This is a genomic window from Serratia sp. CY52157 (genome assembly GCF_052168495.1).
Classification (GTDB): Bacteria; Pseudomonadota; Gammaproteobacteria; order Enterobacterales; family Enterobacteriaceae; genus Serratia; species Serratia ureilytica.
In genome coordinates, this window is sequence record NZ_JBJNMO010000001.1 from 114000 (window position 1) to 336194 (window position 222195).

At 58.5% G+C, this 222195-nt stretch carries 228 protein-coding genes, 8 tRNA genes and 4 other RNA genes (2 of these 240 running past the window's edge); 127 read left to right on the forward strand and 113 right to left on the reverse strand.

Annotated features, from left to right (window positions below):
* A protein-coding gene (gene ssuE / locus ACJ8IP_RS00490; protein WP_033642583.1) for an NADPH-dependent FMN reductase crosses the window boundary here: on the reverse strand, window positions 1–161 show its beginning. The gene continues 418 nt to the left of window position 1, outside the view; only the first 161 of its 579 coding nucleotides appear in the window; its start codon is at window positions 159–161; its stop codon lies off the left edge, out of view.
* A 258-nt stretch (window positions 162–419) separates the two neighbouring features.
* On the opposite strand from ssuE, the gene pyrD reads away from it, so the two are divergent.
* Window positions 420–1430, forward strand: coding sequence for a quinone-dependent dihydroorotate dehydrogenase (gene pyrD, locus ACJ8IP_RS00495; protein WP_060421813.1), 1011 nt, complete (start codon window positions 420–422; stop codon window positions 1428–1430).
* Window positions 1431–1606: 176 nt separating this feature from the next.
* Window positions 1607–2155, forward strand: a complete 549-nt coding sequence (locus tag ACJ8IP_RS00500; RefSeq protein WP_004928171.1) for a cell division protein ZapC — start codon at window positions 1607–1609, stop codon at window positions 2153–2155.
* A 6-nt stretch (window positions 2156–2161) separates the two neighbouring features.
* Here the strand turns inward: ACJ8IP_RS00500 and ACJ8IP_RS00505 are convergent, their stop codons facing one another.
* Window positions 2162–3265, reverse strand: coding sequence for a YcbX family protein (locus ACJ8IP_RS00505; RefSeq protein WP_089191467.1), 1104 nt, complete (start codon window positions 3263–3265; stop codon window positions 2162–2164).
* 103 nt (window positions 3266–3368) lie between these two features.
* Here ACJ8IP_RS00505 and rlmKL point away from each other — a divergent pair, with 103 nt between their 5' ends.
* From rlmKL to rmf, 6 genes are all read left to right on the forward strand, one after another.
* Window positions 3369–5495, forward strand: coding sequence for a bifunctional 23S rRNA (guanine(2069)-N(7))-methyltransferase RlmK/23S rRNA (guanine(2445)-N(2))-methyltransferase RlmL (gene rlmKL, locus ACJ8IP_RS00510; protein WP_198793196.1), 2127 nt, complete (start codon window positions 3369–3371; stop codon window positions 5493–5495).
* A 5-nt stretch (window positions 5496–5500) separates the two neighbouring features.
* On the forward strand, window positions 5501–7405 hold the full coding sequence (locus ACJ8IP_RS00515) for an ABC transporter ATP-binding protein (protein WP_442524272.1): 1905 nt from the start codon (window positions 5501–5503) through the stop codon (window positions 7403–7405).
* A 76-nt stretch (window positions 7406–7481) separates the two neighbouring features.
* Window positions 7482–8795 carry a membrane integrity-associated transporter subunit PqiA gene (pqiA, locus tag ACJ8IP_RS00520; protein WP_369825817.1) on the forward strand — a complete coding sequence of 438 codons (1314 nt, stop codon included), beginning with the start codon at window positions 7482–7484 and terminating at the stop codon, window positions 8793–8795.
* Entirely contained in the window at window positions 8782–10428 is a 1647-nt protein-coding gene (gene pqiB / locus ACJ8IP_RS00525; protein ID WP_033642587.1) for an intermembrane transport protein PqiB, read from the forward strand. Before pqiA ends, pqiB begins: the two co-directional genes overlap by 14 nt.
* The gene (gene pqiC / locus ACJ8IP_RS00530; protein ID WP_108680405.1) at window positions 10425–10985 is read left to right on the forward strand and encodes a membrane integrity-associated transporter subunit PqiC; all 561 of its coding nucleotides are present in this window, start codon (window positions 10425–10427) and stop codon (window positions 10983–10985) included. The genes pqiB and pqiC overlap by 4 nt, the downstream gene beginning before the upstream one ends.
* A gap of 270 nt (window positions 10986–11255) precedes the next feature.
* Window positions 11256–11426 (forward strand): ribosome modulation factor, encoded by a 171-nt coding sequence (gene rmf, locus ACJ8IP_RS00535; RefSeq protein ID WP_004928150.1) that lies wholly within the window; start codon window positions 11256–11258, stop codon window positions 11424–11426.
* A 64-nt stretch (window positions 11427–11490) separates the two neighbouring features.
* Here the strand turns inward: rmf and fabF (ACJ8IP_RS00540) are convergent, their stop codons facing one another.
* From fabF (ACJ8IP_RS00540) to ACJ8IP_RS00555, 4 genes are all read right to left on the reverse strand, one after another.
* Window positions 11491–12768, reverse strand: coding sequence for a beta-ketoacyl-ACP synthase II (gene fabF, locus ACJ8IP_RS00540; RefSeq protein WP_182073915.1), 1278 nt, complete (start codon window positions 12766–12768; stop codon window positions 11491–11493).
* Complete coding sequence (locus tag ACJ8IP_RS00545; RefSeq protein WP_033650691.1) at window positions 12765–13292, reverse strand: winged helix-turn-helix transcriptional regulator; 528 nt, start codon at window positions 13290–13292, stop codon at window positions 12765–12767. The genes fabF (ACJ8IP_RS00540) and ACJ8IP_RS00545 overlap by 4 nt, the downstream gene beginning before the upstream one ends.
* Before the next feature lie 445 nt (window positions 13293–13737).
* Window positions 13738–14256, reverse strand: coding sequence for a bifunctional 3-hydroxydecanoyl-ACP dehydratase/trans-2-decenoyl-ACP isomerase (gene fabA / locus ACJ8IP_RS00550; protein WP_004928144.1), 519 nt, complete (start codon window positions 14254–14256; stop codon window positions 13738–13740).
* A 68-nt stretch (window positions 14257–14324) separates the two neighbouring features.
* Window positions 14325–16073, reverse strand: a complete 1749-nt coding sequence (locus ACJ8IP_RS00555; RefSeq protein ID WP_187181464.1) for an AAA family ATPase — start codon at window positions 16071–16073, stop codon at window positions 14325–14327.
* A 210-nt stretch (window positions 16074–16283) separates the two neighbouring features.
* Here ACJ8IP_RS00555 and matP point away from each other — a divergent pair, with 210 nt between their 5' ends.
* On the forward strand, window positions 16284–16742 hold the full coding sequence (gene matP, locus ACJ8IP_RS00560; protein ID WP_033642591.1) for a macrodomain Ter protein MatP: 459 nt from the start codon (window positions 16284–16286) through the stop codon (window positions 16740–16742).
* A gap of 101 nt (window positions 16743–16843) precedes the next feature.
* On the opposite strand, the gene ompA is transcribed toward matP, so the two are convergent.
* Both ompA and sulA read right to left on the reverse strand, forming a co-directional pair.
* Window positions 16844–17923 carry a porin OmpA gene (ompA, locus tag ACJ8IP_RS00565; protein WP_046899347.1) on the reverse strand — a complete coding sequence of 360 codons (1080 nt, stop codon included), beginning with the start codon at window positions 17921–17923 and terminating at the stop codon, window positions 16844–16846.
* Between the two features lie 357 nt (window positions 17924–18280).
* On the reverse strand, window positions 18281–18787 hold the full coding sequence (gene sulA / locus ACJ8IP_RS00570) for an SOS-induced cell division inhibitor SulA (RefSeq protein ID WP_033642592.1): 507 nt from the start codon (window positions 18785–18787) through the stop codon (window positions 18281–18283).
* Between the two features lie 243 nt (window positions 18788–19030).
* On the opposite strand from sulA, the gene ACJ8IP_RS00575 reads away from it, so the two are divergent.
* The gene (locus ACJ8IP_RS00575; RefSeq protein ID WP_046686788.1) at window positions 19031–19687 is read left to right on the forward strand and encodes a TfoX/Sxy family DNA transformation protein; all 657 of its coding nucleotides are present in this window, start codon (window positions 19031–19033) and stop codon (window positions 19685–19687) included.
* A gap of 4 nt (window positions 19688–19691) precedes the next feature.
* Here ACJ8IP_RS00575 and yccS read toward each other — a convergent pair whose 3' ends face one another.
* Entirely contained in the window at window positions 19692–21827 is a 2136-nt protein-coding gene (yccS, locus tag ACJ8IP_RS00580) for a YccS family putative transporter (RefSeq protein WP_213587229.1), read from the reverse strand.
* Window positions 21828–21853: 26 nt separating this feature from the next.
* Window positions 21854–22306, reverse strand: a complete 453-nt coding sequence (locus ACJ8IP_RS00585; RefSeq protein ID WP_025302313.1) for a YccF domain-containing protein — start codon at window positions 22304–22306, stop codon at window positions 21854–21856.
* 166 nt (window positions 22307–22472) lie between these two features.
* Here ACJ8IP_RS00585 and helD point away from each other — a divergent pair, with 166 nt between their 5' ends.
* Complete coding sequence (gene helD, locus ACJ8IP_RS00590; protein ID WP_273974385.1) at window positions 22473–24527, forward strand: DNA helicase IV; 2055 nt, start codon at window positions 22473–22475, stop codon at window positions 24525–24527.
* A 33-nt stretch (window positions 24528–24560) separates the two neighbouring features.
* Here the strand turns inward: helD and ACJ8IP_RS00595 are convergent, their stop codons facing one another.
* Both ACJ8IP_RS00595 and ACJ8IP_RS00600 read right to left on the reverse strand, forming a co-directional pair.
* Window positions 24561–25019 (reverse strand): methylglyoxal synthase, encoded by a 459-nt coding sequence (locus ACJ8IP_RS00595; protein WP_042784134.1) that lies wholly within the window; start codon window positions 25017–25019, stop codon window positions 24561–24563.
* A gap of 121 nt (window positions 25020–25140) precedes the next feature.
* Window positions 25141–25806 (reverse strand): DUF2057 family protein, encoded by a 666-nt coding sequence (locus ACJ8IP_RS00600; RefSeq protein ID WP_164106189.1) that lies wholly within the window; start codon window positions 25804–25806, stop codon window positions 25141–25143.
* Between the two features lie 256 nt (window positions 25807–26062).
* On the opposite strand from ACJ8IP_RS00600, the gene ACJ8IP_RS00605 reads away from it, so the two are divergent.
* Complete coding sequence (locus ACJ8IP_RS00605) at window positions 26063–26476, forward strand: CoA-binding protein (protein WP_033642598.1); 414 nt, start codon at window positions 26063–26065, stop codon at window positions 26474–26476.
* 58 nt (window positions 26477–26534) lie between these two features.
* Here the strand turns inward: ACJ8IP_RS00605 and hspQ are convergent, their stop codons facing one another.
* Entirely contained in the window at window positions 26535–26852 is a 318-nt protein-coding gene (hspQ, locus tag ACJ8IP_RS00610; protein WP_004928104.1) for a heat shock protein HspQ, read from the reverse strand.
* Between the two features lie 60 nt (window positions 26853–26912).
* The gene (rlmI, locus tag ACJ8IP_RS00615) at window positions 26913–28103 is read right to left on the reverse strand and encodes a 23S rRNA (cytosine(1962)-C(5))-methyltransferase RlmI (RefSeq protein ID WP_072627929.1); all 1191 of its coding nucleotides are present in this window, start codon (window positions 28101–28103) and stop codon (window positions 26913–26915) included.
* Between the two features lie 93 nt (window positions 28104–28196).
* On the opposite strand from rlmI, the gene yccX reads away from it, so the two are divergent.
* On the forward strand, window positions 28197–28475 hold the full coding sequence (yccX, locus tag ACJ8IP_RS00620) for an acylphosphatase (RefSeq protein WP_033650696.1): 279 nt from the start codon (window positions 28197–28199) through the stop codon (window positions 28473–28475).
* Between the two features lie 34 nt (window positions 28476–28509).
* Here the strand turns inward: yccX and tusE are convergent, their stop codons facing one another.
* Together tusE and yccA are read right to left on the reverse strand one after the other, a co-directional pair.
* Window positions 28510–28839, reverse strand: a complete 330-nt coding sequence (tusE, locus tag ACJ8IP_RS00625; protein WP_033642601.1) for a sulfurtransferase TusE — start codon at window positions 28837–28839, stop codon at window positions 28510–28512.
* A gap of 110 nt (window positions 28840–28949) precedes the next feature.
* Entirely contained in the window at window positions 28950–29609 is a 660-nt protein-coding gene (gene yccA / locus ACJ8IP_RS00630) for an FtsH protease modulator YccA (RefSeq protein WP_033642602.1), read from the reverse strand.
* A 229-nt stretch (window positions 29610–29838) separates the two neighbouring features.
* On the opposite strand from yccA, the gene ACJ8IP_RS00635 reads away from it, so the two are divergent.
* The 8 genes from ACJ8IP_RS00635 (at window position 29839) to ACJ8IP_RS00670 (ending at window position 37392) form a co-directional block, all read left to right on the forward strand.
* A tRNA-Ser gene (locus ACJ8IP_RS00635) sits at window positions 29839–29926 on the forward strand.
* 227 nt (window positions 29927–30153) lie between these two features.
* On the forward strand, window positions 30154–30366 hold the full coding sequence (locus ACJ8IP_RS00640; protein WP_004928089.1) for a hypothetical protein: 213 nt from the start codon (window positions 30154–30156) through the stop codon (window positions 30364–30366).
* A gap of 821 nt (window positions 30367–31187) precedes the next feature.
* Window positions 31188–31784 carry a fimbrial protein gene (locus ACJ8IP_RS00645; protein WP_369795919.1) on the forward strand — a complete coding sequence of 199 codons (597 nt, stop codon included), beginning with the start codon at window positions 31188–31190 and terminating at the stop codon, window positions 31782–31784.
* A gap of 54 nt (window positions 31785–31838) precedes the next feature.
* Window positions 31839–32534, forward strand: coding sequence for a fimbrial biogenesis chaperone (locus ACJ8IP_RS00650; RefSeq protein WP_442524273.1), 696 nt, complete (start codon window positions 31839–31841; stop codon window positions 32532–32534).
* A 14-nt stretch (window positions 32535–32548) separates the two neighbouring features.
* Window positions 32549–35044 (forward strand): fimbria/pilus outer membrane usher protein, encoded by a 2496-nt coding sequence (locus tag ACJ8IP_RS00655; protein WP_182073979.1) that lies wholly within the window; start codon window positions 32549–32551, stop codon window positions 35042–35044.
* A 15-nt stretch (window positions 35045–35059) separates the two neighbouring features.
* Window positions 35060–36124 (forward strand): fimbrial protein, encoded by a 1065-nt coding sequence (locus tag ACJ8IP_RS00660; RefSeq protein WP_089191480.1) that lies wholly within the window; start codon window positions 35060–35062, stop codon window positions 36122–36124.
* A gap of 136 nt (window positions 36125–36260) precedes the next feature.
* The gene (locus ACJ8IP_RS00665; RefSeq protein WP_049866670.1) at window positions 36261–36785 is read left to right on the forward strand and encodes a hypothetical protein; all 525 of its coding nucleotides are present in this window, start codon (window positions 36261–36263) and stop codon (window positions 36783–36785) included.
* Window positions 36786–36954: 169 nt separating this feature from the next.
* Entirely contained in the window at window positions 36955–37392 is a 438-nt protein-coding gene (locus tag ACJ8IP_RS00670) for a helix-turn-helix transcriptional regulator (protein WP_197751833.1), read from the forward strand.
* Between the two features lie 73 nt (window positions 37393–37465).
* Here ACJ8IP_RS00670 and ACJ8IP_RS00675 read toward each other — a convergent pair whose 3' ends face one another.
* From ACJ8IP_RS00675 to ACJ8IP_RS00690, 4 genes are all read right to left on the reverse strand, one after another.
* Window positions 37466–38266, reverse strand: a complete 801-nt coding sequence (locus ACJ8IP_RS00675; RefSeq protein ID WP_033650698.1) for a DNA/RNA non-specific endonuclease — start codon at window positions 38264–38266, stop codon at window positions 37466–37468.
* Between the two features lie 187 nt (window positions 38267–38453).
* A complete protein-coding gene (locus ACJ8IP_RS00680; RefSeq protein WP_016928271.1) occupies window positions 38454–38768 on the reverse strand; it encodes a hypothetical protein in 315 nt (104 codons plus the stop codon).
* A gap of 236 nt (window positions 38769–39004) precedes the next feature.
* Complete coding sequence (wrbA, locus tag ACJ8IP_RS00685; RefSeq protein WP_033650699.1) at window positions 39005–39604, reverse strand: NAD(P)H:quinone oxidoreductase; 600 nt, start codon at window positions 39602–39604, stop codon at window positions 39005–39007.
* 78 nt (window positions 39605–39682) lie between these two features.
* Entirely contained in the window at window positions 39683–40300 is a 618-nt protein-coding gene (locus ACJ8IP_RS00690) for a LysE family translocator (RefSeq protein ID WP_047024927.1), read from the reverse strand.
* A gap of 68 nt (window positions 40301–40368) precedes the next feature.
* On the opposite strand from ACJ8IP_RS00690, the gene ACJ8IP_RS00695 reads away from it, so the two are divergent.
* Complete coding sequence (locus tag ACJ8IP_RS00695) at window positions 40369–41292, forward strand: LysR family transcriptional regulator (protein WP_108680410.1); 924 nt, start codon at window positions 40369–40371, stop codon at window positions 41290–41292.
* Here the strand turns inward: ACJ8IP_RS00695 and ACJ8IP_RS00700 are convergent.
* Together ACJ8IP_RS00700 and ACJ8IP_RS00705 are read right to left on the reverse strand one after the other, a co-directional pair.
* Complete coding sequence (locus ACJ8IP_RS00700) at window positions 41276–41743, reverse strand: helix-turn-helix domain-containing protein (protein WP_033650701.1); 468 nt, start codon at window positions 41741–41743, stop codon at window positions 41276–41278. The two genes, ACJ8IP_RS00695 and ACJ8IP_RS00700, sit on opposite strands and share 17 nt — an antisense overlap.
* Window positions 41744–41860: 117 nt before the next feature.
* Entirely contained in the window at window positions 41861–42436 is a 576-nt protein-coding gene (locus tag ACJ8IP_RS00705) for a helix-turn-helix domain-containing protein (RefSeq protein ID WP_047024926.1), read from the reverse strand.
* A gap of 67 nt (window positions 42437–42503) precedes the next feature.
* Between ACJ8IP_RS00705 and ACJ8IP_RS00710 the strand changes: the two genes are divergently transcribed.
* Window positions 42504–43427 (forward strand): DMT family transporter, encoded by a 924-nt coding sequence (locus ACJ8IP_RS00710; protein WP_033642612.1) that lies wholly within the window; start codon window positions 42504–42506, stop codon window positions 43425–43427.
* Window positions 43428–43477: 50 nt separating this feature from the next.
* Here ACJ8IP_RS00710 and cycA read toward each other — a convergent pair whose 3' ends face one another.
* Window positions 43478–44878: a D-serine/D-alanine/glycine transporter gene (gene cycA / locus ACJ8IP_RS00715; RefSeq protein WP_033642613.1), complete on the reverse strand. Its 1401-nt coding sequence runs from the start codon at window positions 44876–44878 to the stop codon at window positions 43478–43480.
* Window positions 44879–45228: 350 nt separating this feature from the next.
* On the opposite strand from cycA, the gene ACJ8IP_RS00720 reads away from it, so the two are divergent.
* Window positions 45229–45304, forward strand: a tRNA-Arg gene (locus tag ACJ8IP_RS00720).
* 220 nt (window positions 45305–45524) lie between these two features.
* On the opposite strand, the gene ACJ8IP_RS00725 is transcribed toward ACJ8IP_RS00720, so the two are convergent.
* Together ACJ8IP_RS00725 and ACJ8IP_RS00730 are read right to left on the reverse strand one after the other, a co-directional pair.
* The gene (locus ACJ8IP_RS00725) at window positions 45525–46028 is read right to left on the reverse strand and encodes a DedA family protein (RefSeq protein ID WP_033642614.1); all 504 of its coding nucleotides are present in this window, start codon (window positions 46026–46028) and stop codon (window positions 45525–45527) included.
* 74 nt (window positions 46029–46102) lie between these two features.
* Entirely contained in the window at window positions 46103–47416 is a 1314-nt protein-coding gene (locus ACJ8IP_RS00730; protein ID WP_147837865.1) for an MFS transporter, read from the reverse strand.
* Window positions 47417–47800: 384 nt separating this feature from the next.
* On the opposite strand from ACJ8IP_RS00730, the gene ACJ8IP_RS00735 reads away from it, so the two are divergent.
* A complete protein-coding gene (locus ACJ8IP_RS00735) occupies window positions 47801–48103 on the forward strand; it encodes a putative quinol monooxygenase (protein WP_147837866.1) in 303 nt (100 codons plus the stop codon).
* Between the two features lie 111 nt (window positions 48104–48214).
* Here ACJ8IP_RS00735 and ACJ8IP_RS00740 read toward each other — a convergent pair whose 3' ends face one another.
* From ACJ8IP_RS00740 to ACJ8IP_RS00770, 7 genes are all read right to left on the reverse strand, one after another.
* Window positions 48215–48775 (reverse strand): hypothetical protein, encoded by a 561-nt coding sequence (locus tag ACJ8IP_RS00740; protein WP_033644247.1) that lies wholly within the window; start codon window positions 48773–48775, stop codon window positions 48215–48217.
* On the reverse strand, window positions 48759–49325 hold the full coding sequence (locus tag ACJ8IP_RS00745; protein WP_129993334.1) for a GNAT family N-acetyltransferase: 567 nt from the start codon (window positions 49323–49325) through the stop codon (window positions 48759–48761). The genes ACJ8IP_RS00740 and ACJ8IP_RS00745 overlap by 17 nt, the downstream gene beginning before the upstream one ends.
* A 134-nt stretch (window positions 49326–49459) precedes the next feature.
* Window positions 49460–50179, reverse strand: a complete 720-nt coding sequence (locus ACJ8IP_RS00750) for an enoyl-CoA hydratase-related protein (RefSeq protein WP_442524274.1) — start codon at window positions 50177–50179, stop codon at window positions 49460–49462.
* Window positions 50172–51344: an MFS transporter gene (locus tag ACJ8IP_RS00755; protein WP_033642618.1), complete on the reverse strand. Its 1173-nt coding sequence runs from the start codon at window positions 51342–51344 to the stop codon at window positions 50172–50174. Before ACJ8IP_RS00755 ends, ACJ8IP_RS00750 begins: the two co-directional genes overlap by 8 nt.
* Window positions 51341–52552, reverse strand: a complete 1212-nt coding sequence (hemA, locus tag ACJ8IP_RS00760; protein WP_094141843.1) for a 5-aminolevulinate synthase — start codon at window positions 52550–52552, stop codon at window positions 51341–51343. The genes ACJ8IP_RS00755 and hemA (ACJ8IP_RS00760) overlap by 4 nt, the downstream gene beginning before the upstream one ends.
* A 15-nt stretch (window positions 52553–52567) precedes the next feature.
* A complete protein-coding gene (locus ACJ8IP_RS00765) occupies window positions 52568–53779 on the reverse strand; it encodes an acetyl-CoA C-acyltransferase (RefSeq protein ID WP_233788463.1) in 1212 nt (403 codons plus the stop codon).
* 9 nt (window positions 53780–53788) lie between these two features.
* Window positions 53789–55318 (reverse strand): 3-hydroxyacyl-CoA dehydrogenase NAD-binding domain-containing protein, encoded by a 1530-nt coding sequence (locus ACJ8IP_RS00770; protein ID WP_046686803.1) that lies wholly within the window; start codon window positions 55316–55318, stop codon window positions 53789–53791.
* Between the two features lie 347 nt (window positions 55319–55665).
* Here ACJ8IP_RS00770 and ACJ8IP_RS00775 point away from each other — a divergent pair, with 347 nt between their 5' ends.
* The 3 genes from ACJ8IP_RS00775 to ACJ8IP_RS00785 all read left to right on the forward strand — a co-directional run bounded on the left by ACJ8IP_RS00775 (window position 55666) and on the right by ACJ8IP_RS00785 (window position 57848).
* Entirely contained in the window at window positions 55666–56382 is a 717-nt protein-coding gene (locus ACJ8IP_RS00775; RefSeq protein WP_033642622.1) for an autoinducer binding domain-containing protein, read from the forward strand.
* A gap of 179 nt (window positions 56383–56561) precedes the next feature.
* On the forward strand, window positions 56562–56990 hold the full coding sequence (locus ACJ8IP_RS00780) for a universal stress protein (protein ID WP_442524275.1): 429 nt from the start codon (window positions 56562–56564) through the stop codon (window positions 56988–56990).
* A 177-nt stretch (window positions 56991–57167) separates the two neighbouring features.
* A complete protein-coding gene (locus ACJ8IP_RS00785; RefSeq protein WP_033642624.1) occupies window positions 57168–57848 on the forward strand; it encodes a hypothetical protein in 681 nt (226 codons plus the stop codon).
* 46 nt (window positions 57849–57894) lie between these two features.
* Here ACJ8IP_RS00785 and ACJ8IP_RS00790 read toward each other — a convergent pair whose 3' ends face one another.
* The 5 genes from ACJ8IP_RS00790 to ACJ8IP_RS00810 form a co-directional block, all read right to left on the reverse strand.
* The gene (locus ACJ8IP_RS00790) at window positions 57895–58908 is read right to left on the reverse strand and encodes an Ldh family oxidoreductase (RefSeq protein ID WP_033642625.1); all 1014 of its coding nucleotides are present in this window, start codon (window positions 58906–58908) and stop codon (window positions 57895–57897) included.
* Between the two features lie 18 nt (window positions 58909–58926).
* A complete protein-coding gene (locus tag ACJ8IP_RS00795) occupies window positions 58927–60492 on the reverse strand; it encodes an APC family permease (protein WP_033642626.1) in 1566 nt (521 codons plus the stop codon).
* Window positions 60493–60536: 44 nt separating this feature from the next.
* Window positions 60537–62153: an aldehyde dehydrogenase (NADP(+)) gene (locus ACJ8IP_RS00800; RefSeq protein ID WP_197749734.1), complete on the reverse strand. Its 1617-nt coding sequence runs from the start codon at window positions 62151–62153 to the stop codon at window positions 60537–60539.
* Window positions 62154–62207: 54 nt separating this feature from the next.
* Window positions 62208–63128: a dihydrodipicolinate synthase family protein gene (locus tag ACJ8IP_RS00805; RefSeq protein WP_442524276.1), complete on the reverse strand. Its 921-nt coding sequence runs from the start codon at window positions 63126–63128 to the stop codon at window positions 62208–62210.
* Between the two features lie 207 nt (window positions 63129–63335).
* A complete protein-coding gene (locus ACJ8IP_RS00810; RefSeq protein ID WP_033642629.1) occupies window positions 63336–64190 on the reverse strand; it encodes an AraC family transcriptional regulator in 855 nt (284 codons plus the stop codon).
* A 387-nt stretch (window positions 64191–64577) separates the two neighbouring features.
* Between ACJ8IP_RS00810 and ACJ8IP_RS00815 the strand changes: the two genes are divergently transcribed.
* Genes ACJ8IP_RS00815 through ACJ8IP_RS00830 form a run of 4 tightly spaced genes read left to right on the forward strand, consistent with a single transcriptional unit; the run spans window position 64578 to window position 68167 of the window.
* Window positions 64578–65525, forward strand: a complete 948-nt coding sequence (locus tag ACJ8IP_RS00815; protein WP_033642630.1) for a 4-hydroxyproline epimerase — start codon at window positions 64578–64580, stop codon at window positions 65523–65525.
* Complete coding sequence (locus ACJ8IP_RS00820) at window positions 65525–66649, forward strand: NAD(P)/FAD-dependent oxidoreductase (RefSeq protein ID WP_197801251.1); 1125 nt, start codon at window positions 65525–65527, stop codon at window positions 66647–66649. The genes ACJ8IP_RS00815 and ACJ8IP_RS00820 overlap by 1 nt, the downstream gene beginning before the upstream one ends.
* Window positions 66646–66906, forward strand: a complete 261-nt coding sequence (locus tag ACJ8IP_RS00825) for a (2Fe-2S)-binding protein (RefSeq protein ID WP_047571994.1) — start codon at window positions 66646–66648, stop codon at window positions 66904–66906. Before ACJ8IP_RS00820 ends, ACJ8IP_RS00825 begins: the two co-directional genes overlap by 4 nt.
* On the forward strand, window positions 66899–68167 hold the full coding sequence (locus ACJ8IP_RS00830; protein ID WP_042784164.1) for an NAD(P)/FAD-dependent oxidoreductase: 1269 nt from the start codon (window positions 66899–66901) through the stop codon (window positions 68165–68167). The genes ACJ8IP_RS00825 and ACJ8IP_RS00830 overlap by 8 nt, the downstream gene beginning before the upstream one ends.
* A 47-nt stretch (window positions 68168–68214) precedes the next feature.
* Here ACJ8IP_RS00830 and ACJ8IP_RS00835 read toward each other — a convergent pair whose 3' ends face one another.
* On the reverse strand, window positions 68215–68574 hold the full coding sequence (locus tag ACJ8IP_RS00835; protein WP_033642634.1) for a hypothetical protein: 360 nt from the start codon (window positions 68572–68574) through the stop codon (window positions 68215–68217).
* A 542-nt stretch (window positions 68575–69116) separates the two neighbouring features.
* On the opposite strand from ACJ8IP_RS00835, the gene ACJ8IP_RS00840 reads away from it, so the two are divergent.
* Window positions 69117–69431 carry a hypothetical protein gene (locus ACJ8IP_RS00840; protein ID WP_033642635.1) on the forward strand — a complete coding sequence of 105 codons (315 nt, stop codon included), beginning with the start codon at window positions 69117–69119 and terminating at the stop codon, window positions 69429–69431.
* A gap of 174 nt (window positions 69432–69605) precedes the next feature.
* The gene (locus ACJ8IP_RS00845; protein ID WP_033642636.1) at window positions 69606–70037 is read left to right on the forward strand and encodes a hypothetical protein; all 432 of its coding nucleotides are present in this window, start codon (window positions 69606–69608) and stop codon (window positions 70035–70037) included.
* A 17-nt stretch (window positions 70038–70054) separates the two neighbouring features.
* Here the strand turns inward: ACJ8IP_RS00845 and ACJ8IP_RS00850 are convergent, their stop codons facing one another.
* Together ACJ8IP_RS00850 and ACJ8IP_RS00855 are read right to left on the reverse strand one after the other, a co-directional pair.
* On the reverse strand, window positions 70055–70396 hold the full coding sequence (locus ACJ8IP_RS00850) for a GlpM family protein (RefSeq protein ID WP_025302360.1): 342 nt from the start codon (window positions 70394–70396) through the stop codon (window positions 70055–70057).
* Between the two features lie 122 nt (window positions 70397–70518).
* Window positions 70519–70743: a DUF2594 family protein gene (locus tag ACJ8IP_RS00855; RefSeq protein ID WP_004927950.1), complete on the reverse strand. Its 225-nt coding sequence runs from the start codon at window positions 70741–70743 to the stop codon at window positions 70519–70521.
* 694 nt (window positions 70744–71437) lie between these two features.
* On the opposite strand from ACJ8IP_RS00855, the gene uvrY reads away from it, so the two are divergent.
* The 7 genes from uvrY to ACJ8IP_RS00890 all read left to right on the forward strand — a co-directional run bounded on the left by uvrY (window position 71438) and on the right by ACJ8IP_RS00890 (window position 76079).
* Window positions 71438–72094, forward strand: coding sequence for a UvrY/SirA/GacA family response regulator transcription factor (gene uvrY / locus ACJ8IP_RS00860; RefSeq protein ID WP_004927947.1), 657 nt, complete (start codon window positions 71438–71440; stop codon window positions 72092–72094).
* Window positions 72087–73919: an excinuclease ABC subunit UvrC gene (gene uvrC, locus ACJ8IP_RS00865; RefSeq protein ID WP_071845073.1), complete on the forward strand. Its 1833-nt coding sequence runs from the start codon at window positions 72087–72089 to the stop codon at window positions 73917–73919. The genes uvrY and uvrC overlap by 8 nt, the downstream gene beginning before the upstream one ends.
* A gap of 58 nt (window positions 73920–73977) precedes the next feature.
* The gene (gene pgsA, locus ACJ8IP_RS00870) at window positions 73978–74526 is read left to right on the forward strand and encodes a CDP-diacylglycerol--glycerol-3-phosphate 3-phosphatidyltransferase (protein WP_033642639.1); all 549 of its coding nucleotides are present in this window, start codon (window positions 73978–73980) and stop codon (window positions 74524–74526) included.
* A gap of 143 nt (window positions 74527–74669) precedes the next feature.
* Window positions 74670–74745, forward strand: a tRNA-Gly gene (locus ACJ8IP_RS00875).
* Between the two features lie 360 nt (window positions 74746–75105).
* Window positions 75106–75558, forward strand: a complete 453-nt coding sequence (locus ACJ8IP_RS00880; RefSeq protein WP_033642640.1) for a hypothetical protein — start codon at window positions 75106–75108, stop codon at window positions 75556–75558.
* Window positions 75559–75909: 351 nt separating this feature from the next.
* A tRNA-Cys gene (locus ACJ8IP_RS00885) sits at window positions 75910–75983 on the forward strand.
* Between the two features lie 10 nt (window positions 75984–75993).
* A tRNA-Leu gene (locus ACJ8IP_RS00890) sits at window positions 75994–76079 on the forward strand.
* A gap of 163 nt (window positions 76080–76242) precedes the next feature.
* Here ACJ8IP_RS00890 and ACJ8IP_RS00895 read toward each other — a convergent pair.
* Window positions 76243–77583, reverse strand: coding sequence for an anaerobic C4-dicarboxylate transporter (locus ACJ8IP_RS00895; RefSeq protein WP_033642641.1), 1341 nt, complete (start codon window positions 77581–77583; stop codon window positions 76243–76245).
* A gap of 237 nt (window positions 77584–77820) precedes the next feature.
* Here ACJ8IP_RS00895 and ACJ8IP_RS00900 point away from each other — a divergent pair, with 237 nt between their 5' ends.
* The 3 genes from ACJ8IP_RS00900 to ACJ8IP_RS00910 all read left to right on the forward strand — a co-directional run bounded on the left by ACJ8IP_RS00900 (window position 77821) and on the right by ACJ8IP_RS00910 (window position 79214).
* Entirely contained in the window at window positions 77821–78273 is a 453-nt protein-coding gene (locus tag ACJ8IP_RS00900; RefSeq protein WP_047026312.1) for a PaaI family thioesterase, read from the forward strand.
* 142 nt (window positions 78274–78415) lie between these two features.
* On the forward strand, window positions 78416–78697 hold the full coding sequence (locus ACJ8IP_RS00905) for a hypothetical protein (RefSeq protein WP_033642643.1): 282 nt from the start codon (window positions 78416–78418) through the stop codon (window positions 78695–78697).
* Window positions 78663–79214 (forward strand): hypothetical protein, encoded by a 552-nt coding sequence (locus ACJ8IP_RS00910; protein ID WP_033642644.1) that lies wholly within the window; start codon window positions 78663–78665, stop codon window positions 79212–79214. The genes ACJ8IP_RS00905 and ACJ8IP_RS00910 overlap by 35 nt, the downstream gene beginning before the upstream one ends.
* A 56-nt stretch (window positions 79215–79270) precedes the next feature.
* Here the strand turns inward: ACJ8IP_RS00910 and ACJ8IP_RS00915 are convergent, their stop codons facing one another.
* The 8 genes from ACJ8IP_RS00915 to ACJ8IP_RS00950 form a co-directional block, all read right to left on the reverse strand.
* Window positions 79271–79540 (reverse strand): hypothetical protein, encoded by a 270-nt coding sequence (locus ACJ8IP_RS00915; RefSeq protein WP_033642645.1) that lies wholly within the window; start codon window positions 79538–79540, stop codon window positions 79271–79273.
* Between the two features lie 102 nt (window positions 79541–79642).
* Entirely contained in the window at window positions 79643–79810 is a 168-nt protein-coding gene (locus ACJ8IP_RS00920; protein WP_154219868.1) for a hypothetical protein, read from the reverse strand.
* A 129-nt stretch (window positions 79811–79939) separates the two neighbouring features.
* Entirely contained in the window at window positions 79940–81565 is a 1626-nt protein-coding gene (locus ACJ8IP_RS00925) for a GMC family oxidoreductase (protein WP_442524277.1), read from the reverse strand.
* A gap of 108 nt (window positions 81566–81673) precedes the next feature.
* Entirely contained in the window at window positions 81674–82600 is a 927-nt protein-coding gene (locus ACJ8IP_RS00930) for a LysR family transcriptional regulator (RefSeq protein WP_108680431.1), read from the reverse strand.
* A gap of 98 nt (window positions 82601–82698) precedes the next feature.
* Window positions 82699–84201, reverse strand: coding sequence for a glycine betaine/L-proline transporter ProP (gene proP, locus ACJ8IP_RS00935; RefSeq protein WP_025302375.1), 1503 nt, complete (start codon window positions 84199–84201; stop codon window positions 82699–82701).
* Between the two features lie 414 nt (window positions 84202–84615).
* Window positions 84616–85983 carry a TolC family protein gene (locus ACJ8IP_RS00940; RefSeq protein ID WP_164106099.1) on the reverse strand — a complete coding sequence of 456 codons (1368 nt, stop codon included), beginning with the start codon at window positions 85981–85983 and terminating at the stop codon, window positions 84616–84618.
* A gap of 3 nt (window positions 85984–85986) precedes the next feature.
* Window positions 85987–87924: a MacB family efflux pump subunit gene (locus ACJ8IP_RS00945; RefSeq protein WP_442524278.1), complete on the reverse strand. Its 1938-nt coding sequence runs from the start codon at window positions 87922–87924 to the stop codon at window positions 85987–85989.
* A complete protein-coding gene (locus tag ACJ8IP_RS00950) occupies window positions 87921–89126 on the reverse strand; it encodes an efflux RND transporter periplasmic adaptor subunit (RefSeq protein ID WP_080280844.1) in 1206 nt (401 codons plus the stop codon). The genes ACJ8IP_RS00945 and ACJ8IP_RS00950 overlap by 4 nt, the downstream gene beginning before the upstream one ends.
* 216 nt (window positions 89127–89342) lie before the next feature.
* Between ACJ8IP_RS00950 and cho the strand changes: the two genes are divergently transcribed.
* The 5 genes from cho (at window position 89343) to ACJ8IP_RS00975 (ending at window position 91714) form a co-directional block, all read left to right on the forward strand.
* On the forward strand, window positions 89343–90191 hold the full coding sequence (cho, locus tag ACJ8IP_RS00955) for an excinuclease Cho (RefSeq protein ID WP_072627902.1): 849 nt from the start codon (window positions 89343–89345) through the stop codon (window positions 90189–90191).
* 112 nt (window positions 90192–90303) lie between these two features.
* Window positions 90304–90400: transfer RNA gene (locus ACJ8IP_RS00960), tRNA-OTHER, on the forward strand.
* A gap of 186 nt (window positions 90401–90586) precedes the next feature.
* Window positions 90587–90886 (forward strand): sigma-S stabilization anti-adapter protein IraP, encoded by a 300-nt coding sequence (locus ACJ8IP_RS00965; RefSeq protein WP_033642650.1) that lies wholly within the window; start codon window positions 90587–90589, stop codon window positions 90884–90886.
* A gap of 123 nt (window positions 90887–91009) precedes the next feature.
* Window positions 91010–91513 carry a YlaC family protein gene (locus ACJ8IP_RS00970; protein WP_047026308.1) on the forward strand — a complete coding sequence of 168 codons (504 nt, stop codon included), beginning with the start codon at window positions 91010–91012 and terminating at the stop codon, window positions 91511–91513.
* A 69-nt stretch (window positions 91514–91582) separates the two neighbouring features.
* Window positions 91583–91714: a hypothetical protein gene (locus ACJ8IP_RS00975; RefSeq protein ID WP_261105404.1), complete on the forward strand. Its 132-nt coding sequence runs from the start codon at window positions 91583–91585 to the stop codon at window positions 91712–91714.
* A 60-nt stretch (window positions 91715–91774) separates the two neighbouring features.
* On the opposite strand, the gene ACJ8IP_RS00980 is transcribed toward ACJ8IP_RS00975, so the two are convergent.
* The 5 genes from ACJ8IP_RS00980 to mdoC all read right to left on the reverse strand — a co-directional run bounded on the left by ACJ8IP_RS00980 (window position 91775) and on the right by mdoC (window position 97043).
* Window positions 91775–91903, reverse strand: a complete 129-nt coding sequence (locus tag ACJ8IP_RS00980; RefSeq protein ID WP_033642652.1) for a hypothetical protein — start codon at window positions 91901–91903, stop codon at window positions 91775–91777.
* 243 nt (window positions 91904–92146) lie between these two features.
* Complete coding sequence (locus ACJ8IP_RS00985) at window positions 92147–93868, reverse strand: potassium/proton antiporter (RefSeq protein ID WP_004927894.1); 1722 nt, start codon at window positions 93866–93868, stop codon at window positions 92147–92149.
* A 283-nt stretch (window positions 93869–94151) separates the two neighbouring features.
* Window positions 94152–94376, reverse strand: a complete 225-nt coding sequence (locus ACJ8IP_RS00990; RefSeq protein WP_033642653.1) for a hypothetical protein — start codon at window positions 94374–94376, stop codon at window positions 94152–94154.
* 302 nt (window positions 94377–94678) lie between these two features.
* Window positions 94679–95695, reverse strand: coding sequence for an acyltransferase family protein (locus ACJ8IP_RS00995; RefSeq protein ID WP_164106098.1), 1017 nt, complete (start codon window positions 95693–95695; stop codon window positions 94679–94681).
* Between the two features lie 217 nt (window positions 95696–95912).
* Window positions 95913–97043 (reverse strand): glucans biosynthesis protein MdoC, encoded by a 1131-nt coding sequence (gene mdoC / locus ACJ8IP_RS01000; RefSeq protein WP_164106097.1) that lies wholly within the window; start codon window positions 97041–97043, stop codon window positions 95913–95915.
* A gap of 259 nt (window positions 97044–97302) precedes the next feature.
* On the opposite strand from mdoC, the gene mdoG reads away from it, so the two are divergent.
* The 3 genes from mdoG to ACJ8IP_RS01015 all read left to right on the forward strand — a co-directional run bounded on the left by mdoG (window position 97303) and on the right by ACJ8IP_RS01015 (window position 101831).
* The gene (gene mdoG / locus ACJ8IP_RS01005) at window positions 97303–98871 is read left to right on the forward strand and encodes a glucans biosynthesis protein MdoG (RefSeq protein ID WP_169539530.1); all 1569 of its coding nucleotides are present in this window, start codon (window positions 97303–97305) and stop codon (window positions 98869–98871) included.
* Window positions 98864–101422 carry a glucans biosynthesis glucosyltransferase MdoH gene (gene mdoH, locus ACJ8IP_RS01010; RefSeq protein WP_442524279.1) on the forward strand — a complete coding sequence of 853 codons (2559 nt, stop codon included), beginning with the start codon at window positions 98864–98866 and terminating at the stop codon, window positions 101420–101422. The genes mdoG and mdoH overlap by 8 nt, the downstream gene beginning before the upstream one ends.
* Window positions 101423–101585: 163 nt before the next feature.
* Window positions 101586–101831: a YceK/YidQ family lipoprotein gene (locus tag ACJ8IP_RS01015; protein ID WP_033642658.1), complete on the forward strand. Its 246-nt coding sequence runs from the start codon at window positions 101586–101588 to the stop codon at window positions 101829–101831.
* Between the two features lie 6 nt (window positions 101832–101837).
* On the opposite strand, the gene ACJ8IP_RS01020 is transcribed toward ACJ8IP_RS01015, so the two are convergent.
* A complete protein-coding gene (locus ACJ8IP_RS01020) occupies window positions 101838–102383 on the reverse strand; it encodes a GNAT family N-acetyltransferase (RefSeq protein WP_089191502.1) in 546 nt (181 codons plus the stop codon).
* A 33-nt stretch (window positions 102384–102416) separates the two neighbouring features.
* Window positions 102417–102794 carry a MysB family protein gene (locus ACJ8IP_RS01025; protein WP_015377419.1) on the reverse strand — a complete coding sequence of 126 codons (378 nt, stop codon included), beginning with the start codon at window positions 102792–102794 and terminating at the stop codon, window positions 102417–102419.
* 210 nt (window positions 102795–103004) lie between these two features.
* Here ACJ8IP_RS01025 and leuA point away from each other — a divergent pair, with 210 nt between their 5' ends.
* Window positions 103005–104693, forward strand: coding sequence for a 2-isopropylmalate synthase (leuA, locus tag ACJ8IP_RS01030; protein WP_273974375.1), 1689 nt, complete (start codon window positions 103005–103007; stop codon window positions 104691–104693).
* Here the strand turns inward: leuA and ACJ8IP_RS01035 are convergent.
* Window positions 104644–105444, reverse strand: a complete 801-nt coding sequence (locus ACJ8IP_RS01035; protein WP_273974374.1) for an AraC family transcriptional regulator — start codon at window positions 105442–105444, stop codon at window positions 104644–104646. The genes leuA and ACJ8IP_RS01035 overlap by 50 nt on opposite strands.
* A 137-nt stretch (window positions 105445–105581) precedes the next feature.
* On the opposite strand from ACJ8IP_RS01035, the gene ACJ8IP_RS01040 reads away from it, so the two are divergent.
* The 4 genes from ACJ8IP_RS01040 to ACJ8IP_RS01055 are packed head-to-tail and all read left to right on the forward strand — an operon-like array spanning window position 105582 to window position 107143.
* On the forward strand, window positions 105582–105899 hold the full coding sequence (locus ACJ8IP_RS01040) for an ArsR/SmtB family transcription factor (protein WP_442524280.1): 318 nt from the start codon (window positions 105582–105584) through the stop codon (window positions 105897–105899).
* Window positions 105889–106323 (forward strand): YeeE/YedE family protein, encoded by a 435-nt coding sequence (locus tag ACJ8IP_RS01045; protein ID WP_047571978.1) that lies wholly within the window; start codon window positions 105889–105891, stop codon window positions 106321–106323. The genes ACJ8IP_RS01040 and ACJ8IP_RS01045 overlap by 11 nt, the downstream gene beginning before the upstream one ends.
* 2 nt (window positions 106324–106325) lie before the next feature.
* Window positions 106326–106754 carry a YeeE/YedE family protein gene (locus ACJ8IP_RS01050; RefSeq protein WP_046686845.1) on the forward strand — a complete coding sequence of 143 codons (429 nt, stop codon included), beginning with the start codon at window positions 106326–106328 and terminating at the stop codon, window positions 106752–106754.
* Window positions 106745–107143 (forward strand): VOC family protein, encoded by a 399-nt coding sequence (locus tag ACJ8IP_RS01055; RefSeq protein ID WP_046686846.1) that lies wholly within the window; start codon window positions 106745–106747, stop codon window positions 107141–107143. Before ACJ8IP_RS01050 ends, ACJ8IP_RS01055 begins: the two co-directional genes overlap by 10 nt.
* Before the next feature lie 49 nt (window positions 107144–107192).
* Here ACJ8IP_RS01055 and ACJ8IP_RS01060 read toward each other — a convergent pair whose 3' ends face one another.
* From ACJ8IP_RS01060 to ACJ8IP_RS01075, 4 genes are all read right to left on the reverse strand, one after another.
* Window positions 107193–108746, reverse strand: coding sequence for a peptide MFS transporter (locus ACJ8IP_RS01060; RefSeq protein ID WP_273974373.1), 1554 nt, complete (start codon window positions 108744–108746; stop codon window positions 107193–107195).
* 474 nt (window positions 108747–109220) lie between these two features.
* Complete coding sequence (gene mdtG / locus ACJ8IP_RS01065; protein WP_197849592.1) at window positions 109221–110459, reverse strand: multidrug efflux MFS transporter MdtG; 1239 nt, start codon at window positions 110457–110459, stop codon at window positions 109221–109223.
* A gap of 199 nt (window positions 110460–110658) precedes the next feature.
* A complete protein-coding gene (locus ACJ8IP_RS01070) occupies window positions 110659–110943 on the reverse strand; it encodes a YciI family protein (RefSeq protein WP_042784186.1) in 285 nt (94 codons plus the stop codon).
* 101 nt (window positions 110944–111044) lie between these two features.
* Window positions 111045–111965 (reverse strand): Kdo(2)-lipid IV(A) acyltransferase, encoded by a 921-nt coding sequence (locus tag ACJ8IP_RS01075; RefSeq protein ID WP_025159951.1) that lies wholly within the window; start codon window positions 111963–111965, stop codon window positions 111045–111047.
* Between the two features lie 406 nt (window positions 111966–112371).
* Here ACJ8IP_RS01075 and trhO point away from each other — a divergent pair, with 406 nt between their 5' ends.
* Window positions 112372–113439: an oxygen-dependent tRNA uridine(34) hydroxylase TrhO gene (gene trhO / locus ACJ8IP_RS01080; RefSeq protein WP_033638032.1), complete on the forward strand. Its 1068-nt coding sequence runs from the start codon at window positions 112372–112374 to the stop codon at window positions 113437–113439.
* Between the two features lie 43 nt (window positions 113440–113482).
* Here the strand turns inward: trhO and ACJ8IP_RS01085 are convergent, their stop codons facing one another.
* The gene (locus tag ACJ8IP_RS01085) at window positions 113483–114061 is read right to left on the reverse strand and encodes a YceI family protein (RefSeq protein ID WP_016928208.1); all 579 of its coding nucleotides are present in this window, start codon (window positions 114059–114061) and stop codon (window positions 113483–113485) included.
* A gap of 23 nt (window positions 114062–114084) precedes the next feature.
* Window positions 114085–114639, reverse strand: a complete 555-nt coding sequence (locus tag ACJ8IP_RS01090; RefSeq protein WP_033642671.1) for a cytochrome b — start codon at window positions 114637–114639, stop codon at window positions 114085–114087.
* Between the two features lie 442 nt (window positions 114640–115081).
* On the opposite strand from ACJ8IP_RS01090, the gene ACJ8IP_RS01095 reads away from it, so the two are divergent.
* Window positions 115082–116140: an AI-2E family transporter gene (locus tag ACJ8IP_RS01095; RefSeq protein WP_089191506.1), complete on the forward strand. Its 1059-nt coding sequence runs from the start codon at window positions 115082–115084 to the stop codon at window positions 116138–116140.
* A gap of 294 nt (window positions 116141–116434) precedes the next feature.
* Here the strand turns inward: ACJ8IP_RS01095 and ACJ8IP_RS01100 are convergent, their stop codons facing one another.
* From ACJ8IP_RS01100 to pyrC, 9 genes are all read right to left on the reverse strand, one after another.
* Entirely contained in the window at window positions 116435–117124 is a 690-nt protein-coding gene (locus ACJ8IP_RS01100) for a hypothetical protein (RefSeq protein ID WP_042784188.1), read from the reverse strand.
* Between the two features lie 394 nt (window positions 117125–117518).
* Window positions 117519–118538, reverse strand: a complete 1020-nt coding sequence (locus ACJ8IP_RS01105; RefSeq protein ID WP_273974372.1) for a zinc-dependent alcohol dehydrogenase family protein — start codon at window positions 118536–118538, stop codon at window positions 117519–117521.
* 3 nt (window positions 118539–118541) lie between these two features.
* Entirely contained in the window at window positions 118542–118658 is a 117-nt protein-coding gene (locus tag ACJ8IP_RS01110) for a DUF2770 family protein (RefSeq protein WP_004927822.1), read from the reverse strand.
* 122 nt (window positions 118659–118780) lie between these two features.
* The gene (locus ACJ8IP_RS01115; protein ID WP_033642674.1) at window positions 118781–119407 is read right to left on the reverse strand and encodes a LuxR C-terminal-related transcriptional regulator; all 627 of its coding nucleotides are present in this window, start codon (window positions 119405–119407) and stop codon (window positions 118781–118783) included.
* 216 nt (window positions 119408–119623) lie between these two features.
* A complete protein-coding gene (gene solA / locus ACJ8IP_RS01120) occupies window positions 119624–120739 on the reverse strand; it encodes an N-methyl-L-tryptophan oxidase (protein ID WP_273974371.1) in 1116 nt (371 codons plus the stop codon).
* 139 nt (window positions 120740–120878) lie between these two features.
* Entirely contained in the window at window positions 120879–121133 is a 255-nt protein-coding gene (gene bssS, locus ACJ8IP_RS01125) for a biofilm formation regulator BssS (RefSeq protein WP_004927812.1), read from the reverse strand.
* Window positions 121134–121332: 199 nt separating this feature from the next.
* A complete protein-coding gene (locus ACJ8IP_RS01130; RefSeq protein ID WP_033642676.1) occupies window positions 121333–121614 on the reverse strand; it encodes a hypothetical protein in 282 nt (93 codons plus the stop codon).
* Between the two features lie 130 nt (window positions 121615–121744).
* A complete protein-coding gene (gene dinI, locus ACJ8IP_RS01135) occupies window positions 121745–121984 on the reverse strand; it encodes a DNA damage-inducible protein I (protein ID WP_273974370.1) in 240 nt (79 codons plus the stop codon).
* A 75-nt stretch (window positions 121985–122059) separates the two neighbouring features.
* Window positions 122060–123106, reverse strand: a complete 1047-nt coding sequence (pyrC, locus tag ACJ8IP_RS01140; RefSeq protein ID WP_273974369.1) for a dihydroorotase — start codon at window positions 123104–123106, stop codon at window positions 122060–122062.
* A gap of 213 nt (window positions 123107–123319) precedes the next feature.
* On the opposite strand from pyrC, the gene ACJ8IP_RS01145 reads away from it, so the two are divergent.
* Window positions 123320–123607, forward strand: coding sequence for a putative quinol monooxygenase (locus tag ACJ8IP_RS01145; RefSeq protein WP_108682275.1), 288 nt, complete (start codon window positions 123320–123322; stop codon window positions 123605–123607).
* Window positions 123608–123667: 60 nt separating this feature from the next.
* Here the strand turns inward: ACJ8IP_RS01145 and rne are convergent, their stop codons facing one another.
* Window positions 123668–127030: a ribonuclease E gene (gene rne / locus ACJ8IP_RS01150; protein ID WP_273974368.1), complete on the reverse strand. Its 3363-nt coding sequence runs from the start codon at window positions 127028–127030 to the stop codon at window positions 123668–123670.
* 552 nt (window positions 127031–127582) lie between these two features.
* On the opposite strand from rne, the gene rluC reads away from it, so the two are divergent.
* On the forward strand, window positions 127583–128542 hold the full coding sequence (rluC, locus tag ACJ8IP_RS01155; protein WP_004927787.1) for a 23S rRNA pseudouridine(955/2504/2580) synthase RluC: 960 nt from the start codon (window positions 127583–127585) through the stop codon (window positions 128540–128542).
* A gap of 6 nt (window positions 128543–128548) precedes the next feature.
* Here the strand turns inward: rluC and ACJ8IP_RS01160 are convergent, their stop codons facing one another.
* Window positions 128549–129130: a Maf family protein gene (locus ACJ8IP_RS01160; RefSeq protein ID WP_033642681.1), complete on the reverse strand. Its 582-nt coding sequence runs from the start codon at window positions 129128–129130 to the stop codon at window positions 128549–128551.
* A 141-nt stretch (window positions 129131–129271) separates the two neighbouring features.
* On the opposite strand from ACJ8IP_RS01160, the gene yceD reads away from it, so the two are divergent.
* From yceD to ptsG, 14 genes are all read left to right on the forward strand, one after another.
* Window positions 129272–129793, forward strand: a complete 522-nt coding sequence (gene yceD / locus ACJ8IP_RS01165; RefSeq protein ID WP_004927780.1) for a 23S rRNA accumulation protein YceD — start codon at window positions 129272–129274, stop codon at window positions 129791–129793.
* 16 nt (window positions 129794–129809) lie between these two features.
* Window positions 129810–129977, forward strand: a complete 168-nt coding sequence (rpmF, locus tag ACJ8IP_RS01170; protein WP_004927778.1) for a 50S ribosomal protein L32 — start codon at window positions 129810–129812, stop codon at window positions 129975–129977.
* A gap of 11 nt (window positions 129978–129988) precedes the next feature.
* Window positions 129989–131023, forward strand: coding sequence for a phosphate acyltransferase PlsX (gene plsX / locus ACJ8IP_RS01175; RefSeq protein WP_071841648.1), 1035 nt, complete (start codon window positions 129989–129991; stop codon window positions 131021–131023).
* A 6-nt stretch (window positions 131024–131029) separates the two neighbouring features.
* The gene (locus ACJ8IP_RS01180; protein ID WP_033642683.1) at window positions 131030–131983 is read left to right on the forward strand and encodes a beta-ketoacyl-ACP synthase III; all 954 of its coding nucleotides are present in this window, start codon (window positions 131030–131032) and stop codon (window positions 131981–131983) included.
* An 18-nt stretch (window positions 131984–132001) separates the two neighbouring features.
* Entirely contained in the window at window positions 132002–132931 is a 930-nt protein-coding gene (fabD, locus tag ACJ8IP_RS01185) for an ACP S-malonyltransferase (protein WP_033642684.1), read from the forward strand.
* A gap of 11 nt (window positions 132932–132942) precedes the next feature.
* Window positions 132943–133677, forward strand: coding sequence for a 3-oxoacyl-ACP reductase FabG (gene fabG / locus ACJ8IP_RS01190; protein WP_004928729.1), 735 nt, complete (start codon window positions 132943–132945; stop codon window positions 133675–133677).
* Window positions 133678–133831: 154 nt separating this feature from the next.
* Complete coding sequence (gene acpP, locus ACJ8IP_RS01195; RefSeq protein WP_004719003.1) at window positions 133832–134068, forward strand: acyl carrier protein; 237 nt, start codon at window positions 133832–133834, stop codon at window positions 134066–134068.
* Between the two features lie 82 nt (window positions 134069–134150).
* A complete protein-coding gene (fabF, locus tag ACJ8IP_RS01200) occupies window positions 134151–135392 on the forward strand; it encodes a beta-ketoacyl-ACP synthase II (protein WP_033642685.1) in 1242 nt (413 codons plus the stop codon).
* A 145-nt stretch (window positions 135393–135537) separates the two neighbouring features.
* Entirely contained in the window at window positions 135538–136335 is a 798-nt protein-coding gene (gene pabC / locus ACJ8IP_RS01205) for an aminodeoxychorismate lyase (RefSeq protein ID WP_197751855.1), read from the forward strand.
* Window positions 136336–136348: 13 nt separating this feature from the next.
* Complete coding sequence (gene mltG, locus ACJ8IP_RS01210) at window positions 136349–137374, forward strand: endolytic transglycosylase MltG (protein WP_046899265.1); 1026 nt, start codon at window positions 136349–136351, stop codon at window positions 137372–137374.
* Window positions 137364–138002, forward strand: a complete 639-nt coding sequence (gene tmk, locus ACJ8IP_RS01215) for a dTMP kinase (protein WP_129993391.1) — start codon at window positions 137364–137366, stop codon at window positions 138000–138002. The genes mltG and tmk overlap by 11 nt, the downstream gene beginning before the upstream one ends.
* Window positions 138002–139009, forward strand: a complete 1008-nt coding sequence (gene holB, locus ACJ8IP_RS01220; RefSeq protein ID WP_197789726.1) for a DNA polymerase III subunit delta' — start codon at window positions 138002–138004, stop codon at window positions 139007–139009. The genes tmk and holB overlap by 1 nt, the downstream gene beginning before the upstream one ends.
* A gap of 19 nt (window positions 139010–139028) precedes the next feature.
* Window positions 139029–139805 (forward strand): metal-dependent hydrolase, encoded by a 777-nt coding sequence (locus ACJ8IP_RS01225; protein ID WP_033642690.1) that lies wholly within the window; start codon window positions 139029–139031, stop codon window positions 139803–139805.
* 343 nt (window positions 139806–140148) lie between these two features.
* Entirely contained in the window at window positions 140149–141582 is a 1434-nt protein-coding gene (gene ptsG, locus ACJ8IP_RS01230) for a PTS glucose transporter subunit IIBC (RefSeq protein ID WP_019455831.1), read from the forward strand.
* Between the two features lie 56 nt (window positions 141583–141638).
* Here ptsG and ACJ8IP_RS01235 read toward each other — a convergent pair whose 3' ends face one another.
* Window positions 141639–142004 carry a DUF4180 domain-containing protein gene (locus ACJ8IP_RS01235; RefSeq protein WP_122004071.1) on the reverse strand — a complete coding sequence of 122 codons (366 nt, stop codon included), beginning with the start codon at window positions 142002–142004 and terminating at the stop codon, window positions 141639–141641.
* Window positions 142005–142018: 14 nt separating this feature from the next.
* The gene (gene mntR / locus ACJ8IP_RS01240; protein WP_038875534.1) at window positions 142019–142489 is read right to left on the reverse strand and encodes a manganese-binding transcriptional regulator MntR; all 471 of its coding nucleotides are present in this window, start codon (window positions 142487–142489) and stop codon (window positions 142019–142021) included.
* A gap of 230 nt (window positions 142490–142719) precedes the next feature.
* Here mntR and ACJ8IP_RS01245 point away from each other — a divergent pair, with 230 nt between their 5' ends.
* Window positions 142720–144024: an Nramp family divalent metal transporter gene (locus ACJ8IP_RS01245; protein WP_019455828.1), complete on the forward strand. Its 1305-nt coding sequence runs from the start codon at window positions 142720–142722 to the stop codon at window positions 144022–144024.
* Between the two features lie 9 nt (window positions 144025–144033).
* Here ACJ8IP_RS01245 and ACJ8IP_RS01250 read toward each other — a convergent pair whose 3' ends face one another.
* The gene (locus ACJ8IP_RS01250) at window positions 144034–144939 is read right to left on the reverse strand and encodes a LysR family transcriptional regulator (RefSeq protein WP_273974367.1); all 906 of its coding nucleotides are present in this window, start codon (window positions 144937–144939) and stop codon (window positions 144034–144036) included.
* A gap of 158 nt (window positions 144940–145097) precedes the next feature.
* Between ACJ8IP_RS01250 and ACJ8IP_RS01255 the strand changes: the two genes are divergently transcribed.
* Window positions 145098–145616 (forward strand): YybH family protein, encoded by a 519-nt coding sequence (locus tag ACJ8IP_RS01255; protein WP_147837892.1) that lies wholly within the window; start codon window positions 145098–145100, stop codon window positions 145614–145616.
* A gap of 49 nt (window positions 145617–145665) precedes the next feature.
* Here ACJ8IP_RS01255 and ACJ8IP_RS01260 read toward each other — a convergent pair whose 3' ends face one another.
* Window positions 145666–146415, reverse strand: coding sequence for an SDR family oxidoreductase (locus ACJ8IP_RS01260; protein WP_187048800.1), 750 nt, complete (start codon window positions 146413–146415; stop codon window positions 145666–145668).
* Window positions 146416–146514: 99 nt separating this feature from the next.
* On the opposite strand from ACJ8IP_RS01260, the gene ACJ8IP_RS01265 reads away from it, so the two are divergent.
* Entirely contained in the window at window positions 146515–146892 is a 378-nt protein-coding gene (locus ACJ8IP_RS01265; RefSeq protein WP_080273385.1) for a winged helix-turn-helix transcriptional regulator, read from the forward strand.
* Here the strand turns inward: ACJ8IP_RS01265 and ACJ8IP_RS01270 are convergent.
* Window positions 146889–147794 carry an ABC transporter substrate-binding protein gene (locus ACJ8IP_RS01270; protein ID WP_042784214.1) on the reverse strand — a complete coding sequence of 302 codons (906 nt, stop codon included), beginning with the start codon at window positions 147792–147794 and terminating at the stop codon, window positions 146889–146891. The genes ACJ8IP_RS01265 and ACJ8IP_RS01270 overlap by 4 nt on opposite strands.
* A 221-nt stretch (window positions 147795–148015) precedes the next feature.
* On the opposite strand from ACJ8IP_RS01270, the gene hinT reads away from it, so the two are divergent.
* From hinT to ACJ8IP_RS01315, 9 genes are all read left to right on the forward strand, one after another.
* Window positions 148016–148366: a purine nucleoside phosphoramidase gene (gene hinT / locus ACJ8IP_RS01275; RefSeq protein WP_004928776.1), complete on the forward strand. Its 351-nt coding sequence runs from the start codon at window positions 148016–148018 to the stop codon at window positions 148364–148366.
* 11 nt (window positions 148367–148377) lie between these two features.
* Window positions 148378–148767 carry a YcfL family protein gene (locus ACJ8IP_RS01280; protein ID WP_025302428.1) on the forward strand — a complete coding sequence of 130 codons (390 nt, stop codon included), beginning with the start codon at window positions 148378–148380 and terminating at the stop codon, window positions 148765–148767.
* 26 nt (window positions 148768–148793) lie between these two features.
* Window positions 148794–149384, forward strand: a complete 591-nt coding sequence (lpoB, locus tag ACJ8IP_RS01285) for a penicillin-binding protein activator LpoB (RefSeq protein ID WP_044031470.1) — start codon at window positions 148794–148796, stop codon at window positions 149382–149384.
* The gene (gene thiK / locus ACJ8IP_RS01290; RefSeq protein WP_273974366.1) at window positions 149365–150231 is read left to right on the forward strand and encodes a thiamine kinase; all 867 of its coding nucleotides are present in this window, start codon (window positions 149365–149367) and stop codon (window positions 150229–150231) included. The genes lpoB and thiK overlap by 20 nt, the downstream gene beginning before the upstream one ends.
* 37 nt (window positions 150232–150268) lie before the next feature.
* Complete coding sequence (gene nagZ / locus ACJ8IP_RS01295) at window positions 150269–151288, forward strand: beta-N-acetylhexosaminidase (RefSeq protein ID WP_033642702.1); 1020 nt, start codon at window positions 150269–150271, stop codon at window positions 151286–151288.
* A gap of 79 nt (window positions 151289–151367) precedes the next feature.
* Window positions 151368–151910 carry an alpha/beta hydrolase YcfP gene (gene ycfP / locus ACJ8IP_RS01300; RefSeq protein ID WP_015377468.1) on the forward strand — a complete coding sequence of 181 codons (543 nt, stop codon included), beginning with the start codon at window positions 151368–151370 and terminating at the stop codon, window positions 151908–151910.
* Window positions 151911–152242: 332 nt separating this feature from the next.
* Window positions 152243–153547 carry an NAD(P)/FAD-dependent oxidoreductase gene (locus tag ACJ8IP_RS01305; RefSeq protein ID WP_004928794.1) on the forward strand — a complete coding sequence of 435 codons (1305 nt, stop codon included), beginning with the start codon at window positions 152243–152245 and terminating at the stop codon, window positions 153545–153547.
* A 356-nt stretch (window positions 153548–153903) separates the two neighbouring features.
* Window positions 153904–154440 (forward strand): glycine zipper 2TM domain-containing protein, encoded by a 537-nt coding sequence (locus ACJ8IP_RS01310; RefSeq protein WP_004928798.1) that lies wholly within the window; start codon window positions 153904–153906, stop codon window positions 154438–154440.
* Between the two features lie 265 nt (window positions 154441–154705).
* A complete protein-coding gene (locus ACJ8IP_RS01315; RefSeq protein ID WP_033642703.1) occupies window positions 154706–155185 on the forward strand; it encodes an RrF2 family transcriptional regulator in 480 nt (159 codons plus the stop codon).
* Window positions 155186–155250: 65 nt separating this feature from the next.
* Here ACJ8IP_RS01315 and sdeB read toward each other — a convergent pair whose 3' ends face one another.
* Together sdeB and sdeA are read right to left on the reverse strand one after the other, a co-directional pair.
* Window positions 155251–158394, reverse strand: coding sequence for a multidrug efflux RND transporter permease subunit SdeB (sdeB, locus tag ACJ8IP_RS01320; RefSeq protein WP_042784219.1), 3144 nt, complete (start codon window positions 158392–158394; stop codon window positions 155251–155253).
* A 24-nt stretch (window positions 158395–158418) separates the two neighbouring features.
* Window positions 158419–159606: a multidrug efflux RND transporter periplasmic adaptor subunit SdeA gene (gene sdeA, locus ACJ8IP_RS01325; protein ID WP_116286456.1), complete on the reverse strand. Its 1188-nt coding sequence runs from the start codon at window positions 159604–159606 to the stop codon at window positions 158419–158421.
* Window positions 159607–159903: 297 nt separating this feature from the next.
* On the opposite strand from sdeA, the gene ACJ8IP_RS01330 reads away from it, so the two are divergent.
* Window positions 159904–160260 (forward strand): helix-turn-helix domain-containing protein, encoded by a 357-nt coding sequence (locus tag ACJ8IP_RS01330; protein ID WP_033642706.1) that lies wholly within the window; start codon window positions 159904–159906, stop codon window positions 160258–160260.
* 218 nt (window positions 160261–160478) lie between these two features.
* Here ACJ8IP_RS01330 and ACJ8IP_RS01335 read toward each other — a convergent pair.
* From ACJ8IP_RS01335 to ACJ8IP_RS01360, 6 genes are all read right to left on the reverse strand, one after another.
* Window positions 160479–160598: non-coding RNA, RtT sRNA (locus ACJ8IP_RS01335), on the reverse strand.
* 46 nt (window positions 160599–160644) lie between these two features.
* Window positions 160645–160764: non-coding RNA, RtT sRNA (locus ACJ8IP_RS01340), on the reverse strand.
* Window positions 160765–160810: 46 nt separating this feature from the next.
* A non-coding RNA gene (locus ACJ8IP_RS01345) (RtT sRNA) lies at window positions 160811–160930 on the reverse strand.
* A gap of 47 nt (window positions 160931–160977) precedes the next feature.
* A tRNA-Ser gene (locus ACJ8IP_RS01350) sits at window positions 160978–161067 on the reverse strand.
* A gap of 364 nt (window positions 161068–161431) precedes the next feature.
* A non-coding RNA gene (locus tag ACJ8IP_RS01355) (RtT sRNA) lies at window positions 161432–161552 on the reverse strand.
* 44 nt (window positions 161553–161596) lie between these two features.
* A tRNA-Ser gene (locus tag ACJ8IP_RS01360) sits at window positions 161597–161686 on the reverse strand.
* A gap of 446 nt (window positions 161687–162132) precedes the next feature.
* Here ACJ8IP_RS01360 and ACJ8IP_RS01365 point away from each other — a divergent pair.
* The 6 genes from ACJ8IP_RS01365 to ACJ8IP_RS01390 all read left to right on the forward strand — a co-directional run bounded on the left by ACJ8IP_RS01365 (window position 162133) and on the right by ACJ8IP_RS01390 (window position 169022).
* A complete protein-coding gene (locus tag ACJ8IP_RS01365; protein ID WP_047026284.1) occupies window positions 162133–163599 on the forward strand; it encodes a peptide MFS transporter in 1467 nt (488 codons plus the stop codon).
* Window positions 163600–163726: 127 nt separating this feature from the next.
* Window positions 163727–164668, forward strand: a complete 942-nt coding sequence (gene ghrA, locus ACJ8IP_RS01370; RefSeq protein ID WP_046686868.1) for a glyoxylate/hydroxypyruvate reductase GhrA — start codon at window positions 163727–163729, stop codon at window positions 164666–164668.
* A gap of 90 nt (window positions 164669–164758) precedes the next feature.
* Window positions 164759–165496 carry a phosphatase gene (locus ACJ8IP_RS01375; protein ID WP_033642709.1) on the forward strand — a complete coding sequence of 246 codons (738 nt, stop codon included), beginning with the start codon at window positions 164759–164761 and terminating at the stop codon, window positions 165494–165496.
* Between the two features lie 42 nt (window positions 165497–165538).
* Window positions 165539–166117 carry a TorD/DmsD family molecular chaperone gene (locus ACJ8IP_RS01380; protein WP_033642710.1) on the forward strand — a complete coding sequence of 193 codons (579 nt, stop codon included), beginning with the start codon at window positions 165539–165541 and terminating at the stop codon, window positions 166115–166117.
* 149 nt (window positions 166118–166266) lie between these two features.
* On the forward strand, window positions 166267–166920 hold the full coding sequence (locus ACJ8IP_RS01385; RefSeq protein WP_033642711.1) for a tellurite resistance TerB family protein: 654 nt from the start codon (window positions 166267–166269) through the stop codon (window positions 166918–166920).
* A 68-nt stretch (window positions 166921–166988) separates the two neighbouring features.
* Window positions 166989–169022 carry a S9 family peptidase gene (locus ACJ8IP_RS01390; RefSeq protein ID WP_273974365.1) on the forward strand — a complete coding sequence of 678 codons (2034 nt, stop codon included), beginning with the start codon at window positions 166989–166991 and terminating at the stop codon, window positions 169020–169022.
* A 35-nt stretch (window positions 169023–169057) separates the two neighbouring features.
* Here ACJ8IP_RS01390 and exoX read toward each other — a convergent pair whose 3' ends face one another.
* Both exoX and ACJ8IP_RS01400 read right to left on the reverse strand, forming a co-directional pair.
* Window positions 169058–169726: an exodeoxyribonuclease X gene (gene exoX, locus ACJ8IP_RS01395; RefSeq protein ID WP_033644251.1), complete on the reverse strand. Its 669-nt coding sequence runs from the start codon at window positions 169724–169726 to the stop codon at window positions 169058–169060.
* Between the two features lie 26 nt (window positions 169727–169752).
* Entirely contained in the window at window positions 169753–170499 is a 747-nt protein-coding gene (locus tag ACJ8IP_RS01400) for a carbon-nitrogen hydrolase family protein (RefSeq protein WP_273974364.1), read from the reverse strand.
* Between the two features lie 369 nt (window positions 170500–170868).
* On the opposite strand from ACJ8IP_RS01400, the gene dksA reads away from it, so the two are divergent.
* Both dksA and pip read left to right on the forward strand, forming a co-directional pair.
* Window positions 170869–171294, forward strand: a complete 426-nt coding sequence (dksA, locus tag ACJ8IP_RS01405; RefSeq protein WP_033652008.1) for an RNA polymerase-binding protein DksA — start codon at window positions 170869–170871, stop codon at window positions 171292–171294.
* Between the two features lie 177 nt (window positions 171295–171471).
* Window positions 171472–172425, forward strand: a complete 954-nt coding sequence (gene pip / locus ACJ8IP_RS01410; RefSeq protein WP_164106080.1) for a prolyl aminopeptidase — start codon at window positions 171472–171474, stop codon at window positions 172423–172425.
* Between the two features lie 31 nt (window positions 172426–172456).
* Here the strand turns inward: pip and ACJ8IP_RS01415 are convergent, their stop codons facing one another.
* A complete protein-coding gene (locus tag ACJ8IP_RS01415) occupies window positions 172457–172687 on the reverse strand; it encodes a DNA polymerase III subunit theta (RefSeq protein WP_033642715.1) in 231 nt (76 codons plus the stop codon).
* A 340-nt stretch (window positions 172688–173027) separates the two neighbouring features.
* On the opposite strand from ACJ8IP_RS01415, the gene ftnA reads away from it, so the two are divergent.
* The 5 genes from ftnA (at window position 173028) to ACJ8IP_RS01440 (ending at window position 176444) form a co-directional block, all read left to right on the forward strand.
* Complete coding sequence (gene ftnA / locus ACJ8IP_RS01420; RefSeq protein ID WP_033642716.1) at window positions 173028–173546, forward strand: non-heme ferritin; 519 nt, start codon at window positions 173028–173030, stop codon at window positions 173544–173546.
* A 293-nt stretch (window positions 173547–173839) separates the two neighbouring features.
* On the forward strand, window positions 173840–174256 hold the full coding sequence (gene yobA, locus ACJ8IP_RS01425; RefSeq protein ID WP_042706245.1) for a CopC domain-containing protein YobA: 417 nt from the start codon (window positions 173840–173842) through the stop codon (window positions 174254–174256).
* Window positions 174257–174258: 2 nt separating this feature from the next.
* Window positions 174259–175140, forward strand: a complete 882-nt coding sequence (gene copD, locus ACJ8IP_RS01430; protein WP_072627805.1) for a copper homeostasis membrane protein CopD — start codon at window positions 174259–174261, stop codon at window positions 175138–175140.
* Window positions 175141–175209: 69 nt separating this feature from the next.
* Entirely contained in the window at window positions 175210–175551 is a 342-nt protein-coding gene (locus ACJ8IP_RS01435; RefSeq protein ID WP_016928154.1) for a YebY family protein, read from the forward strand.
* Window positions 175552–176039: 488 nt separating this feature from the next.
* Window positions 176040–176444 carry a hypothetical protein gene (locus ACJ8IP_RS01440; RefSeq protein WP_273974340.1) on the forward strand — a complete coding sequence of 135 codons (405 nt, stop codon included), beginning with the start codon at window positions 176040–176042 and terminating at the stop codon, window positions 176442–176444.
* Here the strand turns inward: ACJ8IP_RS01440 and ACJ8IP_RS01445 are convergent.
* Entirely contained in the window at window positions 176441–176659 is a 219-nt protein-coding gene (locus ACJ8IP_RS01445) for a hypothetical protein (RefSeq protein ID WP_004940942.1), read from the reverse strand. The genes ACJ8IP_RS01440 and ACJ8IP_RS01445 overlap by 4 nt on opposite strands.
* Before the next feature lie 74 nt (window positions 176660–176733).
* Window positions 176734–177078, reverse strand: a complete 345-nt coding sequence (locus tag ACJ8IP_RS01450) for a hypothetical protein (RefSeq protein WP_033642719.1) — start codon at window positions 177076–177078, stop codon at window positions 176734–176736.
* A gap of 248 nt (window positions 177079–177326) precedes the next feature.
* Here ACJ8IP_RS01450 and ACJ8IP_RS01455 point away from each other — a divergent pair, with 248 nt between their 5' ends.
* Window positions 177327–177677, forward strand: a complete 351-nt coding sequence (locus ACJ8IP_RS01455; protein ID WP_273974339.1) for a DUF4377 domain-containing protein — start codon at window positions 177327–177329, stop codon at window positions 177675–177677.
* Window positions 177678–177727: 50 nt separating this feature from the next.
* Here the strand turns inward: ACJ8IP_RS01455 and ACJ8IP_RS01460 are convergent, their stop codons facing one another.
* Together ACJ8IP_RS01460 and ACJ8IP_RS01465 are read right to left on the reverse strand one after the other, a co-directional pair.
* Window positions 177728–178030, reverse strand: a complete 303-nt coding sequence (locus tag ACJ8IP_RS01460) for a hypothetical protein (protein ID WP_042784229.1) — start codon at window positions 178028–178030, stop codon at window positions 177728–177730.
* On the reverse strand, window positions 178030–178806 hold the full coding sequence (locus ACJ8IP_RS01465; protein ID WP_183907048.1) for a DUF4225 domain-containing protein: 777 nt from the start codon (window positions 178804–178806) through the stop codon (window positions 178030–178032). Before ACJ8IP_RS01465 ends, ACJ8IP_RS01460 begins: the two co-directional genes overlap by 1 nt.
* A 276-nt stretch (window positions 178807–179082) precedes the next feature.
* On the opposite strand from ACJ8IP_RS01465, the gene fabV reads away from it, so the two are divergent.
* The 6 genes from fabV to ACJ8IP_RS01495 all read left to right on the forward strand — a co-directional run bounded on the left by fabV (window position 179083) and on the right by ACJ8IP_RS01495 (window position 183019).
* The gene (gene fabV / locus ACJ8IP_RS01470) at window positions 179083–180282 is read left to right on the forward strand and encodes an enoyl-ACP reductase FabV (protein ID WP_033642722.1); all 1200 of its coding nucleotides are present in this window, start codon (window positions 179083–179085) and stop codon (window positions 180280–180282) included.
* 157 nt (window positions 180283–180439) lie between these two features.
* On the forward strand, window positions 180440–181003 hold the full coding sequence (locus ACJ8IP_RS01475) for a DUF2975 domain-containing protein (RefSeq protein ID WP_033642723.1): 564 nt from the start codon (window positions 180440–180442) through the stop codon (window positions 181001–181003).
* A gap of 7 nt (window positions 181004–181010) precedes the next feature.
* Window positions 181011–181226 (forward strand): helix-turn-helix domain-containing protein, encoded by a 216-nt coding sequence (locus ACJ8IP_RS01480; protein ID WP_025302459.1) that lies wholly within the window; start codon window positions 181011–181013, stop codon window positions 181224–181226.
* A 637-nt stretch (window positions 181227–181863) separates the two neighbouring features.
* Window positions 181864–182163 (forward strand): hypothetical protein, encoded by a 300-nt coding sequence (locus tag ACJ8IP_RS01485; protein WP_033642724.1) that lies wholly within the window; start codon window positions 181864–181866, stop codon window positions 182161–182163.
* 61 nt (window positions 182164–182224) lie between these two features.
* The gene (locus ACJ8IP_RS01490; protein ID WP_080492017.1) at window positions 182225–182650 is read left to right on the forward strand and encodes a hypothetical protein; all 426 of its coding nucleotides are present in this window, start codon (window positions 182225–182227) and stop codon (window positions 182648–182650) included.
* A 33-nt stretch (window positions 182651–182683) separates the two neighbouring features.
* Entirely contained in the window at window positions 182684–183019 is a 336-nt protein-coding gene (locus ACJ8IP_RS01495) for a hypothetical protein (RefSeq protein ID WP_072627792.1), read from the forward strand.
* A 37-nt stretch (window positions 183020–183056) separates the two neighbouring features.
* Here the strand turns inward: ACJ8IP_RS01495 and dcuR are convergent, their stop codons facing one another.
* From dcuR to ACJ8IP_RS01510, 3 genes are all read right to left on the reverse strand, one after another.
* Window positions 183057–183776, reverse strand: coding sequence for a two-component system response regulator DcuR (dcuR, locus tag ACJ8IP_RS01500; protein ID WP_033642727.1), 720 nt, complete (start codon window positions 183774–183776; stop codon window positions 183057–183059).
* Window positions 183769–185382: a sensor histidine kinase gene (locus ACJ8IP_RS01505; protein WP_033642728.1), complete on the reverse strand. Its 1614-nt coding sequence runs from the start codon at window positions 185380–185382 to the stop codon at window positions 183769–183771. Before ACJ8IP_RS01505 ends, dcuR begins: the two co-directional genes overlap by 8 nt.
* Before the next feature lie 125 nt (window positions 185383–185507).
* The gene (locus ACJ8IP_RS01510) at window positions 185508–186350 is read right to left on the reverse strand and encodes a class I fructose-bisphosphate aldolase (protein ID WP_033642729.1); all 843 of its coding nucleotides are present in this window, start codon (window positions 186348–186350) and stop codon (window positions 185508–185510) included.
* A 496-nt stretch (window positions 186351–186846) separates the two neighbouring features.
* Here ACJ8IP_RS01510 and ACJ8IP_RS01515 point away from each other — a divergent pair, with 496 nt between their 5' ends.
* From ACJ8IP_RS01515 to ACJ8IP_RS01535, 5 genes are all read left to right on the forward strand, one after another.
* On the forward strand, window positions 186847–187776 hold the full coding sequence (locus ACJ8IP_RS01515; RefSeq protein ID WP_033652022.1) for a sugar ABC transporter substrate-binding protein: 930 nt from the start codon (window positions 186847–186849) through the stop codon (window positions 187774–187776).
* A 75-nt stretch (window positions 187777–187851) separates the two neighbouring features.
* Window positions 187852–189336, forward strand: a complete 1485-nt coding sequence (locus ACJ8IP_RS01520) for a sugar ABC transporter ATP-binding protein (protein WP_033642731.1) — start codon at window positions 187852–187854, stop codon at window positions 189334–189336.
* 15 nt (window positions 189337–189351) lie between these two features.
* On the forward strand, window positions 189352–190392 hold the full coding sequence (locus ACJ8IP_RS01525) for an ABC transporter permease (protein WP_033652114.1): 1041 nt from the start codon (window positions 189352–189354) through the stop codon (window positions 190390–190392).
* Between the two features lie 64 nt (window positions 190393–190456).
* Window positions 190457–191377, forward strand: coding sequence for a sugar ABC transporter substrate-binding protein (locus ACJ8IP_RS01530; protein ID WP_033642732.1), 921 nt, complete (start codon window positions 190457–190459; stop codon window positions 191375–191377).
* A 137-nt stretch (window positions 191378–191514) separates the two neighbouring features.
* Window positions 191515–192279, forward strand: coding sequence for an SDR family oxidoreductase (locus ACJ8IP_RS01535; protein ID WP_089196937.1), 765 nt, complete (start codon window positions 191515–191517; stop codon window positions 192277–192279).
* 46 nt (window positions 192280–192325) lie between these two features.
* On the opposite strand, the gene metQ is transcribed toward ACJ8IP_RS01535, so the two are convergent.
* Window positions 192326–193141, reverse strand: a complete 816-nt coding sequence (metQ, locus tag ACJ8IP_RS01540; protein WP_015377546.1) for a methionine ABC transporter substrate-binding lipoprotein MetQ — start codon at window positions 193139–193141, stop codon at window positions 192326–192328.
* Between the two features lie 236 nt (window positions 193142–193377).
* Here metQ and ACJ8IP_RS01545 point away from each other — a divergent pair, with 236 nt between their 5' ends.
* From ACJ8IP_RS01545 to ACJ8IP_RS01565, 5 genes are all read left to right on the forward strand, one after another.
* Window positions 193378–193896 carry a hypothetical protein gene (locus ACJ8IP_RS01545; RefSeq protein ID WP_198772187.1) on the forward strand — a complete coding sequence of 173 codons (519 nt, stop codon included), beginning with the start codon at window positions 193378–193380 and terminating at the stop codon, window positions 193894–193896.
* A 147-nt stretch (window positions 193897–194043) separates the two neighbouring features.
* Window positions 194044–194469 carry a universal stress protein gene (locus ACJ8IP_RS01550; RefSeq protein WP_033642735.1) on the forward strand — a complete coding sequence of 142 codons (426 nt, stop codon included), beginning with the start codon at window positions 194044–194046 and terminating at the stop codon, window positions 194467–194469.
* Between the two features lie 110 nt (window positions 194470–194579).
* Window positions 194580–194894 carry an ArsR/SmtB family transcription factor gene (locus ACJ8IP_RS01555; RefSeq protein WP_033642736.1) on the forward strand — a complete coding sequence of 105 codons (315 nt, stop codon included), beginning with the start codon at window positions 194580–194582 and terminating at the stop codon, window positions 194892–194894.
* On the forward strand, window positions 194891–195220 hold the full coding sequence (locus ACJ8IP_RS01560; RefSeq protein ID WP_033652026.1) for an SRPBCC family protein: 330 nt from the start codon (window positions 194891–194893) through the stop codon (window positions 195218–195220). Before ACJ8IP_RS01555 ends, ACJ8IP_RS01560 begins: the two co-directional genes overlap by 4 nt.
* Before the next feature lie 45 nt (window positions 195221–195265).
* Window positions 195266–195859 (forward strand): ATP-dependent Clp protease proteolytic subunit, encoded by a 594-nt coding sequence (locus ACJ8IP_RS01565; RefSeq protein WP_096242147.1) that lies wholly within the window; start codon window positions 195266–195268, stop codon window positions 195857–195859.
* A 5-nt stretch (window positions 195860–195864) separates the two neighbouring features.
* On the opposite strand, the gene ACJ8IP_RS01570 is transcribed toward ACJ8IP_RS01565, so the two are convergent.
* The 6 genes from ACJ8IP_RS01570 to ACJ8IP_RS01595 form a co-directional block, all read right to left on the reverse strand.
* Window positions 195865–196731, reverse strand: a complete 867-nt coding sequence (locus ACJ8IP_RS01570) for a hypothetical protein (RefSeq protein ID WP_089191561.1) — start codon at window positions 196729–196731, stop codon at window positions 195865–195867.
* Between the two features lie 44 nt (window positions 196732–196775).
* Window positions 196776–197525 carry a fimbrial biogenesis chaperone gene (locus ACJ8IP_RS01575; RefSeq protein ID WP_442524281.1) on the reverse strand — a complete coding sequence of 250 codons (750 nt, stop codon included), beginning with the start codon at window positions 197523–197525 and terminating at the stop codon, window positions 196776–196778.
* The gene (locus ACJ8IP_RS01580) at window positions 197525–198865 is read right to left on the reverse strand and encodes a fimbrial protein (RefSeq protein WP_047026270.1); all 1341 of its coding nucleotides are present in this window, start codon (window positions 198863–198865) and stop codon (window positions 197525–197527) included. Before ACJ8IP_RS01580 ends, ACJ8IP_RS01575 begins: the two co-directional genes overlap by 1 nt.
* A 27-nt stretch (window positions 198866–198892) precedes the next feature.
* Window positions 198893–201424, reverse strand: coding sequence for a fimbria/pilus outer membrane usher protein (locus ACJ8IP_RS01585; RefSeq protein ID WP_072627781.1), 2532 nt, complete (start codon window positions 201422–201424; stop codon window positions 198893–198895).
* 20 nt (window positions 201425–201444) lie between these two features.
* Window positions 201445–202167: a fimbrial biogenesis chaperone gene (locus ACJ8IP_RS01590; protein WP_116286413.1), complete on the reverse strand. Its 723-nt coding sequence runs from the start codon at window positions 202165–202167 to the stop codon at window positions 201445–201447.
* Window positions 202168–202256: 89 nt separating this feature from the next.
* The gene (locus ACJ8IP_RS01595) at window positions 202257–202790 is read right to left on the reverse strand and encodes a fimbrial protein (RefSeq protein WP_046686889.1); all 534 of its coding nucleotides are present in this window, start codon (window positions 202788–202790) and stop codon (window positions 202257–202259) included.
* Between the two features lie 375 nt (window positions 202791–203165).
* Between ACJ8IP_RS01595 and ACJ8IP_RS01600 the strand changes: the two genes are divergently transcribed.
* A complete protein-coding gene (locus ACJ8IP_RS01600; protein WP_226773005.1) occupies window positions 203166–203849 on the forward strand; it encodes a helix-turn-helix transcriptional regulator in 684 nt (227 codons plus the stop codon).
* 1 nt (window position 203850) lies between these two features.
* Here ACJ8IP_RS01600 and ACJ8IP_RS01605 read toward each other — a convergent pair whose 3' ends face one another.
* Window positions 203851–204351: a winged helix-turn-helix transcriptional regulator gene (locus tag ACJ8IP_RS01605; protein WP_049204151.1), complete on the reverse strand. Its 501-nt coding sequence runs from the start codon at window positions 204349–204351 to the stop codon at window positions 203851–203853.
* A 155-nt stretch (window positions 204352–204506) separates the two neighbouring features.
* Here ACJ8IP_RS01605 and ACJ8IP_RS01610 point away from each other — a divergent pair, with 155 nt between their 5' ends.
* The gene (locus ACJ8IP_RS01610) at window positions 204507–204935 is read left to right on the forward strand and encodes a tautomerase family protein (protein WP_273974336.1); all 429 of its coding nucleotides are present in this window, start codon (window positions 204507–204509) and stop codon (window positions 204933–204935) included.
* 54 nt (window positions 204936–204989) lie between these two features.
* Here ACJ8IP_RS01610 and ACJ8IP_RS01615 read toward each other — a convergent pair whose 3' ends face one another.
* From ACJ8IP_RS01615 to pth, 5 genes are all read right to left on the reverse strand, one after another.
* Window positions 204990–208316, reverse strand: coding sequence for an efflux RND transporter permease subunit (locus ACJ8IP_RS01615; protein WP_103682115.1), 3327 nt, complete (start codon window positions 208314–208316; stop codon window positions 204990–204992).
* Window positions 208317–208326: 10 nt separating this feature from the next.
* Complete coding sequence (locus ACJ8IP_RS01620; protein ID WP_232094503.1) at window positions 208327–209493, reverse strand: efflux RND transporter periplasmic adaptor subunit; 1167 nt, start codon at window positions 209491–209493, stop codon at window positions 208327–208329.
* Window positions 209494–210410: 917 nt separating this feature from the next.
* Window positions 210411–210995 (reverse strand): TetR/AcrR family transcriptional regulator, encoded by a 585-nt coding sequence (locus tag ACJ8IP_RS01625; RefSeq protein ID WP_033642752.1) that lies wholly within the window; start codon window positions 210993–210995, stop codon window positions 210411–210413.
* Between the two features lie 299 nt (window positions 210996–211294).
* On the reverse strand, window positions 211295–212386 hold the full coding sequence (gene ychF / locus ACJ8IP_RS01630; protein WP_025302489.1) for a redox-regulated ATPase YchF: 1092 nt from the start codon (window positions 212384–212386) through the stop codon (window positions 211295–211297).
* A 223-nt stretch (window positions 212387–212609) separates the two neighbouring features.
* Entirely contained in the window at window positions 212610–213200 is a 591-nt protein-coding gene (gene pth, locus ACJ8IP_RS01635) for an aminoacyl-tRNA hydrolase (protein WP_021504829.1), read from the reverse strand.
* A 301-nt stretch (window positions 213201–213501) separates the two neighbouring features.
* On the opposite strand from pth, the gene ychH reads away from it, so the two are divergent.
* A complete protein-coding gene (gene ychH, locus ACJ8IP_RS01640) occupies window positions 213502–213780 on the forward strand; it encodes a stress-induced protein YchH (protein ID WP_108680531.1) in 279 nt (92 codons plus the stop codon).
* 185 nt (window positions 213781–213965) lie between these two features.
* On the opposite strand, the gene prs is transcribed toward ychH, so the two are convergent.
* From prs to lolB, 3 genes are all read right to left on the reverse strand, one after another.
* A complete protein-coding gene (gene prs, locus ACJ8IP_RS01645) occupies window positions 213966–214913 on the reverse strand; it encodes a ribose-phosphate diphosphokinase (RefSeq protein ID WP_004941061.1) in 948 nt (315 codons plus the stop codon).
* Window positions 214914–215087: 174 nt separating this feature from the next.
* Window positions 215088–215954: a 4-(cytidine 5'-diphospho)-2-C-methyl-D-erythritol kinase gene (gene ispE / locus ACJ8IP_RS01650; RefSeq protein WP_187048813.1), complete on the reverse strand. Its 867-nt coding sequence runs from the start codon at window positions 215952–215954 to the stop codon at window positions 215088–215090.
* Entirely contained in the window at window positions 215951–216574 is a 624-nt protein-coding gene (lolB, locus tag ACJ8IP_RS01655; protein WP_025302493.1) for a lipoprotein insertase outer membrane protein LolB, read from the reverse strand. Before lolB ends, ispE begins: the two co-directional genes overlap by 4 nt.
* 468 nt (window positions 216575–217042) lie before the next feature.
* On the opposite strand from lolB, the gene hemA (ACJ8IP_RS01660) reads away from it, so the two are divergent.
* The 6 genes in view from hemA (ACJ8IP_RS01660) to kdsA are tightly spaced (at most 58 nt apart) and all read left to right on the forward strand, a layout consistent with a single transcriptional unit that may run on beyond the window.
* Complete coding sequence (gene hemA / locus ACJ8IP_RS01660) at window positions 217043–218305, forward strand: glutamyl-tRNA reductase (RefSeq protein WP_019454778.1); 1263 nt, start codon at window positions 217043–217045, stop codon at window positions 218303–218305.
* 31 nt (window positions 218306–218336) lie between these two features.
* Window positions 218337–219422 (forward strand): peptide chain release factor 1, encoded by a 1086-nt coding sequence (prfA, locus tag ACJ8IP_RS01665; RefSeq protein ID WP_033652048.1) that lies wholly within the window; start codon window positions 218337–218339, stop codon window positions 219420–219422.
* Complete coding sequence (gene prmC, locus ACJ8IP_RS01670) at window positions 219422–220255, forward strand: peptide chain release factor N(5)-glutamine methyltransferase (RefSeq protein ID WP_042784258.1); 834 nt, start codon at window positions 219422–219424, stop codon at window positions 220253–220255. The genes prfA and prmC overlap by 1 nt, the downstream gene beginning before the upstream one ends.
* A gap of 44 nt (window positions 220256–220299) precedes the next feature.
* On the forward strand, window positions 220300–220698 hold the full coding sequence (locus ACJ8IP_RS01675; protein WP_033642758.1) for a SirB2 family protein: 399 nt from the start codon (window positions 220300–220302) through the stop codon (window positions 220696–220698).
* Window positions 220695–221504, forward strand: a complete 810-nt coding sequence (gene sirB1, locus ACJ8IP_RS01680; protein WP_033642759.1) for an invasion regulator SirB1 — start codon at window positions 220695–220697, stop codon at window positions 221502–221504. Before ACJ8IP_RS01675 ends, sirB1 begins: the two co-directional genes overlap by 4 nt.
* Before the next feature lie 58 nt (window positions 221505–221562).
* Window positions 221563–222195: the 5' portion of a 3-deoxy-8-phosphooctulonate synthase gene (gene kdsA, locus ACJ8IP_RS01685; RefSeq protein ID WP_004941087.1), read on the forward strand. It continues 222 nt past the right edge of the window; only the first 633 of its 855 coding nucleotides appear in the window; its start codon is at window positions 221563–221565; the stop codon falls past the right edge of the window.

Here is a 222195-nt window from a genome sequence, read left to right on the forward strand (position 1 = left end):
CTGTTGAAGTTGGCGTACAGCAGATCTTCGGCATCGAAGTCGTGCAGGGTATAGGCCGTCACCTCCACCCCTTGTTGCCGCAGCCAGTTCTGACTCAGCGAGAGCAGCGCGGCGGAACGTGATGGGATGCGTGGGCTACCGGCCAGTGATATAACGCGCATTGCCACTCCTTATAACTAAAAGTTAGGTTTAATTAGAAAATTAATGGGAAGTGTTTTAAACCTACCAGCAACCGGGCGCGTTTTTTAAATCTCATTTTTTGATTTGGATATGCGTAAAAGCGGATTGGCGCCGATTTGGCGATGAAGAGGGAAAACGATTGCGTAAAAACGGCTTTTTTTGCTTTTAATCAATTCCAATTAGGCGGGGGATACCGGATAATACGCCCCCGGTTTGCAACCGGGAAATCAGGAGAGTCCATGTACTACCCCCTCATCAGGAAAGCGTTGTTCCAGCTCGATCCGGAGCGCGCGCACGAAGTGACCTTTCGTCAGCTCAGCCGTATTACCGGCACCCCATTAGCGTTTCTTGTCCGTCAGTCCGTGCCGACCAAACCGGTCAGCTGCATGGGGCTGTCGTTTAAAAACCCGCTGGGATTGGCCGCCGGTCTGGATAAAAACGGCGAATGCATCGATGCGTTCGGCGCGATGGGCTTCGGCCATGTGGAAGTCGGCACCGTGACGCCGCGTCCGCAATCGGGCAACGACAAGCCGCGCTTGTTCCGCGTGGTTGAGGCGGAAGGCCTGATTAACCGCATGGGGTTCAATAACCATGGCGTGGACAATCTGGTTGAAAACGTTAAGAAATCCCATTTCGGCGGCATTCTTGGGATCAATATCGGCAAGAATAAAGACACGCCGGTCGAGCAGGGCAAAGACGATTATTTGATCTGCATGGATAAAGTTTATCCGTATGCCGGATATATCGCGATTAACATCTCTTCACCGAATACGCCGGGGTTACGATCCTTACAGTATGGCGAAGCGTTGGACGATCTTTTGGCTGCGATTAAAAATAAGCAGCAGGAATTACATGCGCGCCATCACAAATATGTGCCGGTAGCGGTAAAGATCGCGCCGGATCTTTCTGAAGAAGAATTGATCCAAATTGCCGATAGCCTGGTGCGGCATAATATCGATGGCGTGATCGCCACCAATACCACGTTGGATCGAAAATTGATCCAAGGGCTGAATTACTGCGAACAAGCGGGCGGGTTAAGTGGGCGTCCGTTGCAATCACGCAGTACCGAAGTGATCCGTCGCCTCTCCACCGAACTGCAAGGGCGTCTGCCGATTATCGGCGTAGGCGGCATCGATTCGCTGACGGCTGCGCGCGAAAAAATGGAGGCCGGCGCGAGCCTGCTGCAAATTTATTCCGGATTTATCTATCACGGCCCGCGTTTGATTAAAGATATCGTTACCCATATCTAATATTTTTCCTCTCATTTTATTCCGGGGGTTTATTTCTGCCCCCGGCTCGTCTATATTTTGTTCGTTAGCTTAAATATCGTTCGCGGAATTATCCGATGTTTAAGCTATTTCATCGGTGATAAAATCGCCTTTTAGGGTGAGTGCGGCGTTGGCATGGGCAGCGAGAAGGATACGAAATGAAGATAAAACCTGACGATAATTGGCGTTGGTATTTTGATGCCGAACACGATCGGCTAATGCTGGATTTAGCTAATGGTATGATCTTTCGTTCACGTTTCCCGGCCAAAATGTTAACGCCGGACGCCTTCGATGAATGCGCTTTTTGCGTGGATGACGCCGCCCTTTATTTCACCTATGAAGAACAGTGCAAGCAGGTCAAGCTGAGCCATGAACAGCGCGCCGAGCTGGTGTTGAATGCGCTGGTCGCCTACCGCTTCCTGAAACCGCTGATGCCGAAGAGCTGGCATTTCTCGCAGCAGCACTACCCGTTGCAGCCGAAAAACGGCGAGCTGGCGGCGGTGAAAGTGATGGAAAGCGGCGCGGAAGCGCGCCTGCTGGTGGTGGAGGCCGGGGATAATGCCAGCCTGTGCCTGCTGGCGCAAAATCAGCTGACGGTCGCCGGCCGCACCATGGTCTTGGGCGACGCTATCAAGGTGATGCACGATCGGCTGAAACCTTGCGCGCAGGATGAAAGCGCCGCCCCGGCTTACGACAGGGCGGTATAAGGCGGATTACGCCAACGTCAAATCAGTTTTCGGGATGCAGCTGCAGCACAGGATGGTGCCGTTGTCGCCCAGCGCGCTTTTCTTCAGGGGCGCGACTTCACCGCTCAGCAATGTAATGCGGCAGCTGCCGCAAATCCCGGCACGGCACGAGTAAGGCACGCGAATGCCTTGCTGTTCCAGTTGTTCGAGCAGGATCTGCTGGTTATTGCCGGTAAATACCTTTCCTTCATATTCGATCGTGACGCTGTGCGCGCTGTCCTGCGGCGCCTGCACGCTCTCCACCACTTTACCTGCGCCATAAGGGCGCGGCGGCTTGGTTGACAAGACTTCCACCGTATCGCCCACGCGAATGATGCCGCTGTTGCGCGCGGTCATATTCTGGCCGAAATCGATGTCGCCGTTGTCGGCGGAGCGGAATTTTTGCAGCGTGCTGAGCGGTTCGCCGCTCGGGTGCTTGCGGCCACGCTCGGTGCTGACGGTGGTGAGCACGCAGCGGCTGCAGGGTTTCACCAGATCGAACATCACATCGCCGACGCGGATCACCTGCCAGCCGTCTTCAGCCCAGGCGGTAGCGCCGCTCACCACCAGATTGGGGCGGAACTGTTCCAGCTTGATGCTGCCGGGGCAACGCTGCTGCAGGTCGTTGAACGAGGCTTGGTTAATCAGCAGATAAGGGTAGCCGTCGGCAAACGTCAGCGGGATTTCAGGGTGTTTCTTGACCCGGCGGGTCAGCTCCGGCCCCAGCCAGCGCAGCTGCACGTCGCGCTGGAAATAGCCGCTCAGCCAGCGGTTGATCTCATCCGGCGCGATCAGCGCGGTGAAATGGTTGCCCCACACCTCGGTCGGCTGCGGCGTGGCCGCGAAGTCGCTGAAGCGAATGGCGGCGCTTTCACCGTCCGGCGCGGTCAGAAACAGCCCGTCCGGCAACAGCGCCGGCGTGAACAACACCATCTGCGGATATTGGCGCGCGGTAATAAAGGTGCCGTCCGGTTCGGTGATCATAAAGTTGCGGTCAAAGGCCAGACCGCTGCTGCCGACCTGGGCGTAGGAAAGCTGCAAGCCGCGCAGTGATTTAACCGGATGGACGTAGAGTCTGGAAAGCGTGATCACCCTTATCTCCGTGCGATGATTAAATAGAAGGGAGCAACTTTATGACAAGCGGTGCGGATTAGCTATAATGCGCAACAATTTTCTTTTTGGTGATAAGTACGATATGAACTCTCTGTTTGCCAGCACGGCGCGTGGATTGGAAGAACTGTTAAAAAGCGAGCTGGAAACGCTTGGCGCTCACGACTGCAAAGTGGTGCAGGGCGGGGTACATTTTCAGGGTGACGATCGTCTTCTGTACCAAAGCCTGCTGTGGAGCCGCCTGGCTTCGCGCATTTTGTTGCCGCTGAACGAATTCCGCGTGCACAGCGACCTGGATCTGTACCTCGGCGTGCAGGCGATTGACTGGCCGAGCATTTTTGGCGTGGATAAAACCTTCGCCGTGCATTTCAGCGGCGTGAACGAAGAGATCCGCAACAGCCAGTATGGCGCGCTGAAGGTGAAAGACGCCATCGTTGACAGCTTCACCCGTAAGCTCGACCAACGCCCGACGGTTGCCAAACAGCAGCCGGACATTCGCGTTAACGTCTTCCTGCAACGCGATATGGCCAGCGTGGCGCTCGATCTGAGCGGCGAAGGCCTGCACCAGCGCGGCTACCGCGATCTCACCGGCCAGGCGCCGTTGAAGGAAAACCTGGCGGCCGCCATCGTGTTGCGTTCCGGCTGGCAGCCGGGCACGCCGATGCTCGATCCGATGTGCGGCTCCGGCACGCTGTTGATCGAAGCGGCGATGATCGCCGCCGATCGCGCGCCGGGCCTGCACCGTCAACACTGGGGCTTCAGCGCCTGGAATGGTCACAACGCCGAACTGTGGCGTGAAGTCACCACCGAAGCGCAGGTGCGCGCGCGTCGCGGCCTGCAGGAAACTACCTCTCGCTTCTTCGGTTCCGATATCGATCGCCGGGTGATTGAGATGGCGCGCGGCAACGCCCGCCGCGCCGGCGTCGCCGAGCTGATCACCTTCAACGTCGGCGACGTCGCGCGCTTGACCAACCCGCTGCCGGAAGGCCCGCACGGCACGGTGATCAGCAACCCGCCGTACGGCGAGCGTCTGGAAAGCGAACCGGCGCTGATCGCGCTGCACAACATGCTGGGCCGCGTGATGAAAAGCGCCTTTGGCGGTTGGCAGCTTTCGCTGTTCAGCGCCTCGCCGGAGCTGTTGAGCTGCCTGCAGCTGCGCGCCGAGCGCCAGTTTAAGGCGAAGAACGGCCCGCTGGAGTGCGTGCAGAAAAACTATCAGCTGGCGGCAAGCCCGGCCGGCAATGCTACCGGCGGCGTGCAGGTGGCGGAAGATTTCGCCAACCGTCTGCGCAAGAATTTGAAGAAGCTCGACAAGTGGGCGAAGCAACAAGGCATCGAATGCTACCGCCTGTACGATGCCGATCTGCCAGAATACAACGTCGCGGTGGACCGTTACGGCAGCAAGGTGGTGGTGCAGGAGTATGCGCCGCCGAAAACCGTCGATGTGCAGAAGGCGCGTCAGCGCCTGTTCGATGTGATCAACGCGACGCTGGCGGTGCTGGAATTGCCGTCGAATCAGCTGATCCTGAAAACCCGCGAGCGGCAGAAGGGCAAAAACCAGTACGAGAAACTGGCGCAGAAGGGCGAGTTCTTGCTGGTGGAAGAGTATAACGCCAAGCTGTGGGTCAACCTGACCGACTATCTCGATACCGGCCTGTTCCTCGATCACCGCATTGCGCGCCGTATGCTGGGCGAGATGAGCGGCGGCAAGGACTTCCTCAACCTGTTCGCCTATACCGGCACCGCCAGCGTGCATGCCGGGCTGGGCGGCGCGCGCAGCACCACCACGGTGGACATGTCGCGCACCTACCTGGAATGGGCGGAGAAGAACCTGCGCGCCAACGGCCTGACCGGCCGCCAGCATCGGCTGATCCAGGCCGACTGCCTGTCGTGGCTGAGCAATGCCAATGAACAGTTCGACGTGATCTTCATCGATCCGCCGACGTTCTCCAACTCCAAGCGGATGGAGAACACCTTTGACGTGCAGCGCGATCACCTGGCGCTGATGAAAGATTTGAAACGGTTGCTGCGCCGCAACGGGACCATCATGTTCTCGAACAACAAGCGCGGTTTCCAAATGGATATGGCAGGGCTGAGTGCGCTGGGCCTGGAGGCGAAAGAGATCACCGCCAAGACGCTGTCGCAGGATTTTGCCCGTAACCGTCAGATCCACAACTGCTGGCTGGTGACTCACGCCGGCGAAGGAAAATAATTACTATGTCGTTAATCAGCATGTCCGGCGCCTGGCTCTCTTTCAGCGATGCGCCATTGTTAGACAACACCGAAATTCATATCGAAGACAACGAGCGCGTGTGTCTGGTCGGGCGCAACGGCGCCGGCAAATCCACGCTGCTGAAGATCCTCGGCAAAGAGATCCCGCTGGATGACGGCCGGGTCATCTACGAACAGGATCTGATCGTGGCGCGTCTGCAACAGGATCCGCCGCGAAATATCGGCGGCAGCGTATTCGACTTTGTGGCGGAAGGCGTCGCGGAGCAGGCGGAACACCTGAAGGCGTATCACGCGATCTCCCACCTGGTGGAAAGCGACCCGAGCGAGAAAAACCTGGCGCGCATGGCGCAAATCATGGAGATCCTCGATCACCAGGGGCTGTGGCAGCTCGACAGCCGCATCAGCGAAGTGCTGCTGCAGCTGGGGCTGAACGGCGACGCAGAGCTTTCCTCGCTGTCCGGCGGCTGGCTGCGCAAAGCGGCGCTGGGCCGCTCGCTGGTGAGCTCGCCGCGCGTGTTGTTGCTCGACGAACCGACCAACCACCTGGATATCGAAACCATCGACTGGCTGGAAGGTTTCCTGAAAGAGTTCGACGGTAGCATCGTCTTCATCTCGCACGACCGTTCGTTTATCCGCAACATGGCGACGCGCATCGTCGATCTGGATCGCGGCAAGCTGGTTTCCTGGCCGGGTAACTACGATCTGTACCTGCAGAGCAAAGAAGAAGCGCTGCGGGTGGAAGAGCTGCAAAACGCCGAGTTCGACCGCAAGCTGGCGCAGGAAGAGGTCTGGATCCGTCAGGGCATCAAGGCGCGCCGCACCCGCAACGAGGGCCGCGTGCGCGCGCTGAAGGCGCTGCGCGTCGAGCGTTCAGAGCGCCGTGAAGTGATGGGCACCGCCAAGATGCAGGTGGAAGAGGCGACCCGCTCCGGCAAAATCGTATTCGAGCTGGAAGACGTCAATTATCAGGTTGGCGAAAAGGTGCTGGTGCGCGGTTTCTCCGCCCAGGTGCAGCGCGGCGACAAGATTGCGCTGGTGGGGCCGAACGGCTGCGGCAAAACCACGCTACTGAAACTGATGCTCGGTCAGCTGAAAGCCGACAGCGGCCGCGTGCATTGCGGCACCAAGCTGGAAGTGGCCTATTTCGACCAGCACCGGGCCGATCTCGATCCGGAGCGCACGGTGATGGACAACCTGGCGGAAGGCAAGCAGGAAGTGATGGTCAACGGCCGTCCTCGCCACGTGCTGGGCTACCTGCAGGACTTCCTGTTCCACCCGAAACGCGCGATGACGCCGGTGAAGGCGCTGTCGGGCGGTGAGCGTAACCGCTTGCTGTTGGCTAAGCTGTTTCTGAAACCGAGCAATCTGCTGATCCTCGATGAACCAACCAACGATCTCGACGTCGAAACGCTGGAGCTGCTGGAAGAGCTGATCGACGGCTATCAGGGCACTGTGTTGCTGGTCAGTCACGATCGTCAGTTCGTTGACAACTCGGTGACCGAGTGCTGGATCTTCGAAGGCAATGGCGTGATCAACGCCTTCGTCGGCGGTTACTACGATGCGCATCACCAGCGCGCGACAGCGAAACCGATTCGTCAGGCGGCGCCGAGCGCGAGCAAACCGGCGGCGGAGAAAAAGGCCGAACAGCCGAAGAAAGCGACGGCCAAGCTGAGTTACAACCTGCTGCGCGAACTGGAACAGCTGCCGCAGCGGCTCGAACAGCTGGAAGCGGAAATCGAAGCGCTGCAGGCGCAGATGAGCGATGCCGACTTCTTCACGCGGCCGCACAGCGAAACGCAAGAAGTGCTGACGGCGTTGGCTAACGCCGAGCAGGCGCTCGAGCAGGCCTTCGCCCGCTGGGAAGAGCTGGAAGCGATGAAAAACGGCTGACCGTTGCGATACCGCCCGCGCGCTGCTGCGGGCGGTATCGACGTGCCGGTGAGCAACGTTATTTAGGAGGAATATGGTGTGTTCCCACAACAATCATCAGCAGCATAGTCATTCCGCACCCTCGGCGGCGCAGCAGGATAACCTGATGCTGTGCCCGCAGTGCGACATGCTGGTGGCGCTGCCGCCGCTGGCCTATGGCAGCAAAGCGGTATGCCCGCGCTGCAAAACCACGCTCAGCGCCCGCTGGGACGAGCCGCGCAAGCGGCCGATCGGTTACGCGCTCAGCGCCTTGTTCATGCTGGTGCTGGCCAACATTTTCCCGTTTATCAACATGCGCGTCGCCGGCCTCGGCAACGAAATCCGGCTGATCCAAATCCCGGAAGTCATGGTGGCGGAAGACTACGCCAGCATGGCCACCTTGTTTATGGTGTTCGTGCAGCTGATCCCGGCGTTTTGCATGGTGGCGATCATCCTGCTGTGCGCCAGGGTGCGCTTGCCGCTGGGTCTCAAAGAGTGGATGGCCCGGGTGCTGTTCCAGTTCAAGACCTGGTGCATGGTGGAAATTTTCCTCGCCGGGGTGCTGGTCAGCTTCGTCAAGCTGATGGCCTACGGCGACATCGGCATCGGCAGCAGCTTCGTGCCTTACTGCCTGTTCTGTCTGCTGCAGGTGCGCGCTTTCCAGTGCGTGGATCGGCGCTGGCTGTGGCAGGATATCGAACCGGCGCCGCGGCTTAATCGCCCGCTGACGGTGGGGCGCACCGGCATGCGCCAGGGCGTGCGCTCCTGCGCGTGCTGCACGGCGATCCTGCCGGCCGATCAGGTGCGCTGCCCGCGCTGCCACACCAAGGGCTACGTGCGTCGCCGCCACAGCCTGCAGTGGACGCTGGCGCTGCTGGTGACCTCTGTCATGCTGTATATTCCGGCCAACCTGATGCCCATCATGGTGACCGAGGCGCTGGGTAACAAGATGAATTCCACCATCATGGCGGGGGTGATCCTGCTGTGGGGGGACGGCTCTTATCCGGTAGCGATGGTGATTTTCATCGCCAGTATCATGGTGCCGTCGCTGAAAATGTTGGCGATCGGTTGGCTGTGCTGGGATGCGAACGGCAGGAAGAAACCGCGCGCCGACAGCGAGCGTATGCATCTGATTTATGAAGTGGTCGAATTCGTTGGTCGTTGGTCAATGATCGACGTGTTTGTGATCGCCGTGTTGTCGGCGTTGGTGCGAATGGGGCAGTTGATGAGCATTTATCCCGCGACGGGCGCCGTGCTGTTCGCGCTGGTGGTGATCCTCACCATGTTCGCCGCCATGACATTTGATCCCCGGCTGACCTGGGATCGCGCAAGTGAAACAATAAACAAGGAGCCGCAAGGTGACGGAAAATAATCATAGCGTCGCGGACGTCGAGAAGATCAAACGCTGGTCGCCGGTGTGGATCATTCCCATCGTGACCGCGCTGATCGGCGCCTGGATCCTGTTTTACCACTTCAGCCATCAGGGGCCGGTGGTGACGCTGGTGACCACGACGGCGGAAGGGCTGGAAGCGGGTAAAACCAAAATCAAAAGCCGCAGCGTTGACGTCGGCGTGGTGGAAACCGTCACGTTGAGCGATGACCTGAGCAAGGTGATGGTGCAGGCGCGTCTCAATTCCGGCATGGAGAAATTGCTGCGCCAGGATTCCGCCTTCTGGGTGGTGAAGCCGCAGATCGGCCGTGAAGGCGTCTCCGGGCTGGGCACGCTGCTCTCCGGCGCCTATATCGAACTGCAGCCGGGCAACAAAGGCAAAGACGGCAAAGACAACTATCAGCTGCTCGATGCGCCGCCGCTGGCTTCCCCGGACGCCAAAGGGTTGCGCATCGTGCTGGACAGCGAGAAGTCAGGCCAGCTCAACGCCGGCGATCCGGTGCTGTTCCGAGGCTATCGCGTCGGGTCGGTGGAAACCAGCTACTTCGATCCTAAAGAGCGCGCCATGCGCTATCAGCTGTTCATCACTGCGCCTTACGATCAGTTGGTCACCACCAACGTGCGCTTCTGGAAAGACAGCGGCGTGGCGTTTGACATGTCGGCACAGGGCATGCGGGTGGAGATGGGCTCGTTGACCACGCTGTTCAGCGGCGGCGTCAGCTTCGATGTGCCGGACGGCTGGGATCGCGGTGAGCAGGCGAAAGAGAAAGCGGAGTACCGGCTGTTCGACAACCAGCGCAGCACGCAGGATTCGCTGTATACCGTGCATAAAGACTACCTGCTGTTCTTCTCCGACTCGGTACGCGGCCTGCAGCCGGGCGCGCCGGTCGAGTTCCGCGGCATCCGTCTGGGGACGGTGGCGCAGGTGCCGTTCTATAAAGACGGCATGGCGCAGCGTCTGGATAACGATTACCGCATTCCGGTGCTGATCCGCATCGAGCCGGATCGCTTCCAGAAACAGCTGGGCGGCAACTTCGATATTGAAGGGCACTTGAAAGATGCGGAATCCCGCGGCATGCGCGCCTCGATGAAGTCCGCCAACCTGCTGACCGGTTCGCTGTACATCGATCTCGACTTCTATCCGCAGGAAAAACCGTGGAAAGGGCCGCGCGAGCTGTTCGGTTATCCGCTGATGCCGACCACCAGCGGCGGTCTGGCGCAGATCCAGCAGAAACTGATGCAGACGTTGGATAAGATTAATTCGATGCCGATCAATCCGATGATCAGCGAAGCGACCAAGACGCTGGCGGAAAGCCAGAAAACCATGAAGTCGACGCAGCAGACCATGAAGTCGTTGAACGACATCATCGCCAGCAAAGAGATGCAGGCGCTGCCGCAGGACATGCAGAAAACTCTGCTGGAGCTGAATCGCAGCATGAAAGGGTTCCAGCCTGGTTCACCGGCTTACAACAAGATGGTGGGCGACATGCAGCGCCTCGATCAGGTCTTGCGTGAGTTGCAACCGGTGTTGCGCACCCTGAATGAGAAGAGCAACGCGCTGGTGTTTGAAGCCGCCGGCAGCAATGACCCTCAGCCGAAGAAGGCCACGAAATGATGAAATGGATCCCGGTAGCCCTGGCGCTGTTGCTCAGCGCCTGCAGCAGTTCGCCACAGAAGACTTACTATCAGTTGCCGGCGCTGGGCGCGCCGGCCGCGGCCGGCAGCAGCGCCGCCTCCACGCGCCAGCTGTGGCTGGAGCACGTGAGCGTGGCGGATTATCTGGCGCAGAGCGGCGTGGTGTATCAGACCAACGACGTGCAGTATGTGATAGCCCAGAACAACCTGTGGGCCAGCCCGCTCGATCAGCAGCTGCAGCAAACGCTGGTCACCAACCTGAGCAGCGCGCTGCCGGGGTGGGTGGTCTCTTCGCAGCCGATGAGCAGCGATCAGGATGTGCTGAACGTGACCATCAGCGGCTTCCACGGCCGCTTTGACGGGAAAGCGATCATTCGCGGCGAGTGGGTGCTGAACCGCCAGGGGCGTTTGATCAAAAGGCCTTTCAACCTGGAGCTGAAACAGGGTGAAGACGGCTATGATGCCCTGGTGCGCACTCTGGCGCAGGGGTGGCAGCAGGAAGCCCAGGCTATCGCAGCACAGATGGGCGGCATTTAGTCATAATTTGGTCTAAAATCGTCTAATCCCTGTCGGCGTGAAAAGTCGTTTTTTCTCGCTGGCAGGGATTTCTATTTTATTTCAATTGGTTAACCCCTTCCCCTGCAGATCAGCCACTTAGCATTTTCCTCGGGCGTAGCTCACAAATATGACATTGGCGTGAATTTTGCGCATTGATCTTCTCTTCTTTTAGCGCTATTGATTACTCGTGGCTGCGCAAAAAGCAGCCATTGTTTTCTTTCCACCAGACCAAAATGAGGGAAACGAGGCATGAAGAGACAGAAACGCGATCGTCTGGAAAGGGCGCATTCGAGAGGGTATCAGGCAGGTATTTTAGGGCGTTCCAGGGAACATTGTCCCTACCAATCATCAGTGGACGCCCGGTCTCAATGGCTGGGAGGTTGGCGAGAAGCCATGGAAGACAGGGCTGTGACCGCTTAAGCGGCTCCCTGTCAAATAAAAGGAATAACCTCCGCCCCTTGGCGGAGGTTTTTGTTTCAGGCGCTTATTCATCCCGCCAGCGTTTCAACAAAATACTCGCATTCACGCCGCCAAAGCCGAAGCCGTTTGATAAGGCGTAGATCATGTTCATCGATTCCGCCTGTTTCGCGACCAGATGCAAACCTGCCGCCGCCGGGTCGGGGTTATCCAGATTTAGCGTGGCAGGGGCTATCTGATCGCGCAGAGCCAAGGCGGTAAAGATGGTTTCCAGCCCGCCGGCGGCGCCCAGCAGGTGCCCGGTCGCTGATTTTGTTGAGGTCACGGCGACAGTCCCGGCCGTGCCAAACAGGTGTTTGATGGCGTTGATTTCGCCCAAATCCCCTACGGGTGTCGACGTCGCGTGAGCATTTAAATGCTGTACCTCCTCGGGAACGACGTTCGCCTGCTTCAACGCGATTTTCATCGCCCGATAGGCGCCGTTACCGTCTTCAGCGCCGGATGTCATATGGTAGGCGTCGGCGCTGGTGCCATAGCCGACGATTTCCGCGAGCGGGGTGGCGCCGCGCGCCAGCGCGTGTTCCAGCGTTTCAATGACCAGCATGCCGGCGCCTTCCCCCATGACAAATCCGTCCCGGGCGCTGTCGAAGGGCCGAGAGGCCTGTTGCGCCAATTCGGCCGGAGCGGTGGACATGGCGCGCGCGGCGGCGAACCCGCCCAGGCTGACGGTATCTATCGCGGCTTCGGTACCGCCGCACACGGCGATATCGGCTTCATCATTGCGGATCATACGCACTGCGTCGCCAATGGCTTGCACGCCGGCGGCACAGGCGGTGACCGGCGCGCCAATCGGCCCCTTGAAGTGGTGTTTGATTGAAACGTGGCCGGCCGCCAGATTGACTAGGAATGAGGGGATGGTGAACGGCGACAGCCGCTTGGCGCCGCGGCTGTCGGTTGTGCGCACCGCCTGGGCAATCGCCGGGAAACCGCCAATACCCGAGGCAATGACGGTGGCTGTGCGCTCTTGTTTTTCGTCCGTATCGGCTATCCAGCCGGCCTGACGAATGGCTTCGTCCGCCGCCGCCATAGCAAACAGGATAAAGCGGTCCATTTTCTTTTGGTCCTTGGGGGCGACGGAGGCGTCGGGGTTGAAGCCCGCTTCAGCATCTTGCGCCAGCGCCGGGACCTGCCCTCCGACCTTGACCGGTAAATCTGCAACGATCTCGTCAGGCAACGCTCGAATGCCGGATTCTCCTCTTAACAAACGCTGCCAGATGGCTTCAACACCGCACCCTAGCGGTGAAACGGCGCCCATGCCGGTAATGACGATACGACGATTGCTCATGATGGCTCCTTGGTAAATTCGGGTAAATCGGCGAGGCGCCGCTGCCGCATCAGTTCGGCGCGTTGATGTATGCCGTCGCTTGCCGCCGGCCCTGGCGCCAGCGTAATGAACTGCGGCGGCACCGGCTGTTGGGTATCACGATTGACCAACTGGACTTGGATCGGCCGATCGTTGCGTCCGTCGACCAACAGGGCGCTGACGTCCCCGTCGGTCAGATGATTGTTGCCCCATTGTGAGAGCGCCGCCAACACCGGGAGAAAATCGTTGCCGCGCTCAGTAAGCAGGTAGTGATAGCGCGCCGGCCGCGTTTGATAACGTTCTTTATACAGAATGCCGTGGGCCACCAAATCCTTCAGGCGACGCGCCAGTAGCGTGGGTGACATCCCCAGACTTTGTTGGAATTCGTCGAACCGGGACAGCCCCTGAAAAGCATCGCGAAGGATCAGGATGCTCCACCATTCCCCCACGCGATCCAATGCACGCGCTACGGGGCAAGGCGCGTCGCTAAAGCGGGTTTTTTGCATACCTTTCTCACTAAGTACAATTATTGTAGTTAATATGCTAGTCATGTTAGAGGATCTTGAGGGGCAAGAGAATAACCGGATGCAAAAAAACCGCTATCGCACCGATGCGGGTACTGAGGGAGGCCGCCTTTCAGGCTGCCTGTTGCTTTGGCCGCTTCGGGTAAGCATAGGGCAGAGAGCGGTGGGGGAAGACATTTCGATGTCGGGCGATGAAATAAGGAGCACCCAGCGTCTTCATATCGCCCCACAGTGCATCTTCGCTATCGGCCCTAATCCTCTTTGATGAGAACTGAATAATAAGATGATGCTAACGGCGGCTAAAAAGAGGGGCGGGAGTCTTTGAAAAGCCGGGAAAGGATAAGAGAAAGAAATGCCATCACGTCGAACATGACGGCATGCGAAGAACGTTAGAGAGAAGGCAGTGGCCGCCTTCTCGTCAGCGTGATTAGAACGCGGTGGTATCTTTGAACAGGCCCACTTTCAGATCGGTGGCGGTATAGATCACTTCACCGTCAACCAGCACTTCGCCATCGGCGACGCCCATGATCAGCTTGCGGGTGATGACGCGTTTGAAGTTAATACGATAGGTTACCTTTTTCGCGGTCGGCAGCACCTGGCCGGTGAACTTGACTTCACCGACGCCCAGCGCGCGGCCTTTGCCTTCGCCACCGAGCCAACCGAGGTAGAAACCGACCAGCTGCCACATCGCATCCAGGCCTAGGCAGCCCGGCATGACCGGATCGCCGATAAAGTGGCAACCGAAGAACCATAGGTCCGGATTAATATCCAGCTCCGCTTCCACATAACCTTTGTTGTGAGTCCCGCCGTCTTCGGTCATTTTGACCACGCGGTCCATCATCAACATGTTACCCGCCGGCAACGGTGGGCCACCGGCGCCGAACAGCTCGCCGCGGCCGGATGCTTCGAGGTCTTCTTTCGTATAGGAATCGCGTTTATCTACCATGTTCTCAGTAAGCCTTATTTTAATGAAGGACGCAGGTTAGCTAACACGTGTACGCTGAACAAGTCCGATCAGCCGTGGTTGAACCAGTTGAGCCAGCGTAGCGGCCATGGACGGCGGCGTTCCTGCAGGCTCACCTGCGCAATCCGTTCCTGAATGGCCGCCAACAAATTCGGCTGTTGTTCGTCAGAGTAGAGGCAACCGGTGAGCAAAGGCAAGGCTTCCGCCGCGCTCTCTACCGCCCACAGGTGGAATTGCCCCTCGCGCACTGCGTCAACGACATCCTGACGCAGGCACAGGTGGCGCACGTTGGTCACGGGCAGTATGACGCCCTGTTTGCCCGTCAGGCCGCGGCGTAAACAAACCTCGAAGAAACCTTCGACCTTTTCGTTAACGCCCCCTATCGGCTGTACGTTGCCGAATTGGTCAACGGAGCCGGTGACGGCGATCTGTTGTGTGATCGGCTGCTGTGACAGGGCGCTGATCAGGGCGCACAGTTCAGCCAGCGAGGCGCTGTCGCCATCCACTTCACCGTAAGATTGTTCAAAAACGATCGAGGCGGAGAAGGGCAACTGCTGATCCAGGTCCAGTTCGGCGATCACGAACGCTTGCATGATCATCATACCTTTAGCGTGCAGGTTGCCGCCCAGCTCGGCCTTGCGTTCGACGTCGGTAAATTCGCCGTCGCCGAGATGCACAACGCAACTGATGCGCGACGGTTCGCCGAAGCTGCGTGGGTGGCCGGGATAATCCAGGACTGACAGGCCGTTGATTTGCCCAACCACTTCACCCTCGGTCTCGATCAGGATCTGACCCAGTTCGATCTCATCCTGCATACGCTCGGCGAGATAGCTTTCACGCCATTCGCGGGCATTCAATGCCGCTTCAAACGCTTTGGCCGTAATGCGGTCTTCTTCGGCGTACAGTGCAGCTTCGGACAACTGCTGCCCAAGCCAAACCGGAGAGAGTGGCAGGATGCCCTGATCGCCACTATAACGCACCGCCTGAACGATCAGCGGCAGCCAGGCATCGGCCGCCAACATCGGTAACTGCCGCTCGGCGATCACACCGTTGACGTAGCCGCACCACTGCGCCATATCATCAACTTCAGTCAGTTGCAGATCGTTTTCATATTCGCCATAGACCGCTTGTTCACTCAGTTCTGGCTCGATATCGTGGAAATCGGCCAGGCCGTGGCGGTCGCCGACTACAATCAGCCGCAGATCCAGCGGCATCGGCGGAATAGCGACCGGCAGCGGGCGGGTTTCGTCAGGCGAAACCCAATGGAACTGACGCTGGCCGATCATTTGCTTCAACCGCAGCCAGAGCAACGGCTGGGCCAGCAGCGCCCGGGCTGACAGGATCAGAATACCGCCGTTGGCCTGGTGCACCAGGCCGGGCTGCAGAGTGATGTCGCCATTGTGGATCCGCACGCAACCAAACAGCTGCTCCGGTTCAATCCACTCTTGGAACACGCAAGCACCGCCGGCAGCGAAAGGTTCATCGCCATGGCTGGCAGGCTCTACGCTGACCTTGCCATCCTGAATGACATAGTGGCTGCCGCGGCATGCCGTGTTTTGCGGCAGCAGTGGTTTGACGGCGTTAGCGATCAGTTCCAGGTATTCTCGCGTTTCTTGCGCTTTCAACAGCATGAATCGCGGTGGCGATTGGGGGTGACAAAATAGCGTCAGGGCATTTTCCAGCCGAGGCTGAATGGCGGAAAAGGGCACGGGTGCCAACTGAGCGGCGGTATCAAATATCGCCTGATAAGGCGTTACGTCCGGCAATAAAGATTGCCATTCAAGTCGGTTATTGGTCAAAGTGTTAGATGCAATCGTTAAAAAGGGAAAGGGCGATTATACAAGAATAACGGCAGCTTGATACATGTGGAGTGCCAGTTGGCATCAGGGAGTTTGACATCGCGCGATGACTGTGCAAAAAACAGTCTAAAAGACGGCTTAATTGCCGGGGAAATTCGGCGTAAAGCTGTTATGCTTATTTGAAGTTACGCGGTCACTGAAGAGCTCAAGATGAAATATCAGCAACTGGAAAATCTGGAGAGCGGTTGGAAATGGAAGTACCTGGTGAAGAAGCACCGGGAAGGGGAACTCATTACCCGCTACATTGAAAACAGCGCTGCTCAGGAAGCGGTTAACGAGCTGCTGAAGCTGGAAAATGAGCCGGTAAAGGTACTTGCATGGATTGCCGCTCATATGAATCCGGATCTGGATAACCGGATGAAACAAACGATCCGCGCCCGCCGCAAACGTCATTTTAACGCAGAACACCAGCATACGCGTAAAAAATCTATCGATCTGGAGTTTTTGGTTTGGCAACGTTTGGCTGCCCTGGCGCGTCGTCGCGGCGTGACGCTGTCGGAAACCGTCGTGCAGCTTATCGAAGATGCTGAGCGCAAAGAGAAGTATGCGAATCAGATGTCGTCGTTGAAAGAAGACCTGAAGGCGATTCTCGGCAAAGAACCTAAGTAAACGGGGCAGAGCGCCTTCGTTGCACCAGGCCTTGAATGCTCTGACAAAAAAAGGACGAAAAAAAACCCCGCATTGCGGGGTTTTTTATTAGGCGAGTAAACTTAGCCCTGAGGCTGAGTTACAACGTCTTTGATACCTTTAACTTCGATCTCTACGCGACGATCTGGTGCCAGGCATTCGATCTGAGCTTTGGTAGCGCGACCAGCTTTGTAGCCACAGGTGTTGCCAGTAACTGGATCAGCTTTGCCCATGCCACGTGCAGAGATTTTGTCTGACGGGATGCCTTTGGAGACCAGGTAGTCAACAACGCTTTGTGCGCGTTTTTCAGACAGTTTCTGGTTGTACTGAGCGGAACCTACTGCATCGGTGTAACCCAGAACAACTACGGAACCGTCTTTAGGATCCATGGAGCTCAGCTGGGTGTACAGCTGATCCAGAGCCTGCTGACCTTGTGGCTTCAGAGTTGCTTTGTTGAAGTTGAACAGTACGTCAGACTTCAGAGTGAAACGCTTGGTTTCAACAACTGGAGCCGGAGCTGGAGCTGGAGCAACTGGAGCAACTACGTCATCCTGACCGAAGCGGTAAGAAACGCCCAGGCTCAGCATGGTGTTGTCTGGACGCGCACCAACGGTACCTGCATCACCGATGTTGCTTACGAACTGGTAGTCCAGGCGAGTAGCCCAGTTTTTGGTCAGTGCGTATTCAACACCAACAGCAGCTAGCGGAGAAACGCCGGTGTCGTGGTCGCTCAGGCGAGTGCCGTTGCCGTAGTTAGCTTTGGAGTCTGCGCGCCATACCATACCACCCAGACGAGTGTAGATGTCCAGATCGTCAGCAATTGGGTAGCTCAGTTTAGCGGCAAGTTGAACGCCCTGCGCTTTGAAAGCACCGTTGTTCACGCTGCCTTTGTAAGGCATACGGCCAAGCCAGTCATAGCCCAGTTCGAAGCCCAGGTATTGGTTTGCCTGGTAGCCCAGGAACGCGCCTGCACCCAGCTGATCTTTGTGGGTTGGGCCGTTGCCGATACCGTTCTGGTAACCGTTGCCGTAGAAGCCAACGTCATGGTACTGGGACCAGCCCAGTTTAGCACCGGTGTACCAGGTGTTATCTTTTGGAGCGGCTTGCGCTACGGTAGCGAAACCTGCCAGTGCCACTGCTAATGCGATAGCTGTCTTTTTCATTTTGCGCCTCGTTATCATCCAAATAGGCAATGAGCTTTAAAGCTGTTTTAAGCCCTTGGTTAAATTCCTTCGCCAAGGTTTAAGCCCTCGTTTGTTACTCGCCAGTTTTTCTGACGTTATAGAGCAACCTTGGCGATGTAAAGTCTACAACGTGGCGCGAAAGTTACAAGTGTGATGTGATAAGGCTCTAAAAAAAAACGCAGAATCGTACATATTTGCTAACATTCTCAGCTCAAAAAAACGGCGATCAACAGGGCATTTTCCCTTGCCAAACCGCGGCCGGACTAGCTTTTTGCCTTATCCCGCAAAGGTTCCCTTTACGGGGTGCGAAAATGATGGGAAAAATCCTAAATTTACTTAATGATACAAAGAAGAGTGAATTTTTAGGGTAGAACACTGTCCGTGAGTCGGGCTAATGTCACGTTGTGGACGCATGATAAACCCGTATGCGTTACCCAATTCTGCCGCACGTCTTAATTTTAGACGATCCTCCTCCGTTAGCTCGGGCAACCAGCCGAGAACCACGCTGTAATTCCCCGTTTGCAGCGCTTTTTCCATTGCCTCAACCGTATTCACCGGGCTGATCTGGCTCAATTGCACCACTTTATCCACCGGCAGGCCGGATTGCTGCAGCCATTGTTTGCTTAATTTTTGCTGCGGCGTGAGCCACAGAAGCCAGCGAGACTGCTTGCCCAGTTGCTGCAGCAGGGGCAACAGCAGTTGAGCCACTGCGGGCTGGCGTTCGTTGTAAACAAGTTCACTGATCAAGCCATTCTCTTTGCCGACATCCGTGTTCTTCGCAACATTGCGCGTTGTATAAGAGCCATGGCCGAAATGAGGTTGGTAGAGTGATTGAGTACGCATAAAGTTCCCGCCCGTCGTGTTACTGTATGTTTATACAGTATCCCTGATTTAGGATAAGATCAACCCAAATTTTCGTAGCGGCTCGCATAATTGCGATCATTTTTTGTACCGACGGTTTTTGTGATTGGCAGGCGGACGGATAGTGCGTATTTTTCTAATTAGTTGTTCACGTTACTTTTTTCATTGATGAGAGAAATAATACGGCCAGAACCTAAAGGCCAGAACCTAAAAAGGAGGAACGCTATGAAAAGGATGTCGACGAGAAGAATCGCGCAGGCTAAAAATTGCTTTGCGGCATTGGGGGCCATCACGACTCGGTCGCAGTTCGGCGGTTACGGTCTGCTGGCTGAGGGCGTCATGTTTGCGGTGATAGCGGAAGGTGAGCTGTATTTGCGGGCTACGGCAAGCATGGAACCCGCCTTTCGCGCCCGCGGAATGGTCAATATGGTCTATTCCAAACGCGGTGTGCCCATTACCTTGCGTTATTACTGGGTTGACGAGTCGCTGTGGCGGGAACGCAACGAGCTGGTGGGGCTGGCCTGGCAAGCTGTCAGGGAGGCGCGCCGGGAGCAGCGGCTTAAGGCTGGCGATCACGGCCGACTGAAGGCATTGCCGAATATTGACGTCAATATGGAACGTCTGCTGTGGCGAGCGGGCATTCGCAACGCTTATGACCTGCGGCTGCATGGCGCCAAACGCAGCTATCTCCGTTTATTGAAACAGCAGACTAATTTGGGGCTACGAGTGCTGCTGTCGCTGGGCGGGGCGATAGCCGGTTATCATCAGGCGGCGTTGCCGGCCGAATTACGCAGCGAGTTAGTGCGTTGGTTCGATCATACGATGGCGATGCGCCGCCATGGGCATGAGCCGGTTATTCAGGGCCCATCGATCGGGCCCTGAATAGTTAGGCTGCCTTATTGATTTGGGCATGCAGCGCGGTGAGCTCCGGCAGCAGTTCGAGCACCAAACCCACCTGCTGCAAGACCAATTGCTCTTTGCTTTCAGGTTCCGGAACGGCTTTGCTGATGCGCTCCGCCAGCTGTTCCAACGCCTGCGCAATGCGCTGGCTGTTCCGTTCTTCCTGATGCAGGGCGCCGTCCACGTAACACACGGCGTCATTGAGCAGATCGAGCGTGGCCGGGGTGTTCAGCCGCTCGCGGTGCGCCCCCAATGCGGAGATATAGCTCAGGAGCGTGTGGTTCAGACAGAGCAAGCGGAAGGCGGCTTCCTGCAGCGCTTTGTCGGCCTTGGGATCGGCTGACATGTTGGAGATGACCGAAGCCAGTTCCGCATCGCTGTTATGGGCATCTCGTCGTGCAATGCGGTAAGCGAGGCCGTTATCCTTACCTTGATGATATTGCACCAAAATGGCGTCCAGATAGCGGCAGTTGGCATTCAGCGTTTTATCCACCACCGCCGGCAGTTGGCGGAACTTCCAGTCTGGCCAGATGAAGCTGACGGCCGCCCAGGCGATGGCGCAGCCCAGCAAGGTATCGTAAACGCGCGGGGCGGCCACTTCGAATCCTTCACCCAACAGGTTAAAGCACAGCAACACCAGCAGCGTGATGAACATCGTCGCGTGGGCATATTGCACGGTGCGGAACGCGAAGAACAGGACGCCGGTGATGACGATCAACACCAGTTGTCCTTCTACGGAAGGCACGAAATAGAGGATTGGCAGGCCGATCAGGATACCTGCCAGAGTGCCGATGATGCGCAGTGCCAGGCGCCGGCGGGTGGCGTTGTAGTTCGGTTGGCAGACGAACAGGCTGGTCAGCAGGATCCAGTAACCGTGCTGCATACCGGTGAACTGGATAAAGGCGTAACCGACGCACAGCACCGCCGACATGCGGATCGCATGGCGGAACAGGGCCGACTGCGGCGTTAAATGGCGGCTGATGCGCAGCCGGATGTCGCTCCAACCGGTCAAGCGATCGTCGGCCAGGCTGTTCTCTTCCGCTTGTCCGCTCGCCAGCGTTTGCTCGGACTCGATATTGGCCAACTGCGCATCTATCGCATGCAGGTTTTTCAGCAGATGCGCCAGCGCCTTGGTCTGTTCGCTATTGCCCTGGGTTTCGGCGATGCGCGCCAACGCCTCCTGAATGCGGCTGAAAGCCGGCTCAAAACGCGGATTGTGCTGGTACTTTTGCCGCAGCAGGATAGATTGCGCCAGCTGGCGGCAGGCGCGCGCCTGCATACTCAGCAAACGCTGGAAGCGGAACAAAATGTCGCTGTGACGGAATTGCTGGCTGAGCGCAGGGTATTGAACGTGAGAAGAACTGGCGCGTTCGTGGATATCCTGCGCGACAAAATAGTAGTGCAAGGTGCGACGGGTGCCGCGCTGGCCGCGATCGCCTTTCAGGCGTGTCAATAACGAGGCTTTGGTCTGGTTGAGTAACGCGACCAACGCGCTGTTGGCCATTGCGACGTCCATCCATGGCAGATCGGCGTCGCGTTCGGCGTCGGGATCGAACAGGTTGGCTTTGGCGTCCAGATAATTGGCCAGTTGATCGTAACAGCGCGCCAGGTTTTCTTGCAGCGGTCGGATCGGAAACAGCAGGTGGCCCGCCAGCGTCAGCAGGTTGTACCACAATGCACCGATCACCAGCAGCAGCGGTTGCTGATACCAGGCATCGTACATGGAAGTGCCGAGCATGGTGTAAACCGCGATCAGCAGCGCACCGAAGGCGATGGTGGCGTAACGTTGCCCCAAGGCGCCCAGCAGGATAAAACCGCAGGTCGAGGTGGTTAAGCCAAGCGCGAACAACCAAGGGTAGGGAAACAGCAGCTCAATCGAGGCGGAAGCAATAAAGAAGCATACCAACGTGATCAGCAGATTGCGTAATCTGCCGGCCAGGCGGTCGTCCAAATCAGTCAGGGCGGCTGCCACCACGCCCAGCGTTAACGGGATAGTCAGCTTGGGAATGCCGAGCCACCAGGGAACGGCGGTGGTGCCGATCAGCGCAATGAGGATGCGCAAGTGATACAGCAGGTTGCTGTTGTAAGTATAACGACGAACTGCGGGTGCAAAAGAGAGCACGAAAAACTCCTCAAACGGAGAAAAAATTAACGCTGTTGATAGTGACGGCGAGCATTCTCAATACGGGCTTGCTGAGCCATTTCTACCGAGACGACGCGGCGTCCCACCGGCCACAGTGCGATGGCGGCTATTTTGAAATTGGCGATGCCGACCGGAATGCCGATGATTGAAACGCATTGCACGATACCGGCGGCGATGTGTGACAGACACAGCCACCAGCCGAACAGCACCAGCCAGATAATGTTGAGCAGTGAGCCGCCGGCGGAGAGCAGCGCATTGCTTTTTTCCGGATACAGTTCATCGACGTGTATCGCTTCGTTGCCGAACGGCACCAGCGACAGCTTGGTGATTTCCCAACAGGAGCGGGTAAGCGGCAGTGTGATGACAAGCAGCACGCTGAACACTGTAGCAATAAGCCAGCCTAGCGTGGTGAAGAAACCGCCCAACACAAAATTAAGAATATTCAGTACAGTACGCATAGACGTCATTCTGCTCTAATGATAGCCAAACCGCGATGCGGGCGTATTCACGATAAAAACGCAAAATCTATTCTACCCTTTTTTTAGCGCTAGAGTGCCACTGCTTATCGCAGGTAAACTGGCAGATATCCGTTATTTAATCTCAACATAGTCATGGCGCGACGATATGGAACTTAAAGCGACATCGCTGGGGAAACACCTGGCTCAGCACCCTTATAACTGCGTGCGGTTGCTGCACGCCGGCGTTGAGGTGAGCGGGGAAAAACATGAATACCTGATCCCCTTCAATCAACTGATTCAGGTCAGGTGCAAGCGTGGCATCGTCTGGGGCGAGCTGGAATTTGAATTACCGGACGAAAAAGTAGTGCGGCTGCACGGCACCGAATGGCAGGAAACGCAGCGTTTTTATCACTTTCTTCAGCAGGCGTGGCAGCAGTGGAGCGCCGAAATGAGCGACGTCAGCGCCGGCGTGTTGCAACAGCAGGTGGCGCAGATTAAGCGCATTGAACAACAAGATAAATGGTTCAAAAAGTCTGAGCTGGGCAAGTTGCAGCAGCAAATTCGCGAGGCTTTCTCCGCGCTGCCGATGCCGGTGGCGCGCCTGGAGGAATTCGATAACTGCCGGGCTGATTACCATCTGTGTTTGCAATGGTTGCAGCAGGGGGAGCGCAGCATCGAGCAACGCAACCGGCAGTGGACCGAGCGCATGCTGGATCAACACCATGATTTCTTCCAGACCGTCGAGAGTTCGCCGCTCAACGACGCCCAGAGCCGGGCGGTGGTCAATGGCGAGGATTCCGTGCTGGTGTTGGCCGGCGCCGGCAGCGGCAAAACGTCGGTGCTGGTGGCGCGCGCCGGCTGGCTGCTGCGTCGTCAGGAGGCTGAGCCGGGTCAAATCTTGCTGTTGGCGTTCGGCCGTCAGGCCGCCGGCGAGATGAACGACCGCATCAAAGAACGTTTGGGGGATGTCGGCATTCAGGCCAAGACCTTCCATGCCTTGGCGCTGCAAATCATTCAACAAGGCAGCCGCAAAGCGCCGGCCATCAGCCGGTTGGAAACCGATGCCAAAGCGCGCAAAGAGCTGCTGATTACCCATTGGCGCCAACAGTGCGCGGAGAAGAAAGCGCAGGCCAAGGGGTGGCGTCAATGGTTGACCGAAGAGCTGGAATGGGAAGTGCCGGAAGGCGACTTCTGGCAGGATAAGCGCCTGGCGGATCGCCTGGCAAGCCGGTTGGAACGCTGGTTGGGGCTGATGCGCATGCATGGCGGCAGCCAGGCGGAAATGATCGAGCAGGCGGATGAAGAAATCCGCGATCTGTTTTCAAAACGCATCAGGCTGATGGCGCCGCTGCTGAAAGCCTGGAAAAGCGCCTTGAAAGAGGAAGGGGCGGTGGACTTCTCCGGCCTTATCCATCAGGCGGTCAACATTCTCGACAAGGGGCGCTTCGTCAGCCCGTGGAAACATATTCTGGTCGACGAGTTTCAGGATATCTCACCGCAGCGTGCGCTCTTGCTGGCGGCATTGCGCCGACAGAACAAGCAGACCTGCCTGTTTGCTGTAGGGGATGACTGGCAGGCGATTTATCGCTTCAGCGGCGCAGAACTGACGTTAACCACGGCCTTCGCCACGAACTTCGGCGAAGGCGCGCAGTGCGCACTGGATACCACCTATCGTTTCAATGAACGTATCGGCGAGGTGGCCAACCGGTTCGTGCAGCAGAACCCGCACCAGCTGAAAAAACCGCTCAATAGCCTGAGCAAGGGCAATAAAAAGTCGGTGACGATCCTGCCGCACGAGCAGTTGGAGCCGCTACTGGACAAGCTGAGCGGCTACGCCAAGCCGGATGAGCGCATCCTGGTGCTGGCGCGTTACCACCATCTGAAACCGGAAGCGCTGGCGAAAGCGGCCACCCGCTGGCCAAAGCTGGATCTGGAGTTTATGACCATCCACGCCAGCAAGGGGCAGCAGGCAGAATACGTCATCATCGCCGGTTTGCATGAGGGGCGTGACGGCTTCCCCGCCGTGGCGCGCGAGTCGGTGTTGGAAGAGGTGTTACTGCCGCAGCCGGAGGACTTTCCGGATGCTGAAGAGCGCCGTCTGCTGTATGTCGCGTTGACTCGCGCCAAACATCAGGTATGGCTGTTGCAGGATCGTGAACGTCCTTCGGTGTTCGTCGACCACCTTCGTGAGCTTGGCGTTCCGGTGCAGAAAAAACCGTAAGCAGCTGGCCTGGCGGTAGCCAGGCCGAAAGGACTATTTCAGGCGGTCTTGCAGGTAACGCTGATAGTCGGGGATGGCGATCTCCACCTCGCTTTTGAACAGCGGAGAGTCAATCAAAAAATCAGCGGTCGAACGGTTGGTCGCCACCGGAATGTTCCAGACGGTCGCCAGCCGCAGCAGCGCCTTCACGTCCGGATCGTGCGGAACCGCGTTCAGCGGATCCCAGAAGAAGATCAGCATGTCTATCTTGCCTTCCGCAATCAGTGCGCCGACTTGCTGATCGCCACCCATTGGGCCGCTCAGCATGCTGGTGACGGGAATGCCGCTGGCACGCTGGATCAGGTTGCCGGTGGTACCGGTGGCGTACAACTGGTGCTGCGCCAGAATGGTCTTGTGGCTTTCAACCCATTCCAGCAGGGCCTGTTTGCGGTGATCGTGCGCCACCAGCGCAATGTGTTTGCGCTCGGCGATAGTGCGGGTGGTCAATTCCATATCAGTGTCCTTCGCTAATCGGTGATGTGCGACAGATTACTGAAACTGTTTTTCACTGCCTAGCGTTTGCACCTGAAAATGCGAAGAAAAGGCGCCTTCGCGGCTAAGGCGCCGGGAGGGATCAGTGAACCGGTTGTTTGTTGGCCCAGTGCAGGAAGCGCTTCTGGGTTTCCTTGTCCGCCTGTTGGAACCAGTATTGCAGCATCTGTTCCGACACGTTTTCACCTTTCAGCGTCACCGTCGGGGCATTCACCGGTGCGCCGGCCGGCAGGGAGGCTGTTGTGTTGCCTGCGTTCGGCTGGACGAAAAGCGGGACGGAAGCCGGGCGGTTTTGGCGGTTGTAATCCGTCATCACCTTTTCCAAATCGGCATTGAAGGTGACGCTGTCGGGATGCAGCACATCATGCTGGAACGGCAGGGCATTACCCTCTTTATCCACTACCCGATAGTTCAGCGTTTTATCGAAGCGTTGCGCGTCACGATCGTTCTCGATGCGCGGCAGTTCGATCGCCACCTGACTGATCTTTTGCGTATTGAAGGTGGCAACCAGCGGCAGGGACGCATAGGCCTGCGTATGCTGGCCGGAACGTACGGTTTTGGTCACTTTAAACAGCAGCTGGTGCTGTCCGCCATCCAGTTCAAGGCTGTCGGCGCCTTTTAACAACGAACCTGTCATTTTCTTGCCGTCGACCACCAGCAGATCGATGTCCGGGGAGAGTTTCAGGGTCGTAGCCGCGGCAGGCATGCTGATGCTGAGCAACGCCGCAACCACCAGACCAAATTTCATCATTATCTCCTTATAAAGTGACGTAGCTCTAAGTGTTGAACATGGCATAGGTTGTGTCAAAATTTTTCAATCGGGTATTTTATTTACATTTTTACATATTTATTTGTAATTAGACACGTCTGTGCGTGGCTGAACCGCGACAGCCTCAGACCATAAGATTACCCTGAAGTTTCCTGCGCGTAGCGTTTAGCTGCGCGAATGCCGATCGGTTACACTCGAAACGGAAGAGTGACGCAGTGATAAACGGGAGTTGAAGATGCAAGATCAAGAGATTGTTGAGTTATTGCAGCAGGTGAAAACCATCGCGCTGGTGGGCGCCAGCGATAACCCGTCGCGGCCCAGCTATGGGGTGATGGCTTATCTGTTGTCGCAGGGATATCAGGTGATCCCAGTGAGCCCAAAACTGGCGGGGCAGACGCTGTTGGGGCAGCCGGTTTATGCCACGCTGGCCGCCATCCCGCAGCCGGTCGATATGGTCGACGTTTTTCGCAATTCGGAGGCAGCCTACGGCGTGGCGCAAGAGGCGATAGCGATCGGTGCCAAGGCGCTGTGGTTGCAGATCGGCGTGATTAATGACCAGGCGGCAGTGCTGGCGCAACAGGCTGGGCTGCAGGTGGTGATGGATCGCTGCCCGAAAATCGAAATCCCGCGTTTGGGGCTGGAGCGCTAAATAAAAAGAGCCCGGCGCGATGCCGGGCTCTTTCAGGGTTTCTCAGGTCTTGGCGCGGTCAATTGCGCAAGCGTGGCGCCTGTAACTGGTGACGGATGGATTCCGCCAGTTCATCCAGCGATGGTTGCTCGGGATGCGCTTCCTGGGGCTCGCCATCCAGCTGCGCTTCCGCCAGATAGGTATGCACCGGTTGGCCTTCCTCGTCTTCCATCACCACGTGGTACCAAGGAGCGGAACGCAGTTCATCGTTCGCCGCTATCTCGTCAGCTTTGGGTTGTTCCAAAGAGTATTCAGGGTCGATATCGATAACGACGCCCAAATACCCCAGCAGTTTATGCCTAACCTGTTGTCCGATACCGAATTTGCTGGCAATCATGATGACCTCCTGAGAAACAATGCCTTGCTCATATATGGGGGCAAGGCAGCGCATTTCAAGTTACATCACCCGACAAGCGAAGCCTTTCAGATACAGCCCCTCAGGGTACGTGGCGATCACCGGGTGATCGGCAGCCTGGCGGAACTGTTCTATAAATTGTACATCACGTCCGGCATCTACAGCGGCGTCGGCCAAAATTTTCTGGAACAGATCGGTCGGCATCAGCCCGGAGCAAGAGAAGCTGAGCAGAATGCCGCCCGGGTTCAGCAGCTGCAGCGCCAGCATATTAATGTCTTTGTAGCCACGACAGGCGCTGGCCAGCTGGTTTTTGTTCTCGACGAACTTCGGCGGATCCATGATGATCAGATCGAATTTCTCGCCCTGGGCGCGGTAGTTGCGCAGCAGTTGGAACACGTCATCGCGAACGAACTCTGCCTTGTTCAGCTCCAACTTGTTGAGCTCGACGTTCTGTCTGGCGATATCCAGCGCCGCCTGCGAGGTATCTACACTGATCACCTGCGCGCAGCCGCCCATCAGAGCGGAAACGGCGAAGGCGCCGGTGTAGGAGAAGCAGTTCAGCACCCGGCGGCCGGCGGAGTAGTTACGCGCCGCCAGGCGGCTGTCGCGCTGATCGAGATAGAAACCGGTCTTGTGCCCTTGCTGAATGTCCACCAGCAGTTTCATGCCGTGTTCGGTGATCGGCAGCAGCTCCGGCGGCAGATCGCCCAGCACCGGACCCTGCGCCAGCGGCAGGCCTTCTTTTTTACGCACCGCCACGTCGGAACGGTCGTAAATTGAACATTCCGGGTAACAATGCTGCAGAGCGGAAAGCAGAGCCGGGCGCTGATATTCGGCGCCGGCGGACAGCAGCTGCAGCACCAGGAAATTCTGGAAGCGATCGATAGTGATGCCCGGCAGGCCGTCGGATTCGCCGGCGATCAGGCGGTATCCGTCCAGGCCGTCGCGCTGCGCGACCCAATCACGCCAGCTTTGCGCTTGCTGCAGGCGGCGAATGAAGAAATCGATGTTAATCTCTTCATCCTGCTGGAAAGTCCAGACGCGTGCGCGGATCTGCGACTCGGGCGAATAGGCGCCGCGAGCCAGCCATTTGCCCTGGCTGTCGAGAATATCGATGGTTTCACCGGAGAGCGCTTTACCCTCAACGCGTTGAACGGCGCCGGAGAATACCCAAGGGTGACGACGGAGTAAGGACTTTTCACGTCCTTTGGCGAGAAACAGGCGTACGGTCATAATTAATAATGCTGCCAGCTAGGATAGAAAGAGTGACACGGCGGTGCAAAGGCACGGCAATGCCATAACGAAAACTGAATTAAGGGGGCGATTATGACACAAGTTTGCATTGCTGCGTATGTGTATGGCGTGGTGCAGGGGGTAGGGTTTCGCTATTCCACTCAGCGGCAGGCTGAGGCGCTGGGGGTGACGGGCTATGCGCGCAACCTTGATGACGGCAGCGTTCAGGTGGTGGCCTGCGGCACACAGGCGCAGGTGGACTCGCTGGTCGCATGGCTGAAGCAGGGCGGCCCGCGCAGCGCGCGCGTCGAACGCGTGCTGGTGGAGCCGCAAGGCGTAGCCGACTACGACGGGTTCGGCATTCGCTATTAAGCGCTCGCCTGCAGCGGCGCTGAGGACGGAGCGGTCAGATGCATTTTACCGGTTTGGGCAACCCGGCGATCTTGGTGGCCTGTTTGGCCGGCCCTTTCGGGAACAGGCGGTACAGATAGCGGCTGTTGCCTTTTTCTTCGCCGTATTTCTGCGCCATGGCTTTGACCAGCATGCGAATAGCCGGTGAAGTATTGAATTCCTGATAGAAGTCGCGCACAAAGCGCACCACTTCCCAGTGTGCTTCGGTGAGCACGATCTCTTCCTGCGCGGCCAGCAGCGGCGCCAGGCCTTCATGCCAGTCGGCGCTGTTTTTCAGATAGCCCTGCGCGTCAGTGTCGATAACCCGACCTTCAAACTCCAACATACTGCCTCGATAACGGATAATTCGGAACGGCCGCCAGTTTAGCAAATTTTTTCAGCCGCAAAAAATAAAGCCCCGCCGGAGCGGGGCCTGGAAGGCGGGGTAACACGCGATCAGTTGCTGCGGGCGAAGCCCAGAATGCTCAACAGGCTGATGAACATGTTGTACAGCGATACGTACAGGCTGACGGTGGCGCGAATGTAGTTGGTCTCGCCGCCGTGAATGATGTTGCTGGTTTCCCACAGGATCGCGCCGGCGGAGAACAGAATGAACAGCGCGCTGATCGCCAGGTGCAGAGCAGGGATCTGCAGGAACAGGTTGGCGATCACCGCCACCAGCAGCACCACAAAACCGGCCATCATCATGCCGGACAGGAACGACATGTCTTTACGGGTGGTCAGCACGTAGGCCGAGCAGCAGAAGAACACCGCGGCGGTGCCGCCCAGCGCCAGCATGATCAGATCGCCCGCGCCGGCGTTCAGGAACGAGCTGAGGATCGGGCCGAGGGCATACCCCATGAAACCGGTCAACGCGAACGCCGCCAGAATGCCTGCCGGGCTGTTGGCCAGTTTATGCGTCAGGAACATCAGGCCGTAGAAGCCAACCAGCATCAGCAGCAAGCCCGGCGCAGGCAGGCCCAGCAGGGTACTGGCGGTTGCGGTCAGCGCCGAGAAAGCCAGCGTCAGGGATAACAGGAAATAGGTGTTGCGCAGGACTTTATGCGTGCTGAGCAGGGAGTCGCGCGAGGAAGACGAGACGACAATGCGGTCCATAATGATCTCTCTTATCAGGCCATCACAAAATAATCCCGATGATAGGCAGCGCAAGCGCTTGATTAAAGTTTGTTTACCAATCTTTACCCTTAGTTATCATTGTTGCAACAGCGGGGGGAGCGGCCGCACGTTTGTTCGCTGGCTTGCATCATTCCGTCGATTTTTCGCGCGGTTGAACGCGCCTGGGCTTTACAAGCGAATAAGCTCTGTTTATAGTGCGCGTCGTTGCGGAGGGGTGGCCGAGTGGCTGAAGGCAACGGTCTTGAAAACCGTCGACGGGAAACCGTTCCAGAGTTCGAATCTCTGCTCCTCCGCCATACATTCTGACCCCGCGCTCTTAGAGCGCGGGTTTTTTTGCTTTTGCGTGCTGAGAACTTGACGGTCGCCCGCAGGAAACGCGAACGGCTATTGATAAGGGCTACGCATCGGTGAGATTATGCGGTCATCAAGGCAGGCCGCTCGGATGCCTGCTGCTGTCAGGCGTGACTGGCACGATAATTAACGCCGCCTTATCGATTTTGCTTAATACTCTTAGGAGACAGAGATGAACTGGTATCAAGTCGCCCTATGGACCATGATTTTTCTCAAGTCCGGCGCTTTCCTGGTGTTCGTATGGTGGTGGATGTTCAAACGTGCGACCAAACCCTATGAGCGTCCGAAAGACGTCGTGGTCGACGAGACGCCGTATGACGATAGCCTTACGATGGAAGAGGTGATGAAGAATCACGGCATCGTAAGGACTGAAAAGCCGCTCTGATCGTCGAATGTCTGTGTTGCTATCAACCCGAGCCTGTGGCGCTCGGGTTTTTTATTCCCGCCGTTACTCGCGATGCATCCCTTTTCCCCTATCTTGTTTGACCCCTGTAGCGATTTATTTAAATGAATTATCTTTCAGTATATTTTTTAATATACTTTAAAGGTGGGTTTTATATTGATAGGGAAAGATATATTTTTCTCTGAAAAATTCATCCTTATCGACTGAGCAAAGAAAAATTCGGACGCTGTTTCTTGTTTGTCTGAATATTCATGTGCAGAGAGTATCGCATTTTCGGGCTACTCCTATAGCGGTAGGTTGGCTAATTTTTTAAGGTAGGGGAAAAGTAAACCGTACGTGGAGGAAGGAGGAGGGTTAAGAAATCTAAGATTTTTCTTTGTGTATTTTTTCTTTTTATATCAATGGCTTTTTGTTTTTTATGCCACAAGCGCTTTTATGAGGAAATGACGGCGCTCATTTAACCCGCGCAGTAAGCAGCCTGCCGTACTCACTCTTTTAAGGCACACATCCTTCCGGCCATTGCTCGATTCATTTTTTTTATTGTCATGAAAATTATTTGATTCGATGTTGCAATTTTTTTGTCTTTGGAATTAATATGTCCTGCATCTGGCGGTGAATGAGATTTTTCCCATTGTCGGATACCTTTTAGAATACACTTGGATATATATAAATATATACCGTCGCATATAAACTTTTAGATGGCAGGATGCTGTCAATACTCTGCTATTGCCTAAGCTTCGTTAGCCTCTAAACGGTTTAATGGTGTAGGTCATTTTATATATGCTCTCTCAGCGAAGAAAGTAATGGGGTTTATTATGATTAAGCAAGGCATCTCTTTGGCGGTATTGGCTGCCGCGTTAACATCTGTGGGCGCAACGGCGGCAGATAATTCCGCCGGTGGCGTTATTTCGTTTAGCGGTGCCGTTACGGATACCACTTGTACCATCAATGGCGGGAAAAGCGCCGATTTTACCGTTGCGCTCAGCCCGATTTCCGTGACTGATGCGGGCACCGTGGTCGGCCCCATCACCAAAAACAAGAAATCTTTCTCGCTGACGTTCTCCGGCTGCACGCCGGCGGCGGGAACGGCCGGTACGCCGCTGAAGATCTACTTCTCTTCGGCGAATAATATCTCTACCGACGGGAAATATCTGCTGAACAGCTCCGTGAATGAAAGCGACGCCGCCGTAGCGAAAAACGTCGGTTTTTCTCTGGCTGAGCCGGGTTCATCCACGCCGATTCCGTTGAACGTGCCTTATGTCACCAAGATCAAAGGCGATAAAACGGCGCCGGATGCCGAAACGCTGACGCTGGACGCCTATTACTACAAGACCAATGCGTTGGCGGCAAAAGTGGGGGAATTGAGTTCCAACGTGACTTACACCATTTCTTACCTGTAATTGCAATTAAGCCAGGCCTGCGCCCAAGGCAAAGGCCTGGCTTCTGGGGTGACTATGAAACAGTGCTTAATCTTTGCTGGATTGTTTCTCAGCAGCTTTTGCGCCGATGCCAATATTGTAATTAATGGAACGCGCGTTATTTATCCGGAAAAAAACAAGGATGTTATCGTTCAGTTAGTCAACAATGGTGACGATCCGGCACTGGTGCAGGCATGGATTGATGACGGTGATATAAATTCGACGCCTGAAACGGCAAACGTGCCGTTCTTGTTATCCCCGCCGGTTGTGAAAGTTGCCGGAAATAATGGCCAGCAATTACGCATACAAAAAATGAACGCGGCGCTTCCCGGCGATCGTGAGTCGGTATTTTATTTGAATGTGCTGGATATCCCGCCTACGCCGGAGAATTTGCAGGGCGTCAATACGCTGCAATTAGCCATCAAATCACGCATCAAGCTATTTTATCGCCCGGCAGGGTTAACCGGCAGTGTCAATAACATCATCGACTTCATTGAACTCCAGGCGGCGGGGAAGGGATTTAAGGTTATCAACAAAGGCCCTTACTATTTTACGTTGGCCAATGTTGATCAGAAAGGCAAAAAGAATCTGTTGGTCGATTCAGTGATGGTCGGGCCATATTCCAGCCTCTTTGCCCCGACCAAAGTTGGCGTGAGCCGGAATATTCCCTACACCCTGCTCTATATCGACGACCTGGGGGCTTATAAATCTAAAGCCATTACAGCCCGCTAACGTGAAGAACGGCCATGAAGCTTAAACTAAAATTGCTTTCGATACTGACCGCATCTGTATTCATACCGTTAAATAAAGCATCGGCGATGAAATTCGACACTTCTCTATTGGCCGGCGCGTCCAGCGAATCCGATCTGTCGCGTTTTTACCTCAATAATGACATGCCGGCAGGCACGCAAACGGTCGACGTGTATGTCAACCAGAGTTGGAAAGGGCGGTTCTCGTTGCAGTTCGGCGAACATAAAGGCGATATTCGCATCGCCCATCGTGACGCCGCCCTGTTGGGCATCGATATGAGTCGTTTGTCCATCGGGGTGGACAAGGGGCCGATCCCCGTCCAAACGTTGGTGCAAGGAGGAAGGGCGGACTTCGATGTGGGGACGTTGAGCCTTAAGCTGACGGTGCCTCAGTCGCGAGTGATTCGCGCAGAGGCCGGCTATGTTGACGCCAAATTTTGGGATCGCGGCGTGCCTGCGTTGCTGCTGGCCTATAACGCCACCTATTACCACGTGCAGTCGTTGCAGGGCGACAAGGCGTCAAACGACGATTTCTATACCGGTTTGGAATCGGGGGTCAATCTGGCGGGTTGGCAATTCAGAGACAGCAGCAATTTCCGCAGCAGTTCGCGGCAAGGCAGCGATTGGCAAAATAATACTCGCTATGTGCAGCGTGGCTTCGCCGCCATCAAATCGAACCTGACGATGGGCGATTTCTATTCGCCGGGTGATTTGTTCGACTCGATTCGGGTGCGGGGCGGCGCTTTAGCCTCGGATATCAACATGCGGCCCAATTCGCAGCAGGGCTTTTCGCCGATAGTACGGGGCGTGGCGCAGAGCAATGCCCTGGTGAAAGTATTGCAAAACGGCAACCTCATCTATCAGGAGAACGTGCCGCCGGGCGCCTTTACGCTGGACAATATATTGCCGACCGGTTCTGCGGGGGATCTGTTGGTCGTTGTCAGGGAAGCCGACGGGCGGGAACAATCCTTTACCGTGCCGTTTTCCGCCGTTCCCAACATGTTGAAGCAGGGCGTCAGCAAATATGGCCTGGTTGCCGGTAAGGTCAATCAGGCGGATACCGACTATGCGCCCGCTTTCGTGCAGGGCACGCTGCAGTACGGCTTCAATAATCTGGTCACCGGTTACGCCGGTACGATCCTCAGCGAGGACTATCGCGCCTGGCTGCTGGGCAGTGGCTGGAATCTGCCGTTCGGCGCGGTATCCGTCGATGTGACTCAGGCCTCGACGCATTTGCAGGATCGCAACGAGAATGGGCAAAGTTTTCGGATCGCCTACAGCAAGTTTTTGGACGCTACCGCAACCAACTTCACGCTGGCGGCATACCGTTATTCGACCAAAGGTTATTACAGTTTCAACGATGCCATCTACACCCATCAAGGCTACCGCGAGCGTGACAAGCGCTTTCACGATTATTGGAACGATCGGGATGACCATGAGCTTGCCCCGCTGGATTTGAATACCTGGGACGCCGTTCGCGCCGCTCGTCCGCGCAATACCTTCAATTTGAACCTGAATCAGAGGCTCGCAGAAGGGTGGGGCACGCTCTATTTCTCCGGCACCCAGCGCGACTATTGGTCGGATACGAATAAAAGCCGGGAATACCAGCTCGGGTATTCAAATGCCTTCGCGCGCGTCAGTTACAACATTTCCGCGAGTCGCGTGAGAAATTCCGATCGCAAAGAAGAGACGCGGTTTTATCTCTCTTTGAGCGTGCCGTTGTCGATGTTCGACAACAATGCCTATCTCAGCACCAGCTTATCCGCCACCGATTCGCACTATCAGCAAAGCTCGCTGAGCCTGAGCGGCAATGCGCTGGAATCAAACCGTCTGAGTTATGCGCTTGCCGGCAGCAATCAAAGTGGCGGCAACAGCATGGCGAGCGTGAATGCCGCCTATCGCGCCAACGCGACGACCGTCGGCGGCTCCTACAGTGAATCATCAGACTATCGACAGTTGGGCATGAGCGCCCGCGGCAGCCTGGTGGCGATCCCTTGGCATTTGCTGGCGTCCAACGAAATGGGCAACACCATGATGGTGGTGGACGCGCCCAAGGCCAAAGGGCTGATGGTGAACGGCGACGAGAGTATCGTCACTAACGACGAAGGGCTGGCTTTGGTGCCTTACGCCACGCCTTACCGGCAAAACTCCGTGACATTGTCGGATACCGGCAACAGTTCCGGCGCCGAGATCGTCGGCAATATCGCCAACAGCGTGCCCTATGCCGGCGCCGTCAACTATTTGAGATTCGAAACCGATCGGCGTCGGCCTTATACGCTGCGCGCCTTTAAGCCCGGCAATAAGCCCCTGCCATTTGGTGCGGAGGTGGCGGATCAAAGCGGGCATGCCATTGGCTTCGTCGGGCAGGCCAGCGTCCTGTATCTGCGGGTGGAGCAGCAGCCAACGTCACTGGAGGTCAGGCTGAATGACGGTGTCTGCAAGATTGAACGCCCGAAAATCTCGATGGACAGCGCAGCCAACACATGTCGATAAAAGGATAATTACACCATGCTCAGGATACTCGCACTGACCCTGTCCCTGTTGTTCAGCGGTTACAGTTACGCTTCATGCTACGGCAACGGCATCCAATATGCGCCGCCTATCTACGTCGATTTGTCGGATAAGCTCAGCGATAAAACACCGGTCTGGGAAGGCAGTTTTTATACGCAATACAGCGGTTCATTCAGTTGTTCAACCTCGAGCAGCGAATTCGGCTATACGCGCATCCTGTCAACCGACAGCACAAAGGCGACCATTCTGGGATTCAACAACGGTAAATATTGGATACGCGCGGAAATAACCAACGACATCGCCAACAAAAAACTTAGCGGTTGGGGATCGCACTCCGCTTCGGAATTGAATCAGCCGATGAATATTCGTTTCAGTCTGGTCAGCAAGACGGGCACATCGATACCCGGCGACACGGTTAGCCTTAAGGACGTGATGTTCGTGACCGATCTGAGCGGGATGTCCTTGCTGGAGATCATTTTGTGGCCCGCCAAGCAGTTGGTGAAGATTTTGACCTGGCTGCTCAACGGTTTCAATTGGCCTTACGATCAGCGCGACATGTACGGGCAGCCGATGACCATCAAGTATGCGCCCAAGATGACGACCTGCACTTTCGACAATGCCGGCCTGGCGGTGAAGTTGCCGACGCTGGGGATATCGCAGATTACTCAGGGGGCGCAAAATGGCCTGACGCCCTTTACGCTGAATTTCAGCTGCCAGAATCGGCAAAGTGGCGGCACGGCCGATCGGGATATCAATATGTTTTTATCCAGCAATAATCTGTTGTCTTCGGATAATACGGTTTTGATTGATAAAAGCCCTGAGGCGGCAAAAGGCATTGGCATCCGGCTGGTCAAGACGGCTTCGCCGAATAATCCCGTCACGCTGTCGCTTTCCAGCGTGACGCCAGGCGCGGCGACTTCATTATTTCACGTGGGAACCGGCAATGCCTTGGATGCGCAATTTTCCATCGGCATGGCGGCCTATTATTATCCTTACAGCCCCACCGCAATGAGCAGCGGGGGAATTAACACATCGGCTACGCTTAACATTATATATAAATAATTCTTTTGTTATTTTTAATAATAAAAAACAGGTTGCCACATATAAGAAAAATCTTAACATGGTAATTGGTGGCGAATATTATTTGCTTGAATAATATTGGTGTTTAATCCGGATCTCTATGTTGAGGATGAATTGTATGACGGAACAAATCCAGATCGGTGTCAAAGTGGAAAAATCGCTAAAAGATGAGGTTGACGTCATTCTTCGCGGTTTGGATATTAAGCCGACGACGGCGATAAATGGGCTTTATCAATATATCTCGCAGCATGGAGAGCTCCCTTTTGTCATATCAACCAGCGTGAAAACACCGAAGGATATCGCCGGCGGGTTGTTCAAGAACCTGTTTTCCTTACAAAGCACGCTCAGCGTTTTCCTGGATAAAGTGCAAATGAAGCGGTGTGTCAGCAGGGAGGAAGTATTGATTGTGCTCGATATATTGCGCGATTTTATCGTTGGTTTTCGCCAAAGCGCGCAATATCTCGGCGCTTCGCCTTTCGGTCGGCGCGTAGTTTGGAAGGATGCCGTATGCGCCGTCGAGAGTATTCATGAAATTCTAGATAATAACGTGAAATACAGTGAAGATGGCATTATGAATTTGGATGAAAAATATCTTTCATCGCTGTCCGCATTGCTGATCTCATTATGTTCTTCACTTAAGTAAGTCGAACCAATAAATTTAATTGACATGACTGCCATGGGGGCGTTGTTAAAAACGCGCCCATGATAAATAGCAATGGGGTGATCCTGTGCGAGTGGCTATATTTTCTGATGATTACTATTTATTCTATGGCATATCGCAGATCTTAATGTCGTTGGAGGGCGTTGAAGTTATGGGTCTGCATTCATCTGCACGCCGTGGATTACATGCCATGTATTGTCATGCAGAAGTGGTCATCGTCTCTTTCTCGTCTATCTGTCGGGTTATGAATTTCTTATCGCATATTATCGACAGGCCTGACAATACGATCGTCTTAACCGGCGTGGAAACGCCGCGACTGGCGAATTTTAACTGTCTGAAAAAAAACATCGGTCTTACGACGTTCGTTGAGGCAATAAAAATGTTCACCGCGAGCTGCAAAGGGCAGAGCCTGTCGCCGCGCGAGCTTTCGGTGTTGGCCATGCTGCTGGCGGGAAAACCGAATACCGGCGTCGCTAAGGCGTTGGGCATTTCCGAGAAAACCGTCAGCCAGCATAAAATGAACGCCATGCGTAAATTGGAAATCGAACGTTTTCACCAATTTATTGTTGCGGCGGATGAGCGAGTGTAAGCGTGATGCCGTTGGCGGAGTGAGCGCCGTCTGATGCCCGAGTAAAATAAACCCGCCGAAGCGGGTTTTTCCGTCAGTTTTTGCAGCCCATCAACTCCGGCAGAACGCCGGGCTTGTTCTTCAGCGAAGCCTGTACGTCGTCAGGCAGACCAGCCCAGATGATCAGGCCGGTGCGTTTCTCGATCTCGTCCACCGTCACGCGGAATTGGCAAAAATCGGCGCCCTTCGGCGTGTTTTGATCGAACAGGAAAGCGGCATAGTGGTTCACCGCCGGGCTGTTGTTGATGAAAATCACCTTCCAGTAGGCGCTGGGGATGGTGTGCGCTTTCTGGGTGCCCGGCAGTTTGCCCATATCGCGTTCATACAGCGGCCCGGTCACGGTATAGACCGAAGAGATGTCCGCGCGATCGATAAGCTTGCGCTCCTGATCTTCCAACCGCGCCCAGGCGCCCTGGTTCAGGTCGGACTTTTGCGGCGTGATGTTGGACAGGTAGTTCAGCGATTCCCAGTCGGAAACGCCGGCCAACGAGGCCAGCGGCGCCTGATGGCCGCGATCGACCTTCAACGCCGCGTTGGCGCCGGTGTAATCGGCAGGGGCCAGGGTATCTGCCGGATTGAGCGCCGGGTCGGTTTTCCAGTTGCGCGTCTTGCCGCTGGCCGGCGTGTCTTTGGTGATGTGATAGGCCACCCAGTTGGCGAATTTGGTGGTGCTGTTATTGTTCAACGTATAAGCATGACGCACGATCGATACATTGCTGCTGCCGCCGGTCGGGCAGCCAACCGCGCAGTTGTCGATAGATTCGAGCGTCTCGGCCGACGCCTGTGCGGCGAACAGCAGGGCGGCCAGGGCCAACATCTTGTTGTTAAAGCGCATATTCATATCCTCAATAAGTTAAAAAATACTGTATATATTTACAGTAAATTAAACTTATCGCAGTGAAACGAATACAACAATGCAACACATTCATGTTGTGAATGTGTCAGTCATGGTACAGCGATACCGCACGTTAAAGTCGGTAGAAATAAAAACGGCGTCCAACAGACGCCGTTTCAAAAGGGGGTTATTCCAGCAGGTCGTTGACCGTGCGGCGAACGTAGTGCGTCATCTGCGCCAGATCGTCCGGTGATACCGGCCCGCCGCCGGCGCGCACCACCTGCTGCTCAATTTGGGCGATCTCTTGCTCGACCTTGTTGGCGATCTGCACTTTGACTATCTTGTCCACCGAAGACAGCAGCACCTTCAATACCACTTTCAACGCGATGTTTTCGCAGAACGAGTCGTAGTGATGAACCGGCGGCGGCGGGGCCGGAGCCGGCTCGGGCGCGCGCGGAGCCAGAGCTTTGAAGCTGTCTACATTTTCAATAATAAGATCCATGTCTCTTATTAGTTCATCAAAATCTTTAGACACTGACTTATTCCCTTCGCTGTGCGCAAAAAACAGAACGCCCGTCCTCGGGCTGAAAGCCGATGAGCGACGGGCAGAACGAATTCGGGCCTGGCCTTCAGACGCTGAATGGCCGGGGGAGGGGCATTCTAACCTTGCGGCGGGTCGGCAACAAGATGGGGCCGTGCGAATGCGCGGCCCTTTGAATCACGGGTGCAGGAGGGCGATTAACTTTTCAGCTTGGCGGTGATTTTCGCCACGTGCTCGCCCTGATAGCGGGCAATTGTCAGCTCTTCGTTGCTCGGCTGTCGCGAACCGTCGGCGCCGGCGATGGTGGTCGCGCCATAGGGGGTGCCCCCGCGCACCTGCGAAACGTCAAACAGCTCCGGCGTCGCATAGCCGATCGGCACGATGATGAAGCCGTGGTGCGCCAGCGTGGTCCAGGTCGAACTGATGGTTTGCTCCTGGCCGCCGCCGGTGCCGGTGGAGGAGAAGACGCTGCCCACCTTGCCGTACAGCGCGCCGGAAGCCCACAGGCCGCCGGTCTGATCGAGGAAGGTGCGCATCTGTCCGGCCATGTTGCCGAAGCGGGTCGGCGTACCGAAGATAATGCCATCATAGTCCGCCAGCTCTTGCGGGGTGGCGACCGGCGCCTGCTGGTGTTGCTTGCCCCCGGCCTTGGCGAAGGCTTCCGGCGTCATGGTTTCCGGCACGCGTTTGACCGTCACGTCCACGTTATCGACCCGATTCGCCCCTTCGGCCACCGCCTGCGCCAGGCGTTCGATGTGGCCGTACATTGAGTAATAAAGCACCAACAGTTTCGTCATGTTTCGTACTCCCGCTCAGATGATTAACAAAAACCCCTGATAAGCATAGAAGCGAATGACGAACTTGGCGTCGTGGCGTTACCTGATGCCGGCGATCGCCAACAGGGCGCCAAAGACAATCAGCAGCCCGCCAAAGGTGCGATCGATGCCGCGGCGCAAACGCAAAAAGCGCGCATTGACGCCCGGCGCGGAAAACAGCAGCGCGACGGCGGCGAACCAGAATACATGGACGGCGGCGATAAAGAGGCCATAGCCGATCTGTACGCCGAGCACGGTGTGGGGAGAGACCACCTGCATGAACAGACTGACGATAAAGATGGTGGTTTTCGGATTTAACGCGTTGGTGAGAAAGCCGGTTTTCAGGGCGGCGAGATCGCTGATGGCGGCCGGCGTCGTGGTGGGCGCGGCGTCGTGATGGGTTGCGTTGCGCAGCAGCGTAAAGCCGAGGTAGATCAGGTAGGCGGCGCCGATGCCTTTGAGCAGGTTAAACAACCAGGGCGACTGTTGGATCAACATGCCGACGCCAATCAGCGTATAGCTGACATGGATCAGTACGCCGGCGCCAATGCCGCAGGCGGTGAAGATGCCGGCGCGGCGGGAGAGCAGCAGGCTGTTGCGCGAGACCATGGCGAAATCCGGCCCGGGGCTGATTACAGCGAGTAAAGTAATGGTGACGACAGCGATGAGTTCAGTCATAGTTATCCTTGCGATGTTTATCAATAGAGTGACTGATTTATAAGAGTAATTTTTCTCGGTGACAAACGATGAATAGTGACGATATCGGTGAGAAAAACTCACGCAATAGAGCCAGGCCATTGCCGTTGGGCGGGCTGCGCTGCTTCGAGGCCGCCGCACGGCTGGAAAGTTTCACCCAGGCGGCGCAGGGGCTGAATTTGACGCATGGCGCCATCAGCCGGGCGGTGAGGGCGCTGGAAGAGGAATTGGGCGTGGCGTTGTTTGAGCGCCGCCATAGGCGAGTACTGCTCACGGCGGCGGGCCGCAAGCTGTTTCAGGCGACACAGCAGGCCTTCGGCATTCTGGACCATACCGCGCTGGAGCTGCGCCAGCAGGCGCTCAATGCGCCGCTGATCTTGTCCTGTGAACCGACCTTATTGATGCGTTGGCTGATCCCGCGTTTGCCGGCTTTTCAGCGGGCGCACCCGGACATCAACTTACAGCTGGTGGCGGGCGGCGGTCCGTTTTCGTTCCATGACGGCATCACGGCGGCGATCCGGCGCAATGACTTCGATTGGGGAAAGCAGGCGCATAGCCTGGCGCTGTTCAATGAAAAGGTCGGGCCGGTGTGCCAACCCGAGGCGCTGACGAGGCTGACGGCCTCTGTGGACGGACGGCGGCTTTTGCTGCCGGGCGCCAAACTGCTGCATGCCGCGACCCGGCCGGATGCCTGGCGGCACTGGGCGCATCAGCAGGGGGTGATATTGGCGGGGCATCCGGAACAGCGCTTTGACCATTTCTATTTCAGCCTGCAGGCCGCGGTAGCCGGCCTTGGTATCGCAATCGGCCCATGGCTGCAGGTGCGAGACGATCTGGCCGCCGGCTTGTTGAGCGCGCCGTTCGGTTTTACGCCCGACGGCAGCGGCTATTACCTGCTGTCGCCGCAGCCTATCGTGCCGGGCAGCGCGTTGGCCCGGCTGGCCGAGTGGCTAACGCTCACGGCAGGCGCCTGAGTTTTTGCGCCAGCCGCTGTTCCTGCCAGCGGCTGAAGACGTTGCGCAGCAGCAGGGTACGTACCGCCCGCATGATCAGCGCGAGGCTCATGCCGCCGATCGCCCATAGCGCCCAGAGATAGTGCGGGTGGGTAAAGACGTTGACAGCGAGCAATATCGCGCCGATGACGGCGAAACGCACCGCCATGCTCAGCAGTTTACCCTCTGCCGCAACCTGGCGACGAAGGCGCTGCGCCTCAGGCGTCTCCTCCTGCGGTGCCTGCGGCGGCGCGTTGAGATCGCTGACCTGCACGCCCAGCGCGGCGGCGATTGCGGTCAAGGTTTCCAGGCTGGCCTGTTCGCCGTTTTCAATCCGCTGTACGGTGCGGGTGCTGAGGCCGGCGATGGCCGCCAACTGCTCCTGCGACCAGCCTTTTTCCAGGCGTAATGGTCTGATGCGGTACTTTTGCATGGTGCACTCCCGAGTTCGCTGTCACTGTCATCCAGTGTAGGAGGCGCGGGGTAGCGGCGCCACGACAGCGGCACGACAGCGACACGACATCCGCCGCCGGTGCGGGCCGGCGGGCAGTCAGAAGGCGACGTTGCGGATAAAGCGCAGCGGGAGATCGCCGTGGTTGGCGTAAGCGTAGCGCTGATCGCTGTTGAAGGTTTGCGTGGCGCCGGCGCTGAGCGTCAGCGTGCCTTGTTCCAGTTCCAGCGTCAGGGTGCCGGCAATCACGTAGATCATTTCGCTCCAGCCTTCGGCGTCCGGCGCCGAGTCGTAGCGCTCGCCCGGCATCAGCGTCCATTCCCACAGCTCGGCCCGTTGGCGTGCCGGCACGCTGGCGGCAAACAGCGCCTGGCTGCCCGGCTGTGCGCCTTGCCAGGCCAATTCGCCCACCAGATGGTTGCCGCGCGCTTCCGGCGCCTGAATCAGATCGGTGAACGAAATCGCCAGGGCGGCGGCGATCTTGTCGAGCACCGCCAGACTGACGTTGCGATCGCCGGCCTCGATGCCCGCCAGCATGCGGCGGCTGACGCCGGAAAGTTCGGCCAGCGCCATCTGGCTCAGGCCCGCCTGTTGGCGGTAGCCGCGCAGATTGCTGCTCAGGTACTGCAGCACTTTGGGGGGATCGGTTTTCGCGTTATGCGCCGTATTGCTCATCGCCGGACTTTATCTCATACTGGCAGGATCTGTGCATTATATTGCACTCAGCAGGAAGGGCAAGCCGGTGTCAGCAGCAAAAAAATCCTTTATTTCCGCCGTGGTTCCGCAAATCAGGTTGCCGGAAGCGGTGTTGATTTTCATCACCATGATCTGGGGCGGCACCTTTTTGGCCGTGCATCACGCGATGCAAGTCAGCGGGCCGTTCTTTTTCGTCGGTCTGCGTTTCGCCACCGCCACGCTGGCGTTGACGCTGTTTTCGCTGCGCGTGCTGCGCGGCCTGACCCTGTATGAACTGAAGGCGGGCGTACTTATCGGGCTGGCGATCATGTTCGGCTACAGCATGCAAACCGTCGGTCTGCAGACGATTACCAGCAGCCAATCGGCGTTCATCACTGCCATGTACGTGCCGATCGTGCCGCTGTTGCAATGGCTGGTGCTGGGGCGGTTCCCCGGCATCATGTCGTGGATCGGTATTCTGCTGGCCTTTACCGGCCTGATGCTGCTGGCGGCGCCGAGCAGCACGGACATGTCGCTGAGCCTCGGCGAAATTCTGACGCTGGCCGGCACGCTGGGCATGGCGGCAGAGATCATTCTCATCGGCGCCTTTGCCGGCAAGGTGAATATCCGCCGGGTGACCATTGTGCAGCTGGCGACCGCCTCGCTGGCCTCATTTTTGATGATGGCGCCGACCGGCGAGTCGCCGCCGCCGTATTCGGATTACCTGCTGTACAGCGCCATAGGGCTGGGGCTGGCCAGCGCGTTGATTCAGCTGACCATGAACTGGGCGCAGCGCAGCGTTTCACCCACGCGCGCTACGGTGATCTACGCCGGCGAGCCGGTCTGGGCGGGCATCGTCGGGCGGCTCGCCGGTGAGCGTTTGCCGGGCGTGGCGTTGTTGGGGGGCGCGTTGATTGTGATCGGGGTGGTGGTCAGCGAGCTGCGCGTACGGCGTAAGGGGAAAGCGGCGGTGGCGACGGAAGCGGATTAGCGCAGAGGCAAAAAAGAGCAAAGGGGCGGAGATATCCGCCCCTTTTTGCATCACGCGGTTTTCTTCTTGCGCAGGAACACGTAAGACAGGCCGAGCAGGATGAACCACAGCGGGGTGACGATCAGCGCCTGGCGGGTGTCTTCGCGCAGCGACAACAGCACCAACACGAACACGAAGAACGCCATGCACACCCAGCACATCAGTTTGCCGGCCGGCATTTTGTAGATCGATTTCTGGTGCAGCGCCGGGCGCCGTTTGCGGTAGACCAGATACGAACACAGGATGATGGTCCAGACGAACATGAACAGAATCGCCGACACGGTGGTCACCAGGGTGAAGACCGTCATCACGTTCGGGATCAGGTAAATCAGCACCACGCCGCCCAGCAGGCAGATGCAGGAGAAGGTGAGGCCGTTGGCCGGCACCGCGCGCTTGGACAGGTTGGCGAACGATTTCGGCGCGTCGCCTTCCTGCGCCAGCCCGAACAGCATGCGGCTGGTGGAGAACACCCCACTGTTGGCGGAGGAGGCGGCGGAGGTCAGTACCACGAAGTTGATCACGCTGGCCGCGGCCGGCAGGCCAATCAGCACGAACAATTCAACGAACGGGCTCTTGTCCGGCACTACGGAGCTCCACGGCGTCACCGACATGATGACGATCAGGGCGAACACGTAGAACATGATGATGCGGATCGGAATCGAGTTGATGGCGCGTGGCAGTGACTTCTCCGGATCCTTGGTTTCCGCCGCGGTGGTGCCCACCAGTTCAATGCCGACGAAGGCGAATACCGCGATCTGGAAGCCGGCGAAGAAACCGCTGATGCCTTTCGGGAACATGCCGCCGTCATTCCACAGATGGGTGAACGAGGCTACGGTACCGGTCGGCGACTGGAACTGCATGGCGATCATCACCAACCCGGCGACGATCAGCCCGACGATGGCGACGATTTTGATCATCGCAAACCAAAACTCCATTTCGCCGAACATCTTCACCGTCGCCAGATTAAGGCCGAGCAGCAACAGCACGCACAGCAGCGAAGCGATCCACTGCGACAGTTCAGGGAACCAGAACTGGGCGTAGGCGGTGATCGCCACGACGTCGGCGATGCCGGTGACCACCCAGCAGAACCAGTAGGTCCAGCCGGTGAAGAAGCCGGCCCACGGGCCGAGCAGATCCGCGGCGAAATCGCTGAACGATTTGTATTCCAGGTTGGACAGCAGCAGCTCGCCCATGGCGCGCATCACGAAGAACAGCATAAAGCCGATGATCATGTACACGAAGATGATCGAAGGGCCTGCCAGGCTGATGGTTTTACCGGAGCCCATAAACAGACCGGTGCCGATGGCGCCGCCGATGGCGATCAGTTGAATATGTCGGTTAGTGAGGTTTCGCCGTAGATGATCTTCTGAGGCGGGCGTCGCGTCAGTCGCTATTTTAGAGTGATCTACCATCTGATGATGTCCTGTTTTACCTGTCATTAGTGAAGTCGTGAGCTCTGAAGTGGCTCTTTTTTATACATTTATCCGGTTGGTCCGGCTTTAGTAAGGTAGTGCAATAACGCCACCTTTGTGCAACATGTTTACAACATTTATACGCGGGATAAAAGTCGATCAATCTTTACACGAGAGGAGGCAAATCGGACGTTCAGGGAGCGGAAGATTACTCTTCAAACGGTGGGATTAACAGACCTTATGCGGCTTATCTCGTTGATTAAACAAAGGGTTGTAAAATTCGCATGAGAAAAAGTAATGGGTGTAAGCGTTTGACAGCGAGGCTGACAAGAAGGGCGCTTTATCTCGTTGGGCCGTTAGCTCAGGCGGATGAGCCGTTGACGCCTAATCAACGAGACAGAGGTTCGCCCCCTGTACGGCCCGCCAACCAAATCAGCGTGTTACGCTCAGACATTTCTTTGATCGTGCCCTCATGGCGCCGTTTTAAGCGCGTATTCTGCAAAAAAATTCGCATTTTTCGACTGATGTTCAGAAAGGTGATCTGGCGCAAACTGCGATGTTGCACCGTACTTTATACGGCAAGGGAGGCTGTGCGCTGGCGCAACGTCGGCGCAGGGATGGGGCATTTGCCCAAGAATCTTTCAGGTCAAGAAACGGGGAACACATGCGCGGCCGACATCAAGAGCAGTGCCCAAACGGCGGCTGAGAGTGCGGCGGTGGCATAGACGTGCCTCGCCGGCAGTTGCAGCATGCCGGCCATCAGCGGCACGGTGTAACGCATCACCGCCAGAAAACGCGAGGCGAACAGCAGCGGCAGCCCGCGCTTTTGCAAGGAACGTTGCGCTTTGCGCAGTGGGGCGTGAAAGCGTGCCGGCAGCCGGCGGCCAAGATCGCGACGGCAGAGCAGTGCGCCGCAGTGGAAAGACAGGATTGAGCCCAACGCCGCGCCAAGGGCGATGGCCGCCCAAACCGCGCCGATCGGCAGCGCATGTTTGCCCGCAAGGATGCCCATCAGCAGCGTCACCGAGGCAGGCGGCAGGACGGAGGACACCACGATCACGGATTTTCCCAGCGCGAACAGGAAAATCAGCAGCAGCAACATCTCCGGTTCCGGGCTGTATTTGGCGATAATGTGCGTCAATTCATCCATTTAACACCTGTGGGCGAGAGGGCTGACTGTCAGTGTCCCATCCGCAGGTTCAATAATGGCTAAATAACGCGTCGCTATCCGGTTATCTCTGCGTCTTGCTTGCGTGCCTCAGCATGCCGATGTCTGAGCGCCCCTAACAGCACGGCGCACAGCAGTGAAAAGGCGGCCAGCACCAGCGGCCCGGCATGCGGGCTGTGAAAACGCTGTTCCGCCTCAGTGCGGATCAGCGGGGCTAAAAAGCTGAATGCGGCGCCGAGCGTGGTGCAAAAACCGATGCCGGCCGCCAGCGCCGGACCGGTGAGCAACTGAGCGGGAAACGTCCAGAAAATGGGTTGTACCGCCAGAAAACTGACTGCGCAACAGCTCAGGGCGACGATAGCGAGCAACGGGCCGGCATAGGAAGAGACGACCAACCCCAGCGCTGCCGCGACCATGCAGCCAACGGCGATCGGCAATCTTCTGGCGGTTTTTCTGTCGGCATAGCGCGGCAGGAAATAGACGCCAAGCGCGGAGCATGCCCAGGGAATGGCGGCTACCAACGAGGCCTTGAAGCCGAGATGGGTGCCCATCAGCGAGGCGATCTGCGACGGCAGAAAAAACATCAGGCCGTATACGCCGATTTGCAGGGTGCCGTAGATCAACGCCAGATGCCAAACTTTGCCGCTTCTCATCGCCGCTTTAACGCTGTTGGTTTCGGTACGCTGCTGTTCAGCGGCCAGCTGTGTGACCAGCGCATTACGTTCTTCCTCGGTCAGAAAGCGGGCCTGCCCTGGGCTATCGTCGAGATAGAAAAAGGCGAAGACGCCGAGGACGACGGCCGGCAACCCTTCCAGCACGAACATCCAGAACCAGCCGGGCTTGCCCAACACGCCGTGCATCTCCAGCAATGCCCCCGACAGCGGTGAGCCGAGCGTCAGGGCCGCCGGTACGCCAAGCACGAAAATGCCAATGACCGAGGCGCGCACCTTATTGGGAAAGTAGATCGACGCCAGCAGCAGGATGCCGGGGTAAAAGCCAGCTTCGGCGATCCCCAGCAGAAAGCGCAGGACAATAAATTGCTGCTCGTTGGCCACCAGCCCGGTACAGGCCGACAATGCCCCCCACAGCGCGGTGGTGGCGCTGAGCCAGCGTTTGGCGCCCCAGCGATTCATCAACAGGTTGGCCGGAATGCCGAACAGCGCATAGGCGGCAAAGAATATCCCCGCGCCCAGCGCAAAGGCGGATTGCGACAGCGCGATATCGATGGCCATCGCGTCTTTGGCAAAGCCGACGTTGACCCTGTCGATAAACGCGATGAAGTACATGGCGAACATCAATGGCACCAGTCTGCGCCAGGTTTTGCGGATGGCGACGTTGAGCGCTGGAGCGGCATAGGTGGCGTGATTCACTGGCGGTAACCTCTCTTCTGAGAATGATAAACGTCGGTCATAAGGACCGTCCTGGCGCCGTGGCCCATCATGCGGCGATGACATGGTTTTTCTGCGTGAGCCTTAAAGGTCTAAAGGACTAATGGTCAGTCCTTTAGGGGCGAAAAAAACGCCGCGTATTGCGTCGGCATATCGGTACAGATATCACCATGGTGAATGGTGTGTTGCCTTTTTGTTAATTGAAAGTTCACACAGGGCCAGGAGGCGTTCAAGCGCTTTGATCGAGATCTGTGTGCGCTATCACCGAATTGGGAACCCGATGACAGACACTGGAGAGTGGCGCTTTCATCTCGCGAGGGAGGGCGATAAGGTGAAGCAGGGCACAACAGAACGCAGGAGCGCAACATGCTGAAGGTCATTGCTGAAGATTTCATTCACCCGGAACACATTGACACCGTTATGCCGTGGTATCGCGAGCTGGTGGAGAAAACCCGGCAGGAGCCGCTGTGCATCAGTTATGAACTGTGCATCGACCAGCAGGATCCCGGGCACTTTATTTTTATCGAAAGCTGGCCGGATCGCGCGGCTCTCGAAGTGCATTGCCAGACCGAGCATTTCACCCGGCTGGTGCCGCAGATCAATCAGTATCAGCGCAAGCCTTGCACCTTCCTGTTTATGCAGGCGTTCCCTGAACCAGGCGATAAATAGGCGAAAAAATCCCCGCAGGGGGCGGGGTCAATGGCTTCTCAATACTATCTTGTTGTGATTAAAAAATAGGCTGATAATGATTTTCATTCTCTAGGAATGCTCTTAAATTAATCAATCTGGTGAATGATTCGCCGTCTGCTTTTCGCTGGCGGTTTTAATGGCGCGCAGCATGCGGCGTCTTATCAACCCACTCACCAGGCGAATCGCATACCAGTAGGGGGTAAACCGCCGCCGGCTGGCGCTGTCGGGGCAGAAGATGCGCGTTTCCGTTACCAGGCGGCAGCGCCCGCCCTCCAGCGGGCTCGCGGCATACCCCAGCGCCAGTTTGGCGACGCCGGGCTGAGCGAAGGCCTGAAAGTCCGCCCCGTCAGCGACCTTCACCAAACCGTATTCAGCCTGCCAAAACCGGCCGATCAGGCCATAGACCAACGCGGTTTCATCCTGCTCAAGTAGGCAAAAGTTATGCAGGCCAAACGGCGGAGGACGAGGCTTATCGCGTGGCATCAGCCGCGCGGGCAATTCGCGCAGCGCTATCATGCTGCGGAAAAAACGATCGCGCTTGGGATCGTAAGCGGCCACGGCGTCCAGCACCCGCGATTGCGGCGCGGTGATGACGATCGTATGCCGCTCAGAGAACTGGTATTGCCCAAGATATTTATTCAACAGCGTCATGTTGTTCATGCTCCCGCCATTCACTTTGCAGCAGGGCGAAACCGAATTCATCACCCCATGCGCCTTTGAAAAACACGTTTTGCCGCCAACAGGCCTCACGGCGAAAGCCCAGCTTGCTGAACAACGCGGCGGCGCGAAGATTACGCGCGTCCACCACGGCGGTAATGCGGTGTTTCGCCAGCGGCCCGAACAGCAGGGCGATGACGGCGCTTAGCGCCTCGCGCGCCTGTCCTTGCCGCTGATGAACCGGATCGAAGGTCACGCCCAGTTCAGCCTGACGCCCTTCATCGAAAAAATGCACTGCGACATCGCCCAGCAACGCGCCGTCCTCGCGGCGCTCGACCGCCAGTTGAAACCAGCTGTCATCACGGTTGAACGCGAGCCGCTGTTGCTGTGCGAAAAAGGCCTGCGCCTGTGCGGCGCTGTAGTCGCTCCAGCTCTGGTAGCGCGCCACGTCAGGATGGTTGCGGTAGGCGGTAAAGTGGGGCAGATCGTCGGCGGTGAACGGGCGCAAGATCAGTCTGGGGGTCAGCAGAGGCAAGTGGCGCATTATTTTTCCTTATCAGCGCATGAGGGCTACCGGCAGTGTAGCCCAGCGCCGAGAGGCGGGCTGCGTAAAATGAGCTGTGGCGGGGAGGCGCAGCGGGAAATGCCGGCTCAGGCAAGCCGGCAAGCAATAAGGGGTTAACGACGAGCGGCCGCCTGACGCAGGCGTTCGACCGGCGCCTGCTGAAAATCGAACGATGGCGCCTCGCGCTGCGTCAGCCCCTGGCGCACGATGGCCTTCACGGCCAGGCTGGCGGCGAGATCCTTCCCGGCGATCTGCTCGGCGATGCGCAGCGCTTCCTCCCGGGCCGAGCCCTCGCTGATGCGGGAAATGGCGCCGTGTGACAGGGCCTCCCGCGCACCGACGGTTCTGCCGGTCAGCAGCCAGTCGAGGGCGACATAGGGGGAAACTCGCGCCGGCAAGCGCGCGCATCCGCCTTGCGCGGCGACCAATCCGAGCCCGGTTTCGGGGAAGCTGAAGCGCGCGTTCTGGCCGGCGACGATCAGATCGCAAGCCAGGGCGAGCTCAAAGCCGCCCCCGTAAGCGATGCCGTCAACGGCGGCGATGATCACCTTGGCGATCTGCGCATGGATCAGCCCCCCGAATCCCTCCGGCGTGACGATGGGCAGTTCGCCCTGTCGGAACTCGTTGACATCCATGCCGGCGGAAAATACCGCCGGCTGACCGGCCAGGACGATCGCGCGTATCGTATCGTCATTATCCGCCTGCCGCAGGTAACTGCGGATCAACTCGGCCATCTGCAGGTTGATGGCGTTCTTTTTCTCCGGCCGATTGAGGGTGATGACCGCAACCTGCGCGCCATAACGTTCGTAAAGCACCGGCGGTGATTCACTCATCGCTGGCCTCCCCGCGGAAAAAGATCAGCGTCAACAGCAGGGCGATGGCGCCGAGCGGCAGCGAAAACAGCGGCAAATAGTGGGCCGGCAACGCGTAGAGCGTCAGGCCGCCCAGCATGCCGCCCGCCGCGATGCCGGCGTACAGCACCGAGCTGTTGAGCGACACGGTCAGCGCGCCAAAACGCTTCGACAGCGACAACAGGTGATGTTGGATTGGCACCAGATACATCCAGCCGGTAATGCCCCAGATAAGAAAGATGGCCAATACCCACCACGGCGAGGTGACGTAAAAGGCCAGCAGGAACAGGGACAGCGTCTGGATCGCCACCGAAAACAGCAGCACGAATTTGCTGCCTAGGGCGTCGGTCAGCGCGCCGGAGGCAAAATTGCCGATCACCGCGCCAATGCCGAACACCAGCAGCGCCAAAGGCAGAATGGCTTCCGGGCCGAACTGGGTGTCTTTCAACAGCACGCTGACGTAGCTGTAAACAATGTGCTCCGAGCACACGGCGAAAAAGGTGATCAGCAGCGTGGTCAGCACCGCCTTTTGCCGCAGCGGGGCGAGCCGTTCTTTCAACGAATGTTTGCCCGGCGCCGCAATGGCGCGCAGCGCCAGCGACAGGCCGAGCAGCGCCACCGCCCCCAGCAGGGCGATGAACAGAAAGATGTCGCGCCAGCCGATCAGTTTGGCCAGAAAGGTGCCGAACGGAATACCGAGCGCGATGGCCAGCGTCATGCCGCCATAGACGATGGAAATAGCCAGGCCGCGGCGTTTTTCCGCCACCAGCCCCACCGCGGCGGCGGCGGCCTGCGGGGTGTAACAGGCCGCGCCCAATGCCGCCAGCACTCGGCCGAACGATATCTGCAGGTAGCTGGTGGCCCAGGCGCAGGCCAGGTTGCCGGCGATGAACAGCACCAGCGCCAACTGCAGGATGTGCTTGCGGTTGACGTTGCCCAGCAGCCAGGCGGTCAGAGGCGCAAACAGCATGTAGGCCAGCGCGAATACCGATATCAACTGCCCCGCTTGCGCGGGGCTGACGGCAAATGTCGCGGAAATGTCGCTGAGCACGCCGGCGACGATAAAGGCGTCGGTGCCGATGGCGAAGGTGCCGGTCGCCATCAGACACAGCGTGACCAGATGGCCGTTATAATCCGCTAACTTCATCCCGCCCTCCGCAGATCGTTTACCGCCCAGACCCGGCTCAATGCCGCCAGGAAGGTCTCCACGTCGGCATGGGAATGCGCCGAGGTCGGCGTCACCCGCAGCCGCTCGCTGCCTGCAGGCACCGTCGGGGCATTGACCGGTTGCACGTAAATGTCGTGCTCATCGAGCAGCACTTTGCTGATGTGTTTGTTGCGATGGGGATCGCCGACCAGCAGCGGCAGGATATGGCTGTCTGCCGACACCAGCGGGATGCCGGCGGCGCGCAGACCGGTCTTCAGGTGATCGACGATCGCCAGCAGGTGCTTGCGTTGGGTGTCGTGCTCGAGGTTGTATTTAAAGCTGGCCAACGCGGCGGCCACCACCGGCGCCGGCGACGAGGTGCTGAAGACGAATGCCGGCGCCCAGCTGCGCACGGCTTCCACCACCGAACGGGGCGCGGCGATATAGCCGCCCGCCGCACCGTAAGACTTGCCGAACCCGCCCTGGATAATGGTGATTTTATCCAACAGGCCCAGCTGTTCGGCATAGCCCAGCCCCCGTTCGCCATACACGCCGGCCGAATGAATTTCGTCGAGATAGGTCAGCGCCTGATACTGTTCCGCCAGCGCCACAATCTGCGCCAGGGGAGCAAAGTCACCGTCCATGGAATACAGCGACTCAAAGGCGATCAGCTTTGGCCGCGCCGGATCGGCGGCCTGCAGCAGCTCGGCGAGGTGCGCCACGTCGTTATGGCGGAAGATTTTTTTCTCCGCCTTGCTGTAGCGAATCCCGTAAATCATCGAGGCGTGATTCAGTTCGTCAGAGAACACGATCAGATCGGGAATGGCGTCGCACAGGGTGGACAAGGTGGCGTCGTTGGCGCCGAAGCCGGTGGTGAACAGCAGCGCCGACTCTTTGCCGTAGGCGCTGGCCAGCAGCGTTTCCAGTTCAGTGTGATAGACCGAGGTGCCGGAAATGCTGCGGGCGCCGCAGGTACCTAACCCGACTCGGTTAACCGCGTCGGTGGTGGCCAGCAGCACTTTGGGGTGGTGGCTCATGGCCAGATAGTCGTTTGAGCACCAGACGTTGAGACGGCGCTCGCCTTGCTGCCCGTGGCTGGTGGCCCAGGGTTTGTCCTGCACGCCGCGTTCAAGGTTGAGGAACTCGCGAAAACGCCCCTGTTTTTTGGTTTCCGCCAACTTTTCTTCAAGAATGTTCAGTACGCTCATAGCATGTTCCTTGTGTTAAACGGCTTTAAGGTTTAATGACAGCCCCTGACCGACGCCGACGCACATTGTGACCAATGCGTTGCCGGCCTGCCGATCGCGTAATTCCAGCGCCGCCGACAGCACCAGGCGCGCGCCGGACATTCCCAGCGGATGGCCGAGCGCGATGGCGCCGCCGTTTGGGTTGACGCGCGCGTCGCCGGCGTCGATGCGCCAGTGTTTCAGCGCGGCCAGAACCTGCGCGGCGAAGGCTTCGTTAATCTCGATGATGTCAAAATCATTCAGCGTGAAACCGCCGCGCTGCAGTAAGCGCTCGGTGGAGGCGATTGGCCCCAGCCCCATCAGCGCCGGCGCGACGCCGGCGGCCGCGCTGTCGCCGATCTCCGCCAGCGGTTGCCAGCCCTGGCGTTTCACGTAGCGCCCGGAGGCCAGCAGCAGCGCGGCGGCGCCGTCATTGATGCCGGAAGAGTTGCCGGCGGTGACCGAACCACCGGCGGCGAAGGCCGGTTTCAGCGCCTGCAACTGCTGCAGCGTGCTGAGCCGGGGGAATTCGTCCTGTGCGAATATACGGGTGGTTTTACGATCCGCCGGCACATCCACGGGCGTGATTTCCCGCGCCAATCGACCACTGTCGATCGCCCGGCGGGCTTTTTGCTGCGAGCCCAACGCGAACAGATCCTGTTCCTCGCGTGAGATACCCTGCTGTTGGGCCACGTTTTCCGCCGTGATGCCCAGCGGATCGCTGCCGTAGCGTTCCGCCAGGCGCGGGTTGACAAAGCGCCATCCCAGCGTGGTGTCGTACAGCTTTACCCCCTTGTCGAACGGCGTTTCGCCCTTGCTCAGCACATAGGGCGCGCGGCTCATGCTTTCCACGCCGCCGGCCAGAATCAGTTCGCTGAGGCCGCTGCGGATTTTCGCCGCGGCGTAGATCACCGCATCCAACCCGGAGGCGCAAAGGCGGTTGAGGGTGATGGCCGGCACCGACTGATCCAACCCGGAAAGCAGCGTCGCCATGCGGGCGACGTTGCGGTTGTCTTCGCCGGACTGGTTGGCGCAGCCCAGCACTACTTCATCCAGATCCTGCTGCACCACCGGATGGCGCTGAAACAGGCTGCGAATAATCGTCGCCGCCATATCATCGGGGCGGGTATGCGCCAGGCTGCCGCCATAGGCGCCGATCGCCGTGCGCGTGCCGTCGATCAGATAAACACCGTCATCTTTAATGCTCATCATGGATCCTTAAGGCGTGGTGGTCAGCGCCGGTTGGGCGGCGTGCAGAAGGGTGTAATGCGGCGCATAGCGCGCCGCGTGCAGCAATTGCGCCAGGTTGCTCAGCGTCGTCCTGACATTTTCCTCCCCGAGGCGAGTGAGCCAGCCGAAAATACCGTCGGCGTAGTTCACGCCGGCGACGGCGGCGACATCAATGTCTTCCCGGCTGCAGACGCCGCTTTCCACCATGATCACCGACTCGTTGATCAGGCTGCTGAGCACGCGGGCGACGATCAGGGCCGGGGAATCCTTGATAAATTCCACCTGCGGGATCGCGGTGTGCAGCAGGCGTAAAAACAGCGCCTTATTGGCTGCAGAGGCGTGGCGGCTATGCGCCGCCACCAGGTACGCCGTATCGCCGTAGTTCAGGGCGACATCGACGACAAAGGCGTCCGCCGCGGTCTGTTCGGCAAGCTGGTTTGCCGTGCGGCCATCGGTAACGCTGACGGTGAAAGCGTCATTAACCTGAATGGCGGCGCCCAGGCCCGGTAATGTCGGCCGTTGTTCCACGCGCAGCCGCGGCCATTGCAGGGTGGCCCGCTGCTGTAGCAGAGTAAAGAGAGGATGTTCACCGTAAATGCGTAGCGTCTCGACCTCCGCATCGACGGCGGCCGCAAGCGGCGGAGGAGATTCTTCGGCGGAAAAATAGGAGCGGCCGTTCTTTTTGCCCAACAGACCGGCATCGACCAGCGAGCGCTGCAGATGGCCCGGGGTATAGCGCGGATCGTACTGCATGTCCTGCCAAATTTGCCGGCTGACCTGATAGTTGATGTCCTGACCGATAAAATCGGTCAGCTCGAGCGGCCCCATGCGAAAGTGTCCGCCGGCTTTGAGGGCGCGGTCGATCTGCGGCGCACGCGCCACGTGTTCTTCCAACAGGCGGAACCCTTCCAGATAGTAGGGGCGGGCCATACGGTTGACGATAAATCCCGGCGTGGCCTGACAGACGACATCGCGTTTCCCCAACGCCGCCACCAGTTGACGGCAACGTTCGGTGGTAACCTGTGCGGTAAAATAGGCCGGAATGATTTCAATCAGCTTCATCAGCGGCGCGGGGTTGAAAAAGTGCAAACCGATAAAGCGTTCGCTGTGCGTCACCGCCGTCGCCAGCTTATTAAGCGACAGTGAGGAGGTATTGGTGGCGATCAGCGTGTCGGGCTTGACCGTCGCGGCGATGGCCGCCAGCACTTCGAGTTTGGCTTGCTCATGCTCTGCGATGGTTTCGATCACCAGATCGCTGTCGGCGATGGCCCCAAATTCCGCGGAGAACGTCAGATTAGCCAGCACCGCGTCTTTGTCCTGCAGCGCGAGCTTGCCCTGTTCCACCTTTTTGTTCAGGTCTTGCACGATAGCGTCGCGAGCTTGATTGAGGGTATTGCCGTTGCGATTATAAAGCACCGTACGAATGCTTTTTTGCGCCAAAAGATAAGCGATGCCTCTGCCCATCGTTCCCGCGCCGATAATCGCAGCCGATTGAATTGCCGCATTACTTTCTGCCATAGAAAATCCCCGTCACTGTATGCCATGCGAAATTCGCAAATGCTTATTATCTCTTTGGATTTACGGCGGCACCGGGTGCCTGTGAGGAAAGTAATTGGCGGTGTCTTGACTGTCTAACGGTAGAAATGACAGGTTTACCTGCAGACGGGGTTATGCTATTCGCGTAGTTTTGCGGCTCAGCCCAATAAAAAGACTTATTCTGAGGGAAATAAACCGGGGAATAGCTTTTTTCGTTATAGCGTTCGTATTTTTTATTATATGAAACGGCTATTGGCGCCGGGCGGCGATATCCTATAGTGAGTCTGACCTATCGATAAATCGACATCGCTATTTGGAGAACCTGCGTTATGGATACCCGCACTCAACGGCTCATGGCGGAGGTGATTGGCAGTTTGACCGATCGCGAACGTTTTCTGACCCAACTGGGGCGCTGCGTCGAGGCGCTGGGTTTTGATTATTTCTCCTACATCGTTTTTTCCTGTTATCCGGCGAGCCGGCCAAAAATGCGGGTTGAAGGAACGTTTCCGGCGCGCTATCTCGAGGATTATCGGCGGCAGCGGGCGTATTTGCAGGATCCTGTCATCGAACGAGCCCACCATTCCACGCTGCAATTCCAGTGGGACGAAAGTTTTTATCACGAGCGGCCGGCGCTTTGGCAGCGCATGTCGCAGTTTGGTCTGCACACCGGGTGGTCGCAATCGGTCAAGGATTGCTATGGCCGCCTGGGGATCCTGACTTTTGCCGGCAAGACGCTGCCGCAGCAAACGCCGCAGGCCGGCGCGGTGAATGAACTCTTTTTCCTTTGGCTGGCGCAAACCGCCCACAAAACGCTGCGTGAAGCGTTGATATCGGTGAACGACGAAGCGATAAAAGATGTGCTGACGCTGCGTGAGAAAGATATCTTGCGCTGGTGCAGCGAAGGCAAAACGGCGGAAGAGATCGCGCTGCTGATGGGGGTGAGTGAACGTACGATCAATTTCCATATCGGTAACTCGATTAAAAAACTTTCGGTCGCCAATAAGACCGCAGCCACCGCCAAAGCCGTTTATTTACAGCTGATTTAATTGCGAGAAATAAATAATTAATCGCCTATCAGTTAGCGGCGCGATGTTTATATTTTGTTAAATTAAGCATTGTCCTGATCAGTATTTACCCCCGATCACAAAAGCGTGATAAAGCGGTTCACCGCGCCCGTGCGCGGCAGTACTCTGTAGGCACCCGGTTTACATAGAAAGGATGTGATATGTACAAGACTATTTTAGTGCCGATAGATATTGAAGAGGATCTGTTGACCGAGCATGCGCTGAAGCATGTGGAATATTTGGCGAAGATGTCCGGCGCTAAAGTGCATTTTTTCCATGCGCTGCCGGATGCCTCGGCTTTTGTTACTGCCTATTCGTTCGGTCTCAAGGAGTTTGAGAATCAGGCGGAAGTGAAGGCGGTGGAGAAGCTGAAGAAAATCATGTCGGAAATCGATCTGCCGTTAGATCGCCTCAATTACACCGTCAGCTTTGGCTCTGCGCGCGATCAGGTGCTGGAACTGGCGGAAGAGATCGACGCCGATCTGATCATCATCGGTTCGCGTCGCCCGAGCGTGAAAACTTATCTGTTGGGCTCCAACGCCGCCGCCATCGTTCGCCATGCCAATATATCGGTGATGGTGGTCCGATAATCCTCCTTTAAGCCCGCCGTTTTCATGCGCGTTCTGCGGTCGCCGGTCGGCCGCAGAACGCAGGCTGCTTTATTGCCATCTCAGCCTGAGCTGCTACGATTTTAGCTGACGTTTTTTATGCCGACTGGGCCAGCGGCCTTGCGCATATTCTTTATTTCAGCCAGAAGAGGGGCAGCCATGCCATTAGAAGTCGATGGGATCATCAGAGGCGATCGAGGCAGTGAACCGAGCCATTGGCAACATACGCCAACCAAACCGCTTATCACGCTGACCTGGCATCACACCATCCCCTGGAACTGTTTACGTAATGTCTGGAATGGTCTGGTGGCTGGCGAGCACTGGAACGCGCTCGACGAGTTTATGAATCTGATCGGTGTGCCTAACCGCGCCGAGGTGCTCAAACAGATCAAGAATGAAAATCTGCAGGATCGCGATGGGTTACATACCCTGGTGACCTGGCAAGGCTGGAATATCGTCGAGGGTCCGGGTAACGAATATCGCGCGCAGGGTGACGATCCCGGTGAAAATTTCGACGACTGGTCCGGCAAAGGCATGAGCACGAATCAGCAAGCGACGCTACAGCAGGTCAAAGTGTTGTATCAGGTGATGGCACCGCTGGGAAGCCGCGCGCTGGACGCCGCCAGACAGGCGCCGAACATTACTGCGGAAGAAGCGAGCGTCTTGCAACGAACGATTAAACAGACCCGCCCAACGTTGCGCGGAAAGGAACCGATCCGGTGGCAAGAGGGCATGTGGCACAAAGTGCAACCTGGTAAAGAGGCAAAACATTTCGCCCAATGGGACAGCAAACCCGTGTGGCGCAAGCGCCTGCACAGCGACTTGGCTCAGGCAGGCTAAACTTCGCCCCGCGCCGGATTGGCGGCGCGGGGGCATCAATTCGGCGCTAATCGCACAGCGCCGCTATCTCGTCGTACAGCGTCCTGGGGATTTCCACGCCGTATTGTTCGCTGTGGCGTCGTTGCCGATAGCGCCGCTCGCCGGGAATGCGGGCGCCTTGCGCTTGCATGTCGGCAAACATCGCCTCCGCGCTGGCGAAATACCGCTCCTTATCCGCGCCGAGAAAACGCTCGGGATCCAACGCGATGATCAGTTCACCGCCGTAGGGCGATGAACCCGTGCCGTCGTCATAGGCCAGCGATTCTTTGCTGGTCATGTCGCCGATCAGCGGCCCAGCCAACAATTCAACCATGGCCGCCAGCGCCGAGCCTTTATGGCCGCCGAAAGTCAGCATCGCGCCCTCCAACACGCTGGCGGCGTCGGTGGAGGGGTTGCCTGCCTTATCAATGCCCCAGCCTTCCGGCAGCGGGGTGCCGGCGCGGCGATGCAATTCGATTTCGCCGCGCGCCGCCGCGCTGGTGGCCATGTCGAACAAAAACGGCGGCCGAGCCGGGCGCGGCCAGCCGAAGGCGATGGGGTTGGTGCCGAATAGCGGGCGTGAGCCGCCGGCCGGCGTCACCCAGGCGTGGCTGGGCGTGCAGGCTAAGGCCACTAAACCCTGTTCGGTCAGCGGTTCGATGTCGGCCCACAGCGCGGAGAAATGCACGCAGCGGTTGATCGCCAGGGCGGCGATGCCGTTGGCGCGCACCTTATCGATAAAGGCCGGCAGAGCGGTGCGGTAGGCGAGCAGGGAAAAGGCGCCGCCGGCATCGGCGCGCAAGATGGCCGGCGCCTGGTCGAAGAGCCTGGGTTTCGCATCGGCAGAGACTTTGCCCGCCCGTAATGAGCGGACGCAGCCCAACAGCCGGTACAACCCGTGCGAAGCACAGCCGTCGCGCTCGCCCTGAATGACATTTTGCGCCACTGTCTCGGCATGCGCCTGATTGAAGCCGTTGCAGCGCAGTGCGCGTAGCGCCAGTTGATAAGCGTGTTCCAGCGACAAAACGTGCATGGTTGTCATTTCGATGTCCTCCCTGGGTCATTCTTCTTCATCGCCGATAAAATTGGCCTGGGGTAAACAGGTATAGGCGCCCCAGTAGTAAATCGCCAGCGCAATCACCGCCATGGTGAGGGTGTCCCACGGATGAGCAATAGCGCCGATGCCGCCGAAACTGCTAAGGTAGGAAAGCGCGATCGTCAGCGCATAGAAGACGATTAGCCACAGCGAGGACCAAATTTGCTGCCTGAGGCTAACGGCGTGGGTCGGCACCTGATTCTTGAACAGGATGTAGATGAAGAACATCAGTATCTGCAAGCCGAGCAACCAGGAGACGGTGTCCCAGCCGGACCAGAAGACGATCAGCGCCGAAATGATAAATGACAGCGGGCCGAGCACGCAGAAACCGCGCACCCGGAACGGACGCGGCATATCGGGCGCATTGCGCCGCAGCCCGGCGGCGGTGACCGGGGCGATGGCGTAACTCAGCACCAGCGCGGCGGACACCACGCCGATCAGCTTTTCCCACGATGGGAACGGCAGCGTCCAGAAGACCGAGAGGGCGAAGGTGAGCCACAACGCCGGGCGCGGGATACCGGATTCACCATCCACCCGGGTGAACAGTTTGAAGAAGGTGCCGGCGCGCGCCCACCCGTAGATCACGCGAGGCGTAGCGTTCATGTAGATGTTGCCGGTGCCGCTGGGCGAAACGATCGCGTCGCTGACCACCAGAAACGCCAGCCATCCCATGCCGAGCGTGATGGCGATATCGCGGAACGGCAGGGAAAACTGTTGGCTGATGCCGGCCCAGCCGCCGCTCAGCATCTCGCTGGGGATACTGCCGAGAAACGCTATCTGCAGCAGCACATAGATGATGGTGGACAGCACTACCGACAGGATCAGCGCGATGGGAATGGTGCGCTGCGGTTTTTGCACCTCGCTGGCGACCGAAATGATCGGCGTCAGGCCGAGGTAGGCGAAGATGATGCCGCCGGCGGAAATGGCGGCTTCAACCCCGGCGGAACCGAAGGGGGCAAAGCCCTGGCTGTGCAGGTTTTCCGGTTTGAAAAAGCTGAACAGCACCACGATCACCAACAGCGGCACCAGAAACTTCAGCACGCTGATGAGATTATTGGATTTGGCGAAGGTTTTGACGCTGTAGTAGTTGAGCGCGAAGAAAAAGCACAGCAGCGCCAACTGCACCAGCCAGCCGAGCGCTGTCGGATCGCCGGAACCCGGCTGGCTGAGGAGCGGGAACCAGGCGGCGGCGTACTGACGGGCGGCGACGACCTCGATAGCGATCAGGCTGGAGAAGGCGATCAGCGTGATAAACCCCAGCAGATAGCCCATCAATTCGCCGTGCGAGAACACCGGATAGCGAATGATGCCGCCGGCGCGCGGCAGGGCGGCGCCCAGCTCGCAGTAGACGATGCCCAGCAGCAGCACCGCCAGGCCGCCGATCAGCCAGGAATAGATGCCGGCGGGGCCGGCGATGGAGGAGACATGGCTGGCGGCGAACAGCCAGCCTGAGCCGAATATGGCGCCCAGACCGATGAACGTCAGATCGGTGAGCGTAAGCTGCTTCTTGAATTTGCCTTGGGTTGTCATGGTATTACCCTTTTGTTATTGAGTGGCAGGCAGATGCGGCCGGGCTAATGTTGGGCAGGTGAAACTATGGGATCTCGGGTGTAAACGCCGTTCACCAGCCGCAGCAGGTTGAGCGGGTTGGCGTCCTGCAGCGGCGGCGGCAGCAGCGCCGCCGGGGTGTTTTGCAGGCAGACCGGCCGCAGGAAACGCTCGATGGCCAGCGTGCCTACCGAGGTGCCGCGTGCGTCGCTGGTCGCCGGATAAGGGCCCCCGTGCACCATGGCGTCGCACACCTCTACCCCGGTTGGATACCCGTTGAACAGCACCCGGCCGGCTTTGCGCGTCAGCAATGCCGTCAGCCCGGCGGCCATATCGAGATCGCCGTCTTCCGCCAGCAGCGTGACGGTCAGCTGGCCTTGCAACGCCGCCAGCGCCGCATGCAGCTGCGCTTCGTTATCTACCGCCACCAGCACGCTGGCCGGGCCGAAGACCTCTGTTTGCAGCAGCGGATCGGCCTGCAGCAGCAATGTTTCCTCCGCCTGATAAAGCTGCGCCGCTGCCCGGTGGGGCAGAATCTCGCGCCCCCCCGCCAGATGCCGTATGTGCGGATGGGCATCGAGCGCGGCCAGCCCGCGCCGGTAGTGCTCCAGCGTGCCGGCATTCAGCATCGGCTGTGGGGGGGCGGCGTCGACCAATGCGCTCATCTTCGCGGCCAACCGTTCGAAGGCGACGCCGCGCAGCGCGACGATCACGCCGGGCTTGGTGCAAAACTGGCCACAGCCGAGTGTGAAGGAGGAGACCAGTTCCTGCGCGATGTGCTGCCCGCGCCGAGCCAACGCCTGCGGCAGGATCACGACCGGGTTAATGCTCGACATCTCGGCGAAGACCGGGATCGGCTGGGGACGCTGCGCGGCCAGATCGAACAGTGCCCGGCCGCCTTGCAGTGAGCCGGTAAACCCCACGGCCTGAATCGCCGGGTGCTGCACCAGCTCGGCTCCCACACGGTTGCCGAAGATCATGTTGAAGACGCCGGCGGGCATGCCCATACGTTCCCTTGCGCGCTCGATCGCCTGAGCGGTCAGCTCGGCGGTGATCATATGGCCGCTGTGTGCCTTGAACACGACCGGGCAGCCGGCGGCGAGCGCGGCGGCGGTATCACCGCCCGCGGTGGAAAACGCCAGCGGAAAGTTGCTGGCGCCGAACACCGCCACCGGACCGAGCGCCGTGCGATATTGACGCAGATCGGGACGCGGCAGAGGAGAACGCAGCGGCAACGCGCAGTCGATGCGCACGCCCTCGACGTCGCCGCGTCGCAGCAGCGTGGCGAACAGCCGCATCTGGCCGCTGGTTCTGGCGCGTTCGCCGCTTAACCGCGCCGGCGGCAGGGCGGTTTCCTGCATGGCGAAGGCGAAGAAGGTCTCATCCAACGCGTCCAGCTCCTCGGCGATGGCGTCGAGAAAACTCGCGCGTTGTTCGGCGCTGCATTGCGAATAGGGATCAAAGGCCGCCGCGGCGGCTTCGGCGGCGGCGGCGGTTTCTGCCGCCGTAGCCTGGTGGAAGCGGTAGCCGGTCGGCTGACCGTCGTCGGCGCGCAGGCTGAGCAGCGCCGCTTCTCCCGTAGCACGGCGCTGGCCGCCGATAAATTGTTGGCCGCTGATGGCGGCATCGCGAGCGTTGGGCATGGGTCCCCCCGGTAGAGAAAGTGCGACGCCCGGCGTGGCCGGGCGGTGAAGGCGTTACAGGCCGACGTTCGGCAGCGTGGGACGAGTGGCCAGCGCTTTATCGATCACGGCGTTGATTTCGGAGAGCGTTTCACCCTGCAGCGCCAGACGCGGCGGGCGAGTGATGGCGCTGCCGCGGCCGACCCGCTGTTCGCACAGCTTGATGCATTGCACCAGATCGGGGCGGGCATCGAGATGCAGCAGCGGCATGAACCAGCTGTACAGCGCCAGCGCTTCCTCATAGCGTTTTTCCTTCGCCAGACGGAACAGGGTTTCCCCTTCGCGCGGGAAAGCGTTGGACATGCCAGAGATCCAGCCTTGCGCGCCGACGGCGATGCTCTCCAGCACCACATCATCCAATCCGGCGAACAGTACGAAGCGATCGCCGACTTCGTTGCGCAGATCGATAAAGCGGCGGGTGTCGCCCGACGAGTCTTTGAAACACACGATGTTCTCGCAGTCGACCAGTGAGGTCAGGATGTCGGGCGTGACGTCATTTTTGTAAATGGGAGGGTTGTTGTAGACCATGATCGGCAGATCGGTAGCGCCGGCGACGCTGCGAAAGTGCGCGGCGGTTTCGTGCGGCTTGGCGGAGTAGACCAGCGCCGGCATCACCATAATGCCGTCGACGCCGGCCTTTTGCGCTTCACGCGCCATGTTTTGCGCGAAGGCGGTGGTGAATTCGGCGATGCCGGCGATCACCGGCACTTGGCCGTCGGCGGCGTCCCTTGCCACTTCGATCACCGCCAGCTTTTCCTGTACCGTCATCGAGGTGTTTTCACCGACGGTGCCGCAGACGACCAGGCCGGAGACGCCGTCGCGCACCAGGTTTTTGATCACCGTATGCGTGGCGTCGAGGTCCAGAGAAAAATCGTTGCGGAACTGGGTCGTCACCGCCGGGAATACGCCGCTCCAGCTTAGGGTTTTATGGCTCATCGTGTTTGTCCTGTCGTCCGAAAGTGTTAATAAAAAGTGAATCTTTGGTGAGGCTCACCGACAGATTGACCGGTATTGCACAGGGAGGCTTGACGCTTTTCGCCGATTGCTGCGACGAAATTGGCACAATGGCGCCGGAAAGCGGGCATGCAGAAATCGGGCGCCGGTGCGCCATAAAGAATGCTTTTAATGCGGTAAATCAGCGAATTAAGCGGAAAGCGTCAGGCGGAAATCGCGCGGTGTGGAACCGGTCATCGCTTTGAACTGACGGCTGAAGGCGCTGTGATCGGTATAGCCGCACTGCAGCGCGATGTCGGTGATCGGCAGCTCGCCCGCCAGCAGTTCCGTGGCTTTTTCCAGCCGCACTTTGTGGATCATCTGGCGCGGAGTGAGGTGGAAGATACGTTTGCAGTAGCGTTCTATCTGCGCCACCGATAACCCGGTCAACGCCGTCAGCTCCTCGAGCGCGATCGGCCGGGCGTAGTGGCGGCGGATGTATACGTCGATCGCGGCCAGCCGTTGGTAAGCCGGATGATTGGCTTTGGCCTCTTGCAGATCGTGTGAAATGCCCGCCATTCCGATGATTTTTCCCTGCGCGTCGTACAGCGCCAGCTTTTGCGTCAGGCACCAGCCGGTTTCACGGCCGTTGTACAGGTGCATTTCCAGCTGATCCTGGATCAGCACGCCGTGGCGCAATACCCGCAGATCTTGCTCGGTGTAGCCTGATCCGAGCTGCGCGGGGAAAACGTCGGCGGACGTCTTGCCCAGCAGCGGCGCGACGGTCTTGAAGCCGCAGCGCCTGGCCAGCGTCAGGTTGGCCAACAGGTAGCGCGCCTGGGCGTCTTTGATAAAGAACACCACATTGGGAATCGCGTTCAGCAACGGCGCGATCAGCGCCAGCGTATTGAGCAGATCGCGCAGGTTGTTCGGACGCTGCTGCGCCAGCCCGTCGCACAGGCGCGACAAATGTTCGACGGCGAAAACGTCCTCCTGATCCGGCAGCTCCACCAGGGCAGGCGGTGAGGGAGAAATCTGATGTTGATGGTCTGAAATGGATCGCATAGCAGTCCCTTTTCGGTCGTTAGCCGGAAAAACAGGCGGCCAGGTTGGCGCTTTCGCATCAATATTAACTTTTTTGTAACGAATCAAGCGCTATTTCCGGCTGGCTACCAAATATGCGGATCGCCGCATACTTTTGCCGGACGGCGCGCGCCGGTTGCTTGAAAACTGCGGTATTTCTCGCTACGCGGTGGTCTAGCATGAAAGTAACGTCATGATAAATAAGTTATTGTTATGGTTGCGTTAAACGTATGCCCGTGATGGGCCAGGCTAGCCTGTCGTCATTGTGCTGATTTCTTCATTCGCCACGCCGAAACGCATCAAGCCGTCATGCGCGCATTCGTTCAGGCTAACGCCATTGGTAACATCTCATTAACCCTGGAGACGCCGATGGCACTTTCTGCGCATATCACCGCTTTGCGGGCGATCGATTCTCATACCGGCGGGGAGCCGACCCGGCTGATCGTCGAAGGCTTCCCCGACCTTGGCGAAGGCAGCATGGCGGAACGGCGGGCGCATTTCGCGCAACATTATGACGATTGGCGCTGCGCGGTGATGCTCGAACCCCGCGGCAATGACGTGTTGGTGGGGGCGTTGCTGTGTCGGCCTTGTTCGCCGCAGGCTACCGCCGGGGTGATCTTTTTCAACAACACCGGCTATCTGGGCATGTGCGGCCACGGCACTATCGGGCTGATTGCTTCGTTGGCGCATCTCGGGCGCATCCGCGCCGGGCGTCATCTGATCGAGACCCCGGTCGGCCCGGTGAACGCCACGCTGCATGATGACGGCAGCGTTACCGTAGAGAACGTGGCGGCTTATCGTTATCGCCACCAGGTGCGAGTTGAGGTGGCCGGTTACGGCCCGGTGACGGGGGACATTGCCTGGGGGGGAAACTGGTTTTTTCTCATCGGCGAGTCGCCGTTGACCATCGATAAACACAATCTGGAGGCGCTGACCGCGTTCACCTGGGCGGTCCGGCAGGCGCTTGAACAGGCGGGCATTCGTGGCGAAGACGGCGGGGCGATCGACCATATCGAGCTGTTCGGTGACGATCCGCAGGCCGACAGCCGCAGCTTCGTGCTGTGCCCCGGCAAAGCCTACGATCGATCGCCGTGCGGCACCGGCACCAGCGCCAAGCTGGCGTGTCTGGCGGCGGACGGCAAACTGGCGCCCGATATGCACTGGCGCCAGGCCAGCGTCATCGGCAGCGAATTCCAGGCTTATTACCGCTGGAACGGCGAGCGCATCACCCCCTTTATTCGTGGGCAGGCTTATGTATGCGCCGATAGCCAACTGCTGCTCGACGAACGCGATCCTTTTGTCTGGGGCATACGCTGATGGGCGGCGGACGGGGAGTTGATGCCATCGTGGTGGGTGCCGGCATCATCGGCGCCGCCTGCGCCTGGCGGTTGGCGAGGGAGGGGTACCGCGTCTCGGTGGTGGACGACTGTCGCGCCGGCGCCACCGCCGCCGGCATGGGGCACCTGGTATGCATGGACGACAACCCGGCCGAGCTGGCGTTGAGCGCTTATTCGCTGCGGTTATGGCGTGAAGTGACGGGCCGGATGCCGCAAGCCTGCGCCTGGCGCGGCTGCGGAACGCTGTGGTTGGCGGAGCAAGCGAATGAAATGGCCATCGCCGAACAGAAGCGGGCGCGGCTGGCGGAGCAGGGCGTGGCGGCGGAACTGCTGACGGCGGAGCAGGTTGCCGCTATGGAGCCGATGCTGCGGCAGGGGCTTGCCGGTGGGCTGCGGGTGCCGGGCGACGGCATTTTGTATGCGCCGAACGCGGCGCGTTGGCTGTTGGCCGACGCTGGCATGGCGATCGATGTGGTGCAGGGTGAAGCGATCGCGCTGGACGAGGCGGCGGTGCGATTGGCGGACGGCAGAGAGCTGGCGGCGCCGGTGGTCGTCTTGGCCTGCGGCCTGCGGGCCAATGATTTGTTGTCGCAGCCGTTGCTGCGTGCCAAGAAGGGCCACCTGGCGATCACCGATCGTTATCCGCCGCGGGTGCGGCATCAGTTGGTGGAGCTGGGGTATGGCGCCAGCGCGCATGCCAGCGACGGCGCCTCCGTGGCGTTCAATGTGCAGGCGCGGCCCACGGGGCAATGGCTGATCGGTTCTTCCCGCCAGTTCGATTCCGTCGATTCGTCATTGGATATGCCGCTGCTGGCGGCGATGCTCATGCGCGCGCAGCATTTCTTGCCCGCACTGGCGCAGCTGAACATCATTCGCTGTTGGACCGGGCTGCGCGCCGCCTCTGCCGATGGATTGCCGCTGTTGGGCGCGCATCCGCGGCATACCTGGTTGTGGTTGGCGTTGGGGCATGAGGGACTGGGCGTCACGACCGCCCTCGGCAGCGCCGCGCTGCTTGCCGCGCAGATCGGCCGGCAGGCGCCGGAGATTGACGATTCCCCGTATTTGGCGGCGCGGGCGTTTGCCGCCGAGGAGCTGTCCGTATGAAAGAGAAGCAAAACACGCTCGCGTTGAGCATCGACGGTAAACCTTACCGGGTGCCGGTTGGCATCAGCGTTGCCGCGGCGCTCAGTTTGTGCGGCGGGGATCATTGCCGGTTGTCGATTTCACGCCAGCCGCGCGCACCATTTTGCGGCATGGGCGTTTGTCAGGAGTGCCGGGTAACCATTAACGGTCTGCGCCGCCTGGCGTGCCAGACGTTGTGCCAATCCGACATGCGAATTGAGAGGAGCGATGATGAGTGACTTCGATTGCGAGGTGCTGATCGTCGGCGCCGGGCCGGCCGGCATGGCGGCAGCGCTGGCGGCGGCGGAAAACGGGGGGCAGATACGGGTGATCGATGATAATCCGCACCCCGGTGGGCAAATCTGGCGTGATGGGCCGCAGGTGGCTTTGCCTGAAGCGGCGAGACGATATCGGCAGGCGATGGCGGCGCGGGAAAATATTGTGCTGCACTCCGGCTGCAAGCTGGTGGCGCAGTGTGGCGCTAACCGATTGGCGTATGAAGACGCCGAAGGCTGCGGCGTGATTCGCTATCAAAAGCTGATTCTATGCAATGGCGCCCGTGAACTGCTGTTGCCGTTTCCTGGCTGGACGTTGCCGGGAGTGAGCGGCGCCGGTGGTCTACAGGCGCAAATCAAGCAGGGGCTGGCGATCCGCGGCGAGCGGGTGGTGATAGCCGGCAGCGGTCCGTTGCTGCTGGCGGTGGCGAAAAGTGTGAAACAGGCCGGTGGCGAGGTCGTGCTGGTAGCGGAACAGGCGGCTCTGCGGCGATTGGCGGCGTTCGCCGGCGGCCTGTGGCGTTGGCCGTCCAAGCTGCGTCAGTCGTTTTCTCTGATTCAGCCTCATTACCGTGCCGATAGCCGAGTATTGGCGGCATTGGGGCAAGAGCGCTTGACGTCAGTGCGCGTCGGCAACGGCGGGCGGGAAAGTACGGTGGCCTGCGACAGGCTGGCCTGCGGCTTCGGTTTGGTGGCGAATATTGAACTGGCGATGCTGCTGGGATGCCGGATCGCACACGACGCCGTCGCGGTGGATTATTGGCAGCAAACCAGCCAGGCGCAAATTTATGCCGCCGGAGAGTGTACCGGTATCGGCGGCAGTGAACTGGCGCTCACCACCGGCGCCATCGCCGGTTATGCCGCCACCGGGCAAAAGGCAAAAGCCGAATCCCTGACGGCGCAGCGGCGGCGATGGCGGCGTTTCGCCACGTCGACAGCGGCCGCTTTTGCGCTTGATGAACGCATGAGTTATCTGGCCAAACCGCAGACGCTGCTGTGCCGCTGCGAAGACGTCACGCTGGAACAGGTATGCCATCAACCGGACTGGAACACGGCCAAGCTGAGCAGCCGCTGTGGTATGGGAGCCTGTCAGGGCAAGGTTTGCGCGACGGCGGCGCGGCACCTGTTGGGGTGGCCTTTGCCGCCGCCACGCGCCCCTTTAACGCCGGTGCGGACGGAAACGCTGGTTGCTCTGGGAAGGCATTGCAGCGACGACGATAATTGATGGGGCATCGCGGCAGTGGCGTTTCAGTCCAAATCGATTTCGCTGTATCACCACTGCGGCCAATAGTAGGTTTTCTCTCGCCAGCCCTTGCCGTACATACAAGCCTCGATGGTGGCGTTTCGGGCTGACTGATTGCGATCGGTCTGTACCGTTTTGATCGACGGCTCTTTGTCATAGCGATATCCCGATGGACAATCTTTCTTATTCTTCTCGCAAGGGATGTATTTGTTTTCGTAGCTGAACTCTACGTCCCGCACGACGTCTGGCGGGAAGCGATCGTAGCCCCGACTGCGGCATTCGGCATATTCGGCATTTCGGGTGCTCTCAACTGCGCCGGGTCTTTCCCATTGGGTACAGGCAGTCATCATCAATAACGGCAAAACAATCAAACAACGGTAATTCTTCATGGTGTCCCTAACTCTTCCTCTATCCTGGTGATCACTGACTAGGAATCTTCCCAATCAGCGATGCGAAAAAGTGTAATCAACTGACGACACAATTGGAAATGATAATGGTTATTGTTTAGGTGTGATTGAGGCAACGGCACCCTGAAATGCGCCGTCGGCGATAGGGGAGAGGCTTACAAGGGGCAGATCTGACGATGAGAGTGTGTGGGCAGAGCGATTTTATATCTTTTCTCTTTTTGCTGCATGGCCTGGTCATTATCTCAGCGTTATGAGAGGGAAGAACAGTATGCAAGCTAAGTATTTTCTTATCCTGTTTAAATGGAATTTTGAATTAAGATATTTACCCATGGCCAAGTTTTAATGCACGGTATTAATGCTCTATTTTTTTATTTCTGTTTTTTTATTGTGCCTTTATTTTCGGAATTCTTCCATTAAATACTTTTTAGTTACAGGGAATTCATTTGCATTTTAAATTTGGATTTTTTAAATTCAGCTCAGATGAGGGATAACCGTTAGCGACAGGTTCAAAAAAGGAGTTTATTTTGTCTGGGATAAAGAAAACGCCTGAAAGCCATGGCGGTTTGCCTTCACCATCAGGGGATTATGATAATTTTAAGCACCTTTCCGATGTTGGCACCGTGTTGGGATATGGGCGAACTCGCTTTTATCAGTGGTGCCGCGGACGCGGATTTCTAACGCCGATGAATGTTCCTTCGCATGAAATGCTCAGTCTGGGATATATGGTGGCAGTGCTGTCAGAGACCGGTCATACCCGGGTTTACGTCACGCCGGATGGCTTCAGCTACGTCAGTGACGCGTTTGCGGCAGATATCCAACGCGGCATGGTAAAGTTTTAAATTTGTAAAAATCGCCTTTATTTCAAGGTCTTTAATACAGAATCTTCTTATCCGGAAAGACGCGCTGGGCGATGAGTGGGAAGTTATCCGATTTTTTCGTCTTTGCGACATGAAGGCTACTGACAGCAGCTATTCTCTTGTTACGATAAGCATTATTTTTTTCAGGAGCCAAGGATGAAGCATTACGCCGCGTTGTTGTTCGCCTCTGCACTGTTGACGGGATGTGCGACCCAAGCCGTACCACCGCAACAGGCTGAATTACCGCCCCCAAGCCGTCTGATGCTTTATCAGAATATCCCGGATACGCCATACGCCACGGTGGTGGTGGTGCGCGACAGTGGAATGCTGGCGGGTAGCTGCCGCACCGGCGTTTATGTGAATGGGGAGTTCGCCGCTTCGCTGGGCGCGAAAGAAAAAGCGGAGTTTCGCGTGCCGCCGGGCAATACTTCGGTGAGCATCGGGCAAGATATGATAGAGAACTCTCTGTGTATTTGGCGAGATACCAGCGGCAGCGTGCCGATGACGCTGCGCGCCGGTGAAAGCCGCTATCTGCGGATCGCCGGCGATCGGCAGCGAGGCTTCGTTTTGCAGGCAGGGCGGCCGTAACCGCCCAGGCAAGGGCGTTAACGTCCTTGCCACCATCCCCACAGCGTAATTAATAGCCACGCCGCCGCAATCCAGCACAGTACCGCCGCACCCAACGCTAACGACAGCCGCAGACTGTTAATCAGGAAATACAGCGAAATCAAATACACCAGATAGGGCAACACCGCCCACATGCCGAAAATCAGCGTCGTTTTCAGTGCCGCTATTGAACGTTCGCTGCCGACAACATAATGCGCAATCAAAGCGAAAGTGGGGAAGAGCGGGACTAAACCGGCGATATAATAGTTGCGCGTTTTGGCCAGCAGGCCGATCAGAACCACGACCAGCGCGCCTATCAGCGCTTTGACAAGGATGCCCATAACGGTCTCGGGTGTCGGGGGAAAGCCAACACACTGCCCGAAAGCCTGAGCAGAATCAATGGCGTATTGCGTAGTGCGGGGAAAAACAGACCCGCATGAATCGCGGGTCTGAGCGGCAACGTTTACTGGCGGTAAGCGTGCTTGATTTGCTGAATGCTGTTCTTGAAGATTTCCGCCTGAGTCGGATCTTCAATCTGGGCGATGAAACGTTCCATGTTGATGATGACTTTCCCGGCATCGGCCTGGCCGATCGACTTCAGGATCAGCGTCAGCGTGGCTTTGAGGCAGGCAACCTCGGTCGCCAAGATCTCCGGGTTTGCAGACGTAGTGAAATCAACGTTGCTCATTTTCTCTCCTGATTTTTGAGGCCGTAGCCTGATACAAGCTGCTTTAGCGCACTGCGCGCGGACTATAGGCAAGTTGCCCACGCACGGCGGCGAATTTAACTGGGCGCGGAGTATAGCATAGCATGCGTCAGCCATCTGCACCGGGCTTGCTCTGGCGGCGCTGGTGGGTGAAGTTTGCTCATTGCACGTCCGGGTCATCCATTGTCGGCCAGTTATTTCGAGGCGGTTAACAAGTATTTGCCCGGCTCGTTATTGTTGAACAATCGGGGTTATTATAATTATTAGGGGCGGGTGGCACTGATTTTGCCGGCGTTGGTCGGTAATAATAGTTTTGTACGCTGGCTGTCAGGCTCGCGTTGGCCGCGGCTTTAAATATCAAATGATTACAAACAGCCAACAGCCGTGTTAATATTATTCATGTCGTGATTGCTTACACAGATTTCTCCCTCGCGGCATGATTGTCGCGCTATCCTGTGTCTGACGCAGCGCGACGAAATTATTTTCGTCGCTCGATCTTTTCTGACGTGACGATTTATCGGCGGCATAGACGGCTAAAATTGAAAAATCAGCTATGCTCCGCAAAGTTATTCGGAAGTATGTATTAATCTGTGTTCATTCTTGTCTGAAAAACAAGTAATATCTCTGGCGAAAACAGAGGCTGATTGCGTTACTCCCTTTTTTTGGAGAATTTTCCTTGATTAGCGTTCTTCTTGTTGATGACCACGAACTGGTGCGCGCAGGGATACGACGCATTCTTGAAGATATCAAAGGTATAAAAGTTGTCGGTGAGGCCCAGTGCGGTGAAGACGCCGTAAAATGGTGCCGTGGCAACGCTGTCGATATCGTGCTGATGGACATGAATATGCCGGGCATTGGCGGGCTGGAAGCCACGCGCAAGATTGTGCGTTATGCACCCGACGTCAAAGTCATCATGCTGACTATCCATACCGAAAATCCCTTGCCCGCGAAGGTGATGCAGGCGGGGGCCGCCGGCTACCTGAGCAAGGGCGCCGCGCCGCAGGAAGTGATTAACGCCTTGCGTTCCGTGCATGCGGGGCAGCGCTACATCGCGTCTGACATCGCCCAGCAAATGGCTCTGAGCCAGCTGGAGCCGCAGGCCGAAACGCCGTTCAGCTGCCTGTCTGAGCGCGAGCTGCAGATCATGTTGATGATCACCAAAGGCAAAAAAGTGAATGAGATCTCGGAGCAACTGAGTCTCAGCCCGAAAACGGTGAACAGTTACCGTTACCGTATGTTCAGCAAATTGAATATCAGCGGCGACGTCGAACTGACCCACCTGGCCATCCGACATGGATTGTTCAATGCGGAGACGTTGTTAAGCAGTGAATGACCGTTTTGATGCCAAAGCTTTCCTGAGTACCGTCACCAGCCAACCTGGCGTCTATCGTATGTATGACGCCACTGGCACGGTGATCTATGTCGGTAAAGCCAAAGACCTGAAAAAACGTCTCGCCAGCTATTTTCGGCAGCAGGTCAGCAGCCGTAAAACCGAAACGCTGGTTAAAAATATCGCGCAAATAGACGTAACGGTTACCCATACCGAAACAGAAGCGCTGTTGTTGGAACATAACTACATTAAATTGTACCAACCGCGATATAATGTTCTTTTGCGAGACGATAAATCTTATCCGCTGATTTTTCTCAGCGCCGATACCCATCCCCGTTTAGCGGTGCATCGCGGCGCCAAACACGCCAAGGGCGAATATTTCGGTCCTTTTCCCAACTCTTACGCCGTGCGCGAAACGTTGGCGCTGCTGCAGAAGCTGTTCCCGATCCGCCAGTGCGAAAACAGCGTGTACCGCAACCGCTCGCGCCCGTGTCTGCAGTATCAGATCGGCCGCTGCCTGGGCCCTTGCGTCGCCGGCCTGGTGAGTGAAGAAGAGTACCGGCAACAGGTGGACTACGTGCGGCTGTTTCTTTCGGGCAAAGATCAACAGGTGTTGCACCAGCTGATTGCCCGCATGGAAGAAGCCAGCAAGCTGCTCAATTTCGAAGAGGCGGCGCGCATACGCGATCAAATTCAGGCCGTGCGCCGCGTTACCGAGCGGCAGTTCGTCTCGGGCGACAGTGACGATCTGGATGTCATCGGCGTGGCGTTCGACGCCGGTATGGCATGCCTGCACGTGCTGTTCATCCGTCAGGGCAAGGTGTTGGGCAGCCGCAGCTATTTCCCTAAGGTGCCGGGCGGTACGGATATGAGCGAAGTGGTGCAGACTTTCGTCGGCCAATTTTACCTGCAGGGCAGCCAGGCGCGCACGCTGCCCGGCGAGATCCTGTTGGATTTCAGCTTGCCGGAAAAGGACCTGCTCGCAGAATCGCTCTCCGAGTTGGCGGGGCGCAAGATCCAAATTCAAAGCAAGCCGCGCGGCGACCGCGCCCGTTATCTGAAGCTGGCCCGCACCAACGCGGCAACGGCGTTGACCACCAAGCTTTCGCAACAGTCGACGATCCATCAGCGGCTGGCGGAATTGGCCAAGGTGCTGAATCTGGCGGAAATCAACCGTATGGAATGCTTCGACATCAGCCATACCATGGGCGAACAGACCGTAGCTTCGTGCGTGGTGTTCGACGGAAACGGCCCGGTGCGTTCGGAGTATCGGCGCTACAATATTAGCGGCATCACCCCCGGCGATGACTACGCGGCGATGACGCAGGTGCTGAAACGCCGTTACGGCAAAGCGCTGGAAGAGAAAAAAATCCCGGATGTCATTTTCATCGACGGCGGCAAAGGGCAGCTCGGCATGGCGATCGACGTGTTCAACTCGCTGAACGTCACCTGGGACAAGAATAAACCGTTGCTGATCGGCATCGCCAAAGGCGCCGATCGCAAGGCCGGGTTAGAAACGTTGTTCTTCGTGCCGGAAGGCGAAGGGATTTCGTTGCCGCCGGATTCGCCGGCGCTGCATGTGATCCAACACATCCGCGATGATTCACATAATCATGCGATTACCGGTCACCGGCAGAGAAGGGCGAAAGTCAGAAATACCAGCGCACTGGAACTGATTGAGGGCGTAGGGCCGAAACGGCGCCAGGTGCTGTTGAAGTATATGGGCGGACTGCAACCTTTGTTGAACGCCAGCGTGGAGGAAATTGCAAAAGTGCCGGGTATTTCACAAGCATTGGCAGAAAAGATCTACAATGCATTGAAACACTGAGGGCAATGTAGCAACATACTCTTAATTTCCACTTTAGCCAGATAGTTACCGTAGCATTATGCAATTGAATATACCGACTTGGCTTACCCTGTTTCGCGTAGTTCTGATCCCATTCTTTGTGCTGGCGTTTTACCTGCCGTTCAGCTGGGCTCCGATGGTTTGCGCCGTTATCTTTGTGTTTGCCGCTGTCACCGACTGGTTTGACGGTTTCCTGGCGCGCCGCTGGAAACAAACGACGCGCTTCGGGGCGTTTTTGGATCCGGTCGCGGACAAAGTGATGGTGGCGGTAGCGCTGGTGCTGGTGGCGGAGCACTACCACAGCTGGTGGATCACGCTGCCGGCGGCCACCATGATCGCCCGCGAAATCATCATTTCGTCGCTGCGCGAGTGGATGGCGGAAATTGGCAAACGCAGCAGCGTGGCGGTGTCCTGGATCGGCAAAGTGAAGACCATGGCGCAGATGATGTCGCTGGTGGGCTTGCTGTGGCGCCCGGATCGCTCTGTGGAATATGTGGCGATCGGCTTGCTGTATATTGCGGCGGTGCTGACTTTCTGGTCGATGTTCCAATATTTGAACGCGGCGCGTAACGATTTGCTGGAACCGTGATCGATACGCTGCAAAAAGCGGCAAACGATCGTGGTGGGCCAACAATTTTATTGACTCATCACGTCAGGTAAGTAGAATGCATCGCATCAGACGACAACGATGAATTGCAAAAGATAGCAAAGAAATCAGTCAGTTCTGGTAATGCGGGAATAGCTCAGTTGGTAGAGCGCAACCTTGCCAAGGTTGAGGTCGCGAGTTCGAGCCTCGTTTCCCGCTCCAAATATTAGCCTGTTGAATCCCCCGTGATTCGGCAGGTAAGGAAAAGGGGCTTCGGCCCCTTTTTCGTTTTCTGCTTCTGCGCCATTCGGCGAAACCTTTCTTCATCTTCCCATATCGATTATTGACTCTCCTCACGTATCTTTCCTGTCGTTGTCATACTGCTGGATGCAGCCGTTAAACGGTGAAACAATAATTTGATACGTCGGGCGGTTCGCCATGCAAGAAGAAAATAATGCGGCGTATGACGCCATCCGAGCACTCAGGCACAGCGCATGCTGCGCTGTCGCCTCGTCAAATCGCTGGGTTATCGGCAAAGTGAAGCGGTAGGTCGGTCTTTTGGAAGCGGGCATGGGAGGATGTATGGAATCTGGTGCTTTAAAGCATCTGATAAGAACGGCGGCGGGATGTGCGCTGTTCTTCGGCCTGGTCGCCCCGCCGTTGGGGGGCGTGCTCATGTTTCTGCTGATGGCGTTCGGCAGCGGTGAGTGGGTGGGAATAAGTCTTCTCGATGCCGGCGACTTGCTGGGCATGGCCGGGTTTATCGGTATTTTTTCTTATGCGCTCGGTTTTTTGCCGGCATGTTTGGCGGGGGCTGTCGCCGGTATCGCCCATTCAGGCATTCGCCAATTGCGGTGGTTTCTGCTGTTGTGTGCGGTGGTGTCCGCCATTGCTCCCGGGTTGCTGAATGCCGATCAGCGTATTTTTGGCGCGATCGCGGTCTTACCGGGAATGTTCGCCGGGTTTTTATGGTGGCGTCGAAGATTGCGTGATGCCCCGACTGATGAGGTTTTGCACGATAGCCCTTCGCCATAAGCAAGCGAAAAGCCGGGGAGGGCCATTCCTGTCGAGAAAAAGAACCGTTTTGCCCGTGAATTCCTGAGCCGATGCATATAATATCAACATTCCGCTTGCCTTTTCGTTGGCATTGTGAACAGTGCGCCCACAAAATAAGCAGTTGAAAGCGTTAGAGAACTTTTTGCTATTTCGGGGGGTTGCCAAGGTGGGGGGTTTAGTCCATAATGCAGTCCATCGATTCGGCAGTAACGAAATAAATTACTTAAGAATCAGATGATTAGGATAAGCGATTTTATCATCGCAATCCCGAAGAACAAAACGAAGTGGGTGATTCACCGGCTTTGGCCTGAAAAGGCAAAACAGAATAAAGGCGCGTTAACAAAGCGGTTATGTAGCGGATTGCAAATCCGTCCAGTCCGGTTCGACTCCGGAACGCGCCTCCAACTTTCCCGAGCCCGGGTGGTGAAATCGGTAGACACAAGGGATTTAAAATCCCTCGGCTTATGGCTGTGCGGGTTCAAGTCCCGCCCCGGGTACCAGGGAACAAAAATACCGAATAATCAAAGCAATAAGTAGTAATGTCGTAACCGCCGAGAGGCGGTTTTTTTGTGTCTGAAATTCGCATTACGCCTGCATTTTTTTCCTTTCTTGTCATGCCGCCACCCTGCCTGCTGGGAGCCCCGCAGGGCTCCACAGTACAGATCATAAGAAACCGAACGCCGCGGCGAGGATCCAGCCGAAGACGCAAGAGACGCTGACGCCGATCAGGCCCGGTAGAATGAAGCTGTGGTTGATCACGAAGCGGCCGATGCGGGTGGTGCCGGAGCGGTCGAACTGAATTGCCGCCAGATCGCTGGGGTAGGTCGGCAAAATATAATAACCGTAGCAGGCCGGCGCCGAAGCGACGATATAGGCCGGGTTGACGCCGATCGCCAGCGCCACCGGCACCAGCGCCGCCAGCGCGGCGGCCTGCGAATTGACGAATTTCGACACCAGCAGCAGGATCAGCGCATAGGCCCAGGGGTACTCTTTCACCAGCACGCCCAGCGTGGCTTCTATCTGCGTCAGGTGCGCGCCGAACATGGTTTCCGCCATCCAGGCGACGCCATACACCGCCACGATGGCAATCATGCCGGAACGGAACACCTCGTTTTTAGAGATAGACGCCGGGTTGGTGCGGGTAATGATGACGATCAGCGCCCCGGCCATCAGCATGCACATCTGGATCACCAGGACCATGGAAAGTGGCTTGCCACCGAAGCTGGGCCGCAGGTCGGAAAAAGCCCCCAGCACCGCCACCAGGGCGATCGTGGCGAGGAAAATCCACATGGCGATCCAGTTGCTGCGCGGCAATACCCGGTCCAGCAGGGTGGCGGCGTCGCCATAGACGTAGCGATGGTTCTCCGGCACCGAGATGAATTTCTGAAACTCGGGATCTTTGTCCAGGTCTTTGCCGCGGAACCAACTGAAGATACCGATCGCCAGAATGCCGCACAGGGTGGAAGGAATGGTGATCGACAGCAGATCGAGGAATTCCAGATGGCGGCCATTGAAGGTGTAGCTGCTGAGCATCGCCACCAGTGAAACGACTGCCACCGAGACCGGGCTGGCGATAATGCCCATCTGCGCGCCGATCGAGCTGGCTGCCATCGGCCGTTCCGGGCGGATGTTATTTTTGATCGCCACGTCATAGATGATCGGCAAGATGGTGTACACCACATGGCCGGTGCCGCAAAGAATAGTGAGAATGCAGGTGACGAACGGCGCGATGATAGAGACATATCGCGGGTTGCGCCGCAGCATCCGCTCGGCGATCTGGAGCATGACGTCCAACCCGCCTGAGGCCTGCAGGGTGGCGGAGGCCGCCACCACCGCGATGATCACCAGCATCACGTCTACCGGCGGTTTGCCGGGCTGCAGGTGAAAGCCGAACACCAGAATCATCAAACCGATACCGCCCAGCAACCCCAGCGCAATGCCGCCTTTACGCGCCCCATACAGCAGGCATGCCAATATAACCGCTAATTGCAGAAAGAAATCCATGATAGATACGCCTTAATAATGTTGAACTTAACTGCGTTCAGTTTCCGGCGGCGTTTACAGCAGAAAGTTGTTTTAAATCTAAAGGCATTAATAAATTATGGTTATTGACCTTAAAGAGTGATGTCGGTCACATTCAAAGAACATAGAGAGCGTGCGGAAAGCGGCATCAGCACGAAAAAGCAAGCCAAGAGGTCAGACCTCTCCTATATGACGGATTTACCACCAGAGGAGAGAGTTATGGATCCGACAAAAATGACGGGGCTGGCGTTATTACAGGCAGCGATGGCCGGCAAAATTCCACCGGCTTCGATCGCTGAAACGGTGCCCATGAAACCGGCCGCGGTTGAAGAGGGATATATCCGCATCGTGGCGCGGGCCGACGAACGCCACCTTAACCCGCTGGGCGGCGTTCATGGCGGCTTCGCCGCCACGGTTTTGGACTCGGTGACCGGTTGCGCGGTGCACAGTACGCTGGGCGCAGGGACGGGTTATGGCACCGTCGATCTGCAGGTGAAAATGTTGCGCCCGGTGCCGAAGGAGATTGATCTGATCGCCGAGGGGCGTCTGGTCTATGCGTCGAAAAACGTCGCTTTCGCGGAAGGCACGCTCAAAACGGCGGAAGGGAAACTGCTGGCTTCGGCAACCGCCACTTGCTTTATTATTCGCCCTACCGAACAGCCGCCGCAATAACCTGCCATTTATCAGGCCCCGGTTATTCCATCCGGGGCCTGATGCATTTCTCTGTCGGCTGCACCGACCGCCGCGATACGGCTGCAGGCGCGATGCGTCATTGTGGTCTAGTATTCTTGGGTAAAAATTTATCGGGGTGAGTATGCAGCCGTATAAAGAGGTTGAGTTTGATCATGAGCTTTGTCTGGCGATCGGCAGAGCCGTATTGGACGTGGTAGCGCAAGGGGAAGAAACCAGCGCGACGTCGGTGATGAGCGCCATTGAGCGGGCGGTGGAACAGGGGCTGAACGACGACGACACCGCCGTTGCCGACGACGCGCTGGATTTGATGGCTCGTCTTATTCACGGCTGCGGATTTATTAATCTATCGGGTGAAGAGGAGACTTCCCATGCATTGGTTGAATTTCAAGCGCTACAAGAGTGACGTCGCCAAACAGGCCGTGCCGCCGCATCTGAATGCCGCTGAATTTGCGCGGCATTATGCCGATAAGCCGCAGGAGAATACGGAAGAGTATCTTTCGCTCAGCGGGGAGATGTGCTGGGATGCGGTGGTGCTGTGCGCCCACCGTTCCGGCGCGCTCAGTAAGGCGAAATACAAGCAGCTGTGGCTGACGGTGTTCGATAAGCAGTACAAACATTTCGTCAGCCCTGACGATACCGAGATCCGCACCATGGCGGATATGCTGCGCGCCCCGCAGGGATGTTTTATCGGGATATTCTCCATGCGCGACGCGGCCTCGCCCCGATTGCTGCATGCCATGATCGGCACCGGCGCGGGATTTGCCGCAGGCAATAAAAATCTTTGCATTGGCGTGGGAGGCGCGGTCGGCTGGGAAAATCTCAATTTGGCGCGCGATCTGCGCTGGCAGCCGGAAGGCGGTTTTCTACGCCAGGGCGACAGTGAAGTGCTGCGTATTTTTTATCGGCCTTTCCCCGCCTGAAACGGTCCGGACGCTTTTAGGGTAAAAAAAACCGCCGTTGGGCGGTTTTTTGCGTCTTATTTGAACCCGCCGCTGCGGATGAAGTCGAGACCGGCGGCGGTGATCCGCGTTTGGTGCGGATCGATATCATAGTTGTTCTCGTCGATGTCGCTCATCACGTAGGCCTGTATCAGCCCCTTGGTTTTGAGATAGGCGAAGGGATCCGCGAAGGCGTGCGGGCTGGTGGCGTCCTGCTTCCACAGTTCGTAAGTTTTCTCATCCAGCGTGCCGGGATGATTGGCGGCCAGTCGGGTCAGGATCTGATTGTAGAACACATAGTCGGTCATGATGCGGTCCTCTTTATCGCGAGCGACAGTCTCGGAAAATGACGTAACGTCTATCAATCATAGCCGATGTTTGCTCGCCGCCTGCGTTATCGCGAATCCAGGTTATCCACGCTGGCTTTCGAACCAGTGAAACAGACGCGAAATGGTGAGGCTGAGATCGCCGATGTTGAAGAGCGCGCCGAGCCACAGGGTTAGCATAACCAGGATGCCGATGATGACGGGAAGATCCATTTTGCCCATGAGAATGTTTTGCAGAGGTGACGGTGCCACAAGGGTAACACCGTTTTCCGGCAGGATAAAATGTGCCGCCGTTATTTCGATTGTGCCGCTGCGGAATGGCGAAGGCCGGCCATCAGGATGACCGGCCGGGTTTCAACAGCCTATCTTGCCGCCAATCGGTCAGGCATAGTGGCGGGCGATATGCTCGGCGGTGGCGATCGTCGTCACATTAGTGGCGACGGAGGGCACGTCGGGGAAAATGGAGGCGTCGACAACCCGAAGCCCGTGCACGCCGTGCACGCGGCCCTGAAGGTCAACGACCGCCTTCGGGTTGCCGGCATTCCCCATCGGCGCGGAGGAGGTCGGGTGATGATAGGTATCCAACGTCGCCGCCATCGAGGCCAGAATGGCCTCGTCGTTGTCTGCGGCGGGCGCAAGCTCGCTGTGGATAAGCGTAGACAGCGGAGCGGTTTGCCCTATTTTTCGCGCCAGTTTAACCCCCTCCAGCAAGCGAACACGGTCACTCTCTTGCGCCAGGAAGTTAAGGTCAATGTGAGGGGCTGCCATCGGATCGCGGCTTTCCAGCCAGATGCGTCCGGTGGATTGCGGCCGAGTCAGCGCCACCGCCAGGACAAATCCGACGCCGGTGGGGCTTTGGTCATGTGGGAACAGATGCGTCGCGGTAATGTGCAGATCGAGCTCCTCCGGTTCCGCCCGGCTGCTGCGGGTCCACAGCTTGGCGCCGATAACCGGCGATTGGCTGCCGATGACCTCGGGGCGGGCTGCGTAGGCATTGTAATAAAAGGGGTGATCGACCAGGTTTTCACCGACGGGCAAATCGGCGACGACGGGGATCCCCAGACGCTTCGACTGTTGCGCAGGCGCAATGCCGGATCGCATCAAAACGGCGGCGCTGCCGTAGGTTCCGGCGCTCAGGATCACTTCAGCGGCATGGATTTCTTCGCCACTGGCCAGGCGAACGCCGATCGCGCGCTGCCCGTCAAATATCACGCGGTCGACTAGCGTATCGGCACGCAGGGTGAGATTGTCTCTGGCGCGCGTTTTCTCATCCAGATAGGCCATGCCGGTGTTAACGCGCACACCGTTGACGATATTCATCGGGTAGGGGCCGACGCCATTCGCTGAAGGGCCGTCAAAATCGTCGATGGCGTCATAGCCGTTGGCGCGCGTGGCGGCGACGAAAGCGCGTTGCATTGGCGTGATGTCATCCAATGTGAGTTGCACGACGGGGAAAGGACCGCTATCGCCATGGATTGCGCGGTCGTGCAGGCCATGACGAGTCTCCAGTTTTTTGAAGGAGGGCAGCAGATCCTGATAGCGCCATCCCGGCAGATCCCAGCGTTTGAAATCTTCCGGGCGGGCGCGGATCGCCACGGCGCCGTTGACGCCTGAACTGCCGCCCAGGACTTTACCGCGGATGGCGCCGATCGCGTGGCTGACATAGCCGGGTTCTGTCCGGTATCCCCATTCGAATTCCGGGTCGCCATTGGCGCCGAGCACGTCGCTGTTCGCGATGAGGCGCGGATAATCGTAGAGCGCGTAACTGTGTCCGGCCTCTATCAGCAGGACCCGGCGCGTTGGGTTTTCGCTGAGGCGAGCCGCCATCACCGCGCCGGCGGAACCGCCGCCGACGATGATCACGTCGAAGGTGGATGGCTCGCTGGCGCGTTGGGCCGGTTGTGTTTGCGCCGCCGACGCGGAACTCGATGCGCAAGCGCTGAGCGTGGCGGCGGCTGAAACGGCCAGCGTTTGGGATATCAGCTGACGGCGTGACAGGTCTTTCATGGCGTAGTCTCCAGAGCGGGCGGAAGGTGTGTTCTGCAGACTAAAACCCGGAGATAAAAGCGACAAGCGGGCGAAATTCGAACCTGCTGTTCGCGTTCTACGAACCTTTCAGGTTGACGTCAGGAAAGGGGACAGCGCGGTTTCCCAACTGGGCGTATGGCCAATGTGCTCACTCAGAAAGTCCACCAGCGCCTTGATCTTGGGGGATGCCCGTTTTGAACGGCGATAGACGGCGGAAATGTCGCCGCCGTCGGGTGAATAGGCGGCCAGCACAATGCGCAGTTCCCCTGCGCGTATCGCGTCGGCGGCGATAAATGCGGGCAGGATGGCGAGGCCCAAACCGGCTTTCGCCGCCGCCAGCAGGTGAAAAGCATTATCGGTGCGCAGGCGTTTGCCGATACGAAACGATCGGATCTCGCCTTCGATGGGGAGTTGCAGCATGCCGGTCGGCTCGCGGTGAATATACAGCAACCCCTGATGCTGTTGCAGGTGTTGCGGGTGCGTCGGCGTGCCTTGACGCGCAAGATAGGCTGGGCTGGCGCAAATCAAGTGACGGTTGGCGCAGATGCGCTGCGCGATCAGGTCGGAATCCGCCAAGGCGCCGATACGGATGGCGACGTCGAAATTTTCCTGATTCAGATTGGCCAGGCGATCGCTGTACTCCACGTCCAGATTGAGGTTCGGGTATTGTTCCATAAAGGCGGATAACAGCGGCGCCAGATAGCGGATGCTGAACGCCATCGGCGCGGTTAACCGCAATGGGCCCTGCAGTTGGCCGTGCAGTGTTCGCACCGACTCTTCGGCATCGCTCACTTCGCTTAATATGAGAACGGCGCGCTGATAGAACAGATGGCCGGCGTCGGTCAGCCCAAGCGTTTTCCCGCGTTCGAACAGCACAGTCCCAAGGCGCGTCTCCAACTGCTGGATGCGTTTGCTGACCACCGACTTGGTGGTGCCCAAGCGGCGGGCGGCGGCGCTGATGTTGGCGGCCTCGACCACGGCGATATAGGTCGCCATCTCCTGAAACTGATTCATTCATCTCTCCTTCGGCATCCGCCGGGTCAAGTTACCACTCTGTGCACGCCAGGCAAAAAAAACCACCCGGGCGGGTGGTTTTTGCTTGTCAGTGCGAATCAGTCCAGTTTGGGGTGCTGGTCGATCAGGATCTGTTTTTTCTTTTCCAGTTCGGCGATCTGCGCGTTGATGTCCTCGACTTTCTGTTCGATGTTGTCGTAGGTTTCCTGCAGCAGCTCTTTTGCCTCGGAGCGGTCAGAGGCGGCCGGCGTCGCGCCGCGTAGCGGCTTGTTGGCGGTTTCTTTCATGTACAGACCGGTGATAAGACCGATCACCGCAACAACCATCAGGTAGTAGGCCGGCATGTACAGGTTGCCGGTCGCTTCCACCAGCCAGGCGGCAACGGTCGGCGTCGCACCGGCGATCAGTACCGAAATGTTGAACGAAATCGCCAGCGCGCTGTAGCGAATGTGCGTCGGGAACATCGCCGGCAGGATGGAGGCCATCACCCCGGTGAAGGAGTTGAGCAGCACCGCCAGCACCAGCAGGCCGACGAAAATCAGGCCGATGACGTTGCTGTTGATCAGAATGAAGCACGGGATCGCCAACGCCAACAGGCCGATGCTGCCGCCGATGATAAACGGCTTACGGCCGATGCGGTCACTGGTCAGGCCGATCACCGGCTGCACGAACAGCATGCCGATCATGATGGCGATGATGATCAGAACGCCGTGATCTTCCGAGTAGTGCAGGTTATGCGACAGGTAGCTCGGCATGTAAGTCAGCAGCATGTAATAGGTCACGTTGGTGGAAATCACGATACCGACGCACACCAGCAAACTTTTCCAGTGTTTGGCCGCGATCTCTTTGAACGAGGTCTTTGGCGGATTCTCGATGGCGTTGCGATCCTCTTTCTCCATCTTGTCCACATGCTGCTGGAACGCCGGGGTTTCTTCCAGCGCATGGCGCAGGTAGAGACCGATCAGGCCCAGCGGCGCGGCGATGAAGAACGGAATACGCCAGCCCCAGTCGAGGAAGTTGGCTTCGCCGACGATACTGGAGATCAGCACCACTACGCCTGCGCCCATCACAAAGCCGGCGATGGAGCCGAAGTCCAGCCAGCTGCCCATAAAGCCGCGTTTGCGGTCCGGTGAGTATTCGGCGACGAAGATCGCCGCACCGGAATATTCACCGCCGACGGAGAAGCCTTGCGCCAGTTTGGCCAGCAGCAGCAGGATCGGCGCCCAGATGCCGATCGACGCATAGGACGGGATCAGGCCGATACAGAAGGTGCTGACCGCCATGATGATAATGGTGACTGAGAGCACTTTTTGACGGCCGAACTTGTCGCCCATGGCGCCGAAGAACAGACCGCCGAGCGGACGCACCAGGAAGGGGACGGAGAAGGTCGCCAGCGCGGCGATCATTTGTACGCCGGGAGAGGCGCCGGGGAAGAAGACCTGGCCAAGCGCATAGGCGACAAAGCCGTATACGCCGAAGTCGAACCACTCCATTGCGTTGCCGAGGGCCGCGGCGGTAATGGCCTTCTTGAGTTTGCTGTCATCGATGATGGTGATGTCGTTAATGTGCATCGGTTTATGTCGTTTTTTTCTTAACTTCATATAATCATCCCTTAATGAATTATTCGTTGTTCGTGAAAGCGTAATCTCCGTTCACTGTTGTTTTCGAGTTATCAAATCGGCTAATCGAATCGCGGTTCAAGACGATTCATTATCCACATTTAAGTTGAGATGTGGATCACAAAATAGCGTCGCTCATGCCGATGTTATGTCATTTAGGTGACTAATTATTTTGCATCTATAGCTTAACGTTATATCTTGCGGCGATCAAATCCAGCAGTTTAACTTAAGTGTTTGCACCGATTTGGTGCGAGAATGGTCTGATAATTGTGCGATCTGGCGATTTTTCGGCTGATTGATGGTGTTTCCAGTATAGAGAATACGGGAGATAAAACAGGAAAAATTGATGTGTTCGCCGCTAAAAAAACGCCTGGCCAGGTGGCCAGGCCGGTGAGATTACGGCGCCGATGAACCGCCGAATTCGAGATAGATTTTCGCCAGATTCTGGTACTGCGCGAAGCGGTTCTCATCCACCGCCAGTTCCGCCTGACGGCGTTGTTCCTGAGCGTTCAGCCAGTCGGTAATGGTGACGGCGCCCTGTCGGTAACGCACCTCGTTCAACCGCTCCGATTTACGCGCCAACGCCAATGAGGCGCGCAACTGCGTCTCCTGCGCCAGCAGCTGCGTGCGCAGTGACAGCGCGTTGTTCACATCGCCCATCGCTTTGTACAGCGCCTGCTTGAAGGCCAGAACTTGCTGTTCATAGTCGTTGCGGGCGATCTTGATCTCCACGCCCATTTGCCGCCACTGCAGGAACGGCAGCGTCAGGCCGGCGCTGAGGCTGCCCGTCGGGTTGCGCAGGAATTCCAGCAGCGCGCTGCTGCTGGCGCCCAGTGAACCGGTCAGGCTGAACGCGGGATAGTATTGCAGACGTTTTTCATCGACGTTGGCCAGGGCGGCGCGCAACCGCAGCTCTTGAGCGCTGAGATCCGGGCGACGGCTCAGGACGCTGGCGGGAATGCCGGTGTTGATCTGCGGCATCGCCGTCGTCGGCAGGCGCGCGGGCGCGATGGTGGCCTGGCCTGATGGCGCGCCCAGCAGCACCGCCTGTTCGTTCAGCGCCTGTTGACGATCGTGTTGTAACGCCACCAGGCTGCGTTCCTGCGTCAGCAAGTTTTGTTCCGCATTCACTACGTCCAGCGCCGAGATGCTGCCGGCCTGATAACGGGCGTTGGCCAGCCGCAGCGTCGTTTTGGCATAGGCGATGCTCGCCTGGCTGACGCTGATTTGTTGATTGAGAAAACCGATGCGCCAGTAGTTGGTGGCGGCGTCGGCCAACAGCTTCAGGCGCGCCGCCTGCAGATCCTGCACGGAAGCCTGGCTGCTCCACTCGGCCGCGTCGCGCTGGCGCGCCAGCTTGCCCCACAGATCGACCTCATAGCTGGTGGTGAGCGACGCGTTGCTGGTTTTATTCCACGCGGAGGACTCGGACAGCGGGCGATTAATGCTGCTGCCTAATGAGGCGCTGACGCCGGGCGCGGTGCTGATGCCGACGCGTTCTGCCTCGAGCCGCGCGCGGTAAACGCGCAGCGCGGCGGCGGCCAGATCGTTATTGCTCGCCATCACCTGTTGCAGCCAACGATCGAGCTCGGGATCGCGGAAATCGCGCCAGTCGAACGGCGTCGGCGCGGCGTTGTCGGCAGCGTATTGCCACCCCGCAGGATAGTTGACCTGCGGCGCCCGGTAGTCGCTTTTCAGGGCATTGCCGCAGCCGGCGGTGAGCAGGGCGGCGAGGCTTAACGCCAGGGGAGATAAAATTTTCATGGGTTACTCGCTGGCCAATGAAACGACCGGATCCATCCTTGCCGCTTTGCGGGCGGGGAGATAACCGAAGATCATGCCGATTAAGGTTGAACAGAAAAACGCCGTGGCGGCGGCTTGCCAGGAATAGATGGCGGTGAACATGCCGCCCGCCAGCGAGGTGAACAGCGACCCGGCGGCGAACGACAGCGCGATGCCCAAAGCGCCGCCGATCAGACAGACCAGCACCGCCTCTATCATGAACTGTTGCATGATGTCGCTGCGCCGCGCGCCGACCGCCATGCGCACGCCGATTTCGTGGGTGCGTTCGGTCACCGAGACCAGCATGATGTTCATCACGCCCAGGCTGCCGATCACCAGCGCGATGGACGCCACCATCAGGATCAGCAGGCTGAAAGTCATTGACGTGCGTTCGATGGACTTTCGGATTTTATCGAAGTTGTACAAACGGAAATCTTTTACGCCATGGCGTTGGGTCAACAGCTGTGTGATAGCGGTGACGGCCGATTCGCTGGCGACATTGTCCTTTAGCCGAACGGTGATGCCGCTGAGCGTCGGTTTGCCTACCATGCGATACATCACCGTGCTGTAGGGCATCCAAACAGTGATGCGATTGGGCGCGTAGTTGCGATTGCTTTTCGCCACACCGATCACCCGGGCCGGCACCGAGCCGAGAAACACGATCTGGCCGAGCGGCTCGACGCCGAAATCGCCGAACAGCGCCTGGCGCGCATTGTCGTCGATGATCACTTCCTGCAGCGCATTACGATCGTCGCGGAAAGTCACGCCTTGTAACAGCTCGACGCCGTTAACGCGGAAATAGTCGCGCCCGACGCCGGTGATCGAGGCGGTGGCGGATTTGCTGCGAAAACGGATGCTGTCGGAAGCGTCTACTTCCGGGCTGACGCTGTCGACGAAGCTTTGCTGCGCCAGCGCGTCGGCATCGGCCGGCACCAGAGTGCGGATGCTGTCGATGGCGTCGTCGAAGAAATCGCGGCCCGGATAGATGCTTACCACGTTAGTGCCGAGATCTTTGAGGTTTTCCAGCGTGCGCTGTTTGGCGCCTTCGCCCAGCGCCACTACCGTGACCACGGCGGCGATGCCGAAGATGATGCCGGTCATGGTCAGCGCGGTGCGCAGACGATGAGCGTTCATCGCTTTCAGCGCCATGTGCAGCGATTCGCGGGTGCGGTCGTTCAGGCGTTGCCAGCCGCTTTGCCGGCTGCGGTTCGGCGGCGGCAACGATGGGCCGGACGCCGACTTGCGGCCGCTGTCAGCGATGATCTTGCCGTCTTGCAGTTCGATGACGCGCTGCGCATGTTGCGCCACTTTCATATCGTGGGTGACGATCACCACGGTGTGGCCGCGCTGATTCAGTTCGCTCAGGATCGCCAGCACTTCCTGGCCGGATTGGGTGTCCAGCGCGCCGGTCGGTTCGTCCGCCAGGATGATCTCACCGCCGTTGATCAGGGAGCGGGCGATGCTGACGCGCTGCTGTTGGCCGCCGGAAAGCTGGCCGGGCTTGTGGTCTTCGCGTCCCTCAAGCCCCAACCGCGCCAGCAATTGCGCCGCCCGCTGCCGACGCTGATCGCGCCGGGCGTTGGCGTAGATGGCCGGGATTTCGACGTTGCCCAGCGCGCTGAGATCGGGCATCAGGTGATAGCGCTGGAAGATAAAACCGATATGTTCGCGGCGCAGGCGGGCCAATTCGTCCGGCGACAGGTGGGCGGCGTTTTGGCCGCTGATGTAGTAATCGCCGCGATCCGGCACGTCGAGGCAGCCCATGATGTTCATCAGCGTCGATTTGCCGGAGCCGGAGGCGCCGATGATCGCCACCAGCTCGCCGGCGGCGATGGTCAGATCGATATCTTTCAACACCGTTAACGCTTGACCGCCGTTGGTGTACGTTCGGCTGATGCCTTTTAGTTCGATGATCGCGTTCACAGGAAGATGCCATCCTCAGCCGATTTGGCGGCGGGCTGCGACAGCACCACGGTTTCACCGGCTTTCAGGCCGCTGAGGATCTGAATGTCGACATTGTTGGTGATGCCGGTGGTCACTTTGCGCGTTTCCAACCGCTGGTCCTGGGTCAGCACCTGCACCTGCTGCTCTTTGCCATCGATTTTATGCACCGCCTGGATCGGCACCAGCAGGGTGTTCTTCGCGTCGCCGAGCAGTAAGGACACCTGCGCGGTCATGGCGATACGCAGGCGGTTTTCCGGGTTTGGCACGTCCAGCAGCGCGTTGTAATAGACCGAGGCGTTCGAGGTGCCGGAGCCGGAAGCGGAGCTGGTGCCGGCGAGCGAGTCGTCTTTCATCACCGATTCCGGTGCCAGCTCGATGGTGCGCAGCGTGGCGTCGTAGCGCTTATCCGGATCGGAAAAAATAGTGAAGTAAGCCTTTTGTCCCGGCGAAATGCGGGTGATGTCGGCTTCGGAGATCTGCGCCTTAATGGTCATCATATCCAGCCGCGCCAGCTTGACGATGGTCGGCGCACTTTGGCTGGAGTTGACCGTTTGTCCCTGCTGCGTGACCACGGCGATAACAATGCCGTCCATTGGCGCAACCACGCGGGTATAGCCCAGATCGATTTTTTTCTTCTCGACTTCGATCTGCGATTGCACCAACTGCGCATTGAGCGCCTGCAGATCGGCGCGAGTGGTGGCGAGCGAGGCTTCGGCGGTCTCGAAGTCTTCCCGGGAACTGGCTTCGTCGTTCAGCATGCGGCGCTGACGTTTGAAACGCGACTCCGCCTGTTTCAGCAAGGCCTGTTTGGCTAACATATTGGCTTTGACTACGTTCAGCGCCGCTTCGGCGTTGCGCAGATCGTTGCGCTGTTGCAGATCGTCGATGTCGGCGATCGGTTGCCCTTTGGTGACGCGATCGCCCAGCTTGACCTTCAGCGATTTGACTTCGCCGGAGACGCGGGCGCCGACGTTGACGCGTTCGATGGCATCCAGCCGCCCGGTGGCCAGCACGGCGTTTTCGATATCGCCCAGACGGGCCGGCGCGGTAACGTAATCCTGCTGCGGCGGACGTTGCCAAAAGATGGCCAGCGCGACAGCGACGGCGATGAAAACGATGGCGGCGATCAACGCCAGACGGCGGGAGGGGAGTTTCAGTGATGACATACCCAGGTTTTCCATAACGATAAAAGCGGCGGTTCCAGTCTGCCATCATGGCAGCGCCAGCTTGAACTGGCGCTAAACGTGAGGCGCTTTCCCGCTGGAAAGGGGATAGTAAAGGCTTTCCCGTTAAAGATCACGGTGAGTTATTATCCGCCGGGTGTGCAACCGGCTGCGTTGGGCGTTATACTGGGTAAAAAACCAGTATTCATTCATCAGCAGGATAATGCCACCGCCATGATGCCAAACCGCCTCGAGCCAGAACTCGACATTTATCAATACCCGGAGCACCTGCGCGCCTGCCTGACGCCGTTGCCTAAAGGGCCGGGCGTGTATGTGTTTCACGGTCAAAGCGAGAGCCTGCCGCTTTACATCGGTAAAAGCGTCAATATACGCAGCCGGGTGATGGCGCACTTCCGCGCGCAGGACGAGGCTAAAATGCTGCGCCAAACCCGACGCATCAGCTTTATCGAGACCGCCGGTGAGTTGGGCGCATTGCTGCTGGAGGCGCAGTTGATCAAACAACAACAGCCGCTGTTCAACAAACGTCTGCGGCGCTCGAAACAGCTGTGTGCGCTGCGCTTGCAGGCAGATGCGGTGACGATTGCTCACGCCAAAGAGATCGACTTCGCCGTCACGCCCCATCTCTACGGGCTGTTTGCCAATCGCCACGCCGCGCTGGAAAAGCTGCGCGCCATCGCCGACGAGCATCGTTTATGTTACGGCAAGCTGGGGATCGACAAGCTGCCGGCGGGGCGAGCCTGTTTCCGCTACAGCCTGCGCAAGTGCGCGGGCGCATGCTGTGGCGTGGAGTCGGCGCAGGAGCATGCGCTGCGGCTCAGCGCGGCGCTTGAGCAGCTGCGCATCGCCTGTTGGCCGTTCGCCGGGCGCGTGGCGCTGGAGGAGCAGGGCGAGACGCTGCGTCAGTACCATGTGATCCACAATTGGTTTTATCTGGGCTCGGTCGGCAATCTGGCGCAGGCGGAGCGGCTACAGAGCGCGGCTAGCCATTTCGACAGCGATGGCTACAAGATTTTGTGCAAGCCGCTTATCGCCGGCGATTACCCGATTATTGAGCTGCCGTAAGGCCATAACGCTGGCGATAACCTAAGACTTATCCGTAAAATCAGGGCATTATGCTAAAAAAGCTTGAGTCCATAATGTTGTTATGGATAATAACGCCCCGAAGCGAAGGAACGCGCTATTAACTCAGTTGGCAGAGTGATTGGTTTTATAATGGCTTGTTTTGGCTTGAAAATTGATAGACGCGGGTTCGAGTCCTGCATAGCGCGCCAGCTTTCTTTCACTTCATCTCATCGCGCTTACCGTAAAGCGCACCCGGGTTGATTTGCACTATCGGCTCCTCGTTGGGATTTTCGGGTGTGCTTTACCGTAACCGCTGGCTTTCCTTCCTCTTTCTCTCTCGATCCTTTGCTAAACTGTAATCAGGCAGGCTTGCTGCCCGGCAACAGGAGGTCGATATGTCCCACTCCGAGCAACTGCAGGAACTCTTGCAACGCGTCGCCGCCCTCGAGGCGAGAGAGAAGGCGCTGACCGCCGCGTCCAACGCTTACCAGGCGATTATCACCACCATGTTGGGCAATATGGAGAAGACTGAACGTGATCGCATCATCGCGATGATCGATCAGGCCCATGAAATTGCCTACGCCCGCGCCATTCAACGCAGCAACGAACCGCAAAAGCAGAAAATCAAACAGGCCGACGACGTAGCCCAGCGCATGTTCATGTTTGCGCAAGGCAAAGCCGCTCAACCACGCTGAAGCCGAACTATAACAGTTGCCGCCATTAAGTTGGTTAACTGATCTACCCGGCAAAACTGTACTTGTGTTACTTTTAGCGGTGAGATTTGATGGCAATGCTGTTTCCAGCATAAGGTTGTAACGATGGACGCGATTAAAAGCATCTTGGTTAAAGAGATTGAACAGATCAATCGGCGCGAAGGGCGCGACGGCAAGCCGCGCTTCAACAGCGAATTCGCCCGCACTCACCGCTATTTGTGCCTTGCCATGTTCGCCGGTTACTTCGCGGTGATCGCCGTGATGTATCAGGTGCCGTACATGGGGATGTATGCCTTCCTCGGCTTCACCGCCTTTGTGCTGTTCATGTTCGCCATGCTGCTGATAGAGATCCGGCCGGTCTACCGCTTCGAGGACATCGGGGTGCTGGACCTGCGGGTGTGCTATAACGGTGAGTGGTACTTCACCCGCGCGCTGTCGCCTTATGCGGTGCAGCAGTTGCTGGATGAGCCGTCCATCGGCGCCGCGTTGAAACAGAAGATGCGGGTGATCATCGGCAACAAGGGCGAAATCGACTTCTACGACGTGTACGACATGGCCTACGGAAAAAAGCCGCAGGATGAGCCATCGCAGCTGGCGGCGGCAAACTGAAAGGTTTCCGGCCGGCGGCTTGTCGATTATACTCAGCGTTTGAACGCGAAGCAGAATGAGGACCAAGCGATGAGTGATGATATTTTCGATTTTGATATCGATGCTGAACTGGCGAAAGCCGAAGAAAAAGCGGCGCAGAAGGTAAAAGAGATCCCTGAATTCCTCGAAGACGAAGCGGACTGCGAAGGTTGCAAGATCTGAGCGCCTGACCCATAAAAAAACCGCCGCGGCGGTTTTTTTTATCTCTGAGCGTCCTCGGTATCAGTCTAGCATGAATCCCCAGATGAGGAACGCCGCCACCAGAATCAGGCAAAGCGCGGACACCGTCACCAGTATTTTCCCCAGAATGTCTTTTTCTTGTTCCCGCTGCGTCACGTTGAAATTATCCAATTAAAAGTCTATGGACCAAACCGGCGATGCTGAGATCGAGCGCCGCTACGCCCAGCGCCATGATCATCATCACCGAAAGAAATCGAGTCTTGCCGTTCACATCCCTAATCCCCGTTGGTGCCGCTGTTAAATTGTTTTTATATCAAACGGATATAATTCAGCGACGCCGTACTTCATGCATCATGATAGTGATTAAGAACGTTCTTAAGGCCAGAAGTTCCCTCATCTGATAACGCGGCCGCGTTAGTCGGTCACGATCCTGACGCCTATCTTGCTGACCTGATTGCCCTCCATTTCGGCAATGGTCCAGGTCAGGCCGTCCCATTCCACCTGGTCGCCGATCACCGGTTCACCGCCGATCAGCTGAATGACGAACTGCCCCAGCGTCTGTTGCTCGTCGACATCGTCTTGCAGATTGAGGCCATAAACCTGCGAGATGTCGCTTAAACGGGCGTCGGATTGCAGGATAAAGTCGCCGAAGAAGCGTTCGTCGAGCGTCACGGCCGGCGCTTGGCTAAACAGTTTGCCGAGGATCGGCAGATCGTGCTCATGGCCGATAACGCACAGGATATCGTTCTCGCGCAGCCGGGTACTGCCGCTAGGGTGCAGCAGCTCTTTGCCGCGGAACAGGGCGGCGATGCGGGTATTGGGTGGCATTTTCAGCTCGCGCAGCGCGGCGCCGACGCACCAGTTTTCCGCCGAAAGCTGATACACAAACTGTTCCCACTGGTTTTCCGGGTGCACGTCCAGCCCAACGCGGGAGATCGGCGTCAGCGCCGGCGGCACGATCACCTTGGCCTTTTTGGCGGCGAACGACAGCGTGGTGCCTTGCAGCAGCAGGGAGACCAGCACCACGAAGAACGCCACGTTAAAGAACAGCTGGGCGTTGGGCAGCCCGGCCATCATCGGGAACACCGCCAGGATCACCGGTACCGCGCCGCGCAGGCCAACCCAGGAAATAAAGCCGCGTTCGCGCAGGGTAAAGCTGCGGAACGGCAGCAGGCCGATAAACACCGACAGCGGGCGTGCGAACAGGATCATCCACAGCGACAGCAGCAGGGCAGGGATGGCGATCGGCAGCAGCTCATGCGGGTTGAGCAGCAGGCCGAGCACCAGGAACATGCCGATCTGGCTGAGCCATGCCAGGCCATCGAAGGTTTGCACGATGCCGTGACGGTTGCGAATTGGACGGTTGCCCAGCAGCAGGCCGCACAGGTATACCGCCAGAATGCCGCTGCCGTCCAGCGCCGTGGTCAGCGCGAAAATAAGAATGCCACCGCTTACCGCCAGCAGCGGGTAGAGGCCGTCCGCCAGCTTGATGTGGTTAATCAGCGTCAGCAGCAGCCAGCCGCCGCCGAGACCGAAGACGATGCCCATGCCGAACTGCTGCATTAGATGCAGCGGGAAGGTCCAGCTCAGCGCGGTTTCCCCGGCGGCGATCATCGCAATCAGCGTGATGGTGAGAAATACCGCCATAGGATCGTTGCTACCGGACTCGATCTCCAGCGTGGCGCTGACGCGTTCGTTCAGCCCTTTGCCGCCCAGCAGCGAGAATACCGCGGCGGCGTCGGTAGAACCGATGATGGCGCCGATCAGCAACCCCTGCAGCAGATCGAGATTGAACAGCCAGGCGGCGGCCATGCCGGTCAGGCCGGCGGTGATCACCACGCCGACGGTGGCGAGAGACAGTGCCGGCCACAGCGCCACGCGGAACGAGCTGACCCGGGTGCGCATGCCGCCATCGAGCAGGATCACGGCCAACGCGAGGTTGCTGACCAGATAAGCGACCGGATAATTGCTGAAGACGATGCCACCGGGGCCGTCAACGCCGGCCAGCATGCCGATCGCGAGGAAGATCACCAGGATCGGAATGCCGAGCCGGGAAGAAAATGAGCTGAGCAGAATGCTTGCCCCCACCAGCACGGCACCGATGACGAACAAGCTGTTAATGGTGCTGGCATCCAAAATATCGTTCTCCTGAGGCTGGGGGATAGGGGGCACTGCGCGTGTTTCGATGATAACGTGTTTAGTGGGTAAAACGCCAAGGCTGATTGCGAAAACAATCGATCAATTATTACCCTTTGGTGCGATTAAACTAAGAAAGTGAGGGGAAGGGGTGAAGTTCTGCCTTTTATCCAACATTATCAGGCTGCTGTATTTCGGTTTTGGCAATAATGCCGGGTTTGCACGGCGGGAAAAACCATTAAGCCCGCGCAGGCAGGCTTAATGGTTTGCAGGCGCGGTAGGGTTAATGGTCGAGCGATTCCAGCGACCGTTTGATCAGCTCGGTGGCCAGTTTGCGTTCCGCTTCGGAAATGCCGTCGAGATTGAAGTTGGAGAGCTCAGCGACCAAAACGCTGCGTTCTTTACCGCTGATCGAAGCATCCAGCGCGGACAGCAACCTGCTGAGGATCTTCAACAGGGTGGCGTTTTCCGCTACGGCTTCCTGAGCCTGGGTGTTTTTATCGGTCATTCAAAATCCTCTCTGTCGTGACGGAAGGGAGAGACAGGTAACGCCATCGAATCAATCAAGCGATCGCGCAGCCCTTCGGGGGTTGAGCCCAATCACTACCGTAAGGCAGGGATCCGGATTTCTACTTATGCATTGCAGTTATAACGGCCAGGTTATCTATGCCGCCGTATCACTTTGCCTTAACGGACGACGTCAAGCTGAACAATGTGTGCTCTGTGTGGCATGGGGAAGAAGACGCAACCGGCAGGTTGCGCCATCAAGTATAGTGTCAGGAACAGCGGGCAGGGGCGGCGGAACCGCCCTCAGGAGATTTTTTCTTTTTGCAGACGACTATTGAAGCGAGGACGCTCCAACAGAAAATTGAGATGCAGGCGCTGTATCAGCAGATAAGCGATAATGGGCGCGCTCAAGCCAACCAGAGTGCCGAGGATCGCATGCGCCGGCCAATTGCTGACGTGCAGAAACTTGGTCAGTATGATGCGTAAACCGCTGGTGGCGAGGATATGCATCAGATAGATCACCATGCTCAATTCACCGAGTCGGCGCAGCCAGGAAAGCTTCGTTTTAGCCAACATAACCGATAGGGTGACGATGAAGAAGATGGCTTCAACCGCCAGTATCAGGGAGAAACTTCCTGCATCGGTATACAGCAAGCCGGAATAGCCGTGGAATCCCCATTGCAGCGCGATAAACGCGAACAGGGAAGCCAACAGCGAGCCAAAGCCCAGATTGGCGATATGAGAAGCGTAACGAACGGCCAAAGCGCCAAGCAGGAAGAAGATCAAGAACCGGGTGATGTAATCGAAATGGAAGGCTTTGGTGAGGTTATCTTGGTAGAGATACAGCCCCATGCTGATGACGATCAACACCGGCAGAAGATAACGGTATGCATCTTTGCTATACAGTAAAGTTGCTAACACAAAGACCATAAACAAGGCATACAAGAACCAAAACTGCGCGCGAGGATGCGTAAACAGCGCCAGGACATCGCCGAGGCTCGAAGGATTATTGGTGTAACGTGACAATAAGACTTCCACCAAGCCTTGCAGCAGCGACCAGATCACATAGGGGTAGACGATGGTATCGATCTTGCTGATGACGAAGCGAGTTTTGCCCTTTCTCTCCAGCGACTGCGTAAAAAACAAACCTGAAAGGAAGAAAAACAGCGGCATATGGAAGCTGTAGATAACGCTGTCTGTCAGTTGATAGAACGAGCCGGGAAGTTGAATGCCTGCGCTGTATAGACCGCGGTTGACGTGGCCGAAAACCACGAGAATGATGCCGATCCCTTTTGCATAATCGACCCATGCTTCTCTCATATGTGTACCTTGCCCAGAAAGTAACGCAACTAATTTATAAGTATCAATAGTGAGCGTAACAGGCAGTTGCCGTTTTGCAATGCGTCCCAGGGATTAGGATTAATATTAGGAAAATGCTCAGGGTGCTGCCGATGCCGCAGCGGTAATGGAAGGGACCATAACATTGATGTGGTTAATTTCTGGGCGATAATTCATCACCCAGAAATGGCGTAAGGCCTTATTGCGGCTTGCCGGAGAACAGGAAGCGCAGCACCGGGATGCGTTTGTGCAGCTCATATAAAGCGAAGGCCAGCGAGAACACAAACAGCAGGCCCAGCAAGAACCCCAACAGGTTGTTGCCGATATAAGGCGTCACGAAAGCGCCATATATCAGGGTCAAAGGATGGTGCACCAGATATATAAACAGCGAGGCGTTGACCAGATAGGTGATGCGCGGCGAGTGATAATTCAGCAGGTTATGCCCGAAAGAGAACACCACATTGGTCATCAGGATCCCCATTAGGGTTTTGATCACCACTTCCAGCTCGAACATATAGCTGCTGTGCGCCAACAGTTTCTGGTTCAGCATATATGCGATAAACAGCAGCAGCGAACCGAGCAGCGCCAGCGGCGAACGGCGCAGAAAAATCTCTTTAAGCCACACATACTTAAACGCATAGGCGCCGAGGATGAAGAACGGCAGGTAGAACATCGTCTCCATCACCACGAAATTGAACAGGCCATTGGATAATAGCTGTGGCGCGAAAATTAAAATAATACGGTGCGCGGCCGAATAGCATACCGCATAAATAAAGAAACACAGTGAGATGTTTCCTAATCCACGCATTCTGTTGATTAACACTGGAATAGGCTCGCGGGTTTGACGCTTGATTTTGCGGAACAGATAAAAGCAGGCGAAGGTTAACAATGACAGGGTCAATAAGAACCACAGATGAGACACCAATTCCCAAACTGTTACATTTATTTTCTGATAGAGAGAAAACTCGTCCCAGCCGTTTAATTTATCGGTGAAATATTTCAGCATGAAAAATTGCGGCACCGTAATTAGCGGGATGGAGCTCAACAGCGGGATCGCCACTCGCTCCAGCCTGACCTTCAGCCACTGATGGCGCTCGTAACGCTCGTAGAGCATGTAGGAGAAGTAGCCGGAAATCACGAAGAACACCTGCATGCGGAAGGCGTGGATGAAGTCGTTCAGCACCGTGAGCGAGAAGGAGGGCGACGCGCTGTTCACCGCCCAGGCGTGGCTGGAATAAATCAGAGAAAGGTGAAACGGAATGCCGAGCAGCATCAAATAGGCTCGGATCGAATCGAGGAAAAACTCGCGCTGTTTGCTGCCTTTAGTCATAGATTACCGCTGGTGATTTAATCGGGTGCTCATTAACACGCTTAATAAGTCGTCAAACGTTAAATTGTTATCCGGAACCCTACTATAGCCCCTCGCATTTTTCCATAGCGTCTTGTTGCGCGGCTTGCTACGCTGGTGCTCCATCAGCTGCTTAAACAATGAGCCGTAAACATGAACCATCCATTTATCATGTTGTCGGAAAGCTGAGTAATCCATTAATATGGATTTAAATGATTTGAGCACACGAATAGGGGGGGATGTGCTAGTTAATATATTATCCGGACAACCACGCGCCGCGAGCGTTCGTTGGTTAGGTGCTACCGTATTGTTCACGCTGTTCAGTTCGCCGGCATGGGCCTTTTCTATTGATGATGTGGCCAAGCAGGCGCAGGATCTGGCTGCGAAAGGTTTCGAAGCCCCGAAGAGCAACCTTCCTTCTCAGTTCCGCGAGATGAAGTTCGCAGACTATCAGCAGATTCAGTTCAATCACGATAAAGCCTATTGGAGCAAGCTGAAAACCCCTTTCAAGCTTGAGTTTTATCATCAGGGGATGTATTTCGATACGCCGGTGAAAATCAACGAAGTCACCTCTACCAGCGTAAAACAGATCAAGTACAGCCCGGATTACTTCAACTTCGGCTCGGTCAAACACGATCCTGAATCAGTGAAGAACCTCGGCTTTGCCGGCTTCAAGGTGCTCTACCCGATCAACAGCGCCGACAAAAACGATGAGATTATGAGCCTGCTGGGCGCGAGCTATTTCCGCGTGGTGGGTAAAGGGCAGGTTTACGGGCTTTCCGCTCGTGGCCTGGCTATCGATACCGCTTTGCCTTCCGGCGAAGAGTTCCCGCGTTTCCGCGAATTCTGGGTTGAGCGTCCGAAGCAGGGCGACAAACATCTGGTGATCTACGCGCTGCTGGATTCCCCGCGCGCCACCGGCGCTTACCGTTTCACGGTGATCCCGGGCCGTGACACCACCGTGGACGTCGAGTCCAAAGTGTTCCTGCGCGATAAGGTGGGCAAATTGGGCCTGGCGCCGCTGACCAGCATGTTCCTGTTCGGCCCGAACCAGCCGTCGCCGACGCTGAACTACCGCCCGGCGCTGCACGATTCCAACGGTCTGTCTATCCATGCCGGCAACGGCGAGTGGATCTGGCGTCCGCTGAACAATCCTAAACACCTGTCCGTCAGCACCTATACCGTTGAGAATCCGAAAGGCTTCGGTCTGCTGCAGCGCGGTCGCAACTTCAAAGAGTACGAAGATCTGGACGATCGTTACGATCTGCGCCCGAGCGCCTGGATCGAACCGAAAGGCGACTGGGGCAAAGGCAAGGTCGAGCTGGTGGAGATCCCAACGGCGGATGAAACCAACGACAACATCGTCGCGTTCTGGACGCCGGATACCTTGCCGGAAGCCAAAAAACCGCTGACGCTGAGCTACCGTCTGAACTTCACCCGCGATGAAGACAAACTGCATTCGCAAGACATCGCCTATGTGGCGCGGACCATGCGTTCGACCGGTGACGTGAAGCAGTCCAACCTGATCCGCGAGCCTGACGGCAGCGTCGCCTTCCTGGTCGATTTCGTCGGCCCGGTGCTGAAAGCGCTGGACGCCAATACGCCGGTCGCTTCTCAGATCAGCATCGGCGACAACGGTGAAATGGTAGAAAACAACGTCCGCTATAACCCAGTGACCAAAGGCTGGCGCCTGACGGTGCGTCTGAAAGTGAAAGACGACAAGAAGCCGGTAGAAATGCGCGCGGCGCTGGTCAATGGCGATAAGACACTGTCGGAAACCTGGAGCTATCAGCTACCTGCCAATGAATAAGCCTACTCAACCCGCCCAGGATTATCTTGCGGCGCTGCCTCTGACCGCCGAGCGGTCGGAGGCGCTTACCCCTAAAACGGCGGATGACGCTCAGGCTCTGGAGGCGCTCCATCGGCAGATGGGCGCCGCCGACGCCAACGTCAATAGCCTGTCGGCGGATGACGTGGCGCTGGCCTCGGTCAAACCGCGTATCGAAAGCGCCTGGCCGGATGCGGTCAGCGATGACGACTTCGATACCGACGCCGAAGGGCGCGCCATTCTGAAGGCGACGCCGCCGATCAAACGCACCACCATGTTCCCGGAAGCCTGGCGCACCAACCCGGTGGCGCGCTTCTGGGATTCTCTGCTGGGGCGGTCGCCGCACAATCGGCACGCCACCAAAGAGGAGGCCGAGGCCGAGAACCGCTGGCGTACCGTCGGCTCCATGCGCCGCTATGTGCTGCTGGTGCTGATGCTGGTGCAAACCGGCATCGCCACCTGGTATATGAAAACCATCTTGCCTTACCAGGGCTGGGCGCTGATCGATCCTATCGCCATGCTGGACCAGGATCTGATGCAGTCGGTGCTGCAGCTGCTGCCGTATGTGCTGCAAACCGGCATTCTGATCCTGTTCGCCGTGCTGTTCTGCTGGGTCTCGGCCGGTTTCTGGACCGCGCTGATGGGCTTCCTGCAGCTGCTGATCGGCAAGGACAAATACAGCATTTCCTCCACCATCAAGGGCGATGAGCCGATCAACCCGGCGCACCGCACCGCGCTGATCATGCCGATCTGCAACGAAGACGTCGAACGCGTGTTCGCCGGCCTGCGCGCGACCTATGAGTCCGTCGCCGCGACCGGTCAGCTGGAACACTTCGATATCTACGTGCTGAGCGACAGCTACGATCCGGACATCTGCGTGGCCGAGCAAAAGGCGTGGATGGAGCTGTGCCGCGATGTCGACGGCCACGGCCGCATCTTCTATCGCCGCCGCCGCCGCCGCGTCAAACGCAAGAGCGGCAACATCGACGACTTCTGCCGTCGCTGGGGCGGTGAGTACAGCTACATGGTGATCCTGGATGCTGACAGCGTGATGAGCGGCGAATGCCTCACCGGGCTGGTACGCCTGATGGAAGCCAACCCGAACGCCGGCATCATCCAGTCCGCGCCGAAGGCGTCCGGCATGGATACCCTGTACGCGCGCGTGCAGCAGTTCGCTACCCGCGTTTACGGGCCGCTGTTTACCGCCGGTCTGCATTTCTGGCAGCTGGGCGAGTCGCACTACTGGGGCCATAACGCCATCATCCGCGTGAAGCCGTTTATCGAGCACTGTGCGCTGGCGCCGCTGCCGGGCGAGGGCTCCTTCGCCGGTTCTATCTTGTCGCACGACTTCGTTGAAGCGGCGCTGATGCGCCGCGCCGGCTGGGGCGTGTGGATCGCTTACGATCTGCCGGGCAGTTACGAAGAGCTGCCGCCGAACCTGCTGGATGAGCTGAAACGCGACCGTCGCTGGTGCCACGGCAACCTGATGAACTTCCGCCTGTTCCTGGTGAAGGGCATGCACCCGGTGCACCGTGCGGTGTTCCTCACCGGCGTGATGTCCTACCTGTCGGCGCCGCTGTGGTTCATGTTCCTGGCGCTCTCCACCGCATTGCAGGTGGTGCATACCCTGATGGAGCCGCAATACTTCCTGCAGCCGCGGCAGCTGTTCCCGGTCTGGCCGCAGTGGCGGCCCGAGCTGGCGATAGCGCTGTTCTCCACCACGCTGGTGCTGCTGTTCCTGCCGAAGCTGCTCAGCATCGTGCTGATCTGGGCCAAGGGGGCGAAAGAGTATGGCGGCGCGTTCCGTTTGTTCATTTCGATGCTGATGGAAATGCTGTTCTCGGTGCTGTTGGCGCCGGTGCGCATGCTGTTCCATACCGTGTTCGTGGTGAGCGCCTTCCTCGGTTGGGAAGTGGTGTGGAATTCGCCGCAGCGTGACGACGACGACACGCCGTGGGGCGAAGCGTTCCGCCGCCATGGCTCGCAGATGTTGCTGGGCCTGGTGTGGGCCGGCGGCATGGCGTGGCTGGATCTGCGTTTCCTGTGGTGGCTGTCGCCAATCGTGTTCTCGCTGATCCTGTCGCCGTTCGTGTCGGTGCTGTCGAGCCGCGCGACGCTGGGCATGAAAAGCAAACGCGCCAAGCTGTTCCTGATCCCGGAAGAGTACAATCCGCCGCGTGAGCTGCTGGCGACGGAAGAGTACCTGCATCTCAACCGCAACCGCGCGTTGACCAACGGCTTTATGCACGCGGTGGTCAACCCGTCCTTCAACGCGTTGGCGACGGCGCTGGCGACGGCGCGTCACCACCTGCGCGCGACGCTCGATCGCAATCGCGAGGAGCGGGTAAACGAAGCGTTGCAGCTGGGGCCGGAGAAGCTGGTGAAGGGCAAGCGTCTGGAACTGCTGAGCGATCCGGTCACGCTGGCTCGTCTGCACCAGCGCGTCTGGCTGCTGCCGGAAGGCGCCGCCTGGCGTGAACACTACCAGCAGTTGCCGCACAACCCGCTGGCGCACCCAAGGGGCCGGCGTTAATCGCTTAACGGCAACGCTTAGACGGGGAATGCGCACGGCGCGTTCCCCGTTTTTTTTACCTTTTGCCTGAGCGCGCCGGTGCCGGTGAAAAAAGGGAACTGTGATAGACTGCGGCCGATGCGTTGTTCACTCGCGAAACAACCCCTTTCTCAGAGTCAATGTCGTGAAGCTCTCTTCCTACTTTCGCCTGGCCTGCGTGACGGCCGGCGTGATGGCCCTAACCGGCTGCGGCAGCATCATCAGCCGCACCGTGCCCGGCGCCGGGCACGGTCACCAGTATTATCCCGGCGTGCAGTGGGATCTGCGCGATACGCCCTGGCGCTACGTCACGGTGATAGACGTGCCGCTGTCGATGGTGGTGGACACCTTTATGCTGCCGTTCGATGCGCAGCATGGCCCCTACGAGTAACTTCGTTCAGCGGGTGGCGAACACCACCAGCTGGTAGCCTTTCTGCCCGCAATGGAAAGGTGCCAGCGCCGTCATCCCCAGCCCTTGCACGTGAGCGGCCAACGAATGCGGATTGTCGTCGTCGATAAACAGTGCGCCCACGTCGTAATCATGGCGGGTGTGCGCTTTGACTGCGGCGTAGAGGCGCTTTAATACGCCTTTGCCGCGCCAGGCCATGCTGAGGCAGACCGGGCCGTAGAGAAATACCCGCTGCTCACGCAGCGGCCGTCCGGCGAATGAGTGCGTGGCGAGCGTCGCCAGCATCGCATCCACCACCGGCGGCCGCGGCTGCGCGTCGGCGGGCATCAGGCAAACGAACCCCGCCAGTTGGCCTTCCTGTTCCGCCACCCATATGCCGATGCTGCGGTTGATCGCCGTCAGCTGCGCCTCATTCATGCGCGATACGATAAATCCCTGCCGTTTTTGGCGCTCATCGAGCGCTTCCGGCACGTTTTCCGCCTGCAGTTGCAAAATGGCGGGGTAGTCGGTGGGGCGGGCCTGGCGAATGTTCATGCTGCCTCCTTGGCGTTCAAAGCGTCGTGCGGGTTAACGTTCATCCCACTCATCGGCGGCGGCCTGGCCTTCTTCGGTATCCAACGGCGGCTCGAGCTGGAAGTCGCCTTCCTCCCATTCGTACAGGGTGTTTTCGTCTATCCACTCGGCGGTGATTTCCACCTCGTCGTAGTCACCGTCGAAGATCGCCTGCGCCGCCGCACCGCTGCGCAGCGTCAGGCATTCCACCGCCTCGCCTTCTTCTTCGAAGAACTCCGCCTGCCACATCGTGTCGCCATCCTGCATCACGTACTTTTGCAGATTGAACTGCTGCGGCACCGGCGGTTCGTCACCGCCGCCGCCTTCGGCGGTGTCGAGAAACTCTTCGCGTGCGGCCTCGATGGCTTCTTCCAGGGTTGCATACAGGCTCATGTTCGCCTCCGTTGACAATGAGAGTAAAGCGTCCGGCGTGCTGCCGGCGCGGTGGGGGAAAACGTCAAAACTAATTGTTGTCTCACTGGCGCAGGATGCAAATTTTTTTGTTGTCCGCTCTGCGACGACGGTTGTCCGCAAAGCGGGAGAAGCAGGCGCGGAGGCGGGAAATAATGACGGTATCGTTCACTCAGGCATCAGGAGAAGCCCATGCTAATCGACCCTTCAAGCAAATACCGACCGTTCCCGCCGGTGACGTTACCGGATCGCCAGTGGCCTTCGCGTACCCTGCGACAGGCACCGCGCTGGTGTTCCAGCGATCTGCGCGACGGCAACCAGGCGCTGGCGGAGCCTATGGATAACGCGCGCAAGCGCGAGTTCTATCAGCTGCTGTTGCAGTGCGGTTTCAAAGAGATCGAGGTGGCTTTCCCTTCGGCGTCGCAAACGGACTTCGACTTTGTGCGCGCCCTGATCGACGAGCGGCTGATACCGGACGATGTCACCATTCAGGTGCTGACGCAGTCGCGCGACGATCTGATCGACCGCACCTTCGAGGCGCTGCAGGGAGCGCCGCGGGCTATCGTGCATCTGTACAACGCCACGGCGCCGATGTTCCGCGACATCGTGTTCCGCCAGGATAAGGCGGCTACCGTGGCGCTGGCGGTGAACGGCGCGCGGCGCATTCGCCGGCATTGCGAGGCGCAGCCCGATACCGTCTGGTGCTTCGAATATTCGCCGGAAACCTTCTGCTTTACCGAATTGGCGTTCGCGCTGGAGATCTGCGAAGCGGTGGCGGATGTTTGGCAACCGGGGGCACAGCGGCCGATGATCATCAACCTGCCGGCGACGGTGGAGGTGAGTACGCCCAACGTGTATGCCGATCAGATCGAATGGTTCTGTCGCCACTTCAGCCGTCGCGCTGATGTGACGATCGGCGTGCACCCGCATAACGATCGCGGCACCGGCGTCGCCTGCGCCGAGCTGGCGCTGCTGGCCGGCGCCGATCGGGTCGAAGGCTGCCTGTTCGGCAACGGCGAGCGTACCGGCAACGTCGATCTGGTCACGCTGGCGTTGAATCTCTATACCCAGGGCGTGGCGCCGGGCCTGGACTTCAGCCGCTTGAAGCAGGTGGTGGAGGTGGTGGAACAGTGCAATCAGCTGCCGGTACATCCTCGCCATCCTTATGCCGGTGAGTTGGTGTTTACCGCCTTCTCCGGATCGCATCAGGATGCGATCAAGAAAGGCTTCGCCGCGCAACGGCAGCGGCAAGATGGCTGGTGGCAGGTGCCTTACCTGCCGCTCGATCCCGCCGATGTCGGCTGCAGCTATGAGGCGGTGATCCGGGTTAACAGCCAGTCCGGCAAAAGCGGCGCCGCCTGGCTGTTGGAGCAGAACCATGGGCTGGCGTTGCCGCGCGGTTTGCAGATTGATTTCAGCCAGGTGGTCCAGCGGGCGACCGACGGCAGCGGTAAGGAAATGAGCGTCGCGCAGCTGTGGCGCTTATTCCGCGACACTTACGGGCTGGTGGAGCAGCCGCGCTTGCAGCTGTTGAGCTACCAAACGGAAAGTCACGGCGTGGAAGCGTACAGTTTCAGCGCGCGAGTCGCCTGGCAGGGGGAGCCTCTGCAGCTGCAGGGGGCCGGCAACGGCCTGCTTTCCAGCGCGGTGGATGCGCTGCGCCAACGCTTCGGTTTGCCGTTGGCTATCGAAGATTACCACGAGCATACGCTGGGGCATCAGAGCGACAGTCGAGCGGTGGCTTACATTCGCTGCGTTTTGCCGTACGGCGAGGCGAGCTACGGCGTTGGCATCGACGTCGACTCCGCCAGCGCTTCGCTGCAGGCGTTGTTCAACGTCGCCGGGCGCTATCTGGCGTCAACGTCGGCGCGGCCCGGCTGAAATAGTCGCTGGGCGCGACTCCCAGCACCCGGCGAAACATGGCGCTGAACGCGCTGGGGCTGTCATAGCCGAGATCCAGCGCCACTTCCAACACCGAGCGTCCGGTCGCCAGCGCGTTCAGCGCCGCCAGCAAACGGGCGCGTCGCACCCAATCGCCAAAACGCAGCCCGGTTTCTCGCTGGAAGCGCCGCGACAGGGTGCGTCCGCTGACATTGAGGCGTTCGGCCGCCTGTTCCAGCGTCCAGGGCTGCGCCAGCGTGGCCTGAATATGGCAGCACAGGGCGAGCAGCGAGGCCTCGCGCGGTTCGGGCAGGTGCAGCGGCAGGCTCGGCAGCACCCGTAATTCATCCAGAATCAACTCCATGATGCGCTCGTCGCGCCCGCCGCTGGGGTAGCCGGGCGCAATCTCCATCGCGCTGATAATCAGCTCGCGCAGCAGCGGCGACACCTGCACTACCTGGCACTGAGCCGGCAGATCGGCGCGCGCCAGCGGATCGATGAACAACGTCCTGGCCGCTACCTGGCCGGTGATGCGTAGACTGTGCACCACTTTCGCCGGTACCCAGACGCCGCGGCCGGGCGGCACCACCCAACTGCCGAGCCGGGTAGTGACCTGCACCACGCCGCTCAGGGTGTGGATCAGCTGCGCGCAGTTATGGTAGTGCTCCGGCTCGCTGTCACCATGATGATAATCCCTGGCTAACGGCCGGACAGGCTGATCGGGCGGCAGAACGTCGTGAAAAAACAGCATCGCTGGCGCCCTCCGCGCGGCAAAAGGATAAGACCAAACAGCATGCCATGCGGCGTTATTTCACGCCAGCCTGTGGCTTTGCGTGCCAATACTTTATAAAATAATATTATATAATTTTGTATATTGATGGAGGGGCAATGGATATTGACGCGATGCGTAAGGCGGCGGTGCAGGCCGGCGCGATGCTGCGCACCCTGGGTAACGAAGATCGGCTGCTGCTGCTGTGCCGGCTCAGTCAGGGCGAGATGGCGGTGAGCGAACTGGCGCAGGCGCTGGATATCCGCCAGCCGACGCTGTCCCAGCAGCTTGGCGTGCTGCGGGAGGAAGGGTTGGTGTCCACCCGGCGCGCCGGCAAGCAGATTTACTATGCGGTGGCCGATGCCAAAGCGCTGGCGCTGCTCCATACCCTGTATCAGCTTTATTGCCCACCACCGGAGAACCGCGATGACCATTGACTGGCAACACTTCACGCCTTATTCCGCGCTGGCGGGCGGGGCCATTATCGGCGGCGCGGTGGCGCTGCTGCTGCTGTTCAACGGCCGGATCGCCGGCATCAGCGGCATTACCGGCGGTGTATTGAGTGCCGCTGGCCAGGAGCGGGGCTGGCGCGCCGCATTTATTGGCGGGTTGCTGCTCTCTCCCTGGCTGTATGCTGCCGCTGCGGCTTTGCCGTCCGGTGAGATCGCGGTCGGCAACGGCGGGCTGGCGGCCGCAGGGCTGTTGGTGGGATTGGGCACTCGATTGGGCAGCGGTTGCACCAGCGGGCACGGCGTGTGCGGCGTCGCACGGTTGGCGCCGCGTTCGCTGGCCGCCACGGCGGTGTTTATGCTGCTGGGCTTTATGACCGTGTGGTTGATGCGCCACCTGGCGGGAGGTTGAGAATGCTGAAAACGCTGTTGGCGCTGCTGAGCGGCGTCATTTTCGGTCTGGGGCTGATCGTCGCCGGCATGGCCAATCCGGCCAAAGTGTTGGCGTTTCTCGACGTTACCGGCGCGTGGGATCCCTCGCTGGCGTTGGTGATGGCTGGTGCGATCGCGGTGGCGGCGCCGGCCTTCCTGTGGGCGAGGCGACGAGAGCGTAGCCTGTTGGGGGAAACGCTGCAGATCCCGGCCGCCGGGCGTCTGGATCGTCGTTTGCTGGCGGGCAGCGTGCTGTTCGGCATCGGCTGGGGCATCGCGGGTATTTGCCCCGGTCCAGCCTGGGTGTTGGCCGGGGCGGAGATAAGCCGGGTATGGCCGTTCCTGCTGGCGATGCTGGCGGGCATGGCGCTGTATGACGTTATCATGAGGAGGAGGAGGACATGTCGATAGCCAAAGCGGTGTTGCGCATCGCGCGCCCGACCGATCGGTTGCAAGAGATTGCTACGCTGTATTGCCGCGGGCTGGGGTTCGAAAAGCTGGGCGAGTTTGTCGATCATCAGGGGTTCGACGGCATGATGATCGGGCATCCGCAGCATGCCTACCATCTGGAGTTCACGCAGCATCGCGGGGTACGGGTCGGGCAGGCGCCGACGCAGGATCATCTGCTGGTATTTTATCTGCCGGATGAGAACGAATGGCGGGCCGCGTGTGAGCGGATGCGGGAGGCGGGATTCTTATCGGTCGCCGCCTATAATCCCTATTGGGATCGGGCGGGGCAAACCTTTGAAGATCCTGATGGCTACCGGGTGGTATTGCAGCATCAGGCCTGGCAAGCATAAAAAAACCGGCGCATCGAGCGCCGGTTTGCGAGATAAAACGGGCTATCCGTCAGGCGTTGGTCGCCGGTTTTTGCGCGCTCTTGGACTGGGTATTTTCCAGCATGCGGCGAATCGGCACGATCAGCACGATAAGCACGGCGGCGCAGATCAGCAACGCGACTGAGCAGCGGGCGAACAGATTCGGCAGCATATCCAGTTGGTCGGCCTTGACGTGACCGCCGATCAGACCGGCCGCCAGGTTGCCCAACGCGCTGGCGCAGAACCACAGCCCCATCATCTGACCGCGCATTCTCTCCGGCGCCAGCAGCGTCATGGTGGCCAGCCCGATCGGGCTCAGGCACAGCTCACCCAGCGTCAGCATCAGAATGCTGCCCACCAGCCACATCGGCGATACGCTGGCGCCGCCGTTGCTCAGCACATTCTGCGCGGCCAGCATCATCAGGCCAAAACCGCCGGCGGCGCACAGGATGCCGATCACGAACTTGGTGATGCTGCTCGGACGCACGTTATTGCGTGCCAGTGCAGGCCAGGCCCAGCTGAAGACCGGCGCCAGCAGGATGATGAACAGGGCGTTGATCGACTGGAACCATACCGCCGGGATCTCGAAGTCGCCGATCATGCGATTGGTGTAATCGTTGGCGAACAGGTTAAACGAGGTCGGTTTCTGTTCAAACGCTGACCAGAAGAACGCGGCGGAGATCAGCAGGATGAAGCACACCAGCAGGCGTGCGCGCTCTTTGCGGCTCAGGCCGGCAAAGGCGAACAGATAGATGAAGTACAACGTGACCGACGCGGCGATCACATACACCAGCACGCTGGCCACCTCGACCGGATTGATGACGATAGTGCCTTGGGCGATCAGCACGATGACCGCCACCAGGATGGCCGCCAACGCCAGCAACCAGGCACCGACGCCTTTTTTCTTCGCGACCGGGCTGTTCCAGGTGGAGTCCAGGCCCACTTCGCGGTCATAGCGTTTCATCGCCGGGACGGCGAACACCCGGAAGATCACCAGTGCCACCAGCATCCCGATACCGCCGATGCCGAAGCCCCAGTGCCAGCCGTGTGACTTGATCAGCCAGCCGGAGATCAGCGGGGCGATGAACGAACCGATATTGATGCCCATGTAGAACAGCGAGAAACCGCCGTCGCGACGCGCATCGCCTTTCTTGTACAGCGTACCGACCATCACCGAGATACAGGTCTTGAACAGGCCGGAACCGAGCACGATGAACATCAGACCGATGAAGAACAGGTTGGTGCCCATCACTGCGGACAGCGCGATCGACAGGTGGCCGAGCGCGATCAGGATCGAACCGTACCAGACGGCCTTGCGTTGGCCGAGCCAGTTGTCCGCCAGCCAGCCGCCCGGCAGCGCCGCCAGGTACATGCTGCCGGCGAAGATGCCGACGATCGCCGACGCGTTCTCGCGCGCCAGGCCCAGGCCGCCGTCGTACACCGTGGCGGCCATAAACAGGATCAGCAGCGGACGGATGCCGTAGAACGAGAAGCGCTCCCACATTTCGGTGAAGAACAGAGAACCCAGCGGATAGGGATGGCCGAAGAAGGTCCGGCTTTCTGACTTATTGACAGAGGATTGCATAACGATTTCCCAATAAAAGGCGCTGCAAGGCTGCAGCCCGTACTGTGGTATGTATGTGTATTTAATGAAGGCGATCCGCCCAATGCGGATTACCCGACAAAACCGCGGCTGCAACGCTGATAAACCGTGGAAAGCGTGCTGACCTTTTCTTCACTTGGCCGATGGTTCACATCTGGCGTGATATTATTTAACCATTTGATAACTGGTCGTTGGTTTTGTCTAGTACCTGTATCCCATTTTTTAGACGAAAAGTCGACAAGCATCTCCTTTTCTGGTTTTTCTGTTGGTTGTGACAGGAATATGATTGACAGCGGGTTTTATGCGCTGAAAGTTAATTATTTGTTGATAAACAAGATGTTGTATTAAGAAAGTTCTGAGTTAGGTGAAAATTCACCGGCGGCGAGAAAGCATTATTAAAAATAGGGGAAACGCGCCGTTGATCCGGCCAACGGCGGAAACTGGCGATAAATGCAGCTATTGCTCTTCCTGCAGCGTATCTTCCCGCATATAGCCCGGCCGTCGTCGCAGACACCACCAGGAATAGCCGGCGTTGAACAGCACCACCAGCGCGGTGACGCCGAAGACCGCGCGAAAACCGTAACCGGCGGAGACTGCGGCGCCGAGCAGCGGGCCGCTGACGTTGCCGACGTCGCGGAACGACTGGTTATAGCTGAAAATACGGCCGGCCACCTGATTGGTGCAGTTATAAATCAACAGCGTCTGTACCGCCGGCAGCAACGCGCCGTCGGCCGCCCCCAGCAGAAAACGCAGCACCCCGAGTTGCCACGGCGTTTGCACGAACGCCATCGGGATCAGCAGCAGCACCGAAACGATCAGCATGAACACCAGTATGCGTTCCGGGCCGATGCGATCGCCCAGCTTGCCCAGCCGCGGGGCGCTCATCAATGCCGCGACACCGGGCACCGAGGCGATCAGCCCGCTGATAAACGCCAGATTGTGGGTGGCGCCGGCCAAATCGCGCACATACAGCGTTAGGATCGGCGCGATCGAGCCGGTGGCGATCTGGATGATCATGGTGGTGACGAACAGGCTGAGCACCAGCTTCGGGTTTTTCAGCGAAGCGAACACCTGTTTTGCGTGCAGCATGTCGCGCTTTTGCACCGGGGTGAATTGTTCTTTGACATACAGCAGCGTCAGCACGAAGCAGACGAACAGCACCGCGGCGGTGATATAAAACACCGGGCGCAGGCCGTATAAATCGGCCAGCAGCCCCCCGATCAGCGGGCCGACCAGCGCACCGCCGACGCCGCCGGTGGACAGGGTGCCGAGCGCCCAGCCGCTGCGGTTGCGCGGCACCTGGGTGGCGATCAGCGCGTTGGCGTTGGGAATGAACCCGCCGAGCAGCCCCAGCACCGCACGCAGCGCGAGAAACTGCCAGACCGTTTGCGCCATGCCCATCAGCGCCATGACGATCGCCATACCGAGCGCCGAACGCAGCAGCATCAGTTTGCGGCCGCGTCGATCGGCCAGGGCGCCCCAGAACGGTGCGGCGATAGCGGAAAACAGGAAGGTGATGCTGAACAGCAGACCGGACCACATGTTGAGCGCCTGATGGTCGGTAACGCCCAGCGTCTCTACGTACAGCGGCAGAAACGGCATCACCAGGCTGAAGGCGGCGCCGGTGAGAAAACATCCCAGCCAGGCGACGAAAAGATTGCGTTTCCAGTTAACGGGGTCTGCTGCCGAAGCCATAAATGTCCACTGCCGAAAGGTGACGCGTTTTGCCGGTGGCGAGATGATGGGGCAAAACGTGAAAGTTAGCGTGGTAAGTATGCGCCGCAGGCGCGGCGACGGCAAACGAGGGGACGCAGATAGGGCAAAAAATGAAATAAAGTTTTAAAAATGGCGTTTAAACCTTATTCCGCGCTTGGCGCGCGGAATTTACAGCGTTTTATAGTCCGGCCAGCGCCTCGAAACCGGCGGCGGTGGTGGTGGCGCTAAAGTCGGTGACCTCGTAGTGGGCCACGGCGTTGAACGGATCTTCGGCCAGGATGGCGTCCAGCCGAGCACGCTCAATGCCTTTGGCCAGGATCACGCCGCCGGTGCGGGGATTCTTGCGGCCGGAGGCGACGAAGGTGCCGTCCTGAAAATATTTCTTAAGCCAGGCGATGTGGCCTTCAAGGTGGCTGTCGACGTCGGCGATCGGGCGATGGTAGGTCAGGCTGACAATATACATGGCGGCTCCAAGGGTGGCGGCAAAAGCATTACCATCCCACCCTCGCCGGCGATTCTCAAGGGGCGCGCAATAAAAAACCCGCCGGCGGCGGGTTTGCGTGATCAGTACAGCGAAGGCTCGCCTTCCGGGCGGGTCTTGAAGCGGCGGTGCAGCCACATGTATTGGTCCGGCGCCATCAGGATCTCTTTTTCCACCACTTTATTCATAAAGGCGGCGGCGTCGAGTTCGTTGTCCAGCGGGAAGTTTTCCACCGCCGGCTGCATGATCAGCTCATAGCCTTTGCCGTCCGGCAGGCGACGCGGGGTGAACGGAATGATCGCCGGTTTGCCCATCCGCACCAGCACGTAGCTGCCGGTGGTGGTGGCGGCTTTATCCACCGCGAACAGCGGCACGAAAACGCTGCTGCGCGGGCCGTAGTCGTGATCCGGCGCATACCAGATGATATCGCCCTGTTTCAGGGCGCGGATCATGCCTTTGACGTCTTTACGATCCAGCATCGATTTGTTGGAACGCATCCGGCCCCAGGTTTGCAACCAGTCCATCAGCTTGTTGTCGTGCGGGCGGTAAACGCCGATGCCCGGGTTGTGAATGCCGAAGATGCGCGCGCCCAGCTCCAGCGTCAAAAAGTGCAGGCCAATCAGCAACACGCCCTGATGGTTGTCGCGCGCTTTTTGAATGTGCTCCAGGCCGCTGACCTTGAACCAGCGCTCGATGCGCCAGTTCGGCCAGAACCACGCCATGCCGGTTTCAAACAACCCCATGCCGACCGATTCGAAATTCTTTACCACCAGCGCATCGCGTTCAGCCTGCGGCATGTCTGGAAAACAGAGTTCGAGGTTACGTTGGGCGATAACGACGCGCCGCTTGAGAAAGCGCATGGAAAATCGCCCGATCGAGGTGCCGAGCCAGTAGATGACGGGATAAGGCAGCAACACCAGCAGATACAGCAAGCCGATGCCTACCCAGGTCAGCCAGTAGCGCGGGTGCAGTAAGGAGCGATTGAAAGTAGGAACTTGAGTCATGGGTTCTCTGTTTTAATACGGTTGTTTAAGTGTAATGACAGAGTCATAGCATGGTCTGACGGCCGGGTGGGCTCGGTCGCAAGGTTCTTTTCTGCCGATTGTTTGCGACTATTGTGGCATTTTTCTGACGATCCGGGAAAACACAACGCATTAAAATCCCTTTTTGGGCGTTAAATATGCATCGAATGCCGAATTTTTCCACAATGTTTCCTGCCAAAAGCCCATGGCGATATCATTATCAGGAAGGTCAATACGGTGGCATCCGGGATGAGTGCGCGATGCAGGTATGCGCACGCGAGCGCCAGGGCTGCGCGGCGGCGGTTTTTCGGGTATGATGTGCGCCGCGCGCGGGCCGGCTGGCTGCGCGCGGTAATCAGTCACCTCCCGAAAGACAGGAAAGTACACCATGCCAGTGTTACATAACCGAATTTCTAATGAGGAACTGAAGGCGCGCATGCTGGCGGAAACCGAGCCGCGCACCACAGTTTCTTTTTACAAATACTTCTCCATCGACGATCCCAAGGCGTTTCGCGACAGCCTGTACGTTCAGTTCGAAAAACTGAAGGTGTTCGGCCGCATCTACGTGGCGAAAGAGGGTATCAACGCGCAGATCAGCGTGCCGCAGCATAACTTCGACGCGTTCAAAGCCGCGCTGTTCGCCTCGCACCCGGCGTTGGATCAGGTCCGCCTGAATATCGCGCTGGAAGACGACGGCAAATCCTTCTGGGTGCTGCGCCTCAAGGTGCGCGAGCGCATCGTGGCTGACGGCATCGATGACGAGAGCTTCGATCCGAGCAACGTCGGTGAGTATCTGCAGGCCGATCGCGTCAATCAGATGATCGACGATCCAAATACGGTATTCGTCGATATGCGCAACCACTATGAGTACGAAGTCGGTCATTTCGAAAACGCCATCGAGGTGCCGTCGGATACCTTCCGCGATCAGCTGCCGATGGCGGTGGAGATGCTGCAGGACAGCAAAGACAAGAATATTGTCATGTACTGCACCGGCGGCATTCGCTGTGAAAAAGCCAGCGCCTATATGCTGCACAACGGCTTTAAAAACATCTACCACGTGGAAGGCGGGATTATCGAGTACACCCGCAAAGCGAAAGAACAGGGGTTGCCGCTGAAGTTTATCGGCAAAAACTTCGTGTTCGATGAGCGTATGGGGGAGCGCATCTCCGACGATGTGATCGCCAACTGCCACCAGTGCGGCGCGCCGTGCGATACCCATACCAACTGTAAGAACGACGGCTGCCATCTGCTGTTCATTCAGTGCCCGAGCTGCGCTGCCAAGTTTGAAGGATGCTGCAGTGAGATTTGCCGCGAAGAGCTGAAGCTGCCGCGCGAAGAGCAGCGCGCGCGCCGTGCCGGCCGCGAAAACGGCGTCAAGATTTTCAATAAATCGAAAGGATTGTTGCAGACCACGATGCACATTCCGGCACCGGAAGAAGAAGGCCCAGCCCGCTGAGCCTGAGGAACCGACAAGCCCGGCCGCCAAGCCGGGCTTTTTTTTATTTCTCGCGCACGCCTTCTACGGAGATGATCAGCTCAACGTCTTGCGACGCCGGGCCCAGATCGGTGGTGATGCCAAAATCTTTCAGCTTGATCTTGCCGTTGGCTTCAAAGCCGGCGCGGTAGCCGCCCCACGGATCGTTGCCCTGGCCAATCAGTTTGGCATCGAGCGTAACCGGTTTGGTGACGCCGTTCAGCGTCAGGTTACCGACCACCGCGTAACCGTCGCCGCTTTTCTTCACTTCGGTGGATTCAAACTTGGCTTGCTTGTTCTTCTCCACGTTGAGGAACTCGGCGCTGCGCAGGTGCTTGTCGCGCTCGGCGTGGTTGGTGTCGACGCTGGCGGTATTGATGGTCACGTTGACCTTGTCCTTGGACGGATCTTTCTCGTCGAAGGTGAAGCCGCCGTCGAAGTCTTTAAAGCTGCCGTACAGCCAGCTGTAGCCCAGGTGCTGGATGCGGAATTCGATAAAGGCGTGTTGGCCTTGTTTATCGATCTTGTAGTCTGCCGCCAGTGCGGAACCGGCGCTCAGCAGCAGGGCGCCTGCGGTCAGGCCCAATACGGTCTTTTTCAACATAGCAATCTCCATAAATCCAAAGGTTAATCGGCGCTGCTACCCAGCATCCGTTTCAAAGTGACATCACGATCGATAAAGTGATGTTTAAGCGCGGCCAGCCCGTGCAGTACCGAGAGCACTACCACGGCCCAGGCCAGGTAAAGGTGTATGGCGCCGGCGGTGTCGGCCTGTTCCGCCATGCCGGTCACGGTGGCGGGCACGTTGAACCAGCCGAACACGCTGATCGGTTGGCCGTCTGCGGTGGAGATCAGATAGCCGCTGATCAGAATGCCGAACAACACGGCGTACAGCGCCAGATGCGCGAGGATGGCGCTGACGCGAGTGAGGCGGCCATAGCTGGCCAGCGGTTTGGGCGGCGGTGAGACAAAGCGCCAGACCACGCGGATCACCATCACGATGAACAGCAGCGTGCCGATGCTTTTGTGGATCTCCGGCGCCTGATGGTACCAGACGTCGTAATAGCCCAGCGTGACCATCCACAGGCCGAGTGCGAACATGCCGTACACCGTCAGCGCCACCAGCCAGTGGATCAACACTGACACATGGCCGAAACGATCGGCGGTATTTTTCCAGAGCATCCTGTTTCCTTCGATTACCGATTGGCTGGCTGCAATAATTAAACTTTAGGAAACATAAAATCAATAATAAATTTAACTATGTTACTACTTTGAAATATTAGTCAGTGAATTTGTTCGAGATGTTCGGAGTTAATCAGATAAATCGTTGGAGATAATATTATTTCGCTCACGAGAGGTTTATGCTAGTCATTGAAAAATGGGGCTATTATCTATTAATGTCAGCTTTTGTCATTTTACGTAAACCCCTCGTGAGTTGCCCGACGAGATTATTTGTTGGCAAAGGTTATGCCTATTTATTGCGGCGCAGGGCAGGGCGGAAAGATTAACTTTGTCGAACGGTTGCGCTAAATCCCCTGCGGTGCAGCGGCGGATTTTGCTACCATTAGCGCCAAGAGCCGGCGCCCTGGCGCCGGTTAACCCAGTGAAATAACAAGGAAACGTCATGGGCCGAACCCGTGTGACCGACAGCAGCCTGCGTCTGGCCGTCCTGCTGGCGATGTTGGTGATCATTTTGGCCGGGGTGAAAGCCGCCGCCGACATTGTGGTGCCGTTTTTGCTGGCGGTATTTCTCGCCATGGTGCTGAATCCGCTGGTGGCGATGCTGGAGCGTAAACGGGTGCCGCGTATCGTCGGGGTGACGCTGCTGGTGACGGCGGTGATCGTGGTCGTGATGCTGTTTATCGGCATGCTGGGGGCTTCGCTGAACGAGTTCGCCCGTTCGCTGCCGCAGTATCGCGGCATGATGATCGAGAAGCTGCGTGAGCTGCAGCATTACGCCGACCGTTTCAATATCAGCCTTTCCAGCGAAGCGATGCTGCAGTATGTCGATCCCAGCGCGGCGATGAATCTGGTCACCCGCATGCTGGGGCACCTGTCTGGCGCGATGACCAACGTCTTCCTGCTGCTGATGACCGTGGTGTTTATGCTGTTCGAAGTGCAGTTGCTGCCTTACAAGCTGCAGCAGGCGCTGGATAAACCGAACGAGGGGCTCGCCGCGATGCGGCGGGCGTTGGATGGCGTGACGCGCTATCTGGTGATTAAAACCATCATCAGCCTGGCCACTGGGGTAATCGTCTGGATCTTCCTGGCGGCGGTCGGCGTGCGTTTTGCCTTTATCTGGGGGCTGCTGGCATTTCTGCTTAACTACATTCCCAACATTGGCTCGGTATTGGCCGCCATTCCGCCGCTGATTCAGGCGCTGTTGTTCAACGGATTAGGAGATGCGCTGGTGGTGGCGGGCGGCTTTATCGCTGTCAACATGGTGATCGGCAATATCCTCGAGCCGCGCGTGATGGGGCGCGGGCTGGGGCTGTCGACGCTGGTGGTGTTCCTGTCGCTGATCTTTTGGGGCTGGCTGCTCGGCCCGGTGGGCATGTTGCTGTCGGTGCCGCTGACGATCGTGGCGCGCATCGCGCTGGAGACTACCGAGGGCGGCTATCGGCTGGCGGTTATCCTGGGGGACGGCCGCCCGCCGCGCCAGCCTCCGGCGGCGCCGGAGTGAGGTAATTTCTTGTGGCCACGTTGAGCCGTGCGTTATTAATGAATTTTGAATAAGCCACCCAACGGTGGCTTAACGCTTCTACTGCTAATGCATACTGTGAACATTGGCCATTCAGTAAATACTACAGCCACTTAGACCACCTTACATAGGCGACACAAACGACAATGGCCCAGATGAGGGTGAGATAAAAACCAGTCTTTGGAAACACTGAAACGAGAATAACCCCGCCGACAATAATGAGTACGATAGGGATTAGGTAAGCGAACGAGTTACCCAGCCATTCAATCAACCACTTCATTTTGTGAGGATCTTGTTCATCAGGAAAATGATTTCCTCTTCATTATTAGATCCTGAATTAGTTAGGTAGATGATTTTTTTCATTTCTGGCTCGATCATAAAGTACAGCAATTCTAGGTTTTCTTTGTAGAGAGCAGAGTAATAGTTAGGATCTGAAAATTGAAGTTTTCTTGCAGAAATGGCGGCTGTTTGCATTTTTCCATAGAAACTTAAAACGCTTACGGCAACTAAACTACTTTTATTGATGATGTTAATATGTGATTCTTTGAAGTCGTGGGATTCAGTAATTAGTTTTGCGATCGTATACGCAACTGACAATTTAGAAAACTTTTCTGATGCATGGTTAGCAAGTTTTTCAGTGATAGCTTGCATAATTTTATGCTGACCTGGGGCACTGATCCTACTAAGCTTAATATTAAAATAGATTTCCACCATATCCAGTACTACGTCTTTTCGCTGGTACACCTGCCGAATTGATAACAACATGCGGGTATCTTCTTGCCTCAACTGCTTACATACGTCTTTGTAGTCATCAAACAGACAGGAACCATACCAACTTGCTCGCTCGGCACCAGACCTAAAACTCTGTACAGTACTGGTAGTGTCTTTCTTGAGTTGTCCAAGGGACCTCTCAATACTTAGGGCAATGGCTCGGTCTGCCTGCATCTTTAACTTGAGATAGGACATGCGTTATCATTTCCTTTGATGTAGAATCCATTAGGCGATTATATATTGAACAGTAAATAATGCAAGGATGACCAATGAAGAGAGTAATTGCATATATAGTATTGACTCTGATCTACTTTGTCGTACTGGCTGAAGTGGTTTTCAGGCGTCTATCAGAGGATACGTACTTAAAGATGGCGAAGATCTCAAACCCACTAGGTTTAATGAGCTCATCGTTTGACTCTCTAATTGTCATGCTCATTTTATTATCGATCGTTATTTCTTGGGTAACGATGCGTCTTATCTCAAAGCGTAGAGATTGATAGCTTAATAATGTCCGGCGCCCTAATAAAAGGGTATCTCAGGACTAATGAATTAGTATTACCGGAAAAATTACCTTTTCCTCCATTGCATTTTATTTATTGGGAACCCCGTTGAATAATAGTTCATCCACCGCAATCGTCTCCGATGTCGTCGGCGTAAGGAATATTTTGCCATTCACGCCGGGCTGGGCGGCGTGGTGCAGCGCCGCTGCGTACTGACGCAAAGGATAAATCGCGGCGGGCGGGCGCAGCGCCAGCTGGCCGCGTCGCAGCAGCAGGAATAACTGATAAAACGCCGTCTGCCATTGCGCCGGCGCTGCCTGTGCGTTCCATTTGCGCAAGTGGAACAGCGAAGCGCGCAGCTTTAACTCGTCCACCACGCGCCGCCAGTCTACCTGGCGGCCGCTCAGCAGGCCCAGCGCCACAAAATCGCCGCCGGTGCGGACCGCCTGCGCCAACTGCAATCCGTCTTCTCCGCCAATGCAGTCGATGGCCGCTCGGGCGCCAAAATTCGTCATTTCCGCCAGCTGCGGCGCTTCGATAACGCGCCAGGCGCCGGCGGCCAGCAACGCCTGGCGATGAGCGGCATTGCGCACCACGACCGCCAGACGAATGCCGCGCAGCGCCGTCAGCTGCGCCAGCAGCAGGCTGACAGCGGAGCCGCCGCCGTTGAGCAGCAGTACGTCGCCGGCGCTGAGCGGCAGCCATTGGGTCAACAGCACCCAGCAGGTGAGCGGGTTGATATAGATTTGTGCTGCGCAGGCGTCGTCGATGTCGTCCGGCACCCAGACCACCCGATCTTCAGGCAGCGTGACGAACGTTTGCCAACTGCCGTTACCTGCTACCGCCAGCGCGCGTCGGCCCGTTGAATACCCATTCTGCGGATTGACGACGACGCCCACGCCTTCATATCCCGGCACCTGAGGAAGGGCGATGCGGTGCGCGTATTGGCCGTGGATCGGGATCAGATCGGAAGGGTTGAGCGGGGCATAGCGCATCTGCAATAACCGCTGTCCGGGGCGCAGCAGCGGTCTGCTCATCTGCTGGAATTCCAGCACCTGGGCGGGATCGCCGAAGCGGCTGAAGCTCAATCGGGGAAATAACGGCGGCATGGATTACATGACGAAGAAGAAATAGACATCCAACGCCAGCAGCACCAGCCACAGACAAAGGTACAGCACCAGGTGCTCACGCACATTGTTGACGATAGCCGCCAGTATTCGGTTTAACATTTCAGCCGCCTGAAGAGAAGGACCCTTGATTATAGTCCTTTTCTCGGCGTCATTTATAGCGCGCCGCGCGTGAGTGGCGGGAAAGTGGCGATAAAAAAGCCTGCGTTATCGCAGGCTTGAGGTTACACGGCCAACAGCGCCAGCGGCGTTGAATTCGCCGGCGTGCTCGGCGGGTAGAAATAGCGCAGCACGTTATACAGCGAGTAAAACTCCAGCCGGTTGCGCGCGTTAATCTTTTCCGTGATGTGACGCTTGTGCACATAGACCGTATGGGAGCTGATCTGCAGTTTTTTCGCAATGCGGTAGTTAGGCATCTCTGCCATCCAATACTTCATTACCGTCAGCTCCTGCGGGCTGAACAGGGAACGCTCTTCGCCGTCATCGGCCAGCGCCAGCGGATTCTCGCGCAGCGTGCGTAAGGTGAGCGGCAGAATGCTTTTATTGAACAGAAAAGCGTTATCGGCGATGCGCATTGGCGCTTCGCTGTAAGGGTAAGGTGTGTCGAGATAGATAAATAGCAAGGCGGACTGGCTGGCTTCCATAAAGGCCTGCAGTTGCGCGTCCGCTTCGTTATAGCGGCATTGGTTGCTGAGGTTCACCAGAATGTGGCTCGGCTGAAAGCTGGCCAACAGCGATGTAGCGTATTCAATGCTGTGGCAGCACTTGATCGTCGTGATCCCACTATCAGCAAAGTAGCTGGCTATACCGACCCGGGTGAAGCAGCATTCGTCCACGACAAGTAGTTTCATGGTGACGTCCTTGTTGAAAGCCGATGGAGCATATCTTCTGTAAAATAGGACTTACACTGCAAGTGTTCAATTCGGAAATTCAACTGCTGAATATAAGAAATTTCCGTTATCAGGATTTTTACTTGGTATTTAAAAGAGTTAGCAGGTTAACAAATTGTAACTGCCAAATTTCGCTGTCCAGTGCCTGAGGGGGACTTGGACAGCGAAATCCTTCGCTCAGCTAAATCGTTTCAGACCAAAGCTTGAGACGTCAACCGGCGGCGCTTTGTCCTGCGCGAACAGCGCGGCGATCTCGCCCAGAGCGCTGGCGAACTTGAAGCCGTGGCCGCTCAATCCGCTGATGACCATCAGGCGATCGCAATCCGGCAGGGTATCGATAATAAAGTCTTCGTCGGGGCTCATATCATAGCTACAGGCTTCACCGTGTAAACATACGCCTACACCCGGCAAAAATTGCCGCAGGAAGGAGAAAACTTCCGTGCCGTCGCTGGCGTAGCTGCCGAAGGGTTTGCGCTGCTCGGGGGCATCCATCGGCTGGCCGCCGTCATGTTTGCCCACTTTCAGGCCGTCGTTATCCGCCGGAAAACCGTAATAGTGCGTGCCGTCTTGCGCTTCGACGGTAAAGGCCGGGAAACGATTGTTCACGCTGTAGCGGCCATCTGCCTGATGCCAGGAGAAGACTTTGCGCAGTGGCGCGATCGGCAGTTGCGGTAACAGCGCTTTGACCCAGGTGCCGGCGGTGATCACCGCTTTTCGCGCCGTGAAACGCCCTTCGCCGGTGATGACCTCAACGCCGCCATCGATGGGTTCTACCGCGTTGACCGGGCAGTTGAACAGCTGGCTGCAGCCGGCTTCTTTCGCCAGCTTGATCAGGCTGGTTATCGCCAGCTCGGCACGCAGGAACCCCGCGTCTGGCTCGAATACGCCGACATAACCTTCCGGTGCTCGGAATTCCGGCCAGCGCTGATTGATCTGTTCGGCGCTGAGGGGTTGCGCGTTCAGGCGGAATTTTTGCGCGCTGAGCTGCGCATTGCGAATGAATTCGGAGTGCTGTGGCCCCAGGTTGAGCACGCCGCACGACTGGAACAGTTCCTCGCCGGATTGTTGAATCAGCGCATTCCACAGCGCCTGCGCGCGCAGCACCAGCGGCACGTACTTTTCGCCTTCGCCGTATGCGTGACGGATAATGCGGGTATCGCCGTGATGGCTGCCGTTTCGGTGCGGAGGGATAGCGCTGTCGATCATCAGCACTTTCAAGCCGGCCCGCGTGGCATAATAGCCTGCCGCCGCGCCGACGGAACCGCTGCCCACCACAATCAAATCATATTCCACGTGCCAACCCTCTCTGATAGCGATTTCTTATGCCCCCATGATAAAAGGTTGGCGGACGCAATGCACTGATTGAACGGCGAAAGGCGAAGAAAAGGCGCCGGGAAAGGTCGCGGCGCCTTAGGGGGTAGGAGACGATGAATCAATGTTTTCTGCGATCAAGATCCTGGTAATCCGTAGCTTCAATCTTGGCGATGCCGGCCTCTAAGATATTGATTAATTGACGGGCGACATCTGTGGTCAGCCAAAGCGTTCGGTCTACTTGGGCTTCTTCGGGCGTTTGGTCTAGTGAAGACAGGTAATGAAGGCGTATCATCATGGCGTCGTAAACGTCGACAGTACTGATATCCCAACCGACAAGCGGGTGCGTCTGAATTACTTCATCATTTCTGTCCATAAAGACCCCTTATTGAGTAGTAACTACCGTGAGTGACTAACGAGGATCAATGCGGCTCATCATCATGAGAGCAATTACAGTATACGCATCCGCTTTCATCGGTGGAGGGGTTGTCACCTAAAATTGCAAAATAAATATTTATTTGAACAATTATTCTACAAATTCGGGTGCGAACGCGCGATGAGTAAAGCCTGTGGCGTTATTCCGCGCCGCCGGTGGGTGGGGCGGAGCCGTGCAGACATTTTTCCAGTTCTTCTGCCAAGTGCGCGAAATGTTTCTGCGTTTCGGTGTCGCGATTCTGGCTTTGCGATTCCAGCCTCAGGCTGTGGATCAGCCGTTGGTTGGCTTTGTCATCCAGGCTGAAGGCCAGGTAAGAGAAGGCCACTTCCAGTACGTTCAAGCGTCTTTTCTGATCGGCAATCAGCGCCAGCAATTCGCCAAACGTCATTGCGTCTTCGGATTTCACCTTGTCCGGGGCCATGCTTACTCCTTTGCGTTAAATACAGCGCTGAGGCGGATTTGGTTCCAGAGTAAGGGTAAGCGATGAATGGGCAGGGCGCCAGAAACAAAAAAGCCGGAGAGCGACCCCCGGCAAAAAAAGCATTGCAGTGTTATTCTGCGCTGAACCATTCGTCCGCGCTTTCCCAGGTTTCCTGAAGGATTTCCTCAATCAGATCCCGGTCGGTTTTGGCGCCCCCCAGCACGGAGAGCCCGTTGGCGCCGGCATAACGGACGTGCACGACGGCGCCTGGAAACTGGCGATTGACCCGTTTGCCCAGCTCGCTGGTCAGCGCCTCAATGGCGCCCGACGGCAGCGGCCGGGTTTTATCTATAGTGACTTCAACACGCATAATTGCCCCCGAAGCGATTTACTGTTTATTTATACAGTTAACCGTAAGCGAGGGCAAGAGGGCGAAGCAAAAATATCAGCCTTTCAGCGACCAGTTCAGGGTTTCGCCGGCCAGGAATGGGATCACGGATTCATTGCCCAGGGCGATCTCTTCCGGCTGGGTGGTCGGCACGCGCTGCAGTTCGATGAAGTCTTCGTTGAGCGGCAGGCCATAGAAGCGTGGGCCGTTGAGCGAGCAGAAGGCCTCGAAGTGCTCCAGCGCGCCGAGCTGTTCGAAGACGGCAGCGTAAGCCGGGATCGCATTCGGCGCATTGAAGCAGCCGGCGCAGCCGCAGCTGGACTCTTTGCGATGCTTGAGGTGCGGCGCGGAGTCGGTGCCGAGGAAGAAACGGTCCGAGCCGCTGGCCACCGCCTGACGCAGCGCTTGCTGATGGACGTTGCGCTTGAGGATCGGCAGGCAGAACAGGTGTGGGCGAATGCCGCCGACCAGCATGTGGTTGCGGTTGAACATCAGGTGCTGCGGGGTGATGGTGGCGCCGAGGAAACGGTTGCCTGCCTGCACGTACTGCGCCGCTTCTTTAGTGGTGATGTGTTCGAAGACGATTTTCAGTTCCGGGAAGTGACGGCGGATAGGCTCCATCACCTGTTCGATAAAGCGCGCCTCGCGGTCGAAAATATCGACGGCAGGATCGGTCACTTCACCGTGGATCAGCAGCGGCATGCCGATTTTTTGCATTTGCTCGAACAGCGGGTAAATGCCGGTCACGTCGCTGACGCCGTGGCTGGAGTTGGTGGTGGCGTTGGCCGGATACAGCTTGGCGGCGGTAAACACCCCTTGCTCGAAACCGCTGACCAGTTCACTGGCCGCCAGAGAGTTGGTCAGGTAACAGGTCATCAGCGGAGTGAAGTTGTGACCCTGCGGCACTGCCGCCAGAATCCGATCGCGGTAGGCGCGTGCGGCGGCCACGGTCGTCACGGGCGGAACCAGGTTCGGCATCACGATCGCCCGGCCAAATACCTGGCTGGTATAGGGCACCACCGTTTTCAGCATCTCATCGTCACGCAGGTGGATATGCCAGTCGTCTGGGCGGCGGATTTTCAGAACTTGAGGTTGTGCGGTCATCTAGCTAGGCTCCGGCGGTCAAATACGTCTAATGAAAAGCGAATAATGGGTTTATTCACGCCGGGGTGTAAGGATAAGCGGAAAGTGCCGCAGATGCATCTGTTTGTTGGCGACAAGTTGAAATCAACGGCGCAGCAGGCGCATAGTGACAAGGATTTCAACGATGCCGACGCCAATAGCGTCGACTTTCATCAAGTGGAAAGGGAGAAAACAATGGAAGTACGCGTTATCGCCACCCTGCAAGCGAAAGCGGGATTTGAGGCCGCAGTCAGTGAAGCGGTGCACGACATTCTCGAGCCGAGCCGCCAGGAGCTGGGTAATCTGCAATATGATTTGCATCGCGATCTTGAAAAACCGGGCACCTTCGTGTTCTTTGAGCGTTGGGCCAGCAGCGAAGCGCTGGATAAGCATAATGAGACGGCGCATTTTCAGCAGTTCGTCAGTCGACTTGACGGCAAGTTGGAAGTTCTGGACATCAAAAAACTGAAAAAGATCGCCTGAGCTTTTTGCAGGCAAGAAAAAACCCGCCGTCGGCGGGTTTTTTTAGGTGTGCAGATTAACTTATTCGTTAACCGGCTGCGGCTTGGTGGCCGGCGCGGTGGCCTGGCTCACTGCCGAGTGACCACCGGCTGAACCTTTGCCTTCAAAGTTGAAGGAAGGGCGCTGCCAGTCGCTGTGCTTGCGTTCTTCCGGCACGTAGGCCGGCGCAGGCGCTTTGGTCATCGGCGCAGTGGCGATGTGTTTGTACAGCGCGTCCTGCACGGCTTTCACCGGTGCCGGCTGCTGAGCAACCGCAGGCTCGGCGGCCGTTGGTTCCGGCGCTTTTTCTACCGGAGCGGCTGCCGCTGCAGGTGCGGCTTCTACCACTGGCGCTTCTTCCGCTGGCGCGGCTTCTACCGGTGCAGTTTCGACCACAGGCTCGTCTTCCGCTGGCTTAGCTTCAACCACTGGCTCTGCCGCTACGGTTTCAGCTACCGGCTCAGCTTCCACTGCAGGAGCAGTCTCTTCCGCTTTCGGTTCTTCAATCGCAACCGTTGCCGGGGCGGTTTCCACAGGCGCCGGGGTTTCCTCGGCCGGGGTGGCAACAACCGGCGCTACGACTGCCGCTTCTTCCGTTACGGTGACGGCGGCAGTTTCAACGGCGGCTTCTGGTGCCGGTTCGTTGACGCTGGCCGCGGTCTGAGTTTCTTCCACGGCAACGCTGTGCTGTTCAACCGCTGCGGCGACAACCGGCGCCTGCTCTACGGCTTCGGTTTGCACTTCGGCATCTTCAACCTGAGCGACCGGGTAGCTTACCCAGACTTTGCCTGATGCCATTTCCGGGGAAGCGAATGCGCCCACCAACGGCATTGGGGATTGCAGTGGGTAACGCTCGTCGCGGTAACGACGGCGACGCTGGCCGCTGACGCGCAGGTGACGCGGTGAACGACGGGAACGACGCGGCATGCCTTCGCCGTTGCCGCGGTTTTCGCCCTGGGCATCGTCTTCCGCCTGAGCGGCAACGGTTTCCGGCAGCAGCTTCACGCTGTCGTCGGCGGTTGGCTGCGCATCTTCGGCTTTCGCTACCGGCGCTTTCGGCGCCAACAGCTCTTCCGCTGCGCGCTGCAGCTCTTCTTCCGCGGACAGGATGCGCACTTTCTGCGTCAGAGGGCGGCGCTGACGGCGCTGCATGTTCTGCTGCTGGCGTTCTTCCTGCTCTTCGTCGGTGCTCTCGACCGCGTCAACGCTTTCCAGCGCTTTCACTTCCTGCTGAGCCTGACGTTTCTCTTCCTGACGACGACGCTGGCGTTCAGCACGCTGTTCACGGCGCTGCTGCTGATCTTCGCGCGGCGCTTTAGCGCTTTCTTCCGAGGCAGTTTCCTCCGCTACCGGCGCGTTCTGCTGCTGGTTGCGGCGGTTACGGCGCTGCTCATCGCGGGATTCACGCGATTCACGGCCTTCACGGTTCTCACGCGGTTCACGGTTGTCGCGTTCGCGATTGTCACGGCCTTCACCGCGCTCTTTACGTTCGCCGCGTTCCGGACGATCGCCACGGTCGCTACGCTCACCGCGCTCTTTACGGCCGGTGCCTTGACGGCGCTGACCGCGACGATCCTGACGACGGTTTTCACCGTTGCCTTCCGCCTTCGGCGTTTCGGCCGGTTTGGCTTCTTCGACGGCAGGTTGTTCTTCACCGGCGAACAGGCTCTTCAAACCACCGAACAGGCGGCCCAGGAAGCCCGGCTTGGCGGCGGCCGGCGCTGCGGCTTTAGCCTTGGCGGCTGCAGCGACAGGTTTGGCAACGGCGACGGGTTCTTCAGCCGGCGGCGGCACATCGGCGGACAGGGAGAAGGAAGCCAGGGCCGGTTGCTCCGGACGCTTGCGTTCCATCGGCGCATCTTCCAGCGGACGCTCCATGTCTTCTTCGTGCAGTTTCGGCAGCAGGTAGCTGAGGGTAGAGGTTTCCTCGCCCTTGCGTACGCGCAGCACCGAGTAGTGCGGGGTTTGCATTTCATCGTTCGGCACGATGACGGCTTTCACGCCACCCTGACGTTTTTCGATCGCGCTGACGGATTCACGCTTTTCGTTCAGCAGGTACGAAGCGACCTGAACCGGTACGATAGCGTGAACTTCTTTGGTGTTTTCCTTCAGCGCTTCTTCTTCGATCAGGCGCAGGATGGACAGTGCCAGCGATTCGTTGTCGCGGATGGTGCCGGTGCCGTTACAGCGTGGGCACACGTGGTGGCTGGATTCACCCAGCGACGGGCTGAGGCGCTGACGCGACATTTCCAGCAGGCCGAAACGGGAGATGCGGCCGATTTGGATGCGCGCGCGGTCTTGACGCACGGCGTCGCGCAAGCGGTTTTCCACTTCGCGCTGGTGGCGTACCGGCGTCATGTCGATGAAGTCGATGACGATCAGGCCGCCGAGATCGCGCAGGCGCAGCTGGCGAGCGATTTCGTCCGCCGCTTCCAGGTTGGTGTTGAACGCCGTCTCTTCGATGTCGCCGCCGCGGGTTGCGCGTGCGGAGTTGATGTCGATGGCGGTCAGCGCTTCGGTGCTGTCGATGACGATCGAGCCGCCGGACGGCAGGCGCACTTCGCGCTGGAAGGCTGATTCGATCTGCGATTCGATCTGATAGTGGCTGAACAGAGGAATTTCACCGCTGTACAGTTTGATTTTGCTGCTGAAATCCGGGCGGCCCAGCGCGGCGATGTGCTCTTTGGCCAGATCGAGAATTTTCGGGTTGTCGATCAGGATTTCGCCGATGTCCGGGCGCAGGTAATCGCGGAAGGCGCGCACGATAACGTTGCTTTCCTGGTGGATCAGGAACGGCGCAGGGCGGCCTTCGGCGGCTTTTTTAATCGCTTCCCAGTGCTTCAGGCGGAAGGAGAGATCCCACTGCAGCGCGTCGGCGGATTTGCCTACGCCCGCGGTGCGAACGATCAGGCCCATGCCGTCCGGCAGTTGCAGCGAAGAGAGCGCTTCTTTCAGCTCGGTGCGATCGTCACCCTCGATGCGGCGAGAAATACCGCCGGCGCGCGGGTTGTTCGGCATCAGCACCAGATAGCTGCCCGCCAGGCTGATGAAGGTGGTCAAGGCGGCGCCTTTGTTGCCACGTTCTTCTTTGTCTACCTGAACGATGACTTCCTGGCCTTCGCGCAGCACATCTTTGATGTTCGGGCGGCCATGGGAAGAGTAATTGCTAGGGAAGTATTCGCGGGCGATTTCTTTAAGAGGGAGGAAACCATGTCGTTCTGCGCCGTAGTCCACGAACGCTGCTTCAAGACTTGGTTCAATGCGGGTGATTTTGCCTTTGTAAATATTCGCTTTTTTCTGCTCATGACCCGGACTTTCGATATCCAAATCATACAGCCGCTGTCCATCTACGAGGGCAACACGCAACTCTTCCTGCTGAGTTGCGTTAATCAACATTCTTTTCATCTTAACTTACTCGTTATTTTTACATTATCGACAAAGCTGCGGGCAAAATAACCTCATGGCCGGAGTTAAACCGAAAGCCCCGTGTCTTCTCGCAAAGCCGTCAACCTCACGGTTGTCGCCTGCATAGGGGCGCATTATCTCGGTAAGCCTGCTTTTCTTTGTGAAAGACAGCACTTTTACTAGGGGAATAGCCTCTGATTTACGTCGACAGATCTGATTCCATTTGCCGGCCAAGCTGCAACCCGCAGCCCGCTAATTGTTTGATTTCGCATTACGTCTTACGCCATTGCTGCGTTTTTGCGCGATCAGACAAATTTTATAATTCCACCGTTTTCCCTGTTTAACGAGAATCAACGCGGAAAGTGACTGCATTATTCCACTGCTGATGCCGTTATAGCAAGGTGACTTTTCCTTAACTGCGGAAGAAATCGCAAACGTTCAAATCGGCTTGCTGCCTTATTGTCCGCTGGGGTTTCGCCCGCCGTCAGAGAGACAGTTAAGCACAGAAAAAGATGTGGCGCTATTCACGCGCTCTATTTAGAATCCCGCACCATGAAAACGAACAATCCAGCAGTACAATTCATCACGATTTCCGACGACGAAGCCGGTCAGAGAATCGACAACTTTCTGCTCGCTCGCCTGAAAGGCGTGCCGAAGAGCATGATTTATCGCATCGTGCGCAAAGGCGAGGTGCGGGTTAATAAAGGGCGCATCAAGGTCGAATACAAATTGGCGGCCGGCGACGTGGTGCGCGTGCCGCCGGTGCGCGTGGCCGAGCGCGAAGAGGCGCCGGTGTCGGCGAAGCTGGATAAGGTGGCGGCGCTGGCCGACTGCATTCTGTATGAAGATGACCACCTGCTGATCCTCAACAAGCCCTCCGGCACCGCGGTGCACGGCGGCAGCGGCCTGAGCTTCGGCGTGATTGAAGGGCTGCGGGCGCTGCGCCCTGAGGCCCGTTTCCTGGAGCTGGTGCATCGGCTCGATCGCGATACCTCCGGCGTGCTGTTGGTTGCCAAGAAGCGTTCCGCGCTGCGTTCGCTGCATGAGCAACTGCGGCTGAAGGGCATGCAGAAGGATTATCTGGCGCTGGTGCGCGGCCAGTGGCAGTCCCACTGCAAGGCCGTACAGGCGCCGCTGCTGAAAAACATTCTGCAAAGCGGCGAACGTATCGTGCGCGTCAACAGCGAAGGCAAGCCTTCGGAAACCCGCTTCAAGGTGGAGGAGCGTTACGAATTCGCCACCCTGGTGAAGGCCAGCCCAATCACCGGGCGTACCCACCAGATCCGCGTGCACACTCTGCATGCCGGGCATCCGATCGCCTTTGACGATCGCTATGGCGACCGCGAGTTCGATCGTCAACTGGCGGGTACCGGCCTGAAGCGTCTGTTCCTGCACGCTGCGGCGCTGCGCTTCGAGCATCCGGCCACCGGCGAAACGATGCGTATCGAAGCGCCGATGGACGAAGAACTGCGTCATTGCCTGCAAGTGCTGCGCCGGCAGGCCGCCAAATAATCCGCGTCACACCAGCGGGTTGATGCCTTCAGCCCGCAACATCTCCAACAGCGCAATCAACGGCAGGCCGATCAGGGCGTTCGGATCCCGGCCTTCCAGCCTGTCGAACAACGCGATCCCCAACCCCTCGCTCTTGAAACTGCCCGCGCAGTTCAGCGGTTGCTCCAGACGCACATAGGCGGCGATCTCCGCTTCGCTCAGCGCGCGAAAATGCACGTGGAAAGGCTCGCACAGGGCCTGCAGCTGCTTGCTGCGGCCGTTGTACAGCGCCAGGCCGGTATAGAAGGTCACGGCCTGGCCGCTTGCCTGGCGCAGCTGCGCGCGGGCGTTTTCCTCGGTATGGGGCTTGCCGGTGATGCTGCCATCGATCACGCAGACCTGATCGGAACCGATGATCAGATGCTCGGGGTAGGCGAGGGCCAGCGCCTGAGCCTTCGCTGCCGCCAGGCGCAGCACCAGCGCTTCCGCGCCTTCGCCCGGCAGCGGGGTTTCATCCACCTCCGGCGCGGCGCAGTCGAACGGCAGCTGCAGTTTCTCCAGCAGCATTTTTCGATAGGGGGAGGTGGAGGCTAAAAGCAATCTCTGCATAATTTTTTTCGCAAACCGTAGCGTAAATGGGTACGGCATTTTAAACTGTCGGCCGCTGTGGAAGCGAATATTGGTGAAAGGAGCCGTTTTACGGCCTTTTTCTTTGACTCTATGTCGTTACAAAGTTAATATGCGCGCCCTATGCAAAAGGTAAAATTACCCTTGACCATTGATGCGGTACGTACCGCTCAGAAACGCCTGGACTATGCTGGTGTCTATGCGCCTGAGCAGGTTACTCGTGTTGCCGACTCCGTGGTCAGTGTGGATAGTGATGTTGAGGTGTCGTTGTCGTTTAATATCGACAATCAACGCCTCGCGGTGATAACAGGGCATGCGGACGTCACGGTAACGTTGATGTGCCAACGCTGTGGAGTCCCGTTCGAACATCAGGTTCACACAACATATTGTTTTAGCCCGGTCGTCAATGATGAGCAGGCTGAGGCATTACCGGAAGCGTACGAACCGATCGAAGTTGACGAGTTTGGCGAAGTCGATCTGTTGGCAATGATTGAAGACGAAATTATTCTTTCACTGCCTGTCGTTCCGGTACATGAATCTGAACACTGTGAAGTGTCCGAAGCGGACATGGTATTCGGCCAACTGCCTCCCGAGGCGGAGAAACCGAATCCGTTTGCCGTATTAGCCAGTTTAAAGCGTAAGTAATTGAGGAGTAAGGTCCATGGCCGTACAACAGAATAAACCAACCCGTTCCAAGCGTGGCATGCGTCGTTCTCACGATGCTCTGACCACGACTACTCTGTCTGTAGACAAAGTATCCGGTGAAACTCACCGTCGTCACCACATCACTGCCGACGGTTTCTACCGCGGTCGCAAGGTTATCGGCTAAGTAGCGATACCTTGACTCGTCTAACCCTGGCGTTAGATGCAATGGGCGGGGACTTCGGTCCCTGCGTCACAGTGCCTGCTTCGTTGCAGGCACTGGCCTCTAATTTACAGCTTCATCTCTTGCTGGTCGGTAATCCCGACGCCATCTCCCCTTTGCTTGCCCACGCCGATCCGGTTCTTCTGGAGCGTCTGCAAGTCGTGCCCGCCGAGTCTGTGATCGCCGGCGACGCCAAACCCTCACAAGCGATACGCGCCAGCCGCGGCACGTCGATGCGCATTGCGCTCGAACAGCTCAGCAGCGGCAACGCGCAGGGCTGCGTCAGCGCCGGCAATACCGGCGCGCTGATGGGATTGGCGAAGCTGTTGGTCAAGCCGTTGGAGGGCATTGAGCGCCCGGCGCTGATGACGGTGATCCCGAACCAGCAGCGCAGCAAAACCGTGGTGCTGGATCTGGGCGCCAACGTCGAGTGCGACAGCACCATGCTGGTGCAGTTTGCCGTGATGGGCGCGGTGATGGCGGAAGAGGTGATCGGCATTGCGCAACCGCGGGTGGCGCTGCTGAATATCGGCGAAGAAGAGACCAAAGGCCTGGATAATATCCGCGAAGCGGCCGCTGTGCTAAAAAATACTCCGGCAATCAACTATATTGGTTACCTGGAAGGAAACGAACTGCTCACCGGCAAGACCGATGTGTTGGTCTGCGACGGCTTCGTGGGCAACGTCACGCTGAAAACCATGGAAGGGGTGGTCAGGGTGTTCTTATCGCTGCTGAAATCGTCCGGCGATGGAAACAAGCGAGCCTGGTGGCTGAAATTGTTGGGCCGTTGGTTGCAAAAACGGGTGGTCAAGCGGTTCGGCCACCTGAACCCCGACCAGTATAATGGCGCATGTCTGTTAGGATTGCGCAGCACCGTAGTCAAGAGCCACGGCGCTGCGAACCCTCACGCGTTTGCAGTCGCAATCGAACAGGCTGTGCAGGCGGTGCAGCGGCAAGTCCCGGAAAGGATTGCTGCGCGCCTTGAGGCTGTATTACCTAAGAGTGACTGATCGTACATGTATACAAAGATTCTCGGTACGGGGAGTTATTTGCCCGTACAAGTGCGCACCAATGCTGATTTGGAAAAAATGGTGGATACCTCTGACGAGTGGATCGTCACGCGTACCGGTATTCGCGAACGTCGCATCGCCGCTGCGGATGAAACCGTCGCGACGATGAGCTTCCAGGCCGCTGAGAAAGCGCTGGAAATGGCAGGTGTGGCTAAAGAAGACATTGGGCTTATCGTCGTGGCGACCACCACGACGACTCACGCGTTCCCGAGTGCGGCGTGCCTGGTGCAGCAAATGTTGGGCATCAAAGACTGCGCGGCGTTCGATCTGGCTGCGGCCTGCGCCGGCTTTACTTATGCGCTCAGCGTGGCCGATCAGTACGTGAAAAACGGCGCGGTCAAACATGCGCTGGTTATCGGCGCGGACGTCTTGTCGCGCACGCTGGATCCTGAAGATCGCGGCACCATCATTCTGTTTGGTGATGGCGCAGGGGCGGTGGTGCTGGGGGCTTCTGAAGAGCAGGGCATTCTGTCTACCCACCTGCATGCCGACGGCAGCTACGGCAGCCTGCTGACGCTGCCTTACAAGGATCGTCAGAATCAAGACAAGCCGGCCTATGTCACCATGGCGGGCAATGAAGTCTTCAAGGTTGCGGTCACCGAACTGGCGCGCATCGTCGATGAGACGTTGCAGGCCAACAACATGGACCGCAGCGAGCTGGATTGGCTGGTGCCGCACCAGGCCAACCTGCGCATCATCAGCGCAACGGCGAAAAAACTGGGCATGGGGATGGACAAAGTGGTGGTGACGCTCGATCGTCACGGCAACACCTCTGCCGCCTCGGTGCCTTCCGCACTGGACGAAGCCGTGCGAGACGGGCGAATTCAGCGTGGCCAGCTGGTGCTGCTGGAAGCCTTCGGCGGCGGCTTTACCTGGGGCTCGGCGCTGGTTCGTTTCTGATTTGAACAGGAATAAAAAATGACGCAATTTGCTTTTGTTTTCCCGGGCCAGGGGTCACAGGCCGTTGGCATGCTGGCCGAATTGGCCGCACAGTTCCCGATCGTCGAAGAGACTTTCGGCGAGGCCTCTTCCGCGCTGGGTTACGATCTGTGGCAGCTGGTGCAGCAAGGCCCGGCGGAAGAGCTGAACAAGACCTGGCAGACCCAACCGGCTCTGCTGGCGGCTTCTGTGGCGATTTTCCGCGTGTGGCAGCAGCAGGGCGGTAAAGCGCCCGCATTGATGGCGGGCCACAGCCTGGGCGAATACTCGGCGCTGGTCTGCGCCGGCGTGCTGGACTTCAAGGCGGCGATCCGCCTGGTCGAGCTGCGCGGCAAGCTGATGCAGGAAGCGGTGCCGGAAGGCACCGGCGCTATGTACGCCATCATCGGCCTGGACAATGACGCGATCGCCAAGGCGTGCGAAGAGTCCGCGCAGGGACAGGTGGTTTCTCCGGTCAACTTCAACTCGCCGGGCCAGGTGGTTATCGCCGGCAATAAAGAAGCGGTTGAACGTGCAGGCGCCGCCTGTAAAGCGGCGGGCGCCAAACGTGCACTGCCGCTGCCGGTGAGCGTGCCTTCGCACTGCGCGCTGATGAAACCGGCCGCCGACAAGTTGGCCGTGGCGCTGAAGGACATCACCTTCAACGCGCCGCAGGTGCCGGTGGTGAACAACGTCGACGTACGCACCGAAAACGATCCTGAAGCGATCCGCAGTGCGTTGGTGCGTCAGCTGTACAGCCCGGTGCGTTGGACCGAGAGCGTAGAATTTATCGCAGCACAGGGAGTGACGTCGCTGCTGGAAGTGGGGCCGGGCAAAGTGCTGACCGGTCTCACTAAACGTATTGTTGACACCCTGACGGCTGCGGCGGTGAACGACACCGCCAGCCTGTCGGCGGCGCTTGAACAATAAAGAGGAAAATGATGAGCTTCGAAGGTAAAATCGTTCTGGTCACCGGCGCGAGCCGCGGTATTGGCCGAGCTATTGCAGAAACGTTTGTGGCCCGCGGCGCCAAAGTGATCGGCACTGCGACCAGCGAGAGCGGCGCTGAAGCGATCAGCGGCTACCTGGGCGCAAACGGCAAAGGGTTTATGTTGAACGTTGTTGATGCGCAATCTATCGACAGCGTGCTGGCATCGATTCGCGCCGAATTTGGCGAAATCGACATTTTAGTGAATAATGCCGGCATTACGCGTGATAACCTGCTGATGCGTATGAAGGATGATGAGTGGGAGGATATCCTCGACACTAACCTGACTTCCGTATTCCGCCTGTCAAAAGCGGTAATGCGCGCTATGATGAAAAAGCGGTTTGGCCGTATCATCACCATCGGTTCCGTTGTCGGCACCATGGGGAACGCAGGGCAGGCGAACTACGCGGCGGCTAAAGCCGGTCTGATTGGTTTTAGCAAATCTTTGGCACGTGAAGTTGCTTCTCGTGGCATTACGGTCAACGTCGTGGCACCTGGCTTTATTGAGACGGACATGACACGGGCGTTGACAGATGATCAACGCGCAGGCATTTTGTCATCAGTTCCAGCCAACCGGCTGGGCGATGCTAAAGAAATCGCCAGCGCTGTTGCATTTTTGGCCTCTGATGAGGCCGGCTATATCACCGGTGAAACGTTACATGTCAATGGCGGCATGTACATGATTTAAAAAATGTGAAAACCATTTGCGTTATTTGAGGCAAAAACCGCAAAATAGCGTAAAATCGTGGTTTGACCAGCCGGGATTTAGTTGCATCTTTTTCAGCATTTTATACACTACGAAAACCATCGCGAAAGCGAGTTTTGATAGGAAATTTAAGAGTATGAGCACTATCGAAGAACGCGTTAAGAAAATCATTGTTGAGCAACTGGGTGTTAAACAGGAAGAAGTTTTGAACAACGCTTCTTTCGTTGAAGATCTGGGCGCTGATTCTCTTGACACCGTTGAGCTGGTAATGGCACTGGAAGAAGAATTCGACACCGAGATTCCAGACGAAGAAGCTGAGAAGATCACTACTGTTCAGGCAGCTATTGATTTCATCAACGCTAGCCAGCAGTAAGAGAACATATCTAGGCGGTCGTTCGACCGCCTAAGTTTTTTCTATCCCTAGTGTCATATTTTTCCCTCCCTGGAGGACAAACGTGTCTAAGCGTCGAGTAGTTGTGACCGGACTGGGCATGTTGTCTCCTGTCGGCAATACGGTAGAGTCCACGTGGAACGCTCTTCTTGCCGGTCAGAGTGGCATCAGCCTGATCGACCATTTCGATACCACTGCCTATGCGACCAAGTTTGCTGGCCTGGTAAAGAATTTTAATTCTGAGGATTTCATCTCTCGCAAAGATGCGCGCAAGATGGACGCCTTTATCCAGTACGGTATCGCTGCCGGCATGCAAGCCATGCAGGATGCAGGTCTGGACATCACCGAGGCTAACGCCAGCCGCATTGGAGCCGCGATCGGTTCCGGCATCGGCGGCCTGGGTTTGATTGAAGAAAACCACAGTTCACTGGTTAACGGTGGCCCACGGAAAATCAGTCCGTTCTTCGTGCCTTCCACCATTGTGAATATGATTGCAGGTCACCTGACAATCATGTACGGCATGCGTGGCCCAAGCATTTCCATCGCCACCGCCTGTACTTCAGGTGTACACAACATCGGCCATGCCGCGCGTATCATTGCTTACAATGATGCGGATGTGATGCTGGCCGGTGGGGCAGAGAAAGCCAGCACCCCATTGGGCGTCGGCGGCTTTGGCGCAGCGCGCGCCCTGTCCACCCGTAATGACAACCCGCAGGCGGCGAGCCGTCCGTGGGATAAAGACCGCGACGGCTTCGTGCTGGGCGACGGCGCCGGCATGATGGTGCTGGAAGAGTACGAACACGCGAAAAAACGCGGCGCGAAAATCTACGCCGAAGTGGTTGGCTTTGGGATGAGCAGCGATGCTTATCACATGACGTCACCACCGGAAAACGGCGCTGGCGCTGCGTTGGCGATGGAAAATGCCCTGCTTGACGCTGGTGTGACCCCGTCACAAATCGGTTACATCAACGCACACGGCACCTCTACGCCAGCGGGCGACCAGGCGGAAGCGCAGGCGGTGAAATCCGTGTTCGGCGCTGATGCCCAGCGTGTGCTGGTGAGCTCAACCAAATCGATGACCGGCCACCTGTTGGGTGCGGCGGGCGCGATCGAGTCCATCTTTACCGTGCTGGCGCTGCGCGATCAGGCGGTACCGCCGACCATCAACCTGGATAACCCGGATGAAGGTTGCGATCTGGACTTCGTGCCTCACGAAGCGCGTCAGGTCAGCGATATGGAGTACACCCTGTGTAACTCCTTCGGCTTCGGCGGCACCAACGGCTCGCTGATCTTCCGCCGAGTGTAACTCGCGCGGTTATTCGCTGATGAAAAGCCCGGTTTTTTAACCGGGCTTTTTTACGCCTGGCGTCCGGCCGTCAGCAGGGCTGCGTATTGCCTCGCTGCCTGCTATTCTGCGAGCGTAATGAAATCACCCGGCAACAGGAGGAAGCATGTACTGGATTAACGGACAACGCCACGATGCGCTGGCGCCGAGCGATCGTGGCCTGCAGTTCGGCGACGGCTGCTTTACTACCGCCCGGGTTATCGACGGTAAAATCGAGCTGCTGCCCTGGCATCTGGAGCGGCTGCAGCAGGCGGCCCAACGGCTGATGCTGCCCGCCACCGATTGGCCGGCTTTCGAGCGCGAGATGGCGCAGGCGGCAGAATCAATTTCGCTCGGCGCGGTCAAAGCGATACTGACGCGCGGCAGCGGTGGACGAGGCTATAGCCCGACGGGGTGCGAAAACCCGACGCGCATCGTCGCCCGCAGCAGCTACCCTGCGCACTATTTGCAGTGGCGCGAGCAGGGCATCACGCTTGCGCTCAGCCCGGTGGCGCTGGCGCGCAATCCGCTGCTGGCGGGGTTGAAGCATTTGAACCGCCTGGAGCAGGTGCTGATCCGCGCGCATCTTGACCAGACGGCCGCCGACGAGGCGCTGGTGCTTGACACTGCCGGTATGCTGGTGGAATGCTGTGCGGCTAATTTGTTCTGGCGTAAGGGAAAAGCGGTGTTTACCCCTGACCTGAGCCAGGCGGGCGTCGCGGGCCTGATGCGGCGACGGGTGATCGCGCTGCTGGCGGGATCGGAATACCGTCTGCACTGCGTCAGCGAGCCGCTGGAGACGCTGGCCGATGCCGACGAAGTCCTGGTGAGCAACGCGCTGATGCCGCTGCTGCCGGTAAACGTTGCTCAATCATGGCGTTATCATTCGCGCCAGCTGTATGATTTTTTGCGTCCACACTGTTAACCATGGCTGATTGATGAAGAAAAGAAAGCTGAAGGTCCTGTCTGTTATTGTTGTTCTGGCATTGGCGCTGCTGTTTTGGGGCTACCAGAAGATCGAACGCTTTGCCGATACGCCGCTGGCTATCCAGCAAGAGACTATCTTCAAACTGCCTGCCGGCACCGGCCGGGTGGCGCTGGAAGGGTTACTGGTACGCGATAAACTGGTGCGCAGCGGCCGCTGGTTCCAGTGGCTGCTGAAACTGGAACCGGAGCTGGCGGAGTTCAAGGCCGGAACCTACCGGTTCACGCCGGGCATGACGGTGCGCCAGATGCTGAAACTGTTGGCCAGCGGCAAAGAGGCGCAGTTCACCGCGCGCTTTATCGAAGGCTCACGCCTGCGTGACTGGCAGCAGGTGCTCCAGCAGTCCAAATACCTGAAACACACTCTGGCGGGCAAAAGCGACGCGGAGATCGCCGCCGCGCTCGGCATTGCTGCAGGAGAAACCCCTGAAGGGCGGCTGTACCCGGATACCTACCAGTATACCGCCGGCATGAGCGACATCGCGCTGCTCAAACGCGCCCACGTCCGCATGAACAAAGCGCTGCAGGCCGCCTGGGACGGCCGCGACACCAGTCTGCCGTACAAAACGCCGGAAGAGTTGCTGACCATGGCCTCGATCGTCGAGAAAGAGACCGCGGTGCCGGAAGAGCGCAGCAAGGTGGCGTCGGTGTTCGTCAACCGTTTGCGCATCGGCATGCGTCTGCAGACCGATCCGACGGTGATCTACGGCATGGGCGAGAGCTATAATGGCAACATCACGCGCAAGGATCTGGAGACGCCGACGCCTTACAACACCTATGTGATCGCTGGCCTGCCGCCAACGCCGATCGCCATGCCGGGCGAGGCCTCGCTGCAAGCGGCTGCCAATCCGGCCAAAACGCCTTATCTCTATTTTGTCGCCGACGGCAAGGGTGGGCATACCTTCACCACCAATCTGGCGAGCCATAACCAGGCGGTGCGCGTGTACCGTCAGGCGTTAAAGGAAAAGAATGAAAAGTAAATTCGTTGTAATCGAAGGGCTGGAAGGCGCGGGCAAAACCACCGCGCGCGACACGGTAGTCAATGTGCTGCGTGAACATGGCATCAACGACATCGTCTTCACCCGTGAACCCGGCGGCACGCCGTTGGCGGAGAAGCTGCGCGACCTGTTCAAGCGCGGCATAGACGGCGAATTGCCGACCATCAAGGCCGAAGTCTTGATGCTGTACGCTGCGCGCGTGCAGTTGGTGGAAACCGTGATCAAACCCGCCCTGGCGCGCGGCGCCTGGGTGGTGGGCGATCGCCACGATCTCTCTTCACAAGCCTATCAGGGCGGCGGCCGTGGCGTGGATCCGCAGCTGATGGCCTCGCTGCGCGACACCGTGCTGGGGGATTTTCACCCGGATCTGACGGTCTATCTCGATCTGCCTCCGCTGGTCGGCCTGCAACGCGCACAGGCGCGCGGTCAGTTGGATCGCATCGAGCAGGAGGCGCTGCCGTTCTTCGAACGCACCCGCGCTCGCTATCTCGAACTGGCGGCGCAGGACGAAACGATCGTCACCGTCGACGCCGCCGAGCCGCTGGAGCAGGTGACTGCGGCGATCCGCGACTGCGTCAGCCACTGGCTGCGGCAGCAGGAAGGCGCATAATGAACTGGTACCCGTGGCTGAATGGCCCTTATCGCCAGCTGATTAGGCAGTACGCCGACGGCCGTGGCCATCATGCGCTGCTGCTGCATGCGGCGGCGGGCAATGGTGACGATGCGTTGGCCTACGGCCTGAGCCGTTGGTTGATCTGCCAACAGCGCAACGGGGAAAAAAGCTGCGGCGAGTGCCACAGCTGCCGGTTGATGCTGGCGGGCAATCACCCGGATTATCACGTGTTGGCGCCGGAAAAGGGCAAGAGCAGCCTGGGCATCGAACCCATCCGCCAGGTGATTGAAACGCTGTACGCCCACGCGCAACAGGGCGGCGCCAAGGTGATTTGGCTGCCGCAGGCGGAACAGCTGACCGAGGCGGCGGCCAACGCGCTGTTGAAAACGCTGGAGGAGCCGCCGGAGAAAACCTATTTTCTGTTGGGTTGCCGTGAGCCGTCGCGGCTGATGGCGACGCTGCGCAGCCGCTGCCTGTACTGGCATTTGGCCAGCCCGGATGAGCAGCTCAGCCTGCAGTGGTTGGGCCGGCAGGCGGCGGGCTCTCAGACAGACCGAGTCACGGCGCTGCGCCTGCACGACGGCGCGCCCCTGGCCGCCGAACAGCTGTTGCAACCGCAGCAGTGGCAACAGCGCGGCGCCCTGTGCGCCGCATTGAGCGCCGCGCTGCCGCAACGCGATATGCTGTCGCTGTTGCCGGTGCTAAACCATGAAGACGTCGCCGAACGCCTGCATTGGCTGTGCGCGTTATTGGTGGACGCAATGAAGTGGCAACAGGGCGCGCATCACTATGTATTGAATCAGGATCAGCAGCCGCTGGTGCATCAGCTGGCCAGCCTGCTGAGCAGCGCCTCGCTGCAACAGATTGTGCAGCAGTGGCTGAACTGCCGTCACCAGCTGCTCAGCGTGGTGGGCGTCAACCGCGAGCTGCTGCTGACCGAACAGTTACTTCGCTGGGAACAGATGCTTGGCGCCGCCGGCTATTCCCAACCTCACTCGCTGTAAAGTATAAGAGTTAAAAATTATGTTGTTAGTCGATTCTCATTGCCACCTTGACGGCCTGGATTACCAAACGCTGCACCAGAATGTGGACGACGCGCTGGCCAAGGCCAAGGCGCGCGACGTCGGCTATGTGCTGGCGGTCGCCACCACGTTGCCGGGTTACCGTTCCATGACCGAACTGATCGGCGAGCGCAACGATGTGGCTTTCTCCTGCGGGGTGCATCCGCTTAATCTGGAAGAGGGTTATGATTACGCCGAGCTGCGTCGCCTGGCGGCGGCGGAGCGGGTAGTGGCGCTGGGAGAGACCGGGCTCGATTACTTCTACCAGAAAGACAACCTTGAGCTGCAGCAGGACTCTTTCCGCGAACATATCCGCATTGGCCGTGATCTGAACAAGCCGGTGATCGTCCACACCCGCGAGGCGCGCGCGGACACGCTGGCGATCCTGCGTGAAGAGAACGCGCAAGACTGCGGCGGCGTGCTGCACTGCTTCACCGAAGATCTGGCCACGGCCGAAGCCTTGCTGGATCTGGGCTTCTACATATCCTTCTCCGGCATCGTCACCTTCCGCAATGCCGAACAGCTGCGCGAAGTGGCACGCTACGTGCCGCTGGATCGCATGCTGGTGGAAACCGACTCGCCTTATCTGGCGCCGGTGCCGCATCGCGGCAAAGAAAACCAACCCGCCTATGTGCGTGATGTGGCTGAATACATGGCGGTATTGAAGGGCGTCAGCCTGGAACAACTGGCCGAAGCGACCACCGCCAACTTTTCACGCTTATTTCACCTCGAACTGTGATCTTTGACCTAGGCTATAGCGGTAGGTCATTGTCTGCGTAATTTTTTTTAAGCTCGTAATTAATCACTGAAACGGGTAAGGTTCGCTCCCGTTTCAGGGTGATTGGTGCGCGTTTTTTGCTCTGTTTTGCCAAAAAAACGCCGGTTTATGCAAAGTTGCCGCGGCTCGATCATCGAAACGTGATTGTCATCAAACATTGCGCAGGCTATTTATTTTACTCTGCGTAATAAATTCAAGGGGTGCTCAGACACCCTGAATTGCAGGGGTTTTTCTCCCCCCCTTGCAGCGCGACCAATCGCGACAAGAAGTAGCAAAGCATTATTACTCAGGAGCACACTCAACTATGTTCAAGAACGCATTTGCAAACCTGCAAAAAGTAGGTAAATCGCTCATGCTGCCGGTGTCCGTGTTGCCTATCGCAGGTATCCTGCTGGGCGTCGGTTCCGCCAACTTTAGCTGGCTACCTGCGGTAGTCTCCCACGTGATGGCGGAAGCGGGCGGTTCGGTCTTCGCCAACATGCCGCTGATTTTCGCCATCGGCGTCGCCTTGGGCTTCACCAACAACGACGGCGTTTCCGCGCTGGCGGCGGTGGTGGCTTACGGCATCATGGTGAAAACCATGGCGGTGGTTGCGCCGCTGGTGCTGCACTTGCCGGCTGAAGAAATTGCGGCCAAACACCTGGCGGATACCGGTGTGCTCGGGGGGATTATCTCCGGCGCCATCGCGGCCTATATGTTTAACCGCTTCTTCCGCATTCAACTGCCGGAATACCTGGGCTTCTTTGCCGGTAAGCGTTTCGTGCCGATCATTTCCGGTCTGGCGGCGATCGTTCTGGGCGTAGTGCTGTCCTTCATCTGGCCGCCGATCGGTACGGCTATCCAGACCTTCTCGCAGTGGGCGGCTTATCAGAACCCGGTCGTGGCCTTCGGCATCTACGGCGTGGTTGAGCGTGCACTGGTGCCGTTCGGTCTGCACCACATCTGGAACGTCCCGTTCCAAATGCAAATTGGTGAGTTCACCAACGCGGCGGGCCAGGTATTCCACGGTGATATCCCTCGCTATATGGCGGGCGACCCGACCGCGGGCAAACTGTCCGGCGGCTTCCTGTTCAAAATGTACGGTCTGCCTGCTGCGGCCATCGCCATCTGGCACTCGGCCAAGCCGGAAAACCGCGCGAAAGTCGGCGGCATCATGATCTCCGCCGCGCTGACCTCGTTCCTGACCGGTATCACCGAGCCGATCGAGTTCTCCTTCATGTTCGTTGCGCCGATCCTGTACGTGATCCACGCTATCCTGGCCGGCCTGGCGTTCCCAATCTGCATCCTGTTGGGCATGCGTGACGGCACCAGCTTCTCGCACGGCCTGATCGACTTTATCGTACTGAGCGGCAACAGCAGCAAAATCTGGCTGTTCCCAATCGTCGGCATCATCTACGGTCTGGTGTACTACACCATCTTCCGCGTGCTGATCGCCAAGCTGGATCTGAAAACGCCGGGCCGTGAAGACACCGCTGCCGAGCAGACTGCGCAGGGCGGTTCCGAAATGTCCGCCGCGCTGGTTCAGGCCTTCGGCGGTAAAGAAAACATCACTAACCTGGATGCTTGCATCACCCGTCTGCGCGTCAGCGTGGCCGACGTGTCCAAAGTCGACCAGGCGGGCCTGAAGAAACTGGGCGCAGCCGGCGTAGTCGTCGCTGGCTCCGGCGTGCAGGCCATCTTCGGCACCAAGTCCGACAACCTGAAAACCGATATGGACGAATACATCCGTAATCATTGATTCAGGCAGGGGAGTTATCGAGGGAGGCGAAAGCCTCCCTTTTTTGTTGCCTGTCGTCAGGCGCCAAGGCGCTGTTCGAGTTCGGTGAGAGATGAGAGGAACCAGACCTGTTCGCCGCGATTGGCTTCGCGCACAAAATCTTGCAGCGCGTTGCTTTGCGTCAGCCAGGGGGTGATATCGCCCAGCAGCGTCACGCGCAGGCGGTAGTTGATGAATTTCTGCAATACGGCGCCGGCAATGCCGCTTCTTAGCTGGAAGAAGGCGGCGTCGAGGCGGTTGATGGGAAGGGCAATCATCCCGGCATCGTGTTTAAAGGCGGGCGCGATAAACAGGCTGACGTCGTTCTCGTCTTTCAACATTGGCCCGGCTTCGGCGAAAACCACCAGGCGCAGATCATGGATTTGCCGCACGGCGTAGCTCATCGGCGCTCCGGGAGTCAGGGTTTGGCGTGCTTTTGCAGGTAATGTTCGAACACCGCCAGCGTTTCGTCCGAGATATGGTGTTCAATCCCTTCGCTGTCCAGCTCGGCGGTTTCGCTCGGCACCCCGACGCACATCAGCAGATCGACCACGATGCGGTGACGGCGGCGCACCTTCTGCGCCAGCTGCTCGCCTTCCTCGGTTAGAAATACCCCGCGATAAGGGCGCGATTCCACCAGCCCGGCGCTTTTCAGCCGCGCGATATTTTTGATCGCCGTCGGATGAGACACGCCGAAGCGGCGCGCGATATCGGTGGTTCTGGCTTCGCGGGTGCTTTGCAGCAAATCGGCGATCAGCTCAACGTAATCTTCGATCAGCGCATTGGACTGCGCTTCGCGGGCGCGGCTAAAACGCAGGGCGTGCTCGGCCTCGTCCGGCATGTCGGTCTGGGCGTGGCGGTCGGCGTTATCTGGCGCGCGGGTAACCATAGCGTGGGGCGTCCTGTAAGCATAAAAATGGCGTCTCCCGGCAATGCGGGGAGGGTTGCCCTAAGTTAGTCCAAATAGCACACATTATCAATTCGATGCCACGCATTGTGGTAGTTAGAAACATCTTTACACACGGCCAATGAATTTCGCCTGTTGCATAAAGTGTAGCCGATGCTACATTGTCAGCATGATAGGTGGAAAAATAACCAGCAAAAGATTGAGGGTACTTCATGCGTGACGCGGCAACCACCCCATCGTTAACCGAACGGACCAACATCGCGATTGGCGCCGCCCTTGCCGGACGCAAGCGCGGCGCCTTTACGCCGCTGCTGTTCGCCGGCCCAGCGGTGATTGCCTCTATTGCCTATATGGATCCCGGCAACTTCGCCACCAACATCCAGGCCGGGGCGAAATACGGTTACAGCCTGCTGTGGGTGGTGGTGATGGCCAACCTGATCGCCATGCTGTTCCAGGCGCTGTCGGCCAAGCTGGGTATCGTCACCAACCGCAATCTGGCGGAGATGTGCCGCGATCAGTTTTCACGGCCGGTAGTGATCGGCATGTGGCTGCTTAGCGAAGTGGCGGCGATGGCCACCGATCTGGCGGAGTTTCTCGGCGGCGCGATCGCGCTGGCGCTGCTGTTCCATATGCCGCTGCTGGCGGGGATGGGCGTGACGGCGGTGATCACCTATGCGCTGTTGATGGTGGAAAAGAAAGGTTTTCGCCCGGTTGAGCTGATGATCGGCGGCCTGGTGGGCATCATTGCGCTGTGTTACCTGGTGGAGATGTTCATCGTACCGGTGGATTGGCAGGCGGCTGGGATCGGCATGGTGACGCCGCAGCTGCCGGACGCGCAGGCGCTGACCATCGCCGTCGGCATTATCGGCGCCACCGTGATGCCGCACGCCATTTTCCTGCATTCGGGGCTGACCCAGCACCGCAGCCCGGCCAGCGACAACGGCGAGCGGCGCAAGCTGCTGCGTTTCTCCAATATTGAGGTGGTGATCGCGTTGGCGCTCGCCGGGCTGGTGAATATCGCGATGGTCATCATGGCCTCGAGCGCCTTCCACGCCGGTAACAGCGACGTGGCCGAAATTGGCACTGCCTACCATACGCTGACGCCGCTGTTCGGTGCGGCGGCCGCCGGTATCTTCCTCGCTTCGCTGATCGCCTCCGGCATTTCCAGCTCGGTGGTGGGCACCATGGCCGGGCAAATGATCATGCAGGGCTTCGTTGGCTTCCGCATTCCGGTGTGGGTGCGCCGCCTGGTCACCATGGTGCCGGCGTTTATCGTGGTGGCGATGGGCGTCAACGCCACCGACGCGCTGGTCTACAGCCAGGTGGTGCTGAGCCTGGCGCTGCCGGCGCCGATGATTGCGCTGGTAATGTTCACCCGTCGCCGCGACATCATGGGCGAGTTCGCCAACGGTCGCTGGACCAGCCTGGCTGCGGTGGTCGGCACGGTGGTGATCGTGCTGCTCAACGTGGTGTTGCTGCTGCAGACTTTCGGTGTCGATATCCCCGGGTTGGGATGAGCTGCGCGATCAGTGCCCGGCGGATTTACCGGCGAACAGTTCGCTGATGAAGTCGACGAAAACCCGAATTTTATGGCTGCGATCCCGCAGGCGCGGATAGAGAATATTGATCGGCGCCCCAGGGGGCGCCCACTCCAGCAGTATCGGTTCCAGTTCGCCCGCCTTCAGATAGTTTTCCAGCGTGCAGTCCAGCAAGTAAACCAGGCCAAGATGGTTCCTGGCCACCTCACACAGCGATTGTGAATGGTTGAAGCTCAACAGCGGGCTGGGCGCCAGACGGTAGCGCTCGTCACCACGAATGAACTGCCAGTCGTCCGCCGCCGCCGCGCCTGAACGGATAAATCCCAGCCGCTGATGGCGTTGCAACTGCTCCGGGTGTTCCGGCCGGCCGTGGCGCGCAAAATAATCGGGAGACGCACAGCACAGATAACGGGGTTGCAGCAATGGGCGGCTGACCATCTCGGGGATATTGCCGGCGCCGATGCGAATAAACACGTCGGCGCGATCTTCCGCCGGATTGACCAAGCGATCGCTGACCGACACGCTGAGCTGCAACTCTGGGTATTGCGCCAAAAAAGCCGGGAGCACCGGGGCGATATGCATGCTGCTGAGCATCGAGGCTATCTCGACCCGCAGCGGTCCTCGTGGTTGTTCAAAATCGCACGACATGTCGTTTTTCAGCCGGTCAAACTGCTGCAGAATTTCTTGCGCGGTGTGATAGCAACGCTCCCCGGCGCTGGTCAGCGAGAAGCGCCGGGTTGAACGCTTGAACAGGCGTTGCCCGAACTGTTTTTCAAGCTGATTGATGCTGTATGTGACGCTGGCCGGAGAGAGCCCCATTTTGGTTGCCGCCTGGCTGAACCCCTCCATTTCCACCACCTGGCAGAATACGCGCAGCGCGTGCAGTTCATTCATGTTAACGGCTTCCATTATTTAAATTATTAAAAGAGTATTTTTAAATATGCCGGCTGTCAATTTAACGCGGCATTGGATAATTTATTTCCAGCGTTTTTATTTATCTGAAATCGCATCCTGTATTGCCATTATGAAATAACGCCTGAGAGGATATTTATATGAAAAAATTAACTGCCGTATTGTTATTGGCGGGCGTGGGCTTGTGCGGCCAAAGTTATGCCGCAAGCAGCGAGGCCGCATCGCAAAGTTACAGGGTTTCCGCTGAGGCGAGCGTCGCGGCCGAGCAGAAGGCGGTGTATAACCTGATAAGCCGCTACCAGGCAGCGCTTAACGCCGGCGATACGCAAACAATTTTGTCACTTTTTGCCCCGGAAAGTTACTCGCAATGGAACGAAAAACCGACGGCGGACAGCAATGAAAAACGCCGACAACAATATGACAATTTATTTAAAAACGAGAAATTTGAAACCGAGTTTGCTTATGACAGCATCAGTGTGAACGGGAATATGGCCTATGTGCGCACGCACCATCATCGCGGCGCGACGGTAACCCGAATAAGCGACGGAGCCACCTTGATCGATTTAAACCGTGAAGTATTTGTATTGGAGAAACAGCAGGGCCAGTGGAAGATCGTGGTCTACACCTTTAATACCAACCCGATTCAAGGGGTGAGTTGAGTGACACTGACAAAGGCCGCGTAAGCGGCCTTATTGTGTCGCGCGACGGCTAAAGATTCCCCACGCCGCCGTCCATCTGCAGCTCCGCGCCGACCATAAAGGCCGACTCATCCGCCGCCAGAAACACCGCCGCTTTGGCCAGCTCCAATGCGCTGCCCATGCGGCCGATCGGCACCAGCGCGCGGATATCGTCGCGCAAGGCCCGCTCATCCGCTTCCGCCAGCCCCAGTTTTCCCAGCGCCGGGGTTTCGGTCGGGCCGGGGCTGAGGCCGTTGACGCGAATGCCGCGCGGGTGCAGCTCGCCGGAGAGCGTTCTGGCCAAAGACAACAAACCGGCTTTGCTGGCGGCGTAGGCGCTGCTCTGCGGCAGGCCGATATGGGCGCTGACCGAACCGCACAGGATCACCGAAGAAGGGTTGGCCAGCAGCGGCAGCAGCGCCTGGATCAGAAAGAACGGCCCTTTCAGGTTGATGTCCATCAGCCGCTGGTAGCTCTGCTCATCCCACTCCTGCAGCGGGCGGTGCGTGACGTCGCCGGCGTTTACGTACAGCACGTCCAGCCGCGGCCACCGTTGCTCCAACTGCTGCGCCAGCGCGCGCTGCTGTGGGATGTTGCCGGCATCGCTCAGCAGCAGCAGCGCGTTGCCCGCCAATGCCTGGCCCGCCGCGTCCAGGGCGCGTTGGCTGCGGCCGGTGATCGCCACCGTTGCGCCCTCGGCGATGAACTGGCGGGCGGTTTCCAGCCCGATGCCGCTGGTGCCGCCGGTAATCAATGCGTATTTGCCTTGCAGTCGTGACATAACCGATTCCTCTTTAGCGTCTGTTGCGGCATTATTTGCGCTATAGTTCCTTTTGCATAGTAGGCACCTTTTGGATACTAAAGGACGAGGTGGGATGAAATGACGACGCAAGCGCCCTTAACGGCGGAAAATAATTTGTCGGCGCTGCCGACGGCGGGCGAACCCTGCCCGATGGTGGACTTCGTCAATCTGGTGTCGGGCAAATGGGCGATACCCATCCTGTATCGGCTGATCATAATCGATGGCCCGGTGCGATTCAGCGAGCTGCAGCGAGCGGTGGCGCCCATCGCGCAAAAAGAGCTGACGCGCCAGCTGCGGCTGTTCGAACAACGCGGTCTGGTGACGCGGCAGGTGTATCCCGAAGTGCCGCCGCGGGTGGAGTATCAGGTCACCGCGCTGGGCAAATCGCTGCGGCCGACGCTGGACTCGCTGGCCGAGTGGATGCGTCGGCATGCGCCGCAGCTGATCGGCGGCTAGTCGCCGATGCCCGGCGGGTTGATGGTTGAACGCTCGACCTTTTCGTCGCCTTCGCCCCAGCGTTCCAGCACCTGCGCGTATTCGCCGCTGACGATCGCGCCATTGATCGCGGCGTTGACGGCGTTCACCAATCCGTTGCCTTTTTTGGTGGTGACCGCGACGTAGGCCACGCTGGGGCCGATGCCGACCATTTTGGTTTTGCCGGTCAGCGCCGCCTTGTAGGCGCCAGTGGAGTGGGGGCCGAAGAACGCATCGGCGCGCCCGGACTGAATGCTGAGGTTGGTGGCGGCGTCGTCGGTCACGTAGATCGGCTGTACCGGCGGCAGCCCGGCGGCGCGATTCTGCTTATCCCATCCCAGCAGAATGTTTTCCTGATTGGTGCCGGATCCGACGATGATCCGCAGCCCGGCCACGTCCTGCGGGCGGTTGATCGCGGTGATGTGGCTGGTGGATTTGACGTAAAAGCCCAGCGTGTCCACCCGGTAGGTGGCGAAATCGAATTTGGTTTTACGCTGTTTGGTGACGGCGATGTTGAAGATCGCCGCATCGTATTTGCCCGCGCTGATGCCCAGCGGCCAATCTTCCCAAGAGGTGGGCACCAGATTCAGCTCCAGCCCGAGGCTGTCGGCCACCAGGCGGGCGATGTCCGGATCGCTGCCGATCAGCGTTTTATTGTCTTCGGCGAACAGCGCCAGCGGCGGGGAGTTCTCGAATGCTACCGCCACCGTCAGCTTGCCGGGCACCGCGAAGTGAAAGTTCGCCGGGATCAGCGCGATAGCGGCGGGATTTTTCTCTGTGTGTATCGGCTCTCGGTTAGCCTGCAGGTCGATACCGCCCGTCGTGGCCGCCTGCACGGCGGTGCTCAGCAACAGCGCGCACAGCGCCGAAATTCTCGGTAACATAACGCCCTCTATCCTTTGTTAATCATGGGGTTACTATTGGCGGCGGCGTGGGGCAAGTAAAGCAACAATAGTGAATAACCAAAGTGAAAAGATGCACAAGCGGGGCGACGGCCTGCGCGAATCTGCAGCACTCGACGTGGAAAGTGCGCAATCAGGTTGAAAGCAGTAGAATTTGTCACTCATACTGCGTACAGCTAATTGTGTAAAACAAGGAACGCCAGATGGCCGAAGAAACGATTTTCAGTAAAATTATCCGCCGCGAAATCCCTGCTGATGTGGTTTACCAGGATGAACTGGTCACCGCTTTCCGTGACATCTCCCCCCAGGCGCCCACCCATGTGCTGATCGTTCCCAACGTGCTGATCCCAACCGTCAACGACGTGACCGTTGAGCATGAGGCCGCGTTGGGCCGCATGATCACCGCCGCGGCAAAAATCGCCGAACAGGAAGGCATCGCCGAGGACGGCTACCGCCTGATCGTCAACTGCAACCGCCACGCCGGTCAGGAGGTCTATCATATTCATATGCACCTGGTCGGTGGCCGCTCGCTGGGGCCGCTGCTGTCACGTTAAGCGAGGAAATCATGCGCGGTAAAAAAACTCTGCGTTGTCTGATGGCGTTGGCGCTGCCCGCCGCGTTGCTGATGGGGTGCAGTTCGCCATCCGGCATTGCGGTTAACCGGGGGCAAACGGTGGTGATGGATCCTTCGGTGCTGACCGCCGGCATTTTTGCCGATACGCCCTCTGTCTCGAACGCTTCCGGGCGGGTGATGGCGACTTCGGTGCTCAATAACAGCCAACCGACGCCGGTCACCGTGCATTATCGTTTCTATTGGTACGACGCGCAGGGGCTGGATATTCGCCCCTTCGAGAAACCGCGTGAGATCGTCGTGGCGCCTAACTCGGACGCCAAAATCTACTCGATTAACGGTAATCTGGAAGCTAAAAGCGCGCGTCTGTATCTGTACCTGTAAGCGCTTGCCAGGTTTGGAGAAAAAGCATGAAAAAGTACGTCTTAGTGGCGCTGGCCGCATTCACCCTGAGCGGCTGTCTGTCGCGCCCGCCTGAGCCGGATCAGCCGTTGCCGCCGGTCACCGCCGAACCGGAACAGCCAACGCCGCCGGTCGAGCAGCCGCAGCCGCCAACCACCGAGCCGGTGCCGCAGCCGCCGAAAATCCAGCAGCTTGACTGGCTGGGCAGCGTTCAACCGCTGGTGAATCAGATGCTGAAGGCCGATGGCGTCACGGCCGGCAGCGTGCTGCTGCTGGACAGCGTCAAGAATAACACCAACGGCTCGCTGCAGATGGGCAAAGCCACCGCGGCGCTGTATAAGGCGCTGGCGTCGAACTCCACCTTCAGCGTGGTGCCGGAAGCGAAGCTGACGAGCGCCAGACAAACGCTGGGCCTGTCGGCGGATGACAGCTTCGGCTCGCGCAGCAAGGCGATTGGCCTGGCGCGCATTGTCGGCGCGCAGTACGTGTTGTACAGCGACGTCAGCGGCGACGTGAAGTCACCGGCGTTGGATATGCAGCTGATGCTGGTGCAAACCGGCGAGATCGTCTGGTCGGGCAATGGCGCCGTTAAACGCTGAGGCCGCGCTGCGACAATTGATGGAAACCAGACTGCCGGCGGTGAATACCGCCGGTTGTCATTTCAGCCCGGTGCAGGGGCTGACCGGCGAGAGCTGGCGCATCGACGGATCGGGCATTACGCTGCTGGCGCGGCAAAACAGCGTGGAGAAACGCGCGCTGGGCGTGAGCAGACGGCGGGAAGCGCAGGTCTTGCGTCGCTGCGCGTCGGGGCTCGGGCCACGGGTTTTCGCGCAGAATAATCAGTGGCTTGTCCTCGAATGGCTCGACGGTGACATCGTCACAGAAGCTGAGTTTGACATGCTGAATCAACGCGGCGAGCTGGCGGCGATGGCGACGACGCTGCATCGGCGGCCGCTCAGCGGTTACCGGCTGGATCTGCGGCGGCAGTTCCTCCGCTACTGGCAGCAGCTGGATACGCGGCGTTTAACCCCCGCCTGGCTGCGTTGGCAGCGTCATTTCTTACGCTGCGCGCCGCCGCGGCCATTACGCCTGGCGCCGCTGCACATGGACATCCACCCGGGCAATTTGCTCGCGACCGGCGAGGGGCTGCGGCTTATCGACTGGGAGTATGCCGCCGACGGCGATGTGGCGTTGGATATCGCCGCGCTGTTTCGCGGCAACGGCTGGACGGCTGAGCCGCAGCAGCGCTTTTTGCAGCACTATGCGCGTCAGGGCTATCACGATGTCGCCCGGCTGCAGGCGCAGGTGCAGCGCTGGCTGCCGTGGGTGGATTATCTGATGCTGCTGTGGTTTGAAGTGCGCTGGCAGCAGAGCGGCGACGTTGAATTTTTGCGCTGGGGCGCGGCGCTGCGCCGGCAATTCTGTTTATCATCATCCGAATTCTGAACGAACAATATGAAGTGAGGTGCCCGTGGGCCCAGTAATGCTAGATGTCGCCGGCTACGAGCTGGATGCAGAAGAACGCGAGATTCTGAAACACCCGCTGGTTGGCGGATTGATCCTGTTTACCCGCAATTTCCACGATGCGGAGCAGCTGCGTGAGCTGGTGCGCCAGATCCGCGCCGCTTCGCACGATCGGCTGGTGGTGGCCGTGGATCAGGAGGGCGGGCGCGTGCAGCGCTTCCGCGAAGGCTTCACCCGCTTGCCGGCGGCGCAATCGTTCGCCGCCTTGAACGATGCGCAAGAAGGTGGCCGCCTGGCGCAGGAGGCCGGCTGGCTGATGGCGGCGGAGATGATCGCGCAGGATATCGACATCAGCTTTGCGCCGGTGCTGGACATCGGCCATGCCAGCGCAGCGATCGGCGAGCGTTCGTTCCACAGCGATCCGCAGCAGGCGTTGGCGATGGCGGAGCGCTTTATCCTCGGCATGCACAGCGCCGGCATGAAAACCACCGGTAAGCACTTCCCGGGGCACGGCGCCGTCAGCGCCGATTCGCACAAGGAAACCCCGCGCGATCCGCGGCCGCTGGCGCAGATCCGCGAGCATGACATGGCGATCTTCCGCGAGCTGATCAATCGTCAGCTGCTGGACGCCGTCATGCCGGCTCACGTCATCTATACTGAAGCGGACCCGCGTCCGGCCAGCGGCTCGCCGTACTGGCTGCAGCAGATCCTGCGTCAGGAGCTGGGTTTCGACGGCGTGATTTTCTCCGACGATCTGTCGATGGAAGGCGCCGCCATCATGGGCAGCTATGCCGAACGCGGCCAGGCGGCGCTGGATGCCGGTTGCGACATGATCCTGGTGTGCAACCACCGCGAAGGCGCGATCAGCGTGTTGGATAACCTGTCCCCGGTCAAAGCAGAGAAGGTGAAGCGGTTATATCATCGCGGTCAGTTCACCCGTCAGGAACTGCGCGACTCCGAGCGCTGGCAGCAGGCGCACAAGGCGCTCAGCGCGCTGAGCGAACGCTGGGAGGAGCACAAGCAGCGTTCGCAAGGGTGAATCCAGGCGCCGCATCGCGGCGCAGAGCGGAAATGATGAGGGCCGCGCCCGCGGCCCTTGGCTTGTTGCGAGGATCCACATGATTATCTATTTGCACGGCTTCGATTCCACCAGCCCCGGCAATCATGAAAAGGTGTTACAGCTGCAGTTTATCGATCCGGATGTGCGCTTTATCAGCTACAGCACGCTGCACCCGCGTCACGACATGCAGCATCTGTTGAAAGAGGTGGACAAGGCGGTGCAGCAGGGCGGCGATGCGCACCCGTTGATCTGTGGGGTCGGCCTCGGCGGCTTCTGGGCGGAGCGCATCGGCTTCCTGTGCGGCATTCGCCAGGCGATGTTCAATCCCAACCTGTACCCGGAAGAGCACATGCACGGCAAGATAGACCGGCCGGAAGAGTATCGCGATATCGCCACCAAGTGCGTGGAGGATTTCCGCGAGAAAAACCGCGATCGCTGTCTGGTGGTGCTGTCGCGCCACGACGAGGTGCTGGATAACCGGCGCAGCGCCGAATTGCTGCATCACTACTACGAGATCGTGTGGGATGAACAGCAGACGCACAAGTTCAAAAACATCTCGCCGCATCTGCAGCGGCTCAAGGCGTTCAAGGCGCTGGGTTAACAGTTTCATAACGCTGCCGCGAGCCGCGCTCCCCGTTTTTCACCGACGGAAAGTGCGGCTTTTTTGTGCGCCAAAGCCAGATTTTGCGTGGCAATCGGCAAAATTTAAAACTGTGACTTAGCGCTAACTATTTGAATCGCAATCCCCAAAAAATGCCCTCGTCCAGCCTTTAACCAAAAAAAATTGATGTACGTCAATTTTGGTATGACCAAATAACCTCACATGCTATTCTGGCTGCAGAGAGCCGATTTATTTTACGCGAACCCTATGTATTCTAAGGATATTATTTATTTACCCTGGGATAACAAATGGTTCACATTTAGGGGGTTATTTTGACAACGCCAAAGAAGAAAATCGTTATTGTCGGCGGCGGCGCCGGTGGTCTGGAGCTGGCGACCAGCCTGGGCCATAAACTTGGCCGTAAGAACAAAGCCGAGATCACGCTGGTGGATCGCAACCACAGCCATTTGTGGAAACCGCTGTTGCACGAAGTGGCGACCGGCTCCCTCGATGACGGCGTGGATGCGCTCAGCTACCTGGCGCACGCGCGCAATCACCATTTCAGTTTCCAGCTGGGGTCGTTGACCAACATCAACCGCGAGACGCAAACGCTGCAGCTGGCGCAGATCTGCGACGAGCAGGGCGGCGAGCTGGTGCCGGCGCGTGAACTGCCGTACGACATCCTGGTGATGGCGCTGGGCAGCACCTCAAACGATTTCGGTACGCCGGGCGTGAAAGAGCACTGCATCTTCCTGGATAACCCGCATCAGGCACGTCGTTTCCACAACGAAATGCTTAACCTGTTCCTGAAGTTCTCGGCGCAGCCGGGGCAAAAAGAGCGGGTCAACATCGCCATCGTCGGCGGCGGCGCCACCGGCGTTGAACTGTCCGCCGAACTGCACAACGCGGTGAAACAGCTGCACAGCTACGGTTTTGAAGGCCTGGACAACAGCGCGCTCAACGTGACGCTGGTCGAAGCCGGCGAGCGCATTCTGCCGGCGCTGCCGCCGCGCATTTCCGCTGCGGCGCACCAGGAGCTGATCAAGTTGGGCGTGCGCGTGCTGACCAACACCATGGTGACCAGCGCGGACGCCAAAGGCCTGAATACCAAGGGCGGCGAGTTCATCGACGCCGATCTGATGGTGTGGGCGGCGGGCATCAAGGCGCCGGACTTTATGAAGGACATCGGCGGCCTGGAAACCAACCGCATCAACCAGTTGGTGGTGGAGCCGACGCTGCAGACCACGCGCGATCCGAACATCTTCGCCATCGGCGACTGCGCCTCTTGCCCGAAAGAGGGCGGCGGTTTCGTGCCGCCGCGCGCCCAGTCGGCGCACCAGATGGCCTCACGCTGCGCCACCAATATCCTGGCGCTGATGAACGGCCAGACGCTGAAGCCTTACGTGTACAAAGACCACGGTTCGCTGGTGTCGCTGTCGCGCTTTAGCACCGTTGGCAGCCTGATGGGCAACCTGATGCGCGGCTCGATGATGGTGGAAGGTCGCATTGCGCGTTTCGTCTATATCTCGCTGTACCGCATGCACCAGGTGGCGCTGCACGGCTACATCAAAACCGGCCTGATGATGCTGGTGGGCGGCATTAACCGGGTGATCCGCCCGCGTCTGAAGATGCACTGATCCCGCCGTTGTCGATCAACCCGCGCCGGTTCGCCCGCGCGGGTTTTTTTATGGCGGGGCGAGGCTAACGGCGGCGGTTGCTTGATTCTTCAGCATAAGCTGTCGCCGGCATGGGTAAAATTCTTAAGATTCCTCCTAAACAACGGCAAAACGGCCGTTTTCCCGCATTTTTGGTCCCCTTGTCTTATTGCGAGCCCTCAAATCATTGTGCAGACTTTACCTCGTTTACAGACGGCGCGTCGCGCACGCCGTAAACCGGGATACCGCAAGCCGCCCATGCGCAAAATAATAAGCGCGGTGCCATGCCGGTAACAGACCCGGAAAAAATGCGTGGTAACACTTTCAGGAGGTTTCCTGTGAACAAGTCAATGTTAGCCGGTGTTGGGATTGGCATCGCTGCCGCTCTGGGGATTGCCGCGGTAGCCAGCCTGGACGTCTTTTCTGCCGGTCCGCAATATGCGCAGGTGCTCGCCGCAACGCCGATTAAAGAAACCATCAAAACGCCGCGTCAGGAATGCCGCAACGTCACCGTCACGCACCGTGCACCGGTGCAGGATGAAAACCGCATCGCCGGTTCTGTGCTGGGCGCAGTGGCGGGCGGCGTGATCGGCCACCAGTTCGGCGGCGGTCGCGGACGCGACGTGGCGACCGTGGTGGGCGCTCTGGGCGGCGGCTACGCCGGTAACCAGGTGCAAGGGGCGATGCAGAATAACGACGTCACCACCAGCGTTCAGCAGCGTTGCAAAACGGTCTACGACAAGTCTCAGAAAATGCTGGGCTATGACGTGACCTACAAGATCGGCAATCAGCAGGGCAAGATCCGCATGGATCACGATCCGGGCACCCAAATCCCGTTGGACAAAAACGGCCAGCTGGTGCTGAACAGAGCCTGATCAACGCATTCGAATTAAACCCGCGGGCAGTGTTAGTTCTGATCGTTTAACTCGGTTAAGCGAGCGGCGTTAACATTGACGCGGGTTTCTGCTTTTTGTCTGCCCGCGAATTCGACGATCGTTCTAATGTCTGCGTGCGATATCACTGGGCAAAACTTCAAAAAAGCCCCCGCGTTTGTTATATTATTGTGCGATTAAGCGGTGTGTTCGGCGCTAATCGCCGCACCGGCCAAACCCGAGTATTTCGTCTCGCAGAGATAACGACATGTTAGATTTTCGCTTTCCGACAGCGTTGCAAATGGTCCTTAGCGTCGCCGTAGCTGAGAAGCAGGGCATGCGTTCGACGAGCGCCACGCTCGCCGCCACTCTGGAAGCTAACCCGAGCTTTATCCGCAAACTGATGGTGCCGCTGACCAAAGACGGCATCATCGTTTCCACCCTGGGCCGAAACGGCTCTATCCACCTCGGCCGCCCGGCGGAAGAGATTACCCTGCGGGATATCTACCTGGCGGTGATCGACGACAAGCGCATCTGGGCCTCACGCCCTGAAGTGCCGGCCCGTTGCCTGGTGAGCGCCAACGCCTGTTGGTATTTTAAATCGGTGGTGAACGAGGCCGAGCAGGCTTCGCTCGCGGTGCTGGCGCGCCACACCGTGGCTGACTCGCTGGCCGAACTGGAGCGGGGCGACAAGCGCGCCTGTGCGGAATACGCCGCCGCGCAAGAGGCCGAAACCGCCGATAAATAATCGCGGTTCTGATGCATAAAGAAAGGTCGGGCAATGCCCGACCTTTTTGCATGTTAAGACGAGGATTACGCCGTCTGCGTCTGCGTTTTGCGTGCCACCAGGCGACGCAGGGTGACGTAGAACACCGGCGTCAGGAACAGCCCGAACAGGGTGACCCCCAGCATGCCGGAGAACACCGTGATGCCGGTGACGCCGCGCACTTCGGCGCCGGCGCCGTGGCCGAGGATCAGCGGGATGGTGCCGGCGATGAAGGCGATGGAGGTCATCACAATCGGTCGCAACCGCAGGCGACAGGCTTCCAGCGCCGCCTCGACGATGCCTTTGCCCTGCATTTCCAGCTCGCGGGCGAACTCGACGATCAGAATAGCGTTCTTGCAGGCCAGCCCCATCAGAACGACCAATCCGACCTGCACGAACACGTTGTTGTCGCCGCCGGTCAGCCACACGCCGAACAGCGCCGACAGCATGGTCATCGGCACGATCAGGATCACCGCCAGCGGCAGCGTCCAGCTTTCATACAGCGCCGCCAGCGCGAGGAACGCCAGCAGCACCGCGACCGGGAACACCACCAGCGCGGCGTTGCCCTGGGTCGATTGCTGGTAGCTCAGATCGGTCCACTGGATGTTCATGCCGTTCGGCAACAGCTTGCCGGCCATTTGCGTCAGCGCGCTCATCGCCTGGGTAGAGGAGAGGACGCGCGGATCGGCGTCGCCGATCAGGTCCGCCGCCGGGAAACCGTTGTAGCGGATCACCGGATCCGGGCCGTAGGTCGTGCCGATGCTGACCATACTGCCGATCGGCACCATTTCGCCTTTGTCGTTGCGGGTACGCAGGTTGGCGATGTCTTCCACGCTGTCGCGGAACTGGCCGTCGGCCTGCGCCATCACCTTCCAGGTGCGGCCGTAACGGTTAAAGTCGTTGATGTAAGACGAACCGAGGTAGGTCTGCAGCGTGCTGAACAGCGCATTGAGCGGCACCCCCTGGGCCTTGGCCTTGTCGCGATCGATTTTGGCGTCCAGCTGCGGCACGTTGGCCTGATAAGAGGAGATCGGGAAGCCCATGCCCGGCGTTTGCATAATGGCGCCGGACATCGTGTTGATCGCGGTCTGCAGTGCGCCGTAACCCAGCCCGCCGCGATCCTGCACGTACAGCGAATAGCCGGAACCCTGGCCGATGCCGAGGATCGGCGGCGGCATGATCGAGAAGGCGAAACCTTCCTGGATCTGCGAAATGCGCGCGTTGATCTCGGCGTTGATCTGCGCTGCGGTGCGGGTACGGGTGCTCAATGACTCCAGTGCGAAGAACACCGTGCCGGTATTGGGCGTATTGGTGAACTGCAGCGCGTTCAGGCCGGGGAAGGCCACCGCATCGGTGACGCCGTCCACGCTCAGGCCGATGGCGCTCATCTTGCGGATCACCGCATCGGTGCGCTCCAGCGAGGCGCCTTCCGGCATCTTCACGCCGCCAATCAGATACAGCTTGTCCTGCGTCGGGATAAAGCCGCCGGGCACGGTCTTGAACATCACCCCGGCGGCGACCAGCAGCAGCAGGTAGACGACGAACACTGCGCCGCGTCGGCCCAGCACGCGGGAGACCCCGTGCTGATAACGCTGCGAGCCGCTGGCGAAGAAGCGGTTGAACGGCCGGAACAGCCAGCCGAACAGCCGGTCGATCAGGCGCGACGGCAGATCTTTCGGCGCGCCGTGCGGCTTCAGCAAGCGCGCCGCTAACGCCGGCGATAGGGTCAGCGAGTTGATGGCGGAGATCACCGTCGAGATGGCGATGGTGACGGCGAACTGTTTGTAGAACTGGCCGGTAACGCCGGAGAGGAACGCCATCGGCACAAACACCGCGCACAGCACCACGGCGATGGCGATGATCGGGCCGGAGACCTCGCGCATCGCCTGGTGGGCCGCCGCCAGCGGCGACAGCCCCTCTTCGATGTTGCGCTCGACGTTCTCCACCACCACGATAGCGTCATCCACCACGATGCCGATCGCCAGCACCAGCCCGAACAGGCTGAGGGTGTTGAGCGAGAAGCCGAGCAGATACAGCGCGGCGAAGGTGCCGACCACGGAGATCGGTACCGCCAACAGCGGAATGATCGAGGCGCGCCAGGTCTGCAGGAACAGAATGACCACCAGCACCACCAGGATCACCGCTTCCAGCAGGGTATCCACCACCGCGCGGATCGAATCGCGCACGAACACCGTCGGATCGTACGGCGATTTCCAGCTCATGCCGTCCGGGAAGCGGGTCGCCAGCTCGGCCATCTTGCCGCGCACCGCGTCCGACAGCTCGATGGCGTTGGCGCCCGGCGACTGGAAGATGCCGATGCCGACCGCATCCTTGTTATTGAGCTGGGCGCGCAGCGCGTAGCTGCCGGAACCCATTTCGATGCGCGCCACGTCGCGCAGCCGCACGATCTCGCCGTTATCGCCGCTCTTGAGAATGATGTTGCCGAACTCTTCTTCGGTTTGCAGGCGGCCCTGAGCGTTGATCGACAGCAGATAGTCGCTGCGCGTAGGCATCGGCTCCGCGCCGAGCTGGCCGGCGGAGACCTGCACGTTCTGCTCCTGCATGGCGCTCACCACGTCGGAGGCGGTCAGCCCGCGCGCGGCGACCTTGTTCGGATCGAGCCAGATGCGCATTGCGTATTCGCCGGCGCCGAAGATCTGCACCTGGCCGACGCCCGGCAGGCGAGCCAGTTCATCCTTGACCTTCAGGGTGGCGTAGTTGCGCAGGTACAGCGAGTCGTACTTGCCGGAAGGCGATACCAGATGCACCACCAGCGTCAGCGCCGGAGACTGTTTCTGGGTAGTGATGCCCTGGCGGCGCACATCCTCCGGCAGGCGCGCTTCGGCCTGCGCCACGCGGTTTTGCACCTGTACCTGCGCCTGATCGGGATCGGTGCCCGGGCGGAAGGTGACGGTGGTCACCAGCACGCCGTCGGAGCCGGCGACCGATTTCATGTACATCATGTTTTCGACACCGTTGATCGCTTCTTCCAGCGGCGTCGCCACCGTTTCAGCGATCTCTTTCGGGTTGGCGCCCGGGTATTCGGCGCGCACCTGCACGCTGGGTGGCACCACGTCCGGGTACTCGCTGATCGGCAGCAGCGGAATGGCGATCACCCCGGCGACAAAAATCAGTATCGACAGCACCGCGGCGAAGATCGGCCGGTCGATGAAAAAACGGGAAAAGTCCATGGGTCAGAATTCTCTGCTGGGAGCTTAGTTAAGGGCGGAGGCGGTGGTGGTCATGGCGACGTTTTTCGCGTCGACCGGCATGCCCGGCATAAACACTTTCTGCATGCCGTCGACGATCACCCGATCGCCGTTCACCAGGCCTTTTTGCACAATGCGCAATCCTTCGGCCATCCGGCCCACGTCGATGTCGCGGCGCTGCGCCTTGCCGTCTTTATCGACGATGTAAACGAACTTGCGGTTCTGATCGGTCATCACCGCTTTGTCGTCGATCAGCATGGCGTTGAACTCGGCGCTGCCGGGCATCTGCACGCGGGCGAACAGCCCCGGCGTGAAGCGGCGATCGCGGTTGTCGAGCAGGGCGCGCATGCGGATGGTGCCGGTACCGGCGTTCAACTGGTTGTCGGTGAAGTCCACCAGCCCCTGATGCGGAGTGCCGTCCTCGCCCACCAGGCCCACCTTCACCGGCAGGCGCGCGTCGTGTCGGCCCTGCTGCTGATAGCGCAGGAAGGTCGCCTCATCCACGTCGAAATAGACGTAAACCTTATCGAGCGATACCAGCGTCGTCAGCACGCTGGCGCTGTCGCCGGCGGTGACCAGGTTGCCGGCGGTGATCATCGCGCGGCTGGCGCGCCCGTCGATCGGGGCGGTGACGCGGGTAAAGTCGAGATTAAGCTGCGCCATATCGAGCTGGGCCTGCGCCGCCAGCACGTTGCTTTGCGCCTGCGCGGCGGACGAACGGCGCTGTTCCCACACCTCTTGCGAGATGGCCTGAGTGCCGATCAGTTTCTCGGTTCGCGAAGATTCGCTGCGCGCGAGGGCTGCCTGATTGCGCGCCCGCACCAGCTCCGCCTGCGCCTGTTCGCGCGCGGCGCGGTAGGTGCGATCGTCAATGGTGAACAGCACCTGACCTTTCTTCACCTCGTCGCCTTCGGTGTAGTTGACCCGCTCGATGTAGCCGGAAACTCGCGGGCGGAGCTGTACGCTTTGCACTGCTTCGACCCGGCCATTGAACGCATCCCACTGGCTGATCGGTTTGACCACCACGCTGGCGGCGCTGACCACCGGCGGCGGTGGCGGGGCGTTGTGCGCGACGCTGTTGTCACACCCGGCGAGCAGGGCGGCCAGCAGCGCCACCCCGGAGAGCCGCTGGCCCAGAGCGAAGGCGCGCGTGCGGCCGCCGGCGTTGAACGATGAGTTTGGTTGATTTGGCATTATTTTTATTCCGATAAGTAAGCGCTGTCTGGCCCCATACCCAGCCCTGTTTTCCGGGCTTTTCCCTTCATGCCGGCGTTCGGCGGAAGGGGCGCCGCGCCTTGTCATGGCGCAACGTTAGGTTTTGAAACATATTGGTGTCACATTAATGTATCAATATCGGTTACATTAATTGGGTGGAGTATAGAGGCGGCTTTCTGGTAAATGCAATAATAAAAATTGCATTTAAAGCGAAACTGTTGCAACGTATGCGCACTGGGCAGAGGGGGACCCTGCCGACATGATGGGAGCATCAGCATGAACACGACGGGTTTCATTACCGATTTGAAGACGTGGATCGACAACAATCTGGAAGAAAAACTGGATATCAACACCGTAGCGGACCGCGCGGGCTACTCCAAATGGCATCTGCAGCGCATGTTCAAGCGTCAGACCGGCTATGCGTTGGGGGAGTATATCCGCATGCAAAAACTGAAGGTGTCGGCGGAGCGCCTGGCCAACAGCGGCGAACCGATCGTCAGCGTGGCGATCTCGCTCGGCTTCGACTCACAGCAGTCGTTCAACCGCAGCTTCAAACGCCAGTTCGGCCAAACGCCGGGGGACTGGCGCCGCGCACTGGCGCAGCCGACGGCGGTGAGATGCACGCACCACTGAGCGGTTTGGCAGTGGGAATAAAAAAGCCTGAATTTGCGTTCGGGCTTTTTTTATGGCGGTGAGGGAGGGATAGATTCGCTGCGCTCACCCTGCGGCCCACGTTGGCGGTCCAAAACGCGGGCGTTTTGTCGAACCCTGTCGAGGTTTCTCACCCTCCCGGTCGGTGCGCGATGCATACAAAAAAGCCTGAACTTTCGCTCAGGCTTCTTCGTAGAAGATGGCGGTGGGGGAGGGATAGATTCGCTGCGCTCACCCTGCGGGCCGCCGTTGGCGGTCCAAAACGCAGGCGTTTTGTCGAACCCTGTTGAGGATTCTCACCCTCCCGGCCGGTGCGCGATGCAAACAAAAAAGCCTGAACGCGAGTTCAGGCTTCTTCGTAGAATATGGCGGTGAGGGAGGGATTGATTCGCTACGCTCACCCTGCGGGCCGCCGTTGGCGGTCCAAAACGCGAGCGTTTTGTCGAACCCTGTCGAGGATTCTCACCCTCCCGGTCGGTACGCGATGCAAACAAAAAAGCCTGAACGCGAGTTCAGGCTTCTTCGTAGAATATGGCGGTGAGGGAGGGATAGATTCGCTGCGCTCACCCTGCGGGCCGCCGTTGGCGGTCCAAAACGCGGGCGTTTTGTCGAACCCTGTCGAGGGTTCTCACCCTCCCGGTCGGTGCGCTATGCATACAAAAAAGCCTGAACTTTCGCTCAGGCTTTCTCGTTAGAATATGGCGGTGAGGGAGGGATTCGAACCCTCGATACACTTTCGCGTATACACACTTTCCAGGCGTGCTCCTTCAGCCACTCGGACACCTCACCATATTTTTTTGTTGCGAAATCATCGCTGCAACGGGGCGCTACTATAGGGAGTGGGGCCGATCCGGTCAAGAATAATTTCTGTGTTTTTGCTTGTCCGCTCAAGCCGTGTTCACTTTGTTGAAAACTGCGGCGAACTACACGTCAGAAGTCATGAAAGGGCGAGAAAATCAGAGAGGCGGTTCGAGGAGAACCGAGAAAAAGGGGAACCTCGGCAGCGTAAGGCGGGAGGCGTTCGCGGCGGGCCGCCGTTGGCGGTCCAAAACGCGGGCGTTTTGTCGAACCCTGTCGGGGCTTCTCACCCCTCTCGGCGGTGCACCATGCAAAAAAAAAGCCTGGACGCGAATCCAGGCTTTCTCTTTGAATTTGGCGGTGAGAGAGGGGTTGATTCGCTGCGCTCACCCTACGGGCCGCCGTTGGCGGTCCAAAACGCGGGCGTTTTGTCGAACCCTGTCGAGGCTTCTCACCCCTCTCGGCGGTGCACCATGCAAAAAAAAAGCCTGGACGCGAATCCAGGCTTTCTCTTTGAATTTGGCGGTGAGAGAGGGGTTCGAACCCTCGATACACTTTCGCGTATACACACTTTCCAGGCGTGCTCCTTCAGCCACTCAGACACCTCACCGTTTTGTTGCCGATAACGCCTTGCGCTGTCGACGGGCGCTAATGTAGGAGAATCTGATCTCAGCGTCAACCCTCTTATTTCATTCTCATGACTGTTTAGCCAAACTTGCAGCAATTTGCTGATTTACCGAACGATATCCTGACTCTCGGCCGCCGGCGGACAGGGCGGCAGCGAGCAAAATGCGTGAAAGCCGATTGTTTGACTTTTTTCTGTACAGATAGCTCAATATCTCGCCATTGAGGTTGGGTTGTTTGCTGTTATATGCATTAATACTGGATTATTAGTCAGATGTGTCGCTAAATGGAATCATGTCGGCGCGGCGTTTTTGGCAAGGAACATCACGTCGCCGCGCAGATTGCCGGTTGACAGGCCGGCGATACCGCAGACAGGGACAGACTCATTACATAATAATGCAGTAGAGGTTCGTTTTGACTCCTTCAGATGCCATGCCGGCGCCGCAAGCGCGCCATGCCATTCCCCCCGGCGCGGGGGCGCTGTTCTTCATCCAGATCTTCGCCACGCTGGGTTTCGCCGTGCTCTATTCCACGCTGGTGCTGTACGCCACCAAGCGATTGGGTTTCAACGAAAGCAGCGCCAATGCCATGATGGGCGTGTTCGGCGCCTTCAACTATGGCCTGCACATGTTCGGCGGCTATCTCGGCGGCCGTTTCCTCAGCAACCGCAACCTGTTCGTGCTCGGTATGGTGCTGCAGGTGTTCGGCTGCGCGCTGATTGCCGTCGCGGGCGTGTGGGGGTTGTACTGGGGGCTGGCGATGTTCCTGACCGGCAGCGGTCTCAACGTGACCTGCATCAATATGATGCTCACCCAGCGTTTCAAACCGGACGATGATCGGCGCGAATCGGCGTTCCTGTGGAATTACGCCGGCATGAACCTCGGGTTCTTCGTTGGCTTTACCGTGGCCGGGTATTTCCAACTGACGGAAAATTATCGCGCGCTGTTCCTGTTCGCCACGCTGGGCAACGCGGCGGCGATCATCGTCGCCGTCTGTCGCTGGCGCATTCTGGCCGATCTCAATACGCCGCTCCACGACGCCAGCCGCAGCCAATACCGCTGGCGCATGCTGGTCGGGTTGGCGGTGCTGGTGGCGCTGGTGCCGATTATCCGCGTGATGCTGACCCATGCCGAGTTCAGTGGCCATTTCGTGATCGTGCTCGGCGCGCTGATCTTCCTGATGCTGTGCCTCGTGACGCTGCGCCACCATCCGCGCGATGAGCGCCGCAGAATGGCGGCCTATCTGATCCTGGCGCTGGGGTCGCTGGTGTTCTGGGCGCTGTATCAGCTGGCGCCGATGGGGCTGATGCTATTCTCCGAGCACAACATCAATCTGAACGTTTACGGCATTCAGGTGGCGCCGCAGTGGATCCAGAACATCAACACGCTGGTGATCGTGGTGGGCGGCCCGCTGCTGGCCTGGTGGTTCAACCGCCTGCGCGCTCGCGGCTGCAACATCGACATTCCGCTGCAGTTCTCCGGATCGCTGTTTTGCATCGGGCTCGGCATGCTGGTATTGCCGCTGGGCATCAGCATGGCGGGCGGCGACGGGCTGGTGGCGTTTAAATGGATCGTCATCAGCTATGTGCTGCAAAGCGTCGGTGAATTGATGATCTCGCCGATCGGTTACGCGATGATCGGCAAGCTGGCGCCGCCGCGCTATCAGGGCGTGATGATGGGCTGCTGGATGATGGTGACCGGCGTCGCTTCGGTGTTGGCGGGCTACGTATCCGGCCTGATGCCGGAAAACAGCGGCAGTACGCCGCTGCAAACCAATCCCGGCTACAGCGAAATCTTCAGCGCGCTGGGCTGGGGGGCGACGGGCGTCGGCGTGGCGATGCTGATTTTAATTCCGCTGTTGCGGCGTCTTATCCGGCGCGACGGCGCGTCTGCCGCCTGATTTTGCGCACATGCACAACAGCCCCACTGGTCGGGGCTGTTTTTATTTTGGGCTTTAACGCTTGCATCCGGCGATGAATCGCGGAAGGCTGAAGGAAAACCAATAAAAACAAACGGGAGCCCGCAGTATGAACATCATCTATTACCATCCCTTATTTAACGCCCAGGAATGGCTGACCGGCATCAAGCAACGCCTGCCGCAGGCAGAGATCCGCGAATGGCAGCGCGGCGACGAGCGGCCGGCGGATTACGCGCTGGTATGGCGCCCGCCGCACGAGATGTTAGCCAACCGCCGCGATCTGAAAGCGGTGTTCGCCCTCGGCGCCGGCGTCGACGCCATTCTCGATCAGGAGCGCAAACACCCCGGCACGCTGCCCGCCGGCGTGCCGCTGCTGCGGCTGGAGGATACCGGCATGGCGCAGCAGATGCAGGAATATGCGCTGAGCTATGTGCTGCGCTATTTCCGCCGTTTCGACGAGTATCAGGCGTTGCAGCAGCGGCAGGAATGGCAGCCGCTCGATCCGCACTCGCTGGATGATTTCACCATCGGCATCCTAGGCGCCGGCGTGCTGGGGCAGAGCGTGGCGCGTAAGCTGACCGAGTTTGGCTTTAGCGTGCGCTGCTGGAGCCGCAGCGCCAAACAGATTGACGGCGTGCAAAGCTTCGCCGGGGAGGCTCAGCGCGCGGCCTTCCTCGACGGCGTCAAACTGCTGATCAACCTGCTGCCCAATACGCCGGAGACCGTTGGCATCCTCAACCGCGAGCTGTTCGCACAGTTGAGCGCGGGCGCCTACCTCATCAACATCGCGCGCGGCGCGCACCTGGTGGAAGCCGATCTGCTGGCGGCGTTGGAACAGGGGCAACTGGCCGCCGCCACGCTGGACGTGTTCGCCCGCGAGCCGCTGCCGCAGGATCACCCGTTCTGGCGTCATCCGCGTGTCACCATTACCCCGCATATTGCTGCCATCACGTTGCCGCAGCAGGCGATGGATCAGATCGCCGCCAACATTCGCGCGCTGGAGGCGGGGCATACCCCTGCCGGCGTGGTCGACAGGCAACGGGGGTACTGATCCTTCAGCCGCCGTTCGGTAACTGATAAGCTGACACCGTCATCGCGCCCGCCCGCACCGCTGCGGGCAGGCCCTCTGGAAGGAGAAACAATGTATCCCGTTGATTTGCATATGCACACCGTCGCCAGCACGCACGCTTACAGCACGCTGCACGATTACATCGCCGAAGCCCGGCAGAAGGGCATCCAGCTGTTCGCCATCACCGATCACGGCCCGGACATGGCCGATGCGCCGCACTACTGGCACTTTATGAACATGCACGTTTGGCCGCGCCGGGTGAACGGCGTGGGCATTTTGCGCGGTATCGAAGCCAACATCAAAAACCTGCAGGGCGACATCGACTGCACCGGCCCGATGCTGACGGCCACCGACGTGATCATCGCCGGTTTCCATGAGCCGGTGTTTGCGCCGCAGGATAAAGCGTCCAATACTGAAGCGATGATCGCCGCGATGGCGCAGGGGGACGTGCATATCATCAGCCACCCCGGCAACCCGCGTTATCCGATCGACATTCCCGCCGTCGCGGCGGCGGCGGCCAAATACGAGGTGGCGCTCGAGCTGAATAACTCGTCGTTCACCCACTCCCGCAAGGGCAGCGAGGCCAACTGTCGGGCGATCGCCGCCGCGGTGCGCGACGCCGGCGGCTGGCTGGCGCTGGGTTCGGATTCGCACGTCGCCTTTTCGCTGGGTAACTTTGAGCACTGCGAGCGCATTATCGAAGAGGTGGGCTTCCCGCAGGAGCGCATTCTCAACGTCAGCCCGCGCCGGCTGCTGGATTTTCTCGAGCGGCGCGGCAAGCCGGCGATTGCGGAATTGGCCGATTTGTGACATCGTCCCGGCAAAATTTTCCGTATTGAATAAGGCTTTATCATGAATGAGTTTTCGATTGTCTGCCGCGTGCTGGGTACGCTGTTCTACCGCCAGCCGCAGGATCCGCTGTTGGTGCCGCTGTTCGCGCTGATTAAAGAGGGCAAGCTGCAGCAGCACTGGCCGCTGGAGCAGGATGACCTGCTCAAGCGCCTGCAGCAGGGCGGCGACGTCAACCAACTGGCGACCGACTTCAATGCGATGTTCGTCGGCAGCGAATGCAGCGTGCCGCCGTTCCGCTCCGACTATGTCGAAGGCGCAAGCGAGGCTGAAGTGCGCGCCTTCCTGCAGCAGCGCGGCATGCCGCTGGCTGAGGCGCCGGCCGACCATTTCGGCCAGCTGCTGCTGGCGGCGTCCTGGCTGGAAGATCAGTCGCAGGAAGATGAAGCGCAGGCGCAGATCGCGCTGTTCGACGAGTTCCTGCTGCCGTGGTGCGGCCGCTTCCTCGGCAAAGTGGAAGCGCACGCCACCACCGGTTTCTACCGCACGCTGGCGCTGATGACCCGCGACGCCCTCCAGGCGATGCGCGACGAGCTGGCCGAGTACGAGCAGGACGATGAAGCGGGCGACGAAGACGCGTAACGCCGCAGCCATCCAGGCGGGCCACCCGGCCCGCTAAACACAGGTTTGCATCCCCCAGACGTAAATTGACAAAAGATCCCCTAATCTGGCGGTTTACCGTCGGTTCGGCCGCGCCTGCGCGCCGCGTTTTCTCACGCAAGGGGTAGATGATGAAAAGTAACTGGATGCAGCAGATTCAAACGTTGATCGGGCAGAAGGCCGGCGCGATGGGCGGGGCAGAAGGCATCGGCAAACTGCTGGCGCCCACGGCGCTGGGCGGCCTGGTCGGCGTGCTGTTGGCCAACAAATCTTCGCGCAAGCTGGTGGGTAAGTTCGGCAAGAATGCGCTGATTATCGGCGGCAGCGCGGCGGTGGGCGCGGTGCTATGGAACAAGTACAAGCAGCGGGTGAAAGAGACCCATCAGGACGAACCGCAGTTCGGTTTGCAAACCACGCCGGTGGATCTGCGCGCCAAGCGTTTAGTGCAGGCGCTGGTGTTCGCCGCCAAAAGCGACGGCCATATCGATGCCGACGAGCAGCGCGCCATCGATCACAGCCTGGCGCAGCTGCAGGTGGGGGAAGAGGCGCAGGGCTGGGTGCAGGAAGCGCTCGACCAGCCGCTCAACCCGGCGTTAATCGCCCGCAGCGTGCAAAACGAAGACGAGGCGCTGGAGGTTTATTACCTGAGTTGCCTGGTAATCGACGTCGATCACTTTATGGAGCGCGGCTATCTTGATGCGCTGGCGCAGGCGCTGAAGATCCCGGCGGACGTCAAACAGGGCATCGAGAGCGACGTCAACGAGAAAAAGCGCGAGCTGGCATAGCGCCGCTTGGCAAGCCGGGGGGAATCGTGTCACTCTTGCCGCAATCTATGTAAGCGGATGATTTAGCAATGATGACCCCACCGAAAGCGGAAAAACGGCCTTATCCCATCACTATCCACGGCGATACGCGCGTGGATGACTACTACTGGCTGCGCGACGATGAGCGCGCAGATCGTCAGGTGCTGGACTACCTGCAGGCGGAGAATGCCTACACCGATGCGATGTTGAAGCCGCAGCAGGCGCTGCGCGAAGCCCTGTACGAAGAGATGGTGGCGCGCATCCCGCAGCAGGAACATTCGGTGCCTTACGTGCGCCACGGCTATCGCTATCAGACGCGCTACGAGCCGGGCAACGAATACGCGATTTATGTGCGCCAGCCGCAGGCCGAGAGCGAGCAGTGGGATGTGCTTATCGACGGCAACCAACGCGCCGAGAACCACGAGTTTTACACCCTGGGCGGGCTGGACGTCAGCCCCGACAATCAGCGTCTGGGGGTGGCGGAGGATTTCCTGTCGCGCCGCCAGTATGACATTCGTTTCAAGAACCTGGCCGACGGCAGCTGGGCCGACGAAGTGCTGGAAAACACCTCCGGCAGCTTCGAGTGGGCCAACGATTCCACGACGGTGTACTACGTGCGCAAGCACGCCAAGACGCTGTTGCCGTATCAGGTTTATCGCCACGTAGTCGGCAGCGATCCGCAGCAGGACGAGCTGATTTACGAAGAGCAGGACGATACCTTCTACGTCGGGCTGGAGAAGACCACCTCCGAGCGCTTTATTCTGATCCACCTGAGCAGCACCACCACCTCGGAGATCCTGCTGCTGGACGCCGATCGGGCGGATGCCAAGCCGCAGCTGTTCGTGCCGCGCCGCAAGGATCACGAGTACGCCATCGATCACTATCACCAGCATTTCTATATCCGCTCCAACAAGGACGGCAAGAACTTCGGCCTGTACCAAAGCGAGCAGGCGGACGAAGCGCAGTGGCAGACGCTGATCGCCCCGCGCGCCGACGTGATGCTGGAGGGCTTCAGCCTGTTCCGCGATTGGCTGGTGGTGGAAGAGCGCAATGCTGGCCTGACGCTGCTGCGCCAGATCCACTGGCAAAGCGGCGAAGAGAAGCGCATCGCCTTCGACGATCCGACCTACACCACCTGGCTGGCGTATAACCCGGATCCGGAAACCGCGCTGCTGCGCTACGGCTATTCGTCGATGACCACCCCGACCACGCTGTACGAGCTGAACATGGACAGCGGCGAGCGGACGATGCTCAAACAGCAGGAAGTGAAGAATTTCACGCCGGACAACTACCGCAGCGAGCGGGTGTGGGTGAAGGCGCGCGACGGCGTCGAGGTGCCGGTTTCGCTGGTGTATCGCCAGGACAGCTTCCAGCGCGGCGCCAACCCGCTGATGGTGTATGGCTACGGCTCTTACGGCAGCAGCATGGATCCGGCGTTCAGCGCCAGCCGCCTGAGCCTGCTGGATCGCGGTTTCGTGTTCGCGCTGGCGCACATTCGCGGCGGCGGCGAGCTGGGGCAGCTGTGGTATGAAGACGGCAAGTTGTTCAACAAGCAGAACACCTTCAACGACTTTATCGACGTGACCGAAACGCTGGTCGCCCAGGGGTACGGTGATGGCAAGCGAGTGTTCGCGATGGGCGGCAGCGCGGGCGGCCTGCTGATGGGCGCGGTGATCAACCAGGCGCCGCAGCTGTTCCACGGCGTGGTGGCGCAGGTGCCGTTCGTCGACGTGGTGACCACCATGCTGGATGAGTCCATTCCGCTGACCACCGGCGAATACGACGAGTGGGGCAACCCGAACGAGCAGGCCTATTACGACTACATCAAGCAGTACAGCCCGTACGATCAGGTGAAAGCGCAGGAGTACCCGCATCTGCTGGTGACCACCGGCCTGCACGATTCGCAGGTGCAGTATTGGGAGCCGGCCAAGTGGGTGGCCAAGCTGCGCGAGCTGAAAACCGACGATCGGCAGCTGCTGCTGTATACCGACATGGATGCCGGCCACGGCGGCAAATCCGGCCGCTTCAAGGCCTATGAGGATATTGCGCTGGAGTACGCCTTCATTCTGGCGCTGGCGGAATAACGGCGTGCGGCGGGCGGCCTGCGCCGCCCGCTGTGTTAGCCAATCAGATAGTATTTCAGCGTGTGTTTCATGTCCGGGCTCAGATCGTCGATGGATTTCAGCATCCAGCGCAGATAGCCAGGATCTTCCTGGGCGATGCGGTCGATCTCCTGCCCGCGATACTTGCCGAACTTGAACTTCTTCAGCAGCACCGGCTGTTCGGTGATCTGCACCATTTGCTCCGGCGTCCAGCCCGAATCCTTGATGATGCGTTGCAGCAGCGCGGCGGTGACGTAGCAGTCATACAGCGCGCGGTGCGGGTACAGCGTGGCGTCTGCCGGCAGCTGCACGTCCAGATTCAGCGCGTAGCGCAGATACTGGTTGCCGTACTTGATGTCCGGATACAGCGTGCGCGCCAGCTTGAGGGTGCAGATCCAGGCGCCGTTCATCTCCGGCAACACCCCGCGATCAAAGGCGGCGTTGTGCGCCACATAGTAGGGGCTGCCCTGATAGCGGCCGATCGCCACCGCAATGCGCGGTTTGCCTTCCACCATCTGTTCGGTGATGTGATGAATCGCCATCGCGTCGAGGCTGATGGGGCGGTCCGGGCTGATCAGGTCGCTCATCGGGTTGGTCAATTGGCCGTCGAGCAGATCGAGGGAGGCCACTTCCACCACGCCGCCGTCCAGCCCGCAGGTCTCGGTATCTATTACGCGTAACGTCATGCTTTCCTCCGCGTTGCCGTCAGGTTTCAGCTTAACCGGCACAGGCGGCCGTGCCAACCGTCGCGGGTCTTGTCGGCGATGATAAGACCAGGGGCGTCATCCGGCGCGGCAACCAAAAGCGCTCCCGTTTCATCCCAGATGGCGCTGCGGCCTGCCGGGATCCAGCCTCCGGTCGGCGCCGCATGGTTGGCCATCAGCGTGACCATGCCATAACGACGGGCATAGCCTGCCAGCGCGTCGCTGTCTTTCGCGTAACCGGCTTCAGATACCAGCACGCCGGCGGCATAAATCTGCGCACCCGCCAGCGCGGCGGCGCTTGCGTGGCCGGGTTGCGAGGTGTCGGCGCAGATAGCCAGCGCGATGCGTTGCCGATGTATTTCCAGCAGCGTGCCGCCATTACCGGGCAAGAACCGTTGCTGTTCCGCGCCGTGCAGATGCTGTTTGGTATAGGCGGCCACCGTGCCGTTGGGGTGAAAGATCAAGGCGGCGATATGCAGCGCCTGGCCACTGTGCAAAGGCGCGCCGACGATGATCGTCATCTGCCGCGATTGCGCCGCTGCACTGAGCGGTTGCAGGCGGGGATCGCCCAGCGTCAGCGCCAGTTCGGCAGCATTGGCCAACTCATAGCCGCTTAGCGACAGTTCGGGAAACACCAGCAGTTGCACCTGCTGTTGGGCTGCCTGCGCGACAAATTCAAGGTGACGTTCAAGGTTGCAGGCGATATCGGCCGCAGCGGCGGGGTATTGGGCGGCGGCGAGGGTAAAGCAGGACATTGGCCATCTCTCCTGTGAGGCAATAAAAAACCCGCCTTGGCGGGTTTAATGACGGATGGAAGGACGCTTACTCACCAGACGGATGCGCTTTTTTGGCGCGTTTCTCCGCACGTTTCTCGGCTGGGGTTTTCAACGGCTTCTTCTTCGCATTTTTTTTGCTATCCATTCCCTTACTCATGATGGCCTCTCGTTACCTATGATTGGGTGGCTTGCTCAGCCATTAACCGCCTAAAGCCGACAGGATGCAAGCGACAAAGTGCAAGTAGTATGTAACCGGCTGTTTGCACGTGAAATTTTGTTTTTGGATGACCGGGTGCTTAAAATAATTATTATGTTATAATATTACACTTTTAGGGTTCGGAGAACGCAATGACAGTGATGACATTACCGGATGCGCAGCAACTGCTGGCCATGCCGGATTCTGATTACATGAACTCGGTTCAACGGGCTTTTTTCCGCCAGCTGCTGCAGGATGAGCGGCAAAAACTGCTGTTGCACATCGATGAGCTGAAGAAGGCGATCGACAGCGGCGAAGCGACGGGCGATGAAGCCGACAAGGCGGCGCGCGAAGAAGAACTGCGCCTGTTGTTCCGCCAGTTGGATCGCGAAAGCCGCCTGCTGCCGAAAATCGATGCGGCGCTGGCGCGGTTGCAGAACGGCGAATACGGCTACTGCCGGGAAACCGGCGAACCCATCGGCTTGGCACGCCTGATGTTGCGCCCGACGGCGGAGCTGAGCATCGAGGCGAAAACGGCACAGGAGATGCGCGAGCCGCATATGCGTAAAGGCGTGTAGGCGTAACAAGGCGTGAACTGATCGGGCCTGTGGGCATTTTGCAGGCGGGTCGTTGCGATTTTGAGCAAACGCGCGCCGAGTTCCCGGCGCGCGTTCGAGTTTTCAGGTTTTACCGTTGACCTGCCGGGCGGCTTCCGCTTTGATGAAAGCATGACTCACAGAGAGACGGAAAGCGCCATGGAACAATTACGAGGTTTGTACCCGCCGTTAGCGGCATACGACAGCGGTTGGCTGGACACTGGGGATGGCCACCGGATCTACTGGGAGCTGAGCGGCAACCCGAACGGTAAACCGGCGGTCTTCATTCATGGCGGGCCGGGCGGCGGCATCTCTGCGCATCATCGCCAGCTGTTCGATCCCGAGTGCTACAAGGTGCTGCTGTTCGATCAGCGCGGCTGTGGCCGCTCCCGTCCGCACGCCAGTCTGGACAACAACACCACCTGGCATTTGGTGGCCGATATCGAGCGGCTGCGCGAAATGGCCGGCGTCGAGCAGTGGCTGGTGTTCGGCGGCTCCTGGGGATCTACGTTGGCGCTCGCCTATGCGCAGACCCACCCGGCGCGCGTCAGTGAAATGGTGCTGCGCGGTATCTTTACCCTGCGCAAGCAGGAGCTGCATTGGTATTACCAGGACGGCGCTTCGCGCTTCTTCCCGGACAAGTGGGAGCGCGTGCTGTCCATTCTGTCGGATGACGAGCGCAAAGACGTGATTGCCGCCTATCGGCAGCGGCTGACTTCAGCCGATCCGCAGGTGCAGCTCGAAGCGGCCAAACTGTGGAGCGTGTGGGAAGGGGAAACGGTGACGCTGTTGCCAAGCCGTGAATCCGCTTCGTTCGGCGAGGATGATTTCGCGCTGGCGTTCGCCCGCATTGAAAACCACTACTTTACGCATTTGGGGTTCCTGGAGAGCGATGACCAACTGCTGCGCAACGTGCCGCTGATCCGCCATATCCCGGCGGTAATCGTCCACGGCCGCTATGACATGGCCTGCCAGGTGCAGAACGCCTGGGATCTGGCCAAGGCCTGGCCGGAGGCGGAGCTGCATATCGTGGAAGGGGCGGGGCATTCGTTTGATGAACCGGGCATTTTGCACCAGCTGATGATCGCCACCGACCGATTCGCCGGCAAGTGACACGAAAAACCCGCCGTAACGGCGGGTTTTGTTATTTGGCCTTCGGTTCGTAAGGCAGACGCGAAAACTTGTGGGATTCCGCGCGGTAGTGCGCCACGCGCTCGCGAAAATAGTCGCGCAGCGGCTCCGGCTGCTCGCGCTCCACCACTTCCGGGATCACCGGCATGTTGTAACGCTCTTTGTACGCCACGCCTGAGGCGGCGAGATCCACATTCACCCTGTCCATTTCTTCTTTGGACAACTCGGCCAGATTGTAACCCACCTTATGCTCCTTACTTTGCCGCATTGAATCTGCGCAGAAGGTAATCCACCCGGCGGCGCTTGGCAAGCCCGTTGCGCCGCGGCGGCGGGCGATATTTATCCAAGAGTAATGCAATCTATTTATTCTTTTAAATAAGAATGATTCGCTTTATGATTAAAATAAAATATCTAAATAATTCTCATGTTAATTACCAATAACTCCATGATATTTTAACTTATTGATATAATTTGTTTTTGTAATTGATTTGGTTTGAATGTAAATAAGGTGTTTTTATTTTTACGGCGACAGGGCATAATGCGCGGAAATTAAATTCATGACCTGCAAAATAAAAGGAATGATTATGCTGACGCAAGAAATGACTCAAAAGCTGAATGAGCAACTGAATCTGGAGTTCTACTCCGCCAACCTGTATCTGCAGATGAGCGCATGGTGCAGCGACAAAGGCTTTGAAGGCGCCGCCGCATTTCTTAAAGAGCACTCTCAGGAAGAGATGCAGCATATGCAACGTCTGTTCGACTACCTGAGCGACACCGGCTCTCTGCCGCTGCTGGGCACCATCGCGGCCCCGCCGGTGGCGTTTGAGTCGCTGGCGGACGTGTTCGAGCAGACCTACGAACACGAGAAGCTGATCACCCGTCAGATCAACGAGCTGGCGCACGCGGCAATGTCCTCGCACGATTACTCCACCTTCAACTTCCTGCAATGGTACGTGGCGGAGCAGCACGAAGAAGAGAAACTGTTCAAATCCGTGCTGGATAAGCTGGCGCTGGTGGGCACCAGCGGCAAAGGCCTGTTCTTCATCGACAAAGACCTGAAGAAAATGGGCGCGATGGGCCAGGGCGGCAACGGCCAGGCCTGATCCCTGACTGAACATTGAAAAACCGCGCGCGGGGCAAACCCGACGCGCGGTTTTTTTTACCCTGCGTTTATCGCGGTTATGCGGCGATACGTGCTGCCGGATCGCAAAATGCCAGTGATGCGCTCGACTTGCTGAGGCGTGCTCGTTATGATTTACCGCGATACGCTACAGGGATGGTAGAGTCAAAACAGCGGGTTAGCCGATACAACCCGTTTTTCTGTTTACCCGTGGCGCAATCATTTGCGGTGGGTTGGGGCCGCTGATACATCGCCTTGGCTGTGGCCTTAACCCTTATGACCCTCTTTATATTGTTAAGGGATACCACTGTGATCGGTAAAATTCGTTCCTCCTGTCGCCTGCTTTCCACCGTTTTCGTCCTGTTCGTTGGCTTGTCTTCACAGCAAGCGTTGGCGCACGCTCACCTGAAAGTGGAAACGCCGAAGGCCGACGCCAGCGTCAGCCCGGCGCCGAAGGCGCTGACTCTCAGCTTCTCCGAAGGCATCGAGCCGAACTTCAGCGGCGTGAAAATCACCGGCCCGGATAACGCCGTGGTGAAAACCGGCAAGCTGCAGCTCGATCCGAACAACAACACCCAGGTCAACGTGCCGATCGAAAGCGAGCTGAGCGCGGGCAAATACAACGTCAGCTGGCATGTGGTGTCGGTCGACGGGCATAAAACCAAAGGCCAGTACAGCTTCACCGTAAACTGATCGTGAGTCTGGCGACTCTGTTCGTTCTGTGTCGCTTGGTGCACTTTGCGGCGGTGATGCTGATGTTTGGCATCAGTCTGTTCACCGCCTTATTGGCACCGCAGCGCCTTTCCCCGATCCTCTCCCGCGATGTGCGTCCGCTGCTGCTTGCCGGCACCTGGATTGCCGGGCTTTCCGCCGTGGCGCTGCTGGCCATTCAGGCCGGGCAGATGGGCGACGGTTGGCAAGACGCCTGGCGGCTGGAGGTTTGGTGGGCGGTGCTCGGCACCACCTTCGGCGAAGTGTGGCGCTGGCATCTGGGCCTGTCGCTGCTAGCGATCCTGAGCCTGCTGCTGCCGAAACGGCCGCGCGCGCAGGCGTTGGCGCTGTGCTCAGCGCTGCTGCTGGTGAGCCTGGCGTTCATCGGCCACGCGGCGATGCACGAAGGCGCGCTGGGCGCGCTGCACCGCGCCAACCATGCGGCGCACCTGCTGGCCGCCGGTTACTGGTTCGGCAGCCTGGCGCCGCTGCTGGTCTGCCTGCGCTACCTACAGCCGCCGCAATGGCGCAGCGACGCCATTACCACGCTGATCCGTTTCTCGCGCTGGGGGCACCTGGCGGTGGCGGCGGTGATTGTTACCGGCATCGTCAACAGCCTGATCATACTCGGCGGTTGGCCGCTTAATCTCAGCTCGCCTTATCAGCGCCTGCTGCTGATCAAAACCGCGCTGGTGGCGCTGATGGTGATGGTGGCGCTGGCCAATCGCTACGCCATCGTGCCGGCGATGAGCCGCGTACCGGCGCTGGCGCAGCGCGGGGTGGTGCTGGCGTGCTGGCTCGAAGTCGGGCTGGGGATGGCGGTGCTGCTGCTGGTCAGTTTATTTGCAACCTATGCGCCGGTTTGACATTTCAGCTTGCCGCAGGCCGGCAAGCTGCGGGAAAATCGACGCGAATAGCAACCTTAAGGCCATCACATGAAATCGGTATTACTCGGCATTACGCTGCTGGCAACCGCGACCGGCGCGCTGGCGGCAGACAAACTGGTTAACATCACCAAACTGGAGTACGGCAAACAGTGGGCGTTCACCAAGGAAGAGGTGACGCTGCAGTGCCGCAGCGGCGGCGCGCTGTTCGTGCTGAATAACAGCACCCTGATGCAATACCCGCTCAACGACGCGGCGGAGCAGCAGGTGAAGAAGGGCCATCAGCGCGCACAGCCGCTGGACGTGATCCTGCTGGACGATCCCGCTGAACCGGGGAAGAAAATGAGCATGGCGCCGTTTATCGAACGCGCCGAGAAGCTGTGTGCTGACTAACCGCTTGTTTGCCAATGCCTTGCCCAGCGCGCGCAGATTGATGCGCATTTGCCGCATAGTTATTTCGTCACGAAACTATCACGCGGCCGCCGGGCGGCTGGCAAAACTGGCGCGGTAGGCTACTCTTAAAGTGCACGGCTGAACAAGCCCTGCATTAAATGCCAACTTTTAGCGCACGGCTCTCTCCCAAGAGCCATTTCCCTAGACCGAATATAGGAATCGTATTCGGTCTTTTTTTGTGTGATTGATTTATAAGTAAATTTCACCTAAGACGCCAGCAACAATCCCCGTTTCTCTTTTCGCGTCACAGCCATCAACCCGTGCTCCTGTCTCACTCCCCAACCGCACCTATCGCTAATTTGGCCGCACCAAAAGTCATTACGTCATCTATGGCGCTGATAAGCTTCGGCCATTGCTCCCATCAACGGTTTCGAGAGTGTCATTATGGGAAATATCCCGGCATCAGGCGCTATAAAAGGTAATCCGCAGTGAACGAGCAACTGAGTCAATTAAAGATGATGTTGCCCGGCTATCTCGAGGCGTGGCGTGAGGGGGCCTTACCCTCTGACTGGGAGCAGGTGGCTAATCCTGAAGTGGTCGCCGCCCTGTTGGCGGAGTGGGAGGCGCTCAGCGAGTTGGCCTCTCGGTTCGACAGCGCCACTGAAACACGCGCCGATGCCACCGCGTTTTGGCATGCGCGCGCCGAGCTGATGGCGCAGCGCAATCGTGATCTTATGGCCCAACTGGCGACGCCAATCCGTTTGCCCAGCGCACGGGTGGCCTTTTTTGGCTATGTGAAAACGGCCGTGATGGACGCCAGGCAGGTTAAGGCGGCGATTCGCGATGCCGGTTTTATCGTTGCGGGCGGCGCCCCCAATAAGAACACGGCTTAGCGCGGTTTCTTCTCAAATTTTTCGGCAAAAAAGAACCGCAGCAATTTATGGGTCCACAGCAGGATGGCGCCGACCACCACCAGCGAGACGACGAAATGCGACAGATTTTTAGGCGCGGCGTAGCCGTGGGTAAAGGAGACCCCCGCGCCGCTGAGCAGCAGGGTGGCGATCCAGAAGCCGAGCAGCAGGCATAAGGTACGAAACAGTTTAAACATGGTTATCACCAAAAATACGGAAAGCACCGACCGAACGGAGAGGTTCAGCCGGGGCTTTGATTAATTAAAACCGCTTAGCGCGAACAGGTATTGCCGCCTTTATTGCTATTGCAGTTGCTGCCGCTGTTTTTGTTGCCGCCTTTCCCCATACCGACGTTGCCGCCGCCTTTGCTGCCTTCCTTGAAGCAGCCGCCGTTGAGCGCGCCCACCGCCAGGCCGCCAAGGCCGCCCAGAGAACCGGTGATCACGCCGTTAACGCAATCCGGCGAGGTGTGCTTGCCGTAGAATCCCTGATTGGATGACCCGCCCCCGTTCTTGTTGCCGCCGTTGTTGTTGACGCGGCCATTGCTGCCGCGGTTGTCGGCAAAGTTACCGGCGCCGGCGATCAGGTGAAAGTGTTTGGCATCGATCTCTTGCATAAAATTCCCTCTTTATCGATTCAGTTAAATTCAGTAAAGCTTGCGCAAGCCAGCTGTTTTTAACAGAAAAAATAGCGGGGGTAATTACCGGTTCGGATAAGAACAGGGGGTTTATTTTGCGATATTTTCCAGACTGATAGAGCACCGAGAAATGATATTTTGGGCGTGTGGATCCGTATCGCTATCCGTTCTCTTGAGCCGGTTAATTTGTTAGCATGGCGCCCCTGGATGACTATTGGTGCAGTACATTGAAAATTAAAGCGTTGTTATTTGTTGCGTTGGCCGCGCTGGCCGGCTGCAGCCAGGAGGGAACCTCGATGAATCAGCCCGCAAACGAGAAAGGCGGCCAAACGGAAGTGTTGTTGGTCAACAGCGCGCTGGTGGACTGCGTGGGCGTCGGCCCGATGAAGTGCATGCAGGTGCGCCGCTCCGCGCATCAGCCGTGGGAGTTGTTCTATACCGGCATCGAGGGTTTCACCTTCGAACCGGGCTATCAGTATCGGCTGAAAGTGCGCGTCACCCCGGTGGAGAACGTACCGGCCGACGCCTCATCGCTGCGTTACACGCTGATCGAGCAGTTGGAAAAGAACAAAGCGTAATGGATCTACCTTGTCACCACCAAATGGCGTTTCATTTGGTGGTGACGTTTTCAGGAAAGTTTGTCTTTTTTCTTTCTTTTGGAGGATTCGAAAGTGGCGAAGGCATGTGCAAGAGCAAACCCCAGCGCACAGTAGCGTAGAGGCCAATTTTCTTTGGCCCATGTTTCAGAGTCAGCAATAAACATCGTGTTGCCGTTGGCAAAAAGGGTAAATTGCCAGCAAAGGATTAAAAAGCATATCGTAACCAGAACGACATAACCCTTGGACCCCAGAGACGGTCTGAAGACGTATTTCACGGCCAGACAGGCCGCGGCAGCGAGAGTAGAAAAAATATAATATAAAGTTGGTTCCATCACTGTTCCTGGCTGCCTTTATAAATGGAATTAAGGGTTGAGACATCTGCGCCACCTTCAAGCATCAAGCTGGTTCTTCCCATGTTCCTCCAACCGCGAATATAGTCTGTATTGATGTAACGAAATAATCGCCAGGCTTCGGGTTTCAGCGACAGTTTTAGTAAACCATAGCCTGATAACAGTAAGTCTACGCCACCTAACGCCATGTCTGCTGCGGAATGAGAATAGCCTAGTGTTGAAGCCGCAGAGCGGTACATCATTCGGCCTGGACCAATAGTATTCTTGCCAAATAATAGCGTATAACCGTTTTCGTAGACATTATTGATGCCATTGATTAAAAGTAACGTTCCTGGAATGGCACCGACGCCAGTCCAATCCAAGCCCACGCCGAGTAAAATTTGTGCTATTCCCGAGAGGAAGCCAACGCCGGCTAACACGTAGGTCACTACGGCGTCATGATTGACTTTCTTTCTCATTACGGCATAAGGCGTCACGGCGTCAGTTCGCAATAAGCGCTCTTGCTCAGAAAGCGATTGATATTCTTGCTTCATTTCTCTCATTGCAACATTCGCCGCTTCACCTACTTGTTGGCATTTTTGCAATTTATCATTCACAAAGCAGTGCATCTCATGTCTGAAGGCATTACCGACTGTCCGATCTTTTAAAAAGTCCCTATTAACGCGTTCTGAGAGTTCTAAAAGCATACGTCCTTGTTGACGAGCCATCGTTTGCGAGTAGGTATTTAAACGTTCCTTTAGTAACAGTGGATTATCCATTTTTCTTTGTTCCTCCCTGGATTTCGACCGAAAAACAGCCACACCATAACGCAACGCCAGAAGCATGATCAACTTTTGCTGATTTTAAGAGGGAAGGCTTGAACGCGCTGAGGGTGCGAAGCGTGGCGCGTGGAGGCATCACGATGCGGAGTTGGGCAACCCTGATCCCTCGACTAAACTGGTCTGTTCACTGCGCTTGTTTTCGCACTTTCTTAAGTATATCGAGAAAATCAGGTATATTGTCCTTCGGTTTTTAGCTACCAAGAAAAAATTACTATGATTATCAAACCTAAAATTCGTGGTTTTATCTGCACCACCGCTCACCCGGCAGGCTGTGAAGCCAACGTCCGTGAGCAAATCGCTTACGTTAAGTCGCGCGGCGAACTGAAAAACGGGCCTAAAAAGGTGCTGGTCATTGGTGCATCCACCGGTTACGGTCTGGCCTCGCGCATCAATGCCGCTTTCGGCAGCGGTGCGGCCACCATCGGCGTATTTTTCGAGAAGCCTGGCAGCGAAGGCAAAACCGGTTCCGCCGGTTGGTACAACTCCGCCGGTTTCGACAAGGCAGCTAAAGAAGAAGGCCTGTACGCGAAAAGCATCAACGGCGACGCATTTTCCAACGAGTGCCGTCAGACCGTTATCGATCTGATCAAGAAAGACCTGGGTCAGGTTGACCTGGTGGTTTACTCGCTGGCTTCGCCGGTGCGTAAGATGCCGGAAACGGGCGAAGTGGTGCGTTCCGCACTGAAGCCGATCGGCGAGCCGTACAAATCCGTCGCGCTGGACACCAACAAAGACGTGCTGGTTGAGGCCGTGGTCGAGCCGGCCAACGAGCAAGAAATCGCCGACACCGTGAAGGTGATGGGCGGCCAGGACTGGCAGCTGTGGATGGACGCGCTGGACGAAGCGGGCGTGCTGGCGGATAACGCGCAGTCTGTCGCTTACTCCTACATCGGTACCGATCTGACCTGGCCAATCTATTGGCACGGTACGCTGGGCAAGGCGAAAGAAGATCTGGATCGCGCGGCGCACGCCATCAACCAGAAGCTGCAGGCCAAAGGCGGCGCGGCTTACGTTGCGGTGCTCAAGTCGGTGGTGACGCAGGCTTCTTCCGCCATTCCGGTGATGCCGCTGTATATCTCCATCGTGTTCAAGATCATGAAGGAGCAGGGCATTCACGAAGGCTGCATCGAGCAGATCCAGCGTCTGTTCGCCACCAAGCTGTACAGCGGTGCGGCGCCGGATACCGACGAGAAACACCGTCTGCGCCTGGATGACTGGGAACTGCGTGACGAAGTGCAGGAAACCTGCCGTGAAATCTGGAAGCAGCTGAACGACAGCAACATCAACGAACTGACCGATTACCAGGGCTACAAGGCGGAATTCCTGCGCCTGTTCGGCTTCGGTCTGCAGGGCGTTGATTACGATGCCGATCTGAGCGGCGAAGCCAACTTCGATGTGATCGAACTGGTCTAAGCGCGTCGAGCGGTCAAACAAGGTCGGGTTAGCCCGGCCTTTTTTATTGTGCGCGCGTTGGCGACCACCGCCTGACTCATCAGTCCACTTGATCATTGACAGCAATAAATTATCGTTTTACGATAATTTATTGCTGTTGATTAAGGGATAGAAAATTATGGGCGCTGCGCCAAGGATCCATCTGCCGCTGTATGTGCGTTGTCTGTGTTTGCTCATTATGGCGATGCTGATCGTCAGCACCGGCGTTGAGATGTTCATCATCGTGCGGGACTGGCTGCAGGGCGTAGCCTATCGCGATATCGTCGCCTCTTACCGGGAATATTACCCGGAGCTACTCGCCTACGCGATCCCGCAGCAACGCTGGGCGCTGTTCGCCACGCTGGTTATCGACATGCTCGGTTATTTGCCCTATTACAGCGCGCTGCTGTGCGGCGCCGGGCTGTTTTATCAATTCTTCCGCGGCAACGTGTGGCATCGCAACAATATGGTGCTGTTGCAGATCATTGGCATCTTGCTGATCGTCGATGTGTTGTTCCCGTCGTTAGCCGGTCTGCTGCAGGTGATGGTATTGACCGCCGATGAAAAAATGCTGTTTATCCTTTATTATGGCGTCAATAGCGAGTCGGTGCGCTCGCTGATCGTAGGCTGCGCAATCCTGGTATTTAGCCGGGTATTTCTGGAAGCGTTGCGGCTGAATGAAGAACAGCTTTCTTTCGTGTGAGAATAGAGTGGCAATAATCGTAAGTCTTGATGTCATGTTGGCCAAAAGGAAGATGCGTTCAAAGGAGCTGGCGGAGCAGGTGGGGATCACCGAGCAAAACCTGTCTCTGTTGAAAAACGGCAAGGTCAAGGGAGTCAGGCTGGAAACGCTGGACAAGATCTGCCGCATTCTCGACTGCCAGCCTGGCGATCTGCTGGCCTGGCAGCCGGACGGCGAAGAGTAAGATCCCAGCGCACTCGGAAGTGCGCTGAGCCTGCTGGCCCATTTCTGCGATTAGCGTTGTCTTATTGAACGATATTTGTTTGATTCAGGTTAATTAAAATAACGGGTGATTAACACTTGCGTATTCTTTTTGTCGCAGGCGATTGCATGCGGCGAAAGTTATTAAACTAAATAAACTCGTTTTTCATTTACCGTCACTACCAATAGCGTTATTTTAAGGGAAATAGTATGACATGGCGTAATTCTCTTCTGGCATTGTGTCTTGTATTAAACGGATGCAGTGCCATTCACCCCACTGTTTCATCCTCATCCTCCTCCACTCACTGGGGGAATTGGGGAACTCCGCAGCCCGCAACGCGAGAACAGAAACAGCGCATTATCGCCGGCGAATCCGCCGCTGCCGTGCTGAATGAAGGCCGGGTCGGTATCGGCGGTACGCTGGACTGGTCGAAAATAGGGGGGCGCTAACCGCCGCTCTTTATTCGGCGGGGCGGCAGACGTTATCTCAAAGATATTGTGGAACGGTTTATTATTAATTCGCTACTCTGTTTTTCCGATGCGTTATTTATCTTTAAACGATGAATCTCTGCTTGTTGAATATATATCAACATACCCAGACATCCTTACAGGAGTTTTCAATGGCAAAGCGTATTGTCGCCATGTTGATAATGTCGTTGTTGAGTCTGCAAGCAAATGCGGCCCGTTACGATCGGCAATGCGAGGGAATTTCTCCCGTGCTGTTTCAGAAGAAATTGAAAGAGCTGGCGCATGGCCTGCGACAAGAGATGGCTGAGCCGACCCCGCCCACGGAGAATGAGGCCGAAACCTTGGCGCGTCTGGCGGAATGCGATGCCGAAAACGCGAAAGCGCCGGCGACGGGAGGGCAACATGCGCCCGATCCCGCGGAGCCTCAGGTGTCTTCACTCAACGGCTGTTGAACGGTTCTCTGCGTCGTTTTTCGCGGCGCGCCCCAGTCGGCTTATTCATGGAGCTTGTGTATTGAAACTACCTTCGTTAATCGCTGCGGCGCTGGCGCTGCTGGCCTCATTTTGCAGTCAGGCGTTCATCGATCGCCATTCCTCGCCCGGCGTCTCGACGGAAAGTCCCTCTGCGGCGGGGTGTCCGGCGCGGCTGGATGGCTTGTTGCAGCATATTTGGTTGGCTGAACAGATTCAGGCGGAGCGCATGCAGCTGGCGCGGCTGCGTGCGGAGCGGGAAGCGTTGGAAATCCGGTTGCAAACGCAGGAAGCGGCGAGACCTTCCGCGCAGGGGCATCAGAGCGCCCGATCGGCCTGTGAGCAGGGTGCCGATATCGTCCGTTGCCTGTCGCTGCGTCTGCGGCGGACGTCTCTGACGGGACCGCATCGACCGTTTGTCGGCGTTTATTGCCGCGCCTGGCTGAATGGCCGGCCGCTGAATTGCTAAAGATAAGAACAGGGATTTGTCAGGAGTTTATCGATGAAAAGGCTAGTGTTGGCCGGCGTGGCCCTGTGTTGCGCCTGCTTCGTGCAGGCGCGGGTGGATTTGGAATACCACGCGGCGCCGCCGAAGGACAATAAAGTCCCCGAGGAGTACCAGAAAAAACGCAGCGCGCTGCGCCACAAGGTGTGGAATGTCGACAGCCTGACGCAGGCCAATGAGCAGGCGATCGCGCGTGAGCAGCAGCGCGAGGCCGCAGAAGCCGCCAAGCGGCAGCAGCGTCACCTGGAGCAACAGCAGAAAAAGCAGCGCTGCCTGCGGATACACTCGAAAGATCCTCACCGCGAGGCGAGGTGTTACATGTACAACTTCTAGCTTTCAACGTCCGGGCGCTTGCAGCGCCCGGCGTCGTTTATGCCGGGCGGCAATGTTCTTTCAGCATGGCGATCGCGTCCGGCTTCAGCTGATACAGATAGACCGGGCGGCCCGTCGCGCCGTACAGAATGCGGGTGCCGAGAATGCCACTTTCCGCCAGATAGATGAGGTACTTGCGGCAGGACACCCGCGAAATGCCGATGGCGTTGGCCAGGTTGTCGGTGGAGAATTCGCTGTCGTGCTGCTGTTCTATCCACTCGCAGACCGTGCTCAGGGTGATGCTGGTCAGGCCCTTCGGCAGCTTTTTGCTCTCCTGGCCGCCGGGCTGGCGGCGCAGCAGACTGTCGACGTCAGCCTGCGAAAACTCGCGCTGCGCCAGCAGCTGCGACTGTTGTCGATAGTGGCTGAGCGCCTCTTTGAAGCGGCTGAACTGGAACGGCTTGATCAGGTAATCCACCACGCCGTAGTGCAGCGCCTTTTGCACCGTGTTCACATCGCTGGCGGAAGAAATGATGATCACATCGGTCTTCTCGCCGAGCTCGCGCAGGCCGGGCAGCAGATCCAGCCCGTTCTCCTGCTGCATGTAGATATCCAGCAGCACCAGATCGATGCTGACGCTGGCGTCGGCCAGCAGGGCGCGCGCCTGGCCCAGGGTGGCGACCGTCGCCTGGCAGTGAAAACCGCCGATCTGGCTCAGGTAATATTTGTTCAGCTCCGCCACCATCGGGTCGTCGTCGACAATCAGTACGTTAATCATGGGTTTCGCTCTTGGCCTGATAGGGAAGGTGCACGAAAAATTGGGTCAGCTCGCCCGGTTCGGACTCGACATCGATGCCGCCGCCCAGTTTCTCCAGATGGCTGCGGATCAGCGCCAGGCCGATGCCGCGTCCCGTTCCCTTGGTGGAAAATCCGTGTTCAAAGATGTGCGCGGCGATCGCCGGATCGATGCCGGGGCCGTCGTCGCTGACGATACAGTGTAATTGATCGTCGTGGTGATGGAAGCTCAGGCCGATCTCGTGGCCTTCAACGCCGTCGATGGCGTCGATGGCGTTTTCGATCAGGTTACCGAGCACGCTGATCAGCACGTGCGTGGTTTCCGCGTCGTCGGTTTCCGGCAGCAGGCTGGTTTCCTCGATGGTCAGTTCGATGCCGGCTTCGTGGGCGCGGCTGATCTTGCCGATGAAGAAGCCCGCCACTTCCGGCGAGTGGATCTTGCGCAGCAGCGCGCCGATCTCTTCCTGGTAGTTGCTGGCGGTATTGATGATGTAGTTTTCCAACTGCTGATAAGCCTTCATGTGCAGCATGCCGAGTATCACGTGCAGCTTGTTCATAAATTCGTGCGACTGCACCCGCAGGGCATCGGCGTAGTGCGCCATGCCGCTCAGGCGCTGCAGCAGCCGGCTGACCTCGGTCTTGTCGCGGAAGGTGGCGATGGCGCCGGTCACCTGGCCGTTGACGATCACCGGCACGGTATTGGTCAGCAGTTCGCTGCCGTTGAAGCTGATCTGTCGATCGCGCAGCGGCTTGCCGCTGGCCAGCACTTCCGCCAGATGCAGCTGCGCCGGCCAATGCTTGCTGGCGGCGTCCAGCAGCAGGTTTTCCACCGGGCCGCTCTGGCGCAGCAGGCGCTTGGCCTCGTCGTTGACGATGGTGATGCGGGAATCATTATCGACCGCGATCACGCCTTCTTTAATCGACTGCAGCATGGCGTTGCGCTGCTCGAACAGGGTGGATATTTCGTAAGGCTCGAAACCCAGCATGATGCGTTTGAGCGCGGAGACCAGGAAAAAAGTGCCCAGGCTGCCGACCAGCGCGGCGAAGGCGATGGTCCAATAGATGATCCAGCGGCTTTCCGCCACCACCCGCTGCACGGTGTCCAGCGCGATGCCGAGCGCCACCACGCCGATTTGCCGCCGCTGCTCGTCATACACCGGCACGAACACCCGCAGCGCCGGGGCCAGCGTGCCGCGGTTGATGGCGCTGTTGACGTTGCCCTGCAGCGCCGGCGCCAGATCTTCGCCGATGAAATGTTTGCCGATCAGCCAGGGTTTGGGATGCGAATAGCGGATGCCCTGCATATCCACCACCACCACGAACAGCAGCTCGTTTTGATGGCGCACCTGCTCGGCGAAGCGCTGCACGGCGCCGCTTTGATCGCGTCGCTGCAGGCCGTCTATCACGGTGCTCGAGAGCGCCAGCGTGTTGGCGATAGCGATGGCTTTTTGCTGCAGCTGATCTTGCCCTTCGCGGCTCATCTGCACGAAAAACAGCGCGAACACCACCAGCAGCACCGAAGCGATGATGGCGGACACCATCAGCGTGATGGAGGTGCTCAGCTTGAGCGGCACCCGTTGTTTTGGCATGGCGGTTCTCCGAATGGCGATATCACGGCGTATTCTAGCGAGGAATGAGGCAAGCTGCAGTTACCGGCAGCAGGTTATAGCATGCTGCCGGGTCGCGAAGGGGTTATTTTAGTTACAAAAGCGGGTCACTGCTGGTGGTAGATCTCCAGCGCCTGTTGGCCGCTGGCGCCTTGATGGATGATCGCCATCAGGGCGCGCACCACCTGCGACGGATTGCTGTGTTGATACACGTTGCGGCCATAGACCATACCGGACGCGCCCTGGGCCATCAGCGCCGCGGATTTCTCCAGCACCGGGCCCAGCTCCCCCTTGCCGCCGCCGCGCACCAGCGTCGGGCAGCGCGCCGCTTCCACCACGCGGTGGAAATCTTCCACCCGTTCGGTCGGGTCGGCCTTGATGATATCGGCGCCCAGTTCGCGCGCCAGCCGCACCAGCGGCACGATCTTTTCCACGTCGCCGAGCGACCCGTAGGCGGCGCCCTGGCCGGCCGGGGCCATCACCAGCGGTTCGATCATCAGCGGCATGGCGTAGCGATCGCAGGCGTGGCGCAGGCGGCCGATGTTCTCTACGCACTGGCGGAAAATGCCGGGTTCATCCGGGATCATATACAGGTTGACCACCACCGCGGCGGCGTCCATTTGCAGCGCGGCGAGGATCGGCGCTTCCGGGTTGTGCAACACCGCCCACATCTCACGGTGGCGCGCGGCGTTATAGGCGTTGCCGACGTCGGTGCGCATCACCAGCGCCGGCTTTTCGCGCTGCGGCGCGCGCTGCAGCAGCTCCGCCTGGCCGTAGTTGACCTGAATGGCGTCGGGGCGCGCGGCGATCAGGTTGCCCATCACCCGTTCGATATCTTCCAGACCGATTAAGAAATCCGGTTCGTTGGCGATGCCGTGATCGATCGCCACATCCAGGCACTTGCCGTTATTGAACAGGCGGTTCATCCGCACCTTACTGCTGAGCTGCATGTCAGGTCCTCCTGAGATAGGGATATGTCCATTATTGCCGAGTAAGGATGGTCGGGAAACGCGGAAACCGCAAACTGCGCGCCCGCTCGCAGTTTTTGCCGACGCCCGGCGTGGCGCACGCGCGGAGCGCGTTACCCGATGGCTTTCACTGCATTTGTTAGATCCGTGTCATGTTTTTGTTAATAAGCCATTCCAAAACGCATGTTTCGCTTGTTTGGGTTAAAAAGTTTCAATAATCTCAATTATGAAATAAACATTTAAAAAAGCGGCGAAGACGCGGCTTGCTCTGCCAGGGGTTTATTTCAATTAATTGTTTTTAATCTGTTTTGAGATATCGATCACCATTTTTTTCACGGCCTTAATACGGGGATAACGCGGTAATTTCGCCGTATCAAAGGGATAACACCGACCGTAATGTTGTTTGAATGTAAAAAATATCTTTCATTAGCTGTCAACCAACAGACCACTTCATTCTAACGATTAAAGGGTAACGAACATGAAGCTGAAGAAACTGATCGCCGCCTCCGTACTGATGTGCATGCTGCCGGCCAGCGTGTTGGCGAAAGACATCAAGATCGGCGTTTCCATGGCTTACTTCGATGACAACTTCCTCACCATTCTGCGCCAGTCGATGCAAAACAAAATGAAAGCCGACGGCAACGTCAGCGGCCAGTTCGAAGACGCCAAGGGCGACATCGCGCAGCAAATTCAACAAATCGAAAACTTCGTCAGCCAGGGCGTCGACGCCATCATCCTCAACCCGGTGGATACCCAGGGCGTCAAGCCGATGATCAAATTGGCCGAGAACGCCAAGATCCCGCTGGTGTTCGTCAACCGCAAGCCGGAAGTGACGCTCCCGGCCGGCATGGCCTACGTCGGCTCCGATTCCAAGCTGGCCGGCAAACTGCAGATGGAAGCGTTGGCCAAGCTGATGAACGGCAAGGGCAACGTGATGATCCTGATGGGGGAACTGTCGAATGAATCGACCCGCGACCGCACCCGCGGCGTGGAAGAGGTGGCGGCCAACTATCCCGGCATCAAGATTGTCGATAAGCAAACCGCCAAGTGGACGCGTAAAGATGCGGTGGATATCACCACTGACTGGGTGCTGACCGGCCAGCAGATCGACGCCATCGCCTCCAACAACGATGAAATGGCCATCGGCGCCATCCTGGCGCTCAAGCAGGCTAAAAAGTCCGGCGTGCGGGTGGCCGGCGTGGATGGCACGCCCGATGCGCTGGAATTCATCAGAAAAGGCGATCTGGCGCTGAGCGTGTTCCAGGACGCCAAAGGCCAGGGCGAAGGCGCGGTGCAAACCGCCGTTCAGTTGGTGAAAGGCGAGAAGGTGGAGAGCAACGTGCTGATCCCTTATCAGTTGATCACCCAGGCCAATTACCAGCAATTCGCCGATAAAAACAAAAAATAAGCCTTGAAGCCTGCCGCAGGCGCTCCACCTGAGCGCCCGCGGCAGAAAACGTGGGTCAGTGCGGAGGTAAGCGGTATGTACCCTTATGTTCTTGAGGCCGAAGGCATCAGCAAGCAGTTCCCCGGCGTCAAAGCGCTGGATAAGGTCTCGATTAAAATCAAACCCGGCAGCGTGCATGCGCTGATGGGCGAAAACGGCGCGGGCAAGTCGACGCTGATGAAATGCCTGATCGGCATCTATCACCCGGATGAGGGCTCGATCAAAATCAAAGGCCGGCCGGTGACCTTCAGCGACACGTTGCAGGCGCTGCATTCGGGCATTTCCATGATTCACCAGGAGCTGAACCTGGTGCCCTACATGACGGTGGCGGAAAACATCTGGCTGGGGCGTGAGCCGGCGCGGCTGGGGTTCGTCAACCACGAACAGCTGAATGAACAAACCCGCGAGCTGCTGGCGCGGCTGAACATCAAACTGCGGCCGGAAACGCTGGTGGGCGAACTGAGCATCGCCAGCCAGCAGATGGTGGAGATCGCCAAGGCCGTATCCTACAACGCCGACGTGCTGATCATGGATGAGCCGACCTCGGCGCTGACCGAAGGTGAAGTGGTGCACTTGTTCGCCATCATTCGCGAGCTGCGCGAGCAGGGCAAGGGCATCATTTACATCAGCCACAAGATGGACGAAATCTTCGCCATCACCGACGAAGTGAGCATTTTCCGCGACGGCACCTTCATCGCCTGCGACAAAACCGAAAATCTGACCAAACAGTCGCTGATCACCATGATGGTGGGGCGCGAGCTGACGCAGATGTTCCCCAAATTCAACAACAACATCGGCGAGGAAGTGCTGCGGGTGGCCGGGTTGCGCCGCAGCGGCTGGTTCCACGACGTCTCGTTCAGCGTCAAACGCGGCGAGATCCTCGGCGTCGCCGGGCTGGTGGGCGCCGGACGCAGCGAAGTGATGGAAAGCTTGTTCGGCATGCACCCGGCGGACGGCGGCGAGATCTTTATCGAAGGCCAGGCGGTGAAGGTGGATTCCCCGGCGAAGGCGATCGAGAGCGGGCTGGCGTTTCTCACCGAAGATCGCAAGAAGTCCGGCCTGTTTCTGGTGCTGTCGGTGGTCGAAAACATGAGCATCGTCAACCTGTCGGAATACATCGGCAAGAACGGCTTCGTCAGCCATGTGCAGATGGCCAAAGACTGCATGGCGCAGATCAAGAAGCTCAACATCAAAACGCCGACCATGGATCAGATCATCAATAACCTCAGCGGCGGCAACCAGCAGAAGGTGCTGATCGCGCGTTGGCTGCTGGCGCAGCCGAAAATCCTGATCCTCGACGAACCGACGCGCGGCATCGACGTGGGAGCCAAAGCGGAAATCTACCGCCTGATCAGCGAGCTGGCCAACCGCGGCGTCGCCATCATTCTGGTGTCTTCGGAGCTGCCGGAGATCCTCGGCATGAGCGATCGGGTGATGGTGATGCACGGCGGCCGCATCACCGGCATTTTGGACAAAGACGACGCGGACCAGGAAAAGATCCTGGCGCTGGCCTCAGAATAACGAAGGGTGAACATCATGAGTAACGTAAAGATTGAGAAGCCGCTCTCCGCCGATTCAACGGGCAAGGGATCGCTGTTCTCCGGGCTGAGCGGCAAAATGCCGAAAGACACCGGTATTTTCATCGTGATGCTCGGCATTGCGCTGATCTTCGAAATCCTCGGCTGGTACATGCGCGATCAGTCGTTCCTGCTTAACCCGAACCGCCTGCTGCTGATCGTGCTGCAGGTGGCGATCATCGGCATCATCGCAGTGGGCGTCACCCAGGTCATCATCACCACCGGCATCGATCTCTCATCCGGTTCGCTGATTGCGTTGACCGCGGTGGTGGCGGCCAGCCTGGCGCAGACCTCGGACAGCATTTCGCCGATGTATCCGGGGCTGCTCGATCTGCCGGCGGCGATCCCGATCGGCGCGGGGATCGGGGTGGGCATCGTCTGCGGCTTTATCAACGGCTTCCTGATCACCCGCACCGGCATTCCGCCGTTCATCGCCACGCTGGGGATGATGGTATCGGCGCGCGGTCTGGCGCAGTACTACACCAAGGGCAACCCGGTCAGCTTCCTGTCGGATGGCTTCACGGCGATCGGCCAGGGCGCAATGCCGGTGATCATCTTCCTGGTGATCGCGGTGATCTTCCACATCGCGCTGAAGCACACCCGTTATGGCAAATACATCTACGCCATCGGCGGCAACATGACCTCGGCGCGGGTTTCCGGCATCAACGTCAATAAGTACCTGGTGACGGTTTACACCATCGCCGGCGGGTTGGCGGGGCTGGCGGGCGTGGTGCTGGCGGCGCGCGTCAGCAGCGGCCAGTCGAGCATGGGCATGTCCTATGAGCTGGACGCCATCGCCGCGGCGGTGATCGGCGGCAGCAGCCTGATGGGCGGCGTCGGGCGCATTACCGGCACGCTGATCGGCGCGGTGATCCTCGGCCTTATCAAAAGCGGCTTCACCTTTATCGGCGTCGATTCTTACATTCAGGACATCATCAAAGGCGTGATTATCGTCGCCGCCGTGTCGATCGACATGCGTCGCAACCGCAAAAAACACTGATTGCCGTGAATTGCCGCCGGCGCCAAGGTTGGCCGGCGGCGTTTTTTTACCGGGGGGACACATCATGAACTTTCTGAAAGGGCTGTGGCTGGCGGCGGCGCTGTGCGCTTCCGCGCCGGCATGGGCGCAAACCATCGGCGTATCGATGGCCTATTTCGACCAGAACTTCCTCACCATTATCCGCCAGGCGATCGACAAGGAGGCCAAAGCGCGCGGCATTACCGTGCAGTTTGAGGACGCGCGCGGCGACGTCGGCCGCCAGACCGATCAGGTGCAGAGCTTTATCAGCGCCGGGGTGGACGCGATTATCGTCGATCCGGTCAACTCGGCCAGCACGCCGGTGATGACCAAAATGGTGCAGGCCGCCGGCGTGCCGCTGGTGTACGTGAACCGCACGCCGGGCGACGCCAGGCTGCCGCAGGGGGTGGTGTTCGTCGGCTCCGACGAGCGGGAGTCCGGCACGCTGCAGATGGAAGAACTGGCGCGGCTGGCTAACTATCAGGGCAATGTGGCGGTGATGATCGGCAACCTGACCGACGCCGGCGCGCTGCAGCGCACCAAAGACGTGGAGCAGGTGGTGGCCAAATACCCGAAGATGAAGGTGGTGCAGAAACAGAGCGCCAACTATTCACGCAGTGAAGGTATGGACCTGATGATGAACTGGCTGACCAACGGCGAAACGATCGACATCGTCGCCGCCAACAATGACGAGATGGCGATCGGCGCGATCATGGCGCTGCAGCAGGCCGGCAAAGCGGACAAGAACGTGCTGATCGGCGGCATCGACGCCACGCCCGACGGCCTCAAGGCGCTGGCCTCCGGCAAGATGCAGGTCACGGTGTTCCAGGATGCGGTCGGCCAGGGCAAGGCGTCGGTCGATGTGGCGCAGCGCATGATCAACGGCGAAAAGCTTGAGCCGTATTACTGGATCCCGTTCGAGTTGGTGACGCCGGCCAATCAGGAGAAATACGCGGCCAAACCGTGAGTTCGCCGTCGGATCCGCGTTGCCGGGGCGCTGCTTGCAGCGCCTTTTTCATTGCGCCAATTGCATGTCCGCTTGCGGCCAGCGCTGCGCCGGATGTTGCGTCACACTGAGGCTCTTTTACGGTGTGAGGATAAGAGATGAACGCATTGAACGGTAAGGTGGCGGTGATTGGCGGCGCCAGTTCGGGGATCGGGCGGGCGGCGGCGCTGTTGTTCGCCCGGCAGGGGGCGACGCTGGTGCTGGGCGCCCGGCGCGAGCGGCTGCTGGCTGAACTGGTGGAGGACATTCGGCGCGAGGGCGGCCGGGCGTTGGCGGTAGCCGGTGACGTGCGCGACGAAGCCTTCGCCGAACGGTTGACGGCGACGGCCGTCGATGAATTCGGCGGGCTGGATATCGCCTTCAACAACGCCGGCACGTTGGGGCCGCTGGGGCCGTCGCTGGCGCTCAGCGCGTCAGAATGGCGCGACGTGCTGGAAACCAATCTGTCCAGCGCTTACTACAGCGCCAAATATCAAATCCCCGCCATGCAGGCGCGCGGCGCGGGCTCGGTGATCTTCACCTCTACGTTCGTCGGCCACACCGCGGCGTTTCCCGGTACGGCGGCCTATGCGGCCAGCAAATCGGGGCTGATCGGCCTGACGCAGGCGCTGGCGGTGGAGTTTGGCGGACACGGCATTCGGGTGAATGCGCTGCTGCCGGGGGGCACCGACACGGCGATGGGGCGGCAGATGAGCAATACCCCGGAAGCATTGGCGCAGGTGGCCCAGCTGCACGCGCTGAAGCGGTTGGCGATGCCGGAGGAGATCGCGCAGGCGGCGCTGTATTTGGCGTCTGACGCTTCCTCGTTCGTCACCGGCACCGCAATGCTGGTGGACGGCGGCGTTTCCATCCAGCGCGGCTGAGGCTGTCATCGCCCGTGGCCAGGCGCCACGGGCCCTACGCGCGGCGTTACCAGCCTTTGACGGCGTCGCCCTTGTAGATTTCGGCGGCGCTGGCCGCCACTTCATCGGTCTGATAGGCCTTGACCAGATCCTTCACTTTCTCGCTGTCTTTGTTGTCGATGCGGCTGGCGAAGATGTTGACGTAAGGCGAGTTTTTGTCCTCGACAAACAGCCCGTCCTTCGCTGGCGACAGACCGATCTGGCTGGAATAGTTGGTGTTGATGATCGCCAGCGTCACCTGCTGGTCGTCCAGCGCGCGCGGCAGCTGCGGCGCTTCAATCTCGACGATTTTCAGCTTTTTCGGGTTGCTGACGATGTCCAACGCGGTCGGCAGCAGGCCGACGCCGTCTTTCAGCGTAATCAGCCCCTGTTTTTGCAACAGCAGCAGCGAGCGGCCCAGGTTGGTCGGATCGTTCGGCACCGCCACCTGCGCGCCGTCCGGCAGTTGGCTGAGCGCGGTGATTTTCTTCGAATAGCCGGCGATCGGGTAGACGAAGGTGTTGCCTACCGCCGCCAGTTTGTAGCCGCGCTCCTGCATCTGTTTGTCCAGATACGGCTTGTGCTGGAAGGCGTTGACGTCCAGATCGCCGTTGTTCAGCGCTTCGTTCGGCAGCACGTAATCGTTGAAGGTCACCACCTCCACGTCCAGATCGTATTTCTGCTTGGCCACTTTCTGCACCACCGCCCACAGCGACTGATCGATGCCGGCGCTGATGCCGACCTTGATGTGGTGATCGTCCTGTGCGGTCGGGCCGCAGGCGGTCAGCAACAGCGTGCCGGCGGCGGCCAGCGCCAGCGTGAGGTTTTTCAGCGTAAATGTCATTTTCCCAGGGTCCTTGTCAACATTGCCTGCTAATTTAGGCGGGCAGAATAGTGGCAGTGACTGTAGGTAATCGCCGAGCTAAAACAAAATACTGATTCACTATGACTAATAGCGATTGGCTATGAGTAGCCGCCGCCCGGCGCGATGCGGATTGCTTTGACGGCGAATCGGCGGGCTTATTATGATAGCCGCTGGCCCGCGAGGGCAGACTGGGTACTGAAACGAAGGAAAAGACAATGCGATTGAACACTTGGAGCAAGGCGCTGCTGCCGCTGGTGGTGTTGGCCTGCGTCTCGGCGACTCAGGTTCGGGCGGCGGAGAGCGATACCGGGCCGATCCCTAAACAGCTGCTGGGCAACTGGCGCGTCAGCAAAATCGTGCCGACCCAAACCGCCGGCTGCTGGGATCAGCAGCAGGCGCAGAGCCTGATCGGCGGCAAGATCAGCTATAAAGCGGATGCGTTCAGCTGGAACGGCACGGCGCTGAAAAGCGAGGGGGCTACCGTCAGCACCGTAGAGGCGCAGGAGTTTGTCGAGGACAACGCCGGCAGCAGTTCCTACATCGATTTCCCGATGCTGGGCATCAGCACGCCGTCGGTCGAGCGCGTGGCCATTCAGCATGCCGATACCGCCATCAAAGGCATCACCGATCAAGGCACCGAAGGGGTGCCCGGCGACAACGTGCTGGTGAAAGACGCCAACACGCTGATCCTGTCGTTGTGCAACGTCTGGTTTGAGGCGCAGCGCGAGAAGTAATTTCTGCCTTCAGCCCCGGCAACGGGGCTTTCCCACCGCATCACCTCCCGCCACGAGCGCCATTTCTGAACTAAAATTAACCATAACGATATGACCCCGGCGTGATATCGGAGCCTCGGCTCTACCGAGTCCATGACAGGAGGCGCTATGTGTTACCACCATATTGTCATCGCCACCGATCTGAGCGATGACGGCAAACGGCTGGTCGAAAAGGGGGCGCTGCTGGCGGAAGCGCTGAAGGCCAAACTCTCGCTGATCTATGTGGACGTTCACTACGACACCTACCACGCGGCGATCGGCTTTTCTGAGCGCAGCGACGACGGCGTGCCGTTCGAAGAGAAGATCCGCAAAGAGCTGGAACCCACCACGCAAAACGTCAATTACCCGATCGCGGAAGTGATTATCGGGCGCGGCGGCTTCGTTGACGAACTGCGCACGGCGATCGTGGATAAAGACATCGATCTGCTGGTGTTCGGCCATCACCACGATCTGTGGAGCAATCTGTTTTCTTCCACCCGCAACGCCATCAACCAGTTGAATATCGACGTGCTGGTGATCCCGATCCGTTCATAAGCGCGATCATGCCTCGTCCATTCACTCCGCGCTGCGGCGCGGAGTTTCTTTTGCAGCAAAAAATGCCTTGCTCGGTTGCATAATACATAAGTGAATACTAATGTGTTTGTATGAACGAAAATGACATCTTCAAGGCGTTGGCCGATCCGACCCGCCGCTGCATCTTCGACAAACTCGCCGCCGGCAGCATGAACGCCAGCGCGCTGCGCGAAGGGCTGACCATCAGCCAGTCGGCGATGTCGCAACACCTGGCGGTGCTGCGCAATGCCGGACTGGTGCGCGAGGCGAAACAAGGGCGCTTCGTCAATTACCAGGTCGACCCGGAGGGGCTGGCGCAGATCGCGCAGTGGCTGGCGAAGTACCGTGCTTACTGGCCGGCGCGCATCGACGCGCTGCAAACCTTGCTGAAGGACATGGATCAATGAACAAACAGGCCGAACCGCCGCCGCATGAACGGTTGGTGTTGGAATATTCGCTTGATGCGCCGCCGGAAAAAGTGTGGCGAGCGCTCAGCGTGCCCGAATTGCGCGAGCAGTGGCTGCCGACGGGAGATCTGGCGCAGGCTGAACCGTTGGCCGCCACGCCGGGCGAAGCGGTGAGTTATCGCCTGCGCGACGACCAACCGCCGTTTCTCGAAAGCGTCGTCACCCTGCAGATAGTGCCGGACGCCGGCGGCGGCAGCCTGCTGCGGATTATCCACCAGCTCGACGCCGCCAACGATGGCCCGACGACGGTAATGCGCGCCGCCTGACGCGTTAAACACCTTTCTCTTTGTTGCCAACCCAGGAGTTCACCGATGCGTGAGAAGATGATGCTCGTCCCGATGGTGGTGGAGCAGACCAGCCGGGGAGAACGTTCCTTTGACATTTACTCGCGCCTGCTGCGCGATCGGATCGTGTTCCTCAACGGCGAAGTCAACGACGACGTGGCCGAAATACTGTGCGCCCAGCTGCTGTTTCTGGAAGCGGAAAACCCGGAAAAACCGATCCACCTGTACATCAACTCGCCGGGCGGGGCGATCACCAGCGGGCTGGCGATTTACGACACCATGCAGTATATCCGCGCCCCGGTGCATACGCTGTGCATGGGCACCGCGCGCTCGATGGGGTCGTTCCTGCTGATGGCCGGTGAACCGGGGCACCGCATGGCGCTGCCCAACGCCAGCCTGCATGTGCACCAACCGCTGGGCGGCTTTCAGGGGCAGGCGTCCGACATTCTGATCCAGGCAGAGGAAATGAAACGCACCAAAGACCGGGTGATCCGGCTGTATGCCCAACATTGCGGCCTGAACGAAGAGGAAGTGGAGCGGGTGTTGGATCGCGATCGCTTTATGACCGCCGACGAAGCGGCGGCCTGGGGATTGATCGATCGGGTATTGCGGGCGCGGTAAAGGGCTCAGGAGTGCGTGGCGGATTGTTGCGTTTGCCAAACGTGTTCAAGCCCGAATTCGACCATCGCGAAATAGAGACTGAAATAACGCTCCGCCATGATGAAAAACGAACTGTTGAGTTCGATCACCACATTATTGGTGGTGGTCAGCAGGCCGGATTTTTCCGCCGCCTGCAGAATGCGGTTCACGTGAGCGCGAGAGACGGAACACGACTTGGCGATTTTCGCCGAGGAGAGCAGCAGAAAGGGGGAGTCCTGTCGGATGCTTTCGATAAACAGCATCAACAACACCATGTGGCCGGCGTCTTTGCTGATAAACAGCCCGGACTGTTGCACCAGGTCGATCAGGTAGATCTCCTTGAGCATCAGTTGCCCGTAGGCGGCGAAAAAGGTGGGCAGAAAGTCGGGCGCCGCCAGCAGCGCCGCGATGGGCATCTGTGGCGCCAGCGCCTGATAAGGCCGCGCCATTGAGGCGATCAGCGCCTGGGTTTCCGCCAGCGCGTGCGGCGTAGGCTTATAGCGCAACTGGCGTTTGTCATGCTCGCAGGGTTTGACCTCCAGCCGGCGCCCGACCCGTAAAAAGAACAGAAAGGAATCCAGGGAGTTCTCGCTGATCATATTCTTCCCTTTGAAAAAGGCTTTGATGTCTTTCAGCGCGGCGGCGGGCTGGTGGTAATAAATGGACAGGATGGTGGAGCAGATGATGAACCGGCTGTTCCTGAAAATGATTTTGTAAAACAGCGGATGCTTCTTGTAGGTCTCCCTCAATAATTCCCCGTGTTTGACGATAGCGGTGTGAAACGCCGCTGACTGCCTGATGTTGTTGGCCTGTTTCTCCAGATGAAACTGTAGCTGGAATCTGCTTAGACTCATTTTCCCTATTTCCTGTACTTAAAAAAATGCGCTGCTTTTTATCGTTATGGGTTTGCTGTGTATGGCTTGACGATCTGCTGGCCCTGGTCGTTGATGAGGGTGGCCTGAACGGTGGCCCGAGAGGGGAGCGCGGATGCCGAAACGCCGTCGAGGTGATAATCCCGCGAGCTGAATGGCGCGGTCATCATGTCGCTTTCTTGCCGCACCGGGTAATCGCGCCTGTCGGCGTGCACGGCGATGCGCGCGAACGAGAGATAAAACGCCGATCGGTTTTGACAGCGCAGCAGATAACCGTCCGGCGATTTTTGCAGCGTGAATGAGACGGCCTCGGCCGCGTTTTCGGCTTTTCCCTTCAGCGCCCTGGGCCGGTAGAAGATTTTCATCTGGGTGTTCATCGCCAGCGTCACGCGCGACGCCAGCGGCGGCGTGGTCGGCCGGGTGGGCGGGATCTCATACAGGTTAAGCCAGAACACCGACTCTCTGTCGGCGGGCAGGTTCGCGCCGGCAAACAGGATCCGCAGCCCTTTCAGCGCCGAAGGCTGCAGCGCGAATACGCTGGGCAGGGCGACAAACGGCGCGCGAGACAGTTCGGGGGCGGCGTTGACGTCACCGTTATCGACCCAGGTTTGCGCCACGATCGGGTAACCGTTGGTGTTGAGCAGCATCAGGGTTTTTTCCGTCTCGCCCTCGTGAAAGATCACCCGCGTGGCGGAGGCGATGATGCCCGCCTGCGTGCCGATGGAGGCCAGCGCCAGCAGCAGGGCGCATCCCATAATCAGGTATTTCTTTCTCATCATTGCACCTTAACCCAGACGTAGGCCCTGGCGTCCACCTTGCCGGCGGTGACGGTCTGGCCAGGCAGCCGGGCGAGCGTGGCGGTGAGCTGGGTGGTGTAGTGGGTAAACCCCGCTGCGGTGCTGCCGCCGCCGCTGGCGCCGTTGAGCACCGGATACCAGCCGGCGTCGCTGCCCTGCGGGCATTGCCCGGCGCTGCAGCGCGCCCAGCCGACAAAGTTCATCGGCGCGCCGTTGCCGGCGTTGGCGAGCGCGATGCCCACGCCGGTGGCGACGCTGCTGTCGGTGCCGTAGCCGCTGGAGAGCAGGTAACTTACGCCGCCGTTGGCGCTGACCAACCCGAGCCGCTGCGCCGCGACATAGCTTTCATACGGCACCTGCAGGCCGAGGGCGGTATTGTTGCTGCTGACGCCGGACACGGCGGCGTTGTCGCATTCGATATTGAGGGTGAACTGCGCCTGCGAGGTTTGCCCGGCGGTCAGTTGGCTGACGGAGAGGGTCGGCAGGATCACCAGCGGCGTGACGTTGCGCGCCACGCAGGTGGCGGTATAGGTCAGCGAAGAGATCGGTGCAGTGCCCATGCCCATCGCGTTCCAGCGCCCGGTGCCCCAGGTGGCGTAGTTGGTGGCGGAGTCGCTGCCGATAGGATCCGAGGCGATGCCGGGCCCCTGAAAGGTGACATAGCCGTTCGGCTGCGTGCAGGTATAGTTCGAATTGCCGGTGGTCGACGCCATGCCCACCAGCGGGTTGCCGGCGCTGTAGCCGCAGTAGTTGCTGGCGCCCGCGCCCGGCAGCGAGCTGATGCGGATCAGATCGGCGCGGATGGCGCTGAAGTCTTTCACCCGGATCTGGATTTTGTTGCCGACGGTGGCGTAGCGGGTAATCGGCGCCGACTGCCAGTAACGGGTAAAAACCTTGCCGGAATCCAGATGGGTCAAACGAATGCCGACGTAAGGGAAGTAGGTGGCGTAATAGTTGGGGTTGCCGTCCCTGGCGCCCAGATCGTAATAGCCGCCGACGCGATCGTCGCCGTTGGTGGCGAAGACTTCATAAATTTGCCCAACATCGCCGGCATCGCATTCATACAGCACCTTGTTTGGGTCGGGATAGCGGGTGCCGGAGGTCAGATCGAACACGCTGGTGCCCAGTGGCGTGCCGACGGGCTGCAGATAGGTGCTGGTCAGGTTGACCCGACCCAGCGCCGTGCCCACCCCGCAAGGATCGCAGCCGGAGTCGATCCAGGGGGCGACGCGCGTGCATTGCGCCAGCGCCGCGGGCGCGCCGAACAGCGACAGGGCGAACAGCGCCGGGGCGGCGACCAGATAAGAAATGCGTTTCATCGTCTCTCCTGAGATAAGTTAAACGGGTTAGCGGCACGGAGCGCTGAGCCGCTGAATCGGGCTGTCTTCCGCGGCGGGCAGGCGATAGTGCAGCGTGCACTGCTGGCCGGGCGCGTCGCCCCAGTTCAGCGTCAGCGTGCCGGCATTCCGGTCGCTGCGCAGATACACCTGATTGGCCTGGCCAACCATGCCTACGCTGTTGCCCGCGTTGTCCAACACGTTGGCGCCCATCGGGATCGGCGCGTTGTCGGGACGCTGTGCGGTAATCAGCAGCGCCTGGCCGCGCACGGTGTTGAAGCGCAGGCGCACCGTGGCGCCGGCGTACGGGGCGACGCGTTGCTGGCCGTCCTCCAGTTCTGCTTTATCATTCATGCCCTCGGGGTTCAGCGCGACGGTGTTGTAGTGATAGGGCACCAGCGCCGGCGCCAGCGCATAGCCGAAGCGATCGACGCGCGCGCCTTGGCCGCCCATCACCTGCGCGCCGTTGGCGCCGGGCGCCTCTATCAGGGCGAAGGTATCACCGACATACGGCCCTAATGTCACGCCGCCGCGGTGCGCCACCACCGCGCCCTGCAGCGACAGTGAGCCTTGTCGATACTGGCGCGCGGTGGAGAACGAGCCGGTGACGTTGGCGTAAGGCAGGCGGGTTTGCAGGTTGCCGCCCCAGATGCTTTGTTGGCGATCGTCGTCGGTGGTGAAGTTCAGGCCGTAGCTGACCGGCTGTTCGTCGCCGACGCTGCCCGACAGCGCAGCCTGATAGTTGCCGCCCTGACCCTGGCTGTGGTTGGCCAGCAGCGAGACGCTGGGGGCGGATGACGAACGCCCGAGCGGGAAGCTGAGCGACAGGGCGGTGACGGTTTGCGTGTTCTGCGCCAGCGGCGCGCTGTAGACGTTATCCAACGGCCCGTAGCCGCGATAGTCGCCGTTGCTGTAGCCCAGGCTGCGGGTGCGGGTGACGGAGAGGTTAAGCGCCACGCCGTTGCCGAAGGTTTTCCCCCAGCCCAGCTGGAGCTGATTGTCGCGGCCGCGCTGATCGCGGTAGTCCTGGGTCGAGCCGGACATCGTCAAGCTGCCGAACGCGCCCATGCCCTGATTGACGGCCACCTCGAAACGCGAACGCTGGCGGTAGGAATCGGACTGCCAGCGTTGGCCGGTGACGGCGGCGCGTCGCACGCCGAGCACGTCGCTGAGATCGCGGAAGCCTTCGGTGGAGTAACGGTAGCCGGCGATGGATAAGGTGGTGTCCGTCGGGCTGAAGGTTCGGCTGTAAGAGAGATGCAGCATCCAGCCTGAGGCGCCGCCGTCCGGCAGGCTGGCGTGGGAATAGGTGGTGTCCATGCCGAACGCGCCCAGTTCGCTGCTGTACACGCCGCCCAGCATCATCGCCTGATAGCCGTCCGCCAGCTGGTTGCCGACGTTGAAGGTCAGGGCGTTGGTCAGGCCGTGTTGCCAGGTCAGTTCGCTGAACAGATCGTTATCGCCGACGTAGCGGGAACGGCCGACGATGGCGGAGTAGCGCGACTGGCCGGGGCGGATGGATTCCGGCACCGCGGCGAACGGCACGGTGAAGGTGCTGACGCTGCCGTCGGCCTCGGTCACCACCACGGTCAGATCGCCGGCGTAGTTGGTGGCGTACAGATCGTTGATGGCGAACGGCCCCGGCGCCACGGTGGTTTCGTACAGCGTGCTTTTACCCTGCAGCACCGTCACGCGCGCGTTGCTTTTCGCCACGCCGCGCACCACCGGCGCATAGCCGCGCTGTGAATCCGGCAGCATGCGATCGTCCGAGCTGAGCTGAATGCCGCGAAAGCCCAGGCCGGAAAAGAAGTGCCCGTCGGTAAAGCCTTCGCCCAGCAGCATTTCACTGCGCCAGGGCAAGATCGCGCGCTGCACGTAGCGGCGGCTGGTGTCCAGGTGGCCGCCGAACTCCCGATCGTAGCGGTAGCTGGATTGCTGGCGGTAGCGCCAGAGCCCGAGGTTGAACCCGCCGTTCAGGTTGGCGTAGGTCGAGTCGAGGTCGCGGGTTTGCCCCTGTCGGTAGCTGACGTGGTACTGGTTGAGGTTGTAATTGACGAAGACCATCGATTCGCCGCCGTCCAGGCTGGCGGGATTGACGCTGCCGCGCGGCTGGCCGTTCAACAGCGCCTGCGGAATGCTCAGATCCAGGCGCAGCCGCGAGATATCGGCGTTCACCGTGATGTCCTTCAGATCCCGGCCGGGCAGCAGGCATGCCGTTTCGGCCGACGGCGGATTTTTCAGCCCGAAGCGCGTCAGCTGCGCGCGATCGAAACAGGGCAGTACCTGCTTGCCATCGCGCACGAAACGAATTTGATCGCGCTCGAGAAACTGGCCGTTGAGGTACAGATCGATCTGATAGCTGCCGGGGGCGACGGCGTCCTGTTGGTTGAATTGACTCAGGGCGCTGTTGCTCAGCACGCTGCCGCGCAGCAGCGCGGGATCGAAGGTGTAGCCATCGGCGGCGGCGCAGCCCAGCGGCAGCGCCAGCAGAGCGCAACACCAGCGTGCGGGAAGCGGCGTCGCCTTGCGAGCATCGAACATGAAAACCTCCCTGTCTGGTTTCAGCGCGCGACGTTCAGGGTGCGTGTGATTTCCACCCCATAGTCATTGATGACGCGCAGCGCGATCTGCCGCACCTCACCGTTCACCGGCCAGCTGGCCTGCGAAAACGGCGGGATCAGGTCCGCCTGCGGGATCGCGGTGCGTTTCGCGTCGCTCAGGATCGCGGCCTGGCTGACGTTGGCGTAGTAGCCGGTCGGGTTATCGACGCGCAGCGCGTTGCCGACCTGGCGCAGGCTGAGCTTATCGATGACGTGGTTGGCGTCGCCGGCCAGCCCGGCCGGGCGATAGAACACTTTCAGGCGATTGGTGACCACCAGCAGCAGTTTGTTCTTGTCGCTGTCCGTCTGACGCACGGCGGGCACCTGCAGGAAGTTGAGGTAGAACAGCGATTCGCGATCGCGCGGCAGCGGCTGGCCGACGAACGACAGCCGCACCATCTGCCCGCTGTGCGGATTCATGCGGAAGATTTGCGGCGAGGCGACAAAAGGCGCGTCGGCGTTTTCCGGCGTGGACTTGGGGTTATTGATATCGAGCCAGATCTGCATCAGCGCCGGGGCGCCGTCGTCATTGGTGAATTGCAGCGTTTTTTCCCGCGCCTCGGCGGGGTAGATCACGCGATTGCCGAGCAGCGTGACGCTGGCCGACGCGTAGCTGGCGGCAAAACTCATCAGGCAAAACGATAGGGCGGCCCAACGGCGGGCGTAACGGGTTATCTGCTGCATAAACGTGAACCGATAAAGGGAGCGAGTCATTCAGCGCCGTCCGCTAAGGAACGGCGCTGTCATCAACAGGTATGGCGCCTGACGCCGGCTTATCTGTAGGTAATGGCGAACTGTGCGGTGGCGATCACCGAACCGGCCGCTACGCCGGTATCTTCCGCGTAGTAGCGAGCCACCAGGTTCTGCGAGGTGGACGTGGCGTCTTTCGCCAGCGTCATCGCCGACGTGGTGACGGTAGAGCCGCTGGCGAATGACAACGGCGTAGTGGCGTCGCTGTCCAGCAGTTGAATGGAAACCTTGGCCGCATCGCCCGCGTTGCCCAGGTTGCCGTTAACTGTCGGGTTGTTGCCCGCCAGCACGGTTTTGATCGCCGTATCGCTGGTTGCCGCCGCACAGCCCGTGACGTTAACGGTAAAGGTGGTGTCGCCGGCGGTGGCGCCTTTGGTGGCGAGCTGGCTGGCGGCGACGGTCGGCAGCAGAACAACCGGGTTGGATTGGTTGCCGTTAATATTCACCGAACAGGTTTGCGTGCTGACTTCGCCTTTAAATTGCACCGTATTGGACGAGGCGGCCGCACAGGCGCCGGAGAGAGTCAGCATGGATAATGCGACTAATTTAACATTCATGTGAAATGCCCTTTAATTTACTTTAGAGAAAAGCTTTCCTGACAGTAATAATTTACTGACGTGCGGTTGTTGATTAATCATGTTGCGCAATTGTTTTTTAAACGCGTCGGCAAACATGGATTTTCATCCTAACAAACTAAGAATTTTCCCTATAGATATTTTGAATAAGGCAATAAGGCGATGGCTCCTGTTGTTACATTTGCTTTCATTTTCGCTTATATCATACAAAATAGAAAATAGATCTATATCATTGCGTTGCATTTTTATTGAATTGTCAGTTTTTGTGAATGAAATAATTTGAAACATTCATGCCTTTTTTGCGTATTAATCAAAGCGCTGGCTGTTGCATGATTATTTGAAAAACATGTTATCAAGATGTTTTATATCGGTGTGCTTTGCAGGCGAATTACCCCAAAAAAGAGCAGCGACAAGCCGCCTGAGGTGTGGAAGCATACTTTTACGCTGATAAGGAGAATTAAAGTGAGAGTGATTTATATCGACGGTTCACCGCTGTGCCGTTTGGGGATGAAAACATTATTGGGAGAAGGAGTGATAACCTTATCCTCGCCCAATATTAATATTATTAAAAATATAAGCCCTGCGCCTGATTTAATTATCATGGATTTCCCCCATGAAATTTATCGGTTCGAAGCGTATTTGCGATTTATTCACGCCTCACGTGCTGAATATGAAGGCGTCCGGATACTGTTCTTCGTCGATAAGACTTCGCCGCTGATCCTGGCGTTTATCGCGGCGGCGCAGCCGGATGCGATTTTGCACAAACGGGAAGCGTTGCAGGTGGTGCGGGAGACCTGCGCGGCGCTGAGCCGCCGGGAAAAGGCGGGCGAACGGCGCGCGCTGAACAGGCATCGGGCGGCGGCGATCACGCCCGGTGAGGCGGCGGTGCTGTGTGAAACGGCCCGCACGGAAGATATCCGCCTGACCGCGCGGCGGCTGAATTTGCACCCGAAAACCGTTTATTCGCACCTCAACAATGCCGGCAAGAAGTTCGGCATCCGCAATCGGGTGGAATTGCTGAAGATGATTGCGCTGCTGTAGATCACAACGAACGGGCTTGGCCGACGGCCAGCCGCCATTGCGTCATTTCGTCGGCGCCCGGCCCGGCCGCCAGCGCCAGGTTTTGCGCCGGCAGCGATTCGCCGGTCACGACATCCACCGCGCGCAGGGTGGCAGGGTGGCCGGTTACGCGGTCAACCACGCGCAGCGGCGGCCCGGCCAGCTCGGACAGATTCCATTTGTCGCCAATCTGAATCATCGCCATCACCAGCAGCCCGAGATCTTTTCCTTTCTCCGTCGGCAGATACTCATAACGAGCGGGGCGCGTTTGGTATTGCCGCTTTTCGATAAGGCCGTGGCTTTCCAGGGCCTTGAGCCGGTCGGCCAGCGTATTGTTGGTGATGCCGGTCGAGTGGCGCAGATCGTCATAGCGCGAGAGCCCCAGCAGCAGATCGCGCATGAGAATAGCGCCCCAGCGATCGCCCAATGCCGACAGCACGTGCGCCACCGAGCACGTCATGCCTTCAAACCCTTTTGCTTTCACGTTGCTTTACCTCCGCTTGCCGCCTGATTGCCGAGAATGTTATCGCCTCGGCTTGATAACTTCAATAATTGGAGTTATTACTCTTATTATTGGAGTTTATAATTAACAGCGGCTGATGGCCTGAGCGCCGGCCGGAAACCCTAGGAGACAACGCGATGCCACTGTGGCAGATTTACCACCCTGAGCCGGCCTTCAGCGACGCCGATAAACGCGCGATTGCGCAGAAGGTCACCGCCCTGTACCAGGAATTTTTGCCGCGCTTTTACGTCAACGTGTTCTTCCACGCGCTGCCGCCAGGTTCGGCCTATCTCGGCGGCGAACCGGCCGATGATTTCGTGCGGGTGACCATAGACCATATCGCGCGCGCCATGGACAACGACGCAGAGCAGCAGCAATTCCTGGCGGCCTGCACCCGCATCCTGCACCCCTACATCGCCGCCCGCGGGCTGCGCTGGGAATTGCACGTCGACGAAACGCCGTTCTCGCTGTGGACGATAGACGGATTGAAACCGCCGGCGCCGGGGACGGCGGCGGGGGAGAGGTGGCGCAAGGAGAACCGGCCTTCGGCGTGGGAGGGAAGTTGATGGGGGAGCGGCGGCGGCAAAACGCTATTCGCCACCGCGAACCGTTATCAGCGCTTAGCCTTTTCGCTTAAAGACCTTCTGCCGCAGCCAGTGTTTGATCTGGCCCCAATACTCTTTGCCCAGCAGGGCGATGGCAATGACAAACAAGGTTTCACCGACCACGACAAGCGTAGAGACAACGACAATCTTGTAGGGGATGTCGAGGAACGGAATGACAGGAAATGCCAGCCAATACAGCAGAACTACGATAAGCATGGCAAACCCGGCTTTCTTCCTCCCGCTCAGGTTCTTGCTGCGTGCCAGCAGGCTGGGCAACTTGCGCAGCCAGTTTTCAAGATCGTCAATCAGGGTATAAACGACAGGGATAACCAGCAGGCTCAGCACGGTGGAGGTGATCAATCCTCCGATGACGGCCACCGCCATCGGGCTGCGGAAGCTGGGGTCGGCACTGCCGAAACCCAGAGCCACGGGCAACATGCCCGCCCCCATCGCTAACGTCGTCATGATGACGGGGCGGGAACGTTTGTGGCAGGCATCAATCAGCGCCTCTGTCCGGCTCATGGGTTTATTCAGCACTTCGCCATTCGGGCCGTAATGGCCGCGCCGTGACTCGATCGCATAATCGACCAGCAGTATCGAGTTTTTGGTCGCAATTCCCATCAACATGATTAACCCGATCAGGGATGACATCGTGAACGACTGGCCCGCCAGAAGTAACCCAACGAATGCGCCGCCCAATGACAGCGGGAGCGCGGCCAGGATGGTGATCGGTTGGAAGAAGTCTTTGAACAGCAGAACCAGCACGACATAGATGGCCAGGATGCCGGCGACCATAGCCGTGCCGAAACCGGCAAACAGTTCCTTCATCATTTCGTCATCACCCTGCACAACCTGGTGCACGCCGACCGGCAGATTCTGGATTGACGGCAGCTTCGCCACCTGAGCGGCCAGATCCCCGAGTTGGGTGCCCGACAGTTCCACGTCAAGGGTCACGCTGCGTGTGCGATTGATGCGATTAATCTGCGCCGGCCCACTGCCTTGCTCAATATTGACGATCTGATTGAGCAGCACCGGGCCTCTGGCGCCGGGTACGGTCAAACGTTCAAGTAGCCCCATATCTTCACGGATGTCCTTTGACAGCTTGACGACGATCGGGATCTGGCGCTGCTCCACGTTGAATTTAGACAGAAACTGATCGTAGTCACCTACAGTTGCAATACGCAAAGTATCGGCAATCGCGACGCCCGATACCCCCAGATCGGCCGCTTTGGCGAAATTGGGTTGCATGAGGATTTCGCTGCGCGCCAGCCCGGCACTGGAGGTAATGTTACCGAGGCCGGGGAGCTGCCGCAGGTCACTTAATACTGAATCGGCCGCCTTAGCCAGCAGCTGAGGATCATCACCGGCCAACACCAATTGGTATTTTTCACCTGAGCCGCCAAACCCCACTTTGCTGCGAACCCCCGGAAGTGCTGCCATTGCCGTGCGTATCTCGCCTTCGATGACCTGCTTCTTCGGGCGCGCTTGACGCGCATCCAACAACACCGTCAGCGTTGCCATGCGAACGTCGGTTTTCCCATCGGAAGCCATGACATCGCCGCCCGTTGCACCGCCACCGAGGGTGGTATAGATGTTACGGATATGCGGTATGGGCGCCAGGCGATGCCGAGCGAGTTCTGCCATGGCCTGGGTTTGTTCCAGCGTGCTCCCTGGCGGCAGCTCCAACGTCACCTGCGTCTGGGAGTTGTCATCTGCAGGGAAAAAGCCCTGGGGCAGCAGAGGGATAAGCATCAGAGAGCCAATAAAGAACCCGCCGGCCAGCGCCAGGGTGAGCCCGCGGTGCCGCAGCGTCCACCGGCAGGCGCGCAGGTAGATCGCCATCCAGAAAGGATCGCGCTGAGGGCGCGTATGCGGTTTCATCAGGTAGGCGGCCATCATCGGCGTCAGCAAGCGTGCCACAACCAGCGAGGCAAACACCGCCAGCGCCGCCGTCCATCCAAACTGCGTGAAGAATCTTCCGGCAACGCCGGACATGAAGGCCGTCGGCAGGAAAACGGCGATCAAGGCAAACGTCGTGGCGACGACGGCCAGGCCGATTTCCGATGCGGCATCCATCGCGGCCTGGTACGGCGGTTTACCCATGCCGATGTGGCGTTCGATGTTCTCCACTTCGACGATGGCGTCATCCACCAACAGGCCAATCACCAGCGACAGCGCCAGCAGCGTGACGATACTGAGCGAAAAGCCCATCATGTCCATACCGATGAAGGCCGGTAAAATCGACAGAGGCAACGCCGCCGCCGAGATCAACGTCGCCCGGATATCGCGCAGAAACATGAAGACCACCAGGATGGCGAGAATGGCGCCTTCATAGATCATGTGCATGGAAGCGTCGAACTCCTCCTGCACAGGCCGGACAAAGTCGAAGACCTGCGTGATGTGCAAATCAGGCCGCTCCGTGCGCAACTGCGCCAGAACTTTTTCAACCTTGTTGCCGACCTCGACTTCACCGGCGCCTTTGGCGCGCGTGATCTCAAAGCCAACTACCTTCTTGCCGTTGAGGAGCGCAAGTGCACTGCGTTCCGCAATGGTGTCTTTCAGCGTCGCCACGTCGTCCAGGCGAAAACGTTGCCCGCCGGGCAACGACAGTTCCACCGCGGCTAGTTCATCCACGTTCTTGACGCGGGCGACCAAACGCAGCGGCTGTTTTCCCCGCCCCAGATCGACTCGCCCGCCCGTCGCGTCCATCTGTACATCGCGCAACTGGCGGGAAACTTCGGCGGCGGTGGCGCCAATCGCCTCCAGTTTGACCGGATCGAGTTCGACTTGAACCTCGCGGTTCACGCCGCCCACACGGGTGACCGACCCTACGCCGGCGACGCCTCTCAGACGCCGCGACAGGGTATTGTCCACGAACCAGGACAGTTCATTCTCATCCATCTTGCTGGCGCTGATGGAAAAGGCCAGGATAGGTTTGCCCGTGATGTTGAGCTTGCGAACGATAGGATCACGTAAATCCGTCGGCAACTCGGTGCGAATGCTTTGCACGGCTGACCGGACTTCATCCACCGCTTCCTGAACGGGTTTTTCCAGACGAAACTCCGCTGAGATATCGACCAGCCCATCCTGGATCGTGGTGCGCAGGTTCTTCAACCCCTGTACCGAAGAGACGGTGTCCTCCAGCTTGCGCGCCACCTCCGTTTCGAGCTGGGGCGGCGCCGCGCCCGGAAGCGAAGCGGACACGGTGACCGTAGGCACATCCATGTCCGGGAAGCTCTGGATCTTCATCAATTTGAAAGAATAAAAGCCGGCAACGCTCAAGATGACAAAGAGCAAGATAGACGGAATGGGGTTGCGAATGGACCAGGTAGAGATATTCATGATGGGCCTCTTAGCGCGCTTCCGATGAGTGGGAAGCATCGGTGGTGTTGGCCAACTGGACTTTATCGCCCTCATTGAGGAATACGCCGCCGCTGGCGACGATGCGTTCCGCGCCTTGAAGACCGGACAGGATCTCCTGCTGGTCATTCACCAGACGGCCTATCGCGACTTTAAGCGGATGTGCACGCAGCTCGTCATCTACGGTGAACACCAGGTGAAAACCGTCGCGCGCCACGACGGCGGATTGCGGCACGGTCAGCCCTTGCCGATCGCCGACCGTAATCAGGCCGCTGGCATACGTGCCGGGCCGAATGGGAGAGGCGTTCTTCGCTGTCGATGGGAGGATGTCCACATAGGCAATCCCGCGGCGCGAGGTCGAATTGACCGTCGGTGCGGCCAGGCGCACGACGCCTTCCCAGGTGTTACCGCCAGGTGAGGCGATCTGCGCTTTTTGCCCCGGTTGGATTTGTTCCAGCTGCTGCGCTGACAATTCCGCTCGCCATTCAAATTTTCCCTGGCGGATCAGACGGAACATCTCGGTGCTTTGCATAGGAACTGAACCGATCGTGGCCGATCGCGCGGAGATGATGCCGTCATCGGGGGCGCGCAATATCGTCTGGTCCAGTCGCAACTGCTGGGCCGACATGCGTGCTTTCGCCGATTCCAGACGCGCCTGCGCCGTCTTTTCCTGGGTTAACAGTTTTTGGATATCCTGTTCACTCAGGCTGCCGACACCGCGCAGCAATCGCGCGCGTTTTCCATCCGCTTGCGCATTCAGAGTGACCGCTTTCGCTTCGTTGAGATCGGCTTTCGCCAGCAGCCAGTCATTCATCACGGAGTCGCGTGTAAATTCCGCCAGCGGTTGGCCCTGGCGCACCACATCCCCTTCCTGCACCAACAGTTTTTGCACGCGCAGCCCATTGGCTTCCGGGCTGATGATCGCCTCTTGCCAGGCCGCAACAGAGCCATTGGCCGTGACGGTGCGGGAAAGGGACTGTCTTGCCGGCGTTGTCAGGGTCACTGTCAGCGTCGGTTTATCTGCCGGTGGGGCAACCTTGTCCGCCGGCGTATCGCAGGCCGATAAGGCGGCGGCAATCGGCATCGCCAGCACGGCTGCATGCAGGCTCCGCAAAGACCAAAAGCGGGGACGCGTGTTTTTAGCTATCAGTTGTGTCATCGGGAGAACCCATAAGGTGAATGATTTGTCGAACCTGTCGCCAGCGGTGCGGCGATGTATTGCTCTGTATTGAATTTCAAACGAATACGGCGCTGTCCTGCAGCGGTTCAGCCTGGCGTTGAATCCTTGTTCGCTCTGACGCAGTGAACAGACGCCGTATCCACTTCCGCACTGTCGATCGCACGCGGCTATGATGCTCAGGCGGTTCAGCCTGCCAATCCGCCGCGCTTTCGCCGGGGTCGGTATCCACGCTCGATAGATCCAACGTCCAGGGAACAGAATGCTTGGTTGTGTGGCGGTTGATCCCGCTTCCATCGGCAGCGGTCTTGCCACGCTCGGCGACTTCCTTCTGAGCAGATTGAGACGCCCGGCGAGGGGGCGTTTGTATCGCCCGTTCGAAGGATTCAGGCAATGGCGCGCTTTGGGTAGAGAACGCGTGTTGTCGCCGGCAGGTACGCGATGCGTAATAGAGGGCCGCAGCCTCTGTCGCAACCAGTTTGCGGGCGTCATTCCATAACGCTTGAACGCACTCCAAATTTGCGCGCGCAACCGACGTTTGTGCTCCGCGCTCATTCTCCAAGTGACTGGGCTTGCCGGCCGGAGCGCGCAAGCGCCGGGCGCCGGATTCATTTCGGGCGGGGGGCCATGCATTCCACACAGACACATGCGCCGAGCCAGGCAGGGAGGCCCGCCATTTTGTTGGAACATGCTGGGTTCCTGACAAACGGTCTGATGCAGGTGCGGTTGCGCAAGCGCAGAGGATCAAAGACACGCTGAGAATAAGAGAAACGAATATGAGTCGGCGGAGCCTTGGATAGGGCCGTGTTCGCAGCATTTTTAGTTTTGAAACGGGTGGCATGATTGTCGTGTCTTTTTAATGCGTGAGTACGCACTCATTATATAATTAAAAAAAGAAGCTAGATGGCTGTATGAGCGTCAGGAAGCTCAATGGCTCGCATCATGGCTTCATAACCTGCGCGTTTGTAAATATCCAGCAGGTGAGGTTTTTGAACGGCCATATCGATAACGCCATTGGCCATTACCGTGCAAATCATGCCCTGAAACTCGCTCGACTGCGGTAAATCCAGCCCCTGGACCAACGGAATACCCAGTTGGGAAATATCACCGAACCGTACGCTTCTTTCCCTCTGTGCGCTGGATAACTTGCCGGAGACCATCAATTTGTTTCCTGTCGCATACGCGGCGGGATTGGCGAGCGCCCAGTCAATGTAGGCATCCCAGGCGGCCTGCATGTTATCTTTACCAGGCGAAACGTCCTGCAAGCTTTGCGTCAGCAGGCACTCCATTTCATCAAGCAGGTAATCGCAGACTGCGCTCAGCAGTACGTCCTTATTTTCAAAGTAGCGGAACAGCGTACCCTCCGAGACGCCAGCCTTCCTGGCGATGGCCGATGTGGGCGCCGCTAATCCTTGTTCGGCAAAAATGTCGGTGGCGGCCTGCAAGAGCGCCTGCTGCTTTTCTTCACTGCGGGGACGGGCCACTTTGCGGCTCCTTTAATAAGTGAGTAAACACTCATTATAAGACTGCAACGGAAGATGACAAGCTTTTTCCTGTAGGACAAAGTATCAACACGAGAGCCATTTTTCGTGCAGCGATGCGGATAATGCCGTCATGAAGGGCGTAATAAAACGTACGGCGAAGATCGTTCAGTGGGAAAGAACCGGGAGGGTGAGACAGCGTCCAGGTTGCCAAAACGCAGGCCCTGGAGACAAAAAAAATCCACGCCGAAACGTGGATTTTTCCGTTTCCGGCAGCGCAGAAAAGCGCTGCGGAGAGAGGCTTAGACGTTGAACAAGAAGTTCATTACGTCGCCGTCTTTGACGATGTAGTCTTTACCTTCGGAGCGCATTTTGCCGGCTTCTTTGGCGCCTTGCTCACCTTTGTAGGTGATGAAGTCGTCATAGGAGATGGTTTGGGCGCGGATAAAGCCTTTCTCGAAGTCGGTGTGGATCTTGCCGGCCGCCTGCGGGGCGGTGGCGCCCACCGGGATGGTCCAGGCGCGCACTTCTTTCACGCCGGCGGTGAAGTAGGTTTGCAGGTTCAGCAGTTCATAGCCGGCGCGGATCACGCGGTTCAGGCCCGGCTCTTCCAGGCCCAGTTCGGCCATGAACTCGTCACGCTCTTCGTCTTCCAGCTCGGCGATGTCGGATTCCACGGCGGCGCACACGGCGACCACCACGGAGCCTTCGGCGTCGGCGATTTTACGCACGGTGTCCAGGTACGGGTTGTTCTCGAAGCCGTCTTCGTTGACGTTGGCGATGTACATGGTCGGCTTCAGCGTCAGGAAGCTCAGGTATTTGATCGCCGCCTTGTCTTCATCGGTCAGATCCAGCGCGCGCAGCATGCCGGCGTTTTCCAGGTGCGGCAGGCATTTCTCCAGCGCCGCCAGCTCGGCTTTAGCGTCTTTGTCGCCGCCTTTGGCTTTCTTCTGCACGCGGTGGATGGCGCGCTCGCAGGTGTCCAGGTCGGACAGCGCCAGCTCGGTGTTGATCACGTCGATGTCTTCGGCCGGATCGACCTTGTTGTTGACGTGGATGATGTTGTCGTTTTCGAAGCAGCGCACTACGTGGCCGATGGCTTCGGTTTCGCGGATGTTGGTCAGGAACTGGTTGCCCAGGCCTTCACCTTTGGACGCGCCTTTCACCAGGCCGGCGATGTCGACGAATTCCATGGTGGTCGGCAGAATGCGCTGCGGCTTGACGATCTCGGCCAGCTTATCCAGACGCGGATCGGGCATCGGCACCACACCGGTGTTCGGTTCAATGGTGCAGAACGGGAAGTTGGCTGCTTCAATGCCCGCTTTGGTCAACGCGTTGAACAGGGTGGATTTGCCTACGTTAGGCAGGCCGACGATACCGCATTTGAATCCCATGTTGTAATCACCTTAAATATCTTAACTATCAGCCGGTTAGATTTAACCGACTGCATAAAGGGCAAAATAATGCCGCCATTATACACGTAATGGGCGTTTATCTCGATCAGACTTGTTTGGCGGGGCGATCCGCAGCAGGAGAGGAGACGCCGCGTGAGCGAGGAGACCTTCCACCCGCGTGGCTAAAAGCCGGCAGCGGGCAGGGCGCCCGCTGCGGCAAGGTTCAGGCTTGCGCCTTGAAGCTGTGCAGGCGCTGAACGGTTTTTTCCAGCCCGTCCTTCATCAGCATCTCGGTGCAGCGCAGCGATTCGTCGATCGCTTCGTCGATCATCTTCTGCTCGCTGGCCGGCGGCTTGCCGAGCACGAAGCCCACCACCTTGTTCTTGTCGCCCGGATGGCCGATGCCGATGCGCAGGCGATAGAAGTTCGGGTTGTTGCCGAACTTGTTTTGGATGTCTTTCAGGCCGTTGTGGCCGCCGTTGCCGCCGCCGAGCTTGATTTTGGCTACGCCGGGCGGCAGATCCAGCTCGTCGTGCGCCACCAGGATCTCGCTTGGTTCGATGCGGTAGAAGTTGGCCATCGCCAGCACCGCTTTGCCGCTCAGGTTCATGAAGGTGGTCGGCACCAGCAGGCGCACGTCGTTGCCCGCCAGGTTCAAACGGGCGGTATAACCGAAGAACTTGCTCTCTTCTTTCAGCTGCTGATTGTGGCGCTGGGCCAGCAGATCGACGTACCAGGCGCCGGCGTTGTGGCGCGTCTGGGCGTATTCCGCGCCCGGGTTAGCCAGGCCGACTATCAATTTAATACTGCTCACTGAGTGATTCGCTATGATCAGGGTAATGGAAAGGGAGTTAGTCTACCTGTCGGGGCGGCGAATGACAAAATCCGATCTCCGCCGTCGTCGCAGGTAACAAAGACGAATGATTCATTAGCTGAATAATTCAATTTGTCCGCTAATTTTCAGCCGTGTGTTAAGAAGTGTCAATAATTCTTTACCATTTGTGATCGCCTCCGCAATCCCCTTGCCGCAGCAAGGGCTATACTTAACTTATCAAAGTGGGTTAACAAGTTGCAGCGTTATCCCGGTTGGCACATGGCAATCATGGAGGTGGCATATGAAACGTAGAAACGCGGACAGAGTGGGCAACTTTTTTATGGGGCTGGGCCTGGTCGTGATGATCGGCGGCGTCGGATACTCCATTCTTGCTGAAGTATCGCAGTTCAATTTACCGCAATTTTTCGCCCACGGCGCCATCATGAGCATCTTCGTCGGCGCGCTGTTGTGGCTGGTGGGCGCGCGTATCGGCGGCCGCGAGCAGGTAGCGGATCGCTACTGGTGGGTAAAACACTTTGATAAACGGTGCCGCAACGATCAACATCGTTCGTCGCATTGATTAAAAAAGCAGAAGGGAAGCAAGAGCGGGGCAAGGGAACATCTGCCGTGCATTAAGGTTTGAGGTCATGTCGGACTACAAGTAGAAAACCCGTTGTTGCTCGCGCACCAACGGGTTTTTCTTTTTCTGCTGTCGGGCTCGCTATCTTTCCGGCGCAGTGGGCGCCGCACCGGAAAGACGACGAATCAATGCTCGAACATCGCAGAGATCGACTCTTCGTTGCTGATGCGGCGGATGGCTTCAGCCAGCATGCCGGACAGGGTCAGAGTGCGAACGTTTTTCAGTGCCTTGATTTCCGGCGACAGCGGAATGGTGTCGCAGACGATCACTTCATCAATCACCGAGTTCTTGATGTTGTCCACGGCGTTGCCGGAGAAGATCGGGTGCGTCGCGTAAGCGAATACGCGCTTGGCACCGCGTTCTTTCAACGCTTCAGCCGCTTTACACAAGGTGCCGCCGGTGTCGATCATGTCGTCGACCAGCACGCAATCGCGGCCTGCCACGTCACCGATGATGTGCATCACCTGAGAAACGTTCGCGCGCGGGCGACGTTTGTCGATGATGGCCATATCGGTGTCGTTCAGCAGTTTGGCGATAGCGCGGGCACGCACCACGCCGCCGATATCCGGAGAAACCACGATCGGGTTTTCCAGATTTTGCTGCAGCATGTCTTCCAGCAGGATCGGGCTGCCGAACACGTTGTCTACCGGTACGTCGAAGAAGCCTTGAATCTGCTCAGCATGCAGATCCACCGTCAGAACGCGGTCAACCCCTACGCTGGAGAGGAAATCGGCGACAACCTTGGCGGTGATTGGCACACGCGCGGAACGCACGCGGCGATCCTGGCGGGCATAGCCGAAGTAAGGGATAACGGCGGTAATACGACCTGCGGAGGCGCGACGCAGGGCGTCGACCATCACAACCAGTTCCATCAGGTTGTCGTTGGTCGGGGCACAGGTGGACTGGATGATGAAAATATCACCGCCGCGTACATTTTCGTTGATTTGCACGCTCACTTCGCCGTCGCTAAAACGACCTACAGCGGCGTCACCAAGGCTGGTGTACAAACGGTTGGCAATACGTTGTGCTAGTTCCGGGGTGGCGTTACCAGCAAAAAGCTTCATATCAGGCACGAGAAGAACCTCAGGCTTGCGTCCAGAGAAGATATTGTCATGCGACATCGCCAAGGGGCAGTCGGCGACGCCGGCGCAATATACATACGGGTATGTAAAACTAAAATTGAGACCGCAGGCAGCGCAGGGATAACAGGGCCAGGTGTGCATGACCCTGCGCAGCGAAACGTTGAGCTACGACTCAAACCGCCCGGAACGGATGCGATGTAGTGGGGAGACGTTAACGCCGCGCGCTACAAAACCACACAACCACTCCGGGGCTTGATTTAACACCTGACGGGCGGCGATTTCTGTGTCGAATTCAGCAAACACACAAGCACCTGTGCCAGTCAGGCGTGACGGGGCGTATTCTAACAGCCATGAAAGAAGCTGTTCAACCTCGCGAAAACGTTTTCTTGCGATCGGTTCGCAATCATTTGCGTACGGCGCCTGCAACAGCTCACTTAAGGAGCGAACCGGGGTGTTTCTTTTCAATTCGGCGTCGCCGAAGATAACCGGCGTCGGGATGCCGACGCCGGGATGCGCCACCAGATACCATTTTTCCTGCGGCTCGGCCGGCTGCAGGCGCTCGCCGATGCCTTCGGCGAAGGCGGCGTGGCCGCGCACGAACACCGGCACGTCGGCGCCGAGGCTGAGCCCCAGCTCTGCCAGTTGGTCGTCGCCAAGACCGCAGCGCCACAATTCGTTCAGCGCCACCAGCACGGTGGCGGCGTTGGAGGAACCGCCGCCCAAACCGCCGCCCATCGGCAGGCGTTTGTCGATGCTGATATCGGCGCCGCGCGGCGCGGTCTGCAGGCCGCGTTCATCGCAATAGCGTTGCAGCAGGCGGGCGGCGCGCACGATCAGGTTCTGCTCGTCCGGCACGCCCTCAACCGGCGTCAGCAGGTGAATGCGGTCGTCCTGGCGTGAGTCGATGGTCAGGGTGTCGCCGTAGTCCAAAAACTGGAACAGCGTCTGCAGCAGGTGATAGCCGTCTTCACGACGGCCGGTGATGTACAGAAACAGGTTGAGTTTCGCGGGGGAGGGCCACTGGCGGATCATTTGAGCGTCCAGTTATCCATCTTCAGCTTGATGCGCTGGTCGCCCTGCTGCAGCTCCAGGCGGTTCGGCAGCGTCGGCTGCACCTCGTTGCTGTAGCCCTGGTAATCCACTTTCCAGGTTTGGCCGCCTTGCTGGTAGGTCAGTTTGCTCAGACGATATTGGTCATCCAGCGCAAAATCGCTGGCTTCGCCCGGCAGACCGAGCATCCACTGGCGCAGGTTGTTCAGCGGGATCGCCATGCCGGTCAGCTTGCGGATCATCTCTTCCGGGTTGTCACTGACGTAGCGTTTGCCCTGGTTGTCGGTCAGCTGCACCACGTTTTTCTGCACGTTGAGATCCATTTCCGTACTGCCCAGCGGGTTGGTCAGCAGCAGGCGGTAGCGCTCCGGCGAGAACTGCTGCCAGAAGAAGCGGGCGTAGACTTTTTTCTGATCAGACAAGTAGGCGAAGGAGCCGCGGGTCTGATAGGTGCTGAGCTGTTGCACCGCCTGCTCATGGGCGCGCCACTGCGGTGAGGTTGGGCTGGTGGCCGGGCCGGTCGGCTTGGTGGTGGTACAGGCGGCCAGCACCAGGCTGGCCAGCGGGATCAGACGGAGCAAACTAACTTTGCGTATTGGCATAACTTTCTCTTGTCCTTTTGTCCTTGCGGGCATGCGCGACGAAACCCGGATTCAGCGCTCACGCTAACGGGGCGGCGGCGACGCGTCAATTTTTTGCTGCATCGCGTTGAATCTTGCCGCTTTTGCCGGCGCAATGCCAACCCGGCGCGCGCGTCGGGGTCGCCATTAAGATTAACACAATCGGCTGAAGGCGGGGGAGGCGCGCCCGATAAGCGGTGCCGGAGTTGCGCAAACGCCGCCGCTGCGTACGCCGAATAGCGTGCGCGTTATCGCAAACTGCGCTAAAATTTAAGCAATTAACCTACCCTATGACTATTTATCCTGCTGTATTTATTGCTTATTCATTAATTGATGTCATCTATGACAGCGATTGAACGGAAGATGCGGTTGTTACTTTTATTGATCCCGCGCATCAAGTAGAATGCCGTTCAACGAGAACCCGTACCAAGATAAGTATTACTCGAAGCAATGACCCTGCTGGCGTTAGGTATAAATCACAAAACCGCTCCGGTTTCTCTGCGTGAAAGGGTGACCTTCTCGCCAGAGTCCATCGATGAGGCGCTAACCAGCTTGCTCCAACAACCGTTGGTGCAGGGCGGCGTCGTGTTGTCCACCTGCAACCGCACCGAGCTGTACCTCAGCGTAGAGCAACAGGAACACATGCACGAGCAGCTGGTCGCCTGGCTGTGCGCGTACCACAACCTGCGCCCGGAAGAGGTGAAGAAAAGCCTGTACTGGCATCAGGGCAACGACGCGGTCAGCCATCTGATGCGGGTGGCCAGCGGGTTGGACTCTCTGGTGCTGGGCGAACCGCAGATCCTCGGCCAGGTGAAAAAGGCCTTCGCCGAGTCGCAACGCGGCCAGTCGCTGTCCGGCGAGCTGGAGCGGCTGTTCCAGAAATCCTTCTCCGTCGCCAAGCGCGTGCGCACCGAAACCGAAATCGGCGCCAGCGCGGTCTCCGTGGCTTTCGCCGCCTGTACGCTGGCGCGGCAGATCTTCGAATCGCTGGCCGATCTCAACGTATTGCTGGTGGGCGCCGGTGAAACCATCGAGCTGGTGGCGCGCCACCTGCGCGAACACAAAGTGCGGCACATGATCATCGCCAACCGCACCCGCGAGCGCGCGCAGCTGCTGGCGGACGAGGTCGGCGCTGAGGTGATCACCCTGCCGGAGATCGACGAACGCCTGGCGGACGCCGACATCATCATCAGTTCCACCGCCAGCCCGCTGCCGATCATCGGCAAGGGGATGGTGGAGCGCGCGCTGAAGGCGCGCCGCAACCAGCCGATGCTGCTGGTGGATATCGCCGTACCGCGCGATATCGAGCCGGAGGTCGGCAAACTGGCCAACGCCTATCTGTACAGCGTGGACGATCTGCACGCCATCATTCAAAGCAACCTGGCGCAGCGCAAAGCGGCGGCGGTGCAGGCGGAGTCGATCGTGCAGCAGGAAAGCACCAACTTCATGGCCTGGCTGCGTTCGCAGGGCGCGGTGGAAACCATCCGCGACTACCGTTCGCAGGCCGACCAGATCCGCGCAGAAATGGAGGCCAAAGCGCTGGCCGCCATCGCGCAGGGCGCCAACGTGGAGCAGGTTATTCACGAGCTGGCCCATAAACTGACCAACCGTCTTATTCATGCCCCCACCAAATCCCTCCAGCAGGCCGCCGGCGACGGCGACGTGGAGCGGTTGCAGTTATTACGCGACAGCCTCGGGCTGGATCAGCATTAGTTTTCTCTATTAACAGGGTTTATTACCACGCATGAAGCCTTCTATTGTTGCCAAACTGGAAGCGTTACAAGAGCGCCATGAAGAAGTGCAGGCGCTGCTCGGCGATGCCGGCGTCATCGCCGACCAGGACCGGTTCCGCGCGCTGTCGCGAGAATACGCGCAGCTGACCGACGTCAGCCGCTGCTTCCTGGAATGGCGTCAGGTGCAGGAGGATCTGGAGACGGCGGAAATGATGCTGGACGATCCGGAGATGCGCGAGATGGCGCAGGAAGAGCTGAAACAGGCGCGGGCGAGCAGCGAAGAGCTGGAACAGCAGCTGCAGGTGTTGCTGCTGCCGAAAGATCCGGATGATGAGCGCAGCTGCTTCCTCGAAGTGCGCGCCGGCACCGGCGGCGATGAGGCGGCGATCTTCGCCGGCGATCTGTTCCGCATGTACAGCCGTTACGCCGAAGGCCGCCGCTGGCGCGTCGAGGTGATGAGCGCCAACGAAGGCGAGCACGGCGGCTTCAAAGAAGTGATCGCCAAAGTTTCCGGCGACGGCGTGTACGGCCAGCTGAAGTTTGAATCCGGCGGCCACCGCGTGCAGCGCGTGCCGGAAACCGAATCCCAGGGGCGCATCCACACCTCCGCCTGCACCGTGGCGGTGATGCCGGAAGTGCCGGAAGCCGAGCTGCCGGACATCAACCCGGGCGATCTGAAAATCGACACCTTCCGCTCCTCCGGCGCTGGCGGCCAGCACGTTAACACCACCGACTCGGCGATCCGCATTACCCACCTGCCGACCGGCATCGTGGTGGAGTGCCAGGACGAACGTTCTCAGCACAAAAACAAAGCCAAGGCGATGTCGGTGCTGGGCGCGCGCATTCGCGCCGCCGAGATGGCCAAGCGCCAGCAGGCCGAGGCGTCCACTCGCCGCAACCTGCTTGGCAGCGGCGATCGTTCCGATCGCAACCGCACCTACAACTTCCCGCAGGGGCGGGTGACCGACCACCGCATCAACCTGACGCTTTACCGCCTGGACGAAGTGATGGAAGGTAAACTGGACATGCTGATCCAGCCGATCGTGCAGGAGTATCAGGCCGATCAGCTGGCTGCGCTGTCCGCCGAGCAAGAGTGATGGATTATCAACACTGGCTGAAAGCCGCCGCCGCGCGTTTGACCCACAGCGACAGCGCCCGGCGCGACGCGGAAATCCTGTTGGGTTTCGTGACCGGCAAGGCCAGAACCTTCCTGATGGCGTTCGGGGAAACCCAGCTGACGCCGCCGCAGCAACAGCAGCTGGAGACGCTGCTGGCGCGCCGCGAACGCGGTGAGCCGGTGGCCTATCTGGTGGGCGAGCGCGAGTTTTGGTCGCTGCCGCTGTCGGTCTCGCCCGCGACGCTGATCCCGCGCCCGGATACCGAATGCCTGGTGGAACTGGCGCTGGCGCGCCTGCCGCCGCACCCCTGCCACTTCCTCGATCTCGGCACCGGCACCGGCGCCATCGCGCTGGCGCTGGCCAGCGAGCGCCCGGATTGTTCGGCAATCGGCGTCGATGTGCAGCCGGACGCGGTCGCGCTGGCGCAGCACAATGCGCACAAGCTGAAGATCGACAACGTTCGATTTTTACAGGGCAGCTGGTTTGCGCCCGTGGCCGGGCAACGCTTTGCGCTGATCGCCAGCAATCCGCCCTATATCGACGCCGCCGATCCGCATTTGTCGCAGGGCGACGTGCGCTTCGAGCCGGGCAGCGCGCTGGTGGCCGCCGAGCACGGGCTGGCCGATCTGGCCGCCATCGTGCGCCAGGCGCCGCACTATCTGCAGCCACAGGGCTGGCTGCTGTTGGAACATGGTTGGCAGCAGGGTGAGAGCGTGCGCGCGCTGCTGCAGGCCGCCGGATTTTCCGCTGTCGCCACCCACCGTGATTACGGCGACAACGATCGTGTGACGCTCGGCCAATGGCCGGGATAAGCGCCCCTCATAATAACGACGTCCGGGCCATCTAAGGGAGCATCATGACTGCATACACCGCGTTGAAACATTTCCATTTGCTGACGGTCGCCATCAGTATTACCTTGTTTGTGCTGCGTTTTTACTGGCAGTGGCGCCGCTCGCCGATCGTGGGGCGCCGCTGGGTCAAGATAGCGCCGCACCTGAACGATACGCTGCTGTTCGTCAGCGGCATCGCGCTGGTGGTGACGTTCGGGTTTTATCCGCTGCTGGGTATGGACTCATGGCTGACCGAGAAGCTGTTTGGCGTTATTATCTATATCCTGCTTGGCTACGTCGCATTGGGCAAGAAGACCAAAAGTCAGCGGCTGCGAACCGTGGCGTTCGTGCTGGCGTTGGGCTGTCTGTATCTGATAATTAAACTTGCCACGACGAAAATACCGTTTCTGATGGGATACCTATGAGTAGCATTGCTGATTTTGAATTTAACACCTCGCCGCTGAGCGAAGGGGTGATCCTGGTGTCGCAGTCGGTAAGGCGTGATTTCCCCGCCGCCGACGTGGAGCGCAAGCTGCAACAGCTGGTGGACGAAGCGCGCGCGGCGGTGCCGGCCGACATCACACAGGAGCAGCAACTGGATGCGCTCATCGAACTGTTCTACAAAACCTGGGGATTCGGCGGCGCCAGCGGCGTCTATCGCCTGTCGGACGCCATCTGGCTGGATAAGGTGCTGGAGGGGCGGCAGGGCACGCCGGTTTCGCTCGGCACCATCTTCCTGCATATCGCCAACGCGCTGGATTTGCCGCTGCTGCCGGTGATTTTCCCCACTCAGCTGATCCTGCGCGCCGATTGGCTGGATGAAGAGCTGTGGCTGATCAACCCGCTGAACGGCGAAACCCTGAGCGAACACCAGCTGGAAGTGTGGATCAAGGGCAACCTGGGACTGGGCGCCGAGCTGGAAGACGACGATCTCGACGAATCCGAGAACATCATGGTGGTGCGCAAGATGCTGGATACGCTGAAGGCCGCCCTGATGGAAGAAAAGCAGTTGGAAATGGCGCTGCGCACCAGCGAAACGGTGCTGTGCTTCGATCCGGAAGATCCGTACGAGATCCGCGATCGCGGGCTGATTTACGCCCAGCTGGAGTGCAACCATATCGCGATTTCCGATCTCAACTATTTTGTCGAGCAGTGTCCTGAAGACCCGGTCAGCGAAGTGATCAAAGTGCAGATCCATTCGATTGAGCCGAAACAGGTGACGCTGCATTAATTCAATGACTCCGTGCAGTTTGCAAGGCGACGGTTACAACCTTAACAAAGGCGAAAGCATGAAACAGAAAGTGGTTAGCATTGGCGACATCGACGTAGCAAACGACCTGCCGTTTGTGCTGTTTGGCGGTATGAACGTGCTGGAATCGCGCGATCTGGCGATGAGCATCTGCGAGCACTACGTCACCGTGACGCAAAAACTGGGCATTCCTTACGTTTTCAAAGCCTCTTTCGACAAAGCCAACCGTTCTTCCATCCACTCGTACCGCGGTCCGGGCCTGGAAGAAGGGATGAAGATCTTCGAAGAGTTGAAGAAAACCTTCGGCGTGAAAATCATCACCGACGTTCACGAAGCGGCGCAGGCGCAGCCGGTTTCCGAAGTGGTTGACGTGATCCAACTGCCGGCCTTCCTGGCGCGTCAGACCGATCTGGTGGAAGCGATGGCGAAAACCGGCGCGGTAATCAACGTCAAGAAGCCGCAGTTCGTCAGCCCGGGGCAGATGGGCAACATCGTCGACAAATTCAAAGAAGGTGGCAACGACCAGGTGATCCTGTGCGATCGCGGCAGCAACTTTGGTTATGACAACCTGGTGGTCGACATGCTGGGCATCAACGTGATGAAGAACGTGACCGGCGGCCATCCGGTAATCTTCGACGTGACCCATGCGCTGCAGACCCGCGATCCGTTCGGC

Coding starts and splice junctions, on each gene's coding strand:
- dinI (WP_273974370.1), bottom strand. CDS start 121,984: ATGCGTGTTGAAGTCACTATAGATAAAACCCGGCCGCTGCCGTCGGGC.
- ACJ8IP_RS00705 (WP_047024926.1), bottom strand. CDS start 42,436: ATGAGCAATACGGCGCATAACGCGAAAACCGATCCCCCCAAAGTGCTG.
- ACJ8IP_RS01260 (WP_187048800.1), bottom strand. CDS start 146,415: ATGTCACGACTGCAAGGCAAATACGCATTGATTACCGGCGGCACCAGC.
- ychH (WP_108680531.1), top strand. CDS start 213,502: ATGAAACGTAGAAACGCGGACAGAGTGGGCAACTTTTTTATGGGGCTG.
- ACJ8IP_RS00915 (WP_033642645.1), bottom strand. CDS start 79,540: ATGACCGACTATGTGTTCTACAATCAGATCCTGACCCGACTGGCCGCC.
- ACJ8IP_RS01225 (WP_033642690.1), top strand. CDS start 139,029: ATGTTGTTAGTCGATTCTCATTGCCACCTTGACGGCCTGGATTACCAA.
- ACJ8IP_RS00755 (WP_033642618.1), bottom strand. CDS start 51,344: ATGAAGTTAGCGGATTATAACGGCCATCTGGTCACGCTGTGTCTGATG.
- ACJ8IP_RS01505 (WP_033642728.1), bottom strand. CDS start 185,382: ATGCCAAAACAACGGGTGCCGCTCAAGCTGAGCACCTCCATCACGCTG.
- prfA (WP_033652048.1), top strand. CDS start 218,337: ATGAAGCCTTCTATTGTTGCCAAACTGGAAGCGTTACAAGAGCGCCAT.
- ACJ8IP_RS01075 (WP_025159951.1), bottom strand. CDS start 111,965: ATGACTCAAGTTCCTACTTTCAATCGCTCCTTACTGCACCCGCGCTAC.
- ACJ8IP_RS01485 (WP_033642724.1), top strand. CDS start 181,864: ATGGCAAAGCGTATTGTCGCCATGTTGATAATGTCGTTGTTGAGTCTG.
- mdoC (WP_164106097.1), bottom strand. CDS start 97,043: ATGACTAAAGGCAGCAAACAGCGCGAGTTTTTCCTCGATTCGATCCGA.
- fabG (WP_004928729.1), top strand. CDS start 132,943: ATGAGCTTCGAAGGTAAAATCGTTCTGGTCACCGGCGCGAGCCGCGGT.
- proP (WP_025302375.1), bottom strand. CDS start 84,201: ATGAAGTTAAGAAAAAAACGACATAAACCGATGCACATTAACGACATC.
- ACJ8IP_RS01380 (WP_033642710.1), top strand. CDS start 165,539: ATGAATGAGTTTTCGATTGTCTGCCGCGTGCTGGGTACGCTGTTCTAC.
- mdoH (WP_442524279.1), top strand. CDS start 98,864: ATGAATAAGCCTACTCAACCCGCCCAGGATTATCTTGCGGCGCTGCCT.
- ACJ8IP_RS00740 (WP_033644247.1), bottom strand. CDS start 48,775: ATGACGCTGTTGAATAAATATCTTGGGCAATACCAGTTCTCTGAGCGG.
- rlmI (WP_072627929.1), bottom strand. CDS start 28,103: ATGACCGTACGCCTGTTTCTCGCCAAAGGACGTGAAAAGTCCTTACTC.
- thiK (WP_273974366.1), top strand. CDS start 149,365: ATGGCGCCGTTAAACGCTGAGGCCGCGCTGCGACAATTGATGGAAACC.
- ACJ8IP_RS00770 (WP_046686803.1), bottom strand. CDS start 55,318: ATGGCAGAAAGTAATGCGGCAATTCAATCGGCTGCGATTATCGGCGCG.
- hemA (WP_019454778.1), top strand. CDS start 217,043: ATGACCCTGCTGGCGTTAGGTATAAATCACAAAACCGCTCCGGTTTCT.
- ACJ8IP_RS00895 (WP_033642641.1), bottom strand. CDS start 77,583: ATGGATTTCTTTCTGCAATTAGCGGTTATATTGGCATGCCTGCTGTAT.
- ACJ8IP_RS01070 (WP_042784186.1), bottom strand. CDS start 110,943: ATGTATATTGTCAGCCTGACCTACCATCGCCCGATCGCCGACGTCGAC.
- pqiC (WP_108680405.1), top strand. CDS start 10,425: ATGATGAAATGGATCCCGGTAGCCCTGGCGCTGTTGCTCAGCGCCTGC.
- ACJ8IP_RS00600 (WP_164106189.1), bottom strand. CDS start 25,806: ATGAAATTTGGTCTGGTGGTTGCGGCGTTGCTCAGCATCAGCATGCCT.
- ACJ8IP_RS00775 (WP_033642622.1), top strand. CDS start 55,666: ATGGATACCCGCACTCAACGGCTCATGGCGGAGGTGATTGGCAGTTTG.
- ACJ8IP_RS01105 (WP_273974372.1), bottom strand. CDS start 118,538: ATGCCGCCGTTATTTCCCCGATTGAGCTTCAGCCGCTTCGGCGATCCC.
- ACJ8IP_RS00675 (WP_033650698.1), bottom strand. CDS start 38,266: ATGCGCTTTAACAACAAGATGTTGGCCCTGGCCGCCCTGCTGTTCGCC.
- rne (WP_273974368.1), bottom strand. CDS start 127,030: ATGAAAAGAATGTTGATTAACGCAACTCAGCAGGAAGAGTTGCGTGTT.
- ACJ8IP_RS01495 (WP_072627792.1), top strand. CDS start 182,684: ATGAAAAGGCTAGTGTTGGCCGGCGTGGCCCTGTGTTGCGCCTGCTTC.
- ACJ8IP_RS00810 (WP_033642629.1), bottom strand. CDS start 64,190: ATGCGATCCATTTCAGACCATCAACATCAGATTTCTCCCTCACCGCCT.
- dcuR (WP_033642727.1), bottom strand. CDS start 183,776: ATGATTAACGTACTGATTGTCGACGACGACCCGATGGTGGCGGAGCTG.
- sirB1 (WP_033642759.1), top strand. CDS start 220,695: ATGAGTAGCATTGCTGATTTTGAATTTAACACCTCGCCGCTGAGCGAA.
- ACJ8IP_RS01590 (WP_116286413.1), bottom strand. CDS start 202,167: ATGCAGCAGATAACCCGTTACGCCCGCCGTTGGGCCGCCCTATCGTTT.
- leuA (WP_273974375.1), top strand. CDS start 103,005: ATGCTAATCGACCCTTCAAGCAAATACCGACCGTTCCCGCCGGTGACG.
- ACJ8IP_RS01160 (WP_033642681.1), bottom strand. CDS start 129,130: ATGCAGAGATTGCTTTTAGCCTCCACCTCCCCCTATCGAAAAATGCTG.
- ACJ8IP_RS00975 (WP_261105404.1), top strand. CDS start 91,583: ATGAGTGATGATATTTTCGATTTTGATATCGATGCTGAACTGGCGAAA.
- ACJ8IP_RS00765 (WP_233788463.1), bottom strand. CDS start 53,779: ATGAGCATTAAAGATGACGGTGTTTATCTGATCGACGGCACGCGCACG.
- metQ (WP_015377546.1), bottom strand. CDS start 193,141: ATGACATTTACGCTGAAAAACCTCACGCTGGCGCTGGCCGCCGCCGGC.
- sulA (WP_033642592.1), bottom strand. CDS start 18,787: ATGCGTACTCAATCACTCTACCAACCTCATTTCGGCCATGGCTCTTAT.
- rlmKL (WP_198793196.1), top strand. CDS start 3,369: ATGAACTCTCTGTTTGCCAGCACGGCGCGTGGATTGGAAGAACTGTTA.
- ACJ8IP_RS00805 (WP_442524276.1), bottom strand. CDS start 63,128: ATGAGCCATAAAACCCTAAGCTGGAGCGGCGTATTCCCGGCGGTGACG.
- ACJ8IP_RS01565 (WP_096242147.1), top strand. CDS start 195,266: ATGCGTGAGAAGATGATGCTCGTCCCGATGGTGGTGGAGCAGACCAGC.
- ACJ8IP_RS00515 (WP_442524272.1), top strand. CDS start 5,501: ATGTCGTTAATCAGCATGTCCGGCGCCTGGCTCTCTTTCAGCGATGCG.
- ACJ8IP_RS01060 (WP_273974373.1), bottom strand. CDS start 108,746: ATGCAATCCTCTGTCAATAAGTCAGAAAGCCGGACCTTCTTCGGCCAT.
- pip (WP_164106080.1), top strand. CDS start 171,472: ATGGAACAATTACGAGGTTTGTACCCGCCGTTAGCGGCATACGACAGC.
- ACJ8IP_RS00900 (WP_047026312.1), top strand. CDS start 77,821: ATGGATCCGACAAAAATGACGGGGCTGGCGTTATTACAGGCAGCGATG.
- ACJ8IP_RS01555 (WP_033642736.1), top strand. CDS start 194,580: ATGAACGAAAATGACATCTTCAAGGCGTTGGCCGATCCGACCCGCCGC.
- ACJ8IP_RS01460 (WP_042784229.1), bottom strand. CDS start 178,030: ATGGAACCAACTTTATATTATATTTTTTCTACTCTCGCTGCCGCGGCC.
- ACJ8IP_RS01020 (WP_089191502.1), bottom strand. CDS start 102,383: ATGAACATTCGCCAGGCCCGCCCCACCGACTACCCCGCCATTTTGCAA.
- ACJ8IP_RS01615 (WP_103682115.1), bottom strand. CDS start 208,316: ATGAATATCTCTACCTGGTCCATTCGCAACCCCATTCCGTCTATCTTG.
- ACJ8IP_RS00670 (WP_197751833.1), top strand. CDS start 36,955: ATGGGTCTGCATTCATCTGCACGCCGTGGATTACATGCCATGTATTGT.
- ACJ8IP_RS00790 (WP_033642625.1), bottom strand. CDS start 58,908: ATGACAACCATGCACGTTTTGTCGCTGGAACACGCTTATCAACTGGCG.
- trhO (WP_033638032.1), top strand. CDS start 112,372: ATGCCAGTGTTACATAACCGAATTTCTAATGAGGAACTGAAGGCGCGC.
- ACJ8IP_RS00655 (WP_182073979.1), top strand. CDS start 32,549: ATGAAGCTTAAACTAAAATTGCTTTCGATACTGACCGCATCTGTATTC.
- ptsG (WP_019455831.1), top strand. CDS start 140,149: ATGTTCAAGAACGCATTTGCAAACCTGCAAAAAGTAGGTAAATCGCTC.
- yccX (WP_033650696.1), top strand. CDS start 28,197: ATGACACAAGTTTGCATTGCTGCGTATGTGTATGGCGTGGTGCAGGGG.
- ACJ8IP_RS01450 (WP_033642719.1), bottom strand. CDS start 177,078: ATGCAAGAGATCGATGCCAAACACTTTCACCTGATCGCCGGCGCCGGT.
- ACJ8IP_RS01560 (WP_033652026.1), top strand. CDS start 194,891: ATGAACAAACAGGCCGAACCGCCGCCGCATGAACGGTTGGTGTTGGAA.
- ACJ8IP_RS01265 (WP_080273385.1), top strand. CDS start 146,515: ATGACGACGCAAGCGCCCTTAACGGCGGAAAATAATTTGTCGGCGCTG.
- ACJ8IP_RS01045 (WP_047571978.1), top strand. CDS start 105,889: ATGACCATTGACTGGCAACACTTCACGCCTTATTCCGCGCTGGCGGGC.
- yceD (WP_004927780.1), top strand. CDS start 129,272: ATGCAAAAGGTAAAATTACCCTTGACCATTGATGCGGTACGTACCGCT.
- ACJ8IP_RS01365 (WP_047026284.1), top strand. CDS start 162,133: ATGCCGGCGCCGCAAGCGCGCCATGCCATTCCCCCCGGCGCGGGGGCG.
- ACJ8IP_RS00800 (WP_197749734.1), bottom strand. CDS start 62,153: ATGCCCAACGCTCGCGATGCCGCCATCAGCGGCCAACAATTTATCGGC.
- helD (WP_273974385.1), top strand. CDS start 22,473: ATGGAACTTAAAGCGACATCGCTGGGGAAACACCTGGCTCAGCACCCT.
- rpmF (WP_004927778.1), top strand. CDS start 129,810: ATGGCCGTACAACAGAATAAACCAACCCGTTCCAAGCGTGGCATGCGT.
- ychF (WP_025302489.1), bottom strand. CDS start 212,386: ATGGGATTCAAATGCGGTATCGTCGGCCTGCCTAACGTAGGCAAATCC.
- ACJ8IP_RS01445 (WP_004940942.1), bottom strand. CDS start 176,659: ATGTTTAAACTGTTTCGTACCTTATGCCTGCTGCTCGGCTTCTGGATC.
- ACJ8IP_RS01585 (WP_072627781.1), bottom strand. CDS start 201,424: ATGTTCGATGCTCGCAAGGCGACGCCGCTTCCCGCACGCTGGTGTTGC.
- hinT (WP_004928776.1), top strand. CDS start 148,016: ATGGCCGAAGAAACGATTTTCAGTAAAATTATCCGCCGCGAAATCCCT.
- ACJ8IP_RS01050 (WP_046686845.1), top strand. CDS start 106,326: ATGCTGAAAACGCTGTTGGCGCTGCTGAGCGGCGTCATTTTCGGTCTG.
- mntR (WP_038875534.1), bottom strand. CDS start 142,489: ATGGTTACCCGCGCGCCAGATAACGCCGACCGCCACGCCCAGACCGAC.
- ACJ8IP_RS01570 (WP_089191561.1), bottom strand. CDS start 196,731: ATGAGTCTAAGCAGATTCCAGCTACAGTTTCATCTGGAGAAACAGGCC.
- nagZ (WP_033642702.1), top strand. CDS start 150,269: ATGCTAGATGTCGCCGGCTACGAGCTGGATGCAGAAGAACGCGAGATT.
- ACJ8IP_RS01435 (WP_016928154.1), top strand. CDS start 175,210: ATGAAATCGGTATTACTCGGCATTACGCTGCTGGCAACCGCGACCGGC.
- ACJ8IP_RS01575 (WP_442524281.1), bottom strand. CDS start 197,525: ATGAGAAAGAAATACCTGATTATGGGATGCGCCCTGCTGCTGGCGCTG.
- wrbA (WP_033650699.1), bottom strand. CDS start 39,604: ATGACGAAACTGTTGGTGCTTTATTACTCAATGTACGGCCACATCGAA.
- ACJ8IP_RS00925 (WP_442524277.1), bottom strand. CDS start 81,565: ATGAAAGACCTGTCACGCCGTCAGCTGATATCCCAAACGCTGGCCGTT.
- exoX (WP_033644251.1), bottom strand. CDS start 169,726: ATGACGTTACGCGTAATAGATACCGAGACCTGCGGGCTGGACGGCGGC.
- tusE (WP_033642601.1), bottom strand. CDS start 28,839: ATGTTGGAGTTTGAAGGTCGGGTTATCGACACTGACGCGCAGGGCTAT.
- ACJ8IP_RS01115 (WP_033642674.1), bottom strand. CDS start 119,407: ATGAAACTACTTGTCGTGGACGAATGCTGCTTCACCCGGGTCGGTATA.
- ACJ8IP_RS01530 (WP_033642732.1), top strand. CDS start 190,457: ATGAACTTTCTGAAAGGGCTGTGGCTGGCGGCGGCGCTGTGCGCTTCC.
- ACJ8IP_RS00905 (WP_033642643.1), top strand. CDS start 78,416: ATGCAGCCGTATAAAGAGGTTGAGTTTGATCATGAGCTTTGTCTGGCG.
- pgsA (WP_033642639.1), top strand. CDS start 73,978: ATGCAATTGAATATACCGACTTGGCTTACCCTGTTTCGCGTAGTTCTG.
- ACJ8IP_RS01595 (WP_046686889.1), bottom strand. CDS start 202,790: ATGAATGTTAAATTAGTCGCATTATCCATGCTGACTCTCTCCGGCGCC.
- ACJ8IP_RS01610 (WP_273974336.1), top strand. CDS start 204,507: ATGCCACTGTGGCAGATTTACCACCCTGAGCCGGCCTTCAGCGACGCC.
- ACJ8IP_RS00725 (WP_033642614.1), bottom strand. CDS start 46,028: ATGGATGAATTGACGCACATTATCGCCAAATACAGCCCGGAACCGGAG.
- hspQ (WP_004928104.1), bottom strand. CDS start 26,852: ATGATTGCCAGCAAATTCGGTATCGGACAACAGGTTAGGCATAAACTG.
- ACJ8IP_RS01465 (WP_183907048.1), bottom strand. CDS start 178,806: ATGGATAATCCACTGTTACTAAAGGAACGTTTAAATACCTACTCGCAA.
- ACJ8IP_RS00665 (WP_049866670.1), top strand. CDS start 36,261: ATGACGGAACAAATCCAGATCGGTGTCAAAGTGGAAAAATCGCTAAAA.
- ACJ8IP_RS01515 (WP_033652022.1), top strand. CDS start 186,847: ATGAAGCTGAAGAAACTGATCGCCGCCTCCGTACTGATGTGCATGCTG.
- ACJ8IP_RS00940 (WP_164106099.1), bottom strand. CDS start 85,983: ATGAAAATTTTATCTCCCCTGGCGTTAAGCCTCGCCGCCCTGCTCACC.
- fabD (WP_033642684.1), top strand. CDS start 132,002: ATGACGCAATTTGCTTTTGTTTTCCCGGGCCAGGGGTCACAGGCCGTT.
- ACJ8IP_RS00820 (WP_197801251.1), top strand. CDS start 65,525: ATGGGCGGCGGACGGGGAGTTGATGCCATCGTGGTGGGTGCCGGCATC.
- ACJ8IP_RS01040 (WP_442524280.1), top strand. CDS start 105,582: ATGGATATTGACGCGATGCGTAAGGCGGCGGTGCAGGCCGGCGCGATG.
- ACJ8IP_RS01245 (WP_019455828.1), top strand. CDS start 142,720: ATGCGTGACGCGGCAACCACCCCATCGTTAACCGAACGGACCAACATC.
- ACJ8IP_RS01255 (WP_147837892.1), top strand. CDS start 145,098: ATGAAAAAATTAACTGCCGTATTGTTATTGGCGGGCGTGGGCTTGTGC.
- rmf (WP_004928150.1), top strand. CDS start 11,256: ATGAAGAGACAGAAACGCGATCGTCTGGAAAGGGCGCATTCGAGAGGG.
- ACJ8IP_RS01330 (WP_033642706.1), top strand. CDS start 159,904: ATGAACACGACGGGTTTCATTACCGATTTGAAGACGTGGATCGACAAC.
- ACJ8IP_RS00645 (WP_369795919.1), top strand. CDS start 31,188: ATGGGGTTTATTATGATTAAGCAAGGCATCTCTTTGGCGGTATTGGCT.
- ACJ8IP_RS00880 (WP_033642640.1), top strand. CDS start 75,106: ATGGAATCTGGTGCTTTAAAGCATCTGATAAGAACGGCGGCGGGATGT.
- ACJ8IP_RS00965 (WP_033642650.1), top strand. CDS start 90,587: ATGTCCCACTCCGAGCAACTGCAGGAACTCTTGCAACGCGTCGCCGCC.
- ACJ8IP_RS01270 (WP_042784214.1), bottom strand. CDS start 147,794: ATGTTACCGAGAATTTCGGCGCTGTGCGCGCTGTTGCTGAGCACCGCC.
- hemA (WP_094141843.1), bottom strand. CDS start 52,552: ATGAGCGTACTGAACATTCTTGAAGAAAAGTTGGCGGAAACCAAAAAA.
- prmC (WP_042784258.1), top strand. CDS start 219,422: ATGGATTATCAACACTGGCTGAAAGCCGCCGCCGCGCGTTTGACCCAC.
- ACJ8IP_RS01620 (WP_232094503.1), bottom strand. CDS start 209,493: ATGACACAACTGATAGCTAAAAACACGCGTCCCCGCTTTTGGTCTTTG.
- ACJ8IP_RS00855 (WP_004927950.1), bottom strand. CDS start 70,743: ATGAGCAACGTTGATTTCACTACGTCTGCAAACCCGGAGATCTTGGCG.
- ACJ8IP_RS01100 (WP_042784188.1), bottom strand. CDS start 117,124: ATGTCCTATCTCAAGTTAAAGATGCAGGCAGACCGAGCCATTGCCCTA.
- ACJ8IP_RS01375 (WP_033642709.1), top strand. CDS start 164,759: ATGTATCCCGTTGATTTGCATATGCACACCGTCGCCAGCACGCACGCT.
- pyrD (WP_060421813.1), top strand. CDS start 420: ATGTACTACCCCCTCATCAGGAAAGCGTTGTTCCAGCTCGATCCGGAG.
- ACJ8IP_RS01235 (WP_122004071.1), bottom strand. CDS start 142,004: ATGAGCTACGCCGTGCGGCAAATCCATGATCTGCGCCTGGTGGTTTTC.
- ACJ8IP_RS00780 (WP_442524275.1), top strand. CDS start 56,562: ATGTACAAGACTATTTTAGTGCCGATAGATATTGAAGAGGATCTGTTG.
- ACJ8IP_RS01510 (WP_033642729.1), bottom strand. CDS start 186,350: ATGCAGCTCAGCAGTAAGGTGCGGATGAACCGCCTGTTCAATAACGGC.
- sdeA (WP_116286456.1), bottom strand. CDS start 159,606: ATGCCAAATCAACCAAACTCATCGTTCAACGCCGGCGGCCGCACGCGC.
- ACJ8IP_RS01250 (WP_273974367.1), bottom strand. CDS start 144,939: ATGAATGAACTGCACGCGCTGCGCGTATTCTGCCAGGTGGTGGAAATG.
- rluC (WP_004927787.1), top strand. CDS start 127,583: ATGAAAACGAACAATCCAGCAGTACAATTCATCACGATTTCCGACGAC.
- ACJ8IP_RS00640 (WP_004928089.1), top strand. CDS start 30,154: ATGAACTGGTATCAAGTCGCCCTATGGACCATGATTTTTCTCAAGTCC.
- pabC (WP_197751855.1), top strand. CDS start 135,538: ATGTACTGGATTAACGGACAACGCCACGATGCGCTGGCGCCGAGCGAT.
- ACJ8IP_RS01675 (WP_033642758.1), top strand. CDS start 220,300: ATGACTGCATACACCGCGTTGAAACATTTCCATTTGCTGACGGTCGCC.
- ACJ8IP_RS00785 (WP_033642624.1), top strand. CDS start 57,168: ATGCCATTAGAAGTCGATGGGATCATCAGAGGCGATCGAGGCAGTGAA.
- ACJ8IP_RS00795 (WP_033642626.1), bottom strand. CDS start 60,492: ATGACAACCCAAGGCAAATTCAAGAAGCAGCTTACGCTCACCGATCTG.
- ACJ8IP_RS01280 (WP_025302428.1), top strand. CDS start 148,378: ATGCGCGGTAAAAAAACTCTGCGTTGTCTGATGGCGTTGGCGCTGCCC.
- yobA (WP_042706245.1), top strand. CDS start 173,840: ATGACCCTCTTTATATTGTTAAGGGATACCACTGTGATCGGTAAAATT.
- ACJ8IP_RS01545 (WP_198772187.1), top strand. CDS start 193,378: ATGCGATTGAACACTTGGAGCAAGGCGCTGCTGCCGCTGGTGGTGTTG.
- ACJ8IP_RS00950 (WP_080280844.1), bottom strand. CDS start 89,126: ATGGAAAACCTGGGTATGTCATCACTGAAACTCCCCTCCCGCCGTCTG.
- ACJ8IP_RS01085 (WP_016928208.1), bottom strand. CDS start 114,061: ATGTTGAAAAAGACCGTATTGGGCCTGACCGCAGGCGCCCTGCTGCTG.
- holB (WP_197789726.1), top strand. CDS start 138,002: ATGAACTGGTACCCGTGGCTGAATGGCCCTTATCGCCAGCTGATTAGG.
- ACJ8IP_RS00660 (WP_089191480.1), top strand. CDS start 35,060: ATGCTCAGGATACTCGCACTGACCCTGTCCCTGTTGTTCAGCGGTTAC.
- ACJ8IP_RS00845 (WP_033642636.1), top strand. CDS start 69,606: ATGAAGCATTACGCCGCGTTGTTGTTCGCCTCTGCACTGTTGACGGGA.
- ACJ8IP_RS00700 (WP_033650701.1), bottom strand. CDS start 41,743: ATGCAAAAGTACCGCATCAGACCATTACGCCTGGAAAAAGGCTGGTCG.
- ACJ8IP_RS01095 (WP_089191506.1), top strand. CDS start 115,082: ATGGGCCGAACCCGTGTGACCGACAGCAGCCTGCGTCTGGCCGTCCTG.
- ACJ8IP_RS01055 (WP_046686846.1), top strand. CDS start 106,745: ATGTCGATAGCCAAAGCGGTGTTGCGCATCGCGCGCCCGACCGATCGG.
- dksA (WP_033652008.1), top strand. CDS start 170,869: ATGACAGTGATGACATTACCGGATGCGCAGCAACTGCTGGCCATGCCG.
- ACJ8IP_RS01475 (WP_033642723.1), top strand. CDS start 180,440: ATGGGCGCTGCGCCAAGGATCCATCTGCCGCTGTATGTGCGTTGTCTG.
- bssS (WP_004927812.1), bottom strand. CDS start 121,133: ATGGACAGAAATGATGAAGTAATTCAGACGCACCCGCTTGTCGGTTGG.
- ACJ8IP_RS01385 (WP_033642711.1), top strand. CDS start 166,267: ATGAAAAGTAACTGGATGCAGCAGATTCAAACGTTGATCGGGCAGAAG.
- ACJ8IP_RS00585 (WP_025302313.1), bottom strand. CDS start 22,306: ATGCGTACTGTACTGAATATTCTTAATTTTGTGTTGGGCGGTTTCTTC.
- ACJ8IP_RS01090 (WP_033642671.1), bottom strand. CDS start 114,639: ATGCTCTGGAAAAATACCGCCGATCGTTTCGGCCATGTGTCAGTGTTG.
- ACJ8IP_RS01520 (WP_033642731.1), top strand. CDS start 187,852: ATGTACCCTTATGTTCTTGAGGCCGAAGGCATCAGCAAGCAGTTCCCC.
- ACJ8IP_RS00750 (WP_442524274.1), bottom strand. CDS start 50,179: ATGAGTGAATCACCGCCGGTGCTTTACGAACGTTATGGCGCGCAGGTT.
- ACJ8IP_RS00735 (WP_147837866.1), top strand. CDS start 47,801: ATGCTGAAGGTCATTGCTGAAGATTTCATTCACCCGGAACACATTGAC.
- ACJ8IP_RS00970 (WP_047026308.1), top strand. CDS start 91,010: ATGGACGCGATTAAAAGCATCTTGGTTAAAGAGATTGAACAGATCAAT.
- ACJ8IP_RS01525 (WP_033652114.1), top strand. CDS start 189,352: ATGAGTAACGTAAAGATTGAGAAGCCGCTCTCCGCCGATTCAACGGGC.
- ACJ8IP_RS01390 (WP_273974365.1), top strand. CDS start 166,989: ATGATGACCCCACCGAAAGCGGAAAAACGGCCTTATCCCATCACTATC.
- ACJ8IP_RS00830 (WP_042784164.1), top strand. CDS start 66,899: ATGAGTGACTTCGATTGCGAGGTGCTGATCGTCGGCGCCGGGCCGGCC.
- ACJ8IP_RS01180 (WP_033642683.1), top strand. CDS start 131,030: ATGTATACAAAGATTCTCGGTACGGGGAGTTATTTGCCCGTACAAGTG.
- ACJ8IP_RS00605 (WP_033642598.1), top strand. CDS start 26,063: ATGCAAGATCAAGAGATTGTTGAGTTATTGCAGCAGGTGAAAACCATC.
- ACJ8IP_RS01400 (WP_273974364.1), bottom strand. CDS start 170,499: ATGTCCTGCTTTACCCTCGCCGCCGCCCAATACCCCGCCGCTGCGGCC.
- ftnA (WP_033642716.1), top strand. CDS start 173,028: ATGCTGACGCAAGAAATGACTCAAAAGCTGAATGAGCAACTGAATCTG.
- ACJ8IP_RS00680 (WP_016928271.1), bottom strand. CDS start 38,768: ATGGATCTTATTATTGAAAATGTAGACAGCTTCAAAGCTCTGGCTCCG.
- ACJ8IP_RS01145 (WP_108682275.1), top strand. CDS start 123,320: ATGGAAGTACGCGTTATCGCCACCCTGCAAGCGAAAGCGGGATTTGAG.
- ompA (WP_046899347.1), bottom strand. CDS start 17,923: ATGAAAAAGACAGCTATCGCATTAGCAGTGGCACTGGCAGGTTTCGCT.
- ACJ8IP_RS00815 (WP_033642630.1), top strand. CDS start 64,578: ATGGCACTTTCTGCGCATATCACCGCTTTGCGGGCGATCGATTCTCAT.
- ACJ8IP_RS00695 (WP_108680410.1), top strand. CDS start 40,369: ATGAATAGTGACGATATCGGTGAGAAAAACTCACGCAATAGAGCCAGG.
- yccA (WP_033642602.1), bottom strand. CDS start 29,609: ATGGACCGCATTGTCGTCTCGTCTTCCTCGCGCGACTCCCTGCTCAGC.
- ycfP (WP_015377468.1), top strand. CDS start 151,368: ATGATTATCTATTTGCACGGCTTCGATTCCACCAGCCCCGGCAATCAT.
- ACJ8IP_RS01535 (WP_089196937.1), top strand. CDS start 191,515: ATGAACGCATTGAACGGTAAGGTGGCGGTGATTGGCGGCGCCAGTTCG.
- ACJ8IP_RS00930 (WP_108680431.1), bottom strand. CDS start 82,600: ATGAATCAGTTTCAGGAGATGGCGACCTATATCGCCGTGGTCGAGGCC.
- lpoB (WP_044031470.1), top strand. CDS start 148,794: ATGAAAAAGTACGTCTTAGTGGCGCTGGCCGCATTCACCCTGAGCGGC.
- ACJ8IP_RS00995 (WP_164106098.1), bottom strand. CDS start 95,695: ATGAGAGAAGCATGGGTCGATTATGCAAAAGGGATCGGCATCATTCTC.
- acpP (WP_004719003.1), top strand. CDS start 133,832: ATGAGCACTATCGAAGAACGCGTTAAGAAAATCATTGTTGAGCAACTG.
- ACJ8IP_RS01315 (WP_033642703.1), top strand. CDS start 154,706: ATGTTAGATTTTCGCTTTCCGACAGCGTTGCAAATGGTCCTTAGCGTC.
- fabA (WP_004928144.1), bottom strand. CDS start 14,256: ATGGTAGATAAACGCGATTCCTATACGAAAGAAGACCTCGAAGCATCC.
- ACJ8IP_RS00690 (WP_047024927.1), bottom strand. CDS start 40,300: ATGACTGAACTCATCGCTGTCGTCACCATTACTTTACTCGCTGTAATC.
- cho (WP_072627902.1), top strand. CDS start 89,343: ATGATGCCAAACCGCCTCGAGCCAGAACTCGACATTTATCAATACCCG.
- ghrA (WP_046686868.1), top strand. CDS start 163,727: ATGAACATCATCTATTACCATCCCTTATTTAACGCCCAGGAATGGCTG.
- pyrC (WP_273974369.1), bottom strand. CDS start 123,106: ATGACCGCACAACCTCAAGTTCTGAAAATCCGCCGCCCAGACGACTGG.
- sdeB (WP_042784219.1), bottom strand. CDS start 158,394: ATGGACTTTTCCCGTTTTTTCATCGACCGGCCGATCTTCGCCGCGGTG.
- ACJ8IP_RS00835 (WP_033642634.1), bottom strand. CDS start 68,574: ATGAAGAATTACCGTTGTTTGATTGTTTTGCCGTTATTGATGATGACT.
- ACJ8IP_RS01580 (WP_047026270.1), bottom strand. CDS start 198,865: ATGAAACGCATTTCTTATCTGGTCGCCGCCCCGGCGCTGTTCGCCCTG.
- ACJ8IP_RS01550 (WP_033642735.1), top strand. CDS start 194,044: ATGTGTTACCACCATATTGTCATCGCCACCGATCTGAGCGATGACGGC.
- ACJ8IP_RS00650 (WP_442524273.1), top strand. CDS start 31,839: ATGAAACAGTGCTTAATCTTTGCTGGATTGTTTCTCAGCAGCTTTTGC.
- ACJ8IP_RS01130 (WP_033642676.1), bottom strand. CDS start 121,614: ATGGCCCCGGACAAGGTGAAATCCGAAGACGCAATGACGTTTGGCGAA.
- ACJ8IP_RS00990 (WP_033642653.1), bottom strand. CDS start 94,376: ATGACCGATAAAAACACCCAGGCTCAGGAAGCCGTAGCGGAAAACGCC.
- ACJ8IP_RS00595 (WP_042784134.1), bottom strand. CDS start 25,019: ATGGAATTGACCACCCGCACTATCGCCGAGCGCAAACACATTGCGCTG.
- mltG (WP_046899265.1), top strand. CDS start 136,349: ATGAAGAAAAGAAAGCTGAAGGTCCTGTCTGTTATTGTTGTTCTGGCA.
- fabF (WP_182073915.1), bottom strand. CDS start 12,768: ATGAGCAATCGTCGTATCGTCATTACCGGCATGGGCGCCGTTTCACCG.
- ACJ8IP_RS00500 (WP_004928171.1), top strand. CDS start 1,607: ATGAAGATAAAACCTGACGATAATTGGCGTTGGTATTTTGATGCCGAA.
- ACJ8IP_RS00575 (WP_046686788.1), top strand. CDS start 19,031: ATGAAAAGGATGTCGACGAGAAGAATCGCGCAGGCTAAAAATTGCTTT.
- ACJ8IP_RS01025 (WP_015377419.1), bottom strand. CDS start 102,794: ATGAGCCTGTATGCAACCCTGGAAGAAGCCATCGAGGCCGCACGCGAA.
- lolB (WP_025302493.1), bottom strand. CDS start 216,574: ATGCCAATACGCAAAGTTAGTTTGCTCCGTCTGATCCCGCTGGCCAGC.
- ACJ8IP_RS00745 (WP_129993334.1), bottom strand. CDS start 49,325: ATGCGCCACTTGCCTCTGCTGACCCCCAGACTGATCTTGCGCCCGTTC.
- ACJ8IP_RS00850 (WP_025302360.1), bottom strand. CDS start 70,396: ATGGGCATCCTTGTCAAAGCGCTGATAGGCGCGCTGGTCGTGGTTCTG.
- matP (WP_033642591.1), top strand. CDS start 16,284: ATGAAATATCAGCAACTGGAAAATCTGGAGAGCGGTTGGAAATGGAAG.
- fabV (WP_033642722.1), top strand. CDS start 179,083: ATGATTATCAAACCTAAAATTCGTGGTTTTATCTGCACCACCGCTCAC.
- mdtG (WP_197849592.1), bottom strand. CDS start 110,459: ATGGCTTCGGCAGCAGACCCCGTTAACTGGAAACGCAATCTTTTCGTC.
- ACJ8IP_RS01035 (WP_273974374.1), bottom strand. CDS start 105,444: ATGCTGTTTTTTCACGACGTTCTGCCGCCCGATCAGCCTGTCCGGCCG.
- cycA (WP_033642613.1), bottom strand. CDS start 44,878: ATGGTAGATCACTCTAAAATAGCGACTGACGCGACGCCCGCCTCAGAA.
- ACJ8IP_RS00825 (WP_047571994.1), top strand. CDS start 66,646: ATGAAAGAGAAGCAAAACACGCTCGCGTTGAGCATCGACGGTAAACCT.
- ispE (WP_187048813.1), bottom strand. CDS start 215,954: ATGATCCGCCAGTGGCCCTCCCCCGCGAAACTCAACCTGTTTCTGTAC.
- ACJ8IP_RS01110 (WP_004927822.1), bottom strand. CDS start 118,658: ATGTTAAACCGAATACTGGCGGCTATCGTCAACAATGTGCGTGAGCAC.
- ACJ8IP_RS00545 (WP_033650691.1), bottom strand. CDS start 13,292: ATGCAAAAAACCCGCTTTAGCGACGCGCCTTGCCCCGTAGCGCGTGCA.
- ACJ8IP_RS00910 (WP_033642644.1), top strand. CDS start 78,663: ATGCATTGGTTGAATTTCAAGCGCTACAAGAGTGACGTCGCCAAACAG.
- tmk (WP_129993391.1), top strand. CDS start 137,364: ATGAAAAGTAAATTCGTTGTAATCGAAGGGCTGGAAGGCGCGGGCAAA.
- ACJ8IP_RS01600 (WP_226773005.1), top strand. CDS start 203,166: ATGTTTTATATCGGTGTGCTTTGCAGGCGAATTACCCCAAAAAAGAGC.